The organism is Streptomyces guryensis (genome assembly GCF_021261325.1).
Taxonomy (GTDB): Bacteria; Actinomycetota; Actinomycetes; order Streptomycetales; family Streptomycetaceae; genus Streptomyces; species Streptomyces guryensis.
In genome coordinates this window covers 170,842-345,388 of record NZ_JAJSBI010000009.1, presented here as the reverse complement: position 1 = coordinate 345,388, position 174,547 = coordinate 170,842, and the positions used below count along the sequence as shown (strand labels likewise).

At 72.1% G+C, this 174,547-nt stretch carries 133 protein-coding genes, 7 pseudogenes and 2 riboswitches (1 of these 142 cut by a window edge); of the genes and pseudogenes, 70 read left to right on the top strand and 70 right to left on the bottom strand.

The genetic code is table 11. The features are described 5' to 3' along the window. Window positions 1-109 precede the first annotated feature (109 nt). Window positions 110-1,591 (top strand): annotated as a pseudogene (locus LJ657_RS20585) (ABC transporter ATP-binding protein); the annotation flags it as partial. A 1,004-nt stretch (window positions 1,592-2,595) separates the two neighbouring features. On the opposite strand, the gene LJ657_RS20580 reads toward LJ657_RS20585, so the two are convergent. The 3 genes from LJ657_RS20580 to LJ657_RS20570 all read right to left on the bottom strand — a co-directional run bounded on the left by LJ657_RS20580 (window position 2,596) and on the right by LJ657_RS20570 (window position 4,103). Next, window positions 2,596-2,802: a transposase gene (locus LJ657_RS20580; protein WP_232650175.1), complete on the bottom strand. Its 207-nt coding sequence runs from the start codon at window positions 2,800-2,802 to the stop codon at window positions 2,596-2,598. Between the two features lie 79 nt (window positions 2,803-2,881). Beyond that, window positions 2,882-3,169: a hypothetical protein gene (locus tag LJ657_RS20575; RefSeq protein WP_232650173.1), complete on the bottom strand. Its 288-nt coding sequence runs from the start codon at window positions 3,167-3,169 to the stop codon at window positions 2,882-2,884. A gap of 256 nt (window positions 3,170-3,425) precedes the next feature. Continuing rightward, complete coding sequence (locus LJ657_RS20570) at window positions 3,426-4,103, bottom strand: uracil-DNA glycosylase (protein WP_232650172.1); 678 nt, start codon at window positions 4,101-4,103, stop codon at window positions 3,426-3,428. 233 nt (window positions 4,104-4,336) lie between these two features. Here LJ657_RS20570 and LJ657_RS20565 point away from each other — a divergent pair. From LJ657_RS20565 to LJ657_RS20555, 3 genes and pseudogenes are all read left to right on the top strand, one after another. Further along, window positions 4,337-4,798 (top strand): annotated as a pseudogene (locus LJ657_RS20565) (uracil-DNA glycosylase); the annotation flags it as partial. 83 nt (window positions 4,799-4,881) lie between these two features. After that, window positions 4,882-5,841, top strand: a complete 960-nt coding sequence (locus tag LJ657_RS20560; protein WP_232650192.1) for an N-acetylglucosamine kinase — start codon at window positions 4,882-4,884, stop codon at window positions 5,839-5,841. 118 nt (window positions 5,842-5,959) lie between these two features. Then, window positions 5,960-6,883, top strand: a complete 924-nt coding sequence (locus tag LJ657_RS20555) for a sirohydrochlorin chelatase (protein ID WP_232650171.1) — start codon at window positions 5,960-5,962, stop codon at window positions 6,881-6,883. A gap of 202 nt (window positions 6,884-7,085) precedes the next feature. On the opposite strand, the gene LJ657_RS20550 is transcribed toward LJ657_RS20555, so the two are convergent. From LJ657_RS20550 to LJ657_RS20545, 3 genes are all read right to left on the bottom strand, one after another. Further along, window positions 7,086-8,120: a lactonase family protein gene (locus LJ657_RS20550; protein ID WP_232650170.1), complete on the bottom strand. Its 1,035-nt coding sequence runs from the start codon at window positions 8,118-8,120 to the stop codon at window positions 7,086-7,088. 37 nt (window positions 8,121-8,157) lie between these two features. Beyond that, the gene (locus LJ657_RS48985; RefSeq protein WP_372487940.1) at window positions 8,158-8,730 is read right to left on the bottom strand and encodes a nitric oxide synthase oxygenase; all 573 of its coding nucleotides are present in this window, start codon (window positions 8,728-8,730) and stop codon (window positions 8,158-8,160) included. A 206-nt stretch (window positions 8,731-8,936) separates the two neighbouring features. After that, window positions 8,937-10,430 (bottom strand): FUSC family protein, encoded by a 1,494-nt coding sequence (locus LJ657_RS20545; protein WP_232650169.1) that lies wholly within the window; start codon window positions 10,428-10,430, stop codon window positions 8,937-8,939. 204 nt (window positions 10,431-10,634) lie between these two features. Between LJ657_RS20545 and LJ657_RS20540 the strand changes: the two genes are divergently transcribed. Further along, window positions 10,635-11,111, top strand: a complete 477-nt coding sequence (locus tag LJ657_RS20540; protein ID WP_030931193.1) for an Lrp/AsnC family transcriptional regulator — start codon at window positions 10,635-10,637, stop codon at window positions 11,109-11,111. A 385-nt stretch (window positions 11,112-11,496) separates the two neighbouring features. On the opposite strand, the gene LJ657_RS20535 is transcribed toward LJ657_RS20540, so the two are convergent. Further along, window positions 11,497-12,129: a TetR/AcrR family transcriptional regulator gene (locus tag LJ657_RS20535; RefSeq protein ID WP_232650168.1), complete on the bottom strand. Its 633-nt coding sequence runs from the start codon at window positions 12,127-12,129 to the stop codon at window positions 11,497-11,499. Between the two features lie 91 nt (window positions 12,130-12,220). Between LJ657_RS20535 and LJ657_RS20530 the strand changes: the two genes are divergently transcribed. Then, window positions 12,221-15,322: an acetyl-CoA carboxylase family protein gene (locus LJ657_RS20530; protein ID WP_232650167.1), complete on the top strand. Its 3,102-nt coding sequence runs from the start codon at window positions 12,221-12,223 to the stop codon at window positions 15,320-15,322. Between the two features lie 12 nt (window positions 15,323-15,334). Here the strand turns inward: LJ657_RS20530 and LJ657_RS48630 are convergent, their stop codons facing one another. Further along, complete coding sequence (locus tag LJ657_RS48630; RefSeq protein ID WP_232650165.1) at window positions 15,335-15,610, bottom strand: BBE domain-containing protein; 276 nt, start codon at window positions 15,608-15,610, stop codon at window positions 15,335-15,337. After that, window positions 15,586-15,888, bottom strand: a pseudogene (locus LJ657_RS20520) (ATP-binding protein); the annotation flags it as partial. The pseudogene LJ657_RS20520 and the gene LJ657_RS48630, both read right to left, overlap by 25 nt. A gap of 24 nt (window positions 15,889-15,912) precedes the next feature. Between LJ657_RS20520 and LJ657_RS20515 the strand changes: the two are divergent. The 3 genes from LJ657_RS20515 (at window position 15,913) to LJ657_RS20505 (ending at window position 18,847) form a co-directional block, all read left to right on the top strand. Then, window positions 15,913-16,791 (top strand): alpha/beta fold hydrolase, encoded by an 879-nt coding sequence (locus tag LJ657_RS20515; RefSeq protein ID WP_232650164.1) that lies wholly within the window; start codon window positions 15,913-15,915, stop codon window positions 16,789-16,791. 45 nt (window positions 16,792-16,836) lie between these two features. Beyond that, a riboswitch (ZMP/ZTP riboswitch) is annotated at window positions 16,837-16,921 on the top strand. Between the two features lie 30 nt (window positions 16,922-16,951). Beyond that, window positions 16,952-18,106 carry a phosphoribosylaminoimidazolecarboxamide formyltransferase gene (locus LJ657_RS20510; RefSeq protein WP_232650162.1) on the top strand — a complete coding sequence of 385 codons (1,155 nt, stop codon included), beginning with the start codon at window positions 16,952-16,954 and terminating at the stop codon, window positions 18,104-18,106. A gap of 57 nt (window positions 18,107-18,163) precedes the next feature. Next, entirely contained in the window at window positions 18,164-18,847 is a 684-nt protein-coding gene (locus LJ657_RS20505; protein WP_232650160.1) for an IMP cyclohydrolase, read from the top strand. A 21-nt stretch (window positions 18,848-18,868) separates the two neighbouring features. Here the strand turns inward: LJ657_RS20505 and LJ657_RS20500 are convergent, their stop codons facing one another. Together LJ657_RS20500 and LJ657_RS20495 are read right to left on the bottom strand one after the other, a co-directional pair. Continuing rightward, window positions 18,869-19,609: a TIGR03943 family putative permease subunit gene (locus LJ657_RS20500; RefSeq protein ID WP_232650158.1), complete on the bottom strand. Its 741-nt coding sequence runs from the start codon at window positions 19,607-19,609 to the stop codon at window positions 18,869-18,871. Continuing rightward, window positions 19,606-20,640 carry a permease gene (locus LJ657_RS20495; RefSeq protein ID WP_232650157.1) on the bottom strand — a complete coding sequence of 345 codons (1,035 nt, stop codon included), beginning with the start codon at window positions 20,638-20,640 and terminating at the stop codon, window positions 19,606-19,608. The genes LJ657_RS20500 and LJ657_RS20495 overlap by 4 nt, the downstream gene beginning before the upstream one ends. Window positions 20,641-20,801: 161 nt before the next feature. Here LJ657_RS20495 and LJ657_RS20490 point away from each other — a divergent pair, with 161 nt between their 5' ends. Continuing rightward, window positions 20,802-21,335, top strand: a complete 534-nt coding sequence (locus tag LJ657_RS20490) for a TerD family protein (protein ID WP_232650156.1) — start codon at window positions 20,802-20,804, stop codon at window positions 21,333-21,335. A gap of 30 nt (window positions 21,336-21,365) precedes the next feature. On the opposite strand, the gene LJ657_RS20485 is transcribed toward LJ657_RS20490, so the two are convergent. Together LJ657_RS20485 and LJ657_RS20480 are read right to left on the bottom strand one after the other, a co-directional pair. Next, window positions 21,366-22,229, bottom strand: a complete 864-nt coding sequence (locus tag LJ657_RS20485) for a hypothetical protein (RefSeq protein ID WP_372487939.1) — start codon at window positions 22,227-22,229, stop codon at window positions 21,366-21,368. 70 nt (window positions 22,230-22,299) lie between these two features. Further along, window positions 22,300-23,073, bottom strand: a complete 774-nt coding sequence (locus LJ657_RS20480) for a LysR family transcriptional regulator substrate-binding protein (protein WP_232650155.1) — start codon at window positions 23,071-23,073, stop codon at window positions 22,300-22,302. Window positions 23,074-23,131: 58 nt separating this feature from the next. On the opposite strand from LJ657_RS20480, the gene LJ657_RS20475 reads away from it, so the two are divergent. The 10 genes from LJ657_RS20475 (at window position 23,132) to LJ657_RS20430 (ending at window position 33,466) form a co-directional block, all read left to right on the top strand. Beyond that, on the top strand, window positions 23,132-23,536 hold the full coding sequence (locus LJ657_RS20475; RefSeq protein WP_232650153.1) for a DUF5997 family protein: 405 nt from the start codon (window positions 23,132-23,134) through the stop codon (window positions 23,534-23,536). Window positions 23,537-23,727: 191 nt separating this feature from the next. After that, window positions 23,728-23,902: riboswitch (cyclic di-AMP (ydaO/yuaA leader) on the top strand. Window positions 23,903-23,910: 8 nt separating this feature from the next. Then, window positions 23,911-25,365: an NlpC/P60 family protein gene (locus LJ657_RS20470; protein WP_232650151.1), complete on the top strand. Its 1,455-nt coding sequence runs from the start codon at window positions 23,911-23,913 to the stop codon at window positions 25,363-25,365. A gap of 272 nt (window positions 25,366-25,637) precedes the next feature. Continuing rightward, window positions 25,638-26,969 (top strand): ABC transporter substrate-binding protein, encoded by a 1,332-nt coding sequence (locus tag LJ657_RS20465; protein WP_232650149.1) that lies wholly within the window; start codon window positions 25,638-25,640, stop codon window positions 26,967-26,969. Beyond that, the gene (locus tag LJ657_RS20460) at window positions 26,966-27,871 is read left to right on the top strand and encodes a carbohydrate ABC transporter permease (protein ID WP_232650148.1); all 906 of its coding nucleotides are present in this window, start codon (window positions 26,966-26,968) and stop codon (window positions 27,869-27,871) included. The genes LJ657_RS20465 and LJ657_RS20460 overlap by 4 nt, the downstream gene beginning before the upstream one ends. Further along, on the top strand, window positions 27,868-28,812 hold the full coding sequence (locus LJ657_RS20455; RefSeq protein WP_232650147.1) for a carbohydrate ABC transporter permease: 945 nt from the start codon (window positions 27,868-27,870) through the stop codon (window positions 28,810-28,812). Before LJ657_RS20460 ends, LJ657_RS20455 begins: the two co-directional genes overlap by 4 nt. 24 nt (window positions 28,813-28,836) lie before the next feature. Continuing rightward, window positions 28,837-29,745, top strand: coding sequence for a 5-dehydro-4-deoxyglucarate dehydratase (locus LJ657_RS20450; protein ID WP_232650146.1), 909 nt, complete (start codon window positions 28,837-28,839; stop codon window positions 29,743-29,745). Next, entirely contained in the window at window positions 29,742-31,001 is a 1,260-nt protein-coding gene (locus LJ657_RS20445; RefSeq protein ID WP_232650145.1) for a glucarate dehydratase family protein, read from the top strand. Before LJ657_RS20450 ends, LJ657_RS20445 begins: the two co-directional genes overlap by 4 nt. 11 nt (window positions 31,002-31,012) lie before the next feature. Next, window positions 31,013-31,774 (top strand): SDR family NAD(P)-dependent oxidoreductase, encoded by a 762-nt coding sequence (locus LJ657_RS20440; protein ID WP_232650143.1) that lies wholly within the window; start codon window positions 31,013-31,015, stop codon window positions 31,772-31,774. A 263-nt stretch (window positions 31,775-32,037) separates the two neighbouring features. Continuing rightward, a complete protein-coding gene (locus LJ657_RS20435) occupies window positions 32,038-32,787 on the top strand; it encodes a helix-turn-helix transcriptional regulator (RefSeq protein ID WP_232650189.1) in 750 nt (249 codons plus the stop codon). Window positions 32,788-33,034: 247 nt separating this feature from the next. Further along, entirely contained in the window at window positions 33,035-33,466 is a 432-nt protein-coding gene (locus tag LJ657_RS20430; RefSeq protein WP_232650142.1) for a VOC family protein, read from the top strand. 24 nt (window positions 33,467-33,490) lie between these two features. On the opposite strand, the gene LJ657_RS20425 is transcribed toward LJ657_RS20430, so the two are convergent. The 3 genes from LJ657_RS20425 to LJ657_RS20415 form a co-directional block, all read right to left on the bottom strand. Then, window positions 33,491-35,044: an MFS transporter gene (locus tag LJ657_RS20425; RefSeq protein WP_232650141.1), complete on the bottom strand. Its 1,554-nt coding sequence runs from the start codon at window positions 35,042-35,044 to the stop codon at window positions 33,491-33,493. A 136-nt stretch (window positions 35,045-35,180) separates the two neighbouring features. After that, window positions 35,181-36,110, bottom strand: coding sequence for a carbohydrate kinase family protein (locus tag LJ657_RS20420; protein ID WP_232650140.1), 930 nt, complete (start codon window positions 36,108-36,110; stop codon window positions 35,181-35,183). Continuing rightward, a complete protein-coding gene (locus LJ657_RS20415) occupies window positions 36,107-36,793 on the bottom strand; it encodes a class II aldolase/adducin family protein (RefSeq protein WP_232650139.1) in 687 nt (228 codons plus the stop codon). The genes LJ657_RS20420 and LJ657_RS20415 overlap by 4 nt, the downstream gene beginning before the upstream one ends. A 57-nt stretch (window positions 36,794-36,850) precedes the next feature. On the opposite strand from LJ657_RS20415, the gene LJ657_RS20410 reads away from it, so the two are divergent. Beyond that, a complete protein-coding gene (locus tag LJ657_RS20410; RefSeq protein ID WP_232650137.1) occupies window positions 36,851-37,501 on the top strand; it encodes a TetR/AcrR family transcriptional regulator in 651 nt (216 codons plus the stop codon). A 244-nt stretch (window positions 37,502-37,745) separates the two neighbouring features. Here LJ657_RS20410 and LJ657_RS20405 read toward each other — a convergent pair whose 3' ends face one another. The 4 genes and pseudogenes from LJ657_RS20405 to LJ657_RS20390 form a co-directional block, all read right to left on the bottom strand. Next, complete coding sequence (locus LJ657_RS20405; RefSeq protein WP_232650136.1) at window positions 37,746-38,054, bottom strand: hypothetical protein; 309 nt, start codon at window positions 38,052-38,054, stop codon at window positions 37,746-37,748. Window positions 38,055-38,283: 229 nt separating this feature from the next. Further along, window positions 38,284-39,813, bottom strand: a complete 1,530-nt coding sequence (gene amaB / locus LJ657_RS20400) for an L-piperidine-6-carboxylate dehydrogenase (RefSeq protein ID WP_232650135.1) — start codon at window positions 39,811-39,813, stop codon at window positions 38,284-38,286. Between the two features lie 290 nt (window positions 39,814-40,103). Next, window positions 40,104-40,369 (bottom strand): annotated as a pseudogene (locus LJ657_RS20395) (2-oxoadipate dioxygenase/decarboxylase family protein); the annotation flags it as partial. Between the two features lie 76 nt (window positions 40,370-40,445). Then, window positions 40,446-41,621 carry an NAD(P)/FAD-dependent oxidoreductase gene (locus LJ657_RS20390; protein WP_269786686.1) on the bottom strand — a complete coding sequence of 392 codons (1,176 nt, stop codon included), beginning with the start codon at window positions 41,619-41,621 and terminating at the stop codon, window positions 40,446-40,448. A 210-nt stretch (window positions 41,622-41,831) separates the two neighbouring features. Between LJ657_RS20390 and LJ657_RS20385 the strand changes: the two genes are divergently transcribed. The 3 genes from LJ657_RS20385 (at window position 41,832) to LJ657_RS20375 (ending at window position 44,322) form a co-directional block, all read left to right on the top strand. Next, a complete protein-coding gene (locus tag LJ657_RS20385; RefSeq protein WP_232650134.1) occupies window positions 41,832-42,746 on the top strand; it encodes a LysR family transcriptional regulator in 915 nt (304 codons plus the stop codon). A 245-nt stretch (window positions 42,747-42,991) separates the two neighbouring features. Continuing rightward, window positions 42,992-43,882, top strand: coding sequence for an ornithine cyclodeaminase family protein (locus LJ657_RS20380; RefSeq protein ID WP_232650133.1), 891 nt, complete (start codon window positions 42,992-42,994; stop codon window positions 43,880-43,882). Beyond that, entirely contained in the window at window positions 43,879-44,322 is a 444-nt protein-coding gene (locus tag LJ657_RS20375) for a hypothetical protein (protein ID WP_232650131.1), read from the top strand. The genes LJ657_RS20380 and LJ657_RS20375 overlap by 4 nt, the downstream gene beginning before the upstream one ends. 175 nt (window positions 44,323-44,497) lie before the next feature. Here the strand turns inward: LJ657_RS20375 and LJ657_RS20370 are convergent, their stop codons facing one another. Next, complete coding sequence (locus LJ657_RS20370) at window positions 44,498-45,094, bottom strand: short chain dehydrogenase (protein WP_232650129.1); 597 nt, start codon at window positions 45,092-45,094, stop codon at window positions 44,498-44,500. A 70-nt stretch (window positions 45,095-45,164) separates the two neighbouring features. Here LJ657_RS20370 and LJ657_RS20365 point away from each other — a divergent pair, with 70 nt between their 5' ends. The 5 genes from LJ657_RS20365 (at window position 45,165) to LJ657_RS20345 (ending at window position 50,340) form a co-directional block, all read left to right on the top strand. Next, the gene (locus LJ657_RS20365; protein WP_232650127.1) at window positions 45,165-46,022 is read left to right on the top strand and encodes a LysR family transcriptional regulator; all 858 of its coding nucleotides are present in this window, start codon (window positions 45,165-45,167) and stop codon (window positions 46,020-46,022) included. 230 nt (window positions 46,023-46,252) lie between these two features. Beyond that, window positions 46,253-47,143: an alkaline phosphatase family protein gene (locus LJ657_RS20360; protein ID WP_232650126.1), complete on the top strand. Its 891-nt coding sequence runs from the start codon at window positions 46,253-46,255 to the stop codon at window positions 47,141-47,143. A gap of 5 nt (window positions 47,144-47,148) precedes the next feature. Then, on the top strand, window positions 47,149-48,432 hold the full coding sequence (locus LJ657_RS20355; RefSeq protein WP_232650125.1) for an MFS transporter: 1,284 nt from the start codon (window positions 47,149-47,151) through the stop codon (window positions 48,430-48,432). After that, window positions 48,429-49,451 (top strand): TolB family protein, encoded by a 1,023-nt coding sequence (locus tag LJ657_RS20350; RefSeq protein WP_232650124.1) that lies wholly within the window; start codon window positions 48,429-48,431, stop codon window positions 49,449-49,451. The genes LJ657_RS20355 and LJ657_RS20350 overlap by 4 nt, the downstream gene beginning before the upstream one ends. Window positions 49,452-49,539: 88 nt before the next feature. Then, a complete protein-coding gene (locus tag LJ657_RS20345; protein ID WP_232650122.1) occupies window positions 49,540-50,340 on the top strand; it encodes a transglutaminase domain-containing protein in 801 nt (266 codons plus the stop codon). 191 nt (window positions 50,341-50,531) lie between these two features. Here LJ657_RS20345 and LJ657_RS20340 read toward each other — a convergent pair whose 3' ends face one another. After that, a complete protein-coding gene (locus LJ657_RS20340; RefSeq protein ID WP_232650120.1) occupies window positions 50,532-51,737 on the bottom strand; it encodes a cysteine desulfurase-like protein in 1,206 nt (401 codons plus the stop codon). A 73-nt stretch (window positions 51,738-51,810) separates the two neighbouring features. Here LJ657_RS20340 and LJ657_RS20335 point away from each other — a divergent pair. The 10 genes and pseudogenes from LJ657_RS20335 to LJ657_RS20290 all read left to right on the top strand — a co-directional run. Then, window positions 51,811-52,059: pseudogene (locus tag LJ657_RS20335) on the top strand (4-hydroxy-2-oxovalerate aldolase family protein); the annotation flags it as partial. 115 nt (window positions 52,060-52,174) lie between these two features. Beyond that, window positions 52,175-53,608, top strand: a complete 1,434-nt coding sequence (locus LJ657_RS20330; protein WP_232650119.1) for a hypothetical protein — start codon at window positions 52,175-52,177, stop codon at window positions 53,606-53,608. Window positions 53,609-53,665: 57 nt separating this feature from the next. Continuing rightward, on the top strand, window positions 53,666-54,928 hold the full coding sequence (locus LJ657_RS20325) for an AAA family ATPase (RefSeq protein ID WP_232650118.1): 1,263 nt from the start codon (window positions 53,666-53,668) through the stop codon (window positions 54,926-54,928). Continuing rightward, window positions 54,925-56,160, top strand: a complete 1,236-nt coding sequence (locus tag LJ657_RS20320; protein WP_232650117.1) for a vWA domain-containing protein — start codon at window positions 54,925-54,927, stop codon at window positions 56,158-56,160. The genes LJ657_RS20325 and LJ657_RS20320 overlap by 4 nt, the downstream gene beginning before the upstream one ends. Before the next feature lie 382 nt (window positions 56,161-56,542). Beyond that, window positions 56,543-57,382, top strand: coding sequence for a PaaX family transcriptional regulator (locus tag LJ657_RS20315; RefSeq protein WP_232650115.1), 840 nt, complete (start codon window positions 56,543-56,545; stop codon window positions 57,380-57,382). Between the two features lie 156 nt (window positions 57,383-57,538). After that, entirely contained in the window at window positions 57,539-59,140 is a 1,602-nt protein-coding gene (locus tag LJ657_RS20310; RefSeq protein WP_232650114.1) for an MFS transporter, read from the top strand. 193 nt (window positions 59,141-59,333) lie between these two features. Continuing rightward, the gene (locus LJ657_RS20305; RefSeq protein ID WP_232650113.1) at window positions 59,334-60,023 is read left to right on the top strand and encodes a DUF4232 domain-containing protein; all 690 of its coding nucleotides are present in this window, start codon (window positions 59,334-59,336) and stop codon (window positions 60,021-60,023) included. A gap of 153 nt (window positions 60,024-60,176) precedes the next feature. After that, entirely contained in the window at window positions 60,177-60,347 is a 171-nt protein-coding gene (locus LJ657_RS20300; RefSeq protein WP_232650112.1) for a hypothetical protein, read from the top strand. Between the two features lie 154 nt (window positions 60,348-60,501). Continuing rightward, on the top strand, window positions 60,502-68,577 hold the full coding sequence (locus tag LJ657_RS20295) for a type I polyketide synthase (protein ID WP_232650111.1): 8,076 nt from the start codon (window positions 60,502-60,504) through the stop codon (window positions 68,575-68,577). Further along, entirely contained in the window at window positions 68,574-70,094 is a 1,521-nt protein-coding gene (locus tag LJ657_RS20290) for a tryptophan 7-halogenase (RefSeq protein ID WP_232650109.1), read from the top strand. Before LJ657_RS20295 ends, LJ657_RS20290 begins: the two co-directional genes overlap by 4 nt. On the opposite strand, the gene LJ657_RS20285 is transcribed toward LJ657_RS20290, so the two are convergent. From LJ657_RS20285 to LJ657_RS20250, 8 genes and pseudogenes are all read right to left on the bottom strand, one after another. Continuing rightward, window positions 70,060-72,780 carry a non-ribosomal peptide synthetase gene (locus LJ657_RS20285; protein ID WP_232650107.1) on the bottom strand — a complete coding sequence of 907 codons (2,721 nt, stop codon included), beginning with the start codon at window positions 72,778-72,780 and terminating at the stop codon, window positions 70,060-70,062. The genes LJ657_RS20290 and LJ657_RS20285 overlap by 35 nt on opposite strands. Before the next feature lie 96 nt (window positions 72,781-72,876). Further along, window positions 72,877-73,701, bottom strand: a complete 825-nt coding sequence (locus tag LJ657_RS20280; protein ID WP_232650105.1) for an SDR family oxidoreductase — start codon at window positions 73,699-73,701, stop codon at window positions 72,877-72,879. A gap of 53 nt (window positions 73,702-73,754) precedes the next feature. After that, window positions 73,755-74,459 carry a thioesterase II family protein gene (locus LJ657_RS20275; RefSeq protein WP_232650185.1) on the bottom strand — a complete coding sequence of 235 codons (705 nt, stop codon included), beginning with the start codon at window positions 74,457-74,459 and terminating at the stop codon, window positions 73,755-73,757. Window positions 74,460-74,468: 9 nt separating this feature from the next. Next, window positions 74,469-74,660 (bottom strand): annotated as a pseudogene (locus LJ657_RS20270) (MbtH family protein); the annotation flags it as partial. Between the two features lie 52 nt (window positions 74,661-74,712). Next, window positions 74,713-78,657, bottom strand: coding sequence for a non-ribosomal peptide synthetase (locus tag LJ657_RS20265; RefSeq protein ID WP_232650104.1), 3,945 nt, complete (start codon window positions 78,655-78,657; stop codon window positions 74,713-74,715). Between the two features lie 150 nt (window positions 78,658-78,807). Beyond that, window positions 78,808-85,095, bottom strand: a complete 6,288-nt coding sequence (locus LJ657_RS20260) for a non-ribosomal peptide synthetase (protein WP_232650103.1) — start codon at window positions 85,093-85,095, stop codon at window positions 78,808-78,810. A 5-nt stretch (window positions 85,096-85,100) separates the two neighbouring features. Then, window positions 85,101-92,771, bottom strand: a complete 7,671-nt coding sequence (locus LJ657_RS20255) for a non-ribosomal peptide synthetase (protein WP_232650102.1) — start codon at window positions 92,769-92,771, stop codon at window positions 85,101-85,103. Beyond that, window positions 92,768-94,114 carry a cysteate synthase gene (locus LJ657_RS20250; RefSeq protein WP_232650100.1) on the bottom strand — a complete coding sequence of 449 codons (1,347 nt, stop codon included), beginning with the start codon at window positions 94,112-94,114 and terminating at the stop codon, window positions 92,768-92,770. The genes LJ657_RS20255 and LJ657_RS20250 overlap by 4 nt, the downstream gene beginning before the upstream one ends. A 252-nt stretch (window positions 94,115-94,366) precedes the next feature. On the opposite strand from LJ657_RS20250, the gene pdhA reads away from it, so the two are divergent. Both pdhA and LJ657_RS48980 read left to right on the top strand, forming a co-directional pair. Next, window positions 94,367-95,488, top strand: a complete 1,122-nt coding sequence (gene pdhA / locus LJ657_RS20245; protein WP_232650099.1) for a pyruvate dehydrogenase (acetyl-transferring) E1 component subunit alpha — start codon at window positions 94,367-94,369, stop codon at window positions 95,486-95,488. Between the two features lies 1 nt (window position 95,489). Continuing rightward, the gene (locus tag LJ657_RS48980) at window positions 95,490-97,535 is read left to right on the top strand and encodes a 2-oxo acid dehydrogenase subunit E2 (protein ID WP_372487938.1); all 2,046 of its coding nucleotides are present in this window, start codon (window positions 95,490-95,492) and stop codon (window positions 97,533-97,535) included. A 3-nt stretch (window positions 97,536-97,538) separates the two neighbouring features. On the opposite strand, the gene LJ657_RS20230 is transcribed toward LJ657_RS48980, so the two are convergent. Both LJ657_RS20230 and LJ657_RS20225 read right to left on the bottom strand, forming a co-directional pair. Next, on the bottom strand, window positions 97,539-98,393 hold the full coding sequence (locus tag LJ657_RS20230; RefSeq protein WP_232650097.1) for an isocitrate lyase/PEP mutase family protein: 855 nt from the start codon (window positions 98,391-98,393) through the stop codon (window positions 97,539-97,541). Between the two features lie 92 nt (window positions 98,394-98,485). Next, the gene (locus tag LJ657_RS20225) at window positions 98,486-99,661 is read right to left on the bottom strand and encodes a cytochrome P450 (protein ID WP_232650096.1); all 1,176 of its coding nucleotides are present in this window, start codon (window positions 99,659-99,661) and stop codon (window positions 98,486-98,488) included. A 223-nt stretch (window positions 99,662-99,884) separates the two neighbouring features. On the opposite strand from LJ657_RS20225, the gene lanKC reads away from it, so the two are divergent. The 4 genes from lanKC to LJ657_RS20205 all read left to right on the top strand — a co-directional run bounded on the left by lanKC (window position 99,885) and on the right by LJ657_RS20205 (window position 107,114). Continuing rightward, entirely contained in the window at window positions 99,885-102,497 is a 2,613-nt protein-coding gene (lanKC, locus tag LJ657_RS20220; RefSeq protein WP_232650093.1) for a class III lanthionine synthetase LanKC, read from the top strand. 7 nt (window positions 102,498-102,504) lie between these two features. Then, window positions 102,505-102,624 (top strand): SapB/AmfS family lanthipeptide, encoded by a 120-nt coding sequence (locus LJ657_RS20215; RefSeq protein WP_232650091.1) that lies wholly within the window; start codon window positions 102,505-102,507, stop codon window positions 102,622-102,624. An 84-nt stretch (window positions 102,625-102,708) separates the two neighbouring features. Continuing rightward, complete coding sequence (locus LJ657_RS20210) at window positions 102,709-104,439, top strand: ABC transporter ATP-binding protein (protein WP_232650089.1); 1,731 nt, start codon at window positions 102,709-102,711, stop codon at window positions 104,437-104,439. Continuing rightward, on the top strand, window positions 104,436-107,114 hold the full coding sequence (locus LJ657_RS20205; protein WP_232650088.1) for an ATP-binding cassette domain-containing protein: 2,679 nt from the start codon (window positions 104,436-104,438) through the stop codon (window positions 107,112-107,114). The genes LJ657_RS20210 and LJ657_RS20205 overlap by 4 nt, the downstream gene beginning before the upstream one ends. A 22-nt stretch (window positions 107,115-107,136) precedes the next feature. Here LJ657_RS20205 and LJ657_RS20200 read toward each other — a convergent pair whose 3' ends face one another. Then, window positions 107,137-107,748, bottom strand: coding sequence for a response regulator transcription factor (locus LJ657_RS20200; protein ID WP_232650086.1), 612 nt, complete (start codon window positions 107,746-107,748; stop codon window positions 107,137-107,139). Between the two features lie 206 nt (window positions 107,749-107,954). Here LJ657_RS20200 and LJ657_RS20195 point away from each other — a divergent pair, with 206 nt between their 5' ends. Together LJ657_RS20195 and LJ657_RS20190 are read left to right on the top strand one after the other, a co-directional pair. Further along, window positions 107,955-109,013 (top strand): right-handed parallel beta-helix repeat-containing protein, encoded by a 1,059-nt coding sequence (locus LJ657_RS20195; protein WP_232650085.1) that lies wholly within the window; start codon window positions 107,955-107,957, stop codon window positions 109,011-109,013. 48 nt (window positions 109,014-109,061) lie between these two features. Beyond that, the gene (locus LJ657_RS20190) at window positions 109,062-110,090 is read left to right on the top strand and encodes a methyltransferase (protein ID WP_232650083.1); all 1,029 of its coding nucleotides are present in this window, start codon (window positions 109,062-109,064) and stop codon (window positions 110,088-110,090) included. 80 nt (window positions 110,091-110,170) lie between these two features. On the opposite strand, the gene LJ657_RS20185 is transcribed toward LJ657_RS20190, so the two are convergent. From LJ657_RS20185 to LJ657_RS20130, 12 genes are all read right to left on the bottom strand, one after another. Next, a complete protein-coding gene (locus tag LJ657_RS20185) occupies window positions 110,171-110,503 on the bottom strand; it encodes a TcmI family type II polyketide cyclase (RefSeq protein WP_232650082.1) in 333 nt (110 codons plus the stop codon). A 22-nt stretch (window positions 110,504-110,525) separates the two neighbouring features. Further along, a complete protein-coding gene (locus LJ657_RS20180) occupies window positions 110,526-111,005 on the bottom strand; it encodes an SRPBCC family protein (RefSeq protein ID WP_232650081.1) in 480 nt (159 codons plus the stop codon). Between the two features lies 1 nt (window position 111,006). Continuing rightward, on the bottom strand, window positions 111,007-111,261 hold the full coding sequence (locus LJ657_RS20175) for an acyl carrier protein (protein ID WP_232650080.1): 255 nt from the start codon (window positions 111,259-111,261) through the stop codon (window positions 111,007-111,009). 29 nt (window positions 111,262-111,290) lie between these two features. Beyond that, window positions 111,291-112,544: a beta-ketoacyl synthase N-terminal-like domain-containing protein gene (locus LJ657_RS20170; RefSeq protein ID WP_232650079.1), complete on the bottom strand. Its 1,254-nt coding sequence runs from the start codon at window positions 112,542-112,544 to the stop codon at window positions 111,291-111,293. Continuing rightward, on the bottom strand, window positions 112,541-113,809 hold the full coding sequence (locus LJ657_RS20165) for a beta-ketoacyl-[acyl-carrier-protein] synthase family protein (protein WP_232650077.1): 1,269 nt from the start codon (window positions 113,807-113,809) through the stop codon (window positions 112,541-112,543). Before LJ657_RS20165 ends, LJ657_RS20170 begins: the two co-directional genes overlap by 4 nt. Next, the gene (locus LJ657_RS20160) at window positions 113,806-114,216 is read right to left on the bottom strand and encodes a cupin domain-containing protein (RefSeq protein ID WP_232650076.1); all 411 of its coding nucleotides are present in this window, start codon (window positions 114,214-114,216) and stop codon (window positions 113,806-113,808) included. Before LJ657_RS20160 ends, LJ657_RS20165 begins: the two co-directional genes overlap by 4 nt. Before the next feature lie 66 nt (window positions 114,217-114,282). Beyond that, entirely contained in the window at window positions 114,283-115,425 is a 1,143-nt protein-coding gene (locus tag LJ657_RS20155) for a SchA/CurD-like domain-containing protein (protein WP_232650074.1), read from the bottom strand. A 123-nt stretch (window positions 115,426-115,548) separates the two neighbouring features. Beyond that, on the bottom strand, window positions 115,549-116,253 hold the full coding sequence (locus LJ657_RS20150) for a class F sortase (RefSeq protein ID WP_232650072.1): 705 nt from the start codon (window positions 116,251-116,253) through the stop codon (window positions 115,549-115,551). A gap of 227 nt (window positions 116,254-116,480) precedes the next feature. Continuing rightward, window positions 116,481-116,987 carry a hypothetical protein gene (locus LJ657_RS20145; RefSeq protein WP_232650070.1) on the bottom strand — a complete coding sequence of 169 codons (507 nt, stop codon included), beginning with the start codon at window positions 116,985-116,987 and terminating at the stop codon, window positions 116,481-116,483. A 161-nt stretch (window positions 116,988-117,148) separates the two neighbouring features. Further along, window positions 117,149-118,864: an FAD-dependent oxidoreductase gene (locus LJ657_RS20140; protein ID WP_232650068.1), complete on the bottom strand. Its 1,716-nt coding sequence runs from the start codon at window positions 118,862-118,864 to the stop codon at window positions 117,149-117,151. A 223-nt stretch (window positions 118,865-119,087) separates the two neighbouring features. Next, a complete protein-coding gene (locus LJ657_RS20135) occupies window positions 119,088-119,822 on the bottom strand; it encodes an alpha/beta hydrolase (protein ID WP_232650066.1) in 735 nt (244 codons plus the stop codon). Between the two features lie 189 nt (window positions 119,823-120,011). Further along, entirely contained in the window at window positions 120,012-122,951 is a 2,940-nt protein-coding gene (locus tag LJ657_RS20130; protein ID WP_232650065.1) for an AfsR/SARP family transcriptional regulator, read from the bottom strand. Window positions 122,952-123,198: 247 nt separating this feature from the next. On the opposite strand from LJ657_RS20130, the gene LJ657_RS20125 reads away from it, so the two are divergent. The 4 genes from LJ657_RS20125 (at window position 123,199) to LJ657_RS20110 (ending at window position 126,916) form a co-directional block, all read left to right on the top strand. Then, entirely contained in the window at window positions 123,199-123,918 is a 720-nt protein-coding gene (locus LJ657_RS20125; protein ID WP_232650063.1) for an IclR family transcriptional regulator, read from the top strand. 432 nt (window positions 123,919-124,350) lie between these two features. Then, window positions 124,351-125,535 carry a cytochrome P450 gene (locus LJ657_RS20115; RefSeq protein WP_232650062.1) on the top strand — a complete coding sequence of 395 codons (1,185 nt, stop codon included), beginning with the start codon at window positions 124,351-124,353 and terminating at the stop codon, window positions 125,533-125,535. Window positions 125,536-125,541: 6 nt separating this feature from the next. Further along, the gene (locus LJ657_RS49500; protein ID WP_461696010.1) at window positions 125,542-125,628 is read left to right on the top strand and encodes a hyalucidin A family RiPP precursor; all 87 of its coding nucleotides are present in this window, start codon (window positions 125,542-125,544) and stop codon (window positions 125,626-125,628) included. Window positions 125,629-125,692: 64 nt separating this feature from the next. Next, window positions 125,693-126,916, top strand: a complete 1,224-nt coding sequence (locus LJ657_RS20110; RefSeq protein ID WP_232650061.1) for a cytochrome P450 — start codon at window positions 125,693-125,695, stop codon at window positions 126,914-126,916. Window positions 126,917-126,986: 70 nt separating this feature from the next. Here the strand turns inward: LJ657_RS20110 and LJ657_RS20105 are convergent, their stop codons facing one another. The 3 genes from LJ657_RS20105 to LJ657_RS20095 all read right to left on the bottom strand — a co-directional run bounded on the left by LJ657_RS20105 (window position 126,987) and on the right by LJ657_RS20095 (window position 132,290). Further along, on the bottom strand, window positions 126,987-128,249 hold the full coding sequence (locus LJ657_RS20105) for an MFS transporter (protein ID WP_232650060.1): 1,263 nt from the start codon (window positions 128,247-128,249) through the stop codon (window positions 126,987-126,989). A 132-nt stretch (window positions 128,250-128,381) separates the two neighbouring features. Beyond that, window positions 128,382-130,211 (bottom strand): endo alpha-1,4 polygalactosaminidase, encoded by a 1,830-nt coding sequence (locus LJ657_RS20100; protein WP_232650058.1) that lies wholly within the window; start codon window positions 130,209-130,211, stop codon window positions 128,382-128,384. Between the two features lie 144 nt (window positions 130,212-130,355). Continuing rightward, on the bottom strand, window positions 130,356-132,290 hold the full coding sequence (locus LJ657_RS20095; RefSeq protein ID WP_232650057.1) for a glycoside hydrolase family 97 protein: 1,935 nt from the start codon (window positions 132,288-132,290) through the stop codon (window positions 130,356-130,358). A gap of 326 nt (window positions 132,291-132,616) precedes the next feature. Between LJ657_RS20095 and LJ657_RS20090 the strand changes: the two genes are divergently transcribed. After that, window positions 132,617-134,113 carry an RICIN domain-containing protein gene (locus LJ657_RS20090; protein ID WP_232650055.1) on the top strand — a complete coding sequence of 499 codons (1,497 nt, stop codon included), beginning with the start codon at window positions 132,617-132,619 and terminating at the stop codon, window positions 134,111-134,113. Between the two features lie 27 nt (window positions 134,114-134,140). Here the strand turns inward: LJ657_RS20090 and LJ657_RS20085 are convergent, their stop codons facing one another. Genes LJ657_RS20085 through LJ657_RS20075 form a run of 3 tightly spaced genes read right to left on the bottom strand, consistent with a single transcriptional unit; the run spans window position 134,141 to window position 136,249 of the window. Next, entirely contained in the window at window positions 134,141-135,376 is a 1,236-nt protein-coding gene (locus LJ657_RS20085; RefSeq protein ID WP_232650054.1) for an MFS transporter, read from the bottom strand. Window positions 135,377-135,395: 19 nt separating this feature from the next. Next, the gene (locus LJ657_RS20080; protein WP_232650052.1) at window positions 135,396-135,926 is read right to left on the bottom strand and encodes a DinB family protein; all 531 of its coding nucleotides are present in this window, start codon (window positions 135,924-135,926) and stop codon (window positions 135,396-135,398) included. Beyond that, the gene (locus tag LJ657_RS20075) at window positions 135,914-136,249 is read right to left on the bottom strand and encodes an FAD-dependent oxidoreductase (protein WP_232650050.1); all 336 of its coding nucleotides are present in this window, start codon (window positions 136,247-136,249) and stop codon (window positions 135,914-135,916) included. Before LJ657_RS20075 ends, LJ657_RS20080 begins: the two co-directional genes overlap by 13 nt. Window positions 136,250-136,272: 23 nt before the next feature. Between LJ657_RS20075 and LJ657_RS20070 the strand changes: the two genes are divergently transcribed. From LJ657_RS20070 to LJ657_RS48140, 5 genes and pseudogenes are all read left to right on the top strand, one after another. After that, a complete protein-coding gene (locus tag LJ657_RS20070) occupies window positions 136,273-136,470 on the top strand; it encodes a type 2 periplasmic-binding domain-containing protein (protein ID WP_232650049.1) in 198 nt (65 codons plus the stop codon). Between the two features lie 174 nt (window positions 136,471-136,644). Then, a pseudogene (locus LJ657_RS49350) lies at window positions 136,645-136,773 on the top strand (AraC family transcriptional regulator); the annotation flags it as partial. A 261-nt stretch (window positions 136,774-137,034) separates the two neighbouring features. Next, window positions 137,035-138,384, top strand: coding sequence for a GH25 family lysozyme (locus tag LJ657_RS20060; protein ID WP_232650048.1), 1,350 nt, complete (start codon window positions 137,035-137,037; stop codon window positions 138,382-138,384). 24 nt (window positions 138,385-138,408) lie between these two features. Then, window positions 138,409-138,825, top strand: a complete 417-nt coding sequence (locus tag LJ657_RS20055) for a hypothetical protein (protein ID WP_232650047.1) — start codon at window positions 138,409-138,411, stop codon at window positions 138,823-138,825. Between the two features lie 35 nt (window positions 138,826-138,860). Then, window positions 138,861-139,610 (top strand): D-Ala-D-Ala carboxypeptidase family metallohydrolase, encoded by a 750-nt coding sequence (locus LJ657_RS48140; RefSeq protein ID WP_269786685.1) that lies wholly within the window; start codon window positions 138,861-138,863, stop codon window positions 139,608-139,610. 60 nt (window positions 139,611-139,670) lie between these two features. On the opposite strand, the gene LJ657_RS20040 is transcribed toward LJ657_RS48140, so the two are convergent. The 4 genes from LJ657_RS20040 to LJ657_RS20025 all read right to left on the bottom strand — a co-directional run bounded on the left by LJ657_RS20040 (window position 139,671) and on the right by LJ657_RS20025 (window position 142,948). Further along, complete coding sequence (locus tag LJ657_RS20040) at window positions 139,671-140,669, bottom strand: helix-turn-helix domain-containing protein (RefSeq protein WP_308117062.1); 999 nt, start codon at window positions 140,667-140,669, stop codon at window positions 139,671-139,673. A gap of 138 nt (window positions 140,670-140,807) precedes the next feature. Beyond that, window positions 140,808-141,029: a helix-turn-helix domain-containing protein gene (locus tag LJ657_RS20035; RefSeq protein WP_232650045.1), complete on the bottom strand. Its 222-nt coding sequence runs from the start codon at window positions 141,027-141,029 to the stop codon at window positions 140,808-140,810. Further along, the gene (locus tag LJ657_RS20030; RefSeq protein WP_232650044.1) at window positions 141,029-141,520 is read right to left on the bottom strand and encodes a DUF2975 domain-containing protein; all 492 of its coding nucleotides are present in this window, start codon (window positions 141,518-141,520) and stop codon (window positions 141,029-141,031) included. The genes LJ657_RS20035 and LJ657_RS20030 overlap by 1 nt, the downstream gene beginning before the upstream one ends. A 63-nt stretch (window positions 141,521-141,583) precedes the next feature. Next, window positions 141,584-142,948, bottom strand: coding sequence for a pyridoxal phosphate-dependent decarboxylase family protein (locus LJ657_RS20025; protein ID WP_232650043.1), 1,365 nt, complete (start codon window positions 142,946-142,948; stop codon window positions 141,584-141,586). A 132-nt stretch (window positions 142,949-143,080) separates the two neighbouring features. Here LJ657_RS20025 and LJ657_RS20020 point away from each other — a divergent pair, with 132 nt between their 5' ends. The 3 genes from LJ657_RS20020 to LJ657_RS20010 all read left to right on the top strand — a co-directional run bounded on the left by LJ657_RS20020 (window position 143,081) and on the right by LJ657_RS20010 (window position 146,706). Further along, a complete protein-coding gene (locus tag LJ657_RS20020) occupies window positions 143,081-143,572 on the top strand; it encodes a MarR family winged helix-turn-helix transcriptional regulator (RefSeq protein WP_232650040.1) in 492 nt (163 codons plus the stop codon). Window positions 143,573-143,929: 357 nt separating this feature from the next. After that, a complete protein-coding gene (locus LJ657_RS20015) occupies window positions 143,930-145,240 on the top strand; it encodes a hypothetical protein (protein WP_232650039.1) in 1,311 nt (436 codons plus the stop codon). Window positions 145,241-145,347: 107 nt separating this feature from the next. Continuing rightward, window positions 145,348-146,706 (top strand): SMI1/KNR4 family protein, encoded by a 1,359-nt coding sequence (locus LJ657_RS20010; RefSeq protein ID WP_232650037.1) that lies wholly within the window; start codon window positions 145,348-145,350, stop codon window positions 146,704-146,706. 367 nt (window positions 146,707-147,073) lie between these two features. Here LJ657_RS20010 and LJ657_RS20005 read toward each other — a convergent pair whose 3' ends face one another. From LJ657_RS20005 to LJ657_RS19995, 3 genes are all read right to left on the bottom strand, one after another. Beyond that, window positions 147,074-147,322, bottom strand: coding sequence for a hypothetical protein (locus tag LJ657_RS20005; RefSeq protein WP_232650036.1), 249 nt, complete (start codon window positions 147,320-147,322; stop codon window positions 147,074-147,076). A 295-nt stretch (window positions 147,323-147,617) separates the two neighbouring features. After that, complete coding sequence (locus LJ657_RS20000; RefSeq protein ID WP_232650034.1) at window positions 147,618-147,776, bottom strand: hypothetical protein; 159 nt, start codon at window positions 147,774-147,776, stop codon at window positions 147,618-147,620. Beyond that, a complete protein-coding gene (locus tag LJ657_RS19995) occupies window positions 147,763-148,170 on the bottom strand; it encodes an alpha/beta hydrolase (RefSeq protein ID WP_232650032.1) in 408 nt (135 codons plus the stop codon). Before LJ657_RS19995 ends, LJ657_RS20000 begins: the two co-directional genes overlap by 14 nt. A 463-nt stretch (window positions 148,171-148,633) precedes the next feature. Between LJ657_RS19995 and LJ657_RS19990 the strand changes: the two genes are divergently transcribed. Further along, the gene (locus tag LJ657_RS19990; protein WP_232650031.1) at window positions 148,634-151,132 is read left to right on the top strand and encodes a SpoIIE family protein phosphatase; all 2,499 of its coding nucleotides are present in this window, start codon (window positions 148,634-148,636) and stop codon (window positions 151,130-151,132) included. 19 nt (window positions 151,133-151,151) lie between these two features. On the opposite strand, the gene LJ657_RS19985 is transcribed toward LJ657_RS19990, so the two are convergent. The 6 genes from LJ657_RS19985 to LJ657_RS19960 all read right to left on the bottom strand — a co-directional run bounded on the left by LJ657_RS19985 (window position 151,152) and on the right by LJ657_RS19960 (window position 159,843). Continuing rightward, the gene (locus LJ657_RS19985) at window positions 151,152-152,312 is read right to left on the bottom strand and encodes a substrate-binding domain-containing protein (protein ID WP_232650030.1); all 1,161 of its coding nucleotides are present in this window, start codon (window positions 152,310-152,312) and stop codon (window positions 151,152-151,154) included. Between the two features lie 56 nt (window positions 152,313-152,368). Beyond that, window positions 152,369-153,475, bottom strand: coding sequence for an ABC transporter permease (locus tag LJ657_RS19980; RefSeq protein ID WP_232650029.1), 1,107 nt, complete (start codon window positions 153,473-153,475; stop codon window positions 152,369-152,371). Continuing rightward, on the bottom strand, window positions 153,472-155,019 hold the full coding sequence (locus LJ657_RS19975; RefSeq protein WP_232650028.1) for a sugar ABC transporter ATP-binding protein: 1,548 nt from the start codon (window positions 155,017-155,019) through the stop codon (window positions 153,472-153,474). The genes LJ657_RS19980 and LJ657_RS19975 overlap by 4 nt, the downstream gene beginning before the upstream one ends. A gap of 135 nt (window positions 155,020-155,154) precedes the next feature. Then, window positions 155,155-158,031, bottom strand: coding sequence for a SpoIIE family protein phosphatase (locus tag LJ657_RS19970; RefSeq protein ID WP_232650027.1), 2,877 nt, complete (start codon window positions 158,029-158,031; stop codon window positions 155,155-155,157). A 130-nt stretch (window positions 158,032-158,161) separates the two neighbouring features. Beyond that, on the bottom strand, window positions 158,162-159,130 hold the full coding sequence (locus LJ657_RS19965) for a cyclase family protein (protein ID WP_232650026.1): 969 nt from the start codon (window positions 159,128-159,130) through the stop codon (window positions 158,162-158,164). A gap of 527 nt (window positions 159,131-159,657) precedes the next feature. Continuing rightward, window positions 159,658-159,843: a hypothetical protein gene (locus LJ657_RS19960; protein ID WP_232650024.1), complete on the bottom strand. Its 186-nt coding sequence runs from the start codon at window positions 159,841-159,843 to the stop codon at window positions 159,658-159,660. A 273-nt stretch (window positions 159,844-160,116) separates the two neighbouring features. Here LJ657_RS19960 and LJ657_RS19955 point away from each other — a divergent pair, with 273 nt between their 5' ends. The 4 genes from LJ657_RS19955 (at window position 160,117) to LJ657_RS19940 (ending at window position 163,088) form a co-directional block, all read left to right on the top strand. Continuing rightward, the gene (locus tag LJ657_RS19955; RefSeq protein ID WP_232650023.1) at window positions 160,117-160,464 is read left to right on the top strand and encodes a hypothetical protein; all 348 of its coding nucleotides are present in this window, start codon (window positions 160,117-160,119) and stop codon (window positions 160,462-160,464) included. A 268-nt stretch (window positions 160,465-160,732) separates the two neighbouring features. Then, window positions 160,733-161,041 (top strand): hypothetical protein, encoded by a 309-nt coding sequence (locus LJ657_RS19950; RefSeq protein WP_232650021.1) that lies wholly within the window; start codon window positions 160,733-160,735, stop codon window positions 161,039-161,041. A gap of 49 nt (window positions 161,042-161,090) precedes the next feature. Beyond that, a complete protein-coding gene (locus tag LJ657_RS19945; RefSeq protein WP_232650020.1) occupies window positions 161,091-162,350 on the top strand; it encodes a nucleotide sugar dehydrogenase in 1,260 nt (419 codons plus the stop codon). Window positions 162,351-162,554: 204 nt separating this feature from the next. Beyond that, window positions 162,555-163,088: an EF-hand domain-containing protein gene (locus LJ657_RS19940; protein ID WP_232650018.1), complete on the top strand. Its 534-nt coding sequence runs from the start codon at window positions 162,555-162,557 to the stop codon at window positions 163,086-163,088. 119 nt (window positions 163,089-163,207) lie between these two features. Here the strand turns inward: LJ657_RS19940 and LJ657_RS19935 are convergent, their stop codons facing one another. Genes LJ657_RS19935 through LJ657_RS19910 form a run of 6 tightly spaced genes read right to left on the bottom strand, consistent with a single transcriptional unit; the run spans window position 163,208 to window position 168,988 of the window. Then, window positions 163,208-163,612, bottom strand: a complete 405-nt coding sequence (locus tag LJ657_RS19935; protein WP_232650017.1) for a DUF6917 domain-containing protein — start codon at window positions 163,610-163,612, stop codon at window positions 163,208-163,210. A gap of 26 nt (window positions 163,613-163,638) precedes the next feature. After that, on the bottom strand, window positions 163,639-164,589 hold the full coding sequence (locus LJ657_RS19930) for a Gfo/Idh/MocA family protein (protein ID WP_232650016.1): 951 nt from the start codon (window positions 164,587-164,589) through the stop codon (window positions 163,639-163,641). Beyond that, complete coding sequence (locus LJ657_RS19925; protein WP_232650015.1) at window positions 164,586-165,719, bottom strand: Ldh family oxidoreductase; 1,134 nt, start codon at window positions 165,717-165,719, stop codon at window positions 164,586-164,588. The genes LJ657_RS19930 and LJ657_RS19925 overlap by 4 nt, the downstream gene beginning before the upstream one ends. Continuing rightward, a complete protein-coding gene (locus LJ657_RS19920; protein WP_232650014.1) occupies window positions 165,716-167,011 on the bottom strand; it encodes a M20/M25/M40 family metallo-hydrolase in 1,296 nt (431 codons plus the stop codon). The genes LJ657_RS19925 and LJ657_RS19920 overlap by 4 nt, the downstream gene beginning before the upstream one ends. After that, window positions 167,008-167,913, bottom strand: coding sequence for a sugar phosphate isomerase/epimerase family protein (locus tag LJ657_RS19915; protein WP_232650013.1), 906 nt, complete (start codon window positions 167,911-167,913; stop codon window positions 167,008-167,010). The genes LJ657_RS19920 and LJ657_RS19915 overlap by 4 nt, the downstream gene beginning before the upstream one ends. Before the next feature lies 1 nt (window position 167,914). Continuing rightward, a complete protein-coding gene (locus tag LJ657_RS19910; protein WP_232650012.1) occupies window positions 167,915-168,988 on the bottom strand; it encodes a Gfo/Idh/MocA family oxidoreductase in 1,074 nt (357 codons plus the stop codon). Between the two features lie 305 nt (window positions 168,989-169,293). Between LJ657_RS19910 and LJ657_RS19905 the strand changes: the two genes are divergently transcribed. From LJ657_RS19905 to LJ657_RS19885, 5 genes are all read left to right on the top strand, one after another. Next, window positions 169,294-170,388 carry a DegT/DnrJ/EryC1/StrS family aminotransferase gene (locus LJ657_RS19905; RefSeq protein ID WP_232650011.1) on the top strand — a complete coding sequence of 365 codons (1,095 nt, stop codon included), beginning with the start codon at window positions 169,294-169,296 and terminating at the stop codon, window positions 170,386-170,388. Continuing rightward, on the top strand, window positions 170,385-171,527 hold the full coding sequence (locus LJ657_RS19900; RefSeq protein ID WP_232650009.1) for a DegT/DnrJ/EryC1/StrS family aminotransferase: 1,143 nt from the start codon (window positions 170,385-170,387) through the stop codon (window positions 171,525-171,527). The genes LJ657_RS19905 and LJ657_RS19900 overlap by 4 nt, the downstream gene beginning before the upstream one ends. Before the next feature lie 96 nt (window positions 171,528-171,623). Continuing rightward, window positions 171,624-172,598: a UbiA family prenyltransferase gene (locus LJ657_RS19895; RefSeq protein WP_232650007.1), complete on the top strand. Its 975-nt coding sequence runs from the start codon at window positions 171,624-171,626 to the stop codon at window positions 172,596-172,598. After that, entirely contained in the window at window positions 172,595-173,965 is a 1,371-nt protein-coding gene (locus tag LJ657_RS19890) for an FAD-dependent oxidoreductase (RefSeq protein ID WP_232650005.1), read from the top strand. The genes LJ657_RS19895 and LJ657_RS19890 overlap by 4 nt, the downstream gene beginning before the upstream one ends. Then, window positions 173,952-174,547, top strand: partial view of a class I adenylate-forming enzyme family protein gene (locus LJ657_RS19885; protein WP_232650003.1) — the 5' end (the start) only. Its footprint extends 982 nt past the window's final position; only the first 596 of its 1,578 coding nucleotides appear in the window; the start codon lies at window positions 173,952-173,954; the stop codon falls past the right edge of the window. The genes LJ657_RS19890 and LJ657_RS19885 overlap by 14 nt, the downstream gene beginning before the upstream one ends.

Genomic DNA, 174,547 nt, shown 5'->3' with positions numbered 1-174,547 from the left:
GACCCGGCTTGACGCCTTGCGGCAACAACGGCTCCAGCCGGGCCCACTGGCCGTTCGTCAGATCCCCACGTCCCACAAGACGTGATCATCAGCGAACAAGATCCACTTTCGCAACAGGCCCTACACCCACCTGCAGCGAATGTCCCTGGCCTTCTACACCCGAACCCGCACCGGTGAGATCCAGTCCCGGATCGCCAACGACGTGGGTGGTATGAGCCAGACGGTGACCACCGTGGCCGTGACCACCGTCGGCTCGGTCACCACTCTGGTCTCGGCGCTCGTGGCGATGGTCGTCCTGGACTGGCGCCTGAGCTGCGCATCGTTGGCGATGCTGCCCGTCTTCGTCTGGATCAGCCGATCGGTCGGTGCGGAACGGCGGGCGATCACCCGCCGCCGCCAGGCACAGCTCGCAGCGGTCTCCTCGCTGGTCCAGGAGTCGCTCTCGGTCGACGGCTTCCTGCTCGGCCGGGTGCTGGGCCGCCGGGCAGCACTCATCGAGGAGTTCTCGCTCGAGTCGGAGCGCCTCACCGATCTGACCATCCGTTCCAACATGGCAGGGCGGTGGCGGCAGTCGGTGATCCAACTGATCATGTTCGCCATGCCGATCACCATCTACTGGCTGGCCGGTCTCACCGCGTCGCACGGCCGGCCCGCGCTCTCCGTCGGCACGCTGGTGGCCTTCACCTCCCTGCAGCAGTCGCTCTTCGCGCCCTCGGTACAGCTGCTACAGACCGGAGTCGCCGTGCAGAGCTCACTCTCCATGTTCGAGCGCGTCTTCGAATACCTGGACCTCCCGGTGGACATTCCGGAGCCCGAGCGGCCGGTGCCTCTGCCTCGCCCGCTCGGTCACGTCCGCCTTGAAGGCGTCCGCTTCGCCTACGGGGAGCGCACTGTACTGCGCGACATCGATCTCGACATCCCGCCTGGCACGCACCTGGGGGTCGTGGGCGCCACGGGCGCCGGAAAGACCACGCTCGGCCACCTTGTGCCGCGCCTGTACGACCCGGTCGCAGGCCGGGTCAGCATCGACGACGTCGATGTCCGCGAGCTCAGCCTGGCCACCCTCACCACCACTGTCGGCGTGGTCACCCAACACACCTTCCTCTACCACGCGAGCATCGCGGACAACCTGCGCGCCGCCCGCCCCGGCGCCACCGACGGGGAACTGGCCGCCGCGGCACGCGCGGCGCAGCTCCACGACCTGGTGGAAAGCCTGCCGGAGGGCTACGACACCGTCGTGGGCGAGCAGGGGTACCGATTCTCCGGCGGCGAGAAGCAGCGGCTGGCCATAGCCCGCGTGCTGCTGCGCGATCCCCGGGTGCTGGTACTCGACGAGGCCACCAGCGCGCTGGACACCCGCACCGAGCGGGCGGTCCAGGAGGCCCTGGACCGCTTGGCCGCCGGACGCACGACCATCACCATCGCGCACCGCCTCTCGACCGTGCGCCACGCGGACCAGATCGTCGTCCTCGACCAGGGCCGCATCGTCGAACGCGGCACCCACCCCGAACTCCTCGCCCTCGGCGGACGTTACGCCGCACTGGCTCGGTCCGCCCGTGATCAAGACACCGCGTCGGACACCTTGGTGTAGGTCGCAACGAGCGTCCCGCAGTCCGGTGCCCCGCCCTGCGGCACGCCGCCCGCGAGCACGCCCGGTATCCCGTGCCGGGTCTGCGAGCCGGTGGTACTGCTTTCCGAGCGCCGGGCCCGGCAGCGGCTGAACTGGCGGGTGCAGCAGCTCGCCGCCGCCATGGCCGGCACGGGCGCATGTCAACGCCATGGTGGACGAGTCGCAGGGCGTGACGACGAGAGCGGGCATCTTTTTGGCCAGCCGAGAGCCACGCTGACGCATGCCGAGCGGTGGCTCCAGAACCCCTCCCCCATGCCTGTCAGCCGAACTGCCGTGTTCGGCGCCGACCTGGAGTGGTTGAATCCTCGCGCTTCGGAGGGCGTCGTAGCAGCTGACAGTGGAGGCGGGCGGCAGGGCCGGTGACGAGGCAGGCCGACACGTCTGCTGGCTCGCCATGTCACCATCAGATCCCCGCGCTGGACCTCGACCTGCGCCTTCGGCTCCATCATCGAGCCGTCCTGCACGTCGCTGGTCGACAAGACCGTCTTGCCGACCATCGGTCCCCTTCCGATTTCACGAACCTCGTCGAACTGCTCCGGGGTGGCGTCCACGAGCCGCTCGGAGTCGGGCAGCACCAGCACGCAGTGCCCGTTCCACCAGGTTCCCGTCCAACTCGGCGTGCTGGTCACCGAAGCCATCGGCGCCTGGCGTCGATACGCACCTGGAAACCACACACGGTGACAGGGCTTCCGTTACTCTGGGGGAAGACGCGATGCCCCAACATGCGGGCCGACCAGTTGGCCCCGAAACCAGTCGCGACGCCGTCAGCGCCAAGGGCCTCGACGGAGTCATCGGCACCCACGTCAACGCGCCATCACCTACGAAGTGATGGACTCGGCGACAGAGGCACTGTCGGCCCACATACCGGCGGACGACCTGTCGATGCTGACCAGAGACAGATCCACCTCGCCCCGCTTCGCCGCCACCGCGATCAGTCCCTCCAGCAGGGCCCGAAGACGCCCGCGTCACGGCACTTGCCGGAAGCGGTTGTGCACAGTGGACCAGGGGCCGAGCTCCTGCGGCGTCTTTCGCCGCTGCCCTCCGGTCCTGATCCGCCGGATCACGCCCTCGCACTGCCGTCGCAGCCGCTCCGGGTACAGGCCGTACTCTCCGATCGGCAGGTACGGCTCGATGAACTCCCGTTTCCCGTGAGTCAGTTGCACTCGCGTCACGCAGGAGGATCCACCGGTCAAGACCCCGCCGCGAGGGCGATTCCCGCAGAGTGATCACGGCCCAATACGCGCCCCAGGATCAGCCGAGACCACGATGGGCGGCCCACAACGCCCCGGCACGGCTGGCAGCATCGGAGACCAGGGCCGCCAGTTCGGGTTCATCGGGCACAGGGAACGAGACGTATGCGCCCCGACCGCCGCCGACTGGTCTGCCATAAGCCTTCACGGCGAGGTGACCGTCCGGGAGAAGCCTGACGTTGAGTGTGGTCAGCGTGAACGCTTCACCGCGTCGAGTGTCCGTCCAGCGGAGCGCCTGCGGGATCACGACATTGATCGCCAGAGCACTTACTTCCAGGTCACTGCTCATGGACGGATGATCTCACGCGAGTCGACGCAACCGGCTTGTGCAGCAGGCAGTTGGTATTCCTCTGGGCACCGAGATCGACGACGTGGACCAGGCTGCAGCCCAGCGTCATGAAGCCGTCGGACGGATGGGGCGGTGCCACGGCATGGCCCTGTGGCGCCGCGTCCAGTGCGACGAGTCCGCGGAAGCTTCAGCCGCAGAGACCGAGAACCTGCCGGTACTCGGCCAAGGAGGCTCGGACGCGGCGGGGGGCCGTGGCCTACGGCAGTCGCCAGTCCACCGGCTGGGCACCCTGACCGACCAGCAGGTCGTTGGCCCGGCTGAAGGGACGCGAGCCGAAGAAGCCGCGGTCCGCCGACATCGGCGAGGGATGGGCGGACTCGAGCGCCGGAAGGTCCCCGAGCAACGGCCGCAGATTACGGGCGTCCCGGCCCCACAGGATGGACACCAGCGGCTTGCCGCGCCCCGCCAGGGCGCGGATGGCCTGCTCGGTGACCTCCTCCCACCCCTTGCCCCGGTGCGCCGCCGGCTTGCGCGGGGCCGTCGTCAACGCCCTGTTGAGCAATAGCACCCCCTGCTGCGTCCACGGCGTCAGATCGCCGTTCGACGGCCTGGGCAGCCCAAGGTCGGAGTGCATCTCCCGGAAGATGTTCTCCAGACTTCCCGGCAACGAACGCACCTCGGGCGAGACCGCGAAGCTCAACCCGATCGCCATGCCCGGCGTGGGGTAGGGATCCTGCCCCACGATCAGGACACGGACGTCATCGAAAGGCTGCTGGAAGGCCCGCAGCACATTCGCCCCGGACGGAAGATAGGTCCGGCCGGCCGCTATCTCGGCCCGGAGGAAGTCCCCCATGGCCGCGATGCGTTCAGCCACAGGTTCAAGAGCCTTCGCCCAGCCTGCTTCAACAAGTTCATGCAAGGGTCGTGGTGCCACAGCGCGTCACTCTAGTGGTACGCGCCGTGCCCCGGCACAAACACAGAAGCCCTCACGGACGGCCGCCGCTCCGGACGCTACTCTTCCTCCTCATCGAGATCTTCGAACCGGTCGAGCAGTTCACGCAGCCGGTCACCGGGAAGGAGGGGAGCCTGTTGCATCCAGTGATCAGGCCACTCCGCCGTAGTCGTCATGCCTGTTCAGCCGCTCATACTCGATACACGGATCCCGGAACTCCCGCGCATGCGGTGGGGCTGTCGTTCTCGGGGACGCCCGAGGTGCGTCCGCTGCCCGGCAGTCTCATCAACATCTTCCGGGAGCCGAACACCGGCACGGGAACGCCCCAGCCCTCCAACGGCGGTCTGACTCCGTGGACCCAGCGGGGCGTCCTGCCGAACAGGGCGCTCACCACCGCTCCGCGCGAGCCGGGCGCGCACCGCGGCACGGGCTGGGAGGAGGTCACCGAGCAGGCCATCCGCGCCCTGGCGGGGCGCGGCAGGCCCCTGGTGTCCGCCCTGTGGGGCCGGGACGCCCGTAATCTGCGCCCGTTGCTCGGCAGTCTCCCGTCGGTGGAGTCCGCCCACCCGTCCCCGGTGTCGGCCGACCGCGGCTTCTTCGGCTCGCGTCCCTTCAGCCGGGCCGACGACCTCCCGATCGCACGGGGCGGGCAGCCGGTGGACTGGCGCCTGCCGTGAGCGGTGCGGGGGACGGATCGGGTGCGGGGGACGGATCGGGTGCGGACGCGGCCGGTCACCGGGCGCGGGCGGGTACGACCGGAATCCTCGCGGTGGACTCGGGGGGCTCAGGTCTGCGGGTCGTCGTCAAGAGCCCGGCCGGCGGTCCGTCGGCCCAGCGGGAGTCCCGGGAGCCGGTGCGCACCGGGGCCCGGGGGATCGATCCCGGGCATCTCATGACCCAACTGGTGCCGATGGTGCGGGCGTTGACCGCCGAGACCGGTGTCTCCGCGCTGAGCACGGCCGCCGTGGGTGCCGCCGGGCTCGCCTCCCTGGGCGATGCCCTGCGCGCCGAACTCCCCGGTGCGCTCGGGCGGGAGTTCGGCATCCGTTCCGTCGCCCTCGCCGCCGACGCTGTCACCGCCTATGTCGGTGCCCTCGGGCCGCGCCCCGGTGCCGTGGTCGCGGCCGGTACGGGCCTGATCGCCATGGGCACCGACCTGACGTGCTGGCACCGCTCGGACGGCTGGGGGCACCTGCTGGGCGACTGCGGCAGCGGCGCCTGGATCGGGCGGGCCGGGCTGGAGGCGGCCCTGCGCGCGTACGACGGCAGACCCGGCGGTTCGACGGAACTGCTGGCCAGAGCCGAGGAGATGTTCGGGCCGATGCCGGGGCTGCCGGGCAGGCTGTACCCCCGCCAGGACCGCCCCGCCGTTCTCGCCTCCTTCGCACCCCAGGTGGCCGCCTGCGCCGACGCCGACCAGATCGCCGCGGACATCCTGCGCGTGGCGGCCCGGCACATGGCCGAGTCGGCGGCAGCGGTCTGCCCGACCGCGGGGGCCCCTCAAGTGGCCGTCACGGGCGGCCTGTTCAAGATGGGCGACCCTCTCCTCACCCCCCTGAGAGAGGAGTTGTCTCAGCGACTGCCGCACGCGCCGCTGGTGTCGGCCGCCGGCGATCCGCTGGCGGGCTCGGTGCGTATCGCCGACGATCTCGCGGCGGGAACGCTCACTCTCCCGAGTGATGAGGCGATGCTGTGCGTGATGACCGGCGCCGAGGACTGATCCCGTACGCCGCAAGCTTCTGATCCGTATGTAACTCATCAGACAAAATGGGACAGAAACCGCTCACCTGCACCCTCCCCGAACAGGGGAGCCCAGGAAGCCAGTAACATGCGTCGCCATGAGCTCCCCCACTGGGCCCGCGTCCGGCCTGCCAGTACGAATGCCGCGACCTCGCCAGCCCGGGCGGCACCGCCGACCCGAGCCGCTGGCGGCTCCCGAGGGCGCGCCCGCGCTCGTCCTCGCGGTGCCTGGCGCTCCCGGTGCCGCCACGCGCAGCCTCGCCGAGGAGGTCGTGAGCATCGCCCGCTCCGAGCTGCCCGGCCTGGATGCGCGGATCGGGTACCTGGACGGGGACGAGGCGGAGTTCCCCACGCTGCAGGCCGTGCTCGCGCACGCCGCCGAGGGGCGTGCGGCCCGCTTCGAGCACGCCCGCGCCGCCGGCCTGGACGTCAAGGAGCCGGACGGCCCCGTGGCCGTCGTCGTGCCGCTGCTGGCCGGCCCGGACGGTGCGCTGCTGCGCCGTGTCCGCCAGGCCGTGATGGACAGCCGCGTCGCGGCCGACCTGACCGATGTGCTGGGCCCGCACCCACTGCTCGCCGAGGCGCTGCACGTGCGCCTGTCGGAGGCCGGTCTGGCCCGTGCCGACCGCGCCCGCCTGTTCACCGTGGCGACCGCCGCGGACGGCATCATCCTGGCCTCGGTCGGCGGTGACGAGGCCGTTCAGGCGGCGGGGATCACCGGCATGCTGCTCGCCGCACGTCTCGCCGTGCCGGTGATGGCGGCGGCCCTGGACCAGGAGGGCTCGATCGCGGCCGTCGCCGAGCAGCTGCGCGGCTCCGGTTCGCAGCAGCTGGCGCTCGCGCCGTACCTGATAGGGCCGGAGATCGATCCTGGCCTGGTCGAGGCGGCCGCCAAGGAGGCGGGCTGCTCCGCCGCCGAGGCGCTCGGCCCCTACCCGGCGATCGGCAAGCTCGCGCTGGCCAAGTACACGACGGCGCTGGGCATCGCCCCGCCGCAGCCGCAGGGGACGCCGGTCCGCTGAGGCGTGCGGCAGCACCGCTGCTCACATTGCACGTACGGCGAGGGGCCCGCTCCGAGAGCGGGCCCCTCGCCGTACACCTGGCCGCTGGGCGCTCCGCAGGCTGAGCCGATCTGCGGCACCGCCGCAGGGCGATGTGCCGTCGATCGTCGGCGGCGTCGTCGCGGCTGATCGCTCAGTTCCCCGCGCCCCTTCGGACCTGCATTCAGGCGAAGACCACGCAGGACGCGGCGGGGACCATGAGGGCGCCCTCGTGGCGTGGCAGGCCCGTGGCCGGGTCGAGCGCGAACCAGGACACGTCGCCCGAGCGCTCGTTCGCGGCGTAGAGGAATCCACCCGACTCGGCGATCGCGCGGGGCCAGTGGCCGCCGCAGGGCACCGTGCCGATCAGCCGCAGCTCGTTCCCCTCGACGGCGAAGGTGGACAGGACGTCCTCGCCACGGGTGGCGGTCCACACGAAGCGGCCGTCGGAGGAGGCGACGATGCCCGAGGGGTAGGCATCGCCGGCCGGGGCGTCGGGCAGGACGTGCCGCTCGGTCAGCGGCACCAGGGAGCCCTCGACTGCGTCCCAGCGGCAGACGGTGAGCGTCGGGGTGAGTTCGTTGAGGACGTACGCGCGTGTGCCGTCCGGGTGGAAGGCCAGGTGGCGCGGTCCGCAGCCGGGCCGCAGGGCGATCTCCCGGTGTACTTCGAGGCGGCCGCCGGTCAGCGTGCACACCCGGACCGAGTCCGTGCCGAGGTCGACGCTGACGGCCCAACGCCCGCTCGGGTCGGGCTGCACCTGGTGGGCGTGCGGCCCCTGCTGGCGGACGGTGTGCGGACCCGAGCCCTTGTGCTGGAGGACGTCGGACGCGGCGCCCGCGAGGGTGCCGTCGGAGCGGACGGGCACGGCGGTGACGCTGCCGGAGCCGTAGTTGGCGGCCAGCACGTGACCGGCGAAGACGCTCAGGTGCGTGGGGCTGTTCCCGCCGACCGGGACCGGCGCGCCCGCCTTCTCCGGCCGGTCACCCGTCACCCGGTACGCGGCCACCGCGCCCTCGGCGGTCTCGCTGACCGCGTAGAGGGTCCGACCGTCGGGCGCCGGCGCCAGGTACGAGGGGTCGGGTACGCCGTCCATACTACTCAGAGCGGTCAGCGCACCGCTGTCCGGCGCCACGCCCGCGGTCACGATCCCGGGGCCTCCCGCCGCCGTGAACGACCCGATGAAGGCCCGCCGTCGCCGCCCGCCGCCGTCTGTCACCGCTGTCCCCTCTCGGTCCTGTGCCGTCGGGGCGACGTTAGCAGTCGATCACCAGCGGTCTAGACCATACGTGGGGGATTTGACCGGGTCGCAGCGGAGACGGCCGCTGTCTCGCCGCGGGACCGGGCGAGAGCCTCCGGACGGTGGACGTGGGCGGGGCGGTGCTCGATGAGGCCCGGATCCGGCCGTCGCGGGTGGCCTCCCGCAGATGTCCGGCGCACGCCTCGGCCACGGCGTCCGCACCGCGTACCTCGCGCAGGTCGCGCACCCGTAGGGAGTGCCGGTGCCGGCGCCCCATGCACGGGTCGGCGTTGCGCCAGGCGCCCCGGGCGCCGACGGCGAGCTCCTGGGTGGTGTGGCGCGATGCGGCGGGCGGGGTCGCCGAGCCGTTCCTCGGTGTGGTGCAGGGTGAGGAACCCGGCGGCGGCGCGCAGGAGTTCGTACGGGGGCGGATCGCGCCGTGCGGGGGTGGGCGGACCGCCGGTGAGCACCCGACCGCGCAGCCCGGTGACCGGGTTGAGGGCGGAGTGCCCGCCGTGCTCCTGGCCCGTCTCCGGGTGGGCGCAGCTCTCGAAACGCTCCAGCCGGCCCCCCGGGGTCGTCCGCGCACGGCGTTGGGCAGCCTCGGCGTCGGTGACAGATCGCCGGCGTCCGTCCCTGCGCGGGAAGTTCCGCATGGCACACCCCCGGGCGGCTCGCCCGCGGACCGCTCCGGCACGGCCTCGGGGTCGGGCGGCCGGCAGCGGCGGAGTTGCCCGACCGGCCGCCTGATCCACCCGCCGGATGGCCGACAAAAGTGCCTTGGACCTGTGTTCCTCACGCACCGACCAAGGGCGACCCCGACGGCGTCCCCAGCGGTGCGGCCAGTTCCGCCAGGGCCCGTTCCAGGCCGTGCAGGTGGGCCAGGGCGGGTTCCGTGGCCGGTGACTCGGGGGCGGCCGTGACGTGGTCGGAGTCGCCGCCCGTGAGTGCCTCCACCGCCGCCTCCACACGCCAGCAGGCGGCTGCCAGCCGGGCGTCGTGGGAGGCCTCCGGATCGGCGGCGACGGCGACCAGACCGCGGGTCTCCCGGGCGCAGTCGCCGAGCAGGGCCAGCACCCGGCGGGCGCGCTGCTTCCGGCCGCGCATCGGGTTGAGCGGATGCACGAGGGGCCCGACGGACAGCCGTACACGGCCGAGCAGTTGCTCCAGTTCCACGATCCGCCGCGCCGGATCGGCGGCCGTGGACCCCGCGAGACGCGCGGCTGCCTCCGCCGTGCACGCGTGGACGCAGCGCAGGGCACGCTGGATCCAGGCGTCGGTGATGGTGTGCGTGGTGACGGGCAGGACGAAGAGCACGGCGAGTGCGGCGCCGAGCGCCCCGACGCCTGTCTCCGCCAGACGCAGGGCGAGCAGGCCCGGGTTCAGTACGCCCAGGAGGCCATAGAGGAGTTCGGCGAGGAGCGTGACCGACAGCATCATCCACGTGTACGACACCGCGGCCGTGTAGAAGATGCCGAAGACGCAGACGACGAGGAGTACGGCCGTGGGGACCGCCGCTCCGTGCACGGGGACGGCGACCAGCACTCCGAGGCCGATGCCGATCACCGTGCCCAGAACCCGGCGGAAGCCGCGGACCAGGGTCTCGCCGCGCGAGGCGGTGTTGACGAAGATCCACCAGGTGGCGCCGACGGCCCAGTACCAGCGCTGCCCGGACACCAGTTGGCCCACGACGAGCGCGAAGCCCGCCCCGGCGGTGGCCTGGACGGCCTGACGCGTGGTGACGCGGGCCAGGCCGGTGCCGGGGGGCGGGGCCGGCACGGGCGCCGGGGGCAGCTTTGCCTCGTAGCACCACAGGCCGAAGCGCACCGCTGATGCGCTGAGCACGGACACGAGGACCGCGGCGTACAGCTCGGGCAGCCGGTCCGTGGTCGCGTGCAGGAACTGCGCCACGAAGAAGGTCATGAACGCGAACACGCCGAGGCTGTGCCCGCGCGGTCCGAAGCGGCGCGCGTACACGCCCGCGCCGACGACGGCGAGGAACATGAGGTCGCGGGCCACGGGGTGGTCGTGCAGCTCGGCCGCGGCGGCAAGCACGGGCAGTCCGACGGCGGGCAGCAGCGCGGTGGTGACGGCCTGCCCGCGGACGGTGGCGTCCGTGACCGTGAACAGGGCGAGCAGCGCGGCCAGCCCGCCGGTGACGGCGCCGACGAGGGAGAGCCCGGCCAGAGAGCAGACGACGACCGCGAGTGCGACGCCGAGGACGGCCCGCGCGGCGAAGCGCAGCCGCGTCCGCCCCGGGTCCGGCGCCACGAACACCCTCTTCAGCACTGCTTCCCGCCCCTCGGAACCACCGGCATCACCGGCATGAAAAAGGCGCCGCGGGGTCCGCAGCGCCATCGACGCGAACATTGCAGCATCAAGGCGTCGAGTGGCTCAAGTGCTCTCCAATATGCTGGACCATTGGCACAGACATATCGGTCCGGCGGCGGCCATGAGCGGGCCAACGGACCATGTACGAGGAGGCCGGGCACCATGGCCGTCGACGAGCTCGACACCCGCATCCTGCGGCTGCTGATGGAGCAGCCGCGCACGAGCGTGCGCGAGTACGCCCGGATCCTGGGCGTCGCCCGCGGCACCCTGCAGGCTCGCCTCGACCGGCTTGAGCGGGACGGTGTGATCACCGGTACGGGCCCGACGCTCTCCCCCGCCGCGCTGGGCCACCCGGTGCTCGCGTTCGTGCACATCGAGGTCACCCAGGGGCATCTGGACGACGTGGGTGAGGCACTGGCCTCCGTTCCGGAGATCGTCGAGGCCTTCTCGATCACGGGCGGCGGCGATCTGCTGACCCGGGTCGTGGCCCGCGACAACGCCCATCTGGAGGACGTGATCCAGAAGCTGATCAGCCTGCCCGGCGTCGTTCGAACCCGCACCGAGGTGGCCCTGCGCGAGCGCGTCCCGCAGCGGCTGCTGCCGCTGGTCGAGTCGATCGGCCGGGCGGCCCGCAAATGACCTTGCTTCTTGCTGCGCTGCCGTGCCGTCGAGCGCCACGGCGAGCACTCCCCGCAACGGTTCGGAGGACAGCGCCAGTTCGGCGCCGGAGTCGTCGATCTCGTGCCGTATCTCCACTGCATTGAACACCGGGTTGACCGGCACGGGGACCGCTCCGAGCAGGATCGCGAGGAACGCGACGGCGAAGAACACTCACCGGGGCGGACGCCCCGGCCCGCCAGCCATCCGGCCAACCGGCCGGTGGCGTCGTCGAGTTCGCGGTCGGTGAGCGCCCGTCCGTGGGCGACGAACGCGGGCCGGTCGGGTGTCTCCCTCGCCCAGTGCGTACGTACCCCGGTACCGCCCGCTCGCCTGCGCGATGCGTGGCGGTGTCGGGCTGCCGCGGCTACTGCTGACGTGTCGGTGCGGCTCCGAGCAGGTGCAGATACATGGCGGTGACATCGTGTACGGCTTCGTCGTAGGTGTCGGGGTGTGCGGCCACGCGGAGGGCGAACTCGACGCACATGCCGCCCACCGCGCGGGCCAGGGTGAGCGGTTCGGCGGCCGGGGTGGCCAGGCCGCGGTCGGTGAGGCGGCGGATGTAGCGGGCATGGCGGTGGACGGGCCGTTCGCGGATCTCGTCCCACAGCTGCGCCATGGCGGGGACGGTGCGGGCCTGCTGCTCCAACAGGCCGAGCAGCGGCCGGTGCCGGGCGTAGGCGGCGATGAAGGCGCCGATGGACGCCTGTGCGACGGCGTACGGGTCGTCCATGTCGACGCCCGGCACCTCCTGCGCGGCGAGGAACGCGTCCCGTACGCGGACCGCGAGGACGCGGAAGATCTCCTCCTTGGACGCGAAGTACACGTAGAAGCCCGCCCGGGAGACCTCCGCCTCCGTGGTGATGTCGGCGACGGTGGCGGGGCCCAGGCCGAGCCGCGCGAAGACGGCCTCGGCGGCGTCAAGCAGCCGGGCTCGGGCCGGGGCCGTGGTGCGGTCCCGGGCGGTGCGGACCGCCCAGGCCTTGTGTGTGCGTGCCACAGGGGGAGCGTATTGACGTTGACGTCAATGTCAATGAGCATGGCGGGGCCGGTCGCTGAGGTCCGCTGAGGTCCGTGTCCTGGAGGGCTCCATGGGTAGTGCCGCCGTGCTCGTCGCCAACCGCGGGGAGGTCGCCGTGCGCGTACTGCGGGCCGTGTCGGAGGCGGGGCTGCGCTCGGTCGCGGTGTACACCGAAGGGGACGACGCGCACGCGAGGCCGGCCGACGAGGCCGTGCGGTTGGGCGATTATCTCGACGGCGGCGCATTGATCGCCGCCGCGCGCGGCACCGGCTGCGACTTCCTGCACCCCGGGTACGGCTTTCTGAGCGAGGACGCGGACTTCGCGCGCCGCTGTGCCGAGGCCGGGGTCACGTTCGTCGGACCCACACCCGAGGTGCTGGCGGTCTTCGGGGACAAGGCCCGGGCCCGTGAGTTCGCCGCCGGGGCGGGGGTGCCCGTGCTCGCCGGAGCCGACGGCCGGGACGGCGCACGGGAGCTGCTGGCCACCGGGCCAGTGATGATCAAGGCGGTGGGCGGGGGCGGCGGTCGCGGTATGCGGGTCGTACGCCGGGGCGAGGAGTTGGACGAGGCCTGGGAGCGGTGCGCCTCGGAGGCTCAACAGGGCTTCGGGCGGGACCAGTTGTATGCGGAACGGCTGCTGGAGGGTGCCCGGCACATCGAGGTCCAGGTCGTCGGGGACACGGCCGGCGCCGTCACGCATCTGTGGGACCGGGACTGCAGCACGCAGCGGCGCCACCAGAAGGTGATCGAGATCGCGCCCGCCCCCGAACTCTCCGAGGACACCAGGGAGCGGATGCTGGGCGCCGCACTGCGGATGGCCCGCGCCGCCCGCTGTTCCAGCCTGGTCACGTTCGAGTTCATGCTCCGGGGCGAGGAGTTCTGGTTCATCGAGGCCAATCCGCGGCTTCAGGTGGAGCACACGGTCACCGAGGAGGTGACGGGGGTGGACCTGGTCGCCGTACAGCTGCGCCTGGCGGCCGGGGCGACGCTGGGTGAGGTGGGGTTGTCGGGGCCGCCGGTCGCGCCGCGCGGGTTCGCCGTGCAGGCGCGGGTCAACGCCGAGGAGGCCGGGCGGATCACGCGCTTCGACGTGCCGACCGGGCCCGGTGTACGGGTCGACACGGCGATCCGGGCGGGGGCCGAAGTCGGCGTCCGGTACGACCCGTTGCTCGCCAAGGTGGTCGCGCACGTCCCGGCGGGCGGTGCGGAGGCGGCTTGTGCGCGGGCGCGCCGGGCGTTGGGCGAGTTCGGGGTGGAGGGGGTACGGACGGGCGTTCCGCTGCTGCGGGAGGTGCTGGCGCGGCCGCGTTTCTGGGCGCACACAGGGGTGGTGGCGGAGCTTGCGCAGGCCCACGTCGTGCCCGAGGGCGGGGCTTGCGACGGCATACTCGGCGCGCCGCTCGGCGGCACCGTCGTATCCGTCGACGTCTCCCCCGGTGAGCCGGTGGAGGCCGGGCAGCAGTTGCTGGTGCTGGAGGCGATGAAGATGGAGCACGTGGTGCGGGCTCCCGGTTCCGGAGTGGTACGACTGCTGCACGCGCGCGTGGGCGAAACGGTGGGCGAGGGTTCTCCGTTGGCCACCCTGGGGGCCGTCACCGGTACGCAGGGCGAGGGGCCCGCGGCGGAGCCGGTCGATCCGGATGCCGTGCGCGCCGACCTCGCGGAGGTCGTACGGCGGCACGCCTTCGGGCTCGACGAGAACCGGCCGGAGGCGGTCGCGGGGCGGCATGCCCTCGGCAGGCGCACCGCCCGCGAGAACATCGAGGACCTGTGCGACGCGGGCAGCTTCACCGAGTTCGGCGCCCTCGCGATCGCGGCCCAGCGCGGCCGTCGCCCGCTGGACGACCTGATCCGGTCGACACCGGCGGACGGCATGGTCACCGGCACCGGGCAGATCAGTGGCAGGCCGTGCGTGGCCATGTCGTACGACTACACGGTGCTCGCCGGTACCCAGGGGCTGCAGAACCACCGCAAGACCGACCGGATGCTGGAGGTCGCCGAGGAGCGGCGGCTGCCGGTGGTGCTGTTCGCGGAGGGTGGCGGCGGACGGCCCGGAGACACCGACACGACGTCCGTGGCGGGTCTTGACGTGACCACCTTCCAGCGGATGGGGCGGCTCAGCGGGCTGGTCCCGCTGGTGGGCATCGTCTCGGGGCGGTGTTTCGCGGGCAACGCGGCGCTGCTGGGCTGCTGCGACGTCGTGATCGCCACACCCGACGCGACGATCGGGATGGGCGGGCCGGCGATGATCGAGGGCGGCGGGCTCGGGGTGTTCCGGCCGGAGGAAGTGGGACCGCTGTCGGTACAGGTACCCAACGGGGTGGTGGACGTCGTGGCGGCCGACGAGGCGGAGGCCGTGCGGGTGGCCCGCCGGTATCTGTCGTACTTCCAGGGGGAACAGGGCAGTTGGGAGGCGCCGGATCAGCGGCTGCTCAGGCAGGTGGTGCCGGAGAACCGGCGGCGGGCCTATGACGTGCGGGCCGCGGTCACCGGGCTCGTGGACACGGACTCGGTGCTGGAACTGCGGCCCGAGTTCGGCGTGGGGGTGCTGACCTGTCTCGTACGGATCGAGGGGCGACCGCTGGGGCTGCTGGCGAGCAACCCTGCGCATCTGGGTGGGGCGATCGACCGGGACGCTGCCGACAAGGCGGCGCGGTTCCTGCAGCTGTGCGACGCGTTCGGCCTGCCGGTGGTCTCGCTGTGCGACACCCCGGGGTTCATGGTCGGCCCCGACGCCGAACGGACCGCCACCGTGCGGCACTTCGCGCGGCTGTTCGTGGCGGGCGCCAATCTGCGGGTGCCGCTGGTGAGTCTGGTGCTGCGCAAGGCGTACGGCCTCGGGGCGATGGCCATGATGGGCGGCTCGACGCGGGCCCCGCTGGCCACGGCGGCCTGGCCGAGCGGCGAGTTCGGCGGGATGGGGCTGGAGGGCGCGGTCCGGCTCGGCTACCGCAGGGAGCTGGCGGCGATCACGGACCCGGCCGAGCGTACGCGTGTCTTCTGGGAGCGGGTCGCCGAGTTGTACGAACGCGGGAAGGCGGTCAACGCGGCGGCGGCGCTGGAGATCGACGCGGTGATCGACCCGGCCGGGTCGCGGGCCTGGATCCTCGCGGCGCTGGAACGGTGCCCGGTACCGGAGGCGGGACACCGCCCGTTCATCGACACCTGGTGATCACATGCGGTCTCAGCCGGGCCGGATGTTCTGGTTGAGGCGGAACACGTTGTCCGGGTCGCGGTCGGCCTTGATGCGGGCCAGCCGTTCGTAGTTGCCGCTGCAGCCGGCGCGGACGCGCGCTCCTGGCCCTCGTCCGTCATCATGTTCACGTAGGCGCCGCCCGCCGAGTAGGGGTGCAGTGCGTCGGAGCAGTCGATCGCCCAGCGTTTGATGAGTTCGGCGCCGACGCTGCCGACGAGGTCGCGGAACGGGCCCAGCGGTCGCCGGGTGGCGAGGTCGTCGCACTGTCCGACGAGCACGCGGGCGTGCCTGGGCAGGCGGTCCGGCAGGGCCCTCACCAGGCTCGACTTGCCGATTCCGGCCTCGCCGAAGACGAGCACCACCGAACCGGCCCCGTCCGCCGCCTCCGGTGCGGCCGTGGCCGGCTGTGCCGGCTCGGGCTCGCGCTCGCGGATCCCCCGGTCCACGCCGCCGATTCTGCCACCGCGGGCGGGGCGGGATGACGGTCCGGCCGGTCGGATGTCACACTCCGGGCCGCTCGGCCCTCTTGAGTGCGGACACATGGCGCAGACACACGGGAGGCCTTCATGGACACCACTGCCCGCACTGCGGACACGTACGAGATCGAGCTGTCCGCGGGCACGATCGCGTACCAGGACAGCGGCGGCGACGGTCCCGTACTCGTACTGCTGCACGGCCTGCTGATGGATGCCTCACTGTGGGAGGGGCCGTCGGCCGACCTGGCCGCCGACCACCGGTGCATCGCCCCGACGCTGCCCCTGGGCGCGCACCGCCACCCGATGCGCGCGGACGCGGATCTGTCGCTGCCCGGGGTGGCGCGGCTCGTGGCGGAGCTCCTGGAGCGGCTGGATCTGCGGGAGGTCACCCTGGTCGGAAACGACACGGGCGGGGTCCTCGTGCAGTTCCTGATGGCCGACGGGGAGGAGCGGGTGGGGCGGGCGGTGCTGGTGTCCTGCGATGCGTTCGACAACTTCCCGCCGGGGCTGACGGGCCGGACCCTGGTACTCACCGGCCGGCTCTCGCCGCGTATGTTCGGGCTGTTCATGCAGCAGATGCGGGTGCGGGCGGTACGCCGGCTGCCGATCGCGTTCGGCTGGCTGACCAAGCGGGGCGACGCGGCCACCGCGCGCTGGATGCGGCCGGTGCTGCGGCAGCCCGCGATCCGCCGTGACGCCGTACGCCTCCTCCGCACCGCGAACCGGGCCACCCGCCGCCTGCTCGAAGCCACGGCCGAACGTCTGCCGCTCTTCGACCGGCCGGCCCTGGTGGTCTGGGCGCGCGAGGACCGGGTGATGCCGCCCGAGCACGGCCGTCGTCTCGCCGCGCTGCTGCCGCAGGGTCGGCTGGTCGAGGTGGACGACGGCTACACGCTGCTCCCCCTGGACCGGCCGGTGGAACTGGCGCGGATCATCCGGGAGTTCGTGCACGCCACTCGGGTGCTCTGACCGGCCCGCCCCCTCGACGCCTGCCCTGCCCTTGCGGGTACAGTCTGATCCGGCCGCGACTGGCGAGGGTGGACGACCACCGGGGAGCGGCCGTGGTTCAGCGTGAGCGTCGACCGCCTGGGCGCCTCCGTCAGTGATGTTCCGCTGAGGAGGCCATGACGTGGATCTGCGGTACGGAATGAACCCGCGGCAGGCGGCGGATGCCACCCCGGTGCGGCCGGGCCGGTGGCCGGTCCGGGTGGTGCACGGAAGCCCGTCGTACATCAACATGCTTGACGCCCTCAACGGCTGGCAGCTGGTGCGGGAGGCGAGCCGGTCCCTGGGCCGGCCGGCGGCCGCTTCCTTCAAGCACGTCTCACCCGCGGGTGCGGCCGTGGCCGGGCCCGTCGACGAGGTGACGGCGGAGCTCCATGGTGTCGACCGGGCCGAGGTCGGCGCCCTGACCAGTGCGTATCTGCGTGCTCGTGACGCGGACCCGAAGTCGTCGTACGGGGACCTCGCCGCCGTCTCGCACCCGGTCGACGAGGAACTCGCCGAACTGCTGGCCCATGTCGTGAGCGACGGCATCATCGCGCCGGGCTATGCGCCGGGCACCGTGGACAGGCTCGGCAGGAAGAAGAACGGCCGTTTCCTCGTCCTGGAGGCGGACCCGGACTTCGTGCCGCCGGAGCGGGAGGCGCGCGAGCTCTTCGGCCTGCGTCTGAGTCAGCGGCGGGACGAAGCGCCGTGTGCGGCAGAGCTGTTGGAGAACGTCGTGTGCGGCTCGCTCCCCACGACAGCCGTGCAGGATCTCCTGCTGGGGCTGGTGGTGCTGCGCCACACGCAGTCGAACTCGGTGTGCTTCCTGCGCGACGGGGCGACGCTGGGCATCGGCGCCGGGCAGCAGTCCCGCGTCGACTGCACGCGCCTTGCCGGGGCGAAGGCCGACACATGGTGGCTGCGGCGTCATCCTGCGGTGCGCGCGCTCGCCTTCAGGCCGGGGATCCGGCGCCAGGACCGGATCAACTGGCAGATCCGCTTCGTCGAGGGCGACCTCACCGCGGACGAGAACACCAGGCTCTCGGCTGCTCTGTCGCAGCCGATGAAGGAGCTCACGGCCGGCAGCCGCGCCGAGTGGATGGCTCGTCTGAAGAGGGTCGCGTTCGTCTCCGACGGGACTCTGCCGTTCCGCGACAATGTCGACCACGCACAGCGGCACGGCGTGGACCACATCGCCGAGCCGGGCGGATCGATCCGCTCCGCGGAGGTCGAAGACGCCTGCCGCGAGCACGGGATCGCCCTCGCCCGCACCGGCCTCAGGCTGTTCCACCACTGAGCCCCGCCCCTCCCGGCCCAGGCCGCCGCCCCCGGACCGACCAGAAAGCGCATCAGCATGCTCACCCTTCATGGCCTGTTGGCCGCCAACCCCTACCCGGGCCGCGGAGTCCTGTGCGCCCGCACCCGCTCCGGAGCCGTGCTGGGCGGCTACTTCCTCACCGGACGCAGCCCGGCCTCCCGCGACCGCGCGCTCCGGCTGATCGACGGTGACCTGGTGGTCGGGCCGCTCAACCCCGGGGAGCACGATCCCCTGCGTCACTACGCCGCCGCCACGGCCACGAACGACTGGCTGGTTCTGGGCAACGGTGAGCACGTGTCCCGGGCCGCTGAGCGACTCCGGGCGGGAGCCTCGCCCACCGAGGCGCTCAGCGGCTTCGAGTACGAACCCGACCCTCCGATCCGCACCTCCCGCCTCACCGCACTGATCAGCCGGGACGGCGGACGCACCACCGTCTTCGGGGCCGCCCGCCCCAGCCGCGCCGCACGCCTGACCAGCAACGTGATGACCCTCGCCGTACGGGACCCGCGACCGGGCGAAGCGGTCCTGCTGACCACTTACGACTCCGACGGCGAACAGGTCTCGGTAGCCGCCCCCTTCACCGAGTTCACGGTCGACGCCGGGAACGGGACAGACCTGTTGGACGAGATCTGGTGCGCGCTCGACAAGCGGTTCAGGATCGCTGCCGCCGTCGTCGACCCTGCCCAGGGACCGGCATCCGCCGTTCGACGGTCTTCCTGAGCCGGGCCCGTTCCGTTCTGGTCACGAGGGCGTGAGCGGCAGGTCGTCCGTGTACGCGTTGACGGGCGGGGAGATGGGCTCGGTGCGGTGGACGTCGAGGGCCGCCGTCGCGGACTTCGTGCCGAGCGCACCTGTGGGGTGCCAGGTTCCGGTGACGGCCACCCAGGTGTTGGCCGGCAGCGCGGGCGGGCCGTACATGCGGACCTTGACCGACTGGGAGTCCGCCGCGCAGCAGGTGAAGATGATCCGGGTCAGATACCAGCCGCCGGCCCGCCCCGCGGGGGTGACGAAGCCGGTCATGCGGATGCTGCGGCCTCTGACAGCCTGTTCCCGGTCCTGCTGGACCCGGGCGGTGAAGTCGGTGAGCGTCATCGGCAGGGGGACGGTCGCGGGCAGCGGGTCGAACCGCTGTTCCTTCGGCACGGCCTTGCTGTTCGCGTGCGAGGCCGTGTACGCGCCGAGGGCGGGCGGAGCGTAGAGGAGCAGGCTGAGGGCGGGCAGGAACAGCAGCCAGGCGATGCGGGGCGCGGCGGAGTGGTCGTGGCCGTGTGCGTGCGCGTGCGCGTGGGGGCCGGCTTCGGGGGCCGCGCGGTCCAGTGCCGCTCCTGCCACGCCCAGCAGCAGGAGCAGCACACCGGAGGCGATCAGCAGGGGGCGCAGACCTTCCTTGACGTAGCGCAGACAGAGGTCGCTGAACAGGGCGGCGTGCAGCAGGCCCAGGCCGGTCAGGACCAGCAGGAGGACTTGGGCGTGGCGCTTCACAGCAGTGCGCCTCCGATCAGGGCGCCGGCGGTCACGGCCACCACCGTCGTCGCGGTGGAGAAGCGGAGTGCGAAGGACCGGCCGAACGTGCCCGCCTGAAGGGCGATCAGCTTCAGGTCGACCATCGGACCGACCACCATGAACACCAGGCGCGCGGTGGGCGAGAAGCCGGTGAGCGAGGCGGCGACGAACGCGTCGGCCTCCGAGCAAACGGCGAGCAGGACGGCGAGCGCGGCCAGGAACAGCACCGACAGCCAGGGCGAGCCGGAGAAGGTGTCGAGGACCGAGCGCGGCACGGCCACGTTGAAGGTGGCCGCGGCCATGGCGCCCAGCACCAGGAAGCCGCCGGCGTGCAGGAAGTCGTGCTGGAAGCCGAGGCGGAACTCCGTCCAGCGGCTGCGCCCGGGCCGGTGCCCCGCATGGCGGACGGCCGGCCGCAGCCACTCCTCGCGTCCCAGCCAGAGCCACAGCCAGCCCATCGCGGCAGCGGTGACGAGGGAGGCGAGCAGCCGGGCGGCGACCATGGCGGGGCTGCCCGGGAAGGCGACGGCCGTGGCGGTGAGCACGATCGGGTTGATCGCGGGTGCGGAGAGGAGGAAGGCGAAGGCGGCGGCCGGGGTGACACCGCGGCGGATCAGGCTGTTCGCGACCGGCACCGAGGCGCATTCGCAGCCCGGCAGGACGACGCCCGCGACGCCGGCCACCGGGACGGCGAGCGCGGGACTGCGGGGCAGGATCCGGGTGAACAGTTCGGCCGGTACGAAGGCGTTGATGGCCCCCGAAAGGACGGTGCCGAGGAGGAGGAAGGGCAGCGCCTGGACGGTGATGGCCAGACAGACCGTGCGCCAGGCCGCGACGGCGGGCTGGTTCAGCCATCCGACGCCGGTGAGGGTGAGGACCGCCACCGAGCCGGCGGCGGTGACGATGACGACGGGCAGGGGCCGTCCGGTGACGCGGCGCCCCTGATGACCGGTCGGCGCGACGAGCGCCACTTCTTCCACCACACCAACCAGTTCATCCGCTTTATTCATATTTACTCCGGATGTCGGATTTCGTGGCGAAGATAAGCCAGGATCACCTCCCTCACGGTGCGCACACGCCGCCGCAGCCGGATGAATGAGCGGGACCGGGAACATACTTGACCTTGCGGGGGACTGTCCCTCGGTGGCCTGATTCGAGGGGGCGGCGTCCGGTGAGCGGCGACGGCAGGGTACAGGGCAAGATCGAAGTGCGGCTCAAGTGGGATCCCAGCCCCTGGAACCGGCCGCCACACCATCTGGACATCATGGCGACGACCTACTCGGCGGACGCCCCGCACGGACGGCCGGTGTACGTGGTGCACACCGAGAGCCGCTCACCGGACGGCACCATCAACATGAGCCGGCACAGCGAGACCGGCCAGGGTTACGGCTTCGTCGAGGTGATGGTCCTGGAGCTCGACCGTCTGGCGCCCTCCTTCGCGCGGGTGGTGGTGGGTGTGGCGATCCATCAGAACGGCGGCCCCAAGCCCTTCGGTGACATCTCGAACGCGGGGGTGCTGGTCGTCGACGGGTACACGGAACTGCTCAAGGACGACTTCGGCCAGGTCGCCGACGCCACAGCGGCGACGGTCGCCGAGTTTACCCGGGACTCCTCCGGTGCCTGGGAGTTCCACCAGATGCTCCGGGGGTTCGACAGCGACCCGACGGTCTTCGCGGCGGAGATGGGCGGCCTCCCACAGCCCTGACCGGCGTCGGGCGGCGCCCGCCGGCCCCGCTCAGCCGACCGCGACGTGATCGTCGGGGCGGGGGCGCCCGGCCGTCCCGCCCTGCGACTCCGCTCGGCCCACCGGGAGGAGAGGCCGGGTGGGCGGCCGCCGGCGGTCACGTTCGTGGAACAGGGCCAGGACGATCGCGGTGGCGACCGCTATCAGATGCTCGCGGCCGGCCAGATTGGGTACGGCGATCGACTCCCACACCATGGACCCGCCGGTGAGGGCGAACACGATGGGTGCGCGCCGGACGACGGCGAGATAGGTGAAAAGGCCCACGACGGCGGCGGACGGGCCGGTGTCCAGCACCTGCCCGGCCCCGGGCGGCAGACCCAGCCCGCCCCAGCCCGGACCGAGCGCGAGCATCACGCGCACCATGAGAGTGCCGGCGAGCGTGGTCGCGTACGAGATGAGAAGCGTTCTGGCCCGGCCGAGGATGAGCTCGGCCAGCGCGAACGCGAGGAACAACGAGGTGATCCCCGCCCACACGGGCAGATCCAGGGCAGGGACGTACAGCGACACGGGCGTGCGCAGCAGGGCCAGCCACAGCGGGAGGTCGCCCTTGACGCCGCCGAGCAGCCGCACCACCACGGCGCCGGCCGGCCGCTGCGCCAGCGCATGGAAGAAGATGACGCCGAAGGCGGCCAGGAACGCCAGGAACAGCGCCGGCAGCCCACGGCGCCCGAGTTGCCGCACCGGATCGACGACGATGCCCTGCCACTCGCCCCGCAGCGTGCGCCCGACGAACGCCGCCACCCGCCACAGGCGGCCACGCGGGCACCCGCGCCACTCGCCGAGATCGCCCCACAGCCCGTGGGCACGCAGCCGGTCCGCCGCGCCACCGCTGCGCCGCACCCCCTTGCGAAGCAAAATCCCCCGCCTCCCGTCCATCGCCCCACCGGATGGATCGGAAAACGGGGCGAGGCCGCCCCGAGGGAGGCTATGCCCGGCGGCGGGGCTTCCTTCGCTTGGCGCCCTGGGAGACGTCGGAACCGGCCCGCGGGTTCCGCCCCGTCGACTTCCCCGTCGTCTTTCCGGCCACAGGCTTGCGCCGGGCGCCGGCCGCGTCGCCCGTCGCGCCCTTCGCCTCCGGCGCCGTCGCCTTGCGGCCGCGGGAGCTGTTGACCGTACGGCCGCGGACGATTCCGATGAAGTCCTCGACCAGGTCCGTGGTCGCCTCCTCGGGCCAGGCAAGGGCGACGCCCGACTCGGGAGCGTCCACCAGCGGCCGGTACGTGAGGTCCTTGCGGTGATACAGACGGGCCAGTGACTGGGGGACGACCAGCAGGCCGACGCCCGCCGCGACGAGTTCCACGGCGTCCTCAGTGGTGGCGGGCCGCTCGAAGGCGGGCTCGCCCGGCGGCCGGTCCCACTCGAACACGTCGTCGAGGGGATGGAAGAGGACCTCCTCCGCGAGGTCCTCGACGGTCACCTCGTCCGCCGCCGTGATCACGTGGTCCTTGGGGACGACGACGACCGTCGTCTCGGTGTAGAGGGGGATCGCGCTGAAGAACGAACGGTCGACCGGCAGCCGTACGAGTCCGGCGTCGGCGTCACCGGCGCGCAGCACGTCGGATGCGTCGGCGGCCGGTACGGCGATGAGGTTCAGCGGGATGCCGGGCAGGCGCTCGTTCCAGATCCGCACCCACTTGGCGGGCGTCACCCCCGGGACGTACGCAAGCCGGAACGCCTGGGGTGCTTCCGAGCCTGTCACCAGGCCAGGCTACCGGCCGTGGTCGGAGGTCTCGAACACGGTCGATACCCTTGGCCTCATGAAGTCGCACCAGAGCACCCAGACGATGAAGCCCGCGACCGCGGCCAAGAAGCTGGGTGTGTACCTTGAGGCCACCCCCGCCGAGTTCCGGGAGGGTGTCGTCTCGCGAGCCGAGCTCGACCAGCTCCAGGCCGAGCCGCCCGAGTGGCTGCGCGAGCTGCGGGCCAACGGTCCGCACCCCCGTCCGGTGGTCGCGTCGAAGCTGGGTGTCTCCATCACGGGTCTCGCCCGCGGCGGGATCACCGAGGCGCTCACCACGGAGCAGATCGAGGCCCTGAAGCAGGCACAGCCCGAGTGGCTGCAGGCGGAGCGCGCCACCCAGGCCGAGGTCCGCAAGGAGGCGGCGCGCATCAAGAAGCGGGACGCCGAGCGTGAGGCTCGCAGCGACGGCCCGCGTTCCTGACGCCGCCCGTTCGCGACGGTCGGTCGCCGTCCGGATCCGCTGCGTGCACGACGCACGGATCTGACGGCCCATCACGACGAAGGTCACAAAAGCGTATCGGACATTCCGGCCTTCAACCTTCACACGAGCCGCACAAGTTGGCTAGCGTGGCATCAGGCCGCACGAGTTCCTCCGGCGAACCCCGCCGGGACGCGTGGCCTCCGCCGAGTCCGGTGCGCCCCTGTGGCAGCCGGAGCCGGGGACCCGACCGAACGACGGGGTGAATCGGCCCAACCGCCCACCAGGGCAAGGGCCGTAGGGCATGCCTTCCGGAACCGACCGCCCGAACCCGACAGCTAACTCGGTAGGCGGAGTACGGAAGGAGTACGGCTCCCATGGCGCCGGATCGACCATCGCGCACCGGAGGCTTCGGCCTGCCCGGTATGCGCAACTCGGCTCTCGCGACCGCTGCCCTCACCTCGGTGGCCCTGTTCTCACAGACCGCCGACGCCGCACCGACGACGGCGGACGAGGGCCCCAGCCGCGAAGCCGTCCGGCAACGGGTGAGCAGCCTCTACGACCAGGCCGAGTCCGACACGGGCAACTTCAACTTCACCCGGGCCCAGCTGATGGGAGCGCGGCCGCCCGCCGCCCCGGCCCGTGAACGCGGCCGCTCGGATCCGGCACTCGACTCGGTGTCCCGGCGGTGGTTCGACGGAGTGCGCGCCTCGCTGGGGCCGACGGTCCCAGCGGTGCTGCCGGCCGACCGTATGCCGGCCCGCCAGGCCGGGCCCCGGCCCGCGCGCCCGGCGGACAGCCGTCCCGCCGCTCCTGAACTGGAGGCGGCTGTCCGACCCATGGCCGAGCTGCCCTCCGCGGAGCCCCGCCGTCCGGTGGCCGAGCTGACCGCCGGCCCCACGGTCGCGCCGCCTGCCGTGCCGCAGCCCCGCCAGGAGGCCGTCCCGGCGCTGCCCGCGGCGGCCCCCGAGCCGAAGCAGGCCCCGCTGCGCAGGTCCAAGGAGCAGAGCCAGCGCAAGATCGCGGCGGCCAGCGAGCTGCTGTACCGGTACACCGCCCGGCAGACCTCCGCACCGCGCCCGGCCCTCGCCGCCCTGCCGTCCCAACTCCCCTGGCAGGAGCAGGCGGAACAGACCGGCCGGGCGGCCGAGGAGGCGTGGCGGCTCCAGCAGCCGACGGTCCTCGACCTGGGCGTGCCCGCGGCCGTGGAGCAGCGCATGCAGCCCTCCGCGGTCGACACCGGCGTACCCGCGGCCGAGGAGTGGCGCATGCGGCCCTCCGTGCTCGACACGGGCGTACCGGTGGTCGACGACTGGCGCACGCAGCCGTCCGTACTCGACACCGGCGTACCCGCCGTGGAGGACTGGCGGGCCCGGCCTTCCGTGCCCGACACCGGCATACCCCAGGCCGGAGGTTGGACCGTGCAGCCATCCGTCCTGGACACGGGCGTCCCCGCCGTCGGCGCCCCCACCGCCACCAAGGCCGACAGGGCGATCGACTTCGCCCGTGCGCAGATCGGCAGGCCGTGCCTGTGGGGTGCGGTCGGCCCCGAGTCGTACGACAACGCCGGGCTCACCCAGGCCGCCTGGAGGGCCGCCGGGGTCACCCTGCCGCGTACCACGTACGAGCAGGCGAGCGCCGGCACGGTCATCCCCCTTGCCGACAGCCGTCCCGGAGACCTGATCTTCTTCAACGACAACTTCAGCCACGTCGGCCTCTGCACGGGCAACGGCCTGATGATTCACGCGCCGGGTCCGGGCGCGGTCATCCGCGAGGACTCGGTCAACTACGCCGGCGAGGCGGCGGTCCGTATCGCCGTGCGTCCCGCGTGAGGTCGGGGACGCCCCCCGAGGAGTGACAGCAGCAGCTCGATGAACTGCGAGGCCGCCGACGGAAGTCGGCGGCCTCTTCCTTGTTCGCCACAGGTGCCCTCCCCATCTCGGGCCCGGCGCGCCGCCCGCGAGGATCACGGCGTCCAGTGATGCATGCACGGGCTCGGTGAAATGTTTCAGCCATGTCTTGACATGCCGATGAAACGATTCGTAGCTTGAGCCGTCCCATTTAGATTCGTGAAGAACGTTCACGGATATGAACGGAGGTGCTCATGGGCGATCGCCGACGAAGTCGCCGCCTGGCCGCCGCCCTCGCCGCCGCGGGGCTCGCATTGGGAACGGCCGCCTGTGGCTCCGGTTCCGGCAGTGCCGGTTCGGGTGACCCGAAGACGCTGGAGGTGTGGACCCGGAGCAATCCGGACTCCGCCGCCACCTACGACCGGGTCTTCGCCGCCTTCACCAAGAAGACCGGAATCAGGATCGACTACCAGCCGGTGGTCAACTTCGACCAGCAGCTGCAGAGCCGGGCCTCCACCAAGGACCTGCCGGACGTCATGATCAACGACACGGCGCTGATGGGCAGTTACCAGAGCCAGGGCCTGCTCAAGCCGATCGACCCGGCGTCCATCACCGGTCACGGCCAGATCACCGCGAAGTCCTGGTCGTCCACGGTGGGCATCGACGGCAGGCACTACGGCATCCCGTACTCGCGCCAGGCCCAGACGCTGATGATCCGCAAGGACTGGCTGCACAAGCTGGGGTTGAGGGCGCCGACGACCTGGCAGGAGTTGCTGACCGTCGCCAAGGCCTTCGCCGACCGGGACCCGGACGGGGACGGCAAGAAGGACACCTACGGCATGGTCGCCCCCGGCAGCGCCATGAACGGCTACACCGCCTGGTGGGGCGCCAACTTCCTCTGGCAGGGCGGCGCGAACATCATCGAGAAGGACGGCTCGGGCTACCGGCCGGCCATGGACTCGGCCGCCGCCGTACGAACCGTCACCTGGATGAAGGACAACCTCTTCTGCGGTGACAACGGTGTCCTGCAGCCCGGCGCCGTCTCCGCCATCACCGGAACCGCCACCGACTTCCAGGACGGCAACGCCGGGATGTACCTCACCGGCCCGTACAACATCACCACCTTCGACACGACGCCCGGCAAGGCCAGGTACGAGGTGGTCCCCGCCCCGGCGGGCCCCGCGGGCAACGACGTACTGGCCGACGGCGAGAACGTCTACTTCGGCGCCCGGACCGGAAAGACCGCGCAGGAGCGGGCACTTGCCGCCTTCCTGATCTCCGCCGAGGGCCAGAAGATCGCCATGACGAGCGTCGGCGGCCACCAGCCGGTCGTCCGAATCCCCACCAACTCCACACTGGACGCGGCCAAGGTGCGGGGCGACGCGCGTTGGAGCGTCGTGCAGAAGGCGTACGAGACCGCGTCCGAACAGTTCCCGAACGCGCCTGACTTCGCGCCCATCAAACAGGACACCGCGGACAGCCTCAACGCGATCTTCACTTACTGCGGCAGCGACGTCCGCTCCGGTCTCAAGGAGCTCAACGACACCCTCGCCGGCGACCTCAAGGACCAGGACCTGCTGAAATGACCGCTACCGTGACCGCGCCGGCAAGGCGCAGAGGGTTCAGCAGGAAGGCCGTCCTCCCCTGGCTGTTCCTGGCGCCCGGGCTGCTGCTCGCCCTCGTCTTCAAGTTCCTCCCGATGGGCAAGGGCATCTGGCTCAGCTTCTTCAAGGTGCGGCCGTTCCTGGGCGACAAGTGGGTGGGGCTAGACAACTACACGCGTGTGCTGGGCGACCACCGTTTCCAGGACGCCGTGGGCCACACCCTGGTCCTGGGCGTGGGCATCTCGCTGGGCGCCATCCTGGTGGGTTTCCTGCTCGCGCTGCTGCTCGAAGGCCAGGCACGCTCGCTGAAGCTCGTCCGCACGGCCGTCTTCCTGCCCGTCGTCACCGCGACCGCGGTCGTCGGCGAGCTGTGGCGGCTGATGTACTACCCGACCTCCGACGGCCTGATCAACAACGCCCTCGGCTTCCTCGGCATCGGCCCGACGCAGTTCCTCGACAACCCGGGCACCGCGCTGTGGGCGACCATGGTCATGGGCATCTGGATGGGCGCCCCGTACAACATGGTGATCATCCTCGCCGGACTCGCGGGCGTGGACCGGTCGTTGTACGAGGCGGCCGCCATGGACGGCGTCTCGCTGTGGCAGCGGCTGCGGTACATCACGCTCCCCGCGATACGCCCCGCCCTCGGCATCGTGCTCACGCTCGCCGCCATCCGCGGACTGCGCGTGTTCACGGAGGTGTACGTCCTCACGTTCGGCGGTCCGGCCGGGTCGACGGAGGTCTGGATGACCCGCGCCTACACCCTGGGCTTCACCCGCAACGACATCGGCGGCGCGTCCGCCGCCTCCGTCGTGCTGCTCTGCGTGACGCTGCTGCTCACCGTCACGGTCAACCACCTCCGCAAGAGAGGAGACGTGCGATGAGCGCCCCCGTCATCGAACCCGTCCGGGCCAGGGAGCCCAAGACCCCGGCGGCACGGCCCGGCACAGCACAGCGCACCACCCCGGCCCGCTTCGACACCGCCCTCGGCTGGAGCGACAAGCCGGGCCTGTCCTGGGCCCTGCGCGTCCTGCTGTGCGCGACAGCCCTGGCGATCTTCGCCGCGCCGTTCCTGACGATCTTCTCCGGTGCCTTCAGCACGAACCCCAGCGGTTCGTCGCTGTCCTTCCTCCCGCACCACCCCACCCTGCTGAACATCAAGGTCGCGGGCGAGCGAGGGATCTGGGACTACTTCACCAACTCCCTCGTCATCGCGGGCGGCGGACTGCTGCTCCAGCTCGTGGTGTCGGTGCTCGCCGCCTACGCGCTGGCCCGGCACCGCTTCCGCGGCCAGGCGCTGGTCCTGACCCTGTTCATGCTGACCATGATGCTCCCGGAGGAGGTCATCGCCATCCCGTTGTCCCTGGTCCTCGGCCATGTCCCGGTCGTGGGGCTGGACTTGAAGGGGACGGTCTGGGCGGTGATCCTGCCGCTGGGCGCCTGGGGCTTCTCGATCATGCTGCTGACCGAGTTCATGAAGGACATCCCCACCGAGATCGAGGAGGCCGCCCGCATCGACGGCGTCGGCGAGTTCCGGCTGCTGTGGCAGGTCATCCTGCCGCTGTGCAAGCCCGCGCTCGGCGTGGCCGGAGTGCTCGGCTTCATCATGATCTGGGACCAGTACCTGCTGCCGCTGATCGCGGCCAAGGACCCCACCGACTACACGGTCACCGTCGCCCTGTCCATCCTGCGCTCCGACCCCCAGGTCGGCTCCGGGGTGGTGCTGGCCGGCGCGGTCATCGCCCTGATCCCCAGCCTCGTCGTCTATCTGCTCCTCCAGCGCTCGCTGGTCACCGGCATCGCCGCCGGCGCCACCAAGGGCTGACAACCCCCCACGTTTGAGGGAGACATGAAGTTCCAAGGAGTGCTGTTCTTCCCGGTCACGCCGTTCGCCGCGGACGGCTCGCTGGACGAGGAACGGCTCGCGCGGCACATCGAGTCCGGTGTCGCGGCCGGCGCGGGCGGCCTGTTCGTCGCCTGCGGCACCGGTGAGTTCCACGCCCTGACGACCGTGGAGATCGAGCGGGCCACCCGGGTCGCGGTCGAGGTGGCCGACGGCCGGGTCCCGGTGCTGGCCGCCGCCGGCGGTCCGCCCCCGGTCGCCCGCGACCAGGCCGCCCGCATCGCACGCGCGGGCGCCGACGGCATCCTGCTGCTGCCGCCGTACCTGGTCAGCGCGCCGCAGCGGGGCCTGGTGCGGTACGTCGAGGAGGTCACCGGCGCCAGCGAGCTGCCCGTGATCTTCTACCAACGCGGCACCGCCCGGCTGACCGAGGCCACGGCCGCCGAGATCGCGGCCCTGCCCAAGGTGGTCGGCCTCAAGGACGGCCTCGGCGACATCGAGCGCATGCACCGCATCGTCCGGGCCGTGCGTGCCGTACCGGGAGCCGAGGGCTTCCAGTTCTTCAACGGCCTGCCCACCGCCGAGATGACGGCGCCCGCGTACCGCGCCATCGGCGTCGAGCTCTACTCCTCCGCGGTGTTCGCCTTCGCCCCCGAGATCGCCCTGGCCTTCCACCGGGCGCTCACGGAGGAGGACAAGGCGCTCACGGAAACGCTCCTCGACGAGTTCTACGGCCCCCTCGTCCAGCTGCGCGACGAGGCCCCGGGGTACGCCGTGTCGCTCGTCAAGGCCGGGGTGACCCTCCGCGGCCTGGACGTCGGCGGTGTACGGGCCCCCCTGCTCGACCCCACGCCGGAGCACATGGCCCGGCTGGCGAAGCTGATCGACCACGGTCTGGAGGTGGTGGGCGCATGAGCACCACCGGTGGCACGAGGATCCGCGAACTGATCGTCACCCCGATCGCCTTCCGCGACCCGCCCCTGCTCAACTCCAACGGCGTCCATGAGCCACTCGCCCTGCGGATCATCCTCCAACTCGTCCTGGAGGACGGCACGGTGGGCCTCGGCGAGTCACCGGGCGGCACCGCCCGCCTGGAGCGACTCGAGGCCGCCGCGAAGGTCGTCGTGGGCATGGACGTCTTCGACACGACGGCTGCCGCGACCGCGATCGACGCCGCCCTGCTGCCGACCGTGCCCAGCTCCCACGAGCGGGGCTGGACCACCTCGGCGGTGGAGGTCGCCTGTCTCGACGCGCAGGGCAAGCTGCTCGGGCGGCCGGTCAGCGATCTGCTCGGCGGCAAGGTCCGCGACTCCGTGCCGTTCGCCGCGTACCTCTTCTACAAGTGGGCCGAACACCCGGCGCTCGACGGCAGGGCGGCGGTCGGCGACGACTGGGGCGAGGCACTGGATCCCGCCGGGATCGTGGAGCAGGCCCGGCTGATGCAACAGCGGTACGGATTCCGTTCGTTCAAGCTCAAAGGAGGCGTCTTCCCGCCGGACGAGGAGATCGCCGCGATCAGGGCGCTCGCGGAGGCCTTCCCCGGGCAGCCGCTGCGGCTGGACCCCAACACTGCCTGGACGGTGGAGACGTCGAAGTACGTCGCGCGCGAACTGGACGGTGTGCTCGAGTACTTGGAGGACCCGACCAGGAGCATCGAGGGCATGGCGCAGGTGGTCGAAGACTCGCCTCTCCCCCTCGCCACCAACATGTGCGTGATCGCGTGGGAACATCTGAAGCCCGCCGTCGAGCAGAACGCGATCCAGGTGCTCCTCACCGACCACCACTACTGGGGCGGCCTGCGCCGCACCCGTGAACTGGCCGCAGTGTGCGAGGCGTTCGGGCTGGCCCTGTCGATGCACTCCAACTCGCACCTGGGCATCAGCCTCGCCGCCATGACCCATGTCGCGGCGGCCATCCCCAACCTCGACCACTCCTGTGACACGCACTACCCGTGGAACTCGGCCGACGACGTGATCGTCCCCGGCGTGCTGGAGTTCCGCGACGGCGAGGTGGCGGTCCCGGCCGGACCGGGCCTGGGTGTGGAGCTGGACCACGGCGCCCTCGACCGGCTGCACCGGCTGTATGTGGAGTCGGGGGTGCGCAGCCGCGACGACACCGGGTACATGCGCCGGATCCACCCGGAGTACGAGCTCAGGCTGCCTCGGTGGTGAAAGATGGCCGCGTGAGCAACGAGAACACGCGGCGACTGGCCGGGAAGGTCGTGGTCGTCACCGGGGCCGCCCGCGGCCAGGGTGCCGCCGAGGCGGAGGCGCTGACCCGGGCCGGCGCCCGGGTGGTCGCCACCGACGTGCGGCCCGAGGGCGAGGTGCGCCGGCTGGATGTCAGCGGCGAGAGCGACTGGGCGGCGCTGGCCGCCGAGTTGCGGGAGTCCCACGGCGAGATCCACGGCCTGGTCAACAACGCGGGCGTCATCCGGCGCGAGCGTCTGGGCGAGGTGCGTCCCGAGGACTTCGCGCAGGTCCAGGCGGTGAACACGATCGGACCGCTGCTCGGCATCCAGCACCTCGCCCCGCTGATGCCGCCCGGCTCGTCGATCGTCAACGTCGGCTCGTCCGCCGCGCTCACCGGCTACTATCCGGTGGCGTACACGGCCAGCAAGTGGGCGCTGCGCGGGCTGTCGAAAATCGCCGCGATGGAGCTGGGGCCGCGGGGCATCCGTGTGAACACCGTGCACCCCGGCTATATCGAGACCGAGATGACGGCCGCCGCCACTCCCGCCTTCCGGGAGGCGACCATCCGCGAGACCCCGCTGGGCCGCAGCGGAAGCGTCGACGACATCGCACCGCTCGTGGTCTTCCTGCTGTCCGACGAGTCGTCGTTCATCACCGGGGCGGAGATTCCGGTGGACGGGGGCCTCACGGCGCACGGTGGCGTGAAGTCGATCTCGGACGCGATGCGTACGGACGCGCCCTCGTCGGAGTGAGCCGTGCGGGGCCGCCGGTCCCCCGCGCCGGCGGCCCCGCACGGCGTGGGGGTCCCGGCGTCCTCCCCAAGCGCCGGGACTCCCCCGCTGCGGCTGCCGTGGCGCCGATGTGCTGGAGTACATCCGAGAACGTCGTTGTTGCTCGAGGGTGCTCGCATGCAGTCTGGAGCAGCGGACGGCGTCGCCGGTATGGGTACAACTGCGTACGCGGCGGACGAGCGGAGAAGAACGTGGCAGAGGTGCTGGGCGGGGCCCACGAACGCATGCTGTCGGTGGCGGTCGCCGCCCTCAACGAACGCGAGCCGGAGCGGCTGTGGCCACTGGTGGCGAGCGCCCTGCCCGGGCTGTGCGGCGGCGAGACCCTGGTCTACAAGCTCGACGACTGGAACGAGACCGAGGGCACGGTCGGCATGCCGCCCGAGGTCGCCGTCGAGTTCGAGGGGCTCGGGGAGGAGGACGTGGGCCTCCTGCGCGCGGGTTTTCCCTTCGCGCACCACTACGCGTCGGGACCCGACCGGGCTCCCCTCACGGCGCGCCGGGCCGCCGGCGCCGCATGGTCCGCGAGTCCGACCGCCCGGCTGATCGGCGACATGCTGGACGTGGACCACGTACTGGCGATTCCGCTGCCCGGGACGACGACGCCGATCACCGGATGCATGGTCTACCGCTCCGGTACGGACTTCACCGACGACGACGTCCGCGCGGCCCGGCAGCTGCAGCCGCTGCTGGCGGCGGTGGAGCAGCAACGGCAGCTCCTGGAGCGCTGGAAGCGGACGGCCGCCCCGGACCCGCCCGGCGAACCGGCCGCGGACTGCCCGCTCACTCCGCGGGAGACGACCGTTCTGCTCCTGCTCACGGACGCCCTGACCGCGGCCGCGATCGGTCGGCGGCTCGGCATCTCGGACCGTACGGTCCACAAGCACGTCGAGAAGATCTACCGCAAACTCGGCACCCGCGACCGCATCAGCACTGTCCTGCGGGCCCAGCAGCTGGGGCTGGTCCCCGCGCCGTGACCGGTCGCTGCCGCTCAGCCGGCTCAGCCGCCACCTCGGTGTCCGAGCCATCGCCGCTGTCCATGGCCGGCCCGGTCAGGCGCCCTCAGCGATGACGGATGTCCAGCAGCGGGGCCGGGCGGGACGCGGCCACCGACACTCCCACGGCGGGCTCGTGGACACAGGCGAGAGGCACGAACCGACCGGCTAGCCTGGCAGAACCGGCGTGCGATCCGCCTCTCGTTTTCCCGACGACAGGGAGTCGGCCATGAAGCCGAACCGTTCCATCCCCGCCTCGACCGTCATCCCCGTCCTGATCTATCCCGACGTGCGCGCGGCGGTCGCCTGGCTCGGTGCCGCCTTCGGGTTCGTGGAACGGGTACGGATCGGCGAGGCACACCGCGCACAGCTCGGATACGGCGAGGGCGCCGTGATCGTCGCGGACACACGCAAGGACCGCTGCCCTCCGCGCCCCGGCGAGGTCACGCACTCGGTGATGGTGCGCGTGGACGACGTCCGCGCCCACTGCGAGCAGGCCAGAGGACACGGTGCACGCATCGTGATGGAACCGACCGACTTCGAGTACGGGGAGCGCCAGTACGCGGCCGAGGACCTTGCGGGCCATCAGTGGACGTTCTCGCAGACACTCGCGGATGTCGCGCCCGAGGAATGGGGTGGCCAGTCGGTCTCGGCCGGCTGAGGAGTCCACGCCCGATCGACGACGTCAGCCCGGTCCGGGTCCCGTCCCTCCCTTGAGCCGTTCCAGGTCGGAGGGGCGGACCTGGATGACTACCAGGGCGATCAGGGCGGCGACGACGGTGAAGATCGCCGCCGTGATGAAGGCCGCCGAGATCCCGGACGTGAGCACGCGGTCGGACCAGGGGCTCGGGAGCTGTCCGGTGTGCCGGAAGCGCAGACGTTCGGCCGGGGTGGCCTGGGCCAGGAAGCGCGGGATCTGCTTGTGGGCCTCGTTGGTGCTGGCCGTGCCGAACATGGTGACCAGGATGGACAGGCCGAGCGAACCGCCCACCTGCTGGGTGGCGTTGAGGAGACCCGAGGCCGCGCCGGTCTCCTGGACGGGGACGTTGGACAGCGCCATGAGGGTGAGCGAGACGAACTCCATGCCCATGCCGAGTCCGAAGACGCAGATCGGGCCGAGGATGCTGCCCGCGTAGGTGGAGTGGACGTCGGTCAGGGTCAGCCAGGCCAGCCCGGCGGCCGCGAGGATGGCACCCACCACCATGAACGGTTTGGGCCCGAACTTCGGCAGGAACCGCGAGGCGAGCGCCGCTCCGACCGCGATGACCGCGCTGACCGGCAGGAACGCGAGCCCGGCCTGCAGCGGGCTGAAGCCCAGGACGTCCTGCACGAACAGTGTGAGGAAGAAGAACATACCGAAGATCGCGGCGGCGAGGCTCAGCATGATGCCGTAGGTGCCCGCGCGGTTGCGGTCGGCGAACATGTGAAGCGGGGTGATGGGCTGCCGGGAACCTCGTTCGACCAGGATGAACACCGCCAGGACCACGATGGCCCCGGCGAACGAGGCCACCGTGAAGGGGTCCCGCCAGCCCTCCTGCGCGGCTCTGATGAAGCCGTACACCAGCAGCACCATGCCCACGGTGGAGGTCAGCGCCCCGGCGATGTCGAAGTGGCCGGGGTGGCGTTCGGACTCCTTGATCACGCGGGGTGCGGCGAGCGCGATGAGCACGCCGATGGGGACGTTCACGAACAGCACCCAGCGCCAGTTCAGCCACTCGACGATCATTCCGCCGGCCAGCAGCCCGATGGCGCCGCCCCCCGAGGAGACCGCCGCGAAGACGCCGAAGGCCCGGTTGCGTTCCGGGCCTTCACGGAAGGTCGTGCTGATCAGGGCGAGGGCGGTCGGGGAGGCAATGGCACCGCCGACTCCCTGGAGGGCGCGGGCGGCGAGGAGTTCGCCGGAGTTCTGGGCGAGCCCGCCCAGCAGGGAGGCGAGCGCGAACAGCAGCACCCCGAAGACGAACATGCGCCGCCTGCCGAGGATGTCGCCGGTGCGGCCGCCGAGCAGCAGCAGTCCGCCGAAGGTGAGGGTGTAGGCGTTGACCACCCAGGACAGGCTGGTGGTCGAGAAGTTCAGGGCGCTCTGGATGTGCGGGAGCGCGATGTTCACGATGGTGATGTCCAGGACCACCATCAGCTGGCACGACGCGATGACCAGCAGTGCCATGCCGTTGCCGCCGCCGCCCGGTTCGCGGGTGGCGGCCTGTGATGCGGAGGTCGGCTGCGGGCTGCTGCTCATGGCGTGTCGCACTTGGCATCAGTGAACGGTTCCGTCCACTGCGGCGTCTACCGTTCGACCGTACGCCCCTGTCGTGGCCGTCACCACTTGGTTGATCCGGTGACGGTTCACACCGGTTCACCGGGTGTCGAATGGCTCAGGAGCGGGTCTTGTGGGTCATCGCGAACTCGTCGGCCTCGGGCAGGTCGAATTCCCCGTGGTCGCTGCCCAGCCCCTGCGCCACCAGTGCCGCCGCGGCGCTGCCCAGTACGGCGGCCTCGCGGGGCGTGCGGCCCAGGCCGATGCCGCGTATGAAGCCGGCCGAGAAGGCGTCGCCGCAGCCGGTGGTGTCGACGACGTCGACCTCGAAGGCGGGGATCGTCTCCGTGCCATCCGCCGTCACCAGGAGCACGCCGTCGCCGCCGCGGGTGACCGCGACGAGTCCGGCCCCGGCGGCGAGGAGCTTCTTCGCGCCGGTCACGAGGTCCTGCTCCTCGCTGAATCCGAGGACCTGGTCGTCGTTGGGGAGCAGGAAGTCGACGTGCGGGAGAAGGGGTTCGATCTGGTCGAAGGTGCCGAGCTCGCCGGGGGCGAGGAGGTCGACGGAGGTGACCACGTCGTGTTCCCTGGCGTGCGCCAGGATGCGCGCGGCGACGTCGGCGCCGATCAGCTCGGGGCCGCCCAGGTGGAGATGGCCGGCCTCGGCCACGGCGTCCCAGGGCACGTCGTCGAGGCCGTAGGTGATGTTGGCGCCGAGCAGATGGAGCGAGGGGCGGTCGCCGTTCGGGCGGATGGGCAGGACGCTCGCGGAGGTCGAGGTGTCGATACGGCGGACGAGCAGCCCGGTGTCGATTCCCGCCCTGTCGAGGAGCTGGAGGAGCATGTCGCCGGTCGGGTCGGTGCCGATCGCACCGGCGGTGCGCACCGAGGCGCCCAGTTTGGCGAGGGTGAGGGCGGTGCCGCCGGCCGTCCCGGCGGCGGTCATCCGGATGTCGTCCACGAGGGTCGCGCCCTGGCCCTCGGGTATCTCCTCCACCGGCCGCACCAGTACGTCCAGCACGTGCACGCCCATCGTGACGACCTTCATCGCTCTTCCTCCTGCGCGGGTGGTACGGGGTGGGTGGTGCCGTAGTCACGGGCTATCGCGGCCTCGATGACCGCGAGTTGCTGCTGTTCGTCGAGGACGCGGGGCGGTCCGAGGGCGGCCGCGCGCTGGTAGACACCGCAGGCCCATTCCAGCAGCAGGGCGTGCTCGACCGCCTTGTCGAGGGTCGGCGCATGGGTGAGTGCGCCGTGGTTGGCCATCAGTGCGGCGCTGCGGCCCTCCAGCGCGGCGAGCACCGACTCGGCGAGTTCGGGGGTGCCGAAGGTGGCGTACGGCGCGACGCGGACGGTGCCGCCGAGAGCGAGCAACTGGTAGTGGATACAGGGCAGTTCGTCGAGGACGAGGGAGAGCGCGGTGGCCATCGGGGCGTGGGTGTGGACGACCGCGCCGGTGCCGTGGCGGCGGTAGACGCCGAGGTGCAGCTCCAGCTCCGAGGTCGGCTGCAGGGCTCCGGCCACGATCTTGCCGTCCAGGCCGACCACCGTCACCTGGTCCGCGGTGAGTTCGGCGAGGACCGCCCCGGTCGCGGTGATGGCGACCCGCTCCCCCGCACGCACGCTCACGTTCCCTGCCGTGCCGATGAGCAGGCCCTCGGCGCCCAGCCGGCGGCAGGCGTCCGCCACGGCGGCCCGCTCCCGCCCGAGCGCCGCGCTTGAGTCGGTCATGTGCGGGACCGTAACCTAAACATGAAACAAAGTCACGTTCAGGTTCGGAGGTTGCTCGTGGGCGAGCCGACCGCGGATGCCAGCGGGGCCGCTCCCCTGCGCCGCACCCCCCAACAGGCGCGCAGCAAAGCACGCTTGGCGCGGGTTCTGGAAGCTGCCGAACGCGTCCTCATCGGCGAAGGGGTCGAGGAGCTGACCACCACCCGGGTCGCCGCTGAGGCCAAGGTGTCGGTCGGTTCGCTGTATCAGTACCTGCCGGACCGCGACGCGATCATCGACGCCCTGGCGGCCGGCTACTTCGCCGAACTCGAGGCCGCCATGGACGGTCTCGTCCAGGCCGCGACGGCGGAGCGGTGGGACGACCCGGTGGGCGTGCTGGTCGACACGTTCGCCGGGATCTACCGCACCGGACACGGCTTCCGCGCCCTGTGGTTCGGCAGCGGCCTGACCGAGCGGACCCGCGCCGCGGACCGCGCGCACAAGCGCCGCATGGCCGACGGGATCCGCCGCGTCCTGCTCGCGCTCGACATGGCCGGCGACGACGAGACCCTCGCCCTCGCCTGCCACGCGGCGGTCCTCGCGGCCGACGCGCTGGCGCAGGAGGCGTTCCGGCGGGACGCCGAGGGGGACGTGGAACTCCTCGACGAGGCCAAGGTCATGCTGCGCGGCTATCTCGCGGACGTCACCGCGCGTTATCGACACCGTTGACCGTGCCCGCGCTCGCGGACCCCTCGGCGGCGGGGTGGGGAGTGACCCCCGGCAGATACGGCGATGCACCCATCGCGGGCGACCAGCCCCTCCAGCAAGCTCGTTGCGGACCCCAGGGCGGGGCCGCGTTGAGGGTCGTACGGAGGTCTGGATGAAGAGCATGCATCGGGCGCTGGTGACTGCGGCGACGGCTTTGGCGGTGATCGCGGCATCGGCCGCTGCCTCTGCGACGCCGGGAGGAGGGCTACCGGACCGCTCCGGGCTGCAGAAGGCACGAGCTGGACGACGTCGTGGCCACGGGCGCGGTGGGCGGGCTGGTGGAGATACGCGACGAACGTGGCGTATGGCGGGGCACCAGCGGGGTCGCCGAGCTGGAGTCGGCGCGCGCGGTTCCGGCCCGCGGCCGGTTCCGGGTGGGCAGCATCACGACTTCACCGAGACGAATCCGTCGCTCTTCGGCGCGGCCGGCGACATGATCTCCACGACCGGCGATCTCAACCGGTTCGTCGCGGCCCTGCTCGGCGGGCGCCTCCTGCCGGGTCGCCTTCTCCACGAGATGAGGACACCGGCTGTCGAGGGCGGGGCGTACGGGCTGGGGCTGGCCTGGAAGGACACCTCGTGCGGGGACCGTGTCTACGGCAACGACGGCGACGTCCTGGCGTACCGGTCCTGGTCGTTCTCCACCCAGGACCGGTACGCCAGGTCACGGCCGCGCTCACACCCGGTTCCCGTGCCGATCCCGACGACGCCGTCGACGCGCTCCTCGACAAGGCCTTATGCGGCTAGAGGAAGCTCACGTTCTGGGCCAGGGCGAGTCGGCCGGAGTAGTTGACGGTGCTGGTGGCCGCCCGCATGTACGCGCGCCAGGCGTCGGAGCCCGACTCGCGGCCGCCGCCCGTCTCCTTCTCGCCGCCGAAGGCGCCGCCGATCTCCGCGCCGGAGGTGCCGATGTTGACGTTGGCGATGCCGCAGTCGGAGCCCTCGGCGGAGAGGAAGAACTCGGCTTCCTGCTGGTCGCGGGTGAAGATGCTGGAGGACAGTCCCTGCGGGACGTCGTTGTGCAGGGCGATGGCCTCCTCCAGCGTGTCGTAGGTCAGCACGTAGAGGATCGGCGCGAAGGTCTCCTCCCGTACGACGTCGGTCTGTTCGTCGACGCGGACGATGACCGGTTCGGCGTAGGCGGCCCGGGGCGCCTCGTCGGCCAGGCGGCGCTCGCCGCCGGCCAGGACCTTGCCGCCCTGCGCCTGGGCCCGGGTGACGGCGGCCTGCATGCCGTCGAGGGCCTTGGCGGAGATGAGCGGGCCGACGAGGGTGCCCTCGTCGAAGGGGTCGCCGATGGGGAGCCTGGCGTACGCGGCCGTGAGCCGGGCGATGAGGGTGTCGGCGATGTCGCGGTGCACGATGAGGCGGCGCAGGGTCGTGCAGCGCTGCCCCGCCGTGCCGGCGGCGGCGAAGACGATGCCCTGGACGGCGAGGTCGAGGTCGGCCGAGGGCGCGACGACGGCGGCGTTGTTGCCGCCGAGCTCCAGCAGACTGCGGCCGAAGCGGGCGGCGACGCGGGGGCCGACCTCGCGGCCCATGCGGGTGGATCCGGTGGCGCTGACGAGGGCGACGCGCGGGTCGTCGACGAGTTGCTCGCCGACGCTGCGGTCGCCGAGCAGGAGGCGGTGGACGTCCCGGGGTGCGCCGGTCTCTTCGACGGCCTGGGCGAGCAGCCGGTCGCAGGCGAGGGAGATCAGCGGGGTGAGCTCGGAGGGCTTCCAGATCACCGTGTCGCCGCAGGCCAGGGCCACGGCGGTGTTCCAGGACCACACGGCTGCCGGGAAGTTGAACGCGGAGATGACGCCGACGACACCGAGCGGGTGCCAGGTCTCGGCCAGGCGGTGGCCGGGGCGCTCGGAGGCGATGGTGCGGCCGTAGAGCTGGCGGGACAGTCCGACCGCGAAGTCGCAGATGTCGATCATCTCCTGGACCTCGCCGAGCGCCTCGGAGCGGATCTTGCCCGCTTCGATGGTGACGAGGTCAGCCAGGTCGCTCTTGTGATCGCGCAGCAACTCTCCCAGGCTGCGCACGAGTTCACCACGGCGCGGGGCGGGCGTGGTGCGCCAGGTGAGGAAGGCCTGCCGGGTGGCCGTGATGGCCTCCTCGGTGTCGGCCGCGGTGGCGGCCGTCAGTCCGAAGAGGTCCTCGCCGGTGATCGGCGTCCGTGCCTGGAAGTCGGCTCCTTCCGGGACGGTGACGCCGATGCGCTCCAGACTCGTACGGGCTCGGGCGCGCAGGTCGTCGGTGCCGGGCAGGGGGGTGCTCGTCATGGTGCTTCCTTAGGTGTCGGTAAGTGGGAAGGAGCGGGTCAGCCGGGCGGACTGTCGAGTTGCAACTCCCGGGCGACCCGGGGTGAGGGAGCAGTTCTGCTGCTGTCCGTAGAGGGCGAAGGGGTCGAGGACTTCGCGTTCGATGGCGTCGGAGAGCCAAGGGGCGCCGTGGGTGGCGCCTTCCTGGTCGTCGTCCCGGGAGCCCTCGCCGCTCAGGCCGGACTGGAGGATGCCGACGCACGGTGGCAGGTGGTCGAGTGCCGTCGCGCGGTCGGGCGGGTGCGGTCCCGGCCGACCGGGTGCATGCCCAGCGCGCCGAAGACGCGGGCGACCGGCGTGGTTCGGCGGGTGTGCCGGCGCGGATGGCGCCGTGGTGTTCGGCGGTCACACGGCCGAGGGAGCCCAGGCGTTCGGCGCCGGCGCCTTGCGCGCGCAGGACGTCCTCGTCGACCTCGCGCGAAATATCGGCGAGCCTGCTGTGGGCGGGCACCTCCCGGCCGTACATGTGGGAGAGCCGCGCGGCGAAGGCCGCCCGCAGCTGCCACTGTCTGATCACCGAAAGGGCCTTTCCAACAGGGGTTCACGCCACATGGAACCCCCGGGGGGCTCACGCCACGTGGACTTCAGGGGGGTCACACCACGTGGGCTTCGGGGCGGATCTCGGCCCCGGAGCGGAAGCGGTCGGCGCTGAGCGGGGACATGTCGGCGAAGGGTGCACGGTCGAGGTGGAGGTCGCGCAGGATCTCGCCGACGGCGGGGGCCTGCAGAAAGCCGTGGCCCGAGAACCCGGTGGCGTAGAGGAAGTTGACGAGTTCGCCGGAGCGGCCGATGAGGGCGTTGTGGTCGGGGGTGACCTCGTAGAGGCCGGCCCAGCCGCCGACGGTCCTCATGTCGGCGAGTTCGGGGGCCCGTTGCCGTACGGCGTCCCGGAAGAGTTCGAGCCACTCCGGGGTCCAGGTGGTGTCGAAGCCGTCGGGCTGGCGGGGGTCGGCGAGGCCGAACAGCAGGCCGTCGTCGCTGTTGTGGAAGTAGGCCGACGAGGCGAAGTCGATGGTGAAGGGGATGCGGGGCGCCGGGGGCGACAGCGGTTCGGTGAAGGCGAGTTGGCGGCGTACCGGCCGGACCGGGAGGTGGATGCCGACCATGTCGCCGATCAGGCCCGACCAGGCACCCGCCGTACAGATGAGGGTGTCGCAGCCGATGCGGCCGCGGTCGGTGTGGACGGCAGTGACGCGGTCGCCCGCGGTGTCGATGCCGGTCACGGTGGTGTGGGTGGCGAAGGTCGCGCCGGCGCGGACGGCGGCGTCGGCGTATCCGTTCACGACCAGGCCGGGGCGGGCATGGCCGTCGCCGGGTGAGTAGGCGGCCGCCACGAGTCCGCCGGTGCTGACGTAGGGACAGAGGCGGCGGGCCTCGTCCGGGGTGATCATGCGGGTGGGGACGTCGAGGGCGTTCTGGGTCCTGACGCTGGCCTCGAAGTCCGCGGCCTGCCGGTCGGTGGTGAGCAGGAAGAGGTAGCCGACGGTGTCGAGGCGGATGTCGGCGCCGGGGCGGTGCGGGAAGTCCTGGTAGGCGCGCAGGCTCCGGCTGCCCAGCTCGATGTTGAGCGGGTCGGAGAACTGGGCGCGGACGCCGCCGATCGGTTTGCCCGAGCTGCCGCAGGCCAGATCGCCGCGCTCGACGACGACGATGTCGGTCACCCCCGCCTCGGCGAGGTGGAACGCGGCACTGGCGCCCATCACGCCCCCGCCGATGATCACGACGTGTGCGGTCGGCGGAACGGAGCGGAAGGTGGATGAGGAGGACAACGGGCCGTCCCTTCCGGAGGCCGGCGCCGGGCCGAGGGGATCCGGTTCGCGTGGCGCGGCTCGGGCTGTCAGTGAGTGGCACGGGATGTGGCGCCTCAGGTGGCGCTGTGGGTGGCGAGGCCCTGATCGGCAGTCTGCCCGCCATCGTGACGCAACCCGACCTTTGACGTCCATGAACAGTTACTGTGCCCGATCTATTAGTGTCTCTATATGGACTGGACGAGTTCCCAGCTGCGGTCTTTGGTGGAGCTGACCAGGCGCGGAACCATCACCGCGGTGGCCCGGGCACTGGGATACACGCCCGGCGGGGTCTCGCAGCAGATCGCCGCGTTGGAGAAGGCCACGGGCATGGAGTTGCTGCAGCGGGTGGGGCGGCGGGTGGAGCTGACCGACGCCGGGATGACGCTGGCCCGGCACGCCGAGCGGATCCTGTCCACGGAGGCCGAGGCGGTGGAGGCACTGGAACGCAGCCGGGGCGAGGTCTCCGGGGTGCTGGTGGTGGGCCTGTTCGCCACGGCCGCCGCCGAGATCCTGCCGCCGGCCCTGCAACGGGTGCGTGAGGCGCATGCCGGGCTCGCCGTGCACAGCCGCGACATGGACGTGGACGAGGTGTACGACGCCGTCGCCTCCGGCGCGGTGGACCTGGCTCTCGGCCTGGACTACCCCGATGTGCCCATCCCGCGTGATCCGGCGTTGCGGGTGATGCGACTGGACCGGGAGCGGTTCTCCCTCGCGGTGCCCACCGGGTGGCTGGACGGCCGCGAGGAGGTCGCTCTGGCCGACACCCGGAACCTGGGCTGGATCCTGCCCTCCCCGGACAGCTACTACGGCCGCGCCGTGCGCACCGCCTGCCGGCGGGCCGGCATCGAACCCGACGTCCAGCACGAGGTGACCGACACCGCGGCCACCCTGGCCCTGGTCGAGGCGGGCATCGGGATCAGCACCGTGACGGAGCTGATGCTCAGACTCCGCGCCTCCCGTTTCGACGTCGTGCGGCTGCGCGAGAGCGTCGAGCGGCACATCGTCGTGGTGTTCCGCTCCGCCGCCGAGCACCGCCCGACGGTGGCCGCACTGGTCGACGTGCTGCGGGCGGTGGCCGGAGCCCGGCGCGGCGCGAAGCCGTAGCACCGCCCTGTGGTTCCCCGGAGCGGAGATCTGCCGGGAGACAGCGGAGGCGGTGTGGCCGGAGTCGCGGGCCGCGATCGCGAAGGATCCGCTGTGCACGGGGAGCGGCTTGCGGCAGCGTGGGCAATCGTTGACCTCAAGCATCAACTGTGGCGTTTCTCTGCCCATGTGGGCGGGCTTGTCCGGCCCACGTCCTGTGGAGGAACCGGTCGGAAACGACCGGTGAGCAAGGAGGGTTTCCAGCTGTGATCACCGTTGTGGAGGGTGCGCCGCCCATGGAGGCGGCGATCGGCGCGCTGCGTGCGAGCCTGCTCGGCGGGCTCGACCCGGAGGCCGGTCCGCCGCGCTCGGCCGTCCCGGTGCCGCGGGGGCAGCTCCTGCTCATGCCCGCCCACTGGGGCTCCTACGCGGGAGTGAAGGTGGTGAGCGTGGCTCCAGACAACCCGGCGCGGGAACTGCCGCGGATCCAGGGCAACTACCTGCTCCTGGACGGGGAAACCCTCACTCCGCTGGCCCTGCTGGACGGCATCGCGCTCACCGGCGTACGTACCGCGGCGGTGTCGGCCGTGGCCGCCGACGCGCTCGCCGAACCGGAGGCGAGCCGTTTGGTGGTGTTCGGAACGGGACCGCAGGCGCGGTCGCATGTCGAGGCCCTGCGGTGCGTCCGGCCGATCCGGGAGGTCGTGGTCGTCGGCCGGAACGCGGAGCGCACGCGCGCGTTCGCCGACGAGGTGGGGGCGCGGGTCGGCCGTGCGGACGACGTGGCGCGCGCGGACCTGGTGGCCTGCTGCACCACGGCGCGCACGCCGTTGTTCGACGGTTCGCTGCTGCCCGCGCACGCGACCGTGGTCGCCGTCGGATCGCACGAGCCGGACGCCCGGGAGGTCGACGAGACGGCTGTCGCCCGTTCCACGGTGGTGGTGGAGGCGGTTTCCGCCGCACTGCGGGAGGCGGGCGACATCGTGCTGGCCCTGCAGGCGGGGGCCTGCGATCCCGGCTCGCTGGTACGCCTCGCCGATCTTGTGCGGGGCAGGGCCCAACTCCCGCCGGGGCGGCCGCGGTTGTTCAAGAGCGTGGGCATGGCCTGGCAGGACCTGGTGGTCGCCGCGGCCCATTTCGAGGCGGCGCGGGCATGACGGCGACGGTCGCCTGGGCACCGGTGCTCCGAGAGGGCCGCGGCGAGGTCGCCGCAGACGCCGAGCGCGGTACTCGGCCGGTGCAGCGCACCACCGTCAGGTCCCGCCGCCGGTCGTGTTCCCACGGGAGCGGCGAGACAAAGGCGAAGCCGGTCATGGAGGGAACGAACCTGCCCACCGACGCCGAGGGCTCAGGGCATCCTCGCCGAGCGCGGTATCGCGGTGGTCCCGGATTTCGTCGCGCGCGCCGGGGCGTCGTGGCCGCCGCCTTCGCGAGGGACGCCCGCCGCTCCGCGTTCCGCCCGGACACCGCCGCCGTCTCCGAGACGATCTCGGCGAGGCCGCGGGCCGGCACTGTGACCGTCCTGGAGGAGGCCGAGCGGCGGGACGTCACCCCGCGGGCCGCGCCGTGGCCGAGGAACACGTCCGTACGGCGATGAGGAGCAGGCGGCGCCTGCCCTGGTGCTCCGCTGGAAGCACGGTCATGAGCCCGCGGGCCCGGTGGGGGCCGGTCGCGCTCACGCGGCGGAGCGGCACGTCAGACGCAGCCCCGGGCCCCTCTGCAGAGGGCTCAGCCCGACTTGCGCAGGCGTGGGCCGGGCGAAGCCCAGGCCCTTACAGGGCGTAGATCTGGCCGGTCTGCGCCCCCTCGACGGACCGGACGTACGCCTGGGTGACGTCGGCGAGATCGACGGGCGGCATGCCCGGGAAGTAGTCGCCGTACTCGCCGAGGCTCTCGGTGAAGACCGTCGGGCTGACCGCGTTGACGCGCTGCGGGGCGATCTCGATGGCGGCGGCGCGCACGAACGCCTCCAGCGCGCCGTTCGCCATGGAGGCCGCGCTGCCGGTGGGGATCGGCTCGCGGGCGAGCACACCGGTGATGAGGGTGAACGAGCCTCGCTCGGCGATGCGCGGGATGCCCTGGCGCACCAGGTCGATCTGGCTGAGCACCTTGCCGTGGAAGGCTGCCAGATAGTCCTCGGGGGTCAGCTCGGTGACCGGCCCGTACGGCACGTGTCCGGCGGCGCTGACCACGGCGTCCACCCGGCCGGCTCGGTCGTACACCTCGCTGACCTGCGCGGGGTCGGTGATGTCGAAGCGCAGGTCGCCGCCGCCGCGTGCCACGGTGAGGACCTCGTGGCCGCGGGTGTCGAGTGTCCTGTGGAGGGCCGCGCCGAGTGTGCCGGTGGCGCCGATGAGCAGAATCTTCATGCCGGTGACGCTAGGCCCGGCGCCTGGCGGGAGGGAAATACCTTCCGGGGAGCACTTATGCTCCGGAGTTATGAATGTGGAGCTTCGGCATCTGCGGGCGCTCGCCGCGATCGGCGACGAGGGCACCATCACCGGTGCGGCTGCGGTGCTCCACGTCAGCCAGCCCGCGCTCTCACGCACCCTGGAGCAGTTGGAGAGCCGGGTCGGCGTGCGGCTGGTGGACCGCACCACCCGCACCCTGTCCCTCACGGATGCCGGTCAACAGTTGTACGAGCGCGCTCACTTGATCCTCCGTCAGCTGGACGACGCGCTGACCGAGGCCGCGGCGGGGGTGCGGCCGCTGCGGATCGGTTTCGCCTGGGCGGCGCTCGGTGACCTGACCGTGCCGCTGCTGCGCACCTGGCGCGAGGCCCATCCGGGGACCCCGGTACAGGTGTACCGGCGCGACGACCCGGAGGCGGCCCTGCGGCGCGGGGAGATCGACGCGGCGCTGCTGCGCACCTCGCCCGCCCCCGGCGCCGGGCTGGAGGTCCGGCCGCTGTACCGGGAGCGGCGCATGGCCGCCGTACCCGACGGTGACCCGCTGGTCACCCGCCCGTCGGTGCGGCTGGCGGATCTGGCCGACCGGTCGGTGGTGCTCTGCGCCACCGCCGCGACCACCGCCGAGCTGTGGCCCGAGGGGCGGCGGCCCCACACGTTCGAGGTGGCCAACGTCGACGAATGGCTCACCGTGATCGCCACGGGGGAGGCGGTCGGCGTCACCGCGGAGGCCACCGAGCAGAGCCATCCGCACCCCGGGGTCCGCTATCTGCCGCTGGCGGACGTGCCGCCCGTGACGGTCCGCATGGCCTGGCCGCGGACTCCCACGCACCCGGCCACTCTCACCTTCCTCGGCCATCTCCGGTCGGTGACGCCTGCACAACCGTAGGTCATGACCGCCGCGGCGGTCCGGCCCGCGGACATTGGGGTACGTGGGTTGTGTGTCACGGCCGAAAGCCCCCACTATGTATGACCTGTACATGACCAACGGGTGGCGTGATCTCTGCCGCTGGGCGGTCCGGAGTTCGTCTGGGCTTCACGCAGTACCAGCCTGGGGCCCCTATGGTTACGGCGCCGCCTCCCCCGCACGTGCCCGTCACTTCTGTCCGGAGGACAGTCATGACCGCCGTAAAGGCTTCCAAGCGCACCAGACGCCCCCTCACCGCACTCGCCGGGGCCGTAGCCCTCACCGCGACGTCGATCGGCGTGTGGGCCGCAACGACCTCAGCCGCTCAGGCCGCCGCTCTCCCCGCCCCCGACCACGTGGTGGTCGTGGTGATGGAGAACCACGCCTACTCTCAGGTGATCGGAAGCTCCAGCGCCCCGTACATCAACAACACCCTCAAGGCCGGTGGCGCCAACCTCACCCAGTCCTACGGCCTCACCCACCCCAGTGAGCCGAACTACTACATGCTCTTCTCCGGCTCCAACCAGGGCCGCACCGACGACAGCTGTGTCGGCGTCGGGTCCATCTCCGCGCCGAACCTGGCCTCCGAGCTGATCGCCGCGGGCGAGACCTGGAAGAGCTACAACGAGTCGCTGCCCAGCCAGGGATCGACGACGTGCAGCAGCGGCAACTACGCGCAGAAGCACAACCCGTGGTTCGGCTTCTCCAACGTGCCGACGAACACCGCGATGACCTTCGCGCAGTTCCCGACCGACTACACGACCCTGCCGAAGGTCTCCTTCGTCACCCCGAACCTGTGCAGCGACATGCACGACTGCTCGGTCTCCACGGGCGACACCTGGATCAAGAACAACCTGGGCGCGTACGCCACTTGGGCCCAGACGCACAACAGCATCCTCGCTGTCACCTTCGACGAGGACAACAAGCTCTCCGGCAACCGCATCCCGACCCTCTTCTACGGGCAGCACGTCGCCCCCGGCAGCTCCGACTCGACCACCTACAACCACTACAACGTCCTGCGCACGGTGGAGGACCTGGCCGGTCTGAGCGCCCACGCGGGCAATGCCGCCTCGGCGTCCGACATCACCGGCATCTGGAACTGACGCCGGTGTATCTCGCGGACTCCCGCAGCACCAAGGCCGCCGCCGCCCCGGACACCCGTCCGGGGCGGCGGCAGGCCGCTGTGCCCGGCACCGTGCTGGCCCTGGGTGCGGTCAGCCTGATCACCGACGTCTCCTCGGAGATGGTCACCGCCGTGCTGCCGCTCTACGTGGTCGCCGGCCTCGGCCTGTCCCCGCTCGGCTTCGGTCTCCTCGACGGCATCAACAACGGCGTGGGCGCCCTGGTCCGGCTGGCCGGCGGCCACCTCGCCGACCGCGGCGGCCGTCGGCACAAGGTCGTGGCGGGCCTCGGCTACGGCCTGTCGGCGCTGTGCAAGCCGCTGCTGCTGCTCGCCCACACGCTCCCCGTACTCAGTGCCGTGCTCGCGGTCGACCGCACCGGCAAGGGGCTGCGCACCGCCCCACGCGACGCGATGATCTCGCTGGCCACCGAACCGGAGCACCGGGGACGGGCGTTCGGCGTGCACCGTGCCATGGACACCACCGGCGCCCTGCTCGGCCCGCTCGTCGCGTTCGCCGTGCTGCGGGCCACCGTCGACGGCTACGACGCGGTCTTCACGGTCAGCGGCTGCGTCGCGGTACTCGGGGTCCTGGTGCTGGTGCTCTTCGTACCCCGCCGCATCACGCCCGCCGGTGCCGCGCGGCTGCCCGAGCCCGCCCGGCCCGCCCTGCGTGACTCGCTGGGTCTGCTGCGCCGCCCGGAGCTGCGCCGGCTCACCGTGTGCGCGGCCCTGCTCGGCCTCACCACGGTCAGCGACTCCTTCCTCTATCTGCTGCTCCAGCGCGACGGGGACCTCTCCGCCGACCTGTTCCCCCTGCTGCCCCTGGGCACCGCCGCCGTCTTCCTGCTGCTGGCCGTCCCGCTCGGTGCGCTCGCCGACCGTGTCGACCGCCGCCGGCTCTTCCTGGCCGGCCACGGCGTCCTGTTGGTCGGCTACGGACTGGTGCTCTCCCCCTGGCACGGCGTTCCCGCCGTGGTCGCCGTCCTCGCGCTGCACGGCACCTTCTACGCGGCCACCGACGGAGTCCTCGCGGCAGCCACCGCCGGAGCCGTGCCGGCTCAGCACCAGGGCGCCGGGCAGGCACTCGTGGGCACCGGCCAGGCGCTGGCCCGGTTCGCCTGTTCGCTCGCGTTCGGCGCGGCCTGGAGCCTTTGGGGCGGGCGCACCGCGCTCGCCGTCACCGCCGCCGCGCTGGCCGTCAGCGCCGTCGTGGCCTCGTTCGTGCTCCGTCCCGCCGACGACGTGTCCCCCGCCGAGGTGTCCGTATGACCCGCACCACCCGCCTGGTGATCCTGCTGGCCGCCGTCCTGCTGCTCGGGGGCGTCGGCACCGGGGCGGTGCTGTACGCCGCCCACCGCTCGGGCATGCGGGACGAGCAGCAGGCGAACGGCCCGACCGTGCGGACCGGCACCGTCACACTCGGGCCGACGAGCGGACGCCGGCTGCTGGTGCGCAACCTGGCCTGGGGCCCGCACCGCGACGAGATCGCCACCGTGCCGGCCGGCGATCCGCAGGGGCCGCGCACCGCCTCGGGCGTCAAGTGCCTGCGCTTCCACGCCGCAGCCGGAACCGGCATCTGCCTGCAGGCCGTGCACGGCACGCTGCGCGACACCTACCGGGCGGTGGTGCTCGACGCGCACCTGCACGAGCGGCACCGCTTCCCGGCCGCGGGCATCCCCACCCGGGCCCGGGTCTCGCCCTCCGGCCACATGGCGGCCTGGACGGTCTTCGTCAGCGGGGACTCCTACGCCGGCACGAACTTCTCCACCCGCACCGCCATCGTCGACACCCGCACCTGGAAGATCGACGACAACCTGGAGACCTTCCGCATCATCGAGGACGGCCGCACCTACCGCGCCGCCGACACCAACATCTGGGGTGTCACCTTCGCCGACGACAGCCGCTTCTACGCCACGCTGGCGACGGGCGGCAAGACCTACCTCGTACGAGGTGACGTCACCGCACGCACCCTCACCACCCTGCACCGCAACGTCGAGTGTCCCTCCCTCTCCCCCGACGGCACCCGCATCGCCTACAAGAAACGCGTCAAGGGAGCTTCTCCCGACGCCCCTTGGCGGCTGTACGTCCTCGACCTGCGCACCATGAAGGAGACCGCGACCGCGGAGCAGCGCGACATCGACGACCAGGCCCTGTGGTCCGACGGCTCCACCCTCGTCTATGCCCTCCCCGGCGACTACGGCTCGGACCTGTGGACCGTCCCGGCCGACGGCTCGGGAGCGGCCCGTCGGCTGATGACGTCGGCCGTCGCCCCCGCCTACCTGGGGTGATCGCGCCGACCGCAGCACAGTTGAACATGTTCAATTCATAGGTCATGATACGTCTGGCATCGGGGCGCCGGACGAGAGGACCACGGTCATGACGAGCTCGCTTCTCACTCCACGAGGCCGTTCCCGCACCGGCACGACGGACGGGGGAACGGCGGCGGGGAGTACCGCCCCGACGCGGATCCTCGACTGGCGGCACCCGCAGGTCGCCTCCCTGCTTCAGGGGATCGACGTGACAACGGACGTGGGGACAGCCACGGAGCCCGCCCTCCGGACAGCGACCCTGCGCCGGGCCCACCGCGTGATCGCCGCAACCGTGCGGCCGGTGTACTCGGTGCAGGACGAGCGGCCGGTGTCCGAGGTGCTGCGCCGCGGCCGCGGTTCGTGCAGCCAGCGGCTGGCCGTGCTGGAGGCGGTGGCGCGGGCGTCCGGCGTGGCCACGCGGGTGCGCGGTCTGCTCGTCGACGGGGCGTTCTGGTATCCGCGATTCCCGCGGCTGCGCCGGATCGTCCCGGACCAGGTCCTCCTGGCATGGCCCGAATTCCGCCTCGACGGACTGTCGTCGACGGTGCACCCCGGCGCTCACTGGCTGACGGTCTCGGAACTCTTCGGCAGCCTGGACGAGTTGAGCGACGGTCATGGCGGCGGGTTCACCAATGCCGGCGCGGAAACGCTCTTCGAGGCGCTGTCCAGGACGGCGATCGACTGGGACGGGGTGACGCTCTGCCCGGCCGACGGCGGCGCGTGCGATCTCTCGGCCTACGTCCTGGCGGACCTGGGCCACTTCGACTCGCGCGACGAACTCTTCGCCCGGCACGGCCAGACGCTCTGCCGCACGGCGAGAGTGCTGGCCGAACCCGTCCTGGGGCGCCGCCGCGCGGCGGGCGCCTGAGACCGCCGTCAGCGGACCGCCGAGCCCAGGGCGGCCCCGAAGGTCGGACGCGTGGGTGCGGCCCATGCGCTCGGTCCAGGCGTCGAACCGGTCGCCCGCCGGCAGATCCACGGTCCGGAAGACCGACTCGTGCAACACGACGGTTCTCGACCACACGGCTCATGCGGCACGTTCGGGCGTCCGGCCTCTGCTCAGGGCGTCAGGAACTCGGACAGCCCGGTCAGCAGCCGGTCGACGTCCTGCGCGCTGTTGTAGGGGGCGAGGCCCATGCGCAGGCCGCCGGTGTCGCCGAGGCCGAGCCGGCGGGAGGCCTCGACGGCGTAGAAGGATCCCGACGGTGCGTGGACGCCGCGCTCGGCGAGGAAGCCGTAGGCGTCCGTGGTGGAGCGGCCCTCGAACGTCAGCAACAGGGTGGGGGTGCGGTCGGCCGCCCGGGAGTGGACTGTGATGCCTTCCAGCGAGGACAGCCCCTTGTCGATCTGTGTGCGCAGGCTGTGTTCGTGTGCTTCGAGCGCGGCGAACGCGGCGGTCAGGCGCTGTCGGCGGGTTCCCTTGGCGCTCGGGTCGAGGCCGGTGAGGAAGTCGACCGCGGCGGTGGTGCCCGCGAGGAACTCGTAGGGCAGCGTGCCCAGTTCGAAGCGCTCGGGGACGGCGTCGGTGGAGGGCAGGAGCTTGTCCGGCCGCAGGGTCTCCAGCAACTCCGGCCGGGCGGCGAGGACTCCGTGGTGCGGGCCCAGGAACTTGTACGGGGAGCAGACGAAGAAGTCCGCGCCGAGCGCCTCCAGCTCGACCAGGGTGTGCGCGGCGTAGTGGACGCCGTCGACGTAACTGAGCGCACCCGCCCCGTGTGCCAGGCGGGAGATCTCGGCGATCGCCGGACGTGTGCCGATCAGGTTGGAGGCGGCGGTGACGGCGACCAGCCGGGTGCGTTCGGAGAGGACGGCGCGGATGTCGTCGACGGTCAACTCCCCGGTGGCGGGGTCGAAGTCGGCCCAGCGTACGGTGGCGCCCGCCTGGGCCGCGGCCTGGACCCAGGGGCGGATGTTGGCGTCGTGGTCGAGGCGGGTGACGACGACCTCGTCCCCGGGCTGCCAGCTCTTGGCGAGGGTGCGGGAGATCTCGTAGGTGAGCTGGGTGGCGCTGCGGCCGAAGACGATCCCCGACGGATCCGCGCCGAGCAGGTCGGCCATGGCCCGGCGGGCCCCGGTGACGATGGCGTCGGCGTTGCGCTCCCCGGGCGACACCTGGCCCCGGTTCGACAGGGGGTTGGACAGTGCGTCGGCGATGGCCCGGATGACGGGCTGCGGGGTCTGGGTGCCGCCGGGGCCGTCGAAGTGTGCCGTTCCGGCGGTCAGGGCGGGGAACTGGGAGCGGATGGCGGTGATGTCGTACGTCACGGAGAGCTCCTGTTGAGTACCGGGCGGGGGAAAGATCCTCCGCGATCGCAGGCGGGCGTGGCAACAGCCCGCGTCAGCCGACGATCTTGTACGACCGTTGCAGGACCGCGATGTCCGGGTGGACCGAGAGGCCCTCAGCCTCGGCTACGCGGGCGTGTACTCCAGCTTCCTGCGCCACACCGGGACCGCCGCCGCCCGCCACGGGCCGGACACCCGCAGCATCCTCGTCGAGGTCGGCCGGCGGGGCATGGTCGCAGGCCAGGAGGACATGATCACCGACATCGCGCTGGACCTGCTCGCCGGCACGGAGCCGGCGCCCTGAGCGCCCTGCCCGGAAAAATCCTGGCCGAGCGAGACGGGGGGACGCTACGATCCCTCGCGATGACTACTCATTCTGCTGACAGATCGGGGGTCCCGTCCGCGCAAGGTGAGTGCTGATGCTCACTCGGATCGCGAACGGGGATTCCCAGCCTTCCCTCCGGCGTCTTTCCTTCTGGCAGCGCGTGCGCGAGTTCGCCGTGCCGCCCTCCATGATCGAGACTGCGACCGCCCGCCGCCTGGTCGGCGACTGGGCCGGGGCGTGTGCCGCCGCGGGCCTCGATGTCGATCTGAACCTGCGTTCCGTGGCGCGCAGCCATGGCCGGGAGCTCGCGGCCCGGGTGCGGGCCGATCTGCGCCGGCTGGCACCCGACCTGGTGCGCTGGCACATGCCGAGGATCGCTCCCGACGGGCTGCTGCGCCCGGCACTGACCCTCGCTCTGGCCCGGTACGACGCTGCCGGGCGGGACGGGCCGGGTCCGGTGCACCTGGTGGTGCGGACTCCACCGGCCTGGGCGGATGCCGGGCAGCGGATCAGCCTCGCGCTGTGGGACGGATCCCATGACGAGCCCAGTGCCCGGCGCCACCCGCATCCCCATCCGAGCCGGCGGTTCCGTCTCGACCTGCACCGGCATCTGTGGGATGCAAGCAGGGCCGATGAGCTGCGGATACGGTCCGGGGCCGAGTGGTCGGGCGACGACAACGGCCCTGCACTGGAAAGGGAGTTGCCCGGATCGGTGCCGGACGGCCGGCGCTGTGCCGTCGACCGGTGGGCGGCCGAGGCGGGGCTTCTGCTCGGCGCCGAAAGGCGGGGCGGGTCCGGCGGTCGCGTCCTCGTGCGGCTCGGGGGCAGGCATCGGCTGGTCCTGGACCTGACGGCGGGCGACGACGGTCTCGGGCCGCCCTCGGTACGACTCGCCGAGGCGTCCGGGTACGGCGACGGTTCCGCCCTGCCTGTGTTGCCCGATGCGGCGACCTGGGTCCCGCCCGACCTGGAGCTGTTGCGCACCGGTTCGATCGAGCCCGATCGGCTCCACCCGCTGGTCGCCTCCGCCCTCGTACCGGACCGCTCGCCGGCCGGCCCGCCCCGTTCTCGGGAGCGGGCGGGTCAGCCGCGCCTCGTGGAGTGCCGTGGAGCGCACCACCACATCGGTCTGGTGGATGGCGTACTGGCCCCGCTCGACCATGACCCGGCCGAGGTCCGGCGGGAGGAACTGCTGGCCGCACTGACCGGCACTCCACTCCCCTGCCTTCAGGCGATCGACGAGGCGCACCGTCGTCCGGACTGTCTCACGGGTGTCCGCGAACGCCTGGACCACGGCGACATCGCCGGGGCGCTGGCCGTCGTGGAGGGCCTGCTCGGCCCCGATGCGGTGCTGCGCGACGGCCCGCTGCGGGACGAACTGGAGGCCGCCGCGGAACGGCGGATCACCTACGGCCTGTACAGGGAGGGGCTGATCGGGCCCGACCACGGGCCTGCCCGCTACCGCCCCGGGGACCTCAGCCGCACCCCTCACCACCGCTCACACCCGCGCCACGCGAACTTCCGCTGACCCTCACCCTCGTACGCCCGTCTCACTCGGCTCACCCCGACGAAAAGGTGAACAAACATGCCTGCACACACTTCGATCGCTGCCACCGTCACTGCCTCCGCTCCGGCTTCCCCCTCCCAACTGGACGTCGCCGACGAGCTGTTGACCCTGCTGCGCGACGCCACCACCGAACCCCGCCCCGACAACCAGCTCGAAGCCCTGACGCTGGCCGTGGCCGCCGATCTGCCCGTGCTGCTGTGGGGTGAGCCGGGGATCGGCAAGACCGCGGCTCTGACCCAGCTCGCCGAGGCCCTGGATCTGCCGCTGACCACGGTGATCGCCAGCGTGCACGAGCCAGCCGACTTCTCCGGGCTGCCCGTCGTCGGGGACGATCCCGCGGAGCAGGGTGTCCCGCTGGCCCCGCCGGACTGGGCGGTACGCCTGGTGCGGGCCGGCCGGGGGCTGTTGTTCCTGGACGAGCTGTCCACCGCTCCGCCCGCGGTGCAGGCAGCCCTGCTGCGCCTCGTGCTGGAGCGACGGATCGGCGCCCTCCGACTGCCGCCCGGGGTACGGATCGTGGCCGCCGCCAACCCGCGGTCCTCGGCGGCCGACGGCTGGGAGCTGAGTCCGCCGCTGGCCAACCGTTTCGTCCACCTTCAGTGGACCCACGACCACGAGGTCGTCGTACGCGGACTCGGCGGCACCTGGCCCCGGGCCACGCTGCCGCGGCTCTCCCCGGAGAAGCTCTCGGAGGCGGTGCGCTTCGCCCGCCGTGCGGTGTGCGGGCTGCTGACCGCCCGGCCCAAACTCGTGCACCAACTGCCCGGCAACGAGATGCGGCGGGGCGGCGCCTGGCCATCGCCCCGGAGCTGGGAGATGACGCTGTGCCTGATCGCCTTCGCGACCGCGGCCGGCTCCTCCCGGGAGGTCCTCTCGCTGCTGGTGCGGGGCACGGTGGGCGACGGCCCGGGGCTTGAACTGCTGGCCGGTCTGGACCGGTTGGATCTGCCGGACCCCGAGGTGCTCCTTGCCGACCCGGCGGCTGCCGAGCTGCCCGAGCGCGGTGATCTGCGCCAGGCCGTGCTCGACGGTGTGGTGGCTGCGGTCCGGGGCCGCCCCGAGAAGTCCCGCTGGGACGCGGCGTGGGCGCTTCTGGTCCGCGCGCTGGAGACCGGAGCCCCGGACCTGGTGGTGGTGCCCGCGACCACACTCGCGACGCTGCGCCGCGAGGACTGGGACGTACCGGCGTCGATCGAGAAGCTCGCCGGCGCGGTGTCCGTGTCCCGGCGGGCGGACCGGGCGGCGGCCCGCACCGCCCTCACCGCGAAGGCCGGCCGATGAGCTCCGAGGAACCCGGGACGCTGGACCTCGACAAGCTGTTCGCGGCCCGGCTGCAGGCCGCCCGGGCCCGCCCGTACCTGGCGACCGCACTGTTCGCCCTGCACACCGTGGAGTCGCGGCAGGTGCCGACGATGGGCGTCGACCGGCACTGGCGGTGCTACGTCTCACCGGGATTCGTGGACCGGACGCCGGTGGAGGAGCTGGCGGCCGTATGGGTGCACGAGGTGTCGCATCTGCTGCGCGACCACCACGGGCGCAGTGACCGGGTCGCCCGGGAGCGGGGGCTGACCGGCCCCGGCGAACGGCTGCGGATGAACATCGCCGCGGACTGCGAGATCAACGACGACATCTACGGCGACGGGCTGGTCCGGCCCCGGGGCGCGGTCCGGCCGACGGCCTTGGGGCTGGACGAGGGGCAGCTGATGGAGGACTACCTGCGCCAGTTCACGCTCGGCGCGTGGACACAGAGCATGGCCTGGCTGGACTGCGGCAGCGGCGCCGACGGGCTGGGGCGGGAGTGGGAGCTCGGCCCGGACGGCGCGCACGGCCTGAGCGCGCAGGAACAGGACGCGGTGCGGTTCCGGGTGGCGCAGGGGCTCAAGGGGCGTCCGGGGAACGCCCCGGAGGGGTGGCGGCGGTGGGCCGAGAAGGCGTTCCATCCGCCGCAGCCGTGGCGGGAGTTGCTGGGTGCGGCGGTCCGTTCCGCGGCCTCCGGGTCAGGCGCGGGCGAGGACTACAGCTACGGCCGGCCCGCGCGGCGCTCGGTGTCACTGCCCGGCGTCGTACTGCCGAGCCTGCGGCGCAGACCACCCCGGGTGTCGGTGATCATCGACACATCAGGGTCGGTCAGTGACACCGAACTGGGCAGCGCGCTCCTGGAGGTCGCCGCGATCTCCCGTGCCGTGGGCGGCCGCCGGGACCTGGTCACCGTGGTGCCGTGCGACGCGGCGGCCCGGATCGCCCACCCGTTGTGCCGGGCCGAGGGCATCCCGTTGATGGGCGGCGGCGGCACGGATCTGCGCACGGGCTTCGCCACGGCGCTGCGCACGCGGCCCCGCCCCGATGTCGTGGTGGTGCTGACCGACGGTCAGACGCCGTGGCCGGACGCGCGACCGGCGTGCCGGACGGTGGTGGGTCTGTTCCCCAGGCAGGGCACGAGCTGGGACGAGGAGGACGCTGACCATGTGCCGGACAGGCCGCCCGCGTGGGCGCGGGTGGTCGACATCGGGTAGGCGCCCTGCGACCCGGCGGCGCCAGGAAGCGGTAACGGTCAGCAGGCGTACGGGAGTTGAGCGGGTCCATGCTGCGGCGCCGGCAGCACCCGAGCCTCGCCCTGGACCCGGTGCGGCGCTGCGCCCGCTGGTGGACCTCACACAGGAGAGGGAGCACGCGTCACTCTGGTTGCGCCCCGCGCACGCCGAGGTCGACGGCATCGATGTCACGGACCGGTCGACGACGTGGTGGACCGCAAGGAGGTCTTCGTCCATCGGCCGGTCACCGTCGCGGGCGCCGTGGCGCGTCCCTGTCACAGGGTCGACAACGGCCTGTCCGTGGAGGCGGGCGCGAGCACGGCCCGGAAACGATCGAACGGCGGGCCGGATCTACTCTTGCCCCGTGACCAGCTTCGATCCGTCGGACCCGGCGGGCAGCGCACCCCGGCCGCAGTCGCTGATGCTGACCTTCTTCGGCATTCACGCCCTGGGCCGGGGCATCGCCCTGTCGGCGAGCAGCCTGATCGACGTGTTCGGACAGGCCGGGATCACCGAGGACGCCGTACGGTCCACGCTGACGCGCATGGTCAAGCGCGGGCTGCTGGAACGACACCGCAGGGGCCGCAAGACGTACTTCGGCCCGACGCCCCGCGCCACCCGCGTCCTGCGGGACGGCCACGACCGGATCTGGCACACCGGCGCGGTCAACCGCACCTGGGAGGGCACCTGGACCCTGGTCGGCTTCTCCCTCCCTGAGGCGTGGCGCCGCGAGCGGCACGATCTGCGCTCCCGGCTGCTGTGGAGCGGTTTCGGCCCGCTGCAGAACGGACTGTGGGTGGCGCCCGGCGCGGTGGACGTGCCGGAGGTGGTCGCGGGGCTCGGACTCGACCCGTGTCTGCGGGTCTTCCAGGGAGCCACCGCCGTCGCCCCGACCGACGCCCGGACGGTGCTGCAGGCGGCGTTCGACGTTGATTCCGTCGCCAAGGGCTACGAGGCGTTCCTGGTCCGCTGGAGCACGGAGGCCGACGAGCCCGCGGACGCGCTCGTGCGGCAGTTGCTGCTGCACGCGGACTGGCTGGACCAGGTCCGCCAGGATCCCCATCTGCCCGCCGAGCACCTGCCGGAGGACTGGCCGGCGGCCCGCGCGGAGGAGCGGTTCCACGAGCTGGCGCGCCGCTGTGAGGAGCCGGCCCGTCTGGAGGCCGCGAGGGCGCTGGACGTGATCACGGTGGCCGTCCCGTAGTACCGCCAGGACATCCGGCGGCACCCGATGGGCACAGCCATGCCCGTCGTTACTGGGCAATCTATTGACCGCCGTCGAAAAACTGCCCTACATTCATCGCGTTCTCGGCGTCCCCGCATCGCTCGAAGCCGCCCAGCCGCTCAAAGGGGAGCACAAGTGTCCACCGAAACGCGCACCCAATCCGGCGCCACCGCCACCTCGCAACCATCCGGCGGCCTGCCCGTCGGCACCCTGATCGCCGGCTGTTTCGCGGTCTGTCTGGCACAGATCGCCCTGGCCATGCCGGCCACGCTGAACGGGCTCTTCCAGGAGGACCTGCACCCCGTCGGCTCCCAGCTGACCTGGATCTCGGACGCGTTCCTGCTGCCCGTCTCCGTACTGGAGCTGACCTTCGGCGTCCTCGGCGACCTCTTCGGCCGCAAGCGGCTGCTGGTCGGCGGCGGTGCGCTGCTGGTGGTCGGCGAGGCGCTGGCCGCCGCGAGCACCGGCATCCACATGCTCTGGGTGGGCCAGGCCATCGCCGGTCTGGGCGCGGCGGCGCTGTTCCCGACCTCGCTCGCGATGATCGCCGCCGGCACCCACTCGGCCAAGGAACGCGCCCGCACCATCACGATCTGGGCGGCGGCCCTGTCCAGCGGCGGTTTCGTCGCCCCCGTCCTGGGCGGCATCACCGGCAACTACGGTTCCTGGCGCTGGGCCTTCATCGTCGTCACGGGCCTGGCCCTGGTCAGCACCGTGCTCAGCCAGCTGCTGGCACACAACTCCAGTGCCCCGGAAGGACGTTCCCTCGACCTGGCCGGTCAGATCACCATCGGCATCGGTATGTTCGCCCTGCTCTACGCGGTGATCCAGGGCCCGGCGGACGGCTGGAGCGCGCCGCCGGTGGTGATCGCGTACGTGGTCGCCGCGGTGTTCATCGGCCTGTTCGTCGTGGCCGAACGCCGAGCCGCCTCCCCCCTGTTGAGGCTGGACCTGTTCAGGAACCGGGCCTTCGCGGTGGCGTCGTTCGTCGCGGTGGTCGGTATGTTCAGCTACCTCGGCACCGCCTACGCGACCAGCATCCGGCTCGGCCCGATCCAGCACCAGAGCCCGCTGCGCGGCTCGTTCGCGTTCATCCTGCTCAACGCCTGGACGCTGCTGCTGATGCCGCTGATCTCCCGGCTGCTGGAGAAGGTCAGCCCGCGCTGGGTGCTCGGCTCCGGCCTCGGACTGATGGCCACCGGGGACTTCATCGCCGCCACCCTCTCGGTCCACGACCGCGCCCTGACCTCTCTCATCCTCCCCATCGGCCTGGTCGGCATCGGCTTCGCACTGACGGTCTCCTCGATCACGGCGACGGCCGTCAACACGGTGGAGGTCCACTACGCGGGCATGGCCAGCGCCTCGACCAGCCTGCTGCGCGACTTCGGCTTCACGCTCGGCCCGGCGGTCATCGGTGCGATCGCGCTGTCCCACGCGGCGGACCAGTTCACGTCGAAGCTGACCGCCTCCCACCTGTCCGCCGAGGTCAAGGCGGCGGCGGGGCAGGTGGCGGCGGAGGGCGGCCCGCTCGCCTCCAACTCCGTGCCGCCGTCCTCCCCGCCGGGCGGCGCGGTCCCCCTCGCCCTGGAGGCCCTCGGCAACGGCTACGCCATCGGCTACGTGATCTGCGGTCTCTCGGCCCTGGCCTGCTGCCTCCTCAGCGTGATCGCGCTGCGCGGCAAGGGCGACAAGGACGCGACCATGGGCATCACGGAAGAGGAGCCCGCGGCTGCCTGACCGGCCCTCGGGTCCCCGCGGCGAGACGGGACCGGTCCACCGGGGCCGGGCCCGTCTCGTCACCGCACTGTCACAGAAGATCCACACGTGTCACAGCCGATCCACAGGAGAAACCTCCGGCGAGGCAGTCGTGTCTCCATGGTCGGGCGCCGGCGAAGGACCGGCCCCGCACCATCCGAACTCGGGGGACTCCATGCAGTACGTGAACGGCATCCGCAAGGCCGCGCCGGCGATCGCCGCACTCCTGGCCGCCCTGTCGGTGACCGCGTGTCAGGCCGACGGTTCCAAGGCGGCGGCCGAAACGTCGTCGAAGGCGCCGAGCAGCGCACCGTCCGCCGCCACCACCACACCGGGCACGACGGCCCAGGAGCCCTCCCACGCTCCCACCTCGAAGGCGCCGACCGCGACCGCCTCCCCCATATCCGGGTCCGGTTCCGCGGGTACGACCGTGAAGGCGTGCGCGGCAACCGCCCTGAAGGTGACGGCCCACCAGGCCGCCGACCGTCCGGCGGGCACCGGAACGGGAGCGGCGGTGATCGAGTTCACCAACGTCTCCGCCAAGCCGTGCACGCTGCAGGGCCACCCCACGGTGGCCGGCGCGGGCAACGGTTCTCCGGACCACAACGCCCCGCTGAAGGTGACACCCGCCGGCTCCGCCGCGCCGGTCAGGCTGGCCCCGGGCGCCAGGGCCCGGCTGAAGCTGACCTTCGTCCAGGTCCAGGGCGAGGCCGACGGCTACTGCAAGTCCGGTGCGACGCCGGTCGCCTACCCGACGCTGGTGGTCGGCCTGCCGGGCTCCGGGGCGCACCAGGTCGCCCTGGACGACGGTGTCTTCGCGGAGTGCGACAACACGGTGACCGCCACCGCCGTATCGGCCGCGTAGTCCTGCGCGCACAGGACATTTTCACCATGGACACCGAAGGCGTTCGCCTTCTCCTCAATTCGGTCTGCCTGTCCTGATTTATTTGCTGGTCGGTCACGGGATCCGTGACCGACCAGCCCGGACGAGCAGCCCGACACGGAGAAGGACCAGACTGTGATACCCAACCCGACCGGAAACGATCACCTGCCGGTGTACGAGAGCCTGCTGCGTGAGCGCGGTGACGTGGTGGCGGAAGCCCGTGTGGCCGCGGAGCAGATGCAGGACCAGGCACCGCCGGCGCCGAGCAGCCACGACTGGGATCCGTCGGACTTCGGACCGCAGTGAGGAAGGAGCCCCGCCACCGAGGAAGGGGCTCCTGCTTTGCGCCACCCCGCCGGAATGTTCGATCACCCGGCCCTCCTCCCCGTAGGCTCAACGTCATTGACCTGCAAGGGGATTGACGGCCGCCGTGCCGAGCACGCGCCGGAGGGGCAGGAACATGACGCACGACGGGCTGATCCGGCCGCTGCCGGAGCTGCTGAAGGCGCACGCGTGGGAGGCGCCGTCTCGTGTGGCGTTCGCCGACGACGTGCGTGCCGTCACCTACGAGGAGTTGGAGCGGCGCACCGGGCGACTCGCGGTGTACCTCGCCCGGACCGGCCTGGGGCGGGGCGAGCGGGTCGCGATCTGCCTGGGCAACTGTGTGGAGACGGTGGAGGGTGTGCTGGCCGTCGTCAGGGCGGGGGCGGTCGGGGTGCCGCTCAGTCCCCGGTCCTCCGACGCCGAACTCGCCCATTTCCTGGCGGACAGCGGCGCCTCGGTCCTCGTCACCGATCCCGCGCACCTGGCCCGGCTGCACCGCCTGGGCCCCTCACACCGCCGTAGGCGCATCCTGCTGACCGGCCCGGGGCCGGTCCCCGAGGACGCCCCCGACGGCACGGTCCTCTTCGGCGCCATCGCCGCCGAGCCCTCTCCCGCCGGGCCGCCCCGGGACGACCTCGGGCTCGACGAGTCCGCCTGGATGCTCTACACCTCCGGCACCACGCACCGTCCCAAGGGTGTCCTGTCCACGCAGCGTGCCGCCCTGTGGTCGGCGGCAGCCTGTTACGCCCCGCTCTTCGGGCTCTCCTCCGCGGACCGGCTGCTGTGGCCGCTGCCGCTGTTCCACAGCTTCGGGCACTCCCTCGCCGTGCTGGGTGTCACCGCCGTCGGCGCGACCGCCCGGGTCACCGGCGAACTCCTCCCGCCCGGCGGCCTGTTGCGGGAGCTGCGCACACCGCGCGAAGACCTGGGCGGCCCCTACACCGTGCTGGCCGGGGTGCCCGCCACCTATCACCAGTTGCTGGCGTCCGCCCAGGAGGAAGCGTCCCCGGCCCCGCCGGGTCTGCGGACCTGCGTCGTGGCGGGCGCCCCGAGCGCACCCGCCCTGCGCCGCGCGGTGGAGGACCTGCTGGGGGCGCGGCTCCTCGACGCCTACGGCAGCACCGAGACCTGCGGCATGATCGCGGTGAACCGTCCGGATGGCCCGCAGGTCGACGGTTCGTGCGGTCCGCCGGTGCCGGGCATGGAGGTACGCGTCGTCGATCCGGGCTCCGGCGACGACGTCGTGGACGGCGCCGAGGGCGAGCTCTGGGTACGCGGCCCGAGCCTCATGACCGGCTACCACAACCGGCCGGAAGCAACCGAGGCCGCGCTGCGGGACGGCTGGTACCGCACCGGAGACCTCGGCCGGCGCGTCGCACACGGCCATCTCACCCTCACCGGCCGGGTCAGCGAGCTGATCATCCGCGGCGGGGAGAACATCCACCCCACGGAGATCGAACAGGCCCTGCTGCACTGCCCCGGAGTGCGGGACGCGGTCGTGGCGGGTGTGCCGCACGACGTCCTCGGTGAGGTCCCGGTCGCGTATGTCGTCCCGGGGCCGGAAGGGTTCGACCGGCGGCAGGTCCTGGACGCGTGCCGTACCCGGCTGGCCGAGTACAAACTGCCGGTCGAGATACGCGAGATCGCGGCCGTGCCACGCACGGCGTCGGGCAAGATCGCCCGCCACGCGGTCGTCACGGGAGTGGCCCGGCCGACCCCGTCCTCCCCCACCGCGGGCGCCCTGCGGCAGCGGCTGCTGTCCCTGCCGCCGGAGGGGCGGGAGCGGGCGCTGCTCGAGGCTGTGCTCGCGGAGACGGCCGCGGTCTGCGACAGCGGACCGTCCGAACGGCTCGACGCCGATGGCCCGTTCACCGATCTCGGCCTGACCTCCGTGGGCGCCGTCACGCTCGCCGACCGGCTCGGCGAGGCGACCGGGCTGCGGCTCCCCTCGACGCTGGTCTTCGACCAGCCCACACCGGCCGCCCTGGCCCGGCACCTGCACAGCACCCTCTTCACCCCGGCGACCGCGGTCCTGCCGCTCTCCACCGCGGACATGAACGCCGACGATCCGGTGGTGATCGTCGCCATGGGCTGCCGCCTGCCCGGCGACGTCGAGTCCCCCGAGGACCTGTGGCGGCTGGTGTCGGAGGGCAGGGACGCGACCTCCGGCTTCCCGGCCGACCGGGGCTGGGACCTCGCCGCCCTCTACGATCCCGACCCCGACCGGATCGGCACCTCGTACACGCGCCGTGGCGGATTCCTGCACCGGGCCGCGGAGTTCGACGCGGGTCTGTTCGGTATCTCGCCGCGCGAGGCGCTGGCGATGGATCCGCAGCAGCGGCTGCTGCTGGAGACCTCGTGGGAGGTCTGGGAGCGGGCCGGCATCGACCCGGCTGCGATCCGCGAGAGCGACACCGGCGTGTTCGTGGGCGTGATGCACGGCGACTACTCCGCCCGTTTCACCACGCACGAACTGGAGGCCCATCTGGGCCTGGGCTCGTCCGGCAGCGTGGCCTCGGGCCGGATCTCGTACGTGTACGGCCTGCGCGGGCCCTCGATCACCGTCGACACCGCGTGCTCCTCCTCTCTGGTGGCGCTGCACTGGGCGGCGAAAGCGCTGCGCTCCGGGGAGTGTTCCCTTGCTCTGGCGGGCGGGGTCACGGTGATGGCGACGCCCAAGCCGTTCACCGCGTTCAGCCGTCAGCGCGGTCTGTCGCCGGACGGCCGCTGCAAGTCGTTCTCGGCCGCGGCCGACGGCACCGCCTGGGGCGAGGGCGCGGGCCTGGTGCTGCTGGAGCGGCTGTCCGACGCCCGGCGCCACGGTCATCCGGTGCTGGCCGTGCTGCGCGGCTCCGCGGTCAACTCCGACGGCGCGTCCAACGGGCTGACGGCCCCCAGCGGGCAGGCCCAACAACGGCTGATCACAAGGGCGCTGGCGGATGCGGGACTGCGCCCGCAGGACGTGGACGCGGTGGAGGCACACGGCACGGGCACCACCCTCGGCGACCCCCTGGAGGCGCGGGCGCTGCTGGCCACCTACGGCCAGGGGCGGCCCGAGGACCGGCCGCCGCTGTGGCTCGGCTCGGTCAAGTCCAACCTGGGTCACACCCAGGCGGCCGCCGGAGTGGCCGGAGTCATCAAGATGGTGCAGGCCATGCGCCACGAGGAACTTCCCCGGACCCTGTATGCGCAGACCCCCACGCCGCACGTCGACTGGTCCGCCGGCCGGGTGCGGCTGCTGGCCGAGGCCCGCGCGTGGCCGGCGACGGACGCCGGGCCGCGCCGGGCCGGTGTGTCGGCCTTCGGCATCGGCGGCACCAACGCCCACGTGATCCTGGAGGAGCCTGGGGCAACGGCAGCGCCCCAAAGGGGCGCGGGGCCGCATCGATGTGCGGCCCCGCCGCGGGGCGCGGCCGGCCACGATGACGCCGCAGACGAAGAACGGCACATCGCTGCACGTCCCGCGTCCCTCTCAGCGGCGGCGCCATGGCTGCTCTCCGGCGCCGACGAAGCAGCCCTGCGGGCCCAGGCCCGCAGGCTCGCGGACCACCTGACGGCCCACCCCGAGCTCTCCGTGGCCGACGTGGGCTTCTCCCTGGCCGTGTCCAGGTCCGCGCTCGCCCATCGGGCGATGGTGCCGGTAAACGACCAGGCGCGTATGCGGGCGGTCCTCACCGCACTCGCCGAGGGCGGCGACGGCATCGGCTCGATGCGGGCCGTCGCGGACCCGGGCCTGCGTACGGCCTTCCTGTTCACCGGGCAGGGATCCCAACGCGTCCGGATGGGCGCGGAGTTGCGCACCGCGTTCCCCGTCTTCGCCACCGCCTTCGACGACGTGTGCCGGGAGTTCGACGGCCATCTCGACGTACCGCTGGGCCAGGTGCTGTCCGCCGAGCGCGGTTCACCCGAGGCCGCCCTTCTCGACCGTACGGACTTCACGCAGGCCGGACTGTTCGCCTTCGAGGTGGCGCTGTTCCGGTTGCTGGAGTCCTGGGGCGTGCGGGCCGACTTCCTGGCCGGTCACTCCGTGGGGGAACTGGCGGCGGCCCAGGTCGCCGGAGTGCTGGACCTGCCCGACGCGGCGCAACTGGTCGCGGCCCGCGGCCGGTTGATGCAGGCGCTGCCCGCCGGCGGGGCGATGATGGCCCTGCAAGCGACCGAGGAGGAAGTCCTCGCGGCGCTGGAGAACGCCGGTGACCGGGTGGCGATCGCCTCCCTCAACGGGCCGCGTTCGGTGGTGATCTCCGGTGTGCGGGAGACGGTGCTCGCCGTCGCGGCCGGGTTCGAGGCACGCGGTCGCAGGACCGTACGCCTGCGGGTCGCCCACGCCTTCCACTCGCCGCTGGTGGAGCCGATGCTCGACGACTTCCGCAGGGTCGCCGAGCGGTTGACCTTCCGGCCGCCACGGATACCCGTGGTCTCGGCCGTGACGGGCCGCCCGGCCGAGGCCCGGGAGCTGTGTGCCCCGGAGTACTGGGTACGGCACGCCCGTCGCCCGGTGCGGTTCGCCGACGCCCTGCGCCGGCTGGGGGACAACGGCGTCTCGGGGTTCCTCGAAATCGGCCCCGGCCCCGCGCTCACGGCGGCGGCGGAGGAATGCCTGACCGGCCCGGAGGGCGACGGGCCGTTGTGCGTCGCCGCCACCCGCGGCGGCGAACACGAGCCGCAGACCCTCCTGACCGCCATGGCCCGCCTCCATGCGCGGGGGGCGCAGGTCGACTGGCCCGCGGTGTTCGCGGACAGCGGGGCTCGGCGGGTGGACCTGCCGACGTACGCCTTCCAGCGCCGCCGCTTCTGGCTGGACGCACCCCACACTCCGGCCGCCGTGACGTCCGTTCACGAACACCCGCTGCTGGGACCGGCGTTCACCGTGCCGGACACCGGCCGCACGGTGTTCTCCGGCCTGCTCTCCCCCGCCACGCACCCATGGCTCACCGACCATGTGATCGCCGGAGCGGTCCTCGTCCCCGCGACGGTGTTCGTGGAACTGGCCGTGCAGGCGGGCCACGAGGCCGGCTGCGGCATCCTCGACGAACTCGTCGTCGTGGCCCCGCTGACCCTCGCCCCGGAAACGGGGGTACGCGTCCAACTCGTCGTAGCAGAACCGGACGAGTCCGCCCGACGGCCGTTCGAGGTCTACGCCCGCCCCGACGTGGACGGAGACCCCGCCTGGACCAGGCACGCCACCGGTCTGCTCGGCCCGCCCATCGGGGAGACTCCGCCACCGGATCCGGATCTCACGGCGTGGCCCCCGCAGGGCGCCGAAGAGGTCGACCTCACGGACGCCTACGACGCTCTCGCGGAGGGCGGCCTCGCCTACGGACCCGCCTTCCGGGGGGTACGTTCGGCGTGGCGGCGCGGGGACGCACTGTTCGCGCAAGTCCGGCTGCGGGACGGTGAGTTGACGGGCGCCGACCGCTTCGGTATCCACCCGGCACTGCTCGATGCGGCACTGCACGCACCGCTGCTGACCGGCTCCGCCGGCGAGGCGCAGGCGCTTCGGGTGCCGTTCGCGTGGACCGGTGTGCGGCTGTATGCGGCGGGCGCGTCGGAGGTACGTGTGCGGGTCGCCCCGACCGGAGCCGACGCGCTGTCGGTGACACTCGCCGACCCCGCAGGCCGCCCAGTGGCGCGAGTGGACTCCCTCGTCACCCGGGAGCTCCCCGTCCCGACGGCCGAACCCGACGTGGTGCGGCAGGCCTTGTGGCGCCCTGCCTGGACCCCCGTCGAACCGTCCGGCGGCGAACGGGACATCACAGCACGCTGGGCGCTCCTGGGCCCGGACGAGCTGGTCCTGCGCAGGCTTGTCCCCGACGTCGGGGACTCCTCCGTGCGCGAACCGGACACCGTCGTCGTCACGGCCGTCGGCCCGGCGGCGGATCCCGGCCCGCTGCCCGCCGTGCACTCGCTGACGGCCAGGGTGCTGCGCACACTGCAGGACTGGCAGGACGACCCGCGCACGGCGGGCTCGCGCCTGGTGGTGCTGACGCGGAACGCGACCGTAGCGGACCCGGACCTGGCCGGTGCCGCGGTGTGGGGGCTGGTGCGCACGGCCCAGTCCGAGGTGCCCGGACGCGTCACCCTCGTCGACGTGGACGGACGGCCCGAGTCGCTACGGCTCCTGTCGGCGGCCGTGGCCACGGGGCAGCCCCAACTGTCCATCCGATGCGGTCGGTTGAGCGTGCCGCGCCTGGTCCACGCCACCGGCACCGCATCCGGAGAGGCCCTTCCCCGGACCGGTACCGTCCTGATCACGGGCGGTACCGGCGCTCTGGGTGCGGAGCTGGCCCGCCATCTCGTCACCTCGTACGGGGTACGACACCTGCTGCTCACCGGGCGACAGGGGCCCCAGGCGCCGGGCGCCGGGGAACTGCGCGACACGCTGGAGGAGTTGGGCGCCGAGGTGCGGATCGTGGCCTGCGACGCGGCCGACCGCGCCGCGCTCGCCGAGGTGATCGACAGCTGTGCGCCCTCGCTGACGGCCGTGGTACATGCCGCCGGGGTGCTGGACGACGGGGTCCTGACCGCGCTGACCCCCGAGCGGATGGCCGCGGTACTGCGGCCGAAGGCGGACGCGGCCTGGCACCTGCACGAGCTGACGCGGGACCTGGACCTGTCGGCGTTCGTCCTGTTCTCCTCGGTGTCCGGACTGCTGGGCCGCGCGGGCCAGGGCAACTACGCGGCGGCGAACTCCTTCCTGGACGCCCTGGCCTGCCACCGCGCCCGGCTCGGGCTGCCGGCCGTGTCCTTGGCATGGGGGCCCTGGGAGGCCGCCGGGGGCATGGCCGGCGCACAGCAGCGGGAAGGCGACGTACTCCGGCCGCTGTCCACGGCGCAGGGGCTGGCCCTGTTCGATGCGGCGCTGCGCGAAGGTGAGCCCGTGCTGGCGCCCGTTGTGCTGGACCGGGCGGGCCTCCGTTCCGCGCAGGGGCCACTGCCGCCGCTCCTGCGCGGGCTGGTGCGCCCTCGTACTCCTGTCGTCGAGAAGGCCCGGCCCGGCGCGGAGCAGGACTGGGAGCCGGGAGCATGGCGCCAGGTGCTGGCCGCTCTCCCCGCCGATCGGCGGGAGGGCAGGCTCGCCGAGTTGATGAGCGCCGACATCGCCGCGGTGCTCGGATATCCGGAGGCCGACGCGCTCCCGGCCGGCAGGTCCTTCGCCGAGCTGGGCTTCGACTCGCTGATGGCGGTGCAGGTCCGCAACCGGCTGAGCATGGCGCTGCGGCTGCGGCTCTCGGCCGCCGTGGTGTTCGAGCATCCGACGGCGCAGGGGCTGGCCCGTCACATACTCGGTCTGCTGGAGGACGAGCTGCCGACGGCGGCGCCCGCCGCCACGGGGGCACCGGGCCCGCGGGCCGCGCAGACCCTGTCCTCGCTCTACCGGCGGGTCTGCGAGGCCGGCCAGGTCGTCGCCGCGATGCAGATGCTGGTCACCGCGTCCTGGGCGGTTCCGACGTTCGACGCGGCCGAGAGCCGGCAACGCGCGATCCCACCGGTGCGGCGCGCCAGCGCTGCCGGGGACGAGGCCCCGGTGCTCGTGTTCTTCACCGGCACCCACCCGACGTTCGGCGCGCCGGGCGGGGAGTTCGCCCGCTTCCACGGTTGCTTCCAGGGGGAGTCGGACGTCCTGGAGTTCCCGCATCCGGGCGTCGGCGCGGGCGGCGCGGTGCCGGTCGACCGGGAGACCCTGGCCCTGACGCATGCCGAGTCGGTGCTGCGGCATGTGGGCGGCAGGCCGTTCGTGGTCGTCGGCGTCAGCACCGGGGGCGCCGTGGCACACGCCGTGACCCGGCGGCTGGAAGCGATGGGGGCCGCCCCTGTCGGGCAGGTGCTGCTGGACACGTACCTCGTCAACGACGGCAACAGCGACAAGGACTGGCTGCTGTCGCTGCCCGCGGTCATCGCGCCGCGCGTGGGTGGCACCGATTCCGCCGGGGACGAGGACGCGGGCGTCGCGGCGCTGGGCGCGTACACCCGTATGTTCCTGGGCTGGGACCCCGAACCGGTCGACACCCCGACCCTGCTGGTGCGGGTCACCCGGCCCACCCCCGAGATGGCGGCGAGCGCGGGCCCGGACGGGTGGCGGACGTCCTGGCCGCTGCCGCACACCCGGGTCGACGTACCCGGAGACCACTTCTCGTTCATGCAGGAGCACGCCCCGACCACCGTGGCGGCCGTCCGCGCGTGGCTCGACTCCCTTGGAGAGGCACCGTGACGCTTGCCCGACCCGCCGATGAGCAGGGGGCGGTTGAGGAGTTCGACGTGATCGTCGTGGGCGGTGGTCCGGCCGGGTCCACCGCCGCCACCGCCGTCGCCCTGCGCGGCCACCGCGTTCTGCTCCTGGAACAGCAGACGTTTCCCCGCTACCAGATCGGCGAGTCGCTGCTGCCGTCCACCGTGCACGGTGTGTGCCGCATCCTGGGCGTCGAGGACGAGGTCGCGCGGGCGGGCTTCAAGCCGAAGCGGGGCGGGACGTTCCGGTGGGGCCGCAACCGGGATCCGTGGCAGTTCTCCTTCGCCCTGTCCCCCCGGCTGGCCGACCCGACCTCGTTCGCCTACCAGGTCGAGCGGTCGCGGTTCGACGCGATCCTGCTGGACAACGCCCGCCGGGTCGGCGTCGACGTACGGGAGAACTGCCGCGTCAAAGGCGTGCTCGCCGACGAGGAGCGGGTGCGGGGCGTCAGCTGGAGCGGCCCCGGCGGCGCGCCGCGCGAGGCCCGGGCCCACTATGTCGTGGACGCCTCCGGCAACGGGAGCCGGATCCACACCGAGGTCGGCGGCAGCCGGACGTACTCCGACTTCTTCCGCAACATCGCGGTGTTCGGCTACTTCGCCGGAGGCAGGCGGCTCCCGAAGCCCGACGACGGCAACGTCTTCTGCGCCGCCTTCGACGAGGGCTGGATCTGGTACATCCCGCTGCGCGACGACCTGACCAGTGTGGGAGCGGTGGTGAGCCGGGAGAACGCGGCCGGGATACAGCGGGACCCGGTGGCGGCCTGGCGCCGACTGATCGGCTCGTGCCCCGAGGTCAGCGACCTCCTCCAAGGGGTCCCACAGACCACCGAGGTGCCGTACGACCAGGTCCGGGTCCGCAAGGACTGGTCGTACTGGAAGCCACGGCTGTGGCGGCCCGGCATGGTGCTGGCCGGTGACGCGGCGTGCTTCGTCGACCCGGTGCTCTCCTCCGGCGTGCACCTCGCCACGTACGGGGCCCTGCTCGCGGCCCGCTCCATCAACAGCGGTCTCGCCGGAACGCTGGACGAGGGGCGTCTGTTCGACGAGTTCGAGGCCCGCTACCGGCACGAGTACAGCCTGTTCCACGAGTTCCTGGTCTCGTTCTACGACATGCACGAGGACGAGCGTTCGTACTTCTGGAAGGCCCGCAAGGTCACCAACGTGGGCGCGACGGAACTGGAGGCGTTCGTGGCACTGGTGGGCGGTCTGGCCTCCGGCGACGCGAGCTTCGGCGGGCTCGGGGAGGCGGGCGCCCGGCTGACGACGGCCTCCGCGGAGCTCGGGACGGCGGTGGGCCGGCTGGCGGACTCCGACGGCCTGCGCAACCCTCTCTTCGAGTCCGCCACCATCCGGGAGGTGTTCCAGGAGGGTGCGGTGCTGCAGGAACGAGGCGTGTTCGGCGGGCCGTTGGAGGAGGAGACGCCGGTGCGGCCGGGCGGGCTGGTGGCTTCGGAGGACGGCCTCACATGGGTGGATCCTGCCCGGCCACGGCCCTGAGACCCGCCACCGTTCCCCGGACGGTCGGGTGGCGGTACAGCTCCCGCAGCCGCGGCGACGGCAGACCCCGGGCACGCAGGGCGGCTCCGATGCGGACGGCGAACAGGGAGTTGCCGCCGAGCTCGAAGAAGTCGTCGTCCGGGCCCACGGGCACGCCCAGCACGTCGCTCCAGATCTCCGTCAGGCTTGCGGTGAGGTCGTCGTGGGCGGGAGCGGGAGCGGCCGGGGCGGTGTCCCGCTTCGGTGGGCGCGGGGCGGCGGGCGCGGGGAGCTTCGCCGCGTCGAGTTTGCCGTTGGCCGTCAGCGGGAGTGCGTCCAGCGCGGTGACGGTGGCGGGGAGCATGTACTCGGGCAGGATGCCGGCGGCCCGCTCGCGGACCCCGGCCGGGTCGCCCCCGGGCGACAGGGTCACGTAGGCGTCGATCCTGGCCGTGGCGGAGGCCGCGGGGTCGTCACGGCGGACCAGGACGGCCGCGGTGCGCACGTCGGGGTCCTCCAGCAGAACGGAGCGGATCTCGTCGAGCTCGATCCGGAAGCCGCGGATCTTCACCTGGCTGTCGATCCGCCCGAGATGTTCGAGCCGCCCGTCGGGGCGCAGCCGTCCGAGGTCGCCGCTGCGGTACATCGTGCCGCCGGTGAACGGGTCCGGTACGAACCGGCTGCCGGTCAGCTCCTGCTGCCCCAGGTAGCCGAGGGCGACGCCGGCACCCCCGACGCATATCTCGCCCGCCGCCCCCGGCGGCAGCAGCCGTCCGGCGGGGTCCATCACGTACAGGTGCCAGCCGGGCAGGGCGCGCCCGACGGAGCGGGTGGCGGCGAGCGCCAGTTTCCGGGTGAGGGTCTGCTCGGTGACATGGACGGTGGTCTCCGTGATGCCGAACATGTTCACCACCCGGCAGGACCGCTCGGGATGCCGGTCGAACCAGGGCAGCAGCATCCGCGTGTCCAGGGGCTCCCCGCCGAAGACGACGAGCCGGACGGACACGTCGGTGTGGTCGACGTCCAGGAGCTGGGCGAAGGCCGACGGGGTCTGGCTGAGGACGGTGACCTTCTCCGCGACGAGCAGATCGCGGAACTGGTCCGGTTCACGGGAGACGAAGTACGGCACCACGACCAGCCGTCCGCCGGTGAGCAGACAGCCCCAGATCTCCCACACGGAGAAGTCGAAGGCACTGGAGTGGAACCAGGTCCACACGTCCGCTTCGGAGAACCCGTACTCGTCGCGGGTCGCGTCGACCAGGGCGATCACGTTGCGGTGCGGTACGACGACGCCCTTGGGCCGGCCGGTGGAGCCGGAGGTGTAGATGACGTAGGCGGGGTCATCGGGTGAGGGGGGCGGAGGGCTCGTGTTCTTCTCCGGCGACGGCCGCCCGCCTGCCGGCTCCTTCGCCAGTTCGTCCGGGGACACCCGCACGCAGTCCGCCACGTCGGGGAACTCCGGGAGCCGGGTGATCACCACGCCCAGACCGGCGTCCCGTGCCGTGTGGGCGAGCCGTTCCGCGGGGTAGGCGGGGTCGACGGGCACGTAGGTCGCGCCGGCCATCAGCACGGCGAGCAGGCTGACGACGAGTTCGGCGGAGCGCTCCAGACACACGCCCACCCGGTCCCCGGCGCGGACTCCGCGTGCGCGCAGGCCGCACACCAACTGGGCGGCCCGCTCGTCGAGTTCGCGGTAGGTCAGGCCGCTGTCGCCGTCGGTCACGGCGATGCGCTCCGGCGCGGCCGCCACGATCCGGGCGAGCGCCCCGGGCACGCTCGCCGGCCTGGCCGTCAGGGACCGGGGCGGGCGGCCGAGCGCCGCAGTGCGGGCGCGCTCCGCCTCGTCGAGAAGCTCGACGTCGTCCGGCGGGGTCTGCGGACGGTGCAGGACCTGCTGGTGTACGTGCACGAGGTGCCGTACGAACCGGTCCGCGATCTCCGCGGAGAAGTGACTGCTCAGGTGGTCGCAGCGCAGCCGCGGACCGCCCGAGTCCCGGAAGACCGAGACGGTGAGCGGGAACGGGGGTGCGAGGCAGGGCACGTACTCGGTCTCACCCACGCCGGAAAGGGCGCTGTAGCCGGTGTTGTCGATGATGTCGGTGGTGTCGGTGGTGTCGATGAAGAGCAGACCCGTGAGGGCAGGGCCGGTCGCCGAGGAGGGCTTCAACTCGCCGAGTGTGGCGGCCTCTTCGACTGTGAAGCCGCCACGGTCGGTGCCGATGACCGGCGGGGTGTCGGGGTCGTAGCGTCGCAGGGTGACGGCGAGTGCCGCGAGCCAGCTCGCCTCGTCCCCGCCGTCGTCCAGGGCGACGACATGGGGATCGCTCGGACCCTCGCCGCCCAGCCCCCACGCGGGAGCGGGCGGGGCCAGGGCGGCCTGGGGAGCCGGGCGTGCGTCGTTCGGTGCCACGGGCTCCCCCGCTGCCAGCCGGTTGAGGGCCGCGCGGTCCCAGCGTCCGCGCGGGGCGACGACGATCAGGTCGCAGAGGCCGTCGGCGTAGCGCAGGAGGACTTGGCGCGGATCGCGGCCGGGGCGGGCGAGTTCGGTGGCGCGTCGGCGCTCCGCGAGGGGGTCCGTCGCCGGTACGGGGACGTCCTCGATCCACAGGCCCGGTCGGCGGGCGGGGTCCGGTGAGTGGCCCGACCGGACGCGCAGCGCATGGCAGTGGGTCGCGTGGAAGTGGGGGTCGGACAGCAACGCGGACACGGGCCGTACTCCTTGTCGTTCTTGTCGTTCTTGTCGTTCTTGTTGTTCTCGTTGTTCTCGTTGTTCTCGTTGTTCTCGTTGTCCGGGGCAGGGGTCTCAGCGGATGCTGAACCCGCCGTCCACGGTCAGGACCGACCCGGTGATCTGCCGGGACTCGTCCGAGGCCAGGAAGACGATCGCGGCGGCGACGTCCTCGGGTTCGATCAGCGCGTTCATCGGCTGCGCCTCGACGAAGGTCTTCTCGTGCTCGTGGACGGGCACCTCCAGCGCCCTGGCGATCTCGGCGAGCATCCGGCCCTCGGCCCACGCGTCATCGCGCACGGACCCCGGGCAGACCGCGTTCACACGCACCTTCGTCGGCGCGAGGTCGAGCGCGGCGGCCTTGGTGAGGCCGACGACGGCATGCTTGGCGGCGACATAACCGGCGAAGTGCCGGTAGCCGACGAGTCCGGCCGTGGAGGCGACGTTGACGATGCTGCCGGCCCGCCGGGTGCTCATCGCCCCGCCGACCTCGCGGATCACCCGCCAGGCCCCGGAGAGGTCCACGTCGATCATCAGGGACCACTCGTCCTCTTCGATCTCGTGCACCGGTTTGCCCGAGGGCGCGGCGATGCCGGCGTTGTTGACGGCGACGTCGATCCGGCCGAACCGGTCCTCGGCGCGGGTCACCGCCTCTCGTATGCCGTGGGTGTCACGGATGTCGGCCACCGCGGTGAGGACGGCCGCGCCGGCGTCCCGGCACAGCGCGGCGGTGTGCTCCAACTGCCCCGGAGTGCCCAGCGGGTAGGGCACGCCCGGCAGGTCGGCGCAGATGTCCAGGAGGGTGAGGTCGGCGCCCTCGGCCGCACAGGCGACCGCGGCTGCTCTGCCGAGTCCGCGGGCGGCGCCGGTGACGAGGACCGACTTGCCATGCAGACGCATCGGGTACTCCCTGGGAGTCGTGAAGGGGGGTGAGGGGGGGTGAGGGGGGACGGCTAGCTGAGCTTCGAGACGATCAGGCGGACCAAGGCCGGTGCGGACTCGGTCAGATACATGTGGCCGCCGGGGATCTCCACGTGGTCGAAGTCGCGGCCGGACGCCTTGTTCCAGGACACGGCTTCGTCGTGGGCGACCAGGGTGTCGTCCTCGCCTCGGATGACCGTGAGGGGCGCGTCCAGCGGAAGGGCTGTGCCGGGTACGTAGCTTTCGTGCATCTCGACGTCCGCGCGCAGGGTGGGCAGGAGCATCTCGCGCATTTCCGGGTCGTCGAGGGCGGGATGGCTGTAGCCCGCGAACTCACCGACGCGGGCCAGGAATTCCTCGTCGGACAGGCCGGTGGCCCGCTGCTCCCGGCCCTGCCCGGGATGCGGCGACCCGCTGACGAACACGTGGACGAGCTCGACGTCGGGCTCGGCGGCCAGGCGGTGCGCCAGTTCGTAGGCGAGCACGGCACCGAGGCTGTGCCCGAACAGGGCCACCTTGTGGTCGCCGCTGCCGAGCCGTTCCCGCAGCTGGGGCAGGAGTGCGTCGACGGCCTTGTGGACGTCCCGGTGGGGCTCTTCGTCGATCAGCCTTTCCCGGCCGGGCAGTTGGAGCGGCACGATCTCCAGCGCGTCCCCGGCCAGGGCGGACCAGGAGCGGTAGAACGAGGCACCCGCTCCGGCATACGGAAGGCACACCAGCTTGGTCGTGTCCCCCATGGCCCTGATCAGGCTGTTGGGGCGCATGTCGGTCCAGTGTTCGTCGACGTGGTCGACGCAGGACCGGCGGCTCGCAGGGCCGTGGACGACGGTCCAGCCGGCCGGGATCTCGGCGAAGCGGGGCCACAGGGAGTGCTGGCCCTCGTCGTTCACCAGGACCAGGTGCTCGATGCTGTCGTCGTCGAAGGGGTTGGTGGTCATGACGGTTCCTTCCGTGGTGGGCGGTCGCGTCCGAGGTTTCGGAGCTTTCGGACTACCTTCGGAGCCGGCTGTCCAGCACCGGACCGATGCGGTCCAGTGACGTGGGCCGGGTCATCTCTCCGTGTGTGCAGGGGATGTCGTGGTTGTCGACCTGGCCCTCGACGTACGGCTGCCAGGAGCGGTGCCGGCCGGGGACCGCGTCCGGATCCTGTGCGGCGGTGAAGAAGAGCAGGTCTCCGCGGTACGGCCCGGGGGCGAACTCCGCCAGCAGACGCCGGTTGTTCGCCGTCACGTCGACCAGGGCCGCCAGTTCGGCGTCGTCGAGGCTGCCGGGCATGTCGGGCACGCCGCGGACGAGTTCCGCGAACCTGCTCCCGGTCAGCGGTTCCGTGTCGTCCTCGGGCACCGGCCGGCCGAGGATGGCGAGGAGGCTGCGCAGCAGCGCCGGACGGTCGGACCGGGCGGGGCCCTGCCGGGTCCAGGCCCCGGGGAAGGAGTCGAGCAGCGCGAGCAGTGCGACCTGCTCTCCGGCCGCCTGAAGGCCGACGGCGATGTCGTACGCGACGAGGCCGCCCATGGAGTAGCCGAGCAGGTGATAGGGGCCGTGCGGCTGTACTTCACGGATGAGGGCGGTCTGCTCGGCGACCACCTCGGCCAGGCTGCCGGCCCGGTCCTGACCCGGGATCAGGCCACGGGACTGCAGGCCGTACAGCGGACGGCCGGCGTTGAGGTGGCGGGCCAGGCCGGCGAATCCCCAGGACAGTCCGGAGGCCGGAGGGAGACAGAACAGGGGCTCGCGGTCGCCTCGGGTGCGCAGCGGGAGCAGGGGACCCACGGGGGCCGCACCCGGGCCGCCAAAGTGGCCGGACCCTCCGGGGCGGTCGAGTCCTGCGGGGCGGTCGGCATCGGCCGGACGTCTGGCCAGCGCCGCCACGGTCGGTGTGTGGAAGAGGGCCCGCAGGGGCAGTTCGACTCCGAGTTCGGCGCTGATGCGCGAGGTCAGGCGGGGGGCCAGCAGGGAGTGGCCGCCGAGATCGAGGAAGCTGTCGTGGACGCCGACCTGGGCCGGGGCGAGCCCGAGGACCTCGGCGAAGATTGCGCGCAGGGTCTCCTCCCGCCCGGTGCGCGGGGCGGTCTTCGCCGCGGGTGGCGCGTCGGGCGCGGGCAGGGCCTTGCGGTCCAGTTTGCCGCTGGCGGTGTGCGGGAGTGCTTCGAGGGTGACGAACGCCGAGGGGATCATGTGGGCGGGAAGGCTCCGGGCCAGGTGGTCGCGGAGGCCGTCGGCGTCGGCTCCCCGTGTTGCCGCCTCGGCGGGCACGACGTAGGCGACCAGTTGTTTCTCGCCGCGCCCGTCCTCCCTCACCGTTGCCGCCGCCTTGGCGACGGCCGGGTGTGCGGCGAGTACGGCTTCGATCTCGCCCAGTTCGATCCGGAAGCCGCGGAGCTTCACCTGGTGGTCGGCCCGGCCCAGGAAGCGCAGTTGCCCGTCGGAGCCGCGCACCGCCAGGTCACCCGTGCGGTACATGCGCTCCCCCGGTCCGCCGAACGGATCGGCGACGAACCGCGCGGCCGTCAGACCCGGCCTGCCCAGGTAGCCGCGGGCGGGGCCGCCGCCCGCGACGTACACCTCGCCGACGGCTCCGTCGGGCACGGGGTGCAGCGCCTGGTCGAGGAGGTGGACGAGGTTGCGGGCGAGGGGGCGGCCGATGGGTGGCGCGGCCTTGTCGCCCGGGTCCGTGCCGGACTGCCAGGCAGTGGCGTAGATGGTCGCCTCGGTGGGCCCGTAGAAGTTGACGAGCCGTGCACCGGGGAAGGCGGCCGCGATGTCTGCGCGGAGCTGTTCGGTGATCGGTTCGCCGCCGAGGGCCACCGTGTGCGGTGCGACGGCCGGCCGTTCGGCGAGCACGGTGGCGATGACCGTGGGTACACCGCTGATCAGGCCCACGTCCCGGGAGGTGCCCTCGGTGAGCGCGAGGAGGTTCTCGACGATCTCGATACGCCCGCCGCACAGCAGCGGCGAGAAGATCTCGAACACCGAGACGTCGAAGTTGAGCGAGGTCGAGAACAGCACCTCGGCCAGCCGCTCGGCACCGAACTCGGCATGGGTCCACTCGACGAACTCGACGGCGTTGCGATGCGTGGCCAGAACACCCTTGGGGCGGCCGGTGGAGCCGGAGGTGTAGGTGATGTAGGCGAGGTTGTCCGGCGTCAATCCGCATGGGGACAAGGGGATTTGACGGCCCGTCACCTCACCTGTCGGGTTGAGCAGCGGTGTGCCCTCCGGCAGCGCTCCCGCCGTCTCTTCGGTGGCGAGGACGACGACCGGGCAGGCGTCGGCGACGATGTACGCCAGGCGGTCGGCCGGGTAGGCGGGGTCGAGCGGCAGATAGGCGGCACCGGACTTCAGTACGGCGAGGACGGCGACGACCAGCTCCGCCGTACGGGGCAGAGCGATGCCGACGACCCGCTCCGGGCCCGCGCCGAGAGCGGTGAGGCGAGCGGCCAGCTGTTCGGCCCGGGCGTCCAGTTCGCGGTAGCTGAGAGGGATGCCGTGGTCCAGCACGGCGTCGGCGTCCGGGGTGGCGGCGACCTGGGCCGACCAGAGGTCGGTGAGGGTGCGGGTCGCAGGCGGCGCGAGCGGCGTCGGCCGCGGGAGTTCCTGGGGTGCCAGGAGTCCCAGACGGCCCTGCGGGAGCTCCGGGTCGGCCGCGATGGCCTCAAGGATGCGCACCAGTCGGGCGAGCGTGGCGTCGGCCCAGCCGGCGTCGAAGAGTCCCGGGTGGTAGGCCAGCCGGAAGCGGGGCCGGGGGCCGGGGAGGGCCACGAGGGTCACGGGGTAGTGGGTGGCGTCGCGACCGCTGGATCCGACGACCCGGAGCCCGCCGTCGTCACCGTCGTCGCCGTTGCGTCGCTCGCCCGCCGCCTCAGGATCCACCGGATAGTTCTCGAAGATGACGAGGCTGTCGAAGAGCTCCGGGACGCCCACGGCCCGCTGGATGTCGGCCAGGCCGAGATGCTGGTGGTCGAGGAGGCCGACGTAGCCGTCCTGCACCTGGCGGAGCAGGTCGCTCAGGCTCTGCTCGGGCCGCAGCCGGACCCGTGTCGGGATGGTGTTGATGAACAGGCCGACCATCGACTCGACACCGGGGAGTTCGGGCGGGCGGCCGGAGACGGTGGCACCGAAGACGACGTCGTCGCGGCCGGTCAGGCGGCCGAGCAGGATCGCCCAGGCGCTCTGGACGAGGGTGTTCACGGTCACGCCGAGGCTCCGGGCGCACGCCGTGAGGGCGGCCCCCGTCTCCGCCGGCAGCTCGGTCCGGGCCTGTGCCGACTCGGTGGCGCCCGGCGCGGTGGCCGGGGCCAGTCGGGTCGGTTCCGCCACGTCGGCCAGCGCGTCCCGCCAGGCGGCCTCGGCGGCGCTGCGCTCCCTGCGGTTCAGCCACTCCAGGAAGGCGCGGTACGGCGGGGCGGGCGCGAGCACGGCCGGGTCGCCGTCGGCGGCGTACAGGGCGAGCAGTTCCCGTAGGAGGACGGAGACCGACCAGCCGTCGAGCAGGATGTGGTGGTGGGTGACGAGCAGCCGGTGGCGGTGCTCCCCGGTACGGACCAGGGTGCAGCGCAGGAGGGGAGGGGTGGCCGGGTCGAACCCGAGGGCCCGGTCCTCGTCGAGCAGTGCGGTCCACGCCTTCTCGGTGCCGATGGCTCGCCCGGTCAGATCGGCTTCCGCCCACGGCAGCGTCGCCCGGCGCGGGACGACCTGGACGGGCTGGCCGCCGCGGCGCCGCCGGAAGGCCGCCCGCAGGTTCGGGTGGCGCTCCAGCAGTGCCTGAACGCAGGCCCGGAGACGGTCGGCGTCCACCAGTCCTTCGATTTCGAAGACCAGCTGCACGACGTACACGTCGGGGGCGTCCCGCTCGTGCTCGTACAGAGCATGGAAGAGCAGGCCCTCCTGGAGCGGTGTCAGGGGCAGTACGTCGACCGGCCCGGGCTGCGTCATGTCGCCTCGTCTCGCTGTGTTCTGGCTCTGCTGGAACTGCTGGGTCGTCTTGGGAGCTCGGCCGGCGGTACGCGCCGCTCCGGGGCGCGGGGAACTGCGCGACCAGCCCCCACCGGCCCGCGGGTCGTCACCGTGCTGTCCGCGGAGCGCTCAGTCGAGGCCCGCCGTCAACTCGTCGAGCTCGTCCCGGGACAGCCCCGCGACCGCCAGGCCGGCGACGCCGGCGGCCCGGCCCACGAGTGCGGTGAGCACCGCGAACCAGGACTCGGCAAGCGCCCGCACCTCCGCCTCGCTCAGCACGCCCTCGGCCCACGACCAGTCGGCCACCAGCCGCGGTCCGCCGGCCGTGTCGTGGACGACCGCGTTGATGTCGAGGGCATGGGCGGCGCCCAGGCCGGGATCGCAGCCGGTGCCGAGTGCCGACGACTCGGGGGCGAAGGCCCAGGGCTCGGTTCCGGTGGTTCCGGGGGCGCTGAACCGGCCGAGGTAGTTGAAGCCGATCGCCGGTGTGGGCGCCTTGGCCAACTCGGGTGCGGTGTCCGGGTTGAGGTGGCGCAGGAGTCCGTGTCCGGCCCCGTGGTCGGGCAGTTCGCGCAGCCGCTCGGCGACCCGGGTGGCGGCGAGGTCGGCGGCGGGCCCCGCGGCCATCGCCTCGCCCACGTTCACGCCCCGCAGATCCAGGTGGACCGGGTAGAGGGAGGTGAACCAGCCGACCGTGCCCGACGGTTCGAGCCCGGGCGTCAGCTCCTCGCGGCCGTGCCCCTCGACGTCGAGCACGACGTGCGGGGAGCCCTGCCGGTCGGCGACGGCGAGCGCGAGGCCGGTGAGCAGCACGTCCTGGACACCGAGGTGGAAGGCGGCCGGGACGCTGGTGAGCAGCGGCCCGGTGGTCTCGGGCGGCAGGGTGAGCCGCACCGAGCGGCTGGTGGCGGCGGTGTCCCGGCAGGGGTCGAGCGGGCGTCGGCCCAGCGGGGCGCGCGGGGCGTCGGCGATACGGCGCCACAGCTCGGCCTCGGCGACCCGTGAGGGCGTACGCGCCTGTCGGCCCAGCTCCGTGGACCAGCGGCGGAACGACGTGGCGACGGGCGGCAGTTCGGGGCTGCGTCCGGCGGCGACGGCCTCCCAGGCGGCTTTCAGGTCGGGTACGAGGATGCGCCAGGACACTCCGTCCACGGCCAGGTGGTGGACGACCAGCAGCAGCCGCCCGGCCCGGTCGGGTCCGGCGTCGAACCACACGGCCCTGACCATCGCCCCGGCCGCCGGATCGAGGAGTCCCACCGCCCGGTCGAACTCCTCGGCCACGCACGCGTGGAGAGCGTCCGAGGCGGACAGACCGGAGACATCCCGGCGGTCGAGCAGGTCCGCGGCGCGGACCCGGCCGACCGGGCTGACGTCGAGTTCCGGGGTCGGGGTGAGCCGGGAACGCAGCATGTCGTGGTGGTCGAGCACCGTCTGCAGGGCGGCCGTCAGCCTCGGTGGATCGGCGTCCGCCGGGACCGTGAGCAGGACGGACTGGCTGAACCGCCCGATCGGGCCGCCGCGTTCGAGCAGCCATCGCATGATGGGCGTGAGCGGGACCCGGCCCGCTCCGTCGGTCGCATGGGCGCCGGCCGCGCCGTCGCCGGTGCCGCCGACCGGCCCACGGGCCACCGCCGCCAGCTCCTTCACCGTCTGGTGCTTGAAGACGTCCCGGGCGCTGATCACGACGCCCGCCTCGGCTGCCCGGCTCACCAGCCGGATCGAGGTGATGCTGTCGCCCCCGAGGGCGAAGAAGTCCTCGTCGAGCGGGACTTCGGGCAGCTTGAGCAGTTCACGGAAGAGCCCGGCGAGGATGCGCTCGGCCGGGTTCGCCGGTTCCTGTCCCCCAGCGGCAGCGGGCGCGGGCGGTGCCTCGCGGACTTCCTCGAAGGCCGCGCTCGACTGACCGCGCCGCCGCCGTTCGTCGTCCTCCGGGAGGTCCACGTCCTCGACGCGCAGGTCGGGGTCGGCGCCGACGGCGGTCAGGAAGCGGACGAGCCGCCGTGTGAGCCACTCGACCGTGGCCGGGTCGAACAGGTCGGTGCTGTACTCGGCGATGCCGTCGATGCCGGCCGCGGTACCGTCGTCGTGGCGGCGCTCGCTCAGGTAGAGGCAGAGGTCGAAGCGCGCCGCTCCGGTCTCGACGGGCTCCCGTACGACGCCGAGGCCCGGCAGGGACAGGGCGGCGTCCGAGGCATGACCGGTGAAGGCCAGCACCACCTGGAACAGCGGATGGCGGGCGAGGGTGCGCCGCGGGCTGAGGGCGTCCACGAGGAGGTCGAAGGGCACGTCCTGGTGGGCGTAGGCGGCGAGGTCGAAGTCCCGGACGCGGCCCAGGAGTTCACGGAAGGTCGGGTTGCCCGAGGTGTCGGTGCGCAGCGTGAGGCTGTTGACGAAGAAGCCGACCAGGTCGTCCAGCCTGCTGTCGGGGCGTCCGGCGACCGGTGTGCCGAGGGTGATGTCGGTGCCCGAACCGAGCCTGCTCAGCGTCGCGGCGAGGCCGGCCTGGAGCACCATGAAGAGGGTGACCCGGGAGGCGGCGGCGAGGTCGGCGAGTGCGGTGTGCAGCTCCGCGCCGACGGTGAGTCCGACGCGGTCGCCGCGACCGCTGGGCTCGGCCGGACGGGGGCGGTCGGCGGGGAGCGGCAGCTCCTCGGGAGCACCCGCCAACGCCTCCCGCCAGAAGGCGGTCTGACGTTCCAGCAGGCTCTCGCCGGTCCCTGTCGCCGCGCCGAGCAGTTCGCGCTGCCAGGGAGCGAAGTCGGCGTACTGGACGGGCAGTGGCCGCCACTTCGGGGCACATCCGGTGATCCGGGCCGCGTACGCGGTCTCCAGGTCGCGCATCAGGGGCGCCATGGACCATCCGTCGACGGCGATGTGGTGGGCGAGCAGCAGGAGGACGTGGGTGTCGTCGTCGAGCGTGAACAGGGTGGTGCGCAGCGGCGTTTCGGCGGACAGGTCGAAGCGGTGTCCGGCGGCGGTGGTGAGCAGCGCGGGGAGTTCCGCCTGGGTGACCGGTACGACGGTGAGAGGCGGGCGTCCCGCTTCAGGGTCCAGGATCCGCTGGTACGGAATGCCCTGGAAGTCGGGGTGGAGGGTGCGCAGCGGCTCGTGGCGGGTCACGAGGTCGGCGAGTGCCGCCTCCAGCGCCTCACGGTCGAGGGGGCCGGTGAGGCGCAGGGCCCAGGGAACGGTGTAGGTGTTGCTGCCGTCGAGGCGGCCCATGAACCACAGCCGCTGCTGGGCGTACGACAGGGGAATCGGGGCGTGACCGCGTTCCCGCGCCGTGAGTTCGGGACGCGGGGCGCCGCCCTCGCTCTCGCCGAGCCGCACGGCCAGCCCGGCGGGGGTCGCCGCCTCGAACACCGCCCGGACGGGCAGGGCGATGCCCAGCGCGCTCCTGATGCGGTCGGTGAGTCGCATCGCGAGCAGCGAATCGCCGCCGAGGTCGAAGAAGCCGTCGTCCGCACCGATCCGGTGCGGATCCAGGCCTAGGACGTCGGCGAAGAGCCCGCACAGGATCTCCTCCTGCGGGGTGCGCGGGGCGCGGCCCCCGCTCTGCGCGGAGGGCGCCGGCAGAGCCGCGCGGTCCAGCTTGCCGTTGGCGGTCAGTGGCAGCCGGTCGAGGACGACCACGGCGGAGGGAACCATGTGGTCCGGCAGCGTCCGTGCCGCGTGCCGGCGCAGCGTGTCCGCGTCGAGGGCTCCTGCGACGGCGTAGGCGATGAGCCGCCCGTCCCGTACGAGGACGACCGCCTGCGTCACCGCAGGGTGCTCGGCGAGCGCCGTCTCCACCTCGCCGAGTTCGATGCGGAAGCCCCGGACCTTGACCTGGTCGTCCGCCCGGCCCAGGTACTCCAGCGCCCCGTCTGCGGACTGCCGCACCAAGTCGCCCGTGCGGTACATCCGTTCACCGGGAGCAGCAGCGAAGGGATCTGCGACGAAACGGCCCGCCGTCAGCCCCGTCCGCCGCAGGTACCCACGTGCCAGGCCCGCGCCCGCCACGTACAGCTCGCCGGTCGCGCCCGGCGGCACCAGCCGCAGGCCGGCGTCCAGGACGTGGGCGCGCAGGTCGGGGATGGCGTGCCCGATGCCACTGGCCTGCGGCCGGTCGGCCACCGCGGCCTCGGTCAGCGGCAGGCCCGTGACATGGACCGTCGTCTCGGTGATGCCGTACATGTTGACCAGTACGGGCGCGTCCTGCGGATGCCGGGTGTACCACTCGGCGACCCGGGTGAAGTCGAGTGCCTCTCCGCCGAAGACCACGTATCGCAGGGCGAGTCCGCGTCCGACGTCCGGCAGGGCGCCGTCCGCGCGCAGGAGTTCACCGAAGGCCGAGGGCGTCTGGTTGAGCACGGTGACGCGCTCACGCGCCAGCAGCCGCAGGAACTCCTCGGGGTCCCGGCTCACCGCGTGCGGGACGACCACGAGCGTGCCGCCGTGCAGCAGCGCGCCCCACAGCTCCCACACCGAGAAGTCGAACGCGTAGGAGTGGAACAGCGTCCACACGTCGTCCGGGCCGAAGTCGAACCAGTGCCGGGTGGCCGAGAAGAGCCGTACGACGTTGCGGTGCGGGACCGCGACCCCCTTCGGGCGGCCGGTCGAGCCCGAGGTGTAGATGACGTAGGCGAGGTGGTCGCCGCTCAGGGCGGGCGCCTCGGGTGCCGTGCCGGGACACGTCAGCGACTCGTCCGGCGTGACCACGGGGACCTCACACGGGGGCAGGCCCGCTGCCACGTCCGCAGTGGTGACGAGCAGCACCGGATCGGCGTCGGCCAGCATGAACTCGAGCCGGTCCGCCGGGTATTCCGGGTCCATCGGCACGTACGCGGCGCCGGTCTTCAGGACCGCCAGCACGGCCACCACCAGCTCCGGCGAACGCGGCAGCGCGAGAGCCACCAGTCGCTCCGGGCCCGCACCGCGGGCCGCCAGCAGATGCGCCAGGCGGTTGGCGCGTGCGTCCAGTTCCGCGTAGGTGAGGCGGGTGCCGTCGTGCACCACGGCCGTGGCGTCGGGGGTGCGGGCCGCCCGGTCCGCGAACAGCTCGGGCAGGGTGGCCGAGGACGGGACGGCCGTGCCGCCGTTCCCGCCCAGCAACCGCTGCCGCTCCCCCGGCAGCAGGATCCCGACCTCGCGCACGCGCCGCGTCGGATCGGCCACGAAGGCCTCCAGTACGGCGGCGAACCGGTCCAGGAGCTGCCGGGCGCCCCTCTCGTCGTACAGGTCGGGCCGGTAGGACAGGCGCAGAGCGAGGCGGTGGGCGGGCAGGACGGCGAGGGTGAGCGGGTAGTGGGTGGCGTCGCGGCCGGTGAGCTGGGTGACCCGGGAGGCCCCGGCGCCGGTCGTGGCGGGGTGGTTCTCGAACGCCAGCAGGGTGTCGAAGAGTTCGCCGCTGCTTCCCGCCGAGCGCCGGATGTCGGCGAGTCCCAGGTGCTGGTGCGGGAGCAGGGCCGCCTGCCGCTGGTGCAGCGCCGTCAGGAGTTCCATGACGCTGTCGTCCTCGTCCCAACGGACACGGGTGGGAACGGTGTTGATGCAGAACCCGACCATGGAGGCGATGTTCGGCAGTTCGGGCGGGCGCACGGTCACCGTCTGCCCGAAGACCGTGTCGGTGCGGTCGGTCAGGCGGCCCAGCAGGACACCCCAGGCGCCCTGGACGAGCGTGTTGAGGGTGATCCCGAGGGAGCGGGCGGTGGCCTCTCCGGCGCCGGTCAGCTGCTCGGGGAGCTCGACGACGAGTTCGCGGGGCAGGACGGTGGTGGCGCCGGTTGTGCCTGGGGCGAGCAGGGTGGGCTCGTCCGCGTCCGACAGGGCGTCGCGCCAGGCGGCCTCGGCAGCGGTACGGTCCTGCCGTCCCAGCCAGGCGAAATAGTCACGATAGGCGGGCGCGGGCGGCAGGGCGGTGGGGTGCTCGCCCGCGTGCAGGGCGGTGAACTCCCGTACCAGCAGCTGCTTCGACCAGCCGTCCAGCAGGATGTGGTGGTTGGTGACGAGCAGGCGGTAGCGGTCCGGTGACCACCTGACCAGCAGGTACCGCAGGAGCGGCGGCTTGGCGAGGTCGAAGCGGCGGGCGCGTTCCTCGTCCAGCAGCCGTTCCCACTCCTTCTCACGCTCGCTCTCCCCGAGAGCCGCCAAGTCTGCTTCTGCCCAGGGGAGTTCGACGTCCGTGGGCACGATCTGCAGGGGCCGTCCGGCGTCCCGGCGGCGGAAGCAGGCACGCAGGTTGGGGTGCCGGTCGAGGAGGGCCTGGCCGGCGGCGCGTACGGCCGCGGGGTCGACGGGGCCTGCCAGCTCCAGGATCTGCTGGGTCGCGTAGAGGTCGGGGGACTGCTCGTCGTCGTACAGGGCGTGGAAGAGCAGGCCCTCCTGCAGCGGCGACAGGGGCAGGATGTCGGCGATTCCGGAACCGGACCGAGTCACCTGGGTTACCTCCACTCATTGCCGAACTCGGCTTCGAGTTCGTCGATCTCTGCTTGGGACAGCGACACCAGGGGCAGGTCGGACGGGGTGTTCCCGCCCGCCGCGCGGGTGGCGCCCTCGGCCTGCGCGGTCAGCTCCGCCAGCCACCGGTCCGCGAGGGCGCGTACGTCGTCCTCGGCCCAGATGCCGGGGGCCCAGGACCAGGTGGTGTCGAGCCGGCCGTCCTCGGTGGTCACAGCGGTGATCTCCAGGCCGTGGGCCACGGGCATGGCGGGGTCGTGCACCGCGCCCAGGTTGCGCAGCGGTTCCGGCGCGAGGGACCAGTCACCTCCGACCGAACGGGCCGCGCGGCCCAGGTAGTTGAAGCCGATCTCCGGCGCCGGGAGAGCCGCGAGGAGCGGCCCGTTCGACGGGTCGAGGTGACGCAGCAGGCCGTATCCGATGCCGTGGTCCGGGACGGACCGCAGTTGTTCCTTGACGGTTTTGAGGACCTGGGCCGGATCCGCGGGGTCGACTCCGGCGAGGTCGAGCCGGGCAGGCACGACGCTGGTGAACCAGCCGACCGTCCGCGACAGGTCGATCCCGTCGGCGATCTCCTCGCGGCCGTGCCGCTCGACGTCCAGCAGCAGGGCCCGGTGGCCGTCCTCGGGGCGCCGCCAGTGCACGAACGCCGCGGCCAGCGCAGCCATCAGGACGTCGTCGGGTCCGGCGTGGAAGGCGGCCGGCACGGTGGTGAGCAGTTCATCGGTCGTCTCGGCCGGGAGCTGCCGGGTGAGATGGCGCATCTCGCCGACGACGTCCCGCCGGGGGTCGGGCCGGCGCGCGCCCAGCAGGGGGCCGGGTTCCTGCAACACGTGCCGCCACACATCCAGTTCGGCCGTCCGGGCCGCGGTGCGGGCCTCCCGCTCCAGCAGGCGGGCCCAGTGCCGGAAGGAGGTGCCCCGCTCGGGCAGTTCCTCCGCACGCCAGGCCGCGGCCAGGTCGGAGCACAGGATGCGCCAGGACACGCCGTCCACGGCCAGGTGGTGGACGGTCAGCAGCAGCCGTCCGGGACGGCCGGGGCCACCGGTCTCGCACCACACGGCGCGCAGCAACTGACCGAGGTCCGGCCTGAGTCGGGAGGCGGAGTCGTTCAGCACCTGCGCGAAGTCGGCCGGTTCGGGAACGCATTCCAGCACCGCGGCCGCGTCGACGGTCCCCGGGGGAGGAATCTCGGCCGCCCGCCCGTCGGGCGTCAGCCGCATCCGTAGGACGTCGTGATGGTCGAGGAGGGCCTGCAGCGCGGCGGTCAGGCGCTGCTCGTCCGCGCCCGCGGGGGAGACGAGCAGCACCGACTGGCTGAACGCCCCGATCGGGCCGCCGCGTTCCCGCACCCGGTGCATGGCCGGGGTGAGGGGCAGGGTGCCGATCGGTGAGTCGTGTTCCGGGACCGGACCGGGAGCCGGACGGTCGGCCGCCGCGGCGGCGAGACCGGCGACCGTGCGGTGCTCGAACACGTCCCGCGGGGCCAGCCGCAGCCCTTCGGCGAGCGCGCGACTCACCAGGTGGATGGAGGTGATGCTGTCGCCGCCCAGGTCGAAGAAGCCCTCGTCGACACCGATGCCCTCGGCGGGGACCCCGAGGACCTCGGCGAAGAGGTCCCTGAGGGCCGTCTCCTGGGGAGTCCGTGGGGCGCGTCCCGTCGTCGTCTTCCGGGCGGCGGCCGGGGCCGGCAGGGCGGCGCGGTCCAACTTGCCGTTGGGTGTCATCGGCAGCGCGTCGAGCGCCACGAGCGCCTCGGGGACCATGTGGGCGGGCAGGTGGCGGGCGGCGTGCGCCAGTACGGCGGGGCAGTCCGCCTCGGCGGCTCCGACGACGTATCCGACCAGGCGCCGGATGCCGTCCCGGTCCTCGCGCACCACCACCGCCGCCTGGGCGACGGCGGAATGGGCGGTGAGCACGCCCTCGACCTCGCCGGGCTCGATCCGCAGTCCGCGGATCTTGAGCTGGCCGTCGGCCCGGCCGCGCAGCTCCAGAGTGCCGTCGGCCAGCCACACGGCCAGGTCGCCGGTCCGGTACATGCGCCCGCCCGGCTGCCCGAAGGGAGCGGCGACGAACCGCTCGGCGGTCGGACCGGGCCGCCTCCAGTAGCCGCGGGCCACGTGGTCACCGGAGACGTACAACTCGCCCTCGACACCGACCGGTACGGGGTTCAGCCGGGCATCGAGCACATACGCCCGGGTGTTCCACATGGGACGGCCGACGGGCACCGGTCCGGTCGGCAGTTCCTCGCCGGGCTCGATGCGGTGGTCGGTGCAGCCGACGGTGAGCTCGGTCGGGCCGTAGTGGTTGATCAGGCGTACGTCGGGGTGGTCCCGGCGCCAGGTACGCAGGGCCTCGCCGACCAGTGCCTCGCCGCCCAGCATGAACTCCTCGGCGGGCGACAGGTCGTGCGGCAGGGCGGGCAGCAACGGGAGGTGGCTGGGCGTGGCCTTGAGGAACGTGTAGCCGCCCTTCGCCGGCGCCGCGCCCGCGTCGTGGAAGCCGGCGATGTGCACGCGGCCCCCGGCGGCGAGCGCCCCGTGCAGGGTGGTCACGGTGGCGTCGAAGGACATCGTTGCGTGCAGCAGTGAGGTGCCGCGCAGGCTCGGGTACGCCTCGACGCAACGGGCCACGTAGGTGGTGAGGTTGCGGTGCTCGACGATGACGCCCTTGGGGCGGCCGGTGGTGCCGGAGGTGTAGATCAGGTAGGCGGGGTCGGCGGGCCGGGCCTCGGGGAGGGGTGTGGTGTCCGGACCGTCCGGGGCCGCGTCGGGATCCACGACCACGCAGCCGACACGGCAGTCGGCGGGAAGCCGGTCCCGGGCGATCAGACACACCGGGTCCGCGTCGGCGAGCAGACGGGCGGTGCGCTCGGCCGGATGTTCCGGGTCCAGCGGCAGATACGCCGCGCCCGCCTTGAGGACGGCGAGCACGGCGACCGCGAGGTCCACCGACCGGGGCAGCGAGAACGCGACGATCCGTCCCGGACCGGCACCGTGCGAGGCGAGGACGCGGGCCAGGCGGTCGGCCCGCCCGTCGAGTTGACGATATGTCAGCGAGTGGGTGCCGTCCTCGACGGCGACGGTGTCCGGCGACTCTGCTGCGCGCGCCTCGAAAAGGCGCGGGAAGGTGGTGTCCGGTACGTCGCGTGCCGTGTCGTTGAACCCGGTCAGAAGCCGGTGCCGTTCGCGGTCGTCGAGGATGTCATGGGTGCCGATGGCCTGGTCAGGATGGCGGACGGCGGCCCGCAGGAGGCGTTCCAGACGCGCGGCCAGGTCCTCGGCCGTCGACCGGTCGAAGAGGTCGGCGCTGTACTGGAGGATGCCCTCGATCCCGTCCGGGGATCCGTCGGGGGTGCGGTGCTCGCCGAGGTTGAAGGTCAGGTCGATCTTGGTGGCGCCGGTCTCCACGGGGAGCGTCCGGGAGTGCAGCCCGGGGAGGTCGAGGTGGGGTCCCGCGGTGGGGCGGAAGGCCAGCATCACCTGGAAGAGCGGGTGCCGGGCGAGTGAGCGGGGCGGGTTGAGGGCTTCCACGAGGTGCTCGAAGGGCAGTTCCTGGTGGGCGTAGGCCGCCAGGTCGGCCTCCCGGACCCGGGCGAGCAGTTCCCGGAAGCTGGGGTCGCCCGAGGTGTCGGTGCGCAGCACGAGCGTGTTGACGAAGCAGCCGACGAGGTCGTCCAGCGCCTCGTCGGGGCGGCCGGCGACCGGCGTGCCGAGCGGGATGTCGGTGCCCGCGCCCAGCCGGGTCAGCAGGGCGGCGAGGCCCGCCTGCACGGCCATGAACACCGTGGTGCCGGTTTCGCCGGCCAGAGCGCGCAGCCGTCGGTGCAGGTCCGCGTCGAGCCGGACGGGGATGTCGCCGCCCTGGTGGGTGGCGCGGGCGGGGCGCGGACGGTCGGCGGGGAGGGGGAGTTCGTCGGGGAGTCCGGCGAGCGCCCGGCGCCAGTGGTCGAGTTGACGGTCCTGGTCGTCGCCGAGCACGTCGCGCTGCCAGACGCAGTAGTCGGCGTACTGGAGGGGCAGGGGCGCCCAGTCCGGCTCCCGGCCCTCCGACCGGGCCCGGTAGGCGGTCGCCAGGTCCAGCAGCAGGGGGTCCAGGGACCAGCCGTCGGCGGCGATGTGGTGCAGGACGAGGAGGAGGACGTGGTCCTCGGGGCCGAGGGCGAGGAGGTGGGCGCGGAACGGGACGCGTTCAGAGATCTCGAACCCTTGCCCCGCCAACCGGCCCAGGGCCTCGGGCAGTTCGGCCGCGATCGCATGACCGACGGACAGGTCCGGTATACCGGGCTCCAGCAGCCGCTGACACGGCAGGCCGCCGGCGTCCGGGTAGACGGTGCGCAGGATCTCGTGCCGGGCGACGAGGTCGGCGAGGGCCGCGCGCAGGGCGTCCACGTCGAGGCCGGTGCCGGTCAGCCGTAGGGCGAGCGGGATGTTGTAGGCCGCGCCGGGGCCCTCCAGCCGGTGCAGGAACCACAGCCGCCGCTGGGCGGACGACAGCGGGGCCTCGCCGGGGGCCTTGCGCTCAGTCGGCCGCGGGGCGGGGCGTACGGCCGTCCCGGCTCCGGCCAGCAGGCGTGCGAGACCGGTCGGAGTGGGCGCCTGGAAGACGTCACGCAGAGTCAGTTCGACGCCGAGGGTGGTGCGGACGCGCCCGAGCAGGCGAAGAGCGAGCAGGGAGTGGCCGCCGAGGGCGAAGAAGCTGTCACGGGGTCCGACGTCCGGGAGGCCGAGCAGCTCGGCGAAGTGGGCGCACAGGACGTCCTCGTGGGGGGTGCGTGGGGCGTGCGTCTGCGGGGCGGCCACGGTGGGCGGGGCGGGCAGCGCGGCCCGGTCGAGCTTGCCGTTGGGGGTCAGCGGCAGCCGGTCGAGGACGACGACGGCCGTGGGGACCATGAAGTCGGGCAGACGGACGGCGAGGTGGTCGCGCAGGGCTTCGGAGGTGGGGGCGCCGGCGTGGGCCTGACAGGCCGCGTACGCGACCAGCCGGCGATCGCCCGGCCGGTCCTCGCGGACGACGGCCACCGCCTGCGCGACGTGGGGGTGGGTGGCGAGAGCCGTCTCCACCTCGCCCGGTTCGATGCGGAAGCCGCGGAGTTTGACCTGGCCGTCCGCGCGACCGTGGAACTCCAGCTCGCCGTCTGCCGTCACGCGCGCGTGGTCACCGGTGCGGTACATGCGAGTGCCGGGCGGGCCGTACGGGTCGGCGGTGAAGCGTTCGGCGGTCGTGCCCGGACGGCCGAGGTAGCCGCGGGCCACGCCGGGGCCCGCGACGTACAACTCCCCCACCGTGCCCCGCGGGAGTGGCTGCAGGGCCCCGTCGAGGACGTAGGCGCGCATGCCGTCCAGAGGGCGGCCGATGGGCAGCGGGTCGGGGACGGGAGCGCCCGGGGTGCAGGGGCGGGAGGTGGCGAAGGTGGTGGTCTCGGTCGGGCCGTAGCCGTCGGTGACGGTCAGCCCCGGGCAGGCTGCCAGAACGCGGCGGACCGCGGCCGCGGGCACCGCCTCTCCGCCGGTCCACACCTGGCGCAGCCCTGCGAAGCAGCCCGGGTCCTCCTCCGCGGCGAGACGGAACAGCCCGGCGGTGAGCCACATGGCCGTCAGCCCGTGCCGCTCCGTCAGACGGGCGACGGCGGCGGCGTCCACGGTCTCGTCCGGCGCGGCGACCACGGCGGTGCCGCCGTTCAGCAGCGGCACCCACATCTCGTAGGTCGAGGCGTCGAACGCCGTCGGCGAGTGCACCAGCACGCGCGCGTGCGCGCCGTCGCCGAACGCCGAGTCGGTGGCCAGGGCGGTGACGTCGTGGTGGGTGACGGCGACGCCCTTGGGGATGCCGGTGGAGCCGGAGGTGTAGCTGACGTAGGCGAGTTGGGCCGGGTGCGGGAGCACGGCGGGGTCCGTGTCCGGTTCGGCGGCGAGCGTCGGATCCCCGGGACCGACCGTGGTGACCCCGTCGTACGGCTCGGTGGGCTCGGCGTCGGTCAGCAGGATGTGCGCGCCCGTCTCGGCCAGGAGCTGCCGGGTGCGGGCGGCCGGTGCGCGCGGGTCGAGGCCGACGTATGCGGCGCCCGACTTGAGCACGGCCAGGAGCGCGGCGAGGAGCCCGTCGGAGCGGTCCATCAGGACCGCCACGAGGTCCTCCGGCCGGACGCCGAGGGCGATCAGCCGGTGTGCGAGCCGGTTGGCGCGGGTGTTCAACTGCCGGTATGTGGTGGTGCGTTCGCCGTGGACGATCGCGGTGGCGTCCGGGGTGGCCGCGGCCCAGGCAACGAAGAGCCCCGGCACGGTCGTCGCCGCTCCCGCGGGTGCGGCGGCGCCGACGAGCCGGGCGTCTGCCCGCTCCTCGGGCAGTGTCGCCTCGACCCGGCCGACCGGGGTGCCGGTGGCGAGGACGGCTGCGGCGAAGTGCTCCACGAAGCGGGCGAAGCGCCGGTGGTGGGCGGCGAGTTCGGCATCCGTGTAGTGGTCGGGGCCCGCGTCGAGGTCGATGCGGATGCCGTCGCCGTCCGCACGGTCGTACACGTTGACGGCGAGGTCCTCCACGGGCCCCGTGGACAGGTTGTGGCGGGTGGTCGCATGCCCCGCGAACCGCAGTTCCGGACCGAAGGCCATGATGTTGACGACGGGCCCGAAGAAGCGCGGCCCCTCCTGCGGCCAGGCCGCCTCCCGGCGCAGGTCCTCGCCGCGCAGGCGCTGGTGCGCCAGCAGGTCCCGGGTGGCTGAGGCCGTCCGGCGTACGAGGTCGTGGGCGGCGGTGTCGGGCCGTACGGACAGCCGTAGCGGAAGCACGTTGGACGCCATGCCCGGCGTGGCGAGTTCGGTCTCGCTCTCGCGGGCGGTGACGGCGAGGCCCAGGACGACGTCCCGGGCTCCGGTGAGCCGGTGCAGATAGGCGGCGGTCGCCGCGAGCAGGACGCGCGACCAGCGGGTGCCGGCCTGTTCGGCGGCCGCGTGCACCAGGTCCCCCGCCGCCTGCCGGAGATGACCGGTGCGGCGCAGGAAGCGTCCGGCGACGTGCGGCGGGCGGGTGGACAGGCTCACCGGGTCGGGGCGGTCGGCGAGCGCGGTCGCCCAGAACTCCCGGTCCGCCGCGTGCCGTTGGCCGGCGCGGTAGGCCTCGTCCGCGTCGACCAGTGGGGCGAGGGGCGCGGGCGGCGGGGTGTGCGGCGTGCCCGCGACGAGGGCGCTGTAGGCGTCGGCGACCCGGCGCGCGACGAGGGAGCAGCTGTAGCCGTCGACGGCGATGTGGTGGTAGCGCTGGTACCAGATCCAGTGCGTGTGCGTGAGGTGCAGCAGGGCGTACGCGAACAGCGGGGGCCGGTCGAGGTCGAACGGTGTGGCGAAGTCGGCGGCCATCCATGCCTCGGCGGCCGACCGGGGGTCGGCCTCGCCCGTGAGGTCGACGACGGGCAGGTCCCAGTCGGGGTCGGTGTCGACGAACCGGCGGACTTCGTCGTCCTCGGCCGCGAACCGGACCCGAAGTGTCTCGGTGGCCGCCACCACCTGCCGGACGGCCGCCCGGAAGCGGACGGGGTCGACGGGGCCGTGGATCTCCGTGTACTCGCCCACGTTGTAGGCGGGCCCGGCGGGGTCGAGCCGCTGTCCGAACCACATCGAGCGCTGGGCGGCGGACACGTCCGACGCGTTCGGGACGGTCATCGGGCGGCCTCCGTGACCGCCGCGAGGCCGGTCAGCTGCCGTGCCACGAGCTCGGCCACGGCCCGCGGGCCCTCGTCTCGTCCGGGCCACGGCACGCGCAACCAGGGTTCGGCGGGTATCAGCGACAGGTCGCGGGCCTGCCGGGCCCGGCCGCCTCCGGTGATGTTGAGGAGGACGAGTTCGTCGCGGCGGACGCGGCCGGTCCGTGCCGCCTCGGCCAGGGCGGCCAGGGCCACTCCGGCGCCCGGCTCGATGTCGATGCCCTCGACCTCCTCGAAGAGGGCCATGGCGGCGACGGCGGCGACGTTGTCGGTGCACAGGACGTCGCCGCCGCTCTCGGTGAGCACGTCGCGCACGCCTCCGCGGACGGTGAACGGGGGGCGCCGGTTGGTCAGTTCGCGTGCCAGCGGCTCGAGCTCGCGATCGCTGTCGCTGTGGCCGTGGTCGTCCCGGTCCCGGCCGGTGGGAGTCGCGCCGGTACATCGCCAGGCGTCGTACAGCGGTGCGAAGGGCGCGTTCTGGCACATCAGCAGGCGGGGCAGTGTCTCGCCGTCGGCGCGCAGTCTGCGGGCCGCCTCGTGGGCGCCGATGGCTCCGGTGCCACTGCCGACGGCCTGCACATAGGTCTCCGGCAGGCGTCCCAGGGCATCGGCGGCGGCCAGCATGACGGTGCCCAGGCCGTCGCGGCGGCCGACGTTGCGCGAGCCGCCCTCGGCGTGGTGGCCGGGGAGGGCGGAGAGCAGGTCGGCGCAGGCGATGGCGTCGCTGTAGGTGGCGGTGCCGTCGAGGACGACGAGCCGGACACGGGGGTCGAGCGGTGCCGGGAAGCGCATCCGCTCCAGGGCAGGTGCGGGTACGACGAGCAGGCAGGGCACCCGGTGGCGGGTGGCGGCCCAGGCGAAGGCGGCGGCGGTGTTGCCCGCGGAGGGAATCACGAGCACGGGCGGCTCGGCGGGCAGCCGGCCGAGCACCGTGTAGGCCTCCAGGTCCTTGAACGTACAGGTCGGCAGGAGCGCCCCGCGTTCCGGCCGGTACCCGTTGAAGGCGACCCACAGCCGGTCGAGGCCGATACGGCGGCCGAGCCGTTCGGCGCGGTGGACGACCGGGCCGGGAACGTCGGGGAAGGTGCGCGCCACCGGCAGCAGCGGGGCATGCCGGAACAGGCCGGTGCTTTCACCGGCGCGGGTTCCGGTTGTGCCGTGGTCACTGTTGTACTCGGTGCGCAGGAATGCCGGTTCGTGCCGACGGGGGCAGTCGAGGAGGAGACCGTCGTCCTCGTAACGGTTTCCACATGAGGAACAGACGACGGTGTAGTGACGTGTTCCCGGGCGTACTCCGGACATCTTCGCTTGCCTTCCGCAGTGCCGCGTTTCGCTGATCAATTGGAACCGGCGCTTCAGGAAGGGCGGGCGACGCACGAATTACCTTTTGGCGACGCCTGGTCAACAGATAGGAAGCGCTTACCCTCTCCTTATGTCGAACAGCGGACTGTTCAGTTCCGCTTCACCCGCCCTTAGCTGCCGGGCAGTTGAGAACCCCACGTGCTGCGGAGATCATCCGAAGCGCGAAAGCCGTTCGGAAAGGGTGGCGGATACATGGGCAACAAGCCGACGGGAACGAGAGCGGGGAATGCGCGAGAGCCCTCGCCTTGGCTCCCCTCCCCGGTTCCGGTTTCCCTTCTGTCGTCGGACGCCGGGACGGCGGGCAGGACGTACGCCGAGCCGTCGGCCGAGTCCCTGCTGGCGGCGTACCGGAAGATGGTCGTCGGGCGCCGCTTCGACGAGCAGGCGACGGCGCTCGCCCGGCAGGGCAGGCTCGCGGTCCATCCCTCCAGCCTCGGCCAGGAGGCCTGTCAGGTGGGCGCCGCGCTCGCCCTGCGCGCCACGGACTGGCTGTTCCCCACCTACCGCGACTGCGTGTCGCTGGTCAGCCGCGGGATCGACGCGGTCGAGGCGCTGACGCTGCTGCGCGGGGACGCCCACTGCGGCTACGACCCGGTGCGGCACCGCACGGCACCGCAGTGCACCCCGCTGGCCACTCACGCCGCGCACGCCACGGGACTGGCCCACGGCGAGCGCCTCAAGGGCGCGGACACCGTCGCCCTCGCGCTCGTGGGCGACGGAGCCACCAGCGAGGGCGACTTCCATGAAGCCCTCAACCTGGCGGGCGTGCTGAAGGCCCCGGTGGTGTTCCTGGTGCAGAACAACGGGTACGCCATCTCCGTCCCGCTGTCCGAGCAGTGCGCGGCACCGGGCCTGGCGTACAAGGGAGTCGGCTACGGCATCCGCTCGGAGCAGGTGGACGGCAACGACGCCGCCGCCGTGCTCGCCGTACTGACGACGGCGGTCGAGGACGCCCGGGCGGGCGGTGGGCCGTGGCTGGTCGAGGCGCACACCTACCGGATGGGCCCCCACACCAGCGCCGACGACCCCTCCCGCTACCGCACGGCCGCCGAGGCCGACGGCTGGCGGCAGCGCGACCCGATCGCCCGGCTGGAGTCGGAGCTGCGCGCGCGGGGTCTGCTGACCGACGCCGAGGTGAAGGCGGCGGCCGCCGAGGCGGAGGCGTACGCCACCGACGTACGCGAACGGCTTTACACCGACCCGGAGTTGAACCCGGAGGCCCTCTTCGACCATGTCTTCTCTTCGCCGACCCCACACATCGCCGACCAACGAGCCGCCCTGCGGGCCGAGTTGGCCGACCTGGAGGATTGCTGACATGACCGCGGTCGACACGGGGATGGCCCAGGCCCTCAACTCCGCCCTGCGGGACGCGCTGGGTGCGGACGAAAGGGTTGTGGTCTTCGGCGAGGACGTCGGACGCCTCGGCGGCGTCTTCCGGGTCACCGACGGGCTGCGGGACGCCTTCGGCGACGGCCGCTGCTTCGACACACCGGTCAGCGAGGCCGGCATCGCGGGCCTCGCCATCGGGATGGCGATGACCGGATGGCGGCCGGTGGTGGAGATGCAGTTCGACGCGTTCGCCTACCCGGCGTTCGAGCAGATCACCTCCCACATGGCGAAGATGCGCAACCGCACCCGCGGCGCCCTCGCGCTGCCCCTGGTCGTCCGGATCCCCTACGGCGGCGGCATCGGCGGCGTGGAGCACCACAGCGACTCCAGCGAGGCGTACTACGCGCACACGGCGGGTCTGAAGGTCGTGACCCCGGCGACGGCGGCGGACGCCTACTCCCTGCTGCGCGAGGCGATCGACGACCCGGACCCGGTGATCTTCCTGGAGCCGAAGCGCCGCTACTGGGCCAAGGAGCCCCTCCAACTCCCGGTCCGCACCGGACCGTTCGGCACCGCGGCCGTGCGCCGCGCCGGAGCCGACGCCACGCTCGTCGCCTACGGTCCCTCGGTCGCCGTAGCCCTCGAAGCGGCCCGGCTGGCCGCCGCGCAGGGCCTGGACGTCGAGGTGCTGGATCTGCGCACCCTCGTGCCCCTCGACGACCGCGCGCTGACCGCGTCGGTGCGCCGGACCGGCCGCTGCCTGGTGGTGCACGAGGCGCAGGGCTTCGCCGGGGTCGGCGCCGAGATCGCGGCGCGGGTGCAGGAGCACTGTTTCGACGCGCTGCGGGCGCCCGTGCTGCGGGTCACGGGGTTCGACATCCCGTATCCGCCGCCGCTGCTGGAGGACGCCCATCTGCCGGGCGTGCGCCGGGTGCTCGACGGCCTGCACCGCCTGCTGCCCTCGGCGCGACGGGCCCGCCACCCTCTTCCCGCCGCGGACGCGCCCCCGCCCGGCCGTACGTTCCTCCTGCCCGACCTGGGTGAGGGGCTGGCCGAGGCGGAGGTGGTGGAGTGGTTGGTCGCCGTGGGCGACCCCGTCGAGCACGATCAGGTCGTTGCGGAGGTCGAGACGGCCAAGTCCGTGGTGACGCTGCCGAGTCCGTTCGCGGGGATCGTCACCGCCCTGCACTGCGGGGCCGGCGCGGTCGTCGAGGTGGGGGCGCCGCTGCTGACCGTGGAGGAGTCGGCGGAGGCATCGGGCTCGGGCGCCGTCCTGACCGGCTACGGGACGTCGGGCCGGCCCGGATGCAAGCCGTCGCCCCGCCGGACGGCCACGACCGGCACGGCCGACGCCGTGCATGAGCAGGACGCTCCGGCTCCTGCTCCGGGGGCCGCCACCCGGATCCCGCTGGGCCCCTCCGCCGGCAAGTTCGTCCGCGGGCACCGTGACACCCCTGCCGTGACCATCTGGGCGGACACCGACGCGAGCGGCCTGCTCACCGCCCGCACCACCCTCGGCACGGGGCTGATGCCCCTCCTCGCCCGGGCCTGCCTCGACGCGCTGGCCGCCTTCCCGGAGCTCAACTCCCGTGTCGACGCCGACCGTCAGGAGCTCGTCCGCCTGCCTCAGGTGCATCTCGGCTTCGCCGCGCAGACCGACCACGGCCTGGTCGTCCCCGTGGTCCGTGACGCCGACCGCCTCTCGCTCGGCGACCTGGCCGCCGAACTACGGCGGCTCACCGCCCTGGCGCGCCGGGGAGCACTGCCCGCCGAGCACCGCACCGGCGGTACCTTCACCCTGAACAACTACGGCGGCTTCGACGTCGACGGCGCCACGCCGATCCTCAACCACCCTCAGGCGGCGATGATCGGCGTGGGCCGCGTCACCGACCGCCCCTGGGTGAAGGACGGCCGCGTCGAGGTCCGCAAGGTCGTCAACGTGTCCCTGACCTTCGACCACCGCGTCTGCGACGGCGGCACGGCGGCGGGCTTTCTGAGGCATGTCGTCGACGGCCTCGACCTCGCCGGCTGAGCGTCAAGGCCGCGGCTGGAAGAGGTGGTTGAGGTCCGACTGCGGGATCTGGTCGTCGGCGTAGGAGAAGGTGCCCCGGTCGGCCAGTTCCCGCGCTGCGCTCAGCAGGTGGCGGTACATCGCCCGGGCGATGCTGCCGCCGACCGTGACCCGCCGTACGCCGAGTTCACGCAGATCGTCCAGTGACAGCGTGCCGCCCGTCAGGCCCATGACGACGTTGAGCGGGCCGTCGAGTTCACGCACCAGGGTGCCGATGGTCGTGGCATCGGCGGCGCCTGGTACGAACGCGCAGTCCGCCCCGGCGGCCAGGTAGGCGTTGGCCCGCCGGATGCACTCGTCGAGCGTGCCGCCGACCAGCAGCACGTCGGTCCGGCCGACCAGGACGAAGGGCTCGCCGCCCGCGTCCACGGCAGCGCGGGCGGCACGGATGCGGTCGGCTGCGAGGGCCGGGTCGTAGAGCGGCCCCTTGCGGTCGCCGGTGAAGTCCTCGATGTTGCCTCCCGCCGCGCCGGCCGCGAGCGCCATGGAGATCGTGGTCGCCACGGTCTCGGGGGCCTCGCCGTACCCGTCCTCGAGGTCGGCGCTGAGCGGCACCGTGACCTCGTCGGCGATCTCGCGGACGCGGCGCAGCATCGTCTCGCGGTCGACGCGGTCCTCTGGCGCCTGCTCGCTGAAGAAGTCGTGGTCCGGGCGCCCCAGGGAGAACGCGACTCCCGCGCTGGTGGTCGCCACGGCGGGGAAGCCGGCCGACTCCAGGATCCGGGCGCTGCCCACGTCCCACGCGTTGGGAAGCAGAAAGCAGCCCTGCTGGTGCAACTGGACGAATCGTCCCGCTCGTTCTCGGCTCTCGCTGTTCACACGAAGAACCTATGAGTCGTGGGCCCGAGCCGGAACCCTCGTCCCGGGCGTGTCACTCCCGGTGGTCCGGACGTTGCGCTGCGATGGGCCGCTCAGCGGGGGCTGTCCCACCGCACGTGCAGGGCGGGGGGTTTGCGGAAGACCAGGCCGTACGGGGCGGTGGGGCGGTCCGGGGCGAGGCGCAGGGCGGGGAGACGTTGCAGCAGGCGCTGGAGAGCGATGCGGGTCTCCAGGCGGGCCAGGTGGGCGGCGATGCAGTGGTGCGGGCCGTGTGCGAAGGCCAGTTGGAGGCGTGCGTTCTCGCGGCGGACGTCGAAGCGGTCGGGGTCGGGGAAGACGGCCGGGTCGCGGTTGGCGCCGGCCAGGGAGACGGTGACCAGATCGCCCCGGCGGACGCCGGCCGGACCCAGTGCTGTGTCACATACCGCGTACCGGTCCACGACGGCCGCTCCGGGTTCCAGGCGCAGCGACTCCTCGATCGCACCGTCCAGCAGCTCGAAGTCGCGGAGTACGAGGGCGAGTTGACCGGGATGGCGCAGTAGGTGCAGCAGGGCGTTGGTGATCATCGCCTCGGTGGTTTCGATGCCCCCGAACATCAGGACCGCTGCGTTGGACGCCACTTCGGGCAGCGCCAGCCGCCCGGCGGCCAAGACCAGCGGCGAGGAACTGCCCCCTTCGGCGACCGTGTCCTCCACGGCGGCCCGCAGCTCCGCGTACGCCGCTGCTCCGGCGGGTCCCGCCGCGTGTCCGGCGGTGATGTCGGAGACCTCCCGCACGATGGCGTCGTACCAGGTCAGCACCGTGTCCGTGCCGACTCCGACCAGCCCGAGCGCCTCGGTCACGACGGCGACCGCGAGCGGTCCGGCGAAGGCACGTCTCGGTTCGGCCGCGCCCGCCGACTCCAGTGCGTTGATGAGCCGTCCGGTCTCCTGCTCGATGAACGAGGCGAAGCCGTCGCGCACCTGCCGTGGGCGGAAAGGGGAGTTGAAGGGCTCGCGGTGGCGGGTGTGCTGCTCCCCGTCCAGCGACAGCATGCTCGGCCCGACGACCTGCGCGGTGGAGAACCGGGGGTCGTCGACGGTGAAGGTCGCCGCGTCCCGCATCACCTGCAGCGCGAGGTCGCGGCGGGTCACCAGCCAGCCGCCCAGCTCCGGCAGCCAGGACACGGGCTCGTGCGCCCGCAGCAGCGCCAGTCGCGGATGCGGATCCCGGGCGAGTTCGTCGAGCGTGGTGGCGGCACCGAGCGGGAAGGAGTCGGCGACGCTCATCGTCCGGAACCGTCGCGCATGGCGGGAATCACGGCCTCCTCGGGAAGTTCGCATACGCCTTCGGTAGTGATTATCCCCTCCGCGGGGTGTGCGTTCGACACAGGGGACCTGTGTGAATCCCACGTCCGTCAGGTGACAGACGCACGATGCCCGCGCCTGCGCCTTCTGCCATCGTGGGAGGTGAGAGGCACCGGGGAGGCGGACTGAACCCTTGGAGACTCCCGTGGACAAGCGGTACGAGGTCTACTGCCTCACCGACCCCCGTTTCTACGACGCACCACACCATGGCCGGACACACGGCCGCTTCCGGCAGGCCGGCCGTCGGCTCCCCGGCTCGTGGGCGCGCGAGGAACTCGGCGACTGGGTGGTGTGCCGTCCCACCGACACCGTGTTCCCCCGGCAGGGCTGGAAGATCCATGTCTCGGCGTGTCCCGACAACGCGCAGTCGATCCTGGACGAGGTGTGGGACTACTGCGTCCCGCGCCGCATCGCCTTCAAGTTCCTGCCCGGCATGGACGCCCTGTTCCTGGCCAACGCGAAGTACGCGCACCGCGGCTCCAGCGGCAAGTTCGTGACCGTCTACCCCGTGGACGAGGCCGGGTGCGAGCGCATCCTCACCGAGCTGGGCGGCCTGCTCGACGGCAGGTCGGGCCCGTACATCCTCAGCGACCTGCGCTGGGGCGACGGTCCGCTCTACGTCAGGTACGGGGCCTTCGCCGACCGGTACTGCGTGTCGGACGACGGCGTGCTGGAGCAGGCGGTGGAGGACCCCTCCGGCCGTCTGGTGCCCGACGTCCGCGGCCCCACCTTCCTGGTGCCCGAGTGGGTGCAGCTGCCCGGCTTCCTCGAACCGCACCTCGCCGAGAGCCGCCGCACCACCGTCGCCGACCTGCCGTACCGGATCGAGAAGGCGCTGCACTTCTCCAACGGCGGCGGACTGTACGCCGGAGTGGACACGCGGACGCAGGAGCGTGTCGTCCTCAAGGAGGGGCGGCCGCACGCGGGGCTCACCCCGGACGGCGCGGACGCCGTCACCCGGCTCCGGCGCGAGCGGGAGGCCCTGGAACGGCTGGCCGGCCTGCCGTTCGTGCCCGCGCTCCGCGACCACTTCGAACTGGGCGGCCACCACTTCCTCGTCGAGGAGTTCGTCGAGGCCACGGCTCTGTACACCGAGTTCGTCAAGCGCTATCCGCTCGCCGCGCTGGACCCGGCCCCCGCCGCCTTCGCCGACTACACCGACTGGGCCCTCGACATCCACCGGCAGGTGGAGGAGGCGGTCGCGGCGGTCCACGAGCGGGGCATCGTGATAGGGGACGTGCACACGGACAACATCCTGGTCAGCCCGGACGGCAGGGTGGTGCTGGTCGACTTCGAGGGCGCCGCGGACGTGGCGCAGGCACGGCGCCAGGTGCTGGCGGCGCCGGGCTTCATCGCCCCGCGCGGCGCCACCGGCTTCGACATCGACCGGTACGCGCTGGCCAGTCTGCGGCTGTTCCTGTTCCTGCCGCTGACCGGTCTGATCGAACTGGACGCCGGCAAGGCGGGGCAGCTCGCCAGGGAGGCCGCCGAGCTGTTCCCGGTCCCGCGCGGGTTCCTCGACGAGGCCGTACGCACCATCACCGGCGCCCACGGCATCGACTCCGGCGCGGGCGACGCGCCCCGGCTGGAGCCCGACCGGGCGGGCTGGCTGCACACCCGGGACTCGATCGCCGCCGCCGTGCTGGCCGCCGCCGCACCGGAGCGCCACGACCGGCTCTTCCCGGGCGACATCGACCAGTTCCTGCTCCCGGGCGGCGGCCTGGGCCTCGCCCACGGCGCGGCAGGCGTGCTGTACGCGCTGGACGTGACGGGCGCGGGACGCCATCCCGGCCACGAGGAGTGGCTGATCCGGCACGCACTCGACCCGGCACCCGGCACCCGCCTCGGCTTCTACGACGGCCTGCACGGCGTCGCCCACGTCCTGCAGCACCTCGGGCACCACGAGGAGGCCGTCAAGGTCCTCGACATGTGCCTGGACGAACGGTGGGAACCCCTCCCCCTCGACCTCAAGGGCGGCCTGTCCGGCATCGGGCTCAACCTGCTGCACTTCGCGATCACCACCGGCGACGCCACCTGCCGTGACACCGCCTGCCGGGTGGCGGAGGTCGTCGCCGACCGCCTGGGCCCGGCTGACGGCGTCGCGGAGACCAGCGGCGGTGCCCACCCCAGGGCGGGGCTGATGTACGGGGCGTCCGGACCGGCGCTGTTCTTCCTGCGCCTGTACGAGCGCAGCAAGGACCCGGCCCTGCTCGACCTGGCCGCGACCGCGCTGCGCCAGGACCTGCGGCGCTGCGTCCTGCGCGAGGAGGGGTCGATGGAGGTGAACGAGGGCTGGCGCACCATGCCGTATCTCGCCGACGGCAGCGTGGGCATCGGCATGGTCCTGGAGGACTACCTGGCCCACCGCGCGGACGAGGAGTTCCTGGACGCCGCCGCGGCGATCCGCAAGGCGGCCAGGGCGTCCTTCTACATCGAGCCCGGGCTGTTCGACGGCCTCGCCGGGATGATTCTCCACCTCAGCCGCCCGTACCCGCCCGGCACGGCCGCCGAGCGGGACCACCTGATCGCCGACCACGTACGCCGCCTGGCCCGCCACGCCTGCCTCCTGGACGGGCAACTGGCCTTCCCCGGCGAGCAGTTGCTGCGGCTTTCCATGGACCTGGCCACCGGCGGCGCGGGCGTCCTGCTCGCGCTGGGCGCCGCATTCCACTCCCGGCCGGCCGGACTGCCGTTCCTGACACCCGACGTGCCCGCTCATGACTTCCCCGTCCCCACGCGAGTACGAGAGAGGAGGTGAGGACATCATGTCGCTCCTCGAACTGCAGGGCCTCACCATCGAGACCGAAACCGGACACTATCCGCCGCCGGGCAGCCGCGCGAGCAAGGGCTGCGGAGGCAGCCGGCTGAGCCTGCTGCTCTGCTAGTTCTCACCCCGAGGGCGGGAACACCTCAGGTGTCCCCGCCCCTTTCCGCTGGAACCATCCGAAGACGGGAGACGGGAGCGGCCGGTGGAGCGACGCGCGGCGGACCGCCTGCTGCTGACGGCGGTCCGGCGGGGCGGCACCTGGGGCATCCTCCTGGCCGCCACGTCCCTTGTGCTCGCCGGGGTCTACGTCGTTCTGCCCGCCGTCATGGGTCGCACGGTCGACGCCGTGCTGGGGCGCGGCGACGCCACCCGGTGGCTGAGCCTGTCCGCCGTCGCCGTCACGCTGCTCGTGGTGTGCGACGCGGCGGACGACTACGCGGGCGCCGTCGCCAACTCCCGCTGCACTGCATGGCTGCGGCACACCCTGCTGGGGCACGTCCTCGACATGGGCACCCGGGCCACCCGCCGCCACACCCCCGGCGACCTGGTGACGCGGCTGGTGAGCAACACCGCCCGGACCGGCAGCGCCCCGTCGGGCCTGGTGTGGGCGGTCACCGAACTGCTCCCGCCGGTCGGGGCGGTGGTGGCCCTGGCCCTGATCGACCCCTGGCTCTGTCTGACGTTCCTGGCCGGACTGCCGCTGATCCTCCTGGTGGTGCGCGCCTTCGTCCGTGACGTCTCCGACGTCAACGACCGCTACTTCGCCACCCAGGGCCGTATCGCCGCCCGGCTCGTCGACGCCCTCACCGGAATCCGCTCCATCACCGCCGCCGGGACCACTGCCCGGGAAGCGGAGCGGATCCTGGAGCCGCTGCCGGAGCTGCACCGCCATGGCATGGGGATGTGGCGGGCCTACGCCCGGGTCTCCGCGCGGGACGCGGCGGTCGTCCCCCTGCTGGAGGTCGCGGTGCTGGCGGTGGCGGGCCTGGAGCTCGCCCGGGGCCGCATCACACCGGGTCAGACGCTCGCCGCGAGCGAGTACGTGCTGCTGGCCACGGGCGTGAGTTCACTGGCGGCCTCGGCGCACCGGCTCGCCTTCGCGCGCGCCACGGCGGGGCGGGTCGCCGAGGTGCTGGCGGAACCCGCGGTGACGTACGGCGACGCGCGGCTGCCGGACGGGGGCGGCGGCCGCCTGGAGTTCCGGCGGGTGACCGTCCGCGCGGCGGAGGGCGGCAGGGTGCTGGACGGAATCGAGCTGGCCCCGCCACCAGGCCTGTTGACGGCCGTCGTGGGGCGTTCGGGATCCGGCAAGTCGCTGCTCGCCGCGCTGGCCGGGCGGCTGGCCGACCCGGACGAGGGCGAGGTACTGCTCGACGGTGTGCCGCTGCGTGACGTGGACCGCGCGGCGCTGCGGCGGGCCGTCGCGTACGGCTTCGACCGGCCGGTGCTGCTGGGCGAGACGTATGCCGACGCGATCGCCTTCGGGACACGCGCCCCTGCGCGGGCCGAGGTGCTGGCGGGGGCGACCGCCGCCCGCGCCGACACCTTCCTCCAGACCCTGCCCGAGGGGTACGGCACCCGGCCGGCCGCGGCGCCGCTGTCCGGCGGGGAGACCCAACGGGTGGGCCTGGCACGCGCGTTCGTCCAGGCGGGCCCGGCCGGCCGTCTTCTGGTGCTCGATGACGTGACGGCCGGCCTCGACACGGTCACCGAGCACCACATCGGCCAGGTGCTCGCCGGGTCCGGGCGCCTCGCACGCCGTACCCGGCTCGTGGTGACCCACCGGGCGTCCACCGCGGCCCGCGCGGACCACGTCGTGTGGCTCGACGCGGGCCGGGTGCGCGGCCAGGGCACCCACCGCGCGCTGTGGGCGGACCCTGAGTACCGGGCCGTCTTCCGTCCGGAGCCGCCGCCCGACGAGGGCCCGCCATGAACCGGGCGGCCCGCGGCCTGCTTCGCTCCACGCTCCGCGCCCGGCGCCGGGAGTTCGTACGGCTCACCGGCTGGTCGCTGGTCCAGGCGGTGCCGGCGCTGCTGTCCGGCTGGCTGGTGGCCCGGGCCGTCGACGACGGTTTCCTCGCCGGCCGCAGTGCCGAGGGCCTCGGCTGGCTGGGGCTGCTGGCCTGCGCCGCCCTGCTCGGAGCCTGGGGCACCCGGCAGGCCACGCTGCAACTGGCCGGCGTCGTCGAACCGTTCCGCGACGACCTGGTCACCCTCGTCACCACGGGCACCCTGCAGCGCTCCGCCCGCCTCACCGGACCGGCCGACACGGCGGGCGTGGCACGGCTGACCGAACAGGTCGAGATCGCCCGTGAGTCGTACGGGGCGATCGTGATGTTCGTGCAGACCTTCTCGGTCACCGCGGTGAGTGTGCTGCTCGGGCTGGCGGTACTCGATCCCGCCCTGCTGCTGTTCGTGCTGCCGCCCCTGGCGGCCGGGCTCGCACTGTTCCTGCTGGCCCTGCGTGCCATGGCCGCCCGGCAGCGGGCGGTGGTGCTGGCCGACGAGGCCATCGCCGAGCAGGTGGGCGCGGTGGCCGACGGGCTGCGGGACGTCACCGCCTGCGGCGCCGAGGACGTCGTGCGTGCTCGGGTCGGCGTCCGCATCGACGCGGCGGCCGACGCGGCCCGCGCCCTGGCCCGGCTCACCGCCGTGCGGACCGCCGCACTGGGCGTCGGCGGCTGGCTGCCGATCGTGCTCATCCTGGCCGGAACCCCTTGGCTGGTCCGCGGCGGCGTGACGACCGGCGCCGTCCTGGGTGCGCTGACATATGTCTCCCAGTCCCTGCAACCGGCTCTACGGGGCTTCGTCCAGGGCCTCGGCGGCAGCGGCCTGTGGCTACTGGTGACCCTGACCCGAATCCTGGAAGCGTCCACCCCGACGGCACCGGCACCGACCCGGCCCCGACCTGCCGACACCAGTCCGGGCAACACACCGTCCGCGGCCGATGGTTGGGGAGGGGGGACCACAGGCATTCTCCCCAGAGCGCTGACGGACGGGCCCGGAGAGCCACGGTCCCGGACGAGGGGCGCCATACAGGACAAGCCCCCGTCTGCTGCCGACGTTGGACGCAGGGCAGCGGCCTTCTCGCCGAGGACGGCCCCGGGCAGACTCGAAGATCCACCACCCCCGGATACGAACCCCGGACCGAACAAGACCACGCCAGCTGCACCCGGCCCGGGGAGCCGCAAGGCCACCACCCGCTACCCGGGCACAGCCACGGGCAAGCCCGGCATGCTGCCGATCCCACAAAAGGACGCCCCGCCGGACAACACCCCGCCACCCGCACCCAGCCCGGGTGAGCGCAAGGTCACGAGCCCCCCGAAGACAGGGGCGGCCGAGCCCGGAGAGCCACCCGTCCCGGAAAAGGACCCCACACCCGACAACACCCTGCCCCCCGCACCCAGCCCCGGAAGCCGCAAGGCCACCACCCCCTGCCCCAGCACAGCCACGGGCAAGCCCGGCATGCTGCCGACCCCACAAAAGGACGCCCCGCCGGACAACACCCCGCCACCCGCACCCACTCCGGAAAAACGCGAAGCCACCAGCCCCTTCCCCACGACAGTGACGGGTAGGCCGGAAGAGCCGCCAACCCCGGAAACACACGCCACGCCCGACAGCACCCAGCCCCCCGTGCCATCCTCGGAGAAGGGCGCCCCGCCGGCGAACGCCCGGTCCGTTGCCCCCGGTCGGGCAGCGCTGAGGGCCGGCGGCCGAGGATCGGTCGGCATGGGCGGACGGCCGCTGCCTCTCGGCGGCAGCACCGAACCGGACGGGCTGCCCGCCATCAGCGCCGGCCCGGGAGCGCCCGCCCGCGCCTCCCCGGCACCGCAGCCCCGCGACGGTCGTGTCGAGTTGTGCGGGGTCACCTTCGGGTATGCCCGTTCCGCCGAACCGGTCGTCCGGGGGCTGGATCTCGTCCTCGCGTCCGGTACCCACCTGGCGGTCGTCGGGCCCAGCGGGGCGGGCAAGTCGACGCTGGCCGCGCTCATGGCCGGGGTGCTCGAACCGCGGGCCGGCCGGATCCGGCTGGGGGGTGTGCCGGTGCGGGAACTGGATCGGGAGCGGCTGTCGCGGTCGCGTGTGCTGATCCCGCAGGAGGCCTACGTCTTCACCGGCACCCTGCGCGAGAACCTCGCCTACCTTCAGCCCGCGGCCACCACGGCCGAGCTGGACTCGGCGGTCCGTGCCATCGGTGCGCAGGCGCTCGTCCGGCGCCTCGGCGGCTACGACGCGACCCTGGACCCGGCCGTGCTCTCCGCGGGCGAGCGCCAGCTGATCGCCCTGGTCCGGGCCCTGCTGCCGTCGGCCCGGCTGGTCGTGCTGGACGAGGCCACCTGTCACCTCGACCCGGCGGCAGAGGCGGTCGCCGAACGCGCCTTCGCCCGTCGCCCGGCCACTCTGATCGTCTGCGCCCACCGGATCAGTTCCGCGCTGCGCGCCGACCTCGTCCTCGTCATGGACGGCTCGCGCTGCCGCCTCGGCACGCACGATCAGCTGATGGCCGACTGCGCCCTCTACCGCGACCTGATCGGCCACTGGGACGGACGAGCAGACGCGACGCGACCGTCCGCCGGCGGCGAACTCGCCTACCGGAAAGGGACGTGAGCCAGAAGGCCGACGGCCCCGGCTACAGCCATCCCGACTGCCGGGCGATCCGGATCGCGTCGATGCGGTTGCGTGCACCGGTCTTCCTGGAGACCGCGTTCAGATGATTGCGGACCGTTCCCACCGACAGCGACAGCCGGGCGGCGATCTCCCGCGTCGGGCTGCCCTCCGCCGTCAGCCGCAGCACCTCGAGCTCCCTGGGGGTCAGCGGGCTCCCGGCCGAGGACAGCGCCAGCAGCGCCAGCTCCGGGTCGATGAACCGCTCCCCCGCCGCCACCTTGCGCACGCCCTCCGTCAGGAAGTCGCTGGGGCTGTTCCTGCCGATGAGTCCCGTGACGCGCTGGGCCAGCGCCCGGCGCAGATACTCGGGCGTCGCCGTGCCGGCCACCAGCAGGATCCGGCACTCCGGAAGCCGCTCGCTCAGCTCCTGCGAGGTGCCGAGCGCCCCCTCCTCGACGGCGTCGCCGTCACAGTCGATGACGACGACATCGGGCCGGTACGCCATCGCCCGCGTGACAGCCTGCCCGCACCCCGGTGCCGCCGCGACCACCTCGATGTCCTCCTCGCGTGTCAGCAGGGCAGCCAGCGCCCCGCGCACCAGGTCGGTCTCCTCGACGAGAAGAACACGGATCAACATCGCTCCCGCCCGGCCCGCAGCGGCCTGCTCACGCCACACGCCCCGGCCACTCCGACGGCGCCATACGAAGTATCTCCGGTTATCGACCTGTTTGACGCACGGCGCCCCGCCCCGGGGCCGCGGCAGAGGCGGCGCGCGCGGGACACGCCGCCGAATGGCCCATCCAGCAGGTAAGCGGTCTATCAGGTCATAGCGTTCGCAATATGAAGAAATACCGCATTGTGTACATGGTGTGCACCGCAGTGGTGGTCGGGACCGGACTGGGTGCCGCTCCGCCGGCCGCCCGTCATGCGTTCCATGTGGTCATGCCGGGCCAGTCGATCCAGAAGGCGGTGGACGCCGCCCAGCCCGGAGACACCGTGCTTGTGGCCCCCGGCACGTTCCACGAGAGCGTCAAGGTGACCACGCCCGGGCTGACCCTGCGGGGCATGGGGCGCAGCACAGTGATCGAGCCGAGCGTGAAGAAGGCCGCCAACAGCTGTGCCGAGGGCGGCAACGGCATCTGCGTCCTGGGCACGAAGGACCGTGACGTCGAGGGTGTCACCATCGCTTCGCTGACCGTCACCGGCTTCGCCAGGACCGGGGTGTTCGCCATGGCGACCGACCGGCTGACCGTTCAGAACGTGACCACGGCCCGAAACGGCGTGTGGGGCATCGCCCAGGAGCGCTCGGTCCGCGGGCTGATCCGGGACAACAGCGCCCTGAACAACGGCGACGCGGGTGTCTTCCTCGCCAACACGATCAATGAGGAGGCGGGCGCCACGGACACCGGGGGAACACTGATCGACCACAACCGGCTGGAGGGCAACCGGATCGGTCTGACGGTCCGGCGCCTGCGCAACCTCACCGTCGCCGGCAACCGCGCGACAGCCAACTGCGTGGCGATGTTCGTCGTCGGCGACGAGAACAAGCCGAAGGCCGGCGCGCTGACCGTGCGCGACAACCTCGTGGTGCGGAACAACAAGTCGTGCCCGAAGACCGCACGGCTGGACGCCCTGCAGGGCTCCGGCATCGTCCTGACCGGCGCCGAGGACACCCTGGTGACGCGGAACGTGGTCAGGAACAACGTCGGCAATTCCCCGTTGTCGGGCGGCATCGTCCTGTTCAAGAGCTTTGTGGCCGTCACCAGCGACCGCAACCGGATCAGCGACAACGTGGTCGAGGGCAACTCCCCGGCGGATCTCATCAACGCGGACCACGGCACGGGCAACACCTTCGAGCACAACTCCTGCCGGGCCTCCCAGCCCGCGGGAATGTGCTGACCCGCAGGTCGCGGCCCGTCCGCGGGCCCAGAAGGAAGGAAGCGGCACATGACGACCGCACAGACAGCCCCACCGCCGTCCATGCGGCTGAGGGAGCTCGCGTTCGCGGCGGCATGTGCCGCCGCCCTCCGGGCGGCCGCCCGGCTCGGAGTCCCCGACGCCCTCGGTGACCGCCCCATGACCGCGGAGGACCTGGCGGCCGCGGTGAAGGCCGAGGCCCGGCCGCTGCGGCGGCTGCTGCGCACCCTGTCCTGCTACGGCGTCTTCGCCGAGCTGCCGGACGGGACGTTCGCCCACACCGATGTCTCCCGGCTGCTGCGCGAGGACGATCCGAACAGCCTGCGCGCCATCTCTCTGTGGTGCACCGAGCCATGGACCTGGGACGCCTGGCCGAGGCTCGACGAGGCGGTGCGCACCGGGCGCAATGTCGTCGAGGACCTGTACGGCAAGGAGTTCTTCCCGTATCTGAACGAGGACGCCCCGGAGTCCGCCGACGTCTTCAACCGGGCCATGACGACCTCCAGCGTGCAGTCGGCACGGGACGTCGCCGACTTCCTCGACCTGTCGGGAAGTGCGTCGGTCGCCGACCTCGGCGGCGGCCAGGGGCATGTGCTGGTGAGCCTGCTGGACAAGTACCCCTCGCTGCACGGCAGTCTGCTCGACCTGCCGCGGGTGGTGGAGAACGCGCTGCCGAGGCTGCGGCCGGGCGGCGACCTCGCGGAACGTGCGCGCGTCGTGCCCGGTGACGTCCGGGTGGCCGTCCCGGTCGCGGCGGAGGTCTACATCATCAAGAACATCCTGGAGTGGGACGACGACAGCACCGCCCGGACGCTGGGCAACGTCCGGGCGGCGGGCGGCCCGGGGGCCCGGGTCGTGGTCATCGAGAACCTCGTCGACGAGTCGCCCTCGATGCGCTTCAGCACCGCGATGGACCTGCTGCTGCTCCTCAACGTGGGCGGGGCGAAGCACACCACGGACAGCATGGTCGGCCGGCTGACCCAGGCGGGGCTGGTGATCGACGACATCCGTCCGGTCAACCCCTATCTGCACGCGTTCGACTGTCACGTCCCGGCCTGATCCGGCCTTCCCCGGACACAGAACACCGGTCGCCGGGCCCGCGATGCCGCGGGCCCGGCGACCGGTGAGACACGGCCGGGTCAGCCGGCCGGGTCGCGCTCCCAGAGGTAGAACCGCTGGGCCATGGCGTCCTTCGGGGAACGCCAGGTCTCGGGGTCGTACGCGCTGACGTACGCGGACAGCCGCTCGCTGACGTCCCGGAACTCGGGGTGCCGGGTGACCTTGGTGATGGCGGGGCCGGGCTCCCTCTCGGACTCGATCAGGTGCATGTACACGTCGCCGAACTGGAAGAGGCTGCGCCGGACCACCCCGACGAGGTGCGGCAGCTCCCCCCGGTCGGACTCGGCGAACACCTTGGCGATGTCCGGGGCCGAACCGGGGGCCATCCGGGCGACGATCAGTGCCTGGTGCATGGGGGCTGGTTCTCCGTCCGGTTCAGTCGGTCAGACCCGGCGTGGCTCCGCGCTCGGCGGCGGCCTTCTCGATGCGGTCCCGGATCAGCCCCATCTGCACCTTGGAGTTCCGGTTGATGTTGTCGGTCATCCAGGCGTCGTCGACCGGCGCTTCCGGTTTCATCGCGAAGTCCTGCGTCCACACCATGCGGGTGCCGCCCGGCACTTCCTCGTACTGCCAGTGGATGTTCATGTGGGCGAAGGGTCCCGTCTCCACCCGGCGGGCCCTGACGGTGAGCGTGTCGCGGTCGGGCTCGCGTTCGGAGACCCAGCTCCACACGGTGCCGTTCTCGTCCGGGTGCATGGTCAGCCGGAAGGTGGTCCTGTGCCCCTCCCGGGACAGGACCTCGACGGAGGCGTACTCGGTGAACAGCCGTGGCCAGTTCTCCAGGTCGTTGGTCATCTCCCAGACCAGGTCCAGCGGCGCCGCGATGGTGATCTCGTTCTGCGTGTGTCCGGTCATCTCACGCTCCTGTCATGAGGGCACTGTTGACGAGGTCGAGGAACTGCCGGGGTGTCTTGGAGCGTTCGGCGTCGGGGGGCATCGCTGTGCCGTACCGGTTCTCCAGTTCGCCGACGATGCCCAGCAGGCCGAGCGAGTCGACGCCCAGAGTGTCGAAGCCGGGGTTGTGCAACCCGAGTTCCTCGGGGGCGACGGTGACACCGGCGGACTTCTTCATGAGTTCGGCCAGCTCTTCGACGGTTATTCGGTCGGTCATGTGGTTCTCCTCCACTGCTTTGCGGTGCCTCAGGACGAGGCTCCGGTGGCGCCGTGCCGCAGCACCAGCGCCGAGTTCGACCCCATGAGGCCCCGGCTCAGGACGAGTGCCGTGCGCAGCTCGGCGAGGCGGGCCCGGCCGGTCACGAGGTCGAGTTCGTGGCAGACGTCGTAGACGTTGGGGGTGGGCGGGATCAGGCCGTGCTCCATGGCGAGCACGGCCGCCGCGGTGTCGAGCACCGCCGCCGCGCCGTAGCCGCGGCCGATGCCGGTCTTCGGTGCGGTGACGGGCACGCGGGTGCCGTGCCTGCCGAGTGCGTCGGCGATCGCGAGGGCCTCGGCGCGGTCCGCCTCCGGCACACCGAGGGCGTCGGCGAAGACGACGTCGATCTCCTCGGGTGCGCAGCCGGCTTCGGCCAGGGCGCCCCGGACGGCGTGGGCGAGGCCTTCCCGGGACTGCTCCCAGCGGGAGGCGCCGGTGAAGGTGGCCGCGTGCCCGGCGAGGAGCGCCTGCACGCGCGCGCCGCGCGCCAGAGCCGTCCCCTCGTCCTCGACGACGAACATGGCACCGCCCTCGGCGGGTACGAATCCGCAGGCCGCGGAGGTGAACGGGCGGTAGGCGCGGGCCGGGTCGGCTTCGGTGCTGAGTTCCGCGTAGCCGAGCTGGCAGACGACCGAGTAGGGAGCGAGCGGCGCCTCGGTCGATCCGGTCACGATCACGTCGGTGCCGCGCCGCACGGCCCGCGCCGCGTGCGCGAGGGCGTCCAGGCCCCCGGCCTCGTCGCTGGCCACGACCGAGCAGGGGCCCTTGAAGCCGCGGCGGATGGATATCTGGCCGGTACTGGCTGCGTAGAACCAGGCGATGGACTGGTACGGGCCGACGAAGCGACTGCCCTTGCCCCACAGTTGCTGCAGTTCCCGCTGCCCGAACTCGCCGCCGCCGGAACCGGCCGCGGTGACCACACCCACGGAGAACGGGGAGCCGTCGGTTTCGGGCCGGCCGAGCCGGGCATCGTCCAGCGCGAGGTCGGCGGCGGCCATCGCGAAGTGGGTGAACCGGTCGGTCTGGACGAGGAAGCGTTCCTCGATGGCGGCCGACGGGTCGAAGTCGCGGACCTCGCCCGCCACCCTCAGCGGCAGGTGTTCGCAACCCTCGCGGGTGACCCGGTCCAGGACGCAGATGCCCTCCTTGGCGGACTTCCAGAAGGTCTCCGTGGTGGATCCGTTGGGTGCGACCACGCCGATTCCGGTGATGGCCGCCCGCCGTGGATGCGGTTCGCTCATCGTGTCTTCTCCCTCGGCCGGGTCAGGACCACCGCCGACTGGAAGCCCCCGAACCCGCTGCCCACCGAGAGCACGCTGTGCAGTCTCCGCTCGCGTGCGACGCGCGGTACGTAGTCGAGGTCGCACTCCGGGTCCGGGGTCTCGTAGTTGGCGGTCGGCGGGACGATCTGGTGCGCCAACGCCAGGACACAGGCGACGAGTTCGATGGCGCCGATCGCGCCGAGGGAGTGGCCCACCATGGACTTGATGGAGCTCATCGGCGTGTCGTAGGCGTGCGGGCCCAGGGCCCGTTTCACCGCGGCGGTCTCGTGGCGGTCGTTCTGCTGGGTGCCCGAGCCGTGCGCGTTGACGTAGTCGATGGCCGTGCCGTCCAGCCGGGCGTGGTCGAGGGCGGCCTCGATGGCCTTCGCCATCTCCACGCCCTCCCGGGTCAGTCCGGTCATGTGGTAGGCGTTGCCGAAGGTGGCGTAGCCGGCGAGTTCGCAGTAGACGTGCGCGCCACGGGCCCGGGCGTGTTCGAGCTCCTCAAGGACGAGCACCGCGCCGCCCTCGCCCATGACGAACCCGTCGCGGTCGGCGTCGAAGGGGCGCGAGGCGTGCGCGGGGTCGTCGTTGTTCGGGGACGTGGCCTTGATCGCGTCGAAGCAGGCCATGGTGATCGGGGAGATCGGCGAGTCCGAGGCGCCCGCGATGCACACGTCGGCGCGGCCCTCCTCGACGGTGTGGAAGGCGTATCCGACCGCGTCGAGCCCCGAGGTGCAGCCCGTGGAGACGGTCTGCACCGGGCCGCGCGCACCGAACCGCTCGGCCACCGTGGCGGCGAGGGTGCTGGGCGCGAACGCGCGGTGCAGATACGGGCCGGCCTCCCGCGCGTCCACGTCCCAGCGCTGCCCGTGATGGCTGACTCGCACGTAGTCGTGCTCCAGCCGGGTGGTGCCGCCGACCGCGGTGCCCAGCGAGACCCCGACGCGCCAGGGGTTCTCCCGCTCGGTCTCGAGGCCGGCGTCGCGTATCGCCTCCGCCGCGGCGACCAGGGCGAACTGTATGTAGCGGTCGCACCGTGCGGTCTGCTCCGCGTCCAGCCCGTGCGCCGCCGGATCGAAGTCGCACTCGGCGGCTATCCGGGAACGCAGGCCGGCCGGGTCGAAGAACGTGATGCCCCGCGTCGCCGTGCGCCCGGCGGCCAGCAGGTCCCAGAACGCCGGTACCCCTGTGCCGCCGGGTGCGACGACGCCTATGCCGGTGACGGCCACCCGGCGTGTCATGACCGGACCTCTTCGACGGCGTCGCTCTCCTCGGTGTCGACGTGGCCGAGCGGCGGGCTGGGGGCCAGCGGGCCGAGGTGGAAGACGATGCGGGCCTCGACGTTGCCGACGTTGCGGAAGCGGTGCCGCATGTGCATGGGGATCATGAGCCCCTGTTCGGGCCGCAGCGGCTGGGGGACGCCGTCGAGGTCCACCTCCAGGTCCCCGCACACGACGTACACGAACTCCTCGGAGTACGGGTGGTAGTGCTCCCCGATGCGCTCGCCGGGCCGCACGATGGCGACGCCCATGAATCCGCTGGTGGAGCCGACCGTGGCGGGGGTGAGCATGGCACGCAGGTCGCCGCCGCGCCGACGGTTGGGCTCGACCTCGCTGAGATCCACGATTCTGGGACGGGAAGTGATCACGGCGTTCCTCCGATCAGGTCCTGCATCGACGTGGGGGCGGTGGCCGCCCGCCCGGCTGATGGCGCTTCAGGCCTCCGGCGAGCGACGGTCGGTGACGAGGTCCATGCGGGCGAGCCCGATGAAACGCGCGAGTTCGCCGTGCCGGGGCGCGGACGCGTCGATGCGGAAGCTCGTCAGCTCGGCCGACTGACCGGGGTCCTGCAGGCCCAGGACGAGGGCGGGGTCGGCGGCCGCCAGTCCGCCGCGTACGTCGATCAGCCGTACGACGACGTCGTCGCGCTGGAAGATCGTGCTGCGCAGGATCGGGCTGCGCGGATCGTCCGCGGCGGCCTCGTCGTGCCGGGCCAGTGCCTCGGCCAGGCGCATGCCGCAGCCGGGCCGGGCCGGATAGGACAGGGCGTGCCGCTCCTCCTGCGGGTCCTGCTGCTCCAGCGTCACGTGGTGGACGGCGGGCAGTGCGGCCCGGGTGAAGAAGACGCGGGCGGACTCGGGGTCGTCGAGGTCCCGGTCCTGTTCCAGATAGGCGTTGATGGCCTCCTCGACGGCGCGCACCTCGGGCTGCCGGGCGACATGGCGCAGTGCGGCGAGCAGGTCGCCGCGCACCTCGACGGCCCGTACCACCCGGTTGCCGTGCATGAACAGCGAGGTGCGGCACAGCCGGGTGGAGTCGTCGACCTTCGGCTCGGGTGAGGCGTAGTCGGCGAGGATCTTCGCGACCTTCTCCTCGCTGCCCGGCCTGACGGTGAAGGTGAGGGCGTGCCGGATCAGGCCGTCGCCGATCCGGGGGGACGCCTGGAGCCGGCGCTTGCCGGGCTCGGCGCCGAGGGCCGGGCCGCCGGTCTCACGGACGATGTGGAAGCGCAGCGACCTGGTGTCCCGGACACAGTTGTGCAGCGGCTCCACCATCCGCACGTGTTCCTCGCTGTTCACCCAGGCGAGGAACGGCGGGGCGCTCTCCCACTCACTGGTGATGAGCCATTGGGAGGGGTTCTCGATGGACTGGCACAGCTGGTCGCTGACGTGTCCGGGGACGGAGGCGACCTGGTTGCACAGGAGCTCGTACGCCTCCAGGAACTGCTGCTGGGCTCCGTCGTAGACGTCGACCAGCAGGACGACCCGGAGTCGGGAGCCGTCGAACACGGACTGGGAGACCCGGGGCGACATCTGTCGCGCCAGCGGATCGGAAACACGTTCGGACGTGGTCGTCATCCTGCGCACATCTCCTTCAGGGGGGCGGAAGCGGACGTCGGCCGCGGTCGGCGGCGTCGGCGCTCCTCGATCGTGTGCCCGTGGCCCGGAGCGCGCGACTCGTATGGCCTACGCGGGTGATGCTCAGACGAGGTGGGCGAAGACCACCAGGTTGTCCGTGTAGTCCATGACCGACCGGTCGTAGTTGCCCGCACAGGTGATGAGCCGCACCTGGGCCTGGGGGGTGTCGTCGTACACGCGGTCGCTGGGGAAGTCGTCCTTCTCGAAGGTCTCCACGCTGTCGACCCGGAAGGTCGCCGTGCGCCCGTCGGCGCGCAGGACGTAGAAGAGATCGCCTTTGGCCAACTGGCCGAGGTTGGCGAAGACGGCCGCGGACGTCTTGGTGTCGACGTGCCCGGCGATGATCGCGGTCCCCGGCTCGCCGGGGGAGGCTCCCCCGGTGTGCCAGCCGACGAGGTTGGTGTCGGCGCCGGGGGGAGCTTGCAGCTGCCCGTTGGGGCCGATGGAGAGGCCCGTGAAGGGGGCGTCGACCCAGATCTTCGGGATGCGCAGGCGCACGGGTCTCGACCGGGGCAGGTGCTTGCCCACCGGCTGCCCGGCGGACGCGGCCGACGTGCCGGAGTGCGGGACGGACGCGGCCTGGCGCGGCGCCGACGCGGCGGGTTGCGGGCGGGTGGCGTCGGCGGCGGTGTTCTGGCCGCTGAGCAGGCTCGCCGCCAGCACCAGGCAGGCGGCGGCGCAGGCCGTCAGCACGCCCGAGCGGGGTGCCCCCGGTTCGGTGGGCGCCGGTTGGTCGTCGGAGTTGGGAGAAGGAGGAGGAACTGCCATCGGAGAGCACCTCATTCAGGCACGGCGGCAGAGCGGCGGGGGCGCTGAGCAGCGCCCCGAAGGGGCGCGGGGCCGCATCCATATGCGGCTCCGCCGCGGGACGCGACCAGCCACGATGGCGCCGCGGACGAGCGACGGCATATCGCGGCCCCGCCGGCGGAGCGCCCCGCGGCCGCCGCACAGGGCTCGGGTGACGGCCGCGGCTGCGCTGTCGCGTCGGGCACGGGTCAGGCCGTGCCCACGGCCGGCTTCTTCCGGCGCACCGCGTACAGTCCGGTCGCGACGACCCCCAGCACGGCCAGCCCACCAGCGGTCGCGGTCGGCGCTGCGAGCGCCCCGCCGCCGGTGTGCATGCCGCCCCTGGGCTTCTCGTGGTCGCCGCCGCCCCAGGAGTCGTTGCCGCGGCCGCCACCCTCGTCGTCACGGCCCTCGTGGTCACGGCCCCATGAGTCGTCCCGGTAGGTGTCCGGGTCCGTCTTGGGGTCCCGCGAGCCGCCCCAGCCTCCGTCGTCGTTCACCGCGGTCAGCGCGCCTCCACCGGTGTGCATGCCGCCGCGCGGTGCCTCGTGCCTGGACTCCTTGCCGTGCTCCTTGCCGTGTTCCTTACCGTGCTCCTTGCTGTGCGAAGAGCCGTCGTTGTCCCAGTCGCCACCACTTGCGAACGCGCCGGGCGCACCGATGGCGAGAACGGCGGAGACCGCCGCTGTGGCCAGAAAAATGCGAGCAGAACGCATAGGAACGTCCTTCCGCCAAGGACCGGCAGCTGGTACTTCATCAGCTGACTTGACCGGACCCCGACGTGAACCACCGTCAGTCAGTCGTCACCTCACCACCAGTCGGGGCGATCACCTGGGTGAAAGGCCCAGGGGTTCGCCCCGGGTACCTCTGAGGGCGATCAGGCCAGTGCCAGCACGGTGTGCAGGACCTGCCGCAGTACCGATTCGGCGTCCGGGTCCGGGCCGGGTGAGCGCCATGCGACGAACCCGTCGGGCCGGACGAGCACGGCGCCCCCGGGTGTCGTGCCGTGCCGCTCCGTCCACGGCGCATCCCCTTCCGGTACCAGTTCCGCGCCGGGGCCGCCGCCCACCCGGTACGAGCGGATCGGCACCGACATCTCCACGGCGAGGCGGCCGGCGGCCCGGTGCCATCCGCTGTCGTCGCCGGCGTCGCTGAGCAGGACCAGGGACCGTTCGTAGAGGTCGAGGGTGGAGATCCGTTCGGCGCCGTGCCGCACCCACATATGGGGGGCCCTGCTGCCGGGCTCGCCGGTCAGTTCGAGCTTCTCCGGAACGACCGCGGCCGAGGGGTCGGTGCCGACGACCGCGCCCTGCCGGTAGCGGTAGCCCAGGGCGACGTTGAGGATGCCGCGCGGGGGGCCGCCGCCGGTGTCGGGCGGCGGGGTGAATCCGGGGTGGCTGTGCTCGGCCGACCGGTCGGCGGCCCGTGCGCTGGTCGCCTCCGCGACCGGGCGGCGCTCGGCGTCGTAGGAGTCCAGCAGGTCCTCCCCTGCCCAGCCGCCGAGCACCGCGGCCAGCTTCCAGGCGAGGTTGTGCGCGTCCTGGATTCCGGTGTTGGAGCCGAAGGCCCCGGTCGGGGACATCTCGTGGGCCGAGTCCCCGGCCAGGAAGACCCGTTCGGAGCGGTAGCTGCGGGCGACGCGCTGGGCGGCGTGCCAGGGGGCCCGGCCGGTGATCTGCACGTCGAGATCCGGCACGCCGACCGCGCGGCGGATGTGCTCGGCGCACCGCTCGTCGGTGAACTCCTCCAGCGTTTCGCCGTGTTCGGGGTGCCAGGGGGCGTGGAAGACCCAGTTCTCGCGGTTGTCCACCGGGAGCAGCGCGCCGTCGGCGGCCGGGCTGGTGAGGTAGCAGACGATGAAGCGGCGCTCGCCGACGACGTCCGCCAGGCGGCGGGAGCGGAAGGTGAGGCTGACGTTGTGGAACAGGTCGCCGGGTCCGCTGTGGCCGATGCCGAGCTGCTCGCGGACGGGGCTGCGGGGGCCGTCGGCTGCGACGAGGTAGTCCGCGTGGATGGTGGTGTGCTCACCCGTCTCCCGGCTCTTGACCACCGCGGTGACTCCGGTGGGACCGCTCTCGAACGACATCAGTTCGGTGGCGAAGCGCAGGTCGCCGCCGAGGGCCGCGGCCTGTTCGAGCAGGACCGGCTCCAGGTCGTTCTGGCTGCACAGACACCAGGCGCCGGGGCTGAAGCGGGCCAGTCCGCCACCGGGGTCGATCTCCCGGAACAGCCACTCGCCCGCGTCGCCGACCAGGGTGGGGGTCTGCAGGATGCCGTGGTTGTCGGCCAGGGTGGCGGCGGCCTCGTGGATCGCCGGTTCGACGCCGGCCACCCGGAACAGTTCCATCGTGCGGATGTTGTTGCCGCGGCCGCGCGGGTGGATGGAGGTGCCGGTGTGACGCTCCACCAGCAGGTGGCGCACCCCCAGCCGCCCGAGGAACAACGAGGTCGACAGGCCGACCAGAGAGCCCCCGACGATGAGCACCGGCACCCTGTGGGTGTGGTGGCCGGTCTGATCGGCTCGTTCGTGCGTCACTCTCGCCTCCCGCGCGTGGTGCCCCGCCGTCCGGCCGCGACCGGCCGGGATCCTCATGCATGCCCCGAGAAGCGCACGGCGCCTCAGGCTTCACCCGCCTGTCACCCGGTGGGCAGGCCAAAGGACGCGGAAGGCGGGGAGTGAGTACGACGAGCGGCGATCGGGCAAGGGTGACACGCCGGTTCGGACCGCCTGCCGGTGACCCGAACGGGTGGATCACGGTCGGCCCTTCATCCGCTGTCCGACACAGACGCGCAGCTGCCGGTCGGGCGGCCCGGCCCTACTTCAGGTGCCGGGCGAAGAACCCGGCCGCGCCCTCCCCCGCGAACTGCGGGACGCCGGTGTGCCCGCCCATGTTGGCGTGCAGCGACTTCTCCTTGGATCCGAAGGCGTCGAACAGGTCCAGGGCCGCCTGCCGGTCGTTGCCTTCGTCGTCCCACTGCAGCAGGACGTGCAGCGGGATGGTGACCTGGCGGGCCTCCTCGAACATGGCGCGCGGCACGAGACTTCCGGCGAAGAAGCCGGCCGCCACGATCCGCGGCTCGACCACCGCCAGCCGGATCCCGATGGAGATCACTCCCCCCGAGTACCCGACGGGGCCGCCGATCTCAGGCAACGGCAGCAGGGCGTCCAGGGCCGCCCGCCATTCCGGGACCGCCCTCTCGACGAGCGGGAGGATGAGAGCGTCGATGAGCTCGTCGCCGACCGGTCGACCGGCCTCCCTGACCCGGCGCAGTTCGGCGCGGGCCTGCTCGGCGGCGGCCCAACGGGGCCGGTCACCGCTCCCGGGAAGCTCGATGGTGGCCGCGGCGAAGCCGTCCGCCGCGGCATGCCGGGCCCGGGCCACCAGCCGCGGGTACATCCTGCGCAGTCCGAGCGAGGGGTGGCCGAGCAGGATCAGTGACGCCGGAGCGGGCGCGGATGCGGGCGTCCACAGGATGCCGGGGATCTCGCCGAGGGTGAATTCGCGTTCGAGGACGCCGTCGTCGAGGCGATGTTCGGAAGTGAATCGCATGGTCGTGCCTTTCGGGAGTGCGCTTGGAACGGCGCTCCCGGACGACCTGTCTATCGTCCGACCGCGACCCCGGAGGGGAGCACCCATGTCGATACTGTGTTCACGGGTACCACCTCCTCGTTCTCCGGCACGGCCTCCGGAAAGCTAGCAGGGGGTCGCCATGGTCCGCCAACGGGTTTTCACTCAGGCTCACCGCCGTTCGCTCGGCAGGTGCAGAGACGGCGTACGGAGTCTGGTGCGCAGGGTGTCGGCCTCCGGCAGACCCAGTTCGTCGAACAGGTCCAGGGCGCGCCGCCGGGCGTCCAGCGCGGGTCCGGGGGCGCCCGCCTCCTCGTGGGTGTCGCCGAGGTAGGTGAGGCCGATGGCCTCGCTGCGGCGGTCGCCCGTCTTGCGGAAGAGGGCGAGGGCCCGGTCGTAGCACTCGACGGCGGTGGCGTGGCGGCCCAGGTGCCGGTGGATGTAGCCCAGGCTGTCCCAGGTGTGGGCCTGGCCGCTCAGGTCGCCCGTCGCCTGGACCAGCGGGAGGGCCCGTCGGCAGTGGTCGAGCGCCTGGCGCAGCTCGCCGAGTTCGGCGAGGTACCAGCCGATGTCGTTGAGGGCGACCGCCTGGCCGCCGCGGTCGTGGGCGAGCAGGAAGTGCTCCAGCGCGCTGCGGGCGTGCTGCAGTGCCTCACGGGGCGCTCCGTGTGCCCAGGCCATCTTGGCCAGGTTCTGGTAGGTGCGGGCCAGGCCGGCGTGGTCGTCCAGCTGCCCGAAGAGGTCGAGGGCGCGGGTGAAGTGGTGGCGGGCCCCCCGCGGGTCGCGCAGTTGGAAGCGGGCCAGCCCCAGGCCGCGGTGGCCGGCCGCCTGACCGGCCAGGTCCTCGTGGTGCACCGCCGCGTCGAGGGCGGTGGTGTGGACGTCTGTGAGGGCCTGCCAGTTGCCCTGGCGTTCCAGGAACGTGGTCAAGGTCGCGGCGAACTGCCAGGTGTAGCCGTCGAAGCCGACCCGTGGGTGCTCCACGGCTGAGAGCAGGACCGCCTGTTCGGCGATCAGCCATGCCAACGCCTCGTCGGTCTCGGCGAGTTGACGGGGCTGGGCACCGGGCTCGGCCGGGGCGAGCGTCAGCGGGTGGCGTCGCCGGGTGAGCAGGGCATCGGCCGCGTACGCGGTGTGCAGGTAGTGGTCCAGAACGCGGCGGGTCGCGGTGTGCACGGTGGTTTCGTCGTCGTGCTCGGCGACCAGTTCGAGGGCGTAGGCCCGCAGCAGGTCGTGGCAGGTGTAGCGGTGAGGGGTGTGCTCGGTCAGCAGGTGGGCCGCGGTCAGTTCCGTCACCGGTGCCCGCACCTGGCCGACCCTGGCGCCGGCGAGTGCGGCGAGGGCCGTCAGATCGGCGTCGGGGCCGGGATGCAGGCCCAGGAACCGGAACAGGCGTGACGCCTGCGGACTGAGCGTCCGGTACGACCAGTGGAACACCGTCCGTACCGCGGTGGCCGGATCACCGGTGTCCAGTGGGTCCAGGATCCGTTCGGCGGTGCGCAGTTCCTCGGCGAAGCCGGCCAGCGGCACGGCGGGGCGGGCGGCGGCGCGGGCGGCGACGACGGCGAGGGCGAGCGGCAGCCCGGCACAGCGCACGACGATCTCGTCGACGGCGGCGGCCTCGGCCGCCACCCGTGCGGCGCCCAGGCGGGCGGCGAGCAGCTCGCGGCACTCCTCGGCGGTGAGCAGGTCGAGGGCGAGCAGATGTGCTCCCTCCGCGGCGGCGAGTCCGGTCAGCGGGCTGCGGCTGCTCACCAGGGCCAGACAGCCCGGCGCGCCGGGCAGCAGCGGCCGCACCTGATCGGCGTCACGGGCGTTGTCGAGCACCACCAGGACCCGCAGGCCGGACAGCAGGCTGCGGTACAGGCCCACCTGCGCATCCAGTGACTCCGGCACCCGGGTGGCGGGCACCCCCAGCGCGTCGAGGAATCCGCGTACGGCCCGGTCCGGGGCGAGGGGCGCGCCGCCGGGGTCGAAGCCGCGCAGGTTCACATACAGCTGCCCGTCGGGAAACGCCTGGCGCACCTGCCGGGCCCAGTGCACCGCCAGCGCGGTCTTGCCCACTCCGCCCATGCCCGACAGCGCGGACACGACCACCGCCACCGGGCGTCGGGCGGCGTCCGCCAGCAGCGCGTCCAGACGGGCGAGTTCGTCGGTACGGCCGGTGAAACCCGTTACGCCCATGGGGAGTTGAGCGGGTGCGGTGCAGGGGACGCTGATGCCCGCCGGGACCGGCGCCTCCCGCGCCGCCCGGTGACCGTTGCCCGGGGCGGTTGGTGGCGGCGGGGTCGCCGACGCGGACGGAAGAGCGGTCACCGCCTCGTGTTCGTGTCCGAGAGGCTGTTCCCGGAGGATCTCCTGGTGCAGCTCCCGCAGGCGGCGGCCGGGTTCCGTGCCGAGCTCCGCCACCAGGCGCTGCCTGGTCTGCGCGTAGCAGCGCAGCGCCTCGCCGCTGTCGCCGGCCGTGTGCAGGGCCCGCATCAGGGACTCCGCGAGGGGTTCGGTCAACGGGTACTCACCCAGCAGATCGGTCAGCCGGCCCACGACGGCTGCCGGGTCGCCGCCGCGGATCTCGATGTCCGCCAGCCGCAGGGCCGCGTCCACGCGCTGTCTGCGCCAGGTCTCGCGCATCCGGGCGGGCCAGGTCCCGGGCAGACCGGCGAAGGGTTCGCCGCGCCACAGTTCGAGTGCCTCGCGCAGCAGCGCGGCACGCTTGCGGTCGGGCTGTGTGTCGTCGCGCGCCAGTGCGGCCAGACGATGGAAGCGGTGCAGGTCGATCCGGTCGGGGTCGAGGTCCAGTTGGTAGCCGCCGGAGCGGCGCAGCACCGGTAATCGTCCGTCGCCCACGTCTTCCAGGCGCTCGGCCAGCCGCCGGATGCGGGCGATGTGCGCGTACAGGGAGCGGCGCGCGCCCTCCGGCGGATCGGCGCCCCAGATCCGGTCGATGAGCACCTCGACCGGTACGAGCCGTCCGGCGTCCGCGGCCAATGCGGCCAGTACCGCCCGGCGTTGGGGCGGTCCGAGATCCACCGGCGCTTCCCGCACCAGCACTTCCACCGGTCCCGACAGACACAGCCGCAGCACTGCACCCACCCCCCGTTCACATTCCATCCACAGTCTCCTCACACTGACGAGCAGGGCGACAAGCTTTCGGCAAAATCTCGGCCCACCCCCGCCCCCCACCCTGACGGGAGCGACGCCCGCGCCGGTACGACAGCACGGCGCACGCGCGACCGCGACCCGCACAGTCACTGAACGGGGCTCACGTGAACACGGGGGTTGACACGTGCATCGATCGAACACGGCGATTGCGACCGCCTCTGCGCCTGCCCGGATCGGACCGCTGAACAGCGCGCCCTTGCCCGGCCCGGACGGTCCGCTGTCCGCGACGGCCGGTCGCAGTGTCCTGGAGGGCGCCTTCGCCCTGCTGCACGCCCTGCGCCAGGAGGAGGGGGCCGGCGTGACCGTGCTGGCCTCGACGTGTGGGCTGCCCAAGACGACCGCCTACCGGCTGCTCGACCAGCTCGTGGAGCTGGGGGCCGTCGAACGCAGTGCGGGCCACTACCGCATCGGCCCGGGCATGTTCCGACTGGGCCATGGCTGGCAGCCCTACCCGGGCCTCCGGTCGGCCGCCGAGCGTCCCCTGCGGCGGCTGGCGGCCGTCACCGGCATGACGGTCGGCCTCGCCGTGCTGCACGAGGGGCAGACGCTGGTCCTGAACTGGTCGACCACCGCGGACGTCCCGCCGCCCCTGCCCGACGACCGCCAGACCTGGCCGTGGCACACGGCGGCCGGCAAGGTGCTGACCGCCTGGGCCCAGCCCGCCCTGCCGCTCGGTCCGCTGCCCCGGGGCTGGCCGAACGAGGCCGCGCGGATCCGGGAGTCCGGCGCCGCGTACGACCGGGAGGAGGTGCTGGAGGGGGTGTGCTGCACCGCCGTACCCGTCCACACGGCGCACGGCGTCCCGGTGGCGGCGCTGAGCGTCCTGACCGACCCGGACCACCGACTGGAACGCCTCGCCGACCCGGCCCGCCGCGCGGCGGCAGCCATCACGGCGGGACTCGCCCGTCACCGCTGAGACCCGGTGAACGAGCATCTGCCCATTGGGCACACGCTGCAGCAACCGCCGCCTGCCAGGCATCCACCCCGGAGACCGCAACGCAGGCGGGGGCTGGTCCACCGGGCCCGCCGCCCCAACGGGCAAACTCCCACGCCCGGGCAGCGACACCCCGCCCCGGACCGGCACCGCACCCGGGACCGCCGCCCCCGGCCCCTCTGGCGCGGCGCCGGTACCCGCGTCCGTGGCACCAGGGTGAGCGCCGGTCGGGCGGCCGTCGCTCGGACGACGGCGGCCGGCGCACCGCAGGCCCACGAGTTGCCGCGCCGTTCCGCTCAGCGGCACAGCAGGCGACAGCGCGGCGCCCGCTCAGCAGGCTGTTCCCGTCGGCCGCAGGCCACGCACACCGGTCCCCGCGGACCGCCATCCGCACCACCACCTATGGAGGGCCCCATGGAGTCGACGCCGGCACGTCCCGTGAACAGCGGGGGCCCATGCCGCCGCGGCGACCGGCTGGCCCTGCTGGCAGCGGAGTTCGACGGTGTGCACGACGTGTGGCGCTCGGCCATGGGCGCGGTGTGCGTGGCCGAGCCCGAGGCGGTCCGGGCGGTGCTGGGCAACCGGCACGGCGCCGTCGCCGAGACGTCCGACTTCTTCCACAACCGGCACGGCGTCTTCGGGCCGCGTTCCGCGCAGATCGGCATCGGCCGTGCGGCCCGACACCTGATACGCGGTCATCTCGACGCGCGGCGGGCGGAGTTGCCCCGGCTGGTCGCCGAGCGGCTCGCGCCGTACAGCGAGTGGCCGGATGCCGGGAACCTGCTGGTGCTGCGGCATCTGCGCGAGGTGCTGCTGCACCATGATGCCCCGGCCGACCTGCACACGACCGTGGAGGCGATCGTCGCCCGCGCGGTCCTGGCGGGTGCGCGACGGCGCCACTCGGCCGCCTCCCGGCTACTCTTCCGCCGCCGTGCGCTGCGGACGCTGCACTGGGAGATGTGCGTCCGGCAGGAGGCACTGCGGCAGCACGGCGGCGCCGAGCCGCGCGACCTCGTCGACGTCGTCGTCGGCGGAGGCGGCCCGACGGCGGATCCGTACGATCTCGTCGAGGTCTACCTGTCGTTCCTGTTCGCCGCGGTCGGGTCGGTCGGCTTCGCGCTGGGCTGGTCCGTCTACCTGCTGGGTACCCACCCCGACCGCGCCGCGGCCGACCCGAGCTGGACCGTGCGTGAGGCACTGCGGCTGTGGCCGGTGGCGTGGCTGTTCGCCCGCACGCCGAGCCGGGTGCAGGAGCTGGGCGGGACACGGGTGACGACCCGGGACCGGCTCGCGGTGTGCAGCTATCTGGTCCACCGGCATCCCGGGTACTGGGAACGGCCCGACGAGTTCCTCCCGCAGCGCTGGGCCGCGGGGGTGCCCGACGCCGCCTACCTGCCGTTCGGACTCGGGCCGCACACCTGCGCGGGCGCGACCGTCACCGTACGGCTGCTGGAGGATCTCGTCGGCCTTCTCTCCCGTGACTGGCGCGTGTCGGTCACCCCCCATGACGGCGGCGGGCCCCAGGTGGGTCCGGCGCTGGCTCCGCCGCGGTTCACCGCGACGCTGAGCCTTCCCGACGGCTGCCCGGAAAGGAGGTGAACCACCATGCGCGCGCTGTACCTCAAGGCGAAGTCGGTCCTCAACATCCGAGGCCAGTACGAATACTTCTGGTACCTGTACCACCACATCTGACCGGCCCGCGCGGGGAGACGCCAGGAGGTCGGCTCCCCGCGCCCCACGAGGGGAAACGTGCACGATGACCACCCCGCAACACCCCGAGGACTTCCTGCGTTTCATGCGGATGCGCAGCGCCCAGGAGAACGGGATCTTCTGGGTGGACGACCAGCGGCTCGGCGTGTTCGAACCGGAGGCGGCACGCCACGTCAGCGCCACGAACTGGCACCGGTTCGTGATGCACGACCGCCTCGTCGACATGGTGCGCCGACGCCGCAGCCCGGAGATGCGGTGGAGCCGTATCCGCTCCGCGTGGCTGACCCAGCTGCACACCCTCGCGACGGCCGAACACCACGGCCGGCTGATCGAGCGCATGGAGCGGATCATGGACGCCCGGGTCGGGCAGGACGTCGACCTGACCATGCTCACTCAGGAGGTGACGCTGCGCTCGCTGCTGCCCGTCGCGCTGACCGGCCTCACCTCCGGCGAGGCGGAACTGGTGCGCCGGGACCTGGAGATGAAGCTGCTGCGACTGGTCTCGCCCGAACCCGGCAGCACCTGGCACCATCTGCGGTTCATCGGCGTCCAGATACGGTCGGGGCTGGTGGTGCGCCGGGTGCTGCGGCAGCGCGCCCGTGGCCGGCGACGCCGCGAGGCGGACCTCGCCGACCCCTTCGTGGACCTGCTGCCGGAGCTCGGCATGGACCGCGCGCTGGATGTCGTCACCGCCGTCCTGACCGCCATCGGGGGCCCGCCGGGGACCGCCGCCGCGAGCCTGTTGTACGAGTTCGTCCGGCATCCCGAGTGGCAGCAGCGGCTCGGCGAGGAGCTGAGCGGCGTGGATCCGGCGGAATTCCGCGCGGCGCCCACCCGTGTGGCCCCGGTGACCCACCGGTTCGTGAAAGAGGTGCTGCGGATGTGGAGCCCGCCGCTGCTGCTGGTGCGCCGCTCCAAGTTCGCCTTCGACCTGGGAGCCACCCGCCTGGAGCCGGGGCAGTGGTATCTGCTGAGCCCGCACATGATCCACCGTGACGAGCGGATCTGGAAACAGCCCGACGTCTTCGATCCGGACCGTTTCCTGCCAGGCGCACCGCACGGTCCGGCGGACCGCACCTGTTATGTGCCGTTCGGATGGGCGCCGAAGAAGTGCATCGGCGCGAATCTCGGCACGGTTCAGCTGATGGCCCTGTGTCACCTGCTGTGCACGCGCTACCGGCTGGAGGTGGCACGGCCGGAGAACATCACCATGGCCCTCCGGTTCGCTCCGGTGCCGGAGAACTTCCGCGGTCGGCTGACTCTGCGGTGAGCTGAGGCGGAGGCGGAGGCGGAGGCGGAGGCGGAGGCGGGCGGAACGCAGGGGGCCGATCGGTGTTCCGCTAGGCGGTGTCCGCCGTCGCGGTGCTCGGGACGTGCGTGCCGGTGCTGCCGAACCGGATGCCCTTGGCCTCCTTGCCGACAGCGCTCAGGGCGATCACCACGGCCAGGGCGGGCACCACGGTCCATGTCATCGCCGCCGGATACCCGTGCCGCTCGGCGATGGCCTCCTGGATCGGCAGGTTGAGGGCGGCGATCAGGTTCCCCAACTGGTAGGTGACGCCCGGGTAGAAACCCCGGACCGCGTCCGGGCTCATCTCCGTCAGATGCGCGGGGATGACGCCCCAGGCGCCCTGGACGCACACCTGCATCAGGAAGGAGGAGAGCATCAGCCAGCCCACGGCGGTGGACAGCACGAAGAAGGGCACCACGGCCAGGCCCCCCGCCGCAGCGACCATGATCGTGCGGCGGCGCCCCAGCCTCTCGGAGTAGGCGCCGAGCACCATGCCTCCGATGATGGCGCCGATGTTGTAGACGACTGCGATGGCGATCGCGGTGTCCGGGGACAGGCCCAGGCCCTTCTTGACGAAGGTCGGGTAGACGTCCTGGGTGCCGTGCGACATCCAGTTGAAGGCGGTCATCAGCGCGACCAGGTAGACGAAGCGCTTGAGCACCGCCGGGTTCTTGAACACCTGGTACGCGGGGGTGCGGTTGAGCGCCACGCCCTTCTCCCACACCTCGCTCTCCTCGACCCTGGTGCGCACCCACAGGGCGACCAGGGCGGGTATCAGGCTGAAGGCGAACAACCCGCGCCAGCCGAAGGCCGGTTCGATGCCGAAGAAGGCCACGGCGGCGAGCAGATACCCCAGCGAGTAACCGCTCTGCAGCAGGCCCGACCAGAAACCGCGCCGCTCGGCCGGGATCTTCTCCATGGCAAGCGCCGCGCCCAGGCCCCACTCGCCGCCCATGCCGATGCCGTACAGCAGGCGCAGCACCAGCAGCACGGCGTAGTTGGGTGCGAAGGCGCAGGCGAACCCGACGACCGAGTAGAAGCACACGTCCACCATCAGCGGGAGCCGTCGGCCCTTGCGGTCCGCCCACATGCCGAAGAGCAGCGCACCGACCGGACGCATCACCAGGGTGGCGGTGGTGAGGAAGGCCATGTCGGTGAGGGAGACATGGAAGTCGTCGGCGATCTCGCTGTAGACGAGAACCACCAGGAAGTAGTCGAAGGCGTCCATCGCCCAGCCCAGGTAGGCGGCGACAAAAGCATTGCGCTGATCTTTGGTGAGACCCGATGCCTGCTCGCGGACGGTCTTCAGCATGCCTGCCCTTCCCACGGCTCCGCAGGTGAGGCTAGGTCCGGGCGGCCGAGCGGGCAACGCAAGCACAGGCAAAGCACCAACCACAATTCCCCAAAACCGACCCGCAGTTCACATGGGGTGGATGGCCGGGCGTCAACAGGTCTTGTGGACGTAGCCGCTGGAACCCTTGGGCACGACCTCTTCGTCGCGGCGGACGACGCTCAGGGAACTGCCCCAGCCCGAGCACGCCTTCGCCATGCCCTTCGCCGTGTACTCGACCACGAGCACGTTGTCGCCGAACGCCTCGGCGAACTCTCCGCACTCGTTCCACTCTGCGCACTCCTCCACCATGGCGAAGTCCAGGCCCACGGACGTACGGTCGGAGACGAGCTCAAGCGCGTTCTTCTGGGCGATGGCCAGGCCCTTGTGGTGGGCGTGTGCCGACAGCAGCTTCATCAACGCCTCGGCCTGACCGGACTTGAGGTATTGCGGGTAGCGGGTGAAGGTGTCGTAGTTGTCGGGCTCGACGGCCTTGTACCCCTTGGCCGCGCACTCGTCGATCCAGCTGTTCAGCTTGGCGGCGATGCGCTGCCGCTTGGCGTCCGTGCGGATGTCCAGGATCGCCTCGTCCCAGGCCTTGTCGTACACGACACTCGCCTTGGCGTCGTGCAGCATCAGGTCGGAGTCCCACTCGCGCTCCGCGCCCGCCTGCACCTGGAAGGCGTTGATGTTGCAGATGCTGTAGACGCCGGGCACGGGCTCGCTGTCGTGGTCGCGACTGACCACCCGCACACCGGCCGCCGGGGCGTACGCGCCGCCGATCTGGTAGTCCCACGGCACGTGTTTCGGCGGCAGCGTCACCGCGGCGCCGGACGCGGGGACCGCCGTGGTCCCGGACCCGGACGCGGTGGGCGACGGGGAGGCGTCGTCCTGGTGCGATCCGGCTCTCATCGCCGCGATGCTCACCCCGGTGACGGCAAGGACCGCGGCGATGCCGATGAGGACGCGCCGTCGCCGGGGTCCATGACCGGTCCGGGTGGGGACCGCTTCCGTCCTCCCCTCGTCGGCGGCCGGGCCCGGCGCGACGGGGTGGGCACGGGAGGCGCGGCGGTCGGCTTCCGCGGAGTCGGAGACGCCCGGTGCGACCGGGACGACCGACACGACCGACGGTACGTCGGAAGCCGGCAGCTCCCGGAGCATACGGCGTACTTCGTCGAGGCCGGGCCGGGCGGCCGGGTCCTTGTCCAGGCAGCGTTCGGCGATGCTGCGGAGCGGTTCGGCCACTCCGTTCAGGTCCGGCGCCTCGTACATCACCTGATAGCCCGTCAAGTACGGGCTGCTGCCGTCGAACGGCCTGTTGCCGGTGGCCGCGTACACCAGCACCGACCCGAGCGAGAAGACGTCCGAGGCCCCGGTGACCTCGCGCGGCGCGGCGAACTGCTCCGGAGACATGAAGGGCGGGGTGCCGATCAGCCGGCCGGTCATGGTGAGGGCCTCGTTGTCGACGGCGTGCGAGATGCCGAAGTCGATGACTCGGGGTCCGTCCTCGGCGATCAGAATGTTGCTCGGCTTCAGATCGCGGTGCACCATGCCCACCCGGTGGATGTCCCGCAGCGCCTCGACCAGGCCCAGTGCGAGCACACGCAACGCGCGTCCATGCAACGGGCCGTCCTGGGCCACGGCGTCCGACAGCGTGCGGCCAGGGACGTACAGCGTCGCCATCCAGGGCTGTTCGGCGTCCGGATCGGCGTCCACCACCGGGGCGGTGAACGCGCCGCTGACCCGGCGGGCCGCCGCGACCTCCTGCCGGAAACGCGTCCGGAACTCCTCGTCCTGCGCGTACTGCGCGTGCACGACCTTGACCGCGACCTGCCGTCCCGAGTCCGACGAGCCCAGATAGACGATGCCCATGCCGCCGCTGCCGAGCCGGTCGACCAGCGCATAGCCGCCTACGGACTCCGGATCGCCGAGGCTCAGCGACATCGCGAGTCACCTTTCCCATGTGCCGCGCTTCGAAGAGCTGTTCAGTTACATCAGAAGATCAGCCTAGTACCGGGACTGCTGAGTCTGGTGTGCAACCCCGACGCGGAGGATGTGTGACTCCGAGGTCAAGCGCCTCATGTGAAGTCAGTTCGGCTTGAGCACCACCGCCTGTCCACCGGAGGGGGCCATGGCCATGCTGAGCACGGTGGCCGAGGTGACGGTCCGGGTGCTCTTCACCACAGGGGTCTGGTAGGCGGAGGTGCCGGGCGTGCCGTCGGCGTAGACCGTCGCCGTCCAGTCGCCGCTGCCCAGGAAGGACAGCGGGAGCGACAGCGTCCGGGCCGACTCGTCGGTCATCGCGGCCAGGTACCAGGTGGTGCCCTTGCGGCGGGCGACCGCGACGTACTGGCCGATCGACCCGTCGAGGGTGCGGCTCTCGTCCCAGGTGGTGGGGATGGAGTCGAACCATGGCAGGCCGGGCCAGTTGGCGGTGTTGGCGTACTTGGACGGTGAGTCGTACCAGTAGAGGAAGTTCAGCGGCTGGTAGTAGACCGCGGCCATCGCCATCTGGTGGACGTCGGTGGTCTGGTCGCGGGACTGCCCGTAGCAGATCGTGTAGTCCATCGGGCCGCCGATGTTCCGGGCGAACGGCAGAGTGACGTTGTGCGAGGCGGTCGGGAAGTGCTCGTTGCCCCGCACGCCCTCCAGGCTGACCCAGTTGGGGTAGGTCCGCTCGTAGCCGAACGGCCGTACGTCGTCGTGCATGTCGATCAGCAGGCTGTGCGCGGCCGCGGTCTTCGCCCAACCGGTGATCTGGTTGGTCATGGCCTGGGTGCCGTCGTTGATGAAGCCGAGTTTCACGCCCGTGACGCCCCAGCTGCGGTAGAGGGCGAAGAGGGTGTCGGGGCTGGTCAGCGCGATGCGGTTGACGTAGAGGAGGACTCCGACGCCCTTGCTCGTGGCGTAGGAGATCACCGACGGAAGGTCGATGGCGTCGATCGGCCTGGTGGCGTCGGTGGTGCTGCCCTCCGGCCCGTACCAGCCCGCGTCGTACTCGATGTACTGCAGCCCGCGGGCGACGGCGAAGTCGACGCCCGCCGTGCCGTCGGCGGTGGTCAGGTTGCAGCGGAAGACCTTGCCGGGCTTGATCCACGAGGTGTCGGCCAGCGCGCTCGCGGGAGCGAGGTTGAGCACCAGCTCGGCGTTGTCGACCAGTTCGGCGTGGGTGGAGCCGGTGACCAGCACGCGCCAGGGGGTGGCGAACGGGGTGGTCACCGTGGAGGCTGTCTGGACCGTCCCGCTCCCGCGGGCGGTGTGCTCCATCAGGAAGGCGGCCAGCGTGTTGGGCTGCCCCGAGACCGAACTGAGCATCAGCCGCGGGAAGTTGACTCGCGACGACTCGCAGACGCAGGCGATCAGACCGCCGCTCGCGTACGTGGCCGTCAGCGGGAGGTCCGTCAGCGGGCCGGTGTCGGTGCTGGAGCTCCCGGTGGACGGGATCGCGCCGGGGACGACGGGGTTGTACACGTCCTCGTCCCGGGCGCTGTAGACGAGTGTGCTGTCAGGGAGGACGAACGTCGTCAGCTCGTCGGCGATCGTGGCGGTGCCCTTGTCGAGCAACACGTACCGGAAGGCGACGCCGGTGGGGTAGGCGCGGATCTGGACGCTGAAGTCGGTGAGTGTGGCGGTGTCCTGGAGGTTCCAGCGCATCTCCTGGTACCAGTCGCGGACGGTCGCGTTGCGGCCGTAGACCGGGGTCCAGGTGTTGCTGGTGGTCCAGTGCTGGTAGCTGGTGACGACCGTGCCGCTGCGGCCGAGCATCGTCCCGTCGCTCAGCCGCAGGCCGAGGGCCGAGCTGTCGACGACGGTCGCGCCCCCGCGCCTGGCCGACCAGCTCAGGACGCCCCCGGTCAGCGACATCGTGATGGTGGTGCTGCCGTCGGGGGCCGTGGCGGTGACCGAGGCGTCCGCCGCGGCGGCCGTGCCCGTCGCGCCGATCGCCACGGCGGCTGCGCCGGCGGCGACCGCCGCACCCCTGAGCAGTCCACGCCGGGACACCGGGCGTGCTGGAACCTGCATGGCGCGTACCTCTCGACTCAACACAACCGAACAGTAACCAACGACTTCCCACCGATAACGGGCAGTTGTACGGCAGTGCGGGTACCAGGTCAACAGTCCGGTCGGCGCCACTTATCGGGCTTCCGTCATGAACAAACAAAATCGATCGCTTCTCTTGACACCGTGACGCCCAGGAAGCTCTCATTTCCCACTGAACATCGCAGCCGCTTCCGCACGTTCGCCGCGTTCGTCGTTCTTCGCAGCATTCACTCCCTTCTCGGCATGCCGTCAGGCAGTCGCGTCGTGCGGACGACGGCCATGTCAGGACCTCGAAGGAGAGGCAGAGCATGTCGAATCGAGCACCCCACCACGGACCCGCGCGTGACCGGTCGCGGGCAGCCGTCGCCGCGTTCCTCACCCTGCTCGGATGCCTCGCGGCCGTGCTGCTGCCCGCCGCGCCCGCCAGTGCCGCCTCCGCCTCCTTCACTCTGGGCGCCACCAGGACCGACCAGAACGGCAACACGCTCCAGCTGCACGGCCTGGGCATCATCAAGGTCGGCAGCACCTGGTACGGCTTCGGCGAGGACAAGACCGGGGAGACCTCGTCCGACACGTCCTTCCAGGACATCCCCTGCTACACCTCCACCGACCTGTCCAGCTGGACGTACCAGGGCGTGGCCCTGGCCAAGCAGGCAAGCGGCGATCTCGGTCCGAGCCGGATCGTGGAGCGGCCGAAGGTCATCTACAACGCGTCGACCAGCACGTACGTGATGTACATGCACATCGACAGCACCAACTACGGCGACGCGCGGGTCGGGGTGGCCACCAGCAGCACCCCGTGCGGGCCCTACAGCTACCGGGGCAGCTTCCGCCCGATGGGCAACCTGAGCCGTGACATGAACCTCTTCCAGGACACCGACGGCACCGGCTATCTGCTGAGCGAGGACCGCAACAACGGCCTGCACATCTACAAGCTCTCCGCCGACTACCTCTCCGTGGACAGCGCGGTGGCCCTGCTGGGCGGCAGCGGCTCGGCCAGCTTCGAGGCGCCCGCCATGGTGAAGAGCAACGGCACGTACTACCTGCTGGCCTCCCACCTGACCGGCTGGAGCACCAACGACAACGTCTACACCACCGCCACGTCACTGAGCGGAACCTGGGCGCCGATGCGGAACTTCGCGGCACCGGGCACCCACACGTACAACAGCCAGACGGCGAACATCATCACCGTGCAGGGCAGTTCGGGCACCACGTACATCTACGCGGGCGACCGGTGGAACGCCAGTGATCTCGGCAACTCCCAGCTGATCTGGCTGCCGATGACCATCCGCGGCACCGTGGTCAACGTGGGGCAGTACCCGAGCTGGTCCCTCGACGCCACCGCCGGGACCTGGACCCCCGATTCCGGTGTGCCCACCAACGCGGTGCACACCCTCACCGACGCGGGCAGCTCCATGCTGATGGACGTCGCCGGCGGGTCAACCGCCACCGGTGCCAAGGTCATCCAGTGGCAGTCCAACGGCGGTGACAACCAGAAGTGGACGCTGAACCGGGTGGCGGACAACGTCTACACGCTCGTCAGCGTCAAGAGCGGCCTGTGCCTGGACGTACCGAACAAGTCGACCGCGGAGAACGTCCAGTTGCAGCAGTGGACCTGCAACGGCGGCGCCAACCAGCAGTTCGCCGCCGACCTCGTGGGCAGCCTCACCGGCACCAAGTTCATGCTGGTCAACGTCAACAGCGGGCTGAACATCGGGGTGGACTCCTCCTCCACCACGGCCGGCGCCGGCGTCGTCCAGCTGACCGGCACCGGTGCCACCAGCCAGCAGTGGACGCTCTCCTGACGGTTCATCACCCCCCTGCCGTCGCCGTCACCGACTGCTCGCGGTGGCGGCGACGGCAGGGAGCACGGCGAGGGCCAGAACGCCGCCGGTGAGGGCGAGGACGGGGTAGCCGGCGGCGGCCACCACGAGACCGGAGGTGAGGCCGCCGGTGGTGCCGGCGATGGCGATGGACACGTCGACCATGCCCTGGGTCCTGGCACGGGTGGCCAGCGGTACGGCGTCGGTGATCATCGCGGTACCGGAGACGAGGCCGAGGTTCCAGCCCAGCCCCAGCAGGGCGAGTGCCAGGGCGAGCAGCGCGACGGAGTCGGCGGGCGCCGCGGCAGCGGTGATTCCGGCGGCCAGGAGGGTGAGGCCGGAGGCGGCGGCGATGAAAGTCGGGCCATATCGGTCGACGAGCCATCCCGTCAGCGGTGAGGGCAGGTACATGGCGCCGACGTGGAGGGCGATGACGAGGCCGGACGCCGCGGTGCCGTGCCCGTGGTCGTGCATGTGCACCGGGGTCATCGTCATGATCGCGACCATGACCAGCTGGGTGAGGATCATCGTCAGCGCGCCCGGTATCAGCCCCGGCCCGCGAGTCTTCGGCGCCGGGGTCTCCGTAACCTGCTGGAGGTCGAGGCTGCGGGCGAGCAGCAGGGGGTCGGGGCGCAGCCGGACGGCCAGCACGAGGGCGGCCAGCGCGTACGCGGCGCCGGAGAGCAGGAAGGGCCCGGCCAGGGTGGGAATGCCGAGGGCGTCGGCGAGGCGGCCGGCGGGCGCCGCGAGGTTGGGGCCGGCGACTCCGCCGAGGGTGGTGGCGACCAGGACGGTGGAGACGGCGCGGGCGCGGTGGGCGGGGGCGGCGAGGTCGGCTCCGGCATACCGGGCCTGGAGGTTGGTGGCCGTTCCGGCGCCGTAGACGAACAGGGCGATGAACAGCAGTACGGGGCTGTCGGCGACGGCGGCGGCGATGACGCCCGCGCTGCCGACGGCGCCGGTCAGGTATCCCGCGGCCAGGCCCGGCCGTCGCCCCCTGGCCTGGGAGATACGGCCCACCGCGACGGCGGCGAGAGCCGAGCCGGCGGTGAACAGGGCGCTGGGCAGCCCCGCGAGGTCGGTGGAGCCGAGCATGTCCTGCGCGAGCAGGGCTCCGACGGTGATCCCTGCCGCGAGCCCCGCCCCGCTGAGGATCTGGCTGCTGACCAGGACGGCGAGGACACGGCGCTGTGCCTCGGCCCGCGGGGATGTACCGGCGGTGGTGTCCGGGGCGGTGCTGGTCACGGGTGGGTCTCTCCTCGGGCTACAGGATGTCGACGACGAGATAGCCGTCGACACGGCGCAGGTGCTCGCTGTCGGGGTCGCACGGGAGTGCGTGGCCGAGGTCTCCGGCACGGACCTCGCTGATCCACTGGTCGTGCTGGTACTCGTGGTTGATGAGCGAGGTCAGCAGGTGAGCGGCCACGATGGTGAGTTGGGTGGGGGCACCGACCCGGCCGGCGGCGATGTCCCCGATGCGGGCGTGGACGCGTTCGGCGACGGTCTCGCGGAACTCGGCGAGCCGTTTGACCGTGGGCAGTGTGCCGCGGAACTTCTCCGGGTTCGCCGAATCCATCAGGACTTCCAGCTCGGGGTCCGGGCTGGGCTCGGCCGCGGTGAGGTTGCGGATCATGAAGTGGGCGACATGGGCCTGGTGGCCCAGGTGCCAGCCGATGGCGCTGGAGTTCTCGTGCGGGCGCCAGGTCACCTCGTCCGGCGTGAGGTCCTTCCACAGGTCGTCGGTGTAGGCGCGGGCACGGTCGTACTCACGCAGCAACGCGTCTACCGGGAGCATGAGTTCACCTCTTCTTCTGTGCTCAGGGATTCTTCTGTGCTCAGGGATTCTTCCGTGTTCAGGGACGCCGTCACCGCTCGCTCGGCTGCGGCGAGGGCGCCCTCGATGTGTCCGGCGCACCGGGTGGCCGTCTCGGTCGACGCCCAGTGCAGCCTGCCGTCCAGCGCGGGCCCCTGGAAGAGGGGGTGGCCGAAAAGGGAGTAGTCGGTCGGGCGAAGCACGGCGGGTGGAGCGGTCCACTGCTCGCCGCTCCAGTCCTGGATGTGGAGCGTCTCTGGCTCGTCGGCGGCAAAGCCGAAGAGCTGGGTCAGCTGGGCGGTCACCGCCTGCTCGAAGGTGGGCGCGGATGGGCGTGGGCGCCGCGCTGCTGCCCCAGTCCGAGATCACACGCGAACACGGCAGTTACCGCCCCCTGGTGGGGGCCGGGGCTCCCGTGGAAATCGCCTATGAGGCCGTCTGGGACAACGACACACCTCTCGCGGCCGACCTGGAGGACTTCGTCGCGGCTCTCACCCGGCATGTCGGTGAGGGCTCCGGCAATTGACAGAGGTTATGGCTCCATGGCTCTCACCCGTTCACGAGGATCGTCCGCAGGAATCCAGGTCGGGGATATATCGCGGATGTGGCGCCACTCCAAACCATTCCGGCACGACGCGATGAGGAGTTGAGGAAGCCGCCGTACTCAGGAGCAGAAGTCGGCGATGGTGGCGGTGAGTGCGTCGGTAAGGTGGTTCAGCGAGGCGGGTTCGTCCGCCCTGCGCACTTCAGTCGGGCGTTCCGCGCCCGCTACGGCATGTCCCCACGTGAGTGGCAGGCCCTGGTGGATGAACCCGGCGGCTCTGCGTGAGGGTTTCCCTCCTGAGCAGACCATGCGGACCATGACGTACTCCGCGCACCGCGGTTGAGCCCTGCTGCGCCTCCCCGTCGAGCTCCCCCTCCACGGTCCGTGTCCCAACATCATCCCAGCGGTTAGCCGTCATCGCAGGTCACGGGCGTCTGGATGTCCCCGCGTCCCAATCCGGGGCGGGAGGATCCGGCCTTCGGGACGACCGCTGCCAGCATGATCCGCGCCGGGGCTCCCGGCCACTCACACGAGGGGGATCAGCCGATGGGAAAGAGGACGGCGCTGCTGCGGGGACTGACCCTCACCGCAGCAGCGGTCCTGCCCCTGTACGGGCCGACGGCCGTGCAGGCGGCAGGGTCCGCGGTCACCGCTGTCGCGGTCTGCGGGCACACGAGCGCACAGCCCACGCTGCAGCCGGGATCGACGGGGGCCTCGGCGGTCGAGGCGCAGTGCGAGCTCAATCTGGCCACGAAGCCGAGCCGGTACACGCCGATCGCGGCGGACGGCTCGTTCGGGCCGGCGACCGAGACGCGGGTCAAGGAGTTCCAGCGCTGTGCCGGGCTCGGCGTGGACGGTGTGCTGGGCCCCCAGACCTGGACGGCGCTGAACGCCTGGGCCGCGCAACCTCACACCTGCGCGACCAAGGGCACGTCGACCACGGCGCAGACGACCGTGTGCGGCCACACCGACACACGCCCGACCCTGCGAAAGGGTGCGACCGGCGCTGAGGTCAAGGAGGTGCAGTGCCGTCTGAACCTGGCCATGGAGCCGTTCCACTATCCGCCGCTCGCGATCGACGGCGACTTCGGGGGCGGGACCGAGGGCCGGGTCATCGAGCTGCAGCACTGCGCGGGACTCGGCTCGGACGGCGTCGTGGGCCCCAACACCTGGGCGAAGCTGGTGGACTGGTCCAGCCGTAACACGTACTGCACGCCACCGCGGCCCGCCGGCTACGCGATCGACGGCCTGGACACGGCCAAGTACCAGCACCCCGGCGGCGCATCGATCGACTGGAAGGCCGTACGGGCCTCGGGCGTCGAGTTCGCGACGGTCAAAGCGACCCGGGGCACGAACATCACCGACGAATACCTCGCCACCGATCTCGAGGCGGCCAGGGCGGCGGGGCTGGCCGTCGCGCCCTACCACTTCTACACGGGCTCGTCGCCCGACACGGGTGCCGCGCAGGCCGACCGGTTCGTCGCCGCGGTGCGGGCGACCGGGTACACCGGGCAGCGCGCGGGCGACCTGCCGCCGGTCTTCGACCTGGAACGCATGGACGACGGCACCGGCCGCTGTCCCACCTACGGCACGGTGGACGACACCAAGGCCTGGCTCGACAAGGTGGAGGCGGCCTTCGGACGCACTCCGATCATCTACACCCAGAAGTCCTTCCTGGACGATTGCATGGGTTCGACCACCGCCTTCTCCCGGTATCCGCTGCAACTCGCGGACTACCGCCAGTCGATCACCCAGCCGCCGCTGCCGAACGGCTCGACGACGTGGACGATGTGGCAGTACACCGACGCCGCGCTGTTCCCGGGCATCCAGGCACCGGCGACCGGCGACGTGTTCAACGGCAGTCAGGCCGACCTGGACCGTCTGGCCAACCGCTGATCCCGCCCGGGACAGGAGACCACCATGATCCGCAAAGAGGCAATCGCCGCCGCCCTGTTCACCGTGGCCGCGCTGCCGGGCGTCGGCGTCGCGCCCGCCTCGGCACAGTCGTCGGCCGCCGCCGTCAGCTGCTACGGCGGCGCCAGGACCCTGACGTACCACTACAACCCGGCCGCCGTGGCGTACGGCACGTACACGGCATCCTCGAGGTGCAACGACATCAACCTGCGGCTCATCACGGACGAGCCCGGTGTGTTCCTGGACGCCTGTGTGGTGTTCGTCGACCACACCAGCAAGTGCAACAACGACGACGCGTACACGACGCACGGCACCGAGTGGGGAACCGTCGCCACCGACGTCGAGGACGGCACCCACTTCGTCCTGCGCGTGCACGCCTATGACACCGACGCGCAGAACGTCACGTTCCAGATCGCCTACTGACCTCTTTTCCACCACCGTTCCCCGAAAGGACGACGATGACCTCCTCCTTCCGTCCCCTCAACCGCCGCGCCATGCTGCGTGGCACGCTGGCCGCCGGCGCGGGCGTCGCGTTCGGTCAGCTGCTGTTCTCGGGCACCGCACAGGCCTATTCGTGGTCGCGCACCCTGGTCCAGGGCGACAGCGGCGCCGACGTGACCGAGCTGCAGATCAGGATCGCGGGCTGGGCGGCGGACAGCGCCAGTCACAGCCGGGTCGGAATCGACGGGGACTTCGGCCCGGGTACTGCGGCGGCCGTTCGCCGGTTCCAGACGGCGTACGGCCTCACCGCCGACGCCAGTGCCGGGCCGAACACCCAGGCGAAGCTCAACGCGCTGGAGCAGTCGGACGGCTCCACGCTCCACTTCGACTGGAGCGAGTTCGTGGACCAGTCGAGCGGCACCTTCGACGGCGGCAAGCTGAGCGCGTCGCAGGTGAAGGAGAACGTCCGCCGCTGCATGTACAAGCTGGAGGCGCTGCGCAAGAAGCTGGGCGACAAGCCGATCACGGTCAACTCCGGCTTCCGCAGCATCGCGCACAACGCCGACATCGGCGGCGCCACCGACAGCATGCACCTGTACGGCACCGCGGCCGACCTCGACGTGCCCGGCGTGGCCAACAAGACCGTCTACCAGAAGGCGGAGACCTGCGGGTTCTCGGGGCTGGAGAAGTACACCGTCGATCACCAGCACGTCGACAGCAGGGCCGACCTCGGGCGCGACTGGTGGTGGGAGAGCGGCACGATCTGACGCGCCACGGGGATCCGGGGTCTTCGGGTACCACGGGGGAGTACCCGGGGACCCCGGCGTTCAGCTCTTCGGTGAGTCCTTCAGCGCCGCCTGGCAGGAGGGCCAGTCGTGGAAGTCGTGCCGGACGCTCCACAGACGGTGGGCCGCCTTGATGTTCCAGTCCGGGTCGAACGCCCGCCGCGGTGTGCCGTCGAGCTCCCGCAGGCGGGCGTCGGAGATCTGGAACACGCCCCAGTTGCGGCTGCCGTTGGAGTTGGGCAGCACGTACAGGGGGTCGAGGAACGACGCGCAACGGGCGACGGCCACGGCGGTGCCCGGGTCCTCGACGAACACCGCACGGATCCGCTTCGCCACCTCGGCCGGCGACCAGGTCGTCATGCTCGCCTTCTGCGCGTAGAGCGCCTTCTTGGTGGCCTCGTCGGCCGCGCTCGTGGCCGGCAGACCCGCCAGTACCTGGAACGCGGTAAGTCGGCGCAGGGTCTCGGGCCCGAAGTCCCCGTCGACGGCGAGCGTGCCCTTCGCCCGCACCAGCAGGGTCTGAACCTCGCGCACGCACTCGTCGTGCTGCCCCATGCTCACCGACTTGCACGCCGGAGAGTCCAGCACCTTGTCGCCGGACGCCGACGAGGCATCGTCCGGACTGCCGCCGGGCAGCCACACGAAGCCGGCCACGAGCAGCACCGCGGCGACTGCGGCCAGTACCGCCGAACGGGAGGACAGCTTCTCGGGCATCCGGAACGGCCGCGGCCTGCCGGTCCCGTCGGGTGTGTTCTCCGGCGGGGTGACGTCGTCGGGCGCTGGGCCCGCCTCCCGGTCGGTGTCGGCCAGCGCCCACAGCCGGTGGAGTTCGCGAAGCTCCTCCGCACTGGCGCCGCACACCTTGGCGAAGGCGTGCACCACCCGGTAGTCCGCCGGGACGCTGAGGCCGGAGCAGTACCGGTGCAGACTGGAGCCACTGACCCCCGCCTCCTTGCCGAGGCGGTCGTAGCCCCGGCCACTGCGGTCCTTCAGCATCCGAAGGCAGGCGGCGAACTTTTCGGTATGCGGAGAGGCAACCACACATCCACCCTTGCTCAAGCCTCTGCTGACGGGGAGAAGCTACACGGCGTGAAGGGAGTGTGTATGCCCTTTCACTTCCGAATTTCGACCATCAACTACCTTTCTAATAACGGAACTTGCCACATACTCAACCTCAGGTCATCCGCCCGCGGCGTCCTCCGCCTCCCAGCGCAGCAGGTCGCCCGGCTGGCACTTGAGCACCTCGCAGAGGGCGGCGAGCGTCGCGAAGCGCACCGCCTTGGCGCGGCCGTTCTTGAGTACCGCCAGGTTGGCGGGCGTGATCCCCACGCGTTCCGCGAGCTCACCCACGGACATCTTCCGCCTGGCCAGCATGACGTCGATGTCGACGGCGATCGGCATCAGATCACCTCGTCCAACTCGGCCTGCATCTGCGCCGCTTCGACGTCTCGTGCGACGGCCTGGACGAGCAGCATCCGCAGGACGAGCACGATGAGCGCGACCCCCAGGACGGCCAGGCCGATCCCGGCCATGATGACGGTGACGCCCGGGTCGTCCCGCTGGCCCGGCGCGTTGACGCCCGTGACCGTGAACCACAGAAGGGCCGCCGCCACGATCGCACCGATCACCCCGTCCACGTACCGGAAGGCGGCATGGGAGAACACGGTTCCGCGTCGCACCATCGCCACCAGCCGCCATACGCAGACCAGGGCGACCTGGACCGACACCATGCCCAGGATGGTGATGACGCGCAGCGCGGTCAGCGGTAGCGACCCGTCCTCGGGGTCGCTCCCGGTGATCAGCACCCACACCATTCCCGCCTGCACGAACACGGTGCCGACGAGCACCACCACGAGCACGGCGCGAAGCGCACGCACTGCCAGCTTTCCCATGACACCACCATTCCATCGAGTTGCGATGGGAATCTATCGAGTATCGATAGGCGAATCAAGGGCTCAGCATGTCCGGGCCAGCTCCTCGACCCGGTTGTGCAGGTGCTCGACGTGGAGTTCGGACTCCGGCTTCATCAGGACGCTACGGAGGATCCGGGCGCCGTCGGCGTTCGCTGTGATCTTGGGATGGCGCGCGGCGAACGCCTCACGGCCGGCTTTCAGGGTGCTCACGAACACAGGGTCGGAGCCCGTCATCCCGTCCGCCAGGATGCGCGCGGATGCCGCGTCGATACCGCCGAGAGTCGCGGGATCGACGGCGGGGAAGTAGGTGACGATGTCCAACTGGGGCTGCTGGTAGAGCTCCAGAAGGTCGGAAGCCTCGATCAGGTCCGCCCACTTCAGGGCGGCTCGCCGGCCGGCCGCCAGGACCCGGCCGAGGCCGTCGGGGGTGGGCGGCAGGAGCTGGAAGGTGAGCCACAGGGCGGCCGCGGAGGCACCGGCGCGGGAGCATTCCAGGCTGATCTCGCCGAGGTGCAGCTCCGCGGAGGTGAAGTAGGTGTACGGCGAGTCGTGCAGGTAGAAGCGGCCCACCTCGGGATCGCGGAAGAGGACGGCTCCGCAGCCGTAGGGCTGCAGGCCGTGCTTGTGCGGGTCGACGACGACCGAGTCGGCCCGCGCGATGGCCCGCCAGGGCTCGGGCTGCAGCCCTTCGATGCCGCCCGCTCCGGCCAGGAGCGTGAAGAAGCCGCCGTACGCGGCGTCGACGTGGACGCGGACGCCGTACCGCTCGGCCAGCGGCAGGACGTCGTGGACGGGGTCGACGGCACCCAGTCCGGTGGTGCCGGTGGTGACGACGACGGTGCCCACCTGCCCGGTGCGCAGTACGTCCTGCAGCACTTCGAGGTCCATCCGCCCCTGCCCGTCGGTGCGGACGGGGTGGCTCGCCACACCCAGGACGTGACACATGCGGCCGTGGGTGTAGTGGGCGTCGGCGCTGTGGGCGATGCCACGGCCGGGGTGGAGTTGGCGGGCGACGAACAGGGCCTCGAGGTTGGCGATCGTGCCGCTGGTGGTGAGGTGGCCGAGGTGGGTGCCGTAACCGAACATCGCGGCGAGTTGCGCGACGACCTCGCGCTCCATCGCCGCGGTGGCGGGACCGCCGTCCAGGGCGTGGTTGTTGGGGTTGATCAGCATGGCGGTGAGGTAGCCGACCACCGCTGCGGGGTGCGGGGGCTTGAGCATCTGGCCGGCGTAGTGCGGATGGAAGAAGGGGTAGTTGTCCTTCAGCCTCTCGGTGAATCCGGCGAAGACCGACGCGAAGCGGTCGTCGTCCACCCTCAGGGACGGGTGGGGCCGGTAGGGATCGAAGGTGTCGGTCCAGTCCTGTATCGCCTGGGTGGCTCGGCCGAGCCAGTGCTGCAGGTCCACGTGGATCTCCCTCTCGCTCGCGGTGTGGGATCACCATAGGATTTAGCTGAGCAGTCAGCAATTGACTGCTCAGCAATTGAGACAGCAGTAGGTGAGACGGCAGTAGGTGAGAAGGCACTAAAATCGGCGGCGATGAACCCGACACCGCACCCCAGCGACGAAGCCGCGGCCCGTGCCGCCAACAGCCCGCTCGTGCGGGATTTCGGGCTGCTGATCAAATCCGCCATCCGCCTGGAACAGCGCATCGACAGCGCGCTGCGACAGGAGTGCGGGATCAGCCACACCATGCTGGAGGTACTGATACGCCTCTGCCGCCGCCCCGGCGAGGAGGTCTCCCAGCGGCAACTGGCCGACGACCTCACGCTCACCAGCAGCGGCACCACCCGCCTGATCGACCGCATGGAGGACGCCGGCCTGGTCCGTCGCGTACCGTCCGCGGAAGACCGGAGGGTGGCCCTCGTGGAACCGACCCCCGAAGGACGCACGGCGTTCCTGCGTGCGGCGGCCGTCCACGCCCAGGTGGTGGACAGGTACTTCGTCAAGCCCCTGGCGGCTGACGACTACACGCAGCTGACCGGAGCACTGGGCGAGATCGACAAGGCGCTGCGCGAAGACACGGGTTGAGATCCTCGTTGTCTCATCGACTCGTCGGCCGGGACCCGGCTGGATCGGGAGCAGACCCTGACCAGCGCGTTCGTGTCTTTCGGCGCTGTCGGGGCCTTCCCTGCTCGGTGGCGGAAAGTCCCTGGGAAGTCCCCATGAAAGAGGCACGCACTGCGTCGGGCCTTGACTCCCGCCGCGCCCCGATCAGGTTCCGGCGCTCCCCCGCCCTGAGCCGCAGCGGATCCGTCCGGGGCAGGCCGGTGAGTACGCCTTGGAGCAGGGGCCAGTCGCGGAATCCGCCGTAGCCGAGGCTGCCGCACACGGCACCCGCCATGACAACTTCCGGCATCACGTGTTCGATTTCAGTAGCGTGGAGGGATGAGAACAAGTAGGGGGAGGCTCGCAGTCGTCGCGAGCCTGGTAGTCGGCGCGGCCCTGATAGTGGGCGGCTGCGGCACGATCAGTGCAGGGAACACTGGCACGGCGGACACCAGCGCTGCGCAGCTCGGGTTCAAGGAGTATGCGGGCGCGGTGGACTACCCGTCGGTGACCGGCCCGCACGACAAGGGGTACGTGGCGCCCCGCGAGGGCCTGCGCCAGCTGGTGCCGCTGGGTGACTGTGCCCTGGGAGAGGGGACGTTCGCCAACGGGTACCGCTATGTGAACGTCAACTGGACTGGTTCCCAAGGCTGCACGAAGCTCTCGATCACCCCGAAGCCGGACGCAGCCGACGAAACCGACGTGCCGTACTCCATGCGCAGCGGCTGGCTCGGTGGCGGCCTGCCGGGCGACGTGGTGGTGCCGTGGGACGACGGTTCGCTGATCGGTGTCGGCGCCACGTTGACCCGCCGGGCGCCGGACGGCGAGCAGGTCCGGCTCGCCACGCTGCCGCTGACGTTCAACACCCACCCCGAGCAGGAGACCGCGGACGACGCCTCGGTGAACACCGCGGTGAAGGTCGGCTCGCTCCTGCTGATCGGCGGCGGCCAGACCGTCGACCACGTGGAGTCTCCGTACGTGTTCGCGTCCCACGACGCGGGCAGGACCGTGCGTCGCGTGCCGCTGCCGCCGATCGACGGTCGGCAACCGTCCACGCCCGTGGGCGACTTGGGTGTTCACGGCACGGAGGTCGTCGCCTTCGGCGCGGCGGCCACCAACGCCTACGACTTCCACCCCTCGGGCACGATCCCGTTCTGGCGCAGCGCGGACGGCGGCGCGCACTGGACGTCCGGCGACATCACCGGGACGCCACCCGGCACACAGGTGCACAGCGTCCTGTACGCCTCGGGCCACTGGCTCGCCATGGGCGGCTATGCCAAGGCCGGCGCCTTCTACGACTCCCTCCCTCTGGTTCTCACCAGCCAGGACGGCACCCACTGGACCCGGATGGACACTTCGGCGATGGGCACCGGCGTGATCACCGCCGCGACCGTCGACTCCGCGGGCCGCCCGGTCCTGGTCGGCTCGGCCCCCCGGCCCAAGTCCAGGCCGAACACCCGCACAGTGCTGTGCGGTTCCGTCTGGGTCGGCAACGGGACGGCCAAGGGCTGGAAACGCGGCGGCCTCGGCTGCAGCGAGGACCCCCCGAGCGCGGCGGTCACCCTCGCGGACGGGCGCGTGCTGATCGCGGGGAACCGGGACCTCTGGCTCTCCCGAAGCCCGGGGCCGGGGCACGGTCACAGGTCTTGATCTCATGCCGCGGCAGACGCGCGGAGCCGAGCCGGGCCGCGAACCCGTTGTCGTACCCCTGTGGTGAGGTGAAGTCAGACGGCGGAGAGGGAGAGGCGGAGGGGACGATGGGCGAGCGTACGGCGTGGCGGCCGTTTCTGGAGCAGTGGAGCGCGGAGTGGATCGCGGGGCACGATCCGGAGAAGGACGCACCGCTCGCGCAGGAGGTCGTAGGGGACGCCTGGCTCGGGTTCGCGCCGGCGAGAGAGGCCGAGGTCGTCGCGGCCGAGGCCCGGTTGGGGCGCCGGCTGCCGCCTTCCCTGCGGGAGTTCCTGCTGGTCACCAACGGGTGGCGGGACGCGGGCAACTTCATCTACCGGCTGGCGGGCACCGCGGAGCTGGAATGGCTGAGGGACACCGACGACCGCACCTGGATCGAGGTCTGGGAAGACCTCGCGGAGGATGACGTCGAGGAGGACGAGGACGGCGGGGAGGCATTCGGCATTCAGGAGGCGAAGGTCCTCGCCCGCTCCCTGCGCCTGTCGCTCGAGGGTGACGCGGCGGTCATGCTGCTCGACCCTGACGACGTTGACGAGGACGGCGAGTGGGCGGCGTACTGGCTCGCCTCCTGGTCCGGCGAGGGACCGGAGCGATACGCCTCCTTCCACGACCTCATGCGCCGGCAGTGGGTGTCCTTCCACGCCCTGCGCAGGCCGCCCGGCGCCACTCGGGACCACTGGGACGCGGAGGTCGAGCGGGCACGCTGCGAGGCGCTGTCCGGGGCGGTGGACGGCCCGCTGTCGGTGTTCGCCCACGCGCACGAGTACGGGCGGGAGCGGGCCGACGTGCTGAGCATGCAGATGAAGGCGATGCTCGGCGACTGGCGCGGGCAGATCGCGAACCTGATGTGGTACCGCCTGGGGAACGACGACCTCCTGCTCAGCCCGCTGTTCGCCGCTGAACTCCTGCCGCTCCTGGTCCGCCAGGACCAGCTCGCGCACCCCCACGACCTGCGGCCCCTGCCGCGGCTCAAGGAGTACGCGCCCCCACCTGTGCGGGCACTCGTCGCCGACTACGAAGCCCGGACGGCCGAGCCGGGCTTCCGGCTCACCTTCGGCGGACCGGAGTTCGACGCGGCCGTGCACGCCGTCGCCGACCGCCTCGCCGGACACCCGGCCTTCCAGGCTCCCGACGAGTCGCCGGTCCGTACGGGACCGATCGTCGTCACCCTGTACGCGGGCGGCGGACCGCGGCCCGAACCCGACCCGCTGTCCGACCCCGCCAAGGTGCGCACGGCCCGCGCGGCCCTGTGTGACGAAGCCTGGCCCGAACTCCGTGCAGCGCTACGCCTGTGGCGCCCGGTGTGCGAGGACCACATCGCTCCGATATCCCTGTTCGCCGATCCGGTCCTGGCCCAGCTGATCACCCCGGACCGCGGCCGCGAGATCCTGGCCGCGCCCCGAGGCACGGGGCCCGGCGTCCAGTAGTCCAGCGAGACTCCGACCGGAGCCGTCCTCACGGGAATTGGCCTTTGCGACCCCACCAGCGGACGTCTCTCCACCGGCTCCATCGCGGGCGGCACGTCGACGCGCACGGCCCGGCATCGCCGGGCCGTGCGCGGGCTGGTCACAGGTGCCGCGCTCGTCGGAGGCCCCGGAGACGAGCGCGGCTCACACCCTCCAGGGCAGCGGCTTCACGGGCCCACCCGAGGGCAGGCCCGCTACGCCGGATGTCGGTGGCGGGTCTCCCACCACAGAATGATCAGGGTCACCGCGCCGCCGCCGGGCTTGTACGCGGCGCGGTTCAGGAACTCGCCGGAGACGTTCGGGCGTCCCGTGATCGGCGACGAATTCGTCAGCTCGGCGCCTTCTCACAGGCCGCGTAGTGGTCGTTCGGCGCGCCGGCGCCGATGCAGTGGAGGTCGACGAGGGGCGTGCCGTTCGAGAGGATCAGGGCCTGCTGAGGGGCGTTGACGGTGACCCTGGATGACGAGAAGCCGTCTCCACCGGTGATGACCGTGTTCGTGTCGGCGGAAGCAACTCCTGCACTACCGCAGAAAGCGCTGAGGGCGATTGCCGTGATAACCGCGAACTTCCTGGACAACTCGATTCCTTCCTGAATTCACGCATGTGCACGCTTGCGTCCCAGGCGTGGCCGTGATCGTTCACCTTCCACCGGGGGGTCTTTTCCGGGAGCAGATATACAGCTACACATCCCGGGTCCGGTCTCCTTCACGATGGCTGGTCTTCGGTGTGCGCGCACGAGGAACACCGCCAACGAGTGAACTCGGCAACCCGCGGTGAAGCCCGCGACCGCCCACCGGCGACCTGAGTACGAGGGCGTAGCCGGGGTGACCTCCAGGGCGGCGACTTCACGGGCCCACTCAAGGGCAGGCCCGCTACGCCGGGTGGTCAGTGGCGGGTCCCCATCCCAGCCGGCCTTCGCGCTCGCCTTCGGTGATGCGGGCGAGGAGGTTGTCGCGGATGGCGAAGTCGAGGGACTCGGGATTGCCGAGGGACTCCGGATTGCCGAGGGACTCGGGATCAGGAGCTTTCATCACTGAGCAGTCCTTGCGGAATGGCAAGGGCGCCGCCGATGGAGTGGCCGGTGCTGCCGATGTCGCGGGGCTGGTCGCCCTGGGCGAACAGCCACCGGTGGGCCGTCCCGGCGTCGTCGAGCGGAGCAGGGCAGGGGCGCTCGGGGGCGAGGCGGAAGTCGACGACGAGGGAGCGGGCGCCTGCTGCCTCGGCGATGTGACCGGCGGCCTCGCGGTCGGAGTACATGGAGGCGGTGACGGAGCCGCCGAAGTGGAAGTGGAGCAGTGCCTTGTCGGGGTCGGCGCCTTCGGGGATGGCCCACAGGGCGGGTACGCCGTCTGCGTCGACCTCGGCGCAGCAGACGCCTTCCGGTTCGGTGGAGGCCTTGTGGTTGGAGTCGACGATGTCTCGCATGACGGCCAGGTCGAGACCCGGCGTGGACGACTTCGCGCTCAGTCGGCGAGGAACTCTGCGAACCCGTGTGCCTGCTGGCTGACTGCCATGGTGGCGCTCCTTGCGAGGGGACCGCGCCCCCGTGGCCAGTGCGCAGCGAGGTTGGTGTGCCGGTGATGACGCCACGCACTGATTCCAGCACTCCGCCAGGACGCGCAGCCAACGCCCGGCCCCCGAGGTGCCGGCCGCCCGGGCGGCGCGAGCACGCCCGCATCCGTGGTGAGAGGAGCTGCCGCTGGGGCGGCCGGCTCGCTCTCGCTCATGATCGGGCACCCTGGCGAAGGTTCCCCCGCTCCGTCCGGCCTGCGGGGACGAAATCGGCTCACCCATACCGGCCCGACCTCCGTCCACTGAGAGGTGCGAATGACCCTAAACTGGGAAAAGCACTCCATGGATGATCGAGGGCAGCGTGTCGGCCAACGGTATGGCATCGAGCTCATACCCGCTCAGCGCCGCGGGTTTCGGCGAAGCGCCCGAGCGCGACGACGCGTTGGTGAGGGCCGTGGTCCATGCCGTGGAGGTCACCGGAGCACATACCGGAAGCGTGTTCCTGCTCTCCGGCGACCATCGCTCGCTCGTCGTGGCCGCGTCCTGCGGGACACCGCCCTCCCTGCTCAGCGGGTGGCGTCGGATCCCGGTCAACAGCCGTATGCCGGTGGCGGAGGCGTGCCGCACCGGGCGCATGGTCCACCTGGCCGGCGCGGAGGAGACGATGCGGCGCTTCCCCCAGCTCTCGATCGCCCTGCCCTACCCGTTCGGCTCTGCATCGGTCCCGGTGCGGGCGGGCGAGCGGACCTTCGGCGCCATCGCCGTGGTGTGGACGCCCAGGCCGGACGGGACCGGACTGTCGAGGGCGCAGCGCGGGCAGTTGCGCTCCGCCGCCGACCGGCTGGGCACCGCCCTCACCGGACTGCGGGCCCGCGGCATGCTCGGTGAGTACGACGAGCGGACGGCTCCGGTGCTGGTCCCGCTGCCGTCCGCTCCGGCGATCCGGGTGGGCCTGTTCGACTGGAACCTCGACACCGGAGCCCTCACTGCCGACGACGAGCTGTGCGCGATCTTCGGGATTGCGCCCCGCGCGTTCGACGGTCGGGCGGCCACACTGGCGGCCTGCATCGAGCCGGCGGATCTGCCCGGTTTCGGGTCCGCCGCCCGCGCCGCGGTCGAGGAGGGACACCTGCTGGCGCACCACCTACGCATCCTGGACGGCCGTGGTGGACACCGCGTCGTCGAGCTGTGGGGCCGGGTACCGGAGAGCCCCGACGACTCGGAGGCCTCCTGCCACCTGGTCGGCGCCGTGCTGGACTCCGGGAGCGGCATGGCCGCCGTGGCGGCGATCGAGCGGCTCGCGGACGGTTTCTTCGCGCTCTCTCCCGACGGACGCCTCGCCTACGCCAACCACAGCCTGGAGGATCTGCTGCGGGTCCGCCAGGACGAACTGCTCGGCCGGCGCCCCTGGGACATCCTGCCTTGGCTGGCCGATCCCGTGTACGAGGACCGCTACCGGGCCGCCGCCGTCTCCCAGCAGCCGGTCTCCTTCCTGGTCCGCCGCCCCCCGGACGAGTGGCTGGTCTTCTCCCTCCACCCGGGCGCTCAGGGCATGACGGGATGGGCCTCACGTGTGCGGCAGCCCGTACCGGCCGGCACCGTACCCGGTGCACCGGTCACCGAGGAGGGGCCGCCCATCTCCTCGGCGCCTGTGCCCGCGGCCCCCCGCGTGGGTTCCCTCTACCGGGTGCTCACGCTGGGCAGCGCCCTCACCGAGGCGGCCACCGCGGACGAGGTGTTCGATGCCGTCGCCGAACAGTTGCTGCCGGCCTTCGGCGGCCAGAAGCTGGCGATCGCCGTGGTGGAGGAACAGCGCCTGCACCTGCTCGCTCAGCGCGGCTACTCGAAACGCTTTCTCGCCCGGTTCGAAGGCACCCCGCTGCACGCCCGGCTGCCCGTGACGGACGCGCTGACCGCCGGGGTCCCGCTGTTCGTCGAGTCCCGGGAGCAGCTCCGCGAGAACTACCCCGGGCTCATGGTGGGTCACACCAACTCCTGGGCGTTCCTGCCGCTGATCGCCTCGAACCAGCCGGTCGGCGCCTGCATTCTCGGCTTCGACGACATCCACCGGTTCCCCGGCGAGGAGCGCGGAGTCCTCACCGCGCTGGGCGGCCTGATCGGCCAGGCGCTGGAACGCGCCAGACTCTACGACGCCGAATTCGCCCTCGCCCGCGGCCTGCAGGACGCGCTGCTGCCGCACCGGCTGCCCACTCTGCCGGGGCTGCACGTCACCGGGCGTTATCTTCCGGGCACCAGGGGGATGGACATCGGCGGCGACTGGTACGACGTCATCCCCACCGGCGACGAAGTCGCACTGATCGTCGGGGACGTCGAGGGGCACAACGTCCCCGCCGCGGCCGCCATGGGCCAACTGCGCAGCGCCATGCGGGCATTCGTCGCCGCCGGCCACCGACCGAGCGACGTCGCCGCGGGCACCAACCGGCTCCACATGGACCTCGACCCGGTGCTCCTCGCCAGCTGCTGCTACGCCCAGTTCCATCCCCGCTCGGGGATCGTGCGCATCGTCCGCGCGGGCCATCTCCCGCCCCTGCTGCGCCTGCCCGACGGGCACACCAGGATCCTGGATGTGCCCGGCGGCCCACTGCTCGGCATCGACGCGACGGCACGCTTTCCGGAGTCGGAGCTGCGTCTGGCCCCCGGGTCGGTCCTGGCCCTCTACACGGACGGGTTGATCGAGAGGCGCGACTCGGACATCGGCTCCGACGTCGAGCGGCTGAGGGGGTCGCTGGCCCGGCTCGGCGGGGGCGGCCTGGACGATCTGGCCGACGGGCTGCTGCGGGATGCCTGCCACGCTTCCCCCGACAGGGCGGACGACATCGCGCTCCTGCTCACCGAGTACGCCCCGCCACGTTGACCAGTCCCTGCCGCCACTGTCACGTGCCCCAGATCTTCCGGTACGCCTCCCGGTATCCCGCCGGATCCCAGGTCGTGGCGCCGTGGCTGTTGTCGGCCGTGCTGATGTGGACGGGGGCCACATAGCCGCTGGCCGGCCGGCCGGAGAAGGCGCGGTTGAACTCGTCGACGATCTGCCAGCCCTGCAACGACAGCGGCTCTGGCACGGTGGCCGCCTGGTACTGCTTGCTGTTGATGCGCTGGAAGGCCGAGGGGTCGCCGTCGCCGGCGCCGATGTTGAAGGGCGGGCCGGAACCCTTCTTGCCGGCCGCGCGGAACGCCGGGGCGGCATCGGCGAAGTACAGGTCGTTGATGGCGACGGAGTGGGTCCATCTCCCCTGGAAGCGGGAGAGCAGTGAGGAGATCTCCCGGGGCGTGCGGCTGCCGGCATCCGGGATCGGGATGTTCTCGTACGCCAGCAGCTTCACCCCCGCGCAGGTGGCCAGCTCCTTCCTGATCAGGTCGGACTTGTACTTGGCGAAGGGGATCGAGGCATCGGTGAAGACCACGGCCCCGGCTGTGCCGTCGGAGCTCGAGATGACCCACTGCGCACTGACTCTGGCCACGTCCTCGACTCTGGTGGTGACGTTGGTGAAGAGCCTGGGGCGCCGGCTGGGGCCGGGGGAAGCGACCGCGTGCCAGCCGATGAGCGGGATGCCTGCCGCGTTCGCACGCGCCACCTGCTGCGAGGTCGAGCCCGGGTCGAAGCCCCCGATGACGATGCCCGAGGGTCTGACGTCCACGGCCTCGCTCATCGCCGCCTGGATGCCGGCGGGGGTGCCGCCACCGTCGATCACCCGGACGTGCCAGCCGATGACGCGCGCGGCTTTCCGCACGCTGTCCGCGGCGCCCGCGACTCCGGGATTGGTCATGGTCTGGGCGACGTAGACGATGGTCTTGCCGGTCACCGCGGTGGGGCCGCTGGTCGGTCCGTTCCAGGGGATGTCGGTCCGCTCCGCCCGGCTGACGGCGGCCTGGGCCCTGGTCTGGGCCGCGGGGCAGCCGCTCGGACCCGAGGTGGAGTGCGCCGGGCCGCTCGACGAGCCGCGTTCACAGCCGGCCAGCACGAAGACCGTGACCACCAGGGCGGTGGCAGTGGACCGCGCGTTGCGGACGGTGGGGGTGTTGCGGTTGCGGTGCACGGAAGCTCCTTGCGGAGAATGCCGCCCGGGCACTCTGGCGGTGCCCGCGGCGTGGGTCATGGAAGGCTGCCCGGCGTGCCGTCGTCCTGTGTCACGGCGGGCGAATCGCGGGCGACGACCGCGCCGGTGCGCAGTCGGCGACGAGCGGAGTAGCCGGCCAGTCCGACGGCGAGGAGGAGAGTGCCGCCGTAGAACAACGGGACCGTCCAGAAATCGCCGCCCATCTGGGCGATGCCGGTGAGGCCTACGGCGAGGACGGCGACGGCGACGAGGGTGCCCAGGGCGTTGGGGCGCCCGGGTTTGATGGCGGTGGAGCCGAGGAGGGCCCCGACGAACGCGGGCAGCAGGTAGTCGAGGCCGACGCTGGGATTGCCGATCTGCTGCTGGGCCGCGAGCAGCACTCCGTCGAAGCCGACGATCAGTCCCGACGCGGCGAAGGCGTAGACGGTGTACTTGCGGGTCGGGATGCCGACCAGGTCGGCGGCGCGCGGGTTCGACCCGACGACGTGCAGGTACCTGCCGAGCGGCAGCCGCTCCAGAACCACCCAGAGGGCGACCGCGAGCGCGAGCACGTAGAAGGCGGGAACAGGCAGGCCGAGGAACGTCGAGTCGTAGATGTCGGTGAAGGCGGCCGGGAGGCCTTGCGGACCGGGGACGATCCGGCCGCCGCCGGTGACCCATCCGGTCACCGCGTACATCATGCTGCCGGTTCCGAGCGTGGCGATGAACGAGTCGATGCGTCCGAATTCGACGACGACACCGTTGAGGACGCCCACGACACCCCCTCCGGCGATCACCGTGAGGCAGGCGAGCGGCCAGGGCCACCCGTCGCCCACGACGAGCTGCATCACCATGACGTGCGCCAGGCCGAGACCGTAGCCGATGGAGAGGTCGAACGCGCCGGTCACGATGGGGACCATCGCGGCGAGTGCGAGGACGGCCGGGATCGACTGGTTGGACAGGATCGAGTCGACGGTGTCCCGGGTGGGAAAGGTACGCGGCAGGGTGAGGGAGAAAATCAGGAAGAGCAGGGCGGTGACGGTCAGGAGGCCGTAGGCGCCGATGAGTTGCCCGCTCCGGCCGTGCAGTCGGGCCAGTCGCCTCGGTGGGCCCGAGCGACGCGGCCGGGGCGGGGGCGCAGCCGAAGAGGGGGAGCCGGTCACGGATTCGCCGCGGTTCCGGAGGAGGGCAGGGCCGAAGCCGCCCGCGTGAGCTCGGTGACCGTGAGGGCCGGGCCGGTCAGCTCGGTCGTCACGGATCCGCGGACGAAGACCAGGGCGCGCCGGCACACGCCCGCGACCTCCTCGAAGTCGCTGGAGATGAGGAGGACCGCGAGACCGGCGGCGAGCGCCTCGTCGAGCAGGCGGTGGATCGCGGCTTTGGCACCGATGTCCACGCTCGCCGTCGGTTCCTCGAGGATCAGCAGGCGCAGGGCCAGCCGCAGCCACCGGCCGATCATGACCTTCTGCTGGTTCCCCCCGGACAGGGTGGCGATGGCGGCCTCGCTGTCGTGGGGACGCACCGAGAACCGTTCGATCAGGGTGGCGGCCTCGGCGCGTTCGCGGCGGGGGCTGATCCAGCCCATGGCTGACATGCCTCCCGCCCGGGGGTTGGCCAGGAGGTTCTCCCGCACGGTCAGCTCGGCGAGGCAACCCTCCCGCTGTCTGTCACCGGGTACGAGGGCGACACCCCGTCCGACGGCGTCCGCGACCGTACGGGGATGGTACGGGCGACCGCCGAGAAGGGCCCGTCCGCCGAGGAGGGGCCGGGCGCCCGCGAGGGCTCGGGCGAGGCCGATGTGTCCGGCGCCCGTGAGGCCGACCAGGCCGAGGACTTCCCCCCGCCTGAGCTCCAGACTGACCGGTCCCGCGCCGGGCGTGCGCACCCCGTCCAGGGTCAGGACGGCCGGGCCGCCGGCCGGGGTGGTGGCGAGGCGGTGATCGGTCGGCCCCTCTCCTGTGATGGCGCGCACCAGGCGGGCAGGAGTGTGGGTCGCCGGCGAGCCGTGGCTGACCAGGCGTCCGTCGCGCAGTACGGCGAAGGTGTCGGCGACCTCGTACACCTCGTCCAGGCGATGGCTGACGTAGAGGATGCCGTGCCCCCGGTCGCGCAGGGTGTGCAGCACCCGGAACAGCCGGGTGCAGTCCGCGGCGGGCAGGCGGGCGGTCGGCTCGTCGAGGACGATGAGGCTCGCCCGTGCCGCCAGGGCTCGTGCGACGGCGACAAGCGAACGCTCGGCCGGGGCGAGGCGGGAGATCGGCGTGTCGGGGTCGAGATGTCCGGCGACGACCCGCAGGGCCTCGGTGCAGTGTTCTCGGGTGAGCCGCCAGGAGATCAGTCCGGCGCGGCGCGGATACCCGGTGCTCAGAGCGATGTTCTCGGCTACCGTCATCCACTCCACCAGGCCGAGATCCTGATGGATGAAGGACATGTGCCGGGAAGCGGCGTGACTCCCGAGCGGGTGCCCGGCCACGGTGACCTGCCCCGAGTCGGCGCGGTGGACGCCGGCGAGCACCTTGATGAGCGTGGACTTCCCGGCTCCGTTGGGACCAAGGAGGGCGAGGACGCTGCCGGCGTGGACATCGAGGTCGACCCCGGCGAGCGCGAGGGTTCCCCCGAAGCGCTTGGCAAGTCCGCGCACACGGACCAGAGGTTCCGCCCCGAAGGGCGGGACCGCATGCGCAGAGCTGTCATGGGCCTCGTGCACGGACCTCCCCGGGGTTGGACCTGTCGTGTTCTTCCCGATGCACATCAGTGACATTAGCGGCACATGTCGCATATTTTCCGACATCTGGCCGCTCTCTGTGACCCCAACGGAGCAGCGATCGCGGGAATCGGCGCCTCAGGCCCCCTCTAGCCCGCATTCGGCCCAGATGACCTTGCCCTGCTGGGTGTAGCGCGTGCCCCAGCTCCGCGTCAGCTGCGCGACGAGGAACAGGCCGCGGCCGCCCTCGTCGGTGCTGGCCGCTCGGCGCAGGTGCGGGGCGGTGTTGCTGGTGTCGGAGACCTCGCAGATCAGGGTGCGGTCGTGGAGCAGCCGTACCCGGATGGGCCCTGCGCCGTGGCGGATGGCGTTCGTGACCAGCTCGCTGAGCACCAGTTCGGCGGCGAAGGCGGCCTCGTCGAGTCCCCAGTCGGTCAGTTGCCGGGTGGCGGAGGCACGCACCTCGCTGACCAGGGCCGGATCCGCGGGCAGGTCCCAGGTGGCGATCCGCTGGGGGTCCAGGGCGTGGGTGCGGGCGACGAGCAGGGCGATGTCGTCGCAGGGATGGGCGGGTGCCACCGTGTCGAGTATCGCCTCGCAGGTCTCGTCGGGCGTGCCGTTCGCTTGGGCCAGCGTGGCGCGCAGCTGATCGAGGACCACGTCGACGTCGCGGTGACGGTCCTCGATGAGCCCGTCGGTGTAGAGGACCAGCTGGCTGTTCTCAGGGAGGTCGAGCTCGGCGGCTTCGAACGGCAGACCGCCGAGGCCGAGCGGCGGTCCGGCGGGCAGGTCGGGGAACCACACGGTGCCGTCGGGGCGGACCAGAGCGGGCGGGGGATGGCCGGCGCGGGCCATGGTGCACTGCTGTGTGGTCGGGTCGTAGATGGCGTAGAGACAGGTCGCGCCGATGATGCCTGCGTCCACGGCGCCGGGGTCCTCCCGGTCCAGGCGCCCCACGAGTTTGTCGAGGTGGGTGAGGACCTCGTCCGGGGGGAAGTCGAGTTCGGCGAAACTGCGGGCGGCCGTGCGCAGCCGCCCCATGGTGGCGGCGGAGAGCATGCCGTGGCCGACGACGTCGCCGACGAAGAGCCCGATGCGGCTGCCGGACAGGGGTATGACGTCGTACCAGTCCCCTCCCACGTCGGATTCGGCGGGCAGGTAGCGATGGGCGACCTCGACGGCGTCCTGCTCCGGCACACCGTGTGGGAGCAGGCTGCGCTGCAGGGCCAGGACCATGGCGCGTTCGCGCGTGTACCGCCGGGCGTTGTCGATGGACAGTGCGGCACGGGCGGCCAGTTCCTGGGCCAGCGACCGGTCGTCGTCCCCGAACGGTGGCGAGTCCTGCGCGCGGTAGAAGCCGGCCACGCCCAGGACTGCGCCGCGGGCGACCAGGGGCACCGCGATGAGGGAGCGGACGTGGCTCAGCAGCTGTGCGGAGTGCTCAGGGTCCTGCCCGAACCAGCCCGCGGCAGCCTTCAGATCCGGTTCCAGCACTGCCTGGCCGCTCGTCAGACACCGCGACTGCGGCATCGTCGGACCGTAGTCGACCTGCTTGCCGGCCGGGTGGAAGGGACAGTCGTCATGGATGCCGTGGACCACCGTACGGCGCAGGTCACTGCGGGGATCGGCGGACTCCTCGCCACGGAGCACGGCTTCCGGCAGGTCGATGGTGACGAAGTCGGCCAGTTGCGGCACCGCCGACTCGGCGAGCTCCCGGGCGGTACTGCGCACGTCCAGGGTGGTGCCTATGCGGACGCCGGCCTCGGACAACAATTCCAGGCGGCGGCGCGCGGCCAGGGCGTAGGTCCCCACGTGCGGCTCCCCCACCATCATGAGACCTCTCGCCGGGGGCGGGGAGTCGGAGTGCTCGTCCGCCGTTCCGTCGCCGGCCGTGACGCGCTCGACGCCCACGGCGACAGGGCCGTGCTCCGTGCCGGGAAGATACTCCGGCGGCGGGGTGACGGGGAGCTGCCCGGGCGCCCCGTCGGGAACAGCCCCGGAGAACGTGAGGGAGGTGGCGACGGCAAGCTCGGGAGGGAGGCCCAGCAGCTCGTGGACCTGATGCGGGAAGGCGAGGGGTTCGCGCGGTGAGGGACCGGGGACAACGGCCTCGATGGCGAAGCCCTCCACTCCGGAGGCACTCGTCATCGGCCGGCTCACGAGCGTGACCCGACGGCCGTCGGACAGGGGCACGTCGACACAGGCCCGCTGCGCACAGGTGATCAGCTCGGCGGCCTTCTCCATGAGGATCGCCCGGTCGCGGGGGCTCATCTCCACGGCCAGTTCCCGCACCCCTGTGCGGTGCCGAAAACCTGCGGCGGCCTCGGCTCCGCTGTCCAGGTACGCCCGCAGCAGAGCGCGCTCACGCGAGGAACTCTGCCCCAGCAGCCGCCGCTCGATGGTCTCGGCCGCCTTGCGAATCACGGTGTCCAGCGCCGGGTCCTCGGCGCTGCGCGGATAGCCGAAGCACAGGACGCCCTCGATGCGGCCGCTGAGCGGGTCGCGGACGGGAAGCGCGCGGCAGGCACTGCCCTGGGAGCGCTCGGCGAAGTGCTCGGCACCGTAGACCCGGATGGGTTGGCGCTCGGCCAGGGCGAGACCGATGCCGTTGGTACCTGCGACCTTCTCGGCGAACACGAACCCGGGAACACTCTGGATGGCCGGGAGAACTCTGGCCAGCGACGCTTCTCCGAAACGGCGCAGGAGAACCGTCCCGCTCGCATCGGCGACGGAGATGTTCATCGCGCTGCCGGCGAACGTGGCCTGCAGCCGGTCGAGCACCGGAACGGCCGCGCGGACGATCCGTCCGTCCGGTTCGAAGTCCTCCCGGAAGGGAAGGTCGGACTGGTCCGGCGACAGCCCCAGGGTCCGGCAGCGCCGCCAGGAATCCAGGATCGACGTGCGCACACCCGTCTCGACCGGCTCACCCTGCAGGAACCGCTCACGGAAACTGACGGGCCCCGTGCCGCCTGGCGCACGCCCCGCCGGTATCGGATCTTCTCCGGTCCGAACCACGCTCCGCCTCACTCGCGCCTTCGACAGTCAACTTTTCCGAAATGCCTGATATTGACGAGGATACGGGCATTGGAGGCGCGAGTCACCGTTCACAAGGCTCCTCACACACGGTGACCGGACCGGATCGGTGTCACAGGACCGCGACGGGGTTGACGGGCGAGCCGGTCCCGCCCGGGACGTTCAGCGGCGCCACGACGAGCATGAAGTCGTAGCGCCCCGCCGTCGCGGTCGCCGCGGACAGCGCTTCCAGGTCGAGGTTGTCCAGCAGTGGCATCCCCATCGCGGCCACAGCCAGGGCGTGGACCGGCGAGTGCACGCCGTCCACGGGTGAGGGCCGTACGTCACTGTCGCCGTCTCCGCCGAGCAGTGCGATGCCACGCTCGGCCAGCAGCGGCAGGGCGTCCACATGAAAGCCCGCGCTGGCCGTGTCGGGGTCCCAGGCGCCGAGTTCCTCGCGGCGCCGGACGTGTCCGGAGCGCAGCAGTACCGCGTCGCCATCGCCGATCGTCACATCGAGCGCCTTCTCCACAACGACGATGTCCTTGGCGTGCACCGCTCGCCCCGGCTCCAGCCAGTGGATCCCGAGGACGGCGGGCAGGTCGAGGAGCACTCCCCTCGTGACGAGGGACCCGAGCGTGGACACCGCGCCGAAGCGGGCGCCTGCGGCATCGACGACCTCGTGTGCTGTACGGCCGTCGTAGAGCTGCCCCCGATAGGCGATGTGGCACAGCGCGTCCAGATGGGTGATGCCCTTGCCGTGGTAGTCGGCGGCGATGAAGTCCTTGTGGGTGGAGGGTTCCGGCGCCTCCACGTCACCGAGGTCGGTCATGTGGTGCAGGGCGGGCTTGCGGTTGCCGGGGCCGGGCCGGGTGTTCCACGGCAGCGCCAGCGGGACGACCGTCCCGGTCCGTACGCACGCTGCGGCCCGCCGCACATGGTCCGCGGTGACGCGGTTCCAGACACCGCGGTCGGCCGGGGACCAGCGACCCCACGTGCGAACCGCCTCGAAGAGTGCGTCGAACTCCCGACGGGAGACGGCGGGCCCGTTCCCGACGCCGGTCGGCGCGGTATTGGCGGCATCGGCGGAACTCGGACTCATCTGTACTCACCGCTCCCGGGCTGGAACGGCTCCGACGGCAGGACGTCACCGGACGCGACACGGATCGGGCTCACGGGGTGTGCGCCCGGCTGACGCCGTGACACGGAGAAGCACCGTCCTCGTGGTCGGAAAACCAGCTTCGCACATTCACGGGTGCTCTCGGAGGGTACGGCGAGTCGAACGAGTGCGGCCCGTTCACCGAGGTGTCCGACAACGATGTGCTCGTGGGCGAGTACACGGCGAAGTGCCGTCGCGAGACACCGCGCGGTCCGGGGCAGGGCAGGACCAAAGCCGGTCTCGGCGTGGGCGGAGGTCATGATCCGCCTTGGCCGTGGCAACCGGATGCAGAAGCGGGCGAGATTCAATCCCAACTGCCGACACTGCTGCCGTGGCGTTACCGTCAGGGCGCCGCCAGGTCCGTGGTCGAACCAGCCCGCTTGCCAACCCGCGCCGCTTGCTGTTTCGGGCGGAACGCGCCTGGCCGTGAGGAACGGGCCACGTCAGGGGGCGACGGGCTTACGACGGTTTCAGCCCGCCGAAACACCTCTGTGCTCTCTGGTGCGTTCGGCCAGCGTCATCTCGTCGCAGATGAGGGCGGCGAAGACAAGAGAACGCGAGCCGTTGAGGCCAGCTTCGATCTGGTCCCGGATAGTCTCGCCGGCCTTGCCGCAAGTGCCGGTCCAGCCGTCCCGCACGAGTTGGGTGAATGTCATACGGGCCTCTTGGTGTGAACCCTTCCTTTCGCCCCACCATGGAAATTCCGCGAGGTGGGGTCGAGTGCGCGAGCCACGCCGACAGGAGGGCACCCTCTCAACAGGCCCGTTCACTCACACGTGTACACCACCTGCCGTCGGCGCATCCTTCTCCGGCAGGCGGACAGACTCCAGACGCCGAAGCGCGGCAGCCGCCTCCTCCCGAGGAACACCACACGACTTGACTGTTCCGCTCCCATCTCATGGCCGCCAGAAGGGGAAGCATCTGTGCCCATGACCGTCGATCACCTGCCCGAGGCCACCAGGTTCGGTGATCCGCCGGCGGACGTCCTTGTGGCCGAACTGCTCGACTCCGGCCAGATCTCTCACGTCAACGGCTCTTTCCGCGCCATTCGTAGGCTCTCCACGCGGCATCCCCAACTGCCGCCCTGGCTGGAGGAGTTCCCGCGCGAGGCCGTGGCGCCGCCGCCCGGCTGGACGGCCGAGGACGTCCGGGGGGTGGAGTCGTTCTTCTCGCACCACCACAGCACCGATCCAGGAGTGAACCCGCAGCGAGGACGGCGCCTTCATGGCCAGGCACGGATAAGCCGACCTGCATCTCCCGTTCCGCCGTCGACCTGACCACCAGGCAGGCCGCGAACATCGCCGCCCTCGTCTCGGTGGCCACCGTTCCAGCCGGGAGCCCCGCGAGAACGGTCACCGTGGCGTTCAACGCGGTACTGCGCTGTGCCATGACGCACGATCAGGACGACCATTCACGGATGCACGAAAAACTCACCGACGGACGATGACGATATTCGCGCGGGGACTTCGGAACTCAACCGCCCTTCTCCCTGAAAAGAATGACCGAAGAACAAGAATGACCGAAGAATTCCAGTGGAGGCCGTTTATGCGTGGTGCCCGGACCTTTCTGCTCGCTGTGGCCTGTGCGCTCCTCGCGGGGACCGCAGCCCCCGGTACAGCCACGGCGGCGGAACCGGACGAGGTCGTCGTCTTCGCGACGGAACTGGCGCCGCTGACCGTTTACCCGGAACCACACGGCTGTCACAAGCTTCCGGTGGCCGCACACGTGCTGACGAATCGCACCGACCGGCCGGTCACGGTGTACGGCGACCCCTTCTGTCTGACGCCCGGTCTCATCGTGCAGCCGGGCTTCGGGGCGCATGTGCCGCCCGGCAGCGGCAGCTTCTCGGCCTGAACCACCGTTTCTTTCGCCCTCCCACGCACACCCAGGAGAACTGCTGCACATGACCGTCGACCTTGTCGTCATGGGGCTTGGCCATGTCGGGTTACCGCTCGCCCGAGCCGCAGTCTCGGCCGGCCTGGCCACCGCCGGGTACGACGTGTCCGGCACCGTGGTGTCCGGTCTCGCCGAGGGCCGCTCGCACGTCGGTGGCGTCTGTGACTCCGAGGTCGCGGCCATGCTGGACGCAGGCTTCCGCGCCACGGCCGACCCCGCGGTCCTCGACGGCGCACAGACCGTGGTGATCTGTGTTCCGACCGGGCTCACGCCGGAGGGCTTACCCGACTTGTCCGCGGTGCAGGACGCCTCGAGAGTCGTCGCTGCCCGGCTGCGCACCGGCATGCTCGTCGTCCTGGAGTCCACCAGCTACCCAGGCACCACAGAGGATGTCGTGAGACCGCTGCTGGAGCACGGCAGTGGACTGCGGGCGGGCGAGGACTTCCATCTCGCGTATTCTCCGCAGCGCATCGACCCCGGCAACGAGATCTGGGACGTTCGCAACACCCCGAAGGTCGTGAGCGGTTGCACCGCTCTGTGCGCGAAGTACGCCACCGCGTTCTACGGGCGGTTCGTGGACCACCTCGTCCTCGCCCGGGGCACGCGGGAGGCGGAGATGGCCAAACTCCTCGAGAACACCTACCGCTACGTCAATATCGCCCTGGTCGACGAGGTGGCACTGTTCTGCCACCAGGCCGGCATCGACGTCTGGGACGTTCTGCACTGCGCGGCGTCGAAGCCGTTCGGCTTCGCCCCTTTCAGTCCCGGTCCCGGCGTCGGCGGGCACTGCATCCCCGTCGACCCCCGCTATCTGGCCGCGCGGGCCGAGTCCCAGGGTTTCCCCTTCCGCATGTTGGCAGCTGCACACGAGGTCCTCACCCACATGCCGAGGCATGTCGTGGACCGGGCCCTGTCCCTGCTCACCGAGAACCGCGGCCGGCCCGAGGGCGCACGTGCCCTCCTCCTGGGCGTCACCTACAAGGCCGATGTCGCCGACGTCCGTGAGTCACCGGCACGCCCCGTGGCCGCGGGGCTGCTCGCCACGGGGGTCGACGTCTTCTACCACGATCCCTACGCGGCCGACTTCAGCGTGGACGATCGGTCCCTGCCGCGCGCCACGGATCTGCGGGAGGCCCTGGGTGAGGCGGATGTGGCGATCCTGCTGCAGCATCACGCCTGCTACGCCAGGGAAACGCTGGGCAGAGCCCGTTGCGCCGTGCTGGACACGCGCGGCAAGGCCGCAGGCAGCAGAGTGACGCTTCTCTGACAGCCCCGCCGCGTCTCCGGGACTGGCTGCGGCCCCTTTCGCCGCCCCAGCCGACGCCTCGCCTCGCCGACTGCGGTCGGCACCTTCCTGCCGGCGTCCCGCCGGCCCCACAGACCCGCGCAGGGGCAGCGCCCTGCGCGGTTGCGGCCCTTACCAGGGGCCGCAGTCCGTCAAATCTCCGAGACGAACCGAGAAGGAGACCACATGAGCACTGCTGTCGCCAACGACCGTCTGGTGAAGCGCTTCGAGAAGTGGGACACCGACGGCAACGGTGTGCTGGAACCCAGCGACTTCCAGGGTGAGGCAGCCCGGATCGCCCAGAACCTGGGGAGGAAGGCCGACTCCGCGGAGGTTCGGGAACTCCTGAACGCGTTCCAGGGACTCTACGAGAACCTGGCCCAGAAGGCCGGAGTCCCCGCCGGGAGCGGCATCAGCCGGGAGCAGTTCCTCAACGCCACGGGAGACATGCTGTTCAAGGAGGGCGAGGCGAGCTTCAACCGCGCCCTCTCCCCCATCGTGAAGGCGCTGATCCGCCTGTGCGACGACAACCACGACGGCGAGATCGACCAGTTGGAGTTCCGTGCCTGGCTGACCGGCGTCGGCGTACCGGACTCCCGGGCCGGTGACATGTTCGAGCAGATCGACGCCAACGGAGACGGCCGCCTGTCCGAGGAGGAACTGCTGGGGGCGCTCCGCGACTTCCACTTCGGCCGGCTGGACGTCGAGCTTCTCGGCTGACCTGCCGGACCCAGGCCCGGTGATCCCCCTGAGTATCCGCTCAGGGGGATCACCCCATGAAGCCGCATGAAGCCGCATGAGCCCCAATGAACCCCATGAAGGGGGCCTGGACGAAGGCGTCAGTCCTTCGGCCCCAGGCCCCCTTCATCCGGGCCCTGGACGAAGGTGACACGGGCCTCGGGCCGCAGCCGCAGGTCCCGGCCACTGACCGGACTGGCTGTGTGGATCAGGATGTTGTAGTGGTTCGGAAGGTGGCAGGCGTCGAAGCCGAGGACCGTGCCGACCGGCGTGCCGTCGATGCTCACCAGGTCACCACGGTCGATCACGCCGCCGCACACCAGTTCCGCGAAGCCGAGGAAGCCCACCCGGTCGATCCGGGCGCCGGGGCGCGGGTCCCATTGGTCGGTGCTGACGAGTTCGTGCACCTCGTCCCGCCGTACGCAGCGCGCCGCGTGTTCCTCCAACCGCATCCCCCGGTCCGTGCGGTGATGCGTGAGCACTTTGACCAGGCTTGCGCGCACCACACGTTTCGGGCCGTCCTCCGCCGGGTTCACCGGTCCGCCTCCGCCGGCGGCGCACAGGACGCGGGCCGGGCGCAGCGGTAGGCCGCCTCGACCAACTCCAGTGCGGGCAGGCCGCCGTGCGCTCCCGACCCGACCGGGGCGCACCGGCCGGCGAGGGAGGCGAACTCGGTGAGGATCGCCTCGTACTCGTGCCACAGCGACGCCTTGAAGCCGGGGTGGCCGGCCAGCATGTCGGCGTGCAGGACCTCCCCGTCGGCCAGTTCGGCCTCGACGTCCTTGCGTTCTCCCGGGTACGACCAGTCCAGTTCCACCGTTGCGGTGGCGCCGGTGGGGCTGCTGAGGCGGATCACTGCCTGCCGGTCGACGCCGGAGCCGTCGCGGTGGATCTCGCAGCCGGTGACGGTGACGTCGCCGAGCAGCATCCGCACCAGGTCAAGGGCGTTCGGGCCGTTGTCGGCCACACAGCCGCCGCCGCAGCGGGCGGGGTCGAGGTACCAGTCCTCGCCGCCGAGGTGTTCCTCGATGCGTTCCAGGTAGCGCACGCGAACCGCGACGATCTTCCGGCCTGCCGTCTGGTGCGCCAGCGCGCGGACGGCCGTGTTGTAGCGGCGATGGAAGGCCGTCAGCAGAGGGACGCCGCAACGCCGCGCGAGATCCACCAGCAGGCGTCCCTCGGCGGCGGTGAGGGCGAGGGGTTTTTCGACGCACACGGGAACACCGGCGGCCAGCGCCTCTCGGCAGACCGGGAGGTGCACGTGGTTGGGTACGGCCACGACCAGGGCGTCCGGCCGTGCCTGGGTCAGCAGTGTCCTGTGGTCGCGGAAGCGGGCCGCCCGGCCCCGGTACTGCTCCAGGGCCTGGTCGCGCGTGTCGCACACGGCCGACAGCTCCCAGCCGGGCAGTCGTTCGGCGGCGGCCAGGTAGTAGGGGGAGATGGCGCCGAGGCCGACGACGCCCAGCCGCAGGGGCCGGGTCATCGCGGGTTCCCGGAGCCAGGACCGACGGGGAGGCCCAGGTCCGCCAGTTCCCGGTACAGGTGCTCCGGCAGCGGGATGCCGTCCCGGCGGCGCTCGGCGGCGAGTTCGGCCTCCCGCCACCCCGGGTAACGCACCGGTGCTCCGCCGGGCACCGGCGGGCAGTCGACGAGCGCGCCGAACAGGGACCGGGTCGAGCCGACGACGTCCGTGCCCGGACTCAGCACCTCCGGGGCGATCGCGAGGAGGAAGAAGCCGATGCCGTCGTCCCGTCCGTGCGGCCGCCCGTCCCCTTCCAGAGCGGCGGGCGAGGGTCCCACGGCCGCCCCGGACACCACCGCGGCCAGCAGTTCCACCGCGATACCGAGTCCGTAGCCCTTGTGGACGCCGGTCTCGGCCGTACCGCCCAGCCAGCGCAGGAACGCCTCGCCGCGGTCGAAGGCGGACGGGTCGGTCACCGGGTTGCCCGCCGCGTCCTCGAGCCAGCCGGCGGGCACCGGAGCGCCCCGGCGGGCGGCCACGCGGACCCGTCCGGTCGGCGCGACGGTGGTGCTCATGTCCAGCAGGAAGGGGTGGCCGTCGAGAGCGGGGGCGGCGACGCTCAACGGGTTGGTGCCGAGCATGGCCACCGCGCCTCCCGGCGGGCGTGCGATGCGCTGGCCGCCGCAATTGCTCGCGACGACGCCGATCATCCCGGCGTGCGCGGCGCGGACGGCGTGGAAGCCGGCGCACCCGAGATGGGTGGCGCCGCGCACGGACACCAGGCCGACGCCATGCCGGCGGGCCCGGGCGACGGCATCGTCCATGGCTTCGGCCGCGGCCCACAGGCCCAGGGCGCGGCGGGCGTCGACGACCGCGCAGGCGCCCAGGTCGGTGACGGTCCGCGGTTCGGCACGGGGGTCGCAGCGCCCCGACTCCAGCAGCGGCAGGTAGAGCCGGGTGAGGTTGAACACTCCGTGCGAGTCGAGGCCGGCAAGGTCACCGTGGCACAGGGCGTCGGCGGCGAGCCGGGCCCTGGGTGCCGGAATGCCGTGGCCGGTGAACAGGCCGGTCAGCGCGGCATGCAGCTCGGCGTGGCCGACAAGGACGGATGCGTGGTCGGACGTTGCCGAGGAGGCAGTGGACACCGTCATACGCGGTTCCTTACGGGAGGGGCGGGTCGGTGGTCTTCAGCGAAGAGGGTGACGAGGCGGTGGACGACGCCCGCGAAGTCCTCCAGGTCGGCGAGGTCGACGAACTCCCCGGGCGCGTGGGCGTGGTTGACGGCGAGGTCACCGGGGCCGAGCACGGTGGTGAAGGCGTCGTCCAGACCGGCGGCCCAGATGGCGTCGCAGGTGAAACCGGGATCGCCGTCCGCCGGCCGGGCTCCCGCGCGGGCCAGGAGCGCCTCGGCCCAGGGGTCGCGGTTGTCCAGCGCGGGCAGTCCATCCTTGTCCCAGCCGAGCAGGGTGATGCGTGCCGCGTCCCGTGCCGTGCGGGCGAACTCCCGGGTGGAGGCGAAGAGTTCGCTGAAGCCGCGCAGACCGTCGGTGACGTGCCGGGTCACAGCGGCCTTGAGGTGACTGCCGTCCGCGGTGGTGCCGTAGGACAGGTTCACCAGCAGGGTGCCGGTGCCGTGGACGCGGTTGTGCGTGCGGCCGGTGTGCAGTCCGGCCAGGCACACCCGTGTGCCGGGTACGGCCCCGTCCAGGCGGGCGGCGAGGTGCTGGGCGAGGAAGCCGAGCAGCACGGTGGCGTTGTGTCCGGCGTCCGGATGGTCGTCCACGGCGTCCTCACCGGTGACGGTGATCCGGGCGGTCATGGAGGCGGTCGCCCGGGGCAGCGCGCGCAGACCGGTCGGCTCGCAGAACACGTTGAGGCGTCCGTGATGGCCGGCTTCCAGCAGGGGGCGGGTGCCGTAGGTGCCCAGGGCGCCGCCTTCCTCCCCGGCGACGGCCTGGAGCAGGACGGTGACGTCCCGTCCGACGGCGGGGTGGGTCGCGGCGGCCCGCAGCCCCGCGAGCAGGGCGACGGCGGGTCCCTTGGCGTCGACGGCCCCCCGGCCGGTGAACCTGCTTCCGTCGAAGGCGGGCTGGACGTGTCCGGCGACGGTGTCCAGATGGACGTTGAACATCACCGTGTCCACGCGGGGACGCTCGGGGCCCAGCCGCAGCAGCAGGCTGGGCTGGTCCACAAGGAAGCGCGGATCGCGCGCGGCGGCCCGGACGGTGGACGGAACCCCGGGCCGGTCCAGACATGCGGCGGGCGCAGCCGTGAGCCGTACGGTGCGCAACCCCGCGTCGGCGGCGGCTGCCGCGTACTGGTCGAGGAGGTCGGGCAGTCGGGACGGCGGGTCGTCGGGCCCGGCCTCCAGAGGGTTGACGCTGGGCAGGCGCAGGAGGTCCAGCAGCAGCTTCTGGTACTGGTCGGTGAACAGTACGGTCACGCCGTACCGTCCGGGTGGGCGGGTGCCGCCTCCACGGTCCGCAGCAGCCGGGTGAGCGCCTGTCCGGCCCGTACGAACAGGGCACCGGCGTCTTCACCGGCCCGGACCAGGCCGTCGTGGGGGCGCACGGCGAGGTGTGGTTCGAGGGAGAGGGCGCCGGTGTAGCCGTGGGAGGCCAGGATCCGCAGGCATGCGGCCACCTCGGCACCGCCCTCACCGGGCAGGGTGTAGGCGGTGGTGCCGTCCGGGGTGCGGACGGCGTCCTTGATGTGGACGTGGGCCACGTAGGGGGCGAGGTCCTCAAGCATGTCCGGCGCGCGGTAGCCGTACGGAACGCCGTTGCCGGTGTCGAACAGCAGGCGCAGGGCCGGGTTGCCGACGCCACGCAGCAGTCGGAGCGCTCGGTCGGCCCGGTCCCCGGCCCAGCCCGCGCAGTTCTCGTGCACCAGCACCAGGCCCGCCCGCTCGGCGCGGTCCGCCAGGACGGCGGTGCGGGCGAGGACGCGGTCGGCCCACTCGGTCTCCGTCAGGCCGTCGTTGGGGTACGACATGATCCGTACGAGACGGCAGCCCAGGGCGGCGCACCGCTCGGCCAGGACGTCCAGTTCGGCGAGGTCCACGGCGAGGTCACCGGTGACGGGACGGGACCAGTTGCCGATCCTGGAGGCCACGGCGATCACCGTGACGCCGGCGTCCGCCAGCCGCCGGGTCAGGGTGTTGAAGGCGGCCGCGGAGAGATCGGCGAGTGCGGTGCCGTCGACCGTGCGCAGTTCGATGGCGTTCCAGCCCAGCTGCCGCAGGGCGGCCAGCTGGCCGTCGGTACCGGGCGCGGCCTCGTCGCCGATCCCGGCCAGGGGCCCGAATCCTGCGGCGCGGTGCCGGGCGGTCCCGAGTCGGGGCATCTCAGCGGCTCCCGGTGCGGGCGGATGTCGCGGTGGCGCGGTGTTCCCGGGCCGCGCACAGCAGGCGGGCGGTCTGGCAGGCGAGCGAGAAGCCGGCGTCCGGCGCTCCGGAGAGAAAGCCGCGATAGGCGCCTTCCAGGAAGTCGGTCAGGGCGTCGTCCCGGAAGACCTGGTGGCCGGGCCCGGGCCCGCCGTCCGTGGCGGGGGCTCCGGTCGGCGCCGCGGGCGCATCGCCGCCGACGGGGGTGATGACGAGCTGGGCGTGGTCGTCGTCCTCGCTGAGGGGGAAGTGGCCTGTGGCCGTCCCGCCGTCGAACTCGCATACGACGCTGCGCTGTCGCACGGGTGCACCCAGGTCGGAGCGCAGCAGCGTGGACACCCGGGTGCTGTGCTCCAGTTCCAGGTGGGCACCGCCCATACGGGGCAGCTCCCGGTCTTCGCAGCGCAGGTCCCAGCAGTGCGCGGCGCGCAGTTCGGCGGGGCCGGCCAGGTCGAGGACCAGAGCCAGGGAGTGGGGGATCTCCACGTCGAGGGCGCTCTGGTGCCCGTCGGTGGTCAGGGACCGCAGGAAGCGCGGCTTGTGCTGGTCCACGGTGATGCGGCGCAGCGGGCCGAGCCGGCCGCCGCGGACGAGCCGGCGCAGCCGGTCCGCGAGCCGGGAGCCGGTCCAGTGGGCCATGGCCACCAGGGCGAGGCCCGCCTCGTCGCGGAGCCGGATCAGGGCGTCCAGTTCGTCGCGGGACGCGGCCAGGGGTTTCTCCACGATCATCCGGCGAAACCCGTGCCCGGCGAGTGCCTCGATCAGGGCGTGTCTCGACCGGGGCGGCGTGCACACGTGCACCACCGCGGTGGCGGGGTCCACGTGGTCCAGGGCCTGATCCAGCGTGGTGACGACGGTCACCTCTCCGGGGGTGGACGAGAGCCGCAGAACGCCGGCGCGCGGGTCGCATCCGATCGCGGGCAGGGCGACCAGTGGATCGCCCGTGCTCCCGGTCCGCCCGGCCAGCCGGGCCAGCGTTTTCAAGTGCAGTCCGGATCCGGACCGGCCGAGCCCGACCACGAGGGGCTGCAGCACATGGGCCTCCTAGTCCGTGCGCCAACTCCGTTGCGACGCAGGACTATTGCCGCCCCGCCGGGATTGGGTCAAGACATTCGGAATGCCTTTACTCACAACGTGTGAAGATGCCCCTTTCCCATTCTCCGCGGCCGACGAGTCCGATTAGCGTTGATATTCAGCATGACTCAACAGGGTGTACGACTCCACGGGGCGGGAGACGAAATTTGAGCGAATTATCGGTCACAGAAGGAACGGCGCAGGCGGTTCCCTTCTTTTCCCAGGCCAAAACCTTCGAACTGCTGTGGCCTTCCATCGAAAAGTCATTGGAGGAGGTTTTCCACTGCGGTAAGTTCTCTCACGGAAAACAGGTCGGACAGCTCGAGTCGGCGCTCGCGGAATACACCGGCGCACGGTACGTCGTCGGAGTCAATAGCGGCACCGACGCACTCGTGCTGCTGCTGCGCGCCTGTGGGCTGCGTCCCGGTGATGGCGTCCTGGTCCCCGCCTACTCGTTCTTCGCCACCGCGTCGGCCGTCGTTCTGGCAGGCGGCCGGCCCCAGTTCGTGGACATCGCCCCGGAGACCTACGCGATGGATCCGGCGGCCCTGGAGGCAGCCGTCACTCCCCGCAGCCGGTTCGTGATGCCGGTGCATCTGTTCCACACCATGGCCGACCTGGAGGCCGTCACCGAAGTCGCACGGCGGCATGGTCTGACGGTGGTCGAGGACAGCGCCGAGGCGATCGGCATGCGCCGACGCGGTGTGCACGCGGGCCTGCACGGCGCCGGAGGGGTGCTGTCCTTCTTCCCCTCCAAGACGCTCGGGGCGCTCGGGGACGCGGGAGCCGTGCTCACCGACGACGGGGAGGTGGCGGACACCGTCGCGGCCCTGCGCCACCACGGCAGGACCGGCCGCACGCTGAACGACTTTCCGGCGATCTCGACCGACAGCGCATGGCCGGGCGTGAACAGCAAGATGGACGACATCCAGGCGGCCGTCCTGCTCGCCAAACTACCCCTCCTGGAGAAGCAGATCGCGTACCGGGCCGGCCTGGCGGACGCCTACACCGCCCGCCTGCGGGACGTGCCGGGCATCAGGCGCCTGCCGCGCGTCACCGCCGAGGGTCCGGGCGCCCGCGACGTGTTCTACGTCTACCTCATCGAGACCGAGGACCGGGACGCCCTCGTCGTCCATCTCGACCGGCACGGTATCGGCACCGAGGTCTACTACCCGCTGCCGCTGCCCCACCAGCCCGCCTTCGCCCACCTGTGCCACCGGACGGGCGAGTTCCCCCATGCCGAGGCGGCGGCCGGGCATGCCGTGGCCCTGCCGCTCCACCCCGATCTCAGCCCCGGCGATTTGGACCGCGTGTGTGACACCGTCCGCTCCTTCCGCGCCGAAGGGAGGGCGACCGTATGACCGTGTCGCTCCCTCCTGCCGTCCCGTTCTTCCCGCCCGCCCTCTTCGAAGCCGACCGCGCCGCGCTCATCGGCCTGGTCCGGGAGGTGGGCCTGGACCCGGAGCAGCGGTTCATCCTGGGCCGGCGCACCGCGGCGTTCGAGGATCTGCTGCGCGAGGACCTGGGAGCGGCGGACGTGGTCGCGTGTTCCAGCGGCACTTCGGCGCTCTCACTGGTGCTGCGGGCTCTGCACGTCGGTCCCGGTGACGAGGTGATCGTGCCCGCGTTCGGGTGCGCGCCGCTGGCCGCCTCGGTGGTCGGCACCGGAGCCACCCCGGTCTTCGCCGACATCCGGCCGGACACCATGACCATGGACCCGGACCATGCCGAGCGACTCGTCACCGCGCGGACCAAGGCGGTGATGCCGGCCCACATGTTCTCCGTGATGGCTGACATGCCGAGGTTCGTCGAGCTGGCCCGTCGGCACGGACTGCGTCTGGTGGAGGACTCGGCGGTCGCCCAGGGTGGCGTCCTGCGCGGTGTTCCGGCCGGACTGTGGGGCGAGGCGGGCGTCTACTCCTTCGTCCAGGTCAAGACCTGCGGCATGCCCGGCGAAGGCGGCGTGGTGGTCACCCGGGACGCGGAGCTGGGCGAGAAGGTACGGATGCTGCGCAACCACGGCCAGGTGGCCGGGCAGCGCTTCGTGCACCACGCCGTCGGGCTCAACAGCCGCTTCGACGAGATCCAGGCCGCGTTCCAGACGCACCGCTACCGCGGCTTCCCCAAGCGGCTGGCGCGGCGGGCGGAGATCGCCGCCTACTACACCGAGCGCTTCACGCCGCTGGCCGACCGCGGTGTGGTCCCGCCCCCGCCCGACCAGGACGGCCGGTGCTTCTACGTCTACACGGTGCTCGCCTCCGACCGGGACTCCCTCGGCGTCCACCTGGCCGAGCGGGGGGTGGCCACGCACGTCTACTACCCGCACCCCCTGCCCGCGCACCATGCCTTCGTCCCCTACGCGCCACCCGGTGCCCGCTGGCCGCGGGCAGAACAGGCCGCCCGCCGTCATCTCGCGCTGCCGGTACACCACTTGCTGAGCGACGCGCAGGTCGAACACGTCGCCGACCTGGTGTGCACGTTCGTCACCGAGCACTCCTGACGTACGACAGCACGTACGACAGCCGCCGGGGCCGTCCGGCCACACGGACCGCGCGCGGCCCTCCCGCCCGACGCCGAGAAACCCAGGAGGTCACCCATGACGGACAGCATTGCGGCGGGCCGTCCCGCGCCCGCCGCCCACGGCGCCGGCAGGCTGCGCGTCTATGCGCGGCTCGGCAAGCTGGACGTGTACGACTACTACCTAGGGATCTTTCTCGCCCTCTCCGCCGTCCTGTTCCCGGTCGGCGACTTCACGGCCCGGCAGGCGCTGGTACTGGTGGTGTTCCTGGCCGGGGAGATCGCGGTCCTCATGGCGATGGTCGCCCTGGACGACGTCACCGGCTTCCGGGACGGCAGTGACCTCGCCAACTACGGCCCCGACAACCCGCTGCGCAGCAAGGCACGCAAACCCCTCGTCGCCGGGACGCTGACGGTGCCGCAGGCGCTGCGCTTCGCCTGGGGCTGCGCGGCCGCGGGCGCGGTGCTGTGGGCGGGCGCCGCCGCGCTGGCACCGTACCGCCCGCTGTGGGCGCTGGTGGCGGCGGGCGCGCTGTTCGCCGTGTCGCTGCAGTACTCGTACGGTCTGAAGCTCAGTTACCACGGCTTCCAGGAGGCGTTCCTCGTCGCGCTCGGCGCGGTGCTCGTGATCGTGCCGTACGGCCTGGTGGCAGGGGGCTGGTCCGGCTTCCTGATGGTGCAGGCGGTTCTGTTCGGGTTCGGGCCGCTGATGTTCGGGGTCTATTCCAACACCAACGACGTCGCCGGCGACCGGGCGGTGGGCCGTCCGACCGTGGCGGCTCTGGTGTCCGAACGGGGCAACGCCGTCTTCATCGGGACCCTGTCGGTCACCGAGTTCTCCATCGGTGCGGTCGCCTCGGTCACCGGGGTGGCCCCGTCATGGTTCGTGGTGCTGATGCTGCCGGCGACCGTGCTGCGCGCCCGCCAGTACCTGACCGGATTCGTCCGGGCGGACATCATGACAGCGCGCCGGACGGGCTTCGCGGTGCACCGGCTGAGCGTGGTGCTGATGACCGTGGCCAACGTCCTGGTCGCAGCGGGGGCCGCCTCATGACGCCCGAGGTCGACGTCGCGGTCGTCGGCGCGGGCGTCGCCGGACTGACCGCCGCCCACGAACTGCGGCGCGCCGGGCTGTCGGTGCGGGTCTACGAGCTTCTGCCGCAGGTGGGCGGCCGGATGCGCAGTCTGCGCCACGAGGGCTGGACGGTGGACACCGGAGCCGAGCAGGTGGCGTCGCGTGGCTACCGTGCCACCTGGGAGCTGCTGCGCCGACTGGGCGCCGGCCCGGCGGACGTCCCCCGGGTCGGCGGTGCGGTGGCCGTCTGGCGTGGTGGGCGCGCCCGTCTCGGCGTCGGCGAGAGCACGGCGGTGTTCACCGGCGCCGGCCTGTCCGCCCGCGCCCGGCTCGACCTGGCCGTCTTCTCGGCGTGGACCGGACGCCGCCGCGCCCGGTTCGACGGCGACCGCCCCGAGCACACTCCGCTCGGTGCCGCCACCGTGCGACAGACGGCCGCCCGCTACCACCCCGAGCTGCACGACTACCTCCTCCAACCGGTCGCGGGCGGCTTCTTCGGCTGGGACACGGCCCGCTCTGCCGCCGCCCCCCTGGTGAGCCTGCTGCTGGAGGCCGGCTCCCCCACCACCTGGCGTACCTACCGGGACGGCATGGACTTCCTGGCCCGCCGGCTGGCCGCCGGTACCGACGTCGTGACCGGCCGCGCCGTGCGGGAGGTCACCGACGCGGGCGAGCACGCCGTCCTGCGGTTCGACGACGGTGAGGTCAGGGCGCGGGCCGCTGTACTGGCCGTACCGGCGCCCGTAGCGGTGGCGCTGCGCCCGGACGTCCCCGCCGACGAGCGACCGTTCGTCACGGCCTGCACCTTCACCCCGATGATGAAGGTCAGCTACCTGCTGGACCGCCCGCTGGCCCCGGCCGCCCGACGTCCGGTGCACATCCTGCTCACCCCTGCCGTCGAGGAGGACGTGCTCTCCGGTGTCGTCGTCGACCACGCCAAGGACCCCGGCCGGGCCCCCGCGGGCCGCGGGCTGATCACCCTCGTGGCCGGTCCGCGCCGGGTCCGCGGATTGCTGGACGCCTCCCCCGACGAGGCCGCCGACGTGCTCGCCCACGCGGCGGAACGCTACGTACCGGGCCTCGCCGGTGCCCGCCGCCACCACCTCGTGCACGCCTTCCGCCAGGGCCTGCCGGAAGCCACCCCGCAGGCACTGCGGGAACGCCCCGGCTTCCTGGCCCGCCCGGTGCGCGCCGTTGAGTACGCCGGCGACTGGGTGATGCTGCGGCCCGCTTCCGAGGGCGCCGTCCGGGCGGGTGCGCTGGCCGCGTCCCGTGTCCTGAGCAGGCTGTGGCGGCGCCCGTCGTCCGGCCCCCACCAAGCGGAGGAGATCCGTGCGACCCAATGACATGGGCACCCTGTTCGAGGACGCGGCGGCGGGCGGCGCCCGGACCGTGTTCCACCTTGACCGGCCCTTCGACATCGCCCCGCGGGCGGGCACCCGGTGGACCGTCCCGGAGCTCGCCGCCCTGGTCCGCGCCACCGCAGCCCGGCTCACCGACGCCGGAGTCCGGCCCGGGGACCGCGTGGCCATCGTGAAGGACAACCACTGGGACTACGACCTGCTCGCCTGCGCCGCCGTCCGTATCGGCTCCGTGCCCGCCCAGCTCTCCGCCCGACTGGACACCCCGGACCTCCTCACCCTGTTGCGTCGGCTGCGCCCGGCCGCACTGATCACCACCTCCGCAGTGCTGGCCCGCTGCCGGGACGCGGCCGCATCGGCCCCCCTCTGTGTCACCGTCGACACCGCCGTGCCCGGGGCGGCCCACCTCGCCGCACTGGACGCCTCCGGCCCCGGTGCGCCGGTACGACGCCACGAGGACGAGGCCTTGGTCATCCACCACACCTCGGGGACGACCGGCGTGCCCAAACTCGTGGTCCACTCCACGCGGACACTCGTGCACAAGCTGGCCCGCCTGGAGGCGGTGCG

What these genes read in the sequence shown, in the direction of transcription:
- LJ657_RS20575 (WP_232650173.1), bottom strand. Translation starts at nt 3,169, where the DNA reads ATGAGCAGTGACCTGGAAGTAAGTGCTCTGGCGATCAATGTCGTGATC.
- LJ657_RS20555 (WP_232650171.1), top strand. Translation starts at nt 5,960, where the DNA reads ATGAGCTCCCCCACTGGGCCCGCGTCCGGCCTGCCAGTACGAATGCCG.
- LJ657_RS20540 (WP_030931193.1), top strand. Translation starts at nt 10,635, where the DNA reads ATGGCCGTCGACGAGCTCGACACCCGCATCCTGCGGCTGCTGATGGAG.
- LJ657_RS20530 (WP_232650167.1), top strand. Translation starts at nt 12,221, where the DNA reads ATGGGTAGTGCCGCCGTGCTCGTCGCCAACCGCGGGGAGGTCGCCGTG.
- LJ657_RS20515 (WP_232650164.1), top strand. Translation starts at nt 15,913, where the DNA reads ATGGACACCACTGCCCGCACTGCGGACACGTACGAGATCGAGCTGTCC.
- LJ657_RS20505 (WP_232650160.1), top strand. Translation starts at nt 18,164, where the DNA reads ATGCTCACCCTTCATGGCCTGTTGGCCGCCAACCCCTACCCGGGCCGC.
- LJ657_RS20495 (WP_232650157.1), bottom strand. Translation starts at nt 20,640, where the DNA reads ATGAATAAAGCGGATGAACTGGTTGGTGTGGTGGAAGAAGTGGCGCTC.
- LJ657_RS20475 (WP_232650153.1), top strand. Translation starts at nt 23,132, where the DNA reads ATGAAGTCGCACCAGAGCACCCAGACGATGAAGCCCGCGACCGCGGCC.
- LJ657_RS20470 (WP_232650151.1), top strand. Translation starts at nt 23,911, where the DNA reads ATGGCGCCGGATCGACCATCGCGCACCGGAGGCTTCGGCCTGCCCGGT.
- LJ657_RS20465 (WP_232650149.1), top strand. Translation starts at nt 25,638, where the DNA reads ATGGGCGATCGCCGACGAAGTCGCCGCCTGGCCGCCGCCCTCGCCGCC.
- LJ657_RS20460 (WP_232650148.1), top strand. Translation starts at nt 26,966, where the DNA reads ATGACCGCTACCGTGACCGCGCCGGCAAGGCGCAGAGGGTTCAGCAGG.
- LJ657_RS20455 (WP_232650147.1), top strand. Translation starts at nt 27,868, where the DNA reads ATGAGCGCCCCCGTCATCGAACCCGTCCGGGCCAGGGAGCCCAAGACC.
- LJ657_RS20450 (WP_232650146.1), top strand. Translation starts at nt 28,837, where the DNA reads ATGAAGTTCCAAGGAGTGCTGTTCTTCCCGGTCACGCCGTTCGCCGCG.
- LJ657_RS20445 (WP_232650145.1), top strand. Translation starts at nt 29,742, where the DNA reads ATGAGCACCACCGGTGGCACGAGGATCCGCGAACTGATCGTCACCCCG.
- LJ657_RS20435 (WP_232650189.1), top strand. Translation starts at nt 32,038, where the DNA reads ATGCTGTCGGTGGCGGTCGCCGCCCTCAACGAACGCGAGCCGGAGCGG.
- LJ657_RS20430 (WP_232650142.1), top strand. Translation starts at nt 33,035, where the DNA reads ATGAAGCCGAACCGTTCCATCCCCGCCTCGACCGTCATCCCCGTCCTG.
- LJ657_RS20425 (WP_232650141.1), bottom strand. Translation starts at nt 35,044, where the DNA reads ATGAGCAGCAGCCCGCAGCCGACCTCCGCATCACAGGCCGCCACCCGC.
- LJ657_RS20420 (WP_232650140.1), bottom strand. Translation starts at nt 36,110, where the DNA reads ATGAAGGTCGTCACGATGGGCGTGCACGTGCTGGACGTACTGGTGCGG.
- LJ657_RS20415 (WP_232650139.1), bottom strand. Translation starts at nt 36,793, where the DNA reads ATGACCGACTCAAGCGCGGCGCTCGGGCGGGAGCGGGCCGCCGTGGCG.
- amaB (WP_232650135.1), bottom strand. Translation starts at nt 39,813, where the DNA reads ATGACGAGCACCCCCCTGCCCGGCACCGACGACCTGCGCGCCCGAGCC.
- LJ657_RS20385 (WP_232650134.1), top strand. Translation starts at nt 41,832, where the DNA reads ATGGACTGGACGAGTTCCCAGCTGCGGTCTTTGGTGGAGCTGACCAGG.
- LJ657_RS20375 (WP_232650131.1), top strand. Translation starts at nt 43,879, where the DNA reads ATGACGGCGACGGTCGCCTGGGCACCGGTGCTCCGAGAGGGCCGCGGC.
- LJ657_RS20370 (WP_232650129.1), bottom strand. Translation starts at nt 45,094, where the DNA reads ATGAAGATTCTGCTCATCGGCGCCACCGGCACACTCGGCGCGGCCCTC.
- LJ657_RS20365 (WP_232650127.1), top strand. Translation starts at nt 45,165, where the DNA reads ATGAATGTGGAGCTTCGGCATCTGCGGGCGCTCGCCGCGATCGGCGAC.
- LJ657_RS20360 (WP_232650126.1), top strand. Translation starts at nt 46,253, where the DNA reads ATGACCGCCGTAAAGGCTTCCAAGCGCACCAGACGCCCCCTCACCGCA.
- LJ657_RS20350 (WP_232650124.1), top strand. Translation starts at nt 48,429, where the DNA reads ATGACCCGCACCACCCGCCTGGTGATCCTGCTGGCCGCCGTCCTGCTG.
- LJ657_RS20345 (WP_232650122.1), top strand. Translation starts at nt 49,540, where the DNA reads ATGACGAGCTCGCTTCTCACTCCACGAGGCCGTTCCCGCACCGGCACG.
- LJ657_RS20330 (WP_232650119.1), top strand. Translation starts at nt 52,175, where the DNA reads ATGCTCACTCGGATCGCGAACGGGGATTCCCAGCCTTCCCTCCGGCGT.
- LJ657_RS20325 (WP_232650118.1), top strand. Translation starts at nt 53,666, where the DNA reads ATGCCTGCACACACTTCGATCGCTGCCACCGTCACTGCCTCCGCTCCG.
- LJ657_RS20320 (WP_232650117.1), top strand. Translation starts at nt 54,925, where the DNA reads ATGAGCTCCGAGGAACCCGGGACGCTGGACCTCGACAAGCTGTTCGCG.
- LJ657_RS20305 (WP_232650113.1), top strand. Translation starts at nt 59,334, where the DNA reads ATGCAGTACGTGAACGGCATCCGCAAGGCCGCGCCGGCGATCGCCGCA.
- LJ657_RS20295 (WP_232650111.1), top strand. Translation starts at nt 60,502, where the DNA reads ATGACGCACGACGGGCTGATCCGGCCGCTGCCGGAGCTGCTGAAGGCG.
- LJ657_RS20280 (WP_232650105.1), bottom strand. Translation starts at nt 73,701, where the DNA reads ATGCGTCTGCATGGCAAGTCGGTCCTCGTCACCGGCGCCGCCCGCGGA.
- LJ657_RS20275 (WP_232650185.1), bottom strand. Translation starts at nt 74,459, where the DNA reads ATGGGGGACACGACCAAGCTGGTGTGCCTTCCGTATGCCGGAGCGGGT.
- LJ657_RS20265 (WP_232650104.1), bottom strand. Translation starts at nt 78,657, where the DNA reads ATGACGCAGCCCGGGCCGGTCGACGTACTGCCCCTGACACCGCTCCAG.
- LJ657_RS20255 (WP_232650102.1), bottom strand. Translation starts at nt 92,771, where the DNA reads ATGACCGTCCCGAACGCGTCGGACGTGTCCGCCGCCCAGCGCTCGATG.
- LJ657_RS20250 (WP_232650100.1), bottom strand. Translation starts at nt 94,114, where the DNA reads ATGTCCGGAGTACGCCCGGGAACACGTCACTACACCGTCGTCTGTTCC.
- pdhA (WP_232650099.1), top strand. Translation starts at nt 94,367, where the DNA reads ATGGGCAACAAGCCGACGGGAACGAGAGCGGGGAATGCGCGAGAGCCC.
- LJ657_RS48980 (WP_372487938.1), top strand. Translation starts at nt 95,490, where the DNA reads ATGACCGCGGTCGACACGGGGATGGCCCAGGCCCTCAACTCCGCCCTG.
- LJ657_RS20225 (WP_232650096.1), bottom strand. Translation starts at nt 99,661, where the DNA reads ATGAGCGTCGCCGACTCCTTCCCGCTCGGTGCCGCCACCACGCTCGAC.
- LJ657_RS20215 (WP_232650091.1), top strand. Translation starts at nt 102,505, where the DNA reads ATGTCGCTCCTCGAACTGCAGGGCCTCACCATCGAGACCGAAACCGGA.
- LJ657_RS20205 (WP_232650088.1), top strand. Translation starts at nt 104,436, where the DNA reads ATGAACCGGGCGGCCCGCGGCCTGCTTCGCTCCACGCTCCGCGCCCGG.
- LJ657_RS20195 (WP_232650085.1), top strand. Translation starts at nt 107,955, where the DNA reads ATGAAGAAATACCGCATTGTGTACATGGTGTGCACCGCAGTGGTGGTC.
- LJ657_RS20190 (WP_232650083.1), top strand. Translation starts at nt 109,062, where the DNA reads ATGACGACCGCACAGACAGCCCCACCGCCGTCCATGCGGCTGAGGGAG.
- LJ657_RS20185 (WP_232650082.1), bottom strand. Translation starts at nt 110,503, where the DNA reads ATGCACCAGGCACTGATCGTCGCCCGGATGGCCCCCGGTTCGGCCCCG.
- LJ657_RS20180 (WP_232650081.1), bottom strand. Translation starts at nt 111,005, where the DNA reads ATGACCGGACACACGCAGAACGAGATCACCATCGCGGCGCCGCTGGAC.
- LJ657_RS20175 (WP_232650080.1), bottom strand. Translation starts at nt 111,261, where the DNA reads ATGACCGACCGAATAACCGTCGAAGAGCTGGCCGAACTCATGAAGAAG.
- LJ657_RS20170 (WP_232650079.1), bottom strand. Translation starts at nt 112,544, where the DNA reads ATGAGCGAACCGCATCCACGGCGGGCGGCCATCACCGGAATCGGCGTG.
- LJ657_RS20165 (WP_232650077.1), bottom strand. Translation starts at nt 113,809, where the DNA reads ATGACACGCCGGGTGGCCGTCACCGGCATAGGCGTCGTCGCACCCGGC.
- LJ657_RS20155 (WP_232650074.1), bottom strand. Translation starts at nt 115,425, where the DNA reads ATGACGACCACGTCCGAACGTGTTTCCGATCCGCTGGCGCGACAGATG.
- LJ657_RS20150 (WP_232650072.1), bottom strand. Translation starts at nt 116,253, where the DNA reads ATGGCAGTTCCTCCTCCTTCTCCCAACTCCGACGACCAACCGGCGCCC.
- LJ657_RS20145 (WP_232650070.1), bottom strand. Translation starts at nt 116,987, where the DNA reads ATGCGTTCTGCTCGCATTTTTCTGGCCACAGCGGCGGTCTCCGCCGTT.
- LJ657_RS20140 (WP_232650068.1), bottom strand. Translation starts at nt 118,864, where the DNA reads ATGAGGATCCCGGCCGGTCGCGGCCGGACGGCGGGGCACCACGCGCGG.
- LJ657_RS20135 (WP_232650066.1), bottom strand. Translation starts at nt 119,822, where the DNA reads ATGCGATTCACTTCCGAACATCGCCTCGACGACGGCGTCCTCGAACGC.
- LJ657_RS20130 (WP_232650065.1), bottom strand. Translation starts at nt 122,951, where the DNA reads ATGGAATGTGAACGGGGGGTGGGTGCAGTGCTGCGGCTGTGTCTGTCG.
- LJ657_RS20115 (WP_232650062.1), top strand. Translation starts at nt 124,351, where the DNA reads ATGGAGTCGACGCCGGCACGTCCCGTGAACAGCGGGGGCCCATGCCGC.
- LJ657_RS49500 (WP_461696010.1), top strand. Translation starts at nt 125,542, where the DNA reads ATGCGCGCGCTGTACCTCAAGGCGAAGTCGGTCCTCAACATCCGAGGC.
- LJ657_RS20110 (WP_232650061.1), top strand. Translation starts at nt 125,693, where the DNA reads ATGACCACCCCGCAACACCCCGAGGACTTCCTGCGTTTCATGCGGATG.
- LJ657_RS20105 (WP_232650060.1), bottom strand. Translation starts at nt 128,249, where the DNA reads ATGCTGAAGACCGTCCGCGAGCAGGCATCGGGTCTCACCAAAGATCAG.
- LJ657_RS20100 (WP_232650058.1), bottom strand. Translation starts at nt 130,211, where the DNA reads ATGTCGCTGAGCCTCGGCGATCCGGAGTCCGTAGGCGGCTATGCGCTG.
- LJ657_RS20095 (WP_232650057.1), bottom strand. Translation starts at nt 132,290, where the DNA reads ATGCAGGTTCCAGCACGCCCGGTGTCCCGGCGTGGACTGCTCAGGGGT.
- LJ657_RS20090 (WP_232650055.1), top strand. Translation starts at nt 132,617, where the DNA reads ATGTCGAATCGAGCACCCCACCACGGACCCGCGCGTGACCGGTCGCGG.
- LJ657_RS20080 (WP_232650052.1), bottom strand. Translation starts at nt 135,926, where the DNA reads ATGCTCCCGGTAGACGCGTTGCTGCGTGAGTACGACCGTGCCCGCGCC.
- LJ657_RS20070 (WP_232650049.1), top strand. Translation starts at nt 136,273, where the DNA reads ATGGGCGTGGGCGCCGCGCTGCTGCCCCAGTCCGAGATCACACGCGAA.
- LJ657_RS20060 (WP_232650048.1), top strand. Translation starts at nt 137,035, where the DNA reads ATGGGAAAGAGGACGGCGCTGCTGCGGGGACTGACCCTCACCGCAGCA.
- LJ657_RS20055 (WP_232650047.1), top strand. Translation starts at nt 138,409, where the DNA reads ATGATCCGCAAAGAGGCAATCGCCGCCGCCCTGTTCACCGTGGCCGCG.
- LJ657_RS48140 (WP_269786685.1), top strand. Translation starts at nt 138,861, where the DNA reads ATGACCTCCTCCTTCCGTCCCCTCAACCGCCGCGCCATGCTGCGTGGC.
- LJ657_RS20035 (WP_232650045.1), bottom strand. Translation starts at nt 141,029, where the DNA reads ATGCCGATCGCCGTCGACATCGACGTCATGCTGGCCAGGCGGAAGATG.
- LJ657_RS20030 (WP_232650044.1), bottom strand. Translation starts at nt 141,520, where the DNA reads ATGGGAAAGCTGGCAGTGCGTGCGCTTCGCGCCGTGCTCGTGGTGGTG.
- LJ657_RS20020 (WP_232650040.1), top strand. Translation starts at nt 143,081, where the DNA reads ATGAACCCGACACCGCACCCCAGCGACGAAGCCGCGGCCCGTGCCGCC.
- LJ657_RS20015 (WP_232650039.1), top strand. Translation starts at nt 143,930, where the DNA reads ATGAGAACAAGTAGGGGGAGGCTCGCAGTCGTCGCGAGCCTGGTAGTC.
- LJ657_RS20010 (WP_232650037.1), top strand. Translation starts at nt 145,348, where the DNA reads ATGGGCGAGCGTACGGCGTGGCGGCCGTTTCTGGAGCAGTGGAGCGCG.
- LJ657_RS20000 (WP_232650034.1), bottom strand. Translation starts at nt 147,776, where the DNA reads ATGAAAGCTCCTGATCCCGAGTCCCTCGGCAATCCGGAGTCCCTCGGC.
- LJ657_RS19995 (WP_232650032.1), bottom strand. Translation starts at nt 148,170, where the DNA reads ATGCGAGACATCGTCGACTCCAACCACAAGGCCTCCACCGAACCGGAA.
- LJ657_RS19990 (WP_232650031.1), top strand. Translation starts at nt 148,634, where the DNA reads ATGGCATCGAGCTCATACCCGCTCAGCGCCGCGGGTTTCGGCGAAGCG.
- LJ657_RS19965 (WP_232650026.1), bottom strand. Translation starts at nt 159,130, where the DNA reads ATGAGTCCGAGTTCCGCCGATGCCGCCAATACCGCGCCGACCGGCGTC.
- LJ657_RS19960 (WP_232650024.1), bottom strand. Translation starts at nt 159,843, where the DNA reads ATGACATTCACCCAACTCGTGCGGGACGGCTGGACCGGCACTTGCGGC.
- LJ657_RS19955 (WP_232650023.1), top strand. Translation starts at nt 160,117, where the DNA reads ATGACCGTCGATCACCTGCCCGAGGCCACCAGGTTCGGTGATCCGCCG.
- LJ657_RS19950 (WP_232650021.1), top strand. Translation starts at nt 160,733, where the DNA reads ATGCGTGGTGCCCGGACCTTTCTGCTCGCTGTGGCCTGTGCGCTCCTC.
- LJ657_RS19945 (WP_232650020.1), top strand. Translation starts at nt 161,091, where the DNA reads ATGACCGTCGACCTTGTCGTCATGGGGCTTGGCCATGTCGGGTTACCG.
- LJ657_RS19940 (WP_232650018.1), top strand. Translation starts at nt 162,555, where the DNA reads ATGAGCACTGCTGTCGCCAACGACCGTCTGGTGAAGCGCTTCGAGAAG.
- LJ657_RS19930 (WP_232650016.1), bottom strand. Translation starts at nt 164,589, where the DNA reads ATGACCCGGCCCCTGCGGCTGGGCGTCGTCGGCCTCGGCGCCATCTCC.
- LJ657_RS19925 (WP_232650015.1), bottom strand. Translation starts at nt 165,719, where the DNA reads ATGACGGTGTCCACTGCCTCCTCGGCAACGTCCGACCACGCATCCGTC.
- LJ657_RS19915 (WP_232650013.1), bottom strand. Translation starts at nt 167,913, where the DNA reads ATGCCCCGACTCGGGACCGCCCGGCACCGCGCCGCAGGATTCGGGCCC.
- LJ657_RS19900 (WP_232650009.1), top strand. Translation starts at nt 170,385, where the DNA reads ATGACCGTGTCGCTCCCTCCTGCCGTCCCGTTCTTCCCGCCCGCCCTC.
- LJ657_RS19895 (WP_232650007.1), top strand. Translation starts at nt 171,624, where the DNA reads ATGACGGACAGCATTGCGGCGGGCCGTCCCGCGCCCGCCGCCCACGGC.
- LJ657_RS19890 (WP_232650005.1), top strand. Translation starts at nt 172,595, where the DNA reads ATGACGCCCGAGGTCGACGTCGCGGTCGTCGGCGCGGGCGTCGCCGGA.